Source organism: Pantoea sp. PNA 14-12 (assembly GCF_004364735.1).
Taxonomy (GTDB): Bacteria; Pseudomonadota; Gammaproteobacteria; order Enterobacterales; family Enterobacteriaceae; genus Pantoea; species Pantoea stewartii.
Genome location: NZ_SOAJ01000002.1, coordinates 576,185 through 779,025, shown reverse-complemented (window position 1 = coordinate 779,025; position 202,841 = coordinate 576,185). Strand labels below are relative to the sequence as shown.

Genomic DNA, 202,841 nt, shown 5'->3' with positions numbered 1-202,841 from the left:
CCCACCTGACCCCATGCCGAACTCAGAAGTGAAACGCCGTAGCGCCGATGGTAGTGTGGGGTCTCCCCATGCGAGAGTAGGGAACTGCCAGGCATCAATAAAGTAAAAAAGCCCCGTACGGAAGTACGGGGCTTTTTTACGTCCGCAAATCATGGTTCAGCAGGCAGCCGGGCAGAATCTTATGGCCGTTTAAAGCCTCTTGAGCCCGATATCCTACGCTGCTGTTTGCACTGAACCGGCTGGCAAGACTCCTTCCATCGTCGCCTGGTACCGTTTCTTTGTATAAATTCTCCAGGCCCGCCATCTTGGGTCAGAAAGTAAACCGTACCCTCAGACCGGCAGGGGATGGCTTTTCTTCACTTCCCTGAGCGAAATCGAAGAATTAATGCTCAGGATCCCCGGCAGCTTGCGCAGTTCCTTTTCAATAAACAGGCTGTAATGATCTAAATCCCGCGCAACCACCTGCAAAAGGAAGTCGGCCTCGCCAGTGATATTGTGGCATGACAGGACATAAGGATTCGCATTGATCCGCTCTTCAAAGTCTCGTGTTGCCGCCTCACTGTGTTGGCTGCAGACCAGACGCACGAATGCCATCACGCCAAACCCCATCTTTCGACGATTCACTACCGCCTGATAACCTTCAATGAAGGCTTCGTCCTCAAGCCGCTTCAGGCGCCGCCATGTTGACGCCGGGCTCATATCCAAATCCTGAGACAGCTTAAGACTCGATACTCTGCCGTCCTTTTGCAGATAGCGCAGTAACGCCACATCTTTCTTATCAAGAATGCTCACTGAAATATCCACTCAGCCTTACTATCGTTAATGAAAGATAATTTCATAAACCATGATTCGCCTGCAATACACGAAAAGTAATTTCACGGCCTGTCAGTATACTTTTAGTAAACCATACATGAGGGTTTACTGATGAAAGCGGTCATATACGAATCATTTCTGTCCCCGCCTGTCCTGAAAACGCTGCCGGATCCCACACCGGAACCCCATGGCGTTGTGATTCGGGTTAAAGCAACTGGGGTTTGCCGAAGCGACTGGCATGGCTGGGTCGGCCACGATCCTGATATCCCGTTACCCCACGTGCCGGGGCATGAATTCGCCGGCACGATTGAAGCGGTCGGCAGCGCGGTGACGAAATGGCGCCCGGGCGATAATGTCACCGTGCCCTTTGTCTCGGGATGCGGTTTATGCCATGAGTGCCATTCAGGCAATCAACAGGTCTGCGATCATCAGTTTCAGCCAGGCTTTACCCACTGGGGATCCTTCGCAGAATATGTCGCCATACAGCAGGCGGATCTGAACCTCATTGCTCTACCGGATACGCTGAATTTCACCACTGCGGCCAGTCTGGGATGTCGCTTCATCACCTCTTTCAGGGCCGTTGTTGATCAGGGGAAAACGTCCGCAGGGCAGTGGCTTGCTGTGCACGGCTGTGGTGGCGTAGGCCTTTCCGCCATCATGATTTCCAATGCACTTGGCGCCAATGTCATAGCGGTGGATATCTCGGATGAAAAGCTGCAACTGGCGCGTGAGCTGGGCGCTGTTGCCATCGTAAATGCCACGCAGGTCTCCGACGTAGCGGAAGCGGTCAGAGAGTTCACCCACGGCGGGGCGCACGTTTCAATCGATGCGCTGGGTCATACGGCAACCTGTGTCAACGCTATCAACTCATTACGAAAAAGAGGCAGGCACGTTCAGGTTGGCCTGATGGCAGGTGAACACAGCGCACCGCCCATTCCTATGGCGCGGGTCATTGCTAATGAACTGGAAATTATTGGCAGCCACGGCATGCAGGCCCATCGCTATGATGTGATGATGAACATGATTCATGCAGGAAAACTTTGTCCGGAAAAACTGATCGGCAGAACCATTAACCTGGAGCAATCCATAGAGGCGTTAATGAATATGGATAAGTTTGAATCGCCCGGTGTTACGGTGATCACCGCATTTTAACGGTCTTCCTGTGCGCATGTCAGTGCTTCCAGGATGTCATCGTGAGGCGCTGACGCGGCGTTATCGGTAAAAGCCGCCTGATATATCACGCAATGATTTCAGTAAATTAGCAACACAGGTCACATTTTATAGGCTCGGGGCAACACCTCTTTCCGTTTTATTGCCGTCCATGCTTTACTCAACGCTTTAACGCTGCTTATCAGCAAGGAGCCGAGGCATAGCATGTCAGACATGAACAGCACTCCCCACACGCAGGCGATCGACAGAAAAAAACGTATCTGGGCCATCGTAGGCGCATCCTCAGGTAATCTCGTCGAATGGTTCGACTTTTATGTGTACTCGTTTTTCTCACTCTACTTTGCCCATATTTTCTTCCCCCAGGGCGACACCACAACCCAACTGCTGCAGACCGCAGGCGTCTTTGCGGCGGGCTTCTTAATGCGGCCGATTGGCGGCTGGTTATTTGGCTACATTGGCGACCGCCACGGCCGCAAAAAATCCATGCTGATCTCGGTCTGCATGATGTGTTTCGGATCGCTGGTGATCGCCTGCCTGCCGGGCTACGAAAGTATTGGCATCGCCGCGCCCGCACTGCTTTTGCTGGCGCGTATGTTTCAGGGACTGTCAGTAGGCGGTGAATACGGCACAAGCGCCACCTATATGAGTGAAGTCGCGCTGGAAGGACGAAAAGGGTTTTATGCCTCATTCCAGTATGTCACCTTAATCGGCGGCCAACTGGCTGCGGTACTGACGGTCGTGGTGCTGCAGTTTCTGTTAACCGATCATGAGCTACGAACCTGGGGCTGGCGTATCCCGTTCTTTTTAGGCGCCGCGCTGGCTGTCGTCGCGTTATGGCTGCGCCGCTCGCTGGATGAGACCTCAGATAAACAAACCCGTGAACACCGCGATGCGGGCAGCGTCATCGGCTTATTGCGAAATCATACTAAGCCGTTTCTGATGGTACTGGGTTTTACCGCGGGCGGATCGCTGAGTTTTTATACCTTTACCACCTATATGCAAAAGTACCTGGTCAATACGTCAGGCATGGATGCGAAAACGGCCAGCGGATTAATGACCGGCGCGTTACTGGTTTATATGCTGCTGCAGCCGATTATCGGTGGTTTGTCGGATAAAATCGGCCGCCGCACGTCCATGATGGTCTTTGGGGCTGGGGCTGCAATCTGTACTGTCCCCATTCTGACACTTTTGCAAAACGTTCAGAGTCCGGGCATGGCATTTATTCTGATTATGCTGGCGCTGCTGATCACCAGTTTTTACACCTCGATCAGTGGGATTTTAAAAGCAGAGATGTTTCCACCGCAGGTCAGGACGCTCGGTGTCGGGCTTTCCTATGCGGTGGCGAATGCCATTTTTGGTGGATCGGCAGAGTATGTCGCGTTGCTGATGAAACACCACGACATGGAAACCACGTTCTTCTGGTATGTTTCTGGGATGGGTGCACTGGCCTTCGTGGTATCGCTGTTGCTGCACCGGCAGGGTAAGGGCATGACGCTTTAATCGGTAAGCATGCCGCAGTCAGTCTGCGGCATGCTGAAAAACTAGAGGATACGACTGATCAGGCGGTCAATACGGATACGACGCAGGCGTCGAATCAGTTTACGGACTTTAGCCGGGTAGTCAGCAATACTTTCCAGCTCACGGAAATGCTTAACCACAGTGGTATGTTGGCGGATCAGCATCAGTTCGTGCTGGCGCTGATCGGCCAGCTGCTGATGCGGATCGTGGATCAGTACCGCATTTTCCAGATCCAGCCGCCAGGCGCGCGGATTCAGGTTGTTGCCTGTAATAAGCTGCCATTCATCATCGACCCACATCCCTTTCAGGTGATAGCTGTTCTCACCCTCTTTCCATAAGCGCACGATCAGCTGTCCGTTACTGACGTAATACTGCAGGCGACTCAAAAAGCGACGCAGATTAATTTCGTAGAGATAGGGCAGTGCACCGATGATCTTGAACGGCTCATCGGGTGCAATATAGAAGTCATTCGCCGTCTTATCACCCACAATGATCTCGACATCTTTGCCCTGACGTAACAGGGCAATGATATTGCGCACCAGCAAGGCGGGCAGGTTGAAATAGGGGGTGCAGATAGTGAGTTTTTTCTCTGCGCAGGGCATCAGATGGAAAATGGTCTTGTTCAGCAGGCTGTGTTTGCCTAAGCCTACTAAAGGCGTTACGGCCAGTTCATCGTTGCCAGCGTTGCCTTCAAACTGATAGTTAAAACCGCGCAGGTCCTGACGAAACTGCCGGGTTTCGTTTTTAATTTCCGGGCTGGAAGGCCGCTCTGCATAGTCCAGACGATTCACCGCCTCCGCCTCTTTCAAATGGTGATTAATCCATTCGAACATGGTGTCAGCCAGGGCGGGGTTACGGATGAGCTGATAGCGGTCGTAGCGGTATTTATCATGCTGGTGCAGGTAGACGTCATTAATGCTGGCACCGCTGTAAAGCAGCATGTCATCAATAATGAAACCTTTCAGGTGCAGTACGCCCAGCGCTTCACGCGTATTCACCGGGATGCCGTACACCGGAATCACGCTGTCGGGATGTTGCTGGGCCATCTCACAATACCAGTCGGCGTTAGTGACGCCGCGCGCGGCACCAATGCGCCCGCGCTGGGCGCGGTGCCAGTCAACTAAAATACTGATATCCAGCTGTGGACGCGCGATTTTTGCCGCATAGAGTGCGTTCATGACGGCGCGGCCCGCATCGTCATTTTCCAGATAAAGGGCGACGATACAAATGCGCGATTGCGCTGACGCAATCTTTTCCAAAAGCGTCTCACGGAATTCGCCAGGCGAATAAAGCGTCGACACATCCGCAACAGATTGTGACAGTTTAGGCAGCTGTGCGAGGTGTTGTTGGTGTTTATTGCGCTTAAATTTAGACAACATCACAGTGCACTTCTTCTCGGTTCATTGTATGGCCTTTTGCCACCAAATCAGGGTCATAACGCTAAATAATAACATCAACCCGGGCTGACCGGGCGATTTTTACTTTTCTGTACACGGTAAATTGACATTATCCTGTAACAAAAGCTTAAGGCTGACGATACCATCGTCCATCTGCACATCCACGTTAAAATTGAGTTTTTTCGCCAGCGTGACCATGCCACGGTTGCCCGGCATGGTGATGCCGTTCAGTTGTTGCAGGCCATGGGCGCGGGTGTAACGAATCATTTTTTCGAGTAACCGCCGCCCCATTCCCAGACCTTTCAGATCGGAACGTACCAGCACGGAGAACTCTGCATCAATGTTGTCGGCATCCGAAATGGCGCGGGTGACGCCGATGATCTCCGGCTGTCCCTGGTGCTGACGCACCGCGACGATCGCCATTTCCCGGTCATAGTCGATCTGCGTCATATTGGCCAGATCGTCATGTGTGAATTCGTTAATTTCGCTGAAATAGCGGTAGTAGAGATCTTCTTTGGTTACCTGACTGATGAAGTCACGCAGCAGCGGTTCATCTTCAGGTAAGATCGGGCGGAACAGGCAATGCTGACCATCTTTCAGCTCCACCTCCTCTTCCAGGTGCTGAGGATAAGGACGAATCGCCAGGCGGGTTTCGCTGTCGCCGTCAAAGGGGGCCAACGACAGGGTGACGTCCAGCAGCGTGAAATCACTGCCCGCCGCCAACAGCGGATGAATATCCAGGCGCGCTATTTCCGGGCAATCCACCACCAGGTTAGACACCTGTACCAGTAACTGGCTCAGCGCGGCAACATCAAGAGGGATGAGCGCACTGCGGCTGCGGATCTTACCGCCTTTTATCGCCTGTATGACCAGATAGCGCGCCAGCGTCATATTGAGCGGCGGCAACGCTACGGCAGCCTGTTTCTCAGCCTGCCATTCCACGCCACCTTCACCCAGCATGATGATCGGGCCAAACAGCGGATCCTGTTCCACGACGATGCGCAGCTCCTGTGCTCCGGCACGATTTGCCATGCTCTGCACGACCAGCCCTTCGATTCGGGCGCTGGGTAACGTCTGTTTTACGCGGTCGATAATGGCGTCTGCCGCGCGCCGCACTTCAGCAGCATTGCGCAGATACAGCATCACGCCCTGAACGTCGGATTTATGCGCCACGTCCGGGGAGCGCAGTTTTAGCGCAACCGGGTAACCGATTTGTTCGGCAATGGTGACCGCATCATCGCTGTCTTTCGCAATCCAGGTGGGCAGAGTGGCCAGTCCGTAGGCTTTGAGCACCGGCTGCACCTCATGCGTATCCAGCGATAACACACCCTGATTTAATGCCTGAGATAAGATCTGGTGCGCCTGCGCACTGTCCTGAGTCAGACTGGCCGGCAGCGCGGGGGTTTCCCGCAGTAACTTCTGATTACGCCGGTATTCCACCTGGTGCATAAAGGCGGTAACGGTACCTTCCGGCGTGCGCCAGGTAGGAATGCCCGCCTGCGTAAAAGCCCGGCGCGCCACCTGAGAAGAGTATTCCCCGCACCAGTTCGTCAACAGCGTAAGCTGTTTACCGCGCGGATGTTGTTGCACCAGCTGAATAATTTTCTCTGCGGTTTCGGTGGCGGGGGCAACGGCACTGGGGGCATGAATCAGCATCAACGCATCTAAATCATGGCTGTCGAGCAGCACGCTAATACAGTCAAGATAACGCGCCGGTGTGGCATCGTCTTTTAAATCAAGCGGATTGCCATGTCCGACGCCCTCCGGCAGGACAGCATTGAGCTGCTGCACGGTCTCGTCGCTCAGCACGGCCAGCTTACCGTTGCGGGCATAGAGTTCATCCAGCGCCAGTGCGGCGGGCGCGGCACCATTGCTGACGATCATCAGGCGATGACCACGCGGCGGGCGCATATGGCTTAAGGATTCCACTGCGGTAAACAGCTCGTGGGTATCCTGTACCCGCAGTAACCCGGCGCGCTGAATGGCGGCATCCCAGGCGGCATCCAGACCACTGTGCGTTCCCAGCAACGCCTGTGCCTGACGGCTGCGCCCACTTTTGATGATCAGGATGGGCTTATTACGTGAGGCGCTTCGCGAAGCCGAGACAAAACGGCGTGCATCACTAAGATGTTCAAGATAAAGCAGAATCGCGCTGGTTTTGCCATCGCGGGCAAGAAAATCCAGCAGGTCATCCACGTCGGTATCCAAACTGTCTCCCAGCGCGATAAACCAGGAGAAGCCCAGGTTACGCTGCTGTGCCCAGTCGAGAATGGTATTAGAGACGGCGGATGACTGCGAAATAAACGCAATGCGGCCCTTAGCAATGGGTACGGGCGAAAAGCTGGCATTCAGTCCCTGCCACGGTGCCAGCAGGCCCAGACTGTTAGGGCCGAGCAGGCGGATCTGCCAGCGGCTGGCGCACTGTTTTAATTCGGGAAGCTGGCTGGTGGGCGCAGAAAGAATGATGCAGGCTTTACAGCCTTTCTCGCCAAGCTGCTGCAGCAGTTCCAGATTCCTTTTGTGATGGGTGCAAATCACCGCCAAATCCGGGGCGAAAGGCAGACTGTGAATATCAGGCCAGGCCAGCACGCCGCTGACGGCTTTGTATTTTGGCGTAACCGGCAACACCGGTCCGCTAAAACCACCGGCCAGCAGGTTGCGCATCATGAAATAGCCTGCGCGTCCCGGTTTGATCGAGGCGCCGATAACCGCAATGGATTTCGGCCTTAACAGCGCTTCCAGTCCGCGTTGACTCATCACGTACTCCATTCATCAGGATTTAGGTGATTGTAAACGTATTTGCCCCGTTTTACCGCCGGGCAGATCGCAGGCTGAAGAAGGGCGTACATCAGCGCGCCCGGGACACTATTCGTCACGCATGTACGTGACCGCTAACGTTATCGGTTCTGACCGGGATGGTGCGGTTTACCGGCCAGGTAAGCCTGGCGAAACTGCTCGAAATGCCGGGATAAAGCCTGCGCTGCGTCGCTGTCGCCCGCCTGCTGCAGTAATGCCGCTGCAATTTCTGCCGTACAGTGCTGGCCTTCGCCATGTGCTTCACGCAGCGTGTAGCGGGAAGGGGACGTTACATTGAGCGACAGCACCGGGAAACGATCAAGCCAGGGGCTTTTGCGAAACATCTTCCGCGCCTCATTCCAGGTACCGTCCAGCATAATAAACAGCGGCGGTTTGCCCGACAGCGGCGGCGCGTGGAGAACCTCGCGACCGTCATCCGCATAGGAGGCAGGAAAAACCACCATCGGCTGATAAGCCCCATCGGCCACCGCCGCCAGTAACAGCGGATCGGGCTCCGTGCGTGACCAGCCAAAGGCCTGCGTATTTGGCAACACATCCGCAATCAACCGGCCGGTATTGCTTGGCTTCATCGGCTCGGTATCAAACATCACCAGGCAAAAGCGGCTCCGGGCGGACTGTGTAACGATGCTGTCGCACAGGCACTGTTTTTCCGGCAACAGACAGCCCTGACAGCGAAGCACACGATTTCCGCGGGCTAAAAAAGGACGCGTAGCACGGGCCAGACGTTGGCTGCGTAAACGTAAAACGGCGTTATCAGACATGATTCTTCAGGACAGGAAAAAGCGTAGTGTAATCGAAGCGTCGGACAAAAGGAAAAGGCCAGCAGATGCTGGCCTCGGGGACTTACAGGGATTCGTCGAGCCACTCATTAAAGGGGGCTTTCGGCATCGCGCCGTTCAGCACATCCACCATCTCGCCTTTTTTAAACACCATGATGGTCGGGATACTGCGAATGCGGAAACGGCTGCTCAGGGCGGGCTCGGCTTCGGTATTCACCTTCAGAAAGCGAACCTTACCGCTACGCTCCTGCGCGACGTCTTTATAAACGGGCGCAAAGTTGACACAAGGGCCGCACCAGGGTGCCCAAAAATCCACGACGACAGGCAGGTCATCCTGCAGATAGCTGTCCAGCGTGGCGGCAGTGGCGTTGATCACGTCACCCGAAAACAGGCTTTCGCCACAACGACCACATTTGGCACCATCGGCAAGCCGTTCTTCGGGAACGCGATTGGTTGCCTGACAAGACGGGCATACCGTATTCATAAAAAACCTCTGATAATGATGTAGAGCGCTTTGCTCAATATTGTCCATTATGAAAGGGTGATAAGATCCGCTCAATGTGGATTGCTCTATAGGTTCAATAGTTGATAGCTAAGCGCAGTCACATCAGGTAATCTTCGCGCTCTCAATGCAGGAGGAAGAAATGAACGACGAATTTAAAGGCAAAAGTGGTAAGGTCAAAGTCATGTATGTGCGTGGCGAAGATGAGCAAAGCGCGCGTGCGCCCAATCCTCGTACAGGCAAAGGTGGCCGTCCTGCTGCTCGCCGTGAAGACACTCGTCGTTCATCCGGCCCACGCACTGAGCGCAGTGAAGAAGGCGGACGCAGTACAGGTCGTCGCAGCGACAGCGCGCCACGCCGCAATGACAGTGCACCTCGCCGCAACGATCGCAGCAGCGATAACCGCGACGCTTACGGCAGCAGTGATTCGCCCTGGCGCACCGTTTCCCGTGCACCGGTCGATGAGCCCAAATCGGATAACCCGGGCATCAGCGGTAAAGGTGTCGTGGACGTAGAGCAGATCCGCCGCCAGCGCCTGGAAGAAACCCGGGTTTATGGCGAAAACGCCTGTCAGGCGCTGTTCCAGAGCCGTCCCGAAAGCATCGTGCGTGCCTGGTTTGTGCAGAGCGTTACGCCGCGTTTTCGCGACGCGCTGCGCTGGCTGGCAGCGAACCGTAAAGCCTACCACGTGGTAGATGACGCTGAGATCACCAAAGCCTCCGGCACCGAACACCATGGCGGTGTGTGCTTCCTGATTAAAAAGCGCATGGGCATGGATGTGGCCGCGTGGCTGGAGAAGGCCGAAAGCAAAGACTGCGTGCTGGCCCTTGAAGATGTCAGTAACCCACATAACCTTGGCGCTATCATGCGTAGCTGTGCACATTTCGGTGTGAAAGGGCTGCTGGTGAATGATGCCTCGTTGCTGGAATCCGGCGCGGCAGTTCGTACCGCGGAAGGCGGGGCGGAACACGTTCAGGCCATCAGCGGCACAACCTTTACGCAAGGCCTCGACGCGTTCCGTAAAGCGGGTTACACCATCGTAACCACATCCAGCCATCAGGGTACGCCGCTGTCTGAAGCCGAGCTGCCTGCCAAAATGGTCCTGGTGTTAGGGCAGGAACGTGAAGGCTTGTCCGACAGCACGTTCCAGCAGGGCGATATGAGCCTGTCAATTGGCGGCACCGGTAATGTGGAAAGTCTGAATGTGTCGGTCGCGACCGGTGTGCTGTTAGCCGAATGGTGGCGTCAGAACGCATAATCTGTGCGAGCAAAACGATGGCGCGGCCAATGCGCCATCATGCTCTATGCCGTTCGTTACCGCGCTTTACTCTCCCTCAGGCTTTGATCGCTGATAATGCGCATCCATCTCATCAAGTACCTGTTGATTCTCCAGTCCCCATTGATAAAGCTGTTCCACCGGTTCCGCAAAGGTTCTGCCCAGCGCCGTTAACTGATATTCCACTTTAGGCGGCACCACGTCATAAACATGGCGGGAAATTAATCCGCGTTGCTCCAGCTCTTTTAGCGTCTGAAACAACATCTTTTTCGATATTCCCTGCAGGCTTCGCTGCAGTTCCCCCGTGCGCGCGCGGCCACCAGGCCAGTGAAACAGCGCGTGCAGCACCATTGTGCTCCACTTCACCGAAAACAGATCCATCAGGCGGCGCGGTGGCGAATCCACATAAAAAACCAGTTTTCCGTCAACCCAGGCTGGCATAGTGTCCTTCCTTTCTATGGTCACCAAAGGGTGACTACTATCAATAATGAACCCATTTCAGTAGAGTTTGCCGCCTTCCGTTAAATAACGCCAGATACGATGAGAGGCACAATGAAAATCAATGCACTGATCGCCCACGATGCGACACAACCCCTGACGCCCGGCCAGATAGCGCTGCGTCCGCTTCAGCCCAGTGATGTCAGAATCGAAATTCTTTACTGTGGCGTTTGCCACTCCGATTTGCACATGGCCCGCAATGAGTGGGCGGTGAGCCACTATCCATTAGTACCCGGTCATGAAATTGTGGGCCGGGTTATTGAAACCGGCGGAAAGGCCAGCCGTTTTGCCCCCGGCGATCTTGTCGGTGTGGGCGTGATGGTGGATGCCTGCCGCACCTGTCGTTTTTGTCAGCAGCAGGAAGAGCAGTATTGCGAAGCTGGCTTCACCGCGACCTATAACGGCACAGATAAATATACCGGGGAGCGCACCCGGGGCGGTTATGCGGAACACGTTGTCGTCGATCAGGATTTTGTCGTATCGGTTCCTTCGCACTTGCCGCTGGCAGGCGTGGCCCCGCTATTGTGTGCGGGCGTCACTGTGTGGTCACCGCTCCGTCACTTTGATGTCAAAGCGGGCGACAAGGTTGGCGTCATTGGCCTGGGTGGGCTGGGGCACATGGCGGTAAAACTGGCGAGCGCACTGGGTGCGGACGTCACGCTGTTCACCACCTCTCCCGACAAAGCGGAAGATGCGCGCCGACTTGGTGCCCGTCATGTTGTGGTATCACGTCATGCAGCAGAGATGCAGGCCTGTCAGCAGTCGCTGGATCTGATCGTGGACTGCGTTGCCGCGCCTCACGATCTGGATCCCTATCTGGCCACGCTTAAAACCAATGGCCGTCTGGTGCTGGTGGGCATTCCCGACAGCCCGCACGCCTCACCGGATATCACGCCTATGGTATTCCGCCGTTTAAGCATCAGCGGCTCTTCTATTGGCAGCATCAAAGAAACGCAGGACATGCTGGACTTCTGCGGTGAGAACAATATTACGGCTGACATTGAATTGATTCGCGGAGAGCAGACAGAAGAGGCATTTGCGCGGATGCTGAAAGGGGAGGTGAAATACCGGTTCGTGATTGATATAAAAGCGACGCGTTGGTAAGGACGTTCTGGCGTACCGGGCAGGTACGCCAGAACCGGCGAAGACAGTGCGGCAGCCGCTAGTGCGCGCCGCCGCCTCCGCCGCCTGCGCCGAACGGTGGACGGGCAAACCAGATCAGGACCAGCAAGACGAGGAACACGCCCGCCGAGGCCCAGAAAATCTCATTGGCAGAGATAATCAGCCCCTGATTGGTGACCTGCTGGGCGATGTAGGCCGATGCCTGCTGATGCGACATGCCCATCCCTTCAAGCTGGCTGTACATCTGCTGCGCATTGATGTTGTACGGCGTCACCGATTCGGTGAGGTTGCTGTGGTGCATTGCCTCACGATCCGTCCACATTGTCGTGGTAATGGAAGTGCCAATCGAGCCCGCCAGCGTACGCACAAAGTTAGACAGGCTGGATGCCGCGGCCATGCGCTCCGGTGGCAGACCGGAAAGCGTGATTGTCGTCAATGGCATAAAGAAGCAGGCCACCGCGAAGCCCTGAATAAACTGAGGCCAGGCGGAGGCCGCAAAGTCCATCTCGGGCTCAAAGGTGTAAGCTCGCCAGTAAAAACAAATGGCATACATAATGAAGCTAAACGTTACCAGTTGCCGCATGTCTATCTTATGCGAGAAACGCCCAATAATCGGCGACAGGATAACCGGGATAATCCCCACCGGTGCCGACGCCAGCCCGGCCCAGGTTGCGGTATAGCCGTAGACCTCCTGCAGCAACTGCGGCAACAGGACAATCGAGCCAAAATAGAGCATGTAGGCCAGGCTAATCGACAAACAGCCTATGGTGAAATTACGCGATTTGAACAGCGACAGATCGACTATCGGATGGTCATCCGTCAACTCCCATATCAGCAACATCACGAGCGCCACCACGGCGACAATGGTCAGAACGATGATTTCCGTCGAACTAAACCAGTCCAGCTCTTTACCCCGATCCAGCATGACCTGCAGCGAACCGACTCCGACAATCAGCAGGACCAGCCCGACGGTATCGATCGGTCGAATCTGTGTCTGGGTTTCACGACCACGCAGGGTTTGCAGCGTCAGCATAATGACGACAACCCCGATAGGAACGTTGATAAAGAAGATCCAGCCCCAGTGGTAGTTATCGCTGATCCAGCCGCCGAGGATCGGTCCACATATCGGGGCCACGATCACCGTCATCGCCCAGAGCGACAGGGCGATACTGCGCTTGGCCGGAGGATAGTTGTTCAGCAACAGGCTTTGCGACAGCGGAATCAACGGACCGGCCACGATCCCCTGAATGACGCGGAAGAAAATCAGCATCTCCAGGCTTTCTGACATACCGCAGGCCCAGGAGGCCAGCGCAAACAGGATAGTGGACCAGGTAAAGAGTTTGACTTCACCGATGCGCCTGGCGAGCCAGCCGGTAATCGGAATCGAGATAGCATTGGCCACCCCGAATGAGGTGATGACCCAGGTTCCCTGGGAGTTGGACGCCCCCAGGTTACCGGCAATCGTCGGAATCGCAACGTTCGCAATGGTAGAGTCCAGAACCTGCATGAACGTCGCCAGCGATAACGCAATGGTCATTAAGACCAGCGGCATCCCTTTAAGCGGTGTTTGTGCCATTACAGCCTCCGGCTCATCATCCGGCGTTCGCGTGGACGATATCGGTGATCAGCGTATTAACCGGTGCCAGGTCAATGGCCAGCGCGTTAGTGCTGTAAGCTGCCTGCTGACGTACGCTGGTTGCCAGTACGCTACCGTCTTTATTGTCGGTATCAATTTTGACCAACGTTGACAGGCCAATACGCAGTGGGTGCTTCGCGACTTCGTCCTGGTTCAGCTCAATGCGCACTGGCAGGCGCTGAACGACTTTAATCCAGTTGCCCGTGGCGTTCTGTGCAGGTAACAGGGAAAACGCGCTGCCTGTGCCCATATCCAGCCCCACCACTTTGCCGTGATAGACCACATCGTCGCCGTAGATATCTGCCACAACGGTGGCCGGTTGACCAATACGCACGCCTGCCAGTTGGGTTTCTTTAAAGTTTGCATCCACCCACAAATCCGTCGCCGGGACGACAGCCATCAGCGGGGTACTGGTGCTGATTTGCGATCCGACCTGGACGCTACGACGCGAGACATACCCGTCCATCGGGCTGCGAATGTCGGTACGTTGCAGCGCCAGCCAGGCGTCACGCAGCTGCGCGGCGCTCTGTTTTACGGCAGGCTGGTTTTCCAGTGAGGTGTTCAGGATCATCGCCTGGTTGGCGTTGTATTGCTGAATCGCCACATCCAGCTCTGCTTTCGCGGAGGCCACGGCATCGCGCGCATGTTGAAGTTCTTCACGGCCAATCAGGTTGGACGCACCCAACGGTTCGCGGCGTTTCAGATCGGCCTGCGCCTGATCCAACGCCGTCTGACGGAGTGCAATGGTGGCCTGATACTGTTTCGCATTAATCATCTGCTGGTGCACCTGACGAACGCTGGTAGCCAGCTCCGTCTGCGCTTTTTCAAAGGCCTGCTGTGCGTCAGTTTTATCCAGCGACACCAGCACATCCCCTTTTTTGACATAGTCCGTATCGTCAAACCAGACTTTGTTCACGCTGCCTGATACCTGGGCCATGATCTGCACCTGATTACCCGCAACATAGGCATCATCCGTTTCCTGAAAATGACGCAACACTAAAAACCAGTATACGCCCCACGCAATGCCGAGCAGTACGACCACCAGCGCCAGTAAAATCAGTGCGCCTTTGCGCTTTTTCTTTTTGTTGTTCACAGGCTGATGCGGGCTTTGCGCCTCTGATGCACTCATGTATTTCTCCACGTTTTCCACTATGTCGGCGAGGTCAAGTCCGTTTTCGCCTTCGCCCGAGCCAAAAAAGCCAGCGACTAAGCGCTGGCCGGATGAAAGAGGGTTAAAATAACGATTTCGTCAGGTGATTGTGTCGCAGATCTTGCTATTACCGTGATAACGAGGCAGACAGTTTGTCTTCTTCCATTTTATCCAGTCGGGTAAGCAACTTACGGGTGATGCTTTCGAGCTGCGACTTTTCGTCAGCGGTCAGAGCGGACCACAGATATTGCAGGCTCTGATGCTGCGGCGGCAGAACCTGCTGCAGGAAGGCATTACCTTTGTCGGTCAGATGCAGATGCAGACAGCGGCGATCCTGCGCACTTTCACGGCGCTCAATCCAGCCGCGTTTTTCCAGCTCATCAGCGATGCGCGTGGCGTTGGTACGTGATGAACCCAGCGCGGTGCTCAGTTCAGAAGGCTGAATGCTCTGATCTTCCTGCGCATCCAGGGTCAGCAATGCCATAAACAGGGTTTCATTGATGCCCTGTTCTTTCAGCATTTTATTACGATTATCCAGCAGCTTACCTTGCATATGCATGCAGAGTCGCGTCAGAAGAATCTCCTGGAAGGGGAAATCCGCATGACGATTGGCGCGGATGTTTAACATTTGCTCAATGGGAGTAAACGAACTTTCCATTAGAAAAAACCTCACTAATTTCAACTTTTATAGTAACCACGGCGACAGCATGACTGTTGAGTCACCGGACACAGAAGCGGTGTTCTCGGGCTGTTCCACTGTGGTGATTCAAGATCTGTCCTTGACCCCAGGGTGAAGGTGGTGCGCATCGATATCACAGGCGTTGGTCGTAGAGCGAAACGGTACGACATCAAATGATTTCGAAAGAAAAAATAACCGACGTGAATAACTTTGGGGCCAACCATAGCAAACTCACACTCGGCTGAACAGGCTAAATCACACTATTCTGGCTATTCGGTTGCTCTAAGCGGTGATTCCTCCACCAGACAAGTAAATTCAGTAACGTCAGTGTTGCACCGGCTGCGCAAACCCCATGCCAGCCGCCCAGATGATAGGCATTGGCAGACAGCAGCGAACCCAACGCACCGCCGATAAAGTAGCTGGTCATATAGCCGGCATTCAGGCGGTTACGGGCATCAGGCTGACGCGCGTAAATCACGCTCTGATTGGTGATATGCACGCCCTGTACCGCCAGATCCAGCAGCAAAATGCCGATAATCAGAGCCGCAAGATGCTGCGTGCCCCAGGCGGTCACGCTCCATGACAGCAGCATAATCAGCAAGCCCATGCTGGTGGTCAGTTTCGCTTTACCTTTGTCCGCCAGCGCCCCGGCTTTTCTGGCCGCCAGCGCGCCAGCGGCACCCACCAGCCCCAGTAAGCCGATCTTCCCTTCCGAATAACCGTAGGGCGCGGAAGAGAGCAGAAAGGCCATTGAGGTCCACAGGATGCTGAAATTGGCAAACGTCAGGCAACCGGTAAAGGCCCGGGTGCGCAGAACAGCGTCGGCCGCATACAGCCTGAAAATGGAAACCAGCAGCTGCGGATAATTTAACGAGACCGAGGGGGTAATACGCGGCAGCGCGCGCCACAGCGCCAGCGCCATCAACAGCATTAAGACGCTGGCGACCCAGTAGACGGTTTGCCAGCCGCCCAACTGAGCCAGGCCGCCCGCCACGGTGCGCGCCAGCAAAATACCCAACAGCAAGCCACTCATGACGGTGCCGGTCACTTTGCCCCGTGTTTCCGGGCGGGCCAGGGTGGCCGCCAGCGGTACCAGAATTTGCGCCGCGACAGAAAAGAGCCCGGTAAGTACCGTTCCCAGTAACAACACAGGAAAAGAGGAGGAAAGGGCAATGATCACCATACCAAGCGCCGCCAGCACCATCATGGCAACAATCAGTCCACGCCGTTCCAGCATATCGCCAAGTGGGACCAGCAACAGCAGACCGCAGGCATAGCCGAGTTGCGCGCTGGTCACGATAAACCCGGCGAATGCGACGGATAAGTGAAAGTGAAGGGCGATAGTATGCAGCAGAGGCTGAATATAATAATTACTGGCGACGCACAGTCCCGTGGCAACGGACATCAGTCCCACCAGCGCGGAAGATAAACCAGGGTGAGACGTTGTCATAGGTCGTCAGTAGCAAAGATGAATAATAATGTGGCGTTAATAATAACCTAAAAAATAATTTGATAGCTATGTTTATGTGATAGTCGGGTAACAGTAAAGATCGACAGCCGTTTACGTCGGGTTTGTTGGTCGCGATTTCTCGGGTTGTGGCAGGCACAGACTTATCCCTCTGTCAGATTGGATCCGGGTACGGCGCCCCGTTTTGGCGTCGGAATAAACGGGTTTCTCAACGCCATGCCAAAGGCAGCGCGATGCTGAGAGCGGTCAGTGCGTGAGCAGTGATATCGGTCTGGTTAACCCTGGCAACGGCGGCCAAATCGTTACCGTCATTTATTGTGGCGCGATCGGCACCCGTTCCGCGGACGGAGAGGGAAGGTTCAGCGCGCTGTGAAAATGCCGCGCGCCTGTCCCTTCGCTAAGGGGAAATGTGCCGTTGACAGCACGGCACACAACGTCTTAAAAATTCCAGTCTTCGTCTTCGGTTTCGACCGCTTTCCCCATCACGTAAGACGATCCTGAGCCCGAGAAGAAATCATGGTTCTCATCCGCATTGGGTGACAGTGCCGCCAGAATGGCCGGATTGACCTGCGTGAGCTCCGCCGGGAACAGAGCCTCGTAGCCCAGATTCATCAACGCTTTATTGGCGTTGTAATGCAGGAAGGTCTTCACCTCGTCTGCCCAGCCTGTTTCGCCGTACAGCGCTTCTGTATAGGCCACTTCATTTTCATACAGCGCCAGCAGCAGATCGATGGCGAACTGCTGTAAGGCTTCGCGGCGGCCCTCATCGACCTGCTCAAGCGCTTTCTGGTATTTATAGCCGATATAGTAGCCGTGTACCGCCTCATCGCGGATGATTAAACGAATCAGATCCGCCGTATTGGTCAGCTTGCCGCGGCTGGACCAGTACATCGGCAGCCAGAAGCCCGAATAAAACAGAAACGACTCCAGAAAGACGCTGGCGATTTTTTTCTTTAACGGATCGTCAGCGCGGTAATGGGTCAGGATAATCCCGGCTTTATTTTGCAGGGCCTGGTTCTCTTCGCTCCACTGGTACGCCGCATCCACATCGCTGGTATTACATAAGGTCGAAAAAATCGAGCTGTAGGAGCGGGCATGCACCGCCTCCATAAAGCTGATATTCGACAGCACCGCCTCCTCATGCGGCGTCAGCGCGTCAGGCATTAACCCCGGTGCGCCCAGCACATTCTGAATGGTGTCCAGCAGTGTCAGGCCGGTAAAGACGCGAATGGTGAGCTGCTGTTGTGACTTGTCCAGCGTCTGCCAGGCCGGCAAATCATTGGACAGCGGGATTTTTTCCGGCAACCAGAAGTTGCTGGTCAGACGGTTCCAGACCTCAAGATCTTTCTCATCCTGAATCCGGTTCCAGTTAATCGCGTGAATATGTCGAAGTTGCATAACAGGTTTCTCACAGTGCACAGGAGACGCAGCCCTGCACTTCGGTGCCTTGCAGGGCCATCTGGCGCAGTCGAATGTAATAGAGCGTTTTGATGCCTTTCTTCCAGGCGTAAATCTGCGCTTTATTGATGTCGCGCGTAGTCACGTCGTCCCGGAAGAACAGGGTCAGTGACAGGCCCTGATCCACATGTCGGGTTGCCTCAGCGTAGGTATCAATAATGGCCTCCGGCCCAATCTGGTAGGCATCTTCATAGAACGCCAGATTGTCATTGGTCATGAAGGGGGCGGGATAGTATACGCGACCGGTTTTACCCTCTTTGCGGATCTCAATACGCGACACAATCGGATGAATACTGGAGGTGGCGTGATTGATGTAGGAGATCGACCCCGTGGGCGGGATAGCCTGCAGATTCTGATTGTATAAACCCGAGGTCATCACCGCTTCACGCAGCGCCAGCCAGTCTTCACGTCCGGGCAGCGTAATGCCCGCTTTGGCAAACAGGGCGGCAATGCGGGCGGTGCGCGGCTGCCAGTCAGCGTTCAGATACTTGTCAAAGTAAGCGCCGGTGGCATAGGTCGAGGACTCAAAACCCTCGAAGGTTTGCTGGCGTGCTTTTGCCAGCTGATTCGAGGCGCGCAGCGCATAATAGGTCACACAGTAAAAATAGAGATTAGTGAAATCCAGTGCTTCCGGGGAACCATAGACGATGCCTTCCCGTGCCAGATAGCCGTGCAGGTTCATCTGGCCCAGGCCGATCGCATGGGAACGCCGGTTACCTTCTGCAACGGAAGGCACGGACGCAATATCACTCATCTCTGATACCGCCGTCAGGGCGCGGATTGCCGTATCCACCGTCTGTGCAAGATTGCCCGAGTCCATCGCATGCGCGATATTCAGGGAACCCAGATTACAGGAAATGTCTTTTCCCACGCGGCGGTAGCTCAGGTCTTCATTAAACTCGCTGGCGCTGTTCACCTGCAAAATCTCTGAACAGAGGTTGCTCATATTAATGCGACCGGCAACAGGGTTATCGCGGTTGACGCTGTCCTCATACATGATGTAGGGATAACCCGATTCAAACTGAATTTCCGCCAGCGTCTGGAAGAAATCGCGCGGCTGAATATAGGTTTTGCGAATGCGATCATCCGCCAGCATCTCGTGATATTTCTCACTGACGCTGATATCACCAAACGCCTGACCGTAGATCCGCTCCACATCGTAGGGCGAGAACAGCGCCATCGGCTGATTCTCTTTGGCAAGCTGGAAGGTGATGTCCGGGATCACCACGCCCAGCGACAGGGTTTTAATGCGGATTTTCTCGTCGGCGTTTTCGCGCTTGGTATCCAGAAAACGTAAAATGTCAGGATGGTGAGCACTGAGCCAGACTGCGCCTGCTCCCTGACGTGCGCCCAACTGGTTAGCATAGGAGAACGCATCTTCCAGCATTTTCATGACCGGAATGACGCCGGAAGACTGGTTTTCAATGCGCTTAATCGGCGCACCGGCTTCCCGCAGGTTCGACAACAGGAACGCCACGCCGCCGCCGCGTTTGGACAGCTGCAGGGCGGAATTCACCGCCCGGCCAATCGATTCCATATTGTCTTCAATACGCAACAGGAAGCAGGAAACCAGCTCGCCGCGCTGTTGCTTGCCGCAGTTAAGGAACGTCGGCGTGGCAGGCTGAAAACGGCCACTGAGGATTTCCGCCAGCACTGCGCGTGCCAGGCTTTCGTCGCCCCGTGCCAGCGTCAGTGCCACCATGCAGGCACGCTGCGCAAAGGTTTCCAGATAACGCTTGCCGTCAAATGTCTTCAGCGTGTAGCTGGTGTAGTACTTCCACGCGCCTAAAAAGGTTTTGAACTCAAAACCCCATGCGTCGGCTTCATCGTGCAGGGCACACAGGAAGTCAAAATCGTACTGATTCAGCACGTCCGCTTCATAGTAGCCTTCTGCAACCAGATAGCGCAGGCGCTCGGCTACGCTGGCAAAGTGCAGCGTATTGGGTTGCACGTGCTGAATAAGGAACTGTCGCGCCGCCTGCTGATCCTTTTCAAACTGAATACGGCCATCGGCGTCGTAAAGATTCAGCATGGCGTTCAGCGCATGGTAGTCCAGCGCAACGTTGTTCAGAGTGTCTGTTGTTGCCAAAATTGGGTTACTCCCGCTTTTACATTGGCGATATCGTCCGGCGTTCCCATCAGTTCAAACCGATACAGGTAGGGAACCTGGCATTTCTTAGCAATGATGTCGCCCGCCAGGCAGTAGCCTTCACCGAAGTTACGGTTACCGGCCGCGATCACGCCGCGCAGACCGCGACGATTGGCTTCATCATTAAGAAACTGAATCACCTGTCTGGGCACGGCGCCGCGATGACTGCCACCGCCATAGCTCGGCACCACCAGAATATAAGGCTGGTGAATATGCAGCGGTTGCTTGCTCTCAATCGGTATGCGGTGCGCGGGCAGGCCCAGACGGGTAATAAACCGATGGGTGTTTTCCGACTGGCTGGAAAAATAGACCAGTGGGAACATGTGACTACCCGCCGATGGTCGTGGTTTGGGTTAAACGGGCTATCTTGTCAGGACGAAAGCCACTCCAGTGATCGTCATGGGTCATCACCACGGGCACCTGGCGATAGCCCAGCGCTTTCAGGCTGTCGATTGCGTCCGGCTGGGTATCCAGATTGATCAGTTGGTAATCAATGCTGTGGCGATCCAGTGCATTCTTCGTGGCATTACACTGGACACAGTGGTTTTTAGTGTAAATAATAATGCGCATGATTCGTATTCCTCTTTCATTGCGGTCCTGCTGCGAATAACGACGTGTATATCCCTGAATCAGGCTTCGTTCGTGCAAACATCTTGTGGGCTGACAATGAAATGAATACTAGATGTAGTATTTGTGGCGGTCAATAGCACCATATGTAGGGTTAATCGCGATTATCGCGGCAAGCCAGGCCTGGCGCGCTCTGCCACCCGAAAAATAAATTTGTAAAGCTGGTTGCTCAAAAAACAGGCATAAAAAAGCCCCACTCAGTGAGCGAGGCGGATGATAACGGGGTGGAATAGCGTTAGCGGCGTGAAACCAGTAGTGCGCCTAACACAATGCCGACGGCCGCGCCGATACCGACACCGTACCAGGGTTTGTCATGGACATACGCGTCGACCTGATAGCCGGCATCGCGGGCCACCTGCGTGACACGGTTACCGCCACCGTTCAGTTTTGCCCGGGTTTGCTTAAGCAGGGCTTCAGCCTGACTGCGCGCAGAATTGACTTCGTCTTTGGCCTCGCTGCCGTAAGACTTCAGCAGGGCTTCAAGTGAATCTGCCAACTCATTAACATCCTGATTGATATCAATGTCATCGTTTTTTTGCGTTCGATTAAACATTTTTGGCTCCCTTGTCATTAACACGTAATACTCAGTGTAGACCACGTTTTGCTTAACGAGGCGCGGGACGACCCTTTAGGGAAAATTCCGAATGCCCGTACAGCCACGCTGATGTAAGGTTGCGTGGCTTTTGAAGAGGAGAGGATCAAGCATGTATTTACGACCAGATGAGGTAGCGCGCGTCCTGGAAAAAGTGGGCTTTGAAGTCGATGAAATTACCCCCCGTGCGTACGGCTATCGTCGTGGCGACAACTATGTTTACGTCAATCGCGAAGCGCGCATGGGGCGCACGGCGCTGGTCATCCACCCGACGTTAAAAGAAAAAAGTCAGCCTTTCGCCGAACCGGCCTCAGAAATGAAAACCTGTGATCACTACACACAGTTCCCTCTCTACCTGGCCGGTGATACGCAGGAACACTACGGTATTCCGCACGGTTTCAGTTCGCGAATGGCGCTGGAACGCTACCTGCAAAGCGTGTTTGGCTAACGCATTCCGCCCCGTTATCACGGGGCACCGATCCCGGCCTTTCTGGCACCTTACCGCTTCGCCCGTTGCATTTCGGCGCGACGACGCGTATAAATCTGCTGCATATAGATGTTTAGACGTCCATACGGATGAGGTTTATGAGCGAGCAGAATACGTCTTCGCAGGGTCAGTTCAAGCGAACCATGAAAGTACGCCACCTGGTGATGTTATCGCTGGGCGGCGTGATCGGTACGGGCCTGTTTTTTAACACCGGCTACATCATTTCCACGACAGGGGCCGCCGGTACGCTGCTGGCTTATCTGATTGGCGCGCTGGTGGTCTGGCTGGTCATGGCCTGCCTGGGTGAGTTGTCCGTGGCGATGCCCGAAACCGGCGCATTCCACGTCTATGCGGCCCGCTATCTGAGTCCGGCAACCGGCTATACCGTGGCCTGGCTCTACTGGCTGACCTGGACCGTCGCGCTGGGATCCAGCCTGACGGCGGCAGGGTTCTGTATGCAGTACTGGTTTCCGCATGTGCCGGTCTGGATCTGGTGCCTGGTTTTCTGTATTGCCATCTATCTGCTGAACGTGATTTCTACCCGCTTCTTTGCGGAAGGGGAATTCTGGTTTTCCATCATCAAGGTCATCACCATTGTCGCCTTTATCGTCCTGGGCGGCGCAGCCATGTTCGGGTTTATTCCCATGAAGGACGGTACGCCAGCACCCGGACTGAGCAATCTTACCGCGCACGGCTGGTTGCCTAACGGTGTGTTGCCGATCATCATGACCATGGTGGCGGTGAACTTTGCCTTTTCCGGCACTGAGTTAATCGGTATTGCCGCCGGTGAAACCGAAAACCCGCAAAAAGTCGTGCCGCTGGCTATTCGTACCACCGTTGCTCGTCTCATCCTGTTCTTTGTCGGCACCGTCTTCGTGCTGGCGGCGCTGATCCCGATGGATCAGGCCGGTATCGTCAAAAGCCCGTTTGTGCTGGTGTTTGAGAAAATCGGTATTCCATGGGCGGCGGATATCATCAACTTTGTTATTCTCACGGCCATCCTGTCAGCGGCGAACTCGGGCCTGTATGCTTCGGGCCGGATGCTGTGGTCGCTGGCCAATGAAAACACCTTGCCGCGCGCCTTCGCCCGGGTAAATAAACGTGGCGTACCGCTGCTGGCTATCACCGTCAGCATGATTGGCGGGCTGCTGGCGCTGTTTTCCAGTGTGGTCGCGCCGGACACCGTATTTGTGGCGCTGTCTGCTATCTCTGGCTTTGCCGTCGTGGCGGTGTGGCTCAGCATCTGTGCATCGCACTATGTTTTCCGTCGCCGCCATGTGCAGCAGGGCAAAGCGCCAGCGGACCTGATTTACCGCGCGCCACTCTATCCGTTTACGCCGATTCTGGGCTTTTTACTCTGCCTGCTGGCCTGTGCCGGGCTGGCGTTTGATCCCTCACAGCGCATTGCCCTGTGGTGCGGAATTCCGTTTGTGCTGTTTTGCTATGGCGCTTACCATGTGACCCACAAAAAATCACAGGCTAAGGAGGCCAGAGATGTCGCGTAATCCTGTATCACACGCACTGCAGCAGACTGCTCCGTTGATTCTGGATGGGGCGCTGGCGACTGAGCTGGAAGCCCGGGGCTGCGATCTGACGGATGCGTTGTGGTCCGCGAAAGTGCTGATGGAAAATCCTGAGCTGATTTACCAGGTGCACTATGACTATTTTGCTGCTGGCGCGCGCTGCGCGATTACTGCCAGCTATCAGGCGACGCCACAAGGCTTTGCGGCACGCGGTTTGAACGAACAGCAGTCGCTGGCGCTGATCGCACAAAGCGTCGAACTGGCTCAACGTGCCCGCGCAGATTACCTGGCGACGCAGACAGACGACAGGATATTGCTGGTAGCAGGCTCGGTGGGCCCTTATGGCGCGTTTCTGGCGGACGGGTCGGAATATCGCGGCGACTATACGTTGCCCGAAGCCGAGATGATGGCGTTTCATCGCCCCCGGATAGCTGCCTTGCTGGCAGCGGGCGTGGATGTGCTGGCCTGTGAAACCCTGCCTTCGTTTGCCGAAGCGCAGACGCTGGTCAACCTGCTGCGCGAATTCCCTGACAGCTGTGCCTGGTTCTCCTTTACGCTGCGTGATGCGGAACACCTCAGCGATGGCACGTCGCTGCGTGACGTTGCGGCCTACCTGAATGCGCAGCCGCAGGTTATTGCCGTGGGGATCAACTGCATCGCGCTGGACAGTGTCACACCCGCTCTGCAGCAGCTTCAGCGCCTGACAGAGAAGCCCCTGGTGGTGTATCCCAATTCGGGTGAGCAGTACGATGCCAACAGCAAAAGCTGGCACTCCGCGCCCTCAGGTTGCACGCTGCATGACAAATTTGCCGAATGGCAGCAGGCCGGCGCCCGACTGATTGGCGGCTGCTGCCGCACCTCACCCCGTGACATCGCGGCGATTGCCCGCCATTGTCAACCGCAATAAAGCAGCAGAATCGGGCGATGATAGCCCGATTGAGAAGGATGAAAAGGTGGGAAGGGCGGTTTACACTGTGCTTCCTGACTTTTATCGGATCCTGCCATGAAACAGCATATTCTGGCTCTCGCTGCCGCGATGCTACTGAGCGGTTGCGCCACCATTGTTGGCAACGAAACCCAATCGGTTCTGATCGATTCGCAGCCGCCCGGCGCGCGTTTTACCGTACAGGATGAAACTGGTCGTCCGGTTGCGGAAGGCTATACGCCAAAAACCGTCATCCTGGAAAAATCCACCCATCGCTATTTTGGTAAAAAGCACTATTTGCTGATGCTGGAAAGTCCGGGCTATGTGCCCGTCACGGTGCCGATCGAAGCCCGTGCCAACCTGTGGTACCTGCTGGGGAATATTCCACTGCTGGGCTTCCCCGGCTGGCTGCTGGTCGATCCGTTCTACGGGGGCATGTATAACCTGGAGCCCGAGCATCCAAAGCCTTACATGAACCCGGTCGGCGCACGCGGCTGATTACTGGGCGGTAGGTTTTACCATACCGCCCGGTGCTTTATGGCGTTCCAGATACTGATGCTGGAAAATGCACATACGAATGGTGTTGCGGTATTCGCCATTGATAAAGAATTCGTGTTTAAGCACGCCTTCAATCTCAAAGCCCAGTTTGCTGTAGATGTGGATGGCTTTCTCATTTTCCTGATCGACGATCAGGTAGAGCTTATACAGATTCAGCACGGAAAAACCGTAATCCATCGCCAGCTTCGCCGCCTGGGTGGCCAGACCTTTGCCCTGATGCGCCGGATCAATGATGATCTGAAATTCAGCGCGGCGGTGAACATGGTTAATCTCCACTAACTCCACCAGCCCCGCTTTTTGCCCCTCATGCTCAACCACGAAGCGCCGTTCGGTCTGATCGTGAATGTGCTTATCGTACAGATCGGACAATTCCACGAAGGCTTCATACGGCTCTTCGAACCAGTAGCGCATGACGCTGGCGTTGTTATCCAGCTGATGCACAAAGTGAAGATCTTCTCGTTCCAGTGGGCGAAGTCGGATGCTCATGGTTTTTCCTTGCATCAGGCTGAGTCGGCAATCTGCTCAACGATCCGTCCCTGCGCCATCCGGACGGCACGGTCACACATGTGATCAATCACATCGGGATCGTGGCTGACCAGCACCATCGTCAGACCATCCTGACGCTTAAGATCGTTAAGCAGATTGAGAATCTCAGCCTGGATTGACATATCCAGTGCCGATGTTGGCTCATCCAGCAGCAGTATTTTGGGCTGCAGCAACAGGGCGCGCACGATAGCTACACGCTGGCGCTGACCGCCGGACAACTGATGAGGATAGCGATCGGCCAGCGACGGCTCCAGCCCCACATGGCGAAATCCCTCATGAATACGATCGTCGATGTTGTCCCGTTTCAGCAGTTTGAGCGGCTCGGACAGCGTACGGCGCAGGCGATGGCGGGGATGCAGGGAGGCATAGGGATCCTGAAACACCATCTGCACCTCCTGACGCAGCGCGCCGGTAAAGCTTTTGCCCGGCAGGACTTTGTGCCCTGCCAGTTCCATATTCCCCTGCCAGTGCGGGTTCAGTCCGGCCATCACCCACAGCAGCGATGACTTGCCGCAGCCAGACGGGCCGACCAGACCAAAACACTCGCCCGCGTTAACCTGCAGGTTAACGTCGTGTACGACGGTGCGCAGATCGTAACCCTGTTTGTGTGACACGCTCAGGTGTTGCAGATTAATCATGATGAGCCTCCAGCGCTGCGCGGTCCAGCACCGGTAGTGGTTGTCCGTGCGTGGCTTTACTGGGGCGGCAGGACCACAGCGTGCGAGTGTAGGGATGGGTTGCGCGCGGCAAATCCGCCGCAGGCAGCGTATCCAGCACGCGACCTTTGTACATTACCATCACGCGCTCGCAGTGCTCTGAGACCTGTTGCAGATCATGGCTAATTAGCAGCAGGCCCATGTTGCGGGACTCCACCAGCTCACGAATCAGCGACAGCACCTGATCGCGCATGGCGTGATCCAGTGCGGATGTCGGCTCGTCGGCAATCAAAAAGGCCGGATCGGTAATCAGGGCGATGGCCAGCATCACGCGTTGTCCCATCCCGCCGGACAGCTGATGCGGATAAACCTGCATCAACTGGCGCGGATTAGGCAGGCCGACGGCATCCAGCATGTCGCACACCTTTTCTTTGCGCGCTGCGCGGCTCAGGCGACGGTGCAGAATCAGCGGCTCTTCCACCTGCCAGCCGATCGTCCGTGACGGATTCAGCGCATATTTGGGGTCCTGCATGACCATGGCCACGCGCTCGCCCCGCAGCTTACTCCAGCCGCGCTCGTTCAGGGCCAGGGCATTTTCACCCGCGACCTGAAGCTGGCTGGCCTGCAGATGCAGGGCAGGGGACAGTAAGCCCATTAACGTCCGGGCGGTCAGCGATTTACCCGAACCGGATTCACCAACCAGCGCCACCCGCTCCCGCCCGATGGAGAAACTGATATTGTCGACCAGCGTCGCCGCCTCGCTGCGGATGCTGAGTGACTCCACAAGAATGTTATTTTGCATGTCGGGTATCCAGTCGGTCACGCAGGCCATCGCCTGTCAGGTTAAACGCCAGGCTGGCAAACAGAATGGCCGCGCCGGGAGCCGCCGCCACCCACCACTGGTCAAAGATCACCTTACTGCCTTCCGCAACCATTGAGCCCCACTCGGCGGTAGGCGGTTGCACGCCCATGCCCAGAAAGCCCAGTCCGGCAGCGGCCAGGATAATCCCGCCCAGGCTCAGCGCCGCGCGCACCACGGCGGTGGGCAGGCACAGCGGCAGAATATGGCCGAACATCAGGCGAAAGCCGGTAATGCCTTGCATACGGGCGGCGGCCAGATAGTCACTGCGCCGCAGCGCCAGGGTTTCGGCGCGCGCCTGACGGGCAAACGGCGGCCAACTGGTCAGCGCCAGCGCCAGCGCACCGTTCATCAGGCCCGGTCCCATAATGGAAACCAGCGCCAGGGCAATCACCAGGTTTGGCAGTGAAAGAAAAATATCAGTGATGCGCATTAAGACGCGCTCGGTCCAGCCGCCCGTATAGCCGGCGGTAATGCCCACCAGCAGGCCCACCGGGATAGTGAGGATCAGAATCAGTGATACCAGCAGCAGCGTCGGACGTGCACCATAGATTACCCGTGAGAGCAGGTCGCGGCCAAAGCCATCGGTGCCAAACCAGTGTGCAGCCGAAGGCGGCAGCAGGCGGCTGGAGATGGTTTGCAGATTGGGATCGTAAGGCGCGATGAGCGGTGCCAGCACTGCCATCAGAATGACAATCGTTACCAGCGTTAACCCGATGGTTAACGAGGTGATGCGTCGGCGGCTGCGTCGTGGTCGCACCGTTTCAAGTTCAGTAAGTTGTTGCGTCATCGTGTTCTCGGATCGGTTAACCAGGTGAGGGCGTCCGCCAGCGCATTGATCAGAATAAAACAGCTTCCAATCAACAGAGTGGCCCCCAGAATGGCTGGCACATCGCCAGAGAAGAGCGCATTGGTCATATAGCGCCCTACGCCAGGCCAGGCAAACACGGTTTCTGTCAGCACCGAGCCTTCCAGCAGCGTGGCATAGGACAGCGCAATCACGGTAATGAGCGTACCCAGCACGTTCGGGAAGATATGGCGCAGCAGAATCCGCACCCGGCCCGCGCCTTTTGCCCGCGCCAGCACCACATACTCTTTACTGCTCTCTTCCAGCAGCGCCGCGCGCAGCAAACGGGTAATGCCCGCCATCGCCAGCAGGCCCAAAATCACCACCGGCAACCAGAGATGGGCCACCGCATTCCAGAAAATTTCCCGGTCGCCCGACAGCCAGCTGTCAATCAGCACAAAGCCGGTTTTCGGCTCCAGCGTATAGGCCCAGATATCATCCAGCCGTCCCGGTCCGGCAGACCAGTGCAGCACCGCATAAAACAGCAATAAGCCCAGCAGGCCCAGCCAGAAGACCGGCACGGAGTAACCCAACAGGGAGATAAAGCGTGCCACGTTATCGATCACGCTGCCGGGTTTCCAGGCGGCCAGCAACGCCAGTGTAACGCCAAAGATCACGGCAAAAATCATTGCGCAGGTGGCCAGCTCAATGGTGGCCGGAAACGTCTGCAACAGGTCGCTGCTGACGGGCTGATTCGTCAGACGGGAAACGCCGAGATCGCCGCGCATCAGATGCGCAATGTAGTGCCAGAACTGCATCAGTACCGGTTGATCCAGCCCGAGATCGTGACGAACCTGCGCATAGGTCGCTTCACTGGCATGATCGCCCGCGATTTGCTGTACCGGATCGATCGGCGAGAGATGCGACAGCATAAAGGTAAACGCCAGCAATCCTGACAGGGTGATTACCAGTGACAGTAAGCCTGATGAAAGGCGGCCAGCGCGCCGCCAAAAATGCCGGGCGGACCCGGCAGAAGAGGCAGAGTGTGCCATTACTTAGTAACCTGCGAATAGTAAACCATGTCCGGGTTAATGCCCTGAACGTAGCCTTTAAGGTTATCGCGCAGGGCGATAAGGTTTTTCGCCTGCAGTCCAATAACATAAGGCGAGCTTTTCAGCACTTCACGTTGCATCGCCTGGTAAAGTTCAACGCGTTTTTTCGGATCGCTTTCCGCGGTTGCAGCCAGCACCTGCTTATTCAGCTCTGGAATATGCCAGTCAGAACGGTAAGCAATCGTCTTGCTGCCATCTTCCGGGTTGTAGGCGAACGACGAGGCGTTGGTATTCGGATCAAAGTAGTCTGCGCCCCAGGCGTTGATCGTGCCTTCGTAGTTATGCGCTTTGACGCGGGTAGAAACTTCAGAGCTCAGTCCCGGCAACACTTCCACTTTTACGCCGCCTTTAGCAAAGCTGCCCTGCAGTGCCTGGGCAATATCCAGATACGGGGGCTGATTGCTGGTGGACAGGGTAAAGCTGACATTCGTCAGGCCGGCTTTTTTCAGGATCGCTTTCGCTTTTTCCGGATCGTAACTGTACGGGTTGTCGTTTAAGGCACCCAGAAAACCTTTCGGCAGAAACGTCTGGTGCACATCGAACTGCCCTTTCAGCAGCTGTCCGGCAATGCCTTTATAGTCGAACAGGTAGCGTGCCGCTTCCCAGAAGGCCGGGTTTTTTAACGCCGGGTTGTTTTTGTTGCCGATGTTGAACTGGATGTAATACAGCGAGGCCATCGGAATCGCGTCGGTTTTCACACCGCTTTTGCCCTGCAGCGAGGCAATCTGGTCTGCCCCCAGGTTACGGGCGATGTCAGCGTCGCCTTGCTCAAGCAGCAACCGGCGGGCCGCCGGTTCCGGCACATTTTTGATCAGAATATTTTTAATCTTCGGCGCGCCGGCCGGTGACGTCGGGTTGGCGGTCAGGATGACGGCCTGATGCATCACCACTTTACGAATCTGGTAAGGGCCGCTACCGGCAGAGTTGGTGGCCAGCCAGCCGTTACCGAAATCGCCTTTTTCGGCGTGCGCGCTGACAGTTTTTTCATCGACGATGGAGGAAACCGGTGCGGACAGCAGGCTAAGAACGTAAGCCGGGCTGACGTTCGCCGTCCAGCTAATCTGCACATGGTTGTCATCAACCTTTTTCAGGAAGCCATCCACATTATCTTTGTTCCAGCCGAGCTGGGTCAGAATAAAGGAAGGATCCAGATTCAGTTTCACCACGCGCCCCAGCGAGAAGATCACATCTTCCGGGCGCAGGGGATTGCCGCTGGCGAATTTGGCGTCTTTACGCAATGCAAACGTCAGGCTGCGGTTATCGCTACCCGGCTGCCAGGATGTCGCCAGGGTCGGTTTTAAATCTGTGGGGTTTTGTGGATCCGACTGCACCAGGCGCTGATAAATGTTGGTAAACGCTTGCACGCTGGTCAGTTCAAACCCTTTCGCCGGATCAAAGCTGTCTGCATCGTCTGTTGACTGTACGACGACCAGGGTATCTTTTGGTGTGGCGGCGTTAACGCTGAATGCTGTGGCCAGTGACAAGGCCAGTAATGATGGAATTATTTTTTTCATGGAAAATCCTTGCCTGAGAAAGTAACGCGAGTGTACGAAAGGGCTCATGCAAAGAATAGTCGATTATGGGCTAATGATATGCAAAAAAGTTATAACAAATGCAGCGCGGTTATAAGGCTGGTCAGGCGGGCATGCTGAAGTCACAACGGTTAATAAACGAAACCGGGATTGAACCGTTATTTTTCTTTACCCGAACGGGGCTGGGATTATACTAAGCGAAAATAGTCGCAGGAGTCATACTTTGGACAGTCACCCTAAATACGTTATTACTCCGGCAAGCTAACTGCATTTCGCTGCTTGCCACCTGGCGGGCAGCAATCTTCTCTGTACGATCCGATTGCTCTCCCTGAAATACACGCTGTAGTCACTGCGAGAGCGCATTATGTTTATGTATATTCAGGCCCTTTTTCCTCCGCCTCGACAGGCGTAGCCGCGGGCTGCGCACCCTTTCTCATACAGTCATTTTTTGTGCGTTTATTTCGCCAGGTCCGGTATTGCGCGGTATTTTTATTTTTCTGCGCGGCGGACGTGCGCGCTTATTTATTAAAAACTGACTGAACCTCTTTACCGGAAATAACCGGAAATACAGGCATGCTTTATTTCGCATGCAGGATATCTGTTGCTTTAAATCAGGGAGATGTCGACATGAGCGACATGAAACTCGAACACGCCGCGATGATTCACAACCGCCAGCGTACACTTAAAAAAACCAAAACGCCCTTTGCCATTGAACGCGAAGCACGCAATCGCACCGATGTCACGCTGAGCAACCTCCACAGCAGCTATGAGGGCCTGACGCACACGGAAGCCCGGGCGCGATTGGGTGATTATGGCCGCAATGAGGTGGTGCATGAAAAAGCGCCTTCCGCGTTTGTCCAGCTGATCCTGGCCTTTAACAATCCGTTCATCTATGTGCTGATGGTGCTGGCACTGGTCAGCTGGGTAACCGATTACTGGCTACCGCTGCGGGCCGGTCAGGACACCGATCTGTCTGGCGTGATCATCATACTTACCATGGTAACGCTCAGTGGACTGCTGCGTTTCTGGCAGGAGTTCCGTACCAACCGCGCCGCGCAGGCTTTAAAGTCGCTGGTTCGCACGCAGGTTACCGTACTGCGTCGTGAAGAAGGCAGCACGACTGGCCGCCGTCACGATATCGATATGCGTGAACTGGTGCCCGGCGATGTGATTTTATTGAGTGCGGGCGATCTGGTGCCGGCCGACGTGCGTTTGCTGGCTTCGCGCGATCTGTTTATCAGCCAGGCGATCCTGACCGGTGAATCGCTGCCCGTTGAGAAAAACGATCTCAGCGCAGGTGAAGAGATCGCAGAGCAGCCCGGTCGCAGTGTACTGGAGCTCAGAAACAGCTGTCTGATGGGGACCAATGTCGCCAGCGGCACGGCTCGCGCACTGGTCGTCGCCACCGGCAGTGAAACCTGGTTTGGTTCGCTGGCGGCCTCGCTCTCGGGTCGTCGTCCGCAGACCGCGTTTGACCGTGGCGTAAACAGCGTGTCCAGACTGCTGATCCGCTTCATGCTGGTGATGGTGCCGGTTGTCTTACTGATCAACGGCTTTACTAAAGGCGACTGGATGGACGCCACCTTGTTCGCGTTGGCGGTTGCCGTCGGTCTGACCCCCGAAATGCTGCCGATGATCGTCAGTGCCAATCTGGCCAAAGGCGCGATTGCGATGTCACGGCGCAAAGTCATCGTTAAACGGCTGAACGCGATTCAAAACCTCGGTGCAATGGATGTGCTGTGTACCGATAAAACCGGCACGCTGACGCAGGACAACATTTTTTTGTCGGCGCATCTGAACGGGGAAGGCGTAGAGGATGCGCGCGTATTGCTGCTGGCCTGGCTCAACAGCAGCAGCCAGAGCGGGGCAAAAAATTTGATGGACCGCGCGGTACTTAAATTTGGAGAGCAAACCCTGTCTGCGGCCCAGTGCAGCCAGTTTCAGAAGGTGGATGAGCTGCCTTTTGACTTCGTCCGCCGTCGTGTCTCTGTGGTGGTGGAAGATCTGCAAACGCACCGTCCACTGTTAATCTGCAAAGGGGCGGTCGAGGAAATGCTGGCTGCTGCGACCACACTACGTCAGGGCGAGTCGGTCATTCCGCTGTGCGAACAGAAACGCGTCGAACTGTTGAACCTGACGCAGCATTATAATCAGCAAGGCTTTCGCGTCCTCCTGGTGGCAACCCGTGAGCACGGCATAGCGCTGCCACTCAGCAGCAATGATGAGTGCGAGCTGACCATTGAAGGGATGCTGACCTTTCTGGATCCGCCTAAGGAGAGCGCGGGCAAAGCGATTCAGGCGCTGAAAGACAGTGGCGTGAAGGTCAAAGTGCTGACAGGCGACAATCCGCTGGTGACGTTGCGCGTCTGTCAGGAAGTGGGGCTGGCTTCTGAAGCCATGCTGACCGGCAATGAGATTGATGACATGAGCGACGCGGTGCTGCGCACGGAAGTGGAGCGCTGCATGATTTTCACCCGGCTGACGCCGCAGCAAAAGTCACGCGTGCTTAAACTGCTGCAGCAGAATGGTCATACCGTCGGTTTCCTCGGCGATGGCATCAACGATGCGCCTGCGCTGCGCGAGGCTGATGTGGGGATCTCTGTCGATACGGCGACGGACATTGCCAAAGAGTCATCGGACATTATCTTGCTGGAAAAAGATTTGGCTGTGCTGGGCGAAGGTGTCCTCAAAGGGCGCGAAACCTTCGGCAATATCATCAAGTATCTGAACATGACGGCCAGCTCGAATTTCGGCAACGTGTTCTCCGTACTGATTGCCAGCGCATTTATTCCTTTTCTGCCCATGCTGTCTATCCAGTTGCTGATTCAGAACCTGATGTATGACATCTCTCAACTGGCTCTGCCCTGGGACAAGATGGATCGCGAGTTTTTACGTAAACCGCGTAAGTGGGATGCTGGTAACATCAAGCGCTTTATGCTGTGGATGGGGCCAACATCGTCTATTTTCGATGTCACGACCTTTGCGCTGATGTGGTACGTCTTCGGGGCAAATCATGAAAGCGCCCAGTCGCTTTTCCAGTCTGGCTGGTTTGTGGAAGGGTTATTGTCTCAAACGCTGGTGGTGCATATGTTGCGGACGCAGAAAATTCCCTTTATTCAAAGCTGCGCCCGGCTGCCGGTGCTGCTGACCACGATGGGTATCTGTGCGGCGGGTATCCTGCTGCCGTTCTCTTCGCTGGGTACGCTGGTGGGATTAGTTCCGCTGCCCTGGCACTATTTCCCCTGGCTGGTGCTCACCCTGTTTAGCTACTGTCTGGTGGCGCAGGGAATGAAGATGGCGTACATCAAACGCTTTGGCCGCTGGTATTAAATGCTTCAGCCGTAAAAACATCGCCGGTCAATGCCGCAAGGTGAGGGGGCATTGACCGGTTTTCTCTCTGTGCGCATCTGCACGGCCCGTCTTCGTGAACTTGTGCTACATCATTGCAAAAAACGTGATGTCGATAACGTAGACGAACCTTTCTGCCATTCCCGCTCTTGCCGTGGCGTTCTCTGATACAATTACAGCGAAATTATTTAACCTGACCTGACAATATCCGGGTTGGAGGGATCTGCCGTCATCATGCGTGTTAGCTCAGCGAACGGACACGTATCTGAACGCCGCCCGTTTCCCCGGCCGGTAATGCACACTGCCCGCCACGTCAGAAGATTTTGCTCAGTGGCCATGCATACCACACCCGGCCGGCGCTGATGATGCGCGGACTTTTTTGCCCGATGATTGAGGATCGTTATCCCGCATGCGTTGTTGTTTACTGCCTTGCCTGTGTGTTGCCGGAGCCTGAAATGCAGCAGACAGAATATGTAATTGAAGGTCTGGTTCGGTTTTCACCCGCTCAGGGACGACTGTGCCTGGTCGAGTCCAGTGAAACCAGCGTGCCCTTATCGCCTGCCTGCAATCATTTACTGGAAATGTTTCTGAAAAGCCCCGGCGTGGTGCTGGCCCGGGAACATATTCTTGATAATTTCTGGCAGGAAACGGGCGCAACGCCTTCGTTCAACAGCCTGAATGCCTATGTATCGTCTATTCGACGCGGTTTTGCCTCGCTGGGCATCAGCCAGGACGTTATCACCACCGTTTATAAAGTGGGCTTTGTTTTCAATCCCACGCTGGCGATTCAAACGACGCACCTTGAGCCGGAACTGGCGGCTCCCACTGCGGATCCGGTCTCTCCGACGGCGGCTCTGCCGCGACGCGACCGTCGTTATTACGCTGCAGGTATTGCGGTGCTCCTGCTGGCAGGCATGACTGTGCTGGTGCTGTCTTCCCTCCGGCCTGAAAAATCGATCGCGCCTGTCAGCGTGGCAGACGTCAACGGCTGCGAGGTACTCTATCTGCCGGTGCATCCGGGGGAATCGGCTTTCCCGCCGGAACCCGTGTGGCGCAAAATCATCGCCAGCAGCGGCATGCCCTGTCAGAAGGGCGGCAAATATCTGTTTTACGCGGACAGAAACGTGACGGCCGGCCACTGGGGCAATGTCTACGTCGCTTACTGCCGCCACGTAACGGGCGGCCAGGCCTACTGCTCAAACTATTCTGAACTCGGATGGCGGGCAGAGAATGAATAAGAAGAACGTCGTGTCGCTCAGTCTGGTTTTGCTCTGTGCCATCCTGCTTATTGCGGGGGGCCTGTACTCTGTAAAATCGCAACGCGCCATGTTCGAATTTACCTGCGCAGCGAATTTTCAACAGCGCGATCTCACCCGGAATTATCATCTGGATGCCAGCTTTGTGCTGACGCTGCGTCATTCCGGAGAAGGCATGGTGTCCGTTGATGGAACGGTCTATCAAGCGGGAAATACGTATATCTTAAGACGTAATGTCGAATTTCAGTATTCACCCTATATTCAGTCACTTTATAAGCTCGACCACTATAGTGTGAGTCGCGGTCTGCGCGACAACGTACCGGAAAATATATTAAACAGCCACTTTGCCTATCTCTATATTTCGAAAATTAAAGGAATGGACGATGCGATATTGGTAGGCAGTCGGGTATTACCTCTTATCGTTTGTCATACCCGCTAATGGCGTTGTCCGCAGACGCGGGTAGCGCCGTTTCGCACGTCCTTGCCCTGCGGAATGTGTGCGGGTTTACGCCTCCTTCTGGTGGCTACCCTGCACAGCGAGCGTCTCTTGCTTGGAATTTAATTTTATATAAATTTATAAAAACAGTTTTTCCTTTCTAAAATTAACCATTACAAGGTGTTTGTAGCTATTTGAGCCCCGTAATTGTTAAATCCTCATATCGGCAGCATGCCCGGGTTCGTTACAGCCTGGCGCTGTAACGAAATAACAGACATAGCCGGAAAATTTAATTTTTGAGGTGTTAACACTTTACGGGGAAACGGCCATGAAAGAGCTTGCTTATAAAATTCAATGTGACGCGAAATGGAATCAGCTTCAGGACACTGAGAAAAAACCACAGATGAAAGACGTCATTATGTGTCTTATTAAAAAACAGTCGGAAGGCATATTAACCCGCGACGTCGCCGATGAGTGCGATATGTCTATTTACGCTGCAAGAAACTGGCTGTTAAAACTGGAAAACAGTGGACTGCTAAAAAGAGAGGCCGGAACCAAATCCTGTAAATGGTTTATTCTTTAGTGTTTCCCATGCGTGCTCCCGATGACCTGACGCTCACCGGCAACCGTGCGTGACTGCACAGGCGGGATGTGCCGCAGGGAAAGAAGCCCGTCATAACGCGGCAACGGACGCGCCCCCGCGCGCGTCAGACTGATGGCCGGTAACCGGCCGTCCTGACGGCGCGCCGCGGGGATTCACACATAGAAATGAATATGTTTTTTACCATGTACCGGGGACGTCTCGATCTGTGTTTTGACCCTGAACACGTCCCACAGCAGTGACTCCGTGAGAATCTCATCCGGCGTGCCCTGCGCCACCACGCCCCCGTGCAGCATAATGATAAGACGATCGCAAAACAGCGCGGCATGGTTCAGATCGTGAATTGCCACAATGCTGGTGACCGGTAGCTCGCTGATCAGCTTCATCAGCTGAATCTGGTGGTGAATATCCAGATGGTTGGTGGGCTCATCAAGCAGTATTTCATTCGGTGACTGGGCAAGGGCCCGGGCGATATGCACACGTTGCCGTTCTCCGCCAGACAGGCTCTGCCAGCCCTGATCGCAACGTGAGGCCATATCCACACGTTTCAGTGCGGCATCGACGATGTCGTCGTCCTGATGGGTCCAACTGGAAAACGGCGAGTGATGCGGAATGCGGCCCAGTTTGACGATATCGCGCACACGCATATTGGCACTGGTTAACGCATGTTGTTCAACGAAGGCGACACGGCGGGCAAGCTGTTTGCGGGCAATGGACGACAGGTCCTTGCCATCCAGCAGCACTTTACCCTTTTGTTGCTTACGCAGGCCAGCCAGAAGACGAAGCAGGGAGGATTTGCCTGAGCCATTTGGCCCCAGTAATCCCACCGTTTCGCCCGGCGATACCGCCAGGGAAACGTCATTAACGATGATTTTTTTCCCCACCTGCCAGGTAAGGTGTTCGGCGCTAATGCTCATTATTGATTCCTGGAGCGATAAATAATAACGGCAAAGAATGGCACACCCACCAGCGCGGTAACCACGCCCACCGGCAGGCTTTGGGGGGCAATCAGCATACGAGAGGCAATGTCCGCCAGCACCATCAAAATCGCACCCGCGATAGCACAGGCCACCAGCAGGCGGCTGTGCAGAGGACCGAAAAAGAAGCGCATCACATGCGGCACCACCAGCCCGACAAAGCCAATCGAGCCGGCCATGCTGACAATCGTGGCGGTCATCAGGGCGGTTGCCGTGAACAGCACCAGACGAACCACGCCAACCGGAATACCTAATGAAGCCGCGGCATCGTCGCCAAAGGTGAAGGCATCCAGCGCGCGCGCATAATAAAGACAGACCGCTAAACCGACCAGCACGACCACGACCACCAACTGAAACTCCGGCCAGCGTACGCCGCTAAAGCTGCCCAGCAGCCAGAACATGACGTCGCGCGCCTGCTGCGCATTCGCCGAGGTACTGATGGTGTAAGCGGTTATCGCATTAAAGAGTTGCGATGCCGCAACGCCCGCCAGAATCGTGCGCTCCGTCCCGCCACGTGCGCCATTGGTCAGCAGGGCAACAAACGCAAAGGCCGCAAAGGCACCGGTAAAGGCGCCCAGCGAAAGGGAGATGGCCCCCGCGCCGACGCCCGAGACCACAATCAACACCGCCCCGGTTGATGCGCCAGCCGAAACCCCTAACACGTAGGGTTCGGCCAGTGCATTCTTCAGCAGGCTCTGTAACACCGCCCCGCAGATCGCCAGACCTGCCCCACTGAATGCGGCAACCAGCGCCCGGCTTAAACGGAAATCCCAGATCACGCTTTCATGGATACGGTTAACGGGCACCGCCGTCATTCCCAGTTTATTGGTGACGGTATAAAAGACGGATTTTAGCGGTATTGATAACTCGCCTACGCTGACGCCCAGTGCAATCACCACAACCAGCACGACAAGGGCGAGGATCGCAATGGCGATAAACCCCACTCGTCGTGCCTGAACAACCCCTTCACTCATTAATTCAGGCCCATCTTACGTAACTGCTCTGCAACCTGTTCTGCACCATAAATCGTACGAATCGTCGGGTTCATCGCCTGACCGTCCATCACGACAATATGGCCTTTTTTCACGGCATCGAGCTGGCTCACGGCCGGATCGCTTTTCAGGAACTTAATCTTTTCTTCGGCGCTATCCAGCTTCCAGCGATTACGATCAAGGCTGGTGACCACGATGACATCCGGATTGGCGGCAATGATACTTTCCCAACTGACAGTGGGCCACTCGGTTTCGGTGGTAATGGCATTATGGCCGCCCAGCAGATCGGCGATAAAGCCGGAGGCACCATTTTTACCGCCCACGTAGGCATCCGCGGTGGGGGAGGAGCTGGAGAACCAAAACACGAAAGACAGGTCTTTCTTGCCTTTAGGAAAGGCTTTTCTCAGGGCGCTTTCACGCTTCTTAAAGTCGTTGATCACCTGCTGTCCGCGATCTTCAACGTTAAAGATTTTGGCAAAATCGGCGATTTCTTCGTAAACATAGGCCATATTCCACAGCGTCGAACGGCTGCCATAAATATCGCCGGTATTCTGCTTTGTGGCACACATGCCTGGTGACAGGTAGGTGTTTATGCCAACGGACTCAAAGTCTTCGCGTTTGGCAACTTTACTGCTCGGCCCCATCAGTAGCTGAATCTGGGCAGCCACAAAATCGGGGTTTTTCGCCAGGATGGATTCCAGCGTAGGGATTTCCACCGTCAGTACCGGCACTTTCGCATTCTTTTCAGCAAGCTCAGGTAACACTTTGGTCGGCCAGAATGCGCTCGCCACCATTTTATCCTGCAGGCCCAGCAGCAGCATGATTTCCGCCGTATTTTGCCCAAGCGCTACGACGCGCGCTGGCGCTTTAGTAAAGGTTTCCTTCTGACCACAGTTTTCGATGGTCAGCGGATAGGTGGTGGCCCAGGCGGAACTCGTCGTGAGGAAAATAAAACTTAACAGGCTAAGCATTTTTTTCATTGGTGTTTTCCATCATTAAATGAGACGGCATGCCGTAACGATTCTGGCGCGGCGAATTTTATCAGACAAAAAATGTAAATAGAAATCATTATTATATGAGTTGATATTTAACAAAAACGCATAAAATTTACTTCAGTTATTAGCCGGGAAAGAAATATCAGCGCAGCAATAAAGATAAATCACGCCGAGTCAAAACAGCGTGATAAGCCCTTGCTGAGGCGGCACTGACGCCGCTCTTGCATAAGAACGGGTTAATCGTTTTCCACGTGATAAAAAGATCACGAACCATTGAGCGGCATCGATATCAGAGAATAAACCCAAAAACCGCTTTGCACTTTGACCGAACGCACGATTAAAACGGGCCTGGGTGAGAGAGCAGAGTGAAACAGATAGCCTCCATTTGCGCTCCACAGTTCAGACAAACTCAGGCAACCTGGGGTGCTTATCATCCTGCCACCATTGTGGAGGATGTCATGAATACCCTTACGTTTATTGCTAAATACTGTGAATACGGCCTCAAGGTTGCAAGGTGTTTTATTATTAATGATGCACGTTTTCATACGCAGCGATTGCGTATTTTACTGGGCAGAGAGCCTGACCTGATTCATCCGGTCACCCTGAATGAAAAAATGTGTCATCGGTTGATTTATGACAGGAATCCGCATTATACGCAGTTGGCGGATAAATTAGCGGTGCGCGATTACGTGGCCAGCCGGACCGATGATGTGATGATTGTGCCACTCATTAACACGTATAAAAGCACCAAAGAGATTACGTTAAACCGTTTACCCGCGACTTTCGTTTTGAAATGCAATCACGACAGCGGCAGCACGATAATCTGTAAAGACAAAACGACGTTCAATATCAAAGCCGCTTTACTGAAGCTGGATTTAGCGATGAAAAAGAATATGTATTACACCACTCGGGAATGGCAATATAAAAACATCTCGCCGATGATTCTCTGTGAAGAATATATTGAATTGTTTGCAGGCCGTGAAAGAAGTACAACGCCTGAGATGTTGCGTATCCATTGTTTCAACGGTAATGCCAGCATTATTGAAGCGGATTTTACGGATGAGCAGGGCAGGGAATATGTCAATGTCTACAACAGAAAGTGGGAACTGCAGCCTTTCCAGATTGACTATCCTCATCATCCTGCGCCGATAGCAGAGCCCGCGTTGTTTTATCGCGCACTCTGTGCCGCGCAGGCGCTGGCAAAAGATATCGACTACTGTCGGGTCGATTTAATGCTGAAAGATGACAGCCTGTATTTTAGTGAAATCACCTTAACGCCTCAGCGCGGCAAGCTCAAAATAATGCCTCTGGAATGGGACGCTAAACTCGGCGCGATGTGGCAACAGAAGCCGTATCAACCCACCTTATCCTGCCGATCTGCCCTGGCGCGCAACGGGCCAGCGCAATAAAAACAGCGACCCGCCCTGAGAAGACGTTTTATAGCCGATATCGCCACCGTGAGCCTGCATAATTGCTTTGGCGACCGACAGGCCCAGCCCGCAGCCTGTCGGATTGGCCGCACGACCTGCGATACCACGTTGAAACGGCTCGAACATATGACGCTGGAACTCTTCGGCTACGCCCGGCCCCGCATCTTCCACCTCAATAAAGTAGGCGCTGTCCCGGACACCGCTTCGCACAGCGATCGGGCCTGGCGTGGCGTAATTGCGTGCATTATCAAATAAAATCGTCAGGCACTGAATAATTCTGAGGGGATCACATTGCGTTATCGCCTGCGTTTTCTCCATGACCAGAGTGAATCCACATTCACGGAACGGATGGCAAAACGCAGTACTGACGTTCTCCAGGATATCGCTAAACGGGACAGACTGGATATCCAGCGTAAACGAACCCCCTTCCGCCGCGCCGACAACGCGAAGGTCGTCGATCAGACGAGATAATCCCTCAGTCTGCCGCAAGAGGCTGATAAATAAGTGGGGTTCAGGCTCAAAAACGCCGTCGACCAGCCCCTGCAACCTGCCGCGCAGAATAGTCACCGGTGTGCGAAGTTCGTGGGCAATGGCCGCGTTCCAGGACTTCCTTTCGTTGTCCAGGGTCTGCAGTTTTTCCGCCATGTCGTTAAAGTCCCGGACTAACAGATTGACCTCGCCCAGGCGGCTCTGGCTGCTGGCGGCGCGCGCGCTTAAATCACCCTGAGAAATACGTCGCAGGCTGGCGGCCACGGAACTTAAGGGGTGAAGGATTTTCGCGGTGAGTTTAAACGCAAACAGCAAGGCAATCAGGATGCAGAGAGAGGAACTGATGGCGATCCAGACCCAGTCGAAGACCGTCATATTTTCGCTGTTGCTGGCGGATAAGCCACCAGGGATATGATCAATGACAAAGCTGTAGAACAGATAGGAGCCCACCACCGCAACAAAAATAATGGCTAAGGCCAGAGTCAGCATAAACAAAAGAATTTGCCGACTGAGCGCTTTGTCTTTATTCACTTCTGTTCACCCAGCCGATAGCCCATGCCGCGAATACTTTCCGGTACGCCTGATATGCCACAGTTTTCGAATTTTTTGCGTAATTTACTCATGTGGCTGTCGACCGTTCTGTCCAGCGTATCGCTTTCAGGTAAGCAGGCGTTCAGCAACTCTTCCCGACTAAAAACTCTACGTGGGTATTTTGCCATGTGCGTCAGCAGTTTAAATTCTGTCGTGGTCAGGACAGGCGTCAGTGTCTGACCGTTGCTGTGGATCTCCACATAAAACTCATCGGGATAAAGCGTCATGAAACGGGTTTTAATCAGGTTATGCGGTGCCGCCTGAGGGTTGGCGCGGCGCAACACCGCCTCGATACGGGCCACGACCTCAGAAGGATTAAACGGTTTAACGATATAATCGTCCGCACCCAGCCGAAGCCCCATGAGTTTATCGATATCCTGGTCCAGGGCTGTGACCATGATGACCGGCGTATTGCTCTCTTTGCGCAATGTTGAAAGGACATTCCAGCCATCAACGCGGGGCAACTGGATATCAAGCAGCACTAAATCAGGCTGCAGGCGGGTGATCAATGTGAGGGCTTGCTCACCGTCGGCCGCATGGACGGTTCTCATCCCGGCTCGCTTGATGTAACTCATCAGGATATCGGAGATTTCAACATCATCCTCCGCCACCAGGATTAATTTGTCGTTATTCATGACGCCCTCAACATCAAAGTCAGAAACGGTTGCCGGTCAATGTCACATCCACACCAGAATGCGTCGCCTCGCAATCGGCACAGTATGTCAGTCGCGGCAGACCAGCAAAGCACACTGCGACATAACAGACATCAGGCCCTGAACGCATACAGCACGATGAGACCGCAGGAGGCTCGCAACAGTTCACTCACCACTCTTTTTGCAGCAGGGCAAAAACCAACGTGTCCTCATACACAGGCACACCGTCTTCCTGCGTAAAACAGACATACTCTTTGAAGCAGCCTTCCAGGCGCATCCCCAGACGGCGGCATAGCGCTTGTGAGCCTGCATTATCGCTTGCAACATACGCATAGAGGCGGCGGACGTCCCTGACGTTAAAGAGATAAGTAAACAGACAGGTCGTGGCTTCCAGTGCAAAACCCTGTCCCTGATAGTGTGGATTGACATACCAGCCAACGCTTAACGTATTGTCATCGGGCTCGGCCTCACCAGAAGCAAACAGATGGCCGATCACGGCACCCGTTTCTTTTAAACAGATGGCATATTGCGTGTCATCATCGCGCCTTTTTGCGGCTTCCTCTCTGGCGGCGGCCATGTCTTCCAGTTTTTCATCGTAAAAGCATGCGGGCTGGGGATCAGACAAATAAGCAAACAGCGCTTCGGCGTCGTCCGGCATAAAACGCCGCAGGATTAATCGTTCTGATTCTGCTATTTGCATAACGCACCTTTACGTGAGGAAATAGAAGCGATAATAAGGACAGATGAAGCATTTTTAAAAGGCTGCACTGTGTGAAAACTGGCGCTATATTACTGTTGATGGTTTGATGTTGTCCATCGTATATAAGCCATTCCCCCCGTTTTTATTTAATGATTTTCTTCTCCATATTCCCTCCATAAAAATGACATCATGGCTCATTGTTCGCGCGTTAAGCTGTAACTATGCGCATTATTATGAGACCGTTCGTGATGAGGCCAGGTATTTTAATCAGGTTAAGTTATTGCTGTTTATTTTGGTCATTACTCGCGACAGGAATAAGTCCCGCATCAGGCCTGTCTCAAAAAATTTATCGTGTTCCCCACGCAAAGCCGACGGTTATTGCGCTTTATTATCCAAAAAAAACGCTCACCGTTCACGCGTGGAACCGGCATTTTTGGCAGGCCGTCGCGACAAACGCCACAGCCTGGCGCGGCGGTCGGGTTACCCGGCTGTTATATAAGTCCGTTGTCCATCGGCTGACTGAAAACTGACGGTGGAGCGCGTCGGGTGAAATGCATCCCACAGATGCGCACAAAAGGGCGTCATGCGCTGAATAACACCTGATCAGATGCAGCAGGAACACACCTTACTTATTTTCTCAGGGTAGAACATGCCTCAGTTTTTTATTAACCGCCCCGTTTTTGCCTGGGTAATTGCCATCTTTATTATCGTGTCTGGCCTGCTCGCGATTCCAAAATTACCGGTGGCCCTGTATCCGTCTGTCGCGCCGCCTACCATTACCATTAATGCCTCTTATCCGGGCTCAACGCCGGAAACGATGAACAACAGCGTGATTGCCCTGATTGAGCGTGAGCTTTCTTCGGCGAAGCACGTGCTGTATTACGAATCATCCAGCGATACCAGCGGCATGGCTTCCATTACCGTGACCTTCGCGCCGGGAACCGATCCCGAGCTGGCGCAGGTTGACGTGCAAAACCGTATAAAAGTGGTGGAGCCTCGCCTGCCGCAGGTTGTGAGACAGAATGGCCTGAGCGTTGAAGCCTCAGGCGCAAATTTTTTGATGATTGTCGGGCTGACATCGAAAGACGGTAAGCTGACTGACGCCGATCTGAGCGATTACTTTTCCCGTAACCTCTCCGAAGAACTGCGCCGGGTGGAAGGCGTGGGCCGCGTTCAGCTGTTTGGTGCCGAGAAAGCGATGCGGATTTGGATCGATCCCGTCAGGCTGAGTCAGTATCGTCTGTCCGTCAGCGATATTAACCGGGCGGTCAGCATCGAAAACGCACAGATTGCGCCAGGCCGGACCGGTGATTCACCCGCTATCCCCGGTCAGCAGGTCAGCTATCCGCTGCTGGTCACCGGGCAGCTCGGCTCACCTGAGGCGTTTGGTCATATTACCTTACGCGCCAATCCCGATGGTTCGCGCGTCATTCTGTCGGATGTGGCCCGCGTCGAACTGGGTTCCCAATCCTATGGTTTTGCTACGCGTGAAAACGGTCACGTGTCGACGGCGGCGGCCATTCAGCTGACGCCGGGAGCAAACGCCGTTAAAACCGCAGACAGGATCAGACAGCGCCTGAATGAACTGAGTAACGCCATGCCCGAAGGCATGACCTACAGCATTCCGTTTGATACCACGCCGTTTGTAAAAATCTCCATTGAGAAAGTGGTTCATACCTTTATTGAAGCCATGGTGCTGGTCTTTCTCGTCATGTACCTGTTTTTGCAAAACATTCGTTATACCTTTATCCCGGCTATTGTGGCTCCGATTGCCCTGCTGGGCACATTTACCGTTATGCTGCTGTCTGGCTTCTCGGTCAACGTACTTACGATGTTCGGTATGGTACTGGCCATAGGGATCATTGTTGATGATGCCATCGTCGTGGTGGAAAACGTCGAACGTATCATGGCGGAAGAGGGACTGGGCCCGAAAGAAGCGACCCGGAAAGCGATGAAAGAGATTACCGGCGCGGTCATCGGCATTACGTTAGTGCTGAGTGCCGTGTTTATCCCGATGGCGATGGCAAGCGGGTCGGTCGGCGCGATTTATCGCCAGTTTACGCTGACAATGGCTGTCTCTGTCTTGATCTCGGCATTTCTGGCGCTGAGCCTGACCCCCGCCCTTTGTGCGACATTGCTCAGGCCTGTCAACCAACACGCGCAGCAGAAAACAGGATTTTTTGGCGGATTTAACCGCCAGTTTGCCGCCATTACGGCGCTGTATGGTCGCGGCGTCAGTCGCTTACTGAAACGCGTCGGCAGTGCGCTGGGGGTTTACGCGGCGCTGTGTCTGCTGCTTTTCCTGGCGATGAAAAATCTGCCTTCGTCCTTTTTGCCTGAAGAGGATCAGGGCTACTTTATGACGTCCATTCAGCTACCATCGGAAGCCACGGCAGCGCGCACGTTAAACGTGGTTAAGGCTTTTGAACAGGCGGTGCTTTCACGCCCCGCGACGCAATCGACCATCGCCATTCTCGGTTTCAGCTTTGCCGGATCCGGGCCCAACTCGGCGATGGCGTTTACGACTTTAAAAGGCTGGGACGAACGAAACGGCGCGACCGCCTTTTCTGAAGCGGCGCATGCGCAGGAACAGATGGCGATGAATCCTGAAGCGGAAACCTTCAGTTTGATCCCGCCCGCCATTGATGAGCTGGGAAACTCCTCGGGCTTTACCCTGCGTCTGCAGGATCGCGGTGGTAAAGGCCTTGCTGAACTGAAGAAGGCTGAAGCGCAGTTGCTCGCGCTGGCGGCAAAAAGCCCGGTGGTCCGCAACGTTTATGTCGATGGCCTGCCTGACGGACAGATGATCCGACTGAATATTGATCGCCAGAAAGCCTTCGCGTTGGGCGTCTCTTTTGAGGAGATCAGCCAGACGCTCTCGGGAGCGATCGGTTCGCTGTACGTCAATGACTTCCCGAACCGCGATCGTATGCAGCAGGTCATTATTCAGGCGGATGCGAGATATCGCATGCAACCGGACGACGTCCTGGCGTTATATGTGCGCAACGCGACAGGCGGCATGGTGCAGCTCGCTGAGTTTGTGCAGGCTCAGTGGGAAACTGCCCCCTTGCAACAGGTGCGTTATCAGGGCTACCCGTCAATAAAAATCACCGGTAACCCTGCACCAGGCTATTCAAGTGGCGATGCGCTTAACGAGATGGAACGTCTGGTAAAGCAGTTGCCTGAAGGGTTTGCCCTTGAGTGGAGCGGCGGATCGTTACAGGAGCAGCAATCTGCATCAGAAGCGCCCGCGCTCATGGTGCTGTCGATGCTGGTGGTCTTTCTGGTGCTCGCGGCGCTGTATGAAAGCTGGTCAGTTCCGATATCGGTCATGCTGGTCGTCCCGCTGGGACTGCTGGGAGCGGTACTGATGGTCAGCATGCTGGATATGCAAAACGACGTCTTTTTTAAAGTCGGGATGATCACTCTCATCGGGCTGTCGGCAAAAAATGCCATTTTGATCGTCGAGTTTGCGAAACAGATTCACGAAGGTGGTAAGGGGCTGGTCGACGCCACCTTAGCGGCTTCACGTATGCGTTTGCGGCCTGTTCTGATGACATCGCTGGCGTTTACCTTGGGTGTTGTACCGCTGATGCTGGCCACAGGGGCCAGCGCGACAACGCAAAAGGCGATTGGAACGGGCGTGTTTGGTGGCATGATCAGCGGCACGTTGGCCATCTTCTTTGTTCCGCTGTTCTATTTCTCGGTCATGAAGGTCGTGGAGAAACTGACGCGCAAGCGGTCTTAACAGTGTGCAGGGCCGCGTGGGCAAAGGCCGCCTCCTGGCGTGAAAAGCACAGTGGAGAAGACCAACGCCTTCTGCATTGTCGCCGGGAGGCGGACAGAGCGTAAATAACGGACGTGCCTGTTTCGTTCGTGGATCTGGATTGTGAACGGGCCGCCCCACCAAAGATGCTGTCCGGTCAGTGCCGTGAGCGCCACTTGTGAAACCGCAGAGCGATAAAAGCCGCACCATAAAAAAAGCCAGCGCAGAAAGCGCTGGCTTGATACAAGTACACCGGAATCAGAACTGGTAAGTCAGACCCACGGCCAGGATATTGTCGGTTGAAATACCGGCTGCCTGAGTAAAGTCGGTTTCATCAAGCAGGTTGATCTTGTAATCGATGATGGCTGACATGTTTTTATTGAAGTAATAAGCCGCGCCTACGTCGATGTATTTCACTAAATCCCGATCGCCATAGCTTTCAAGATCTTTCCCTTTTGACTGCAGATACGCGATGCTGGGGCGCAGACCGAAGTCAAACTGGTATTGTGCAACGAGTTCAACGTTCTGGGCTTTATTGGCGTAGCCTGGATTGCCATTACCAATGCGGGTAGCATTGTATGTCTGTGTATATTGGGCTGCCAGGTAAATAGCATTGGCATCGTATTTCAGGGCGCCTGAATACGTTTCAGCATTATCGCCTTCGCCCAATGCCAGGCCGTTCTGGTCCAGCGTACGCTTAGAATGGGAATAGGCGACACCGAAATTCACACCTTCTGGCAGAGCATACGTTACAGCCGCGCCATAGCCATCGCCATTCTGTTTCACTGCATTTCGGTTGTTATTGGTGAGACTGCCGCCTTCAGCGTTGGAGCCCCCATTTCTGCCCTGGTACTGCAAGGCAAAATTAAGGCCGGAGACCAGGCCAAAGAAATCGGTGTTACGATAGGTTGCCAGGCCATTGGCACGCTGCTGCATAAAGTTATCCGAGCCGTAGCTGTCACCGCCGAACTCTGGCAGGACGTCGGTCCAGGAGGTGACATCGTAAACGACGCCGTAGTTGCGGCCATAGTTGACCGAACCATACTCACCGAATTTGAGACCGGCGAAGCCTAAACGTGTCCAGGACTGGTTTTCAGACCTTTCATCACGGTTCGCCTGCATATTGTATTCCCACTGACCAAATCCAGTCAGTTGGTTAGTAATCTGTGTTTCACCTTTTACACCGAGACGGGCATAGGAGTTATCCCCACGTCCGTCGTTATCACTGGTGAAATAGTGCAGCCCCTGCATTTTACCGTAGAGATCAATTTTATTACCGTCTTTGTTATAAACTTCCGCAGCATTTGTTACGCCTGCGGAGAATAAGGTGGTAACGGCCACTGCAACTAAGTTAAGTTTCATTAAAGAAATCCTTTTAATTATGTTTTATCTCGACCAGAGCAATTGAAAAGTATGGTGCGCTTAAATGGCGCGTTATTTTTAAAATAGAATGCAGTGTAAATTCAATAATAAGTTTCCGTAAGATCTTGTTTGTTTTTGTTTATATGATCCCGATCCAGTAATCAGTGGTTATTTGTTATCACTTTATTATGCTGTTTGATTTTATTGTGATATTTATTTTGAATGTTTTTGTATATATTTTTACCTTGGCGGTGTTTGTTGTTACTGCTTCTTATTTTTACTTTTTGTTTGAATTTTTATGGGTGTCGCTGTGATGGTTTATGTCATTTTTTGTATCGATCAGAAGTCGTAACTAGCATGTTAATTACAGAGGCATATCTTAAGTAATAGTTAAAGCTGTATCGAATTATATTATTAGACTTCGAGTGAAAGGCAGCGTGAATAGTGTCAAGAGAGAGGTATTTTGCAGATGAGACTAACGCTGTAATGAAGATTTCTTAAAAAATGCCCATCAAGCCTCCTGACGCTGTTGCAGCATCGGTTAAAACATCGGGCCTGATCGTTTTCTGTATTAGCCTGCCAGCACAAAAAATGGAGCAGGTTGCTAAGCGTATTCATTTTTTTAGGTGACACCTTAGAAAGGTACGCGTGATTAAAGCGCGTTTTTATCATACCTGTACGGATTGCAGTAATAATAAGTCTGCGTCGATGCATCAGGTGTTCATAGATGATGCGGTGTTGATGTTTAATTCGCTGTTAACGTATTCACATCTCGCATTTCAAAATGAACTCACTATCCGAAATGGGTTTTCTTTTTGAAATTCTCATTTTTTTATTTCGTGACGCATTTCACTTTTACCCCTTCACCTTCTTTTACGGCCAAATAAATTAAATCCTTTCTTCTCAGGCGATTGCATTATTTCTTCTGTTTTTTTATCGGGTCTGGCACGGCGTCTGCAAACAATAACGTTGTCGCGTATAACACTGGAGATAATGGCATGGCTTATAAAATTTTACTCCCACAGGAAATTATGGCGGAAGGGAGAGCGTATCTGGAGAGTCGGGGCTATGAATTAATTACGGGCTCTGGCATGGAAGAGGAAGACATTATTCGTGATATTCCCGACTGTGATGGCATCATCGTTCGGCTTTCAAAAATGTCTGAACGTGTATTTAACGCCGCGAAAAAACTCAAAGTCGTCGCACGACACGGTGCGGGCTACGATACTGTCGATCTTGAGGCCGCGAAACGTCACGGTGTTGTGGTGCTGAATGCGCCGGTGGCGAACAGCATGTCCGTGGCCGAACTGGCTATTTTCTACATGCTGCACTGTTCCCGCAATTTCAGGTTGGTTGAAGAGAAAATGCTTGAGGATTACTACTGGGCAAAATTGCGCACGCCCAAAGTGGAACTGGATGGCAAAACGCTGGGATTAATTGGTGTAGGCAATATTGGCTCGCGCGTCGCTGTTAAAGCCTTACGGGGTTTTAATATGAAAGTGATTGCATACGATCCCTATAAGACGCAGGAACAAATGCCAGACGGCGTTGAACGTACAGATGATATTGACCGCATTTTCAGCGAAAGCGACGTTGTCTCTTTGCATTGCCCGACAACGGCAGAGACCCAGAATTTCGTCGGAGAAAAGCAATTTGCCATGATGAAACCGACGTCTTACTTCATTAATACTGCGCGCGGCAAACTCGTCGATGAAAAAGCGCTGTATCACGCCCTCAGTCACCACCTTATTGCCGGCGCAGGTCTGGACGTTTTAAAGAAAGAGCCCTTCGACGCCAGCGATCCGATTTTTTCACTCAGCAATGTCGTTATTGGCCCTCATATCGGTGCCGCAACGAAAGAAGCCACCGACAGAGCCTCACTTCATACCGCCATAGGGATTGATGAGGTGCTGTCGGGTAAAAAACCAACCTGGCCCGTTCCTGGCTTTGGAGAATAATAAAATGACTATTGGAAATCGTATTTATTTAAAACGTCCTGCAGGTAAGCCTGATTTACTCAAGGAATACGCGCAACTTCCCGCTGCGAATATCGCCGATACCATGAATCGTATTGCGGTGTTGGGCAACGGTATCAGGCGGATTTCTTCCCCTCAAAAACCGGTTATGGCGGGTTATGCCATTACGGTGAAAGCGCGCGCGGGCGACAACCTGATGTTGCATGCCGCACTGGATATGGCGACGGAGAATGACGTTATTGTCGTATCTAATGAAGGTGACCGTTCGCGAGCCCTGATGGGCGAAATCATGGTGGCTTACGCGCATCACTGCAAGAAGATCGCTGGCATCGTGCTGGATGGTCCCATCCGCGATATTGATGCTTTGTCACAGTTGGATTTTCCCCTTTTTGCCACAGGGGCAAACCCGGCCGGTCCGTTTAAAGAAGGTCCTGGCGAAGTAAATACACCTGTTGCGGTGGGTGGCGTAGCCGTGTGCCCTGGCGATCTCATTATTGGTGATGCGGATGGCGTAATTGTTGTTCCTTTGCATGATGCAGAACCCTTACTCGAAAAAGCTAAAGCGTATGCAGCATTCGATGCGAGCAAAGTTGAAGCCGCAAAAAACGGCACGGCAAATCGTGAATGGGTCACCAAATCACTGGAAGAAAAGGGCGTTGAATTTATTAACGACGTATTTCGTTAGTCGACCAATATAATATCCATTCGCTCAAACCACGGGAGTCATGCTCTCGTGGTGATAAGCAAAGGTAAAAATATATGTTCTCTTTAAAAATCTTATTGATCGTGTTTTTCCCGGTTTTATTCTGGATCTTGCCTAACCCTGACGAGATTTCCGCCACGACCTGGCATATGGTCGGTATTTATCTGGCGATGTTATGCGGGCTGGTATTTCGGCCTTTTACGGATGCGATTATTATGCTCATTATCCTCGGCATCGCATCTGTTTTTATCGATCCTCATATTCTGTTTGCAGGTTATGGCACGGCCATGGTCTGGTTTATTATCAGCGCCTTTATTATTTGTAAGGCATTCGTTATTACCGGACTGGGTAAGCGTATCGCCTACATTTTACTGAAACGCTACGGCAGAAATACTCTGACGCTGGGTTATCTGATGATGGTTACGGACACCGTGCTGGCTCCGGCCACCGGCTCGAATATGTCGCGCTCTGGCGGTATCGTCTATCCCATTTTCCGCAACATTGCTGAAGCGTTGGGCTCAAAACCTGACGAAGGTAGCCGCCGGATTGGTTCCTACCTGACGATTCTGATGTATGTCGTATCAATGGGAACATCCAGCTTGTTTTTAACCGGTATGGCCACCAACGCTATCACCGTGTCACTGGCTAACGAAATTATGAAGGTCGATCTGGACTGGATGACCTGGTTTAAGGCGGCCATTATTCCGGCCGGATTAGTTCTGCTGCTGTGTCCCTGGATACTTTATAAAGTTTACGCGCCTGAACTGAAAAAAATTGATAACGTCAATGAGATCGCTGAACAGGGACTGCGTGAACTCGGGCCGGTGAAGCGCGAAGAGAAACTGCTGATCGTGTTTTTTATTCTGGGCGTTTTGGGATGGATGACCGGCTCAGTAACGGGTATTCCTTTTATTCCGGTTGGCTTTGCATTCCTTGCCTGCTTGTTGTTATTTAAAGTGCTGAGCTGGGAACATGTGGTCAGTGAAAAAGCGGCCTGGCAAACGTTTGTCTGGTACGGCGCGTTCTATGGATGTGCTGTCGCGCTGTCAAAAGGCGGGTTCTACGTTTTCCTGGTGGGGGTGATTAAAAACTACCTGGATCTTTCTCATCTCAATGAATTTAGCGCAATTGGTGTGCTGATTTTTATCAGTCTTGCCGTACGTTATTTCTTTGTCTCAAACAGTGCGTTTGTCGTCTCTTTTTATCCCGTGTTGTTTACCCTCGGCATGACGACGCAGGCCAATCCAATGTACGTTGCATTGTCGTTGGCGTTTTCAGCAGGCTACGGTGCTCTCCTCACGCATTACGGTAACGGAGCGGGGGTTTTTACCTTCTCCAGTGGCTATGTGCCGCAAAAAACCTTCTGGCTGTTGGGCACAATGATGGTGCTGTTTAACGTCATTGTTTATTTCCTGCTCGGCATTCCTTACTGGAAATTCATCGGTATCTGATCGGAGGATAAACATGAAACTGGATCTTCGTATCAAAAATGGCCTGACGATAGACGGCCACGGCCAGAATTATATTCAGCGGGATGTGGGCATTATGGGGGATGTTATCGTTGATCTTACCCAGGTTGACGGCATTGAAGCTGAAACTGAAATTGATGCCGCAGGCTGTATTGTCCTTCCCGGTTTAATTGACTTTCATACTCATGTTTTTCATGGCGGAACGGCTATCAGCGTGAATCCAGACATCATTTGTTTGCCCAATGGCGTAACCAGCGTGGTTGACGCTGGCAGTAGCGGTTGGGTCAATTATGGATTGTTCCGTAACAGTGTGATCAACACGGCTACGGTAAGGATAAAAAGTTACTTAAATGTAGTAAATGTAGGCCTGTCTACGCTGGGTGGTGGGCCGACGGGATATCTGGAAAACACGAACCCGGCCAATTTTAATCGGGAAAAAATAAAGCAGGTTGTCAGCAAAAATGCAGACAATATTCTGGGCCTGAAGCTGCGCTACAGTCAGGATATTGCGAAAGGCAAACCCTACAGCAGCGATCCTTTTCTGACGACCGTTGCGCTGGCACGTGAGCTGAATACCTCGTTATGCGTGCACGTCACGGATTCCCAACGCCAGGCGGACGAACTCATCCCGCATTTCAACCCGGGTGATATATACGCGCACTGCTTTCACGGAACGGGTCACACCATCCTTAATGAGCAGGGCGAAGTGTACCCGTCGATTCAGGCAGCCCAGCGGAAAGGCGTCATCTTTGACTGTTCAAATGGCGTGGCGCATTTTGATTTTAATATTGCCCGTCATGCGATGGCGCAGGGATTTTATCCCGATATTATCAGCACGGACTTAACGCAGCGTAACAGCCTGCGTACGAATAAGGTCTACAGTCTGCTTCATGTCATGTCAAAATACCTGAATATGGGTATGTCACTGTTTGATATCGTAAAAGCGGTCACCAGCACCCCTGCCAGGCTAATGAAAATGCAGGGCCAGATCGGAACGCTCACACCGGGGGCATTTGCCGACATCGCCGTGGTTAAAATACGTCAGGCAAAAACCATTTTCGAAGACACGAGGGGCAATCAGTTACAAGGCGATCGCTATATTGATAACTGCTTAACCATCAGTCGTGGGCAGATCTGCTATCGCCGTCTGCATGTTTAATCACGCCTTATCCGTTCGCTCAGTCCTGGAATATTAACGCCAGGTGGCTTTTACGTGCCTGCACATGACGTCTGTCAATATAGGGGCAGACGTTATCTTTATACTTGTTCAGCGCGTTATCGATATAATCGGACTGTTAATGAAGTTCAATGAAATTGTCATTTTCTCTGTTTCAAAAACCATTACTCAGCGTATCTCTAATGTGCTGTTTGAAAAACAGCTAGAATTACCCGTCTACGAAATAGGTTATTCAGATGTGCTGGATAAAGCGAATGAAATGATTCGCGCCGGCACCAGAATCATCATCAGTCGTGGCGGTACCGCTGCCTTACTGCGCAGCAGCCTGGCCATCCCGGTGGTCGAAATTGCACATGATTTTCAAGGCGTGAACCGTATTCTGCAGGAAGCAAAAATCAAGTCACAGAAGATTGCTGCGGTCGGCTTTCCCCAGTTTTGCCACGCGCTTAAGCATTATCAACATATGACTCATGATAATTTCAAGATCTGTCAGGTCTATAATCATTACGATATCGATAATGTCGTCAAAAGCCTTGCGGAAAATAATTATCAGGTCGTGATTGGCGGTCTGACCGTTGCTGAAATGGCCAAAAAATATGGTCTGAAGGTTGTAATGGGGGATACCGATAATATCTCTATTGAACAGGCCATCAACGAGGCCTTCAGCCTGTTAAAATATATTAACCAGGAAAATCTGAAGCTGGAGATAAGTCAGTCCGCGATAAATCAGTCACGGGAAGGCATTATGTGTCTCGACCCGATGGGGACTGTCGTCACAATAAACAGCAAAGGAAAAGCGCTTTTTCAGTGCCGCGTCGGGGAGAAAATATACAAAAAAGAAGGATTCAAAGACGTATACAATGCCATTATTGACGAGTCTGACGTCAGCGATATGACCCTTGAACTTGACGGGGAACGCATTTCTGTCGCGATAAAGCATTACTGTAAGCGGCAGGAGAGCTATTCAATCGTGACCGGCTGTCTGCAATCGCAAGCCCCGTGGCGAAACACGGTCAGTAAAAAGCGAAAACAGCGTGCTTTTTATACCCGTTACACCTTTGATGATATTGTTGGTGAGTCAGCCAGTATTAAGTCAGCGATCGAAAAAGCAAAGCGTTGTGCCAGCCATGATGCACCTGTCCATATTTTAGGTGATACCGGTACGGGTAAAGAATTGTTTGCTCAAAGCATTCACCAGCACAGCACCCGAAGCCACAGCCCGTTCATTGCGATTAACTGCGCGGCGATTCCTGAAAGTCTGCTTGAAAGTGAACTGTTTGGTTATGCTGACGGGGCATTTACCCAGGCCCGGAAAGGGGGCAAGCCCGGTATCTTTGAGATGGCGATGAAGGGCACCGTATTTATTGATGAAATCAGCGAGGCCCCACTCAACGTACAGGTCAAATTACTGCGTGTGCTACAGGAAAAACAGTTTGTTCGCGTGGGCGGTGATGGGCTGATTGCGGCGGATTTTCGACTCATAACAGCAAGTAATAAAGATTTGAAGGCGCAGATAACCATGGGCGCTTTTCGTCAGGATCTTTATTACCGTATCAATATCCTCACACTCCGGCTTCCCGCGCTGACTGAGCGTAAAGGTGACGTTGAACCTCTTATCCGGCATTTACTTCACCAGCAGGGAAAAGACAGGGTCTTTTCGCCGGATGCGCTGGCGTATTTAAACCGTTATCACTGGCCGGGGAATATACGAGAACTGCAATCGGTCGTGTGCAGACTGGCGGTATTTCATCAGGGCGGTACGGTCGATAAATCGACCGTGATCTCGTTGCTTGAGGATGAGCAGGTACTCAATAACGTGGTGTATGAATCATCCTCTTTGGCGTGCACAGACGCTGAAACCGATCTTCTGAAAAAACAGGAGCGCCGGCTAATTATTGACGTGATGGCAAAATGCCAGGGTGATAAAACCCAGGCGGCGGCAATGCTGGGGATCAGTGCGACCACCCTGTGGCGTAAGCTAAAAGCGTATGAGATCAGCGGCTGAATGTCGACAACGGTGCCGCTTTGATATAGTCAATAAACGTCCGCAATGCCGAAGACATATACTGGCGATTAGGGTAATAAAACTGCAGGCTGGGCCGTTCCGGTAACCAGTCCTCCAGTACCGAGATCAGACTGCCGTTTGCCAGATGATCTTTCACCTGCTCGTAATAGAGATAGCCGAGCCCCGCCCCCTGCAGTACGGCATCCAACTGTGAATCCATGTCGTCAAGGATGATGTTTCCGCCGGGAAGAAGCGCAAACTGGCCGTCCGGTCCGTTGAATTCCCACTGATAAATCCGGCCACTGCGATGACGAAACATGACGCACGGGTGCACGTCGATTTCGCGTGGATGCGTGGGACGAGGATGACGGGCAAAATAATCGGGACTGGCCGCGACCACCAGTTTGACTTTTGGCCCTACCGGCAGGGCAATCATGTCTTTTTCCAGCGTACTGCTCAGGCGAATGCCCGCATCAAAACCCTCTTTCACAATATCGACCAGCCTGTCTTCTGTCGTGATTTCCACACGAATATCCGGATAGCGCTGGCTAAACCCGGTGACCAGCGGAATCAGCACCAGACGTGAGGCAAGGCGCGAGGCATTGATTTTCAGCACGCCCATCGGCGTCTGGCGATAGCAGTTGGCTTCATCCAGCACCATGTTGATTTCATCGAAAGCGGGGCGTAAACGTTCAAACATGCGGGCGCCGGCTTCGGTGAGTGACACGCTGCGCGTGGTACGGTTAAACAGGCGAATTTTCAGCCGCTGCTCCAGTTGCTTAATCGCGTGGCTGACTGCCGATGGCGACAGTCCGAGTTCATCTCCCGCGGCGCGAAAACTGTTGTGCCGGGCAACGGCAATAAAAGTCGCGAAGTCATAGACGTTCAGTTTCATTGATGAAAATCCCTCATTAACCCGTATCAAATCATACGATTCCCACAGCAATGTCGCGAGCGTAAGGTGCTTTCGTCAGCACAAAAATGAGGTGAACGATGAAACAACATGTCTATATCGTCTGGTCGCATCCGCGCAGGAATTCGTTAACCGCGCAGATGGTCCACAGCCTGCGCCAGCGCGCAGAGGCGCGCGGCGCCCATGTTACTGAACTGGATTTGTATCGCAGCGATTTTGATCCGGTGTTACGTGTCGAGGATGAACCGGAGTGGGGCAACCCGGATAAGCGCTATTCGCCAGAGGTCCACCGCCTGTTTGCTGAACTGGACAATCAGGACATTATCTTCTTTGTCTTCCCGGTGTGGTGGTACAGCTTTCCGGCCATGTTGAAAGGCTATCTTGAGCGCGTATGGAATTATGGCCTGGCCTATGGTGAGCAAAACCGGTTAACGGCAAAAACGGTGCGCTGGCTGGCGCTGGCGGGCGGCTCCCATCGGTCATTTATTAAATATGGCTGGGAGAAAAACATCACCGATCATCTTTTGGGCGTTTCGGCTTATCTGGCGATCCGCGATGTGGACGTCCATTTCCTCTACAACACGTTAGGGGTTGAGGAGGCCATTCAGGATGACGTCAGCCACTATGCACAACTCTTTGAGCAAATGTATGCGGTGGTAGACAGCACGGTTTAACGCAAGGCAGGGCGCAAGCAGGCGCCCTTTAACATGCTCACCGGTACAATGAACGACGCGCGGGGTGCTCTGCTTCGCAGTGCCCGTTTTGCAAGGCGCGAGCATACCCTTTACGGCCGTTTAGCGGGAAATGGAGGCGCGCGTTGACAGCGCTGCAACGTTAATCACGGTGACGGTAGCCACGCCTTTAGCCCGGTCACCGTACCATCGCGCAGGCCTGATCGTATTCCCTTTGCCGCGATCCGCTTCCCGATGACGACATTTTACAAAATCTCCCTGTGGACTATGTTAAGCAACATGTCTTAAGAAAATACATCAGGCAACGGAGAACGTAATGAAAGCAATGACCCTGAAAGCCCCTGGCGGACTGCAGAACATCCACCTGTCAGACCGAGCCGATCCGGGACAGCCGGGAAAAGGCGAAATCCGGGTTGCCATCAAGGCCAGCTCACTGAATTTCCATGACCTGGTCGTCGCGACCGGGCAATTTCCCACCGAAGATGGCCGCATACTGCTGTCCGACGGCGCGGGCGTGGTGGAAGCCGTGGGCGAGGGCGTGACCGATTTTCGCGCAGGTGATCACGTCGTGTCGACATTCTTCCCCGTCTGGCTGTCCGGCAAACCCACCGCGGACGTCGGCGGCTTTGCCCACACGCCGGGCGACGGCATTGATGGCATGGCCAGTGAATACGTTGTGCGGGCGCAGAGCGCCTTTACCCATGCGCCAAAAGGCTGGGCGCACGCTGAGTCAGCCACCATTACGACAGCTGGCCTGACCGCCTGGCGAGCACTGGTGACCGAAGGCAATCTTCAGGCTAATGATACCGTGTTGGTGCAGGGCACCGGCGGTGTATCTATCGCTGCCTTACAAATCGCTAAGGCCATGGGCGCGAAAGTGATTGCCACCTCCTCTTCGGATGAGAAACTGGCGCGCGCCCGACAGCTGGGCGCAGACGAAACCATTAACTATCGCACGACGCCAGAGTGGGGGAAGAAGGTGCTGGAACTGACCGGCGGCGTGGGCGTGGATCAGGTGGTGGAAGTGGGCGGACCTGCCACGCTGGGTGAGTCGCTGAAAGCGATCAAAGTGGGCGGCCACATTACCCAAATCGGCATCATTTCCGGCGATGAAGCCCGGCTGTCCATTTTGTCTGTCCTGGCGAAGCAGGTCACCATCAAAGGGGTGATCGTTGCCAGCCGACAGGATCAGATCGATTACGTGAACGCGCTGGAAGGGATGAATCAGAAGCCCGTCGTTGATCGCCTCTTCCGTTATCAGGACCTCGCCGAGGCCTTTGCCTGGCAGCAGAGCGGTTCGCATTTCGGCAAGATCTGCGTGGAATGGTGAGTCACGCGCAGTAAGGCTGGTGTGTCCGTAGAAACGGTGCCTGATGAGGGCTGAAACCAGAGCCTTCATCAGGCATCGCGGCCTGCACAGAACTAATTATTGTCGTGAATATAATAGGCCGCGTCAGCGGGCATAAAATGGCTGAGCCCGCCTGTCGCAATGCCGACAGCCAGTGCGTGTTGATTATCCAGCAGCATATGGTTGTCTTCGCTGTAGGTAATTTTGTCGATTTGATCATCCGTCAGGTTGGTACAGGTGTGATAAATATTTTTAATAATATTGCGGAATCGGCTGCTAAATTCATTTTTTTCAACCAGCATATTTTCTGAAAAATTTCTGTCCCGAGCATCATGAATCGTGGGCGCATGTAATAAAAAAATCGAATCGTCCATGGTTAGCCGTTTCTTTGCGCCACAATAAATTAAGGTTGCGGAGGATTCGACGGAGGACATATTCACGGTGGTCACCGGAATGGGTGAGTCCTTCACTATCTGATAGCCCATTTTCCCGGCATCAACATCACCGCCGGGGCTGGTGAGATAAAGCTGTATCTCCGTAGCGGCTTTGTAGTTTTGCGCAATCTCGTCAATGGCGGCGGACAGGGCCATAATTTTGTTCTGCGTTATCGCGCCAGTGAAAGCAATTTTTACTGTTTTAACGGTGTTGGGTGGGCGCTTCTCGTCAACGACTTTGTTCATCGCCGCCTGTGAGGTAAAACTGGTCAGGACAAAAACGGCAGCCGCACAGAAAATATATTTCATATTAACTCCATCCTTTTTGCCCTTTAATTATCAGTACGACATTATGTCTGCAATATCTATTATCATTTTGCACGCGTTTGTTACCGCTAAAAATATATTTCAGTATTATGGCTTTTAAATGACTTTTTCAAAATAACCTGCGGCGACGCTAATTTTGTCGAAGAGGGGAACAACGAAGCCGCATCACATATGCAGTCCGGTAAACGGCATACTGCTTTTCAGTATTGTCAGCACCGCAAGGCACCCTGCTGCTTTTATCGCACGGCTCCGCTTTTCCTGGCGTTTGTACCTGCGGGCTTTCTGCGATTCTGCTCAATGCGCCATGTCCCGGGGACGCGGGGGAAGCGGGAAAAGCTCCGGCTGCGTCACATATCCCACGGCAAACTGATCCCTTTTTGTGACAAGTCACACAACCTCATAACATTTGCCAGCACAGGAAAAAGTTTCGCCAGATAATGAGTGTACTTTGTACACCATAGTTTTACAGAGTAAAACATGAAGTTTACCCAGATGTAAAACCATGAACCTTCTGTGAGGAACACCATGTCTGAAAAGAGACCCAATGTGGCCATAACCTCCGATATAGAGCAGCAGACGGTAAAGCGTGTTATATGGCGCATTCTGCCGTTTCTGATTGTCTGTTATCTGATCGCTATCATTGACCGGGGCAATATCGGAATGGCGGCCCTGCAGATGAATGAAGATCTCGGGCTGACCAAAGCGGTGTTCGGCCTGGCGAGCAGCCTGTTTTTTGTGGGGTATTTTCTGTTTGAAGTGCCCAGCAATCTGGCGATGCAAAAGATCGGGGCGAAGATCTGGATATCGCGCATTATGGTGACGTGGGGCATTGTGTCGGTCTGTACGGCCTTTGTCTCCAGTGCCGGGATGCTTTATTTCCTGCGCTTTTTACTGGGCGCGGCGGAGGCCGGCTTTTTCCCTGGCGTGATCCTCTACCTGACCTACTGGATCCCCGGTAAATACCGCGCCCGCGTCATTGCGACCTTTATGGTGGCTATCCCGGCAGCAAACTTTATCGGCTCACCGATCTCCGGGGCCATCCTGTCACTGGATGGCTGGTTTGGCTTACGTGGCTGGCACTGGCTGTTTATTTTAGAAGGCTTCCCGGCCATCCTTTTAGGAATAGCCGCCTTTTTCCTGTTAAGCAACCGCCCGGAAAACGCGACCTGGCTGACGGAAGCACAGCGCAACTGGCTTAGCACAACGTTGGCGGACGAGAATGCGAAACGTAAGGTGATCGGTCATATCTCGCTGTGGCAGTTACTGCGACACAAGCACATCTGGGTGATGGCCTTAATCTATGCCGGTGCCTCGGCGGCAGGTTCCACGCTCAGCGTCTGGTCGCCACAATTACTCAAGTCGTTCGGACTCGACAACTTCACGACCGGTCTGGTGAACGCCATTCCTTACGGCCTGGCGTCCGTGTTGATGATCGTCTGGGGCCGCAGTTCCGACCGTACGGGCGAACGTCGCTGGCACACCGCGCTGACGCTGTTCCTTATTGCGGGTGGGCTACTGTCGGCTTTCCTGACGCAGTCGCTGGCGGGCAGCGTGGTCATTCTGTCGCTGGTGCTGATTGGCGCGTACTCCATGAAAGGGCCGTTCTGGGCACTGGCTTCCGGCTGGCTGTCGTCCAGCACCGCAGCGGCGGGCCTGGCGGCTATCGGTGCCATGGCGAACCTGATTGGCGGCGGGCTGATGGTTAACGTGTACGGGATCATCAACGAGCAGACGGGCAGTCATGCGCTGGCCATGGTTCCGCTGGCCGTGCTCTGCGGGGCGGGCGGTATCGCAGTGCTGATCATGGGCCGCAAAAGCGCGACCAGAATCGAAGCGGATCATAGCCTGTCGACCGTCAGCAAATAAGTCGCATCGCTGAAATCACTGAAGCGCCTCCGGGCGCTTTTTTTTATACCGGAGAAAAGTGAAGGTGAGGCGAACCGCAGGAATGCCGGGAAGGAGCGGTGCCGTGTTCGGTTCTGCCATCCTTATCGGGCAGGCCGAGCGCTCTGATGCGGCAAGGACGCCTGTATACCGTTTCAGCCTGCTCTGCTCCATGTGCTCGCCTGCCATCGTGATGGGATACTTCCCGGAAACCGGTATCGGTTATCGGAAATACCGGGCCGCGATCAGCAGACGAACGCGAACGTTGTTGCGGTGGGAAAGACAACGGCGTGGAAAAACAGTCTGCATGCGCAGGAACGGCGGCAGGAAGGAGGATAATGGAGAAATGAAGCCGTGGGGGGATAAAACCACGCCGCCTCTGATATTGGCGTGGCTTTGTGTCCATTCAGATCGTGCGTCGGGGTTAGTTAACTGAGGCCATAATCCGAGGCGACATCACGCCACCCTGAATGTCGGCGGCGTGGTCGTTTTGTCCGGTCAGGTGTGACGGTAAGGGTCCTTGACGGACGCTACGCAGAAAGCTCCCAGCAGCAGCACCGCCGACACCGCCAGCAGCGCCCACATAAAGCCACCGCTGGTCTGGCGCACATAGCCAATAAGCGAAGGACCCACGAAGCCGCCCAGATTACCAATCGAGACAATCATCGCCAGTCCGCCCGCCGCCGCGCTCCCTGTCAAAAAACCGGAAGGCAGCGCCCAGAATGATGCCTGAAATGCCAGGATGCCGCTCACAGTGAAACACAGCGCAAGCATTTTGAGGACGGGTTCATCAATGAGGGCGCTGCAGCCTAACGCCACGGCGGCGATCACCAGCGCCGCGCTGATCCAGCGAATACGGTGGCGGGAAGCATTCGCGCGCTGTGCCCAAAACAGCATGCTGAAGGCGCCACAGATATAGGGCAACGCGGTCAGAAAACCCGTCGCGGTGTGGCTGACGCCAAGCTGTTTGATAATCTGCGGCATCCACAAACCTACGCCAATTGAGCCGACAATGCCGCAAAAGTTAATAAAAGCCAGAAGGTAGAGCAGGGGATTACGCATTGCATCCCGCAGGCTGGAACCGTGAGCCTGTTCGATCTTTTTCTGTTCATTCGCCAGCCGCCTGCTCAGCAACGCTTTTTCCGCCTCGCTTAGCCAGCCCGCTTTGGCCGGACGGTCATGTAAAAAGAACAGGCACATGACACCAAGTATTACCGCCGGAAAGCCTTCCAGCAGCAACAGCCACTGCCAGTTGCGGATAGTGTCGTGTCCGGTAATTTGCATCAACATGCCGGATAACGGCGCACCGATAATATTCGCCACGGGAATGCCGACCAGAAAGGCGGCTGTGATTTTGGCGCGCCAGCTGCCGGGGAACCAGTAGGTAAAAAACAGGTAAATGCCCGGGGTGAAGCCCGCTTCCGCCACGCCCAGGCAGAAACGGGCAAAGGCAAAGCTGACGGGACCGGTGACGAAGGCGGTGGCCATGGAGATCAGCCCCCACGAAATCATAATACGGGCGATCCAGATGCGGGCACCTACTTTTTGCATGATCAGATTACTGGGCACTTCGAAAAGGAAATACCCGATAAAGAACATGCCCGCGCCAAAGCCAAACTGCTCTGCTGTAATCCCTAAATCCGCGTTCATGCCCAGCGCGGCAAAGCTGACATTCGTGCGATCCAGATAACTGACCACGTAGCAGATAAAAATAAAAGGCAGGATACGGCGAAAGGCTTTGCCTGCCGCGACTTCACTTTGTTCAAAATCCGTTTGAGTCATGCCGTCATGGGACACGGGCACGTCATCCTGCTCCGTCATTGAGCGGGAAGGCGTTGAGTGCAGATTCATGGTTGTCTCCGCTGCGTTGCGTCAACGCAGAGTTATTCTCAGAGAAAAGCAGTGGAAAGAAAGGGCAGCGGGTGGCCTGGCGTTTGCATTGAGCAGGTAAGAATGCTGCCGCTGACAGATTCGGTGATAAATAACTGCCGGCGCTGATCGCCGCCAAAACAGAGGTTGGTGGTGGATCGTCCGACCGGGCTGGTCAGAATCTCAATCGGCTCTGCCAGATCGTTTAACAGCCAGACGCGGCCCAGCCCCGGGTTAGCAATCAGCAGTTCGCCCTGCGCGTTGACGGCGATACCATCAGGACCGCTTGGCCCGTGCGAGGTAAAGAACTGGCCGACTTTGCTGACCGATCCGTCACGCTGAAGCGGTACGCGCCAGATCGCATTGCCGCGTGTCATGGCGACATACAGCACCTTCTCGTCGGGTGACAGCACCAGGCCGTTTGGGCTCGGGCAGTTATCCAGCAGAACGGACAGTTGCCCGTCCTGGCTGAGCCGGTAAACGCGTCCGGACGGATCGTGCAGCCCCGTTTGCCCCTGATCGGTGAAATAAAGATTGCCCCGGCTGTCAGGGGTAAGATCGTTCACGCCGCGAAAACTTTCGCTGTTACGGCGCGAGAGCCACGGCGCGATCGTGTTCTCCTTGAGGCACAGCTTCATCAGGCCGTGACGGTAATCCGTGATCAGAAGCGTATCGGGATCGGTCAGTTTCATGCCGTTGGGTTCGCCGTCGTACTGCACCACGAGCTCCCAGTTGCCCGCCATATCGACACGGAATATGCGGCCATACGGAATATCGGTCAGGTACAGGCAACCCGAGGGATGCCAGACCGGCCCTTCCAGAAAAGAATCGGTCAGCTGGCCGCCGCGATTAGCGGCCGCCCAGGCATTGTGGCTGTCAGGTTGGCGGAAACGATCGGGCAGCCGGGTAAGTACCGTGGTCTGCCTGATCTCCGGTGTAGTCAGGCACATCATACCGTCGCTTCCTTCTGCGCTAAGATCTTCAGCAGATTGGTCACGGAAGCCGTCCCCATTTTCACGTAAGAGTTATCGCTCACGCCGCCGATGTGCGGGGTAATAATGACGTTTTCTACCGTCTGCCAGAGGTTGGGCGCGGTCAGCGGCTCCACAGTAAAGCTGTCCAGCGCCGCCCAACTGAGCCTGCCGCTCCTGAGCGCACGCACCAGAGCATCGTCATCAATCAGTCCACCGCGTGCGGTATTCACCAGCACGGCACCGGGTTTGAACTGTGCCAGCGCCTGGTCATTAATCATCTGGCTGTTTTGCGCGGTCAGCGGACAGTGCAGCGACACAATATCCGCGCGCGCATACAGCGTGGCTAAGTCGTCCACCTGCTCACAGCCCGCGGGCAGCGTTTTCGCCCAGGGATCGTAAGCAATAACCTGCATACCAAACACGCGGCCAATATCGGCCACCCGGCCGCCAATCGCGCCGAGGCCCACAAGCCCGAGCGTCCGGCCTTCCAGTTCAAGGGACTTGTGGCTGGATTTGTCCCAGTGTCCTTCACGCATCCGGCGATTCAGCGGAATCAGGGATTTGGTGCAGGCCAGAATCATTGCCCAGGTATGTTCAGCCACCGCCGCCGCGTTGGCACCCGGCGCAGACTGAACGCTGATGTTTCGTTCGGCCGCCGCGGCTTGATCAATAACGTCAATGCCGCTGCCATGTTTGGAGATCACGCGCAGCGCAGGCGCGGCATCCATGATGCGGGCGTTAATTTTTCCATAGCGCACCACGATTCCGACGGGATTATACTGCTGGCACAGCGCGACCAGATCGTCTTCGGTTGGCCTGGTGCCCGCAAACACCACTTCATAATCGTTCAGCATCGCAAGCGCGGCGGGGGCGATGTCAGCGCCGGTAATAATGACAGTATCCTGTTTGCGCATCAGAGTTCCTCCCCTTCCGCTAACATGCCTGCTGCACGCAGGGCACCGTTCAGCCAGGTCGGTCTTTTGTCTCCGGCTTTGATTGCCGCAATACGGCGGGTTTCCATATCCAGCTTTTTCGCCGCGAGTTCCAGCACCAATTCGACCTCGTCACGTGGAACGACCACCACACCATCGATATCACCGACCACCAGATCGCCCGCGTTGATCGTCGCACCGGCCACAGAAACCGGGTAATTCACACGACCGGGAATCAGCTTGGTCGGGCCACATGGGTTCAGGCCAGCGGCGAAAATCGGATAGGTGTGGTTGCTCAGCGCATCCGCATCCCTGACCGCGCCATCGATGATAATGCCGGCAATGCCGGACGCTTCTGCCTGGGTCGCCATGATTTCGCCTAGCAGCGCACAACTGATATCGCCTTTACCGTCTACCACGATGACATCACCGGGTTTGGCCACCGCCAGCGCAGCATGGATCGCCAGGTTATCACCTGAACGCACTTCCACTGTTACCGCCGGTCCGGCCACTTTCATATGCGCACCCAGTGGCTTAACGCGGCCATGGAGCGTGCCTCGTCTGCCCGCGACATCCGCAAGAATCGCGGCCTGAAATTCAGCGGCACGTCTGACATAATCATGACTGACTCGCGTAACGTCGCGGTTGATCATCGGTTTTTCGTTCGCGGACATGGGTCACCTCACAGGTTTGATGTTTTACAGAGTAAAACTGTGTTGTACATAATGAAATTACTATATCGGTGACACTGACGCTCGCGCCAGTGTTGCGAGCTTGTTTGTGATGTAAATAAGATGTGACTCACAGTTTCAGGTACACTCAGTGCCAGCAAAAATCAGGAGAAGCGAAATGGGAAACGAAGGGGTTAATGCGGTAGAGAAGGCGCTGGCATTGCTGGATTGTTTTAAGCCAGGCGAAGAAAGCCTGTCCCTGACGGCGCTGTCGCAGCTCTCGGGCTACCACAAAACCACCGTTTATCGCCTGATGAATTCGCTGGAACGCATGAGTTATGTAGTCAGACGGGATAACGGGATTTATACCCTGGGACCAAGACTGCTGTATCTGGGCAAGCTCTACGAACAGTCGTTTCATCTGGCCAGCGTGGTCCAGCCCGAGCTACAGGCGCTGGCTTCGGCCACCCATGAAAGCGCCAGCTGGTATGTGATTGATAACGGTCAGCGTCTTTGCGTCTTCCGTGCGGAATCGTCGGATGGCCTGCGCCATACGCGACTGCCGGGCTCGCTTTATCCTCTGGATAACTCGGCGATTAGCCAGGTGCTGCGTTACTGGGGAATGGGCGAACCCCTGTTTGCTGAGACACCGGACTTACCGCTCTATACGTCGGGGGCGCGCGATCCGCACACTGCCGCCTTTGCCATCCCGGTGTTTGGCGAAGGGGATAAATTAACGGCCGCCCTGGCGCTGACCGGTCCGTCATCACGCTTAACCCTGGACCGCAAAGCGGCAGGGCTGGGTGACCTGATGCGGGAAAGTGCCGCCAGATTGTCGGCTCAGTTAGGGGCCAGAAAGCCGTTTTGCGATGGGGTTTACTGGGGTAAATAGCGGGCAGTGCCGCGCGGTTGGGTCAAGAACCGTTCGGCGGCTGAGCAGGGCAGGCATGTGCTGCCGTCCTCCGCCCCGTGGGCAGGCAGAACTCCGACATATATTCTACTGCTGAGCCGGGCGCATCCGCGTTTCTCCGCTTGCCTGCAATCGGCCAGTGATAAAGTGGACCGCGCGGCGACGTCCACGGCTCCGCTTCCGCGCCACGAAAGCGTGAGTCAGGTTAGCGGTAATAGATCGCTATCCGCTGTTCCGCCACCGTTTCAATCGCCACCGGAATCTCAAACAGCCGCGTCAGCACGTCCGGCTGCATGATGTCGGCTGGCGTACCGCGCATAAAAACGGCGCCGTTTTTCATGGCAATGATGTAGTCGGAATAGGCGGAGGCGAAATTGATATCATGAATGACCAGAATGATGGATTTGCGCAGTTCATCCGCCGCCCGTCGTAATTGCTGCATCATGGTCACGCTGTGTTTCATATCCAGATTATTTAGCGGTTCATCTAACAGAACGTACTGCGTATCCTGGCACAGCACCATCGCCACAAAGGCCCGCTGCCGCTGCCCGCCGGACAACTCATCCAGATAACGCTGTGCCAGCGGCAACAAATCCAGAAAATACAGCGCCTGCTCAATATGGTGCCTGTCCGCTTCCGTTATCCGTCCTTTTGACCAGGGATAGCGGCCAAAACTGACCAGATCGTACACCGTCAGCCGATGGGTAAAATGATTCTCCTGCCGTAGCACCGACAGCACTTTTGCCAGCTGTTCAGTGTGCGCCTCGTTCACCACCAGCGAATCGATTCTGATTTCACCGCTGTCCGGCGTCAGCAGTCGGCTCATCACCGACAGCAGAGAGGATTTTCCGGCACCGTTAGGACCAATGATGGCAGTGATGCCCGACGCGGGCAGGGTTTCATTGATATTGTTGAGAACAGAAAGCGTGCCGTAGCGCTTATTCACATTCACCACTTCAATCACGTTGCCACCTTTTTAAGCACCAGATAAAGAAAGAGTCCACCGCCAACACATTCAATGATGACGGACAGCGTGCCTGCCCTGTCCAGCAGTCGCTCCAGAATGAGCTGTCCGCCGGTCAGCGTAATCATGCCGATGAGTACCACGGCAGGCAGCATCTCGCGATGACGCCATGAGCCCATGGCGGGCCAGGCCAGATTCACGATCAACAAGCCCAGAAACGTCATTGGCCCCACCAGCGCGGTTGAGATCGCTACCAGCAGGGAGATGAGCAGCAACAGACCGGTCACGTAGCGCTGAACGGGCACGCCGAGTGCGGTGGCGGTATCGCTGCCCAGCGCCAGCACGTCAAGGCGATGGCGCATGCGCCAGATGATTACCGTCACAACAGCAATGACGCTGCCTGAGAACAGCAGGACGTCGCTGTCGGCGCGGGTAAAGGTGGCAAACATCCGGCTCTGTAAAACGGCAAATTCTCCCGGTGATAGCAGGCGCTGCATCAGTCCGGACAGACTGCGGAACAGCGTGCCGAACACCAGGCCTGCCAGTAAGACGCGCTGGAGTTCCAGCCCGCTGCGGTTAAATAACCAGCGGTAAAGCAGCGTGGCAAACAGCATCAGAAGCGCCGTTTCGCCCAGAAACTGCACCACAGGGTAGGTCTGGCTCAACGGCGACAGGTGAATAAAAAAGACCATCAGCGTCTGAAGTAAAATAAACAGCGACTCCAGCCCCATGATCGACGGCGTAAGAATGCGGTTTTGCGTGATGGTCTGGAAAAGCAGCGTGCTGATGCCCGAGGCAAACGCAACCAGCACCATAGTCAGTAAAATCTGCCCGCGGTGTTTCAGGAGATAGCCGATATTGCCCTGCAGGTTAAGGGTCAGAAACAGCGTGCAGAGCGCAATCGCGATGATGGTCAGCAAACACAGCCGTCCGGCAGGGGAGCGCATCCTGTTCAGCACGCGAGACGGCAGCGAACACTCAACGGCCATGGCGTTTCCCCTTCATAATCAGCAGCAGAAACACCGCCGCGCCCAGTACACCGAGCAACGTACTGACCGGGATCTCGAACGGCTGCACGATAAGCCGCCCCAGGATATCGCAGCTTACTACCAGCATAGCCCCCGTCAGCGCGACCCAGTGCACGGTGCGTCGCAGGTTATCGCCAGCCAGCAGGCTGACAATATTCGGCACGATTAACCCCAGGAACGGCAGGACCCCGACGACCACGATAACCACGCCGCTGATGAGCGCAATCATCGCCATGCCCGTGAGCTGAACACGACGGTAGTTCAGCCCGACGTTTACGGAAAAATCATGCCCTAAACCGGCGACCGTGAAACGGTCGGCAAGCAGGCCAGCGAGCAGGGCGATCATCCCTACTAGCCACAGCAGTTCATAGCGCCCCTGCATGACGCTGGAAAAATCCCCCGATTCCCAACTGCCCAGCGCCTGTAGCAGGTCAAACTGCATCGCCAGAAAGGTGGTGACCGAACTGAATACGGCCCCCAACATGATGCCGGTCAGCGGCACAATAAGGGCGCTTTTCTGACGAACATGGGCGATTAACAGCATAAACAGCAGGGTACCGGCCAGGGCGAACAGGGCGGCAATGCCCATTTTGACTATGACGGGCGCGGCGGGATAAAACAGCATGACCAGCAGTAAGCCCAGACCGGCGGACTGTGTCGTTCCCACGACAGAGGGCTCGACAAAACGGTTTTGCGTCAGCATTTGCATGATTTGCCCTGCAACGCTCATGGCGCTGCCAGCCAGCACCAGCGCGACCGTGCGCGGCACGCGACTCACCCACATCATCTCCTGCATGTCGGCATCGCGCCACACGTCCATCAGTGACAGCTGCGTGACGCCCGTCATCACACTGAGCATCATCAGCGCCCCCAGCAGGATCAGGCTAAAGCTAAAGGCCACGGACTTCATTCTGGGCGGACGCCGGCTGTGCTGAGTGCCTGCCTGATCTGCTCCATCATCAGGCTGTAACTCTGGATCCCGCCAGCGAGGTACAACGAGGCCGAATCCAGCCAGATTATCTGCTGTTTTTTCCATGCCGTGGTGCGGCGCACCAGCGGATTATCCAGTACCTGCCGGGCAGAAACGCCCGCCTTGCTGCCGATGGCGCTGTCGCGATCCAGAACGAACAGCCAGTCCGGATTGGCCTGCATGATGAGTTCGGGCGAAATGGCGTTTCCGTGTTTACTGGCGGTCGGCAGGGCGATGGCCGGTCTGAACTGCAGGACATCAAAAATAAAACCAAAGCGGGAATGCGGTGTGTAAGCACTGAGTTTGCCGCCGTTGACCATCAGCATCATGGCCGTGCCTGCCTGAGCCGCCTGGCGGCGAAGGTCAGCAACCTGCGCATCAAATCTCGCCAGAACGGTGCTCGCCTGCGCCTGTTTACCCATGATTTCACCCAGTTGCGTGGTTCGCTGACGCAGGCTGTTTAAAACATCATTGGGATCGATATCCAGCGATACGGTCGGCGCAATGTCGCTGAGTTTGTTATAGGCCGCCAGGGCTCTGCCGCCGGCCAGAATCAGATCCGGCCTGGCGCGGCTCAGGGCCTCATAGTCAGGCTCAAATAACGTGCCCGCATTGAGGTACTCATCACTGTTGTAGCGCGCCAGATGGGCCGGATAGCTTATCGCGGTCCGGGGCACGCCCAGCGGATGAATTCCTAACGCATCGGCACTGTCCAGCGTTACCGGGTTTAAGATCACCACACGTTGGGGATGCAGAGGAATAGCCGTTGTGCCCTGAAAATGCGACAGCTGGACGGTGGGCGCGTCGCTGGCCGACGCCAACGGCGCGCTCAGTAAGCAGGCGAGCGCCAGTAAACCTGCCAGACGGGAAAAACGCATACCTTCTCCTTGTACGTTGTCATTGTCCGTAAAAGTGTGCCCGGTTGTCGGGCTGACCATCCGCTTTCCGCCCTGGGTACGTGGTATGTTCAGCAGGGCGAGCGGACCCTCAGTGTTATCAGAACGAAGCCGTTACGGAGGCGTACAGCGTTCGTCCGGGAACGTAATAGTTATTGCCGCTGGTGGTACTGGCTGAGGGTTGCGCGGACACCGGATTTTTATCGAAAAGGTTATCGACGCCCATGTTGAATTTCAGATGCCTGGTCGCCCGGTACTGCCCGGACAGGCCATAAATCATATAGGCCTGGCGGATACGTGCAGTTGCGGTATTGCCGCGTGCGGCCTGATCCGCGCGGTTATTCAGCCCCAGCATTTTTCCGTAGTATTTGGCGGTCATCGACAGACTGATCGCCTCGTTGACCTGCCAGTCCAGCGAGGACCAGGTGGCGAGTTTTGGCGTGGTCACCAACATGACGCCCAGCGTGTCTTCCGCTTTGATCATGCGCGTGAAAGTGTTATTCAGGGTCAGGCTTTTCAGCCAGGGGCCTTTCTCTTCCGTAATCAGAGGCACCGTCAGGCTGCCTTCCACGCCCTGCGTGCGTGCGGTATCCAGATTGACGCGCTTCAGCCAGTAGCTACCGGACGTATCGCCCGGGATATAGCCCACCGGCGCGGAAGCAATTTTGTCCTGAAAGCGGCTGTCAAAGAAGGTTAAGCCCACGCCCCATCCCGCATCATCGTACAGGGCGCTCACTTCCCAGTTCTGCGACAATTCAGGCTTCAGCGCGTCATTCCCCAGGGTATAACAGCTCCCGCCCTGGTAATCGGCATAGCCGTTACAGCCGGCACCGCGGGAGGTTTCGATAAAGCCTTTGTTGGCCTGACGAACACTGGGCGCCTTAAAGCCTTCGGAATAGCCGCCTTTCAACGTCAGAGCGTCCGTGGCTTGCCAGACAAGATAGGCGCGTGGCGTGGTCCGGTTGCCGTAATCGGTATTATCCCGGCGCAGGCCCAGCGTCAGGGCCAGATCGTCCCGCAGGTCAATCTGGTTTTCGATGAAGATGCCCGTGCTTTTCGCTTCGCCAGTATGTTTACCAAAGGTATCGGCCGCGTCGGCTGTCACGCCCAGCGAGCGCGGGTTATGCAGCTCTTCTTTTTTCCATTGCGCGCCCACGGTCAGGTTTTGGGGCAAACCGAGTTCGAAGGGCAGGTTGAGATCGCCTTCAATAATGGATTCTTTATTCCACAACGTGCTGTCCTCGCTGCCCGTCACCGCGCCGTTGGCGATAACCGGTACGTCCGACACCCAGTTTTTAAATTTATTCTGATAAGCGCTTAGCTTCGCCGTGCCAAATGCAAAAATGCCGCGGTAATCCAGCGCATAGTTTTCACGCTCAAGCTTACTGGCCCCGCGCAGATTAATTTCACTGCCGTTACTGGCGACGCCGGGAAGACCTTCTTCGGTTCCCTGCTGCGTAGAGATCGTCAGCCGATGCTGGCGGGTAATATCCCAGCCCAGTTCGGCACCGTAATTTTCATTCTTGCGTCCCTCCTGACCGCTTCCCCAGCGCAGTGCGCCGGTGTCGCTTTTATCCGCCTGGCGCTTATTCCACGAACCATTCAGACGCAGGTCAAATCCTTTCCCCAGTGGGCCGCCAACGCTACCTGTCCAGGTCTGGGTACTTCCCCGCTTATCGTCCTGCGGCTGGCGCGTGCCTGCGGTTAAGGTACCGTGCCAGACATCACTGTTTTTCTTCGTGATGATATTCACCACGCCGCCCATCGCATCCGAGCCATAGAGCGCGGACATCGGTCCCCGCACCACTTCGATACGTTCAATGGCATCAACGGGGATCCAGTTGATATCGTCGAAATAGTTTTGCTGCGTGCTTTTGATGCCGTTGCTGGAGCTCATGCGTTTGCCATCAACCAGCAACAGCGTATACGCCGCTGGCATACCGCGCAGTTGAATACCGGAGCCCACATCTGTTCCGATGGCTTTGGATACGCCCGCGACACGTTCCAGCACATCCGCAAGATCCGTGGCCGATTTACCAACGTCCTGTGCCAGTTGCTGTGCGGTAATCACGGAAATTGATGCCGGAGCATCTTTCAGACGCTGTTCGACAGCTGAAGCCGTCACCACCATCACCTCTTCATTGGGATCAGTGATCTCCGGCTCAGCAAACGCAGGTGAAGCTATGCCAAAAACGGGAATGAACAGACTGGTTTTGATACGACGGGCGAGAGGGGTTAACGACGTCATAACGGTTAATCCTTTAACGGTTGTTTGTCCTGAAGATATTTACGGGCTGATAAACAGCATAAGGTGATATATAAATGGGAATCAAATCAATAATCATTATCAGTTGGCGGTGAAATAAATGCGCAGGGTAATTGCGTGGGAATTTTAATGATTCAGGATCGGCGGGAATGATCTGGAAGCGGGAAAGAGTAGTTGCTTTTTATGTAAGACAGGCCTTTGATATATAAAGATTTAAGACGAAGAATTTCTTCTTTTGCTGATTGGATTTCTGAATAATTCCCTGCCTGTAAGTTTCTTTTTAATATTAGCTTTTTTTACGTTTGGGATGATATTTACGAAAGGTAAAAGATGTTCTTGTTAATTTATATAATTGTTAAGAGGTTGCGAAAAATGACTTGGATCAATAATAAGTCTGATTATGTGAAATATTTGATTCTGTTTTGTGAAATAAGCTGGCTTAGCATAATAGCGTTATTTAAATGAATAATGGTTTTCCCGTAATGCATTGAGGTCTACCATGACGCATGGGCCATTAAGTCAGTCAATATCGGATACCTGCAATAAATGACCATGCTTTTCTGGAACCGGTAAGTTTTGAATGCGGGTTTCAAAGGCACAGGAGGGAACAAAAAAGCCCGCAGGCTTGTGCGCTGGCGGAATCTGAATAAATCACCTATCTGCATGAAATTTAATATAAATATCCAATATAAAAATAATTGGTATACCTAAGCGTATACCAATTGCTTTTGTTAAAAGGTTTTTTATGGTGGGGAGGGCGATGGCTTTGCATCTATGGTCAGATACGCTTTTAGACCTGAAGAGCGTTTTACACCACGCGGATCGGAAAAGAATGGAACACGGAGCTTTGGGGTGTCGTTCACTTTAATTGTCCAGACAGACCCGCCAATGAAATTGAACTCAATGGTTTTGTGATTGACAGACAGCGCCTCGAAAGAGCCTGACGAATACTCATTACCAACCTGCAAACTTTCAACAATCCCCTGACTCAGGCTGATGAGAGTAACAGTAAGAAACTCCTCAAAGATCACATCATCAGTTGTGAAAAGAATATACCTGTCATTGTCGACTTTAACTGAGGCTTCGAGTACCTGTCCTTTTATAGTGATACCCGTCGGTTTGTTATCGATCACTACTTCAGAAACGGCCTGCTGAAAATCAGTCGCTTTACTTTTCTCAACAAGCTTTACCGAGAGAGTTTGTTCCATGACTATCCCCAAAAACGTCCCATTTCAAAGGCAGCAAGTGCACCACCAACAAATCCACCAATCAAAACACAAACGGGTGCTCCGGGGCCGCATACCAAACCTGCTAAAGCACCTCCCGCTGCACCACCTGCTATGCCTGCACCGTTAATCGCTATTTGTTTACCGGTTTCAGCAACCTTGTTTTCAGCGGTATAAATTTCATATACAGAGATGGCTAAAGAGAGGACGATAAGCCCTTTTCCTGCTCGTGAAAGCTGCAACATCTTCAGGTTAACGCTGGGGTTAGATTTACCCGCAGATTCCACGATGCTGGCATACACCTGGTTTTTTTGCACTTCAGAAAGGCTGGCAAAGTTTGTTTTAGGCCCAAAAAGTGAGGTCGCTTTCTTTGCGACTAACTCATTAAGCGTCTTACCTGATGACTTCATCCTTTCCGCCATTGCACGCCCAAGTGGCGTACTGCGAGTCCTTATCATTTCCATGATGAGATTTCGCGTTTCCTGAGCTTCTTTCGCAGCCTGTTCCCATGTCAGCAATCCAGCATTAACTCGGGATCGTAAATCGTCAGCCATCTCTTTGATACGCCTAGAATACTCAAGGCGCAAGCGGGGATCTATGGATAATCGAGCGGCAGCAGCAGTAACATCCCCCTGTAAAGCATTAATCGCTGCGTCAAACTGTTCACGATTTTTAGTATCCAGTGCATTCAAAAAAGAGGTGTCCATTTATTGCTCCTTTTTTAGGCATTTAAACTTTATCAAAACAGTTGCGCGGCCAGAAAGCGAGATCCTACAAAAAAAGATTTTATAAATAATCCTTCACACTGTTCACCTTTTTGTTTTATCCAATTATATCATGTGGTTAATAGGTGATGGATGGGTGAAGGGTGACGCATATCCTTCACCAAGGGTGAAAGATGGACATAATAAAACCGGCTTTCGCCGGTTGGGGCTTGTGCCTCGCTTGCGGCGTATGCCGTGGCAATGGACCTTAGTGCCAGTACCCGCCCATAACCGGACAGAGCGGCCGGCCCGTTAACGGATGGTGGCGACATAATTCCTCATTTTTCAATGACAACGCTGCGTGAAATCTGGCGGGATCCATACCCCTGCAAATCTCTCAGACTTCACACAGCGACGTCTGTTCTTGATAAATCCATTTTCGCCTGCCTGGTGGGCGCTGATTACCCAAAAAAACCCACTGAGTAGAGAAGTGTCATTTTCCCACTTATAGATATATACCATATATCGTAACAAGACGCCCCCGAGGGCGGGGCGGATGGGCCTGACAAAAGCACCGTTTCTATCTGGATAAGAGCGATGAGGTGGTGACTGGACACAGTATGTTTTGGTCCGTGCGGTAAATCATTCCCTAACGGTCTTTTTCCGGAGCCCGGTAAAGTAAGTGCATAGGAAAGAGGAGCTTAGTTATAACAGGCTGAAAATCAGCACAGAAAAAACTTTGATTTTATGCAATTTTAAATATTAAAACGTTAGTCCTGCATTAATTAAGAATTGCAGGGCACATGCATGATAATGACCCTTTTTACTCATAGAGCCGCGTCTGATGAGCGGAGATAGGGTTTTGGTCATCGTTCGCTATACATGTGGTCATGTTAAGCACGAATGTGTCAGTAAGTACCGTTTCCACAAGAGTCGTCGGGCATCAGAGAATACAACCTTAACGTGTGTTAGGCACCAGTGAACCGCAAAAGCGCATCAAAGTTTATGCCCAGGCATACCAGAAAGGCTGACCCTCTGCATGAACTGAGCAACTCCTACCAGTGTTTCCATTAAGCTGCAAGATGACGTAACAGATGGAGTATTCACTCAGCGTATGCCTGCTGTTTTAGAAAAAGCGTTTAAAGAACGTGAAAAGGGAAAAAACAATCAGCAAAATGCCGCCGGAAATATTGACGTACTTTTTAAGCGACTGCGGATTTGTGCCTTTTGCTGAGAATACCAAGGCATAGCTGACGAAGGACAGCCACACACACATCACCACCACGTGAAGGGAAGCTAGGATCAGGTAATTTCCTACGCCACCATGCCGGCCGGCAAATCCAGAAACTACTGTAAGATAAAAAATAATGGCTTTTGGATTCAGTAGGTTAGCTAATGCGGCATCAACTACTGAAATCGAAACGGTTCTGTCCTGAGCCCCGGCCGAATGCGTGTGGAGGCCACTACTAATAAGCATCAGGCCAAGCCAGAGCAAATAAGCCGTACCGGCTACTTCAAGAAAACGGTAAACGCCGGGTAATGAAATAAGGACGGCACTGATACCGAGCCCAATAAGCAATGCATGAATGTAAATTCCTAGGGCAGTACCGGTTAGCGTGCGCAGAAGACCACTGCGCCCACCTGCCAGCGCACTGCTCATGATCAGTGTGAAGCTCGCCCCGGGAGAAAGTGCGACCGGCAAGAGCACCGGTATAAAGCCTAAAATATCGATATCCATAGTGTCAGCTTTCACAAAAAACGAAGTTTAAAAGAGATACGTCATCATAATATTTCATTACGATTTTACGACCTAGGTAAAATTAAAACGGAAAAGCAAAATAAGCCAGCATCGGTATAAAAAGGGTGATACATGTCACTTTATGATTGTCTTTGGAGGCATAACTGGCAATTGTCCGAAACCCCCTCACGACTGACACATTAAGGAATGAGTTTTGACGCGAAATTGTAATTTATTAATTGTAATCGATTTCAAAGTAGAAAATCAGCGGTACACAGGATATGAGAATAAAATAATAAAAATTAATTACTAAAGAATAATTTCTCATTACACAATTCACAAGGGAATGTAACCCATAAAAATAACGCAATTGTAATAAACTGTTAATTTTTTCTCTGCCTTGAAATACAAACAAAGACACTATTTTGTTCCGAAAAAAAGCTATTTATGTATATATGTTTTGGGAGGGCGTCTCTTTTATGAAATAATTCATATACTTATTAGGCTTTCTTAACAAAATACTTATGCAAACAAATGGGAAGCATTAGCCAGGAACTTAAGAGAAATCTTAAATTGGAGCTTGAATTGCTCATCGTGACGCTCTCTTCAATATTTTTTTAAATTAAATCAATGGATTAACTATTGATCGATTATTGATCACATTAGTGTTGCTTTATAATTTCATTTAAATTAAGTTTTCATTACACCTAGATTGATAAGTGTTTTTAACATAATTAAGGTGTTTAAGAGGTGCTTAATCGCAAGGAGATACTCTCTCAAGGTCGAAAATAATATTTTTTTTCGGATGTTTTTATAAGCACATTTAAGCGTTTATGTTAAGCGGAGATATAACTTATGGCTGGTGATTCGGCTTTGCCAATCTTTAATTCATTCAGTTTTTCATTGCCTGTAAAAATTCATTTTGAAAGAGGAGGGCTGAAAAAGTTACCTGAGCACCTGTCCTCTGTAGGTAAAAAAAATGCTCTCCTGGTGATGAGCCAATCTACTGCTGAGCGTTCTCCCTTACTTAAGGAACTCCTTGCGGAAAAATCCGGAAAAATAAAATATTCTTCCTGGATTGTTCCCTCTGATTTCAAGGCCACCACGGCGTCACTGCGTGAAATCAAAAAACATCTCTGGAAGAATAACTACGATTCAATCATTTCAGTCGGAGGAGGTAATATAATTGATTTTACTAAAGCCGCCGCCATCAGTGCAGATGAAACCGTCGATTTAGATAATTTGTTCGCTAAAAGCTACGATGCCATTCAGAGTAAAATTTACCATATTGCTGTTCCTACCACTTTCGGTACGGGCTCCGAAGTGACCAAGGGGGCCATCATCCTTGATACGGAATCCCGAATCAAAGATGGCGTGCGTGGCGATTCAGTTTTCCCTGATGTCGCGCTGATCGACCCTGATCTAGGCATCACGATGCCGGATGAAGTGCTGAGAGAGACTCTTTTCGATAGTTTTACACACGTTTTTGAAGCGCTCCACTCAGTAAAATCCAATCCTGTTACCGAGTCACTCGCCGTTGAATCATTACAACGTATCAACGCCAATATTGAGCGCTATGCAGCAGGAAAACTGGATGATCATTTCTTTACTGAAGCAGCATACAGCGCCTTACTAGGTGGCATTTGCGTCTGCCACAACAGCACCTGTCTGCCTCACCGATTTGAACAGGCATTATCCCCTTTCTATTCGTTCTCACATGGGCGGGGCTTAGCCGCGATTTATCCTTCATGGGTAAAATCGCTGATGACTCACGGCAAAATTTCTCCTCTCCTGGCGCAGGTAAGCAACGGCCTGGCCCCATCAGAGTACTTGGCTTCTGTGCTGCGTAAAACAAATCTGGACGGTGCCGCACAACAGCTCGCATTCCTGAAGCTTCCCTGCAGCACCGTCAGGAAGAATGTATCGGGAAATACAGCCAACGACCCGCTCGTTAATGAAGCTGGCGACGACATTATCAATGTGCTCCTTAACGAAATAACCGGGGGATAATCATGTTTTATTCACTGATGTGTCACGGCAAAAAGCACCAGACGTATGAACCTGAGACCCTTACACCTGCCCCTGCGGATTTCACGCGTATAGAAATCTTCAAAGCAGCCATCTGTGGTTCGGATTTCATGGTGTTGAACCAGACGCACCCCTATAAAGAGTATCCGGCAATTTTGGGGCATGAATTTATTGGAAAAATTACTGATGAAGATTGCGCATATGACCTAAAGAAGGGGCAGTGGGTAACAGGACTGTCTTATGGCTCGTGTGGCGAATGCGACTATTGCAAACGTGGGATGGATAATCACTGCCTGAAAAAGGTGACCTACAACACTGCGGGCAGTAGTGGTGCGTTTACACGTACTATGACTGTTCACCACAGATCTCTTGCACCATTACCTTCGGGGAGAACTGCGGATGATTATGAGTTTGTTTTAGCCGAGCCGTTAAGCATTGTAGTTCACGCCCTTGATAACCTTGAAATTTCGCACGAAAACCAACTAACGGTTATTGGAGCCGGTGCGATGGGGCTTCTCAGTGCAATTTTTTGCCGCGAAGTAAAAAGCGTTGAAAAAGTGGAACTCGTTGACAAGGCAGCTGCACGGTGTGCGTTTGCGCACTCACTGGGTTTCAATGCCAGTAACACCATGTCAAACGTGAACCTCTCAAAGACGGATGTTCTGGTGATCGCCGGCGGTGAAACCCTCAATTTGAATGATTACATCGGATTACTCCGTCCCGGAACTCGGGTAGTACTCATTTCTTATTTTGATACTCCGGTGATGCTGGACATGAATTTGATAGTCAGAAAAGAGATAACACTTCAAGGTTCTTTTCTGAGTAACCCGCAAGATCTCCTCAAAGCAATAGCAATTATTGAGCAATCAAAAAAAAGAAATTCACGGCTTAAAGAAATAATAACCGATTTCATTACTTTCGGAGAACTACGTGACTTTATGCTGACCAAAAGCAGCAAGGGTAAAGTGCTGATCGATAAACTTGGAGTATTACCATGAAATTAACTGCTTATGTAATTGGAGCCACAGGATGGACGGGCGCTGAAATTATAAGGCTGCTAACAGTGCATCCTGAAGTTGGTGAAATATATCCAGTTTCGCGGGATGCAGATCTCTCGCTTGACACTGTTCATCCTAATCTGCAGGGGATCAATATGAAAACCTGGTCCATGAACTCTCTTCCTGATACCGCCCCGGACGTCGTGTTTATTTCGCTGCCGTCAGGCAAGGCTCATGAAGTAGCAACATATTTTGTAGAGTGTGGAGCGCGCATAATTGATTTGGGTGCTGATTTTCGCTTCAGTAAACCCGCATCCTTTGAAGAGATTTACGGTAAGCCACACAGAGCATCTGAACTACAGAATAAATTTCAGTATGGGTACCCGGAAGAGTTTCGCGAGAGGATTGCTGCGAGTCATTACGTTGCTAACCCCGGCTGTTACGTCAACGCAGCGCTTTGTGCACTCATCCCGCTTATTAAAAACAATGTTCTTAAAACGGATAATATTTTCATAAGCGCAGTGAACGGAACATCCGGAGCAGGGAGTAACGATAAAAAGGAGTTACTGCATTATAACATGACAAATAATATGCTTGCTTATTCACTGAACGGGCACCGTCATACACAGGAAATTGAACAGATCATTAAAAAAACAACGGGTAAAGATGCGGAAATTTCATTAATGACTTCTCACGGTAATTTTGCACGCGGCATTTTTATGCTTATCGCTGCAAAATTACAGGATGATATTCCATCAGACAGAAACCAGATACTTGAAGTTCTGAAAGATTATTATGCAGATTACCAGTTCGTATCAATTACCGGACAAGAAAAAGGTTCAGTCGGGATAGAGAAAGATTACGGTATCTATCCACAGCTATCCAAAATTATAGGCTCAAATGCCTGCCATATATCGGTAGACATTGTGCCTGAAAAAAGAGAGCTGAGAATTGTCAGTGTCATCGACAACCTTGTTAAGGGAGCTGCTGGTACGGCCATTCAAAACATGAATATCATGATGGGCTTTGACGAAGAAACGGGGCTGAGTCGCTATGGAATATAAAGATAAAGTACTTATTGTTGATCCTGTGCATAAACACCTTCTTTCATTTCTGGAAGAAAACTACGATGTAACAGTAAAACATCCTGTAACCCAAGAGACACTGAATTCATTAATCGATCAGTACGATATGCTGGTTCTGAGAAGTGGGGCAAAAGTAGATTCATTGCTGCTTGAAAAGGCGACCAGCCTGCACACGATAATCAGAGCAGGAACCGGAACGGACAATATTGATCTGGAAAAAGTACACGAAAATAAAATACGCTTTTACAATACACCCAGTACAAATGCCAGAGCAGTAGCGGAACTCAGTTTTGGCATGATGCATTGTCTGTACCGACACATTCTGCGAGCCGGAAATGAAATCCGGGATAATATCTGGGATAAAAAATCCTTTTTAGGCTATGAGCTCTCGCATAAAAAGCTGGGACTGGTTGGTTTCGGTAGTATTGGTAAGGAAATAGCCGATATCTCGGCTGGCTATCATATGAACGTACATTGCACCGTCTCTGATTACTCATCAGAGCGCGCGACAGCGTTGAGCAGCCAGAATATCACCCTGCACAGCGAATTAAGCAGCCTGCTGCAACACTGCGATATTGTAGTGGTCTGCTGCCCCTACAACCAGCATACCAGAAACCTGATTGATGCTAGAGAACTCTCTCTCCTCGGTAAGCATGCTGTGTTGATTAACGTAGCGAGGGGCGGAGTGGTCAATGAAACGGCTTTATACAACGCACTCAATGAAAATACTTTTCTGGGCGCAGCCAGTGATGTTTTTGAACATGAACGAAAACCCTCACCGCTTTTCACCTTAAATAATTTTATTGGCACACCACACATTGGCGCCATGTCCCATGAGTCACAGGGGAAAATTGCCGAGCTGATTATAGATTTTCTTCAGCAACAACCTGAAAGTAAAGCGAAAAATTTATCTCAAGGCCATGTATTGGCACATTGAATTCACTAACCAGTAACGAGAGAGGTAATATATGAGTATTCAGAAACGTCTTGCCCGAGGCGAATACACCCAGTTCATGGAAGCTCATAACGGGCTCAGCGCTAAAATTGTTGAACATGCCGGCTTTGAAGCTATTTGGGCATCAGGCCTTTCGATCAGTGCGGCTATGGGATTATCTGACAGGAACGAGGCTTCATGGTCTCAAGTCATCACTGCTCTGGAACAGATGGCGGATAATACCAACATACCCATTCTTGTGGATGGCGATTCTGGCTTTGGTAATTATCTGAATGTAATGCGTTTTGTAAAAAAACTCAAACAAATTAACATAAATGCTGTGTGCATTGAAGACAAAATGTTTCCTAAGGTTAATTCATTCATTGGTGAGAATCAGACACTCGCACCTGTAAGTGAGTTCTGTAATAAAATCAGAGCGGCGAAAGACACAGGCGGTGGTGATTTTACCGTAGTTGCACGTATTGAAGCGCTGATCTCCGGCCACCCTATGGAGGAAGCCCTGGATCGTGCAGAAGCCTATAAAGATGCGGGTGCAGATGCAATTCTGATCCATTCAAAAAAATCGGATGCCGGAGAAGTATTTACCTTTTCTGAACGGTGGGGCGGTAAACTGCCACTCTTTGCAGTACCGACGAAATACTATAACACTGAATACCAAGAGTTTGTTAAACATGGAATCAGTAACCTCATCTGGGCAAATCATCTCATCCGTAGTTCAGTCCGTAGCATGAAAGAAACGGCTGACAGAATTTACAAAGAAAAATCACTTATTAATGTTGAAAAAAATGTCTCATCCCTTGATGAGCTTTTTTCATTGACCACTGAGCGTTATATGAATGAATTAGAGGCCAAATATAATTCATAAAAAATAATCACTTCCTCTTTACCCTGCGTCAAGTATTAACGTTGTATCTCATTATTAATCAGCATAATGCTGAGAATAATATATATTGGAGAAAACAATGATCAAAATAGCTATCGTGGGCGGCGGCCCAAACGGAATGTATTTTTTAAATGGCCTACACAGTATTTTTAAAGAACTGGATGTACGTGATAATGTATCCGTCACAATGTATGATCGACATGGCTATTTCGGCTCAGGCTGGCCCCATTCTCCGGCTCAGGCTAAAACGAGTATGCTGAACAGGATCGTTGGTCAACTTTCTTTTGCTCCAGATAAAACCAACAACGCCAGCGATTCCTTTCCCAAAAGCACACGAATAACTTTCAGTGAATGGCTGGAAAAAAAATACAAAGCCACGCACAGTGAACGTTATAAGCTGAATGCTGATGATTTTCCTACCCGAGAACTTTATGGCGAGTCTCTGGTTGAGATCTGTGACGCACTGGTTAATGAAGTCAGACAGGCTGGTGTCAGCGTGTCGCTAATTAAAGATACGATTAAACAGATCACTAAAAATGAGGGTAAATATTATCTGACCGGTGATTTTTACCCTCAGCCAGCTGAGTTTGATATTGTGCTTCTCGCGACAGGACATCAGGAATCAATGGATAATTTTTATCTGGCCGGAACGCTCAAAAAATTCACAGAGTATTATAATTTTGCCTATCCGCTTTTTGACGTCCCTGACTGGCAGAAGAAAAGCATTGCCGTCATTGGCATGGGCCTGACTGCGATCGACACACTGCTTTACTACACGGAAAACAAAGGAGGCTCGTTCTTTCGCGATAAAGGACAACTACGCTATCGCGCAAGTGGAAATGAACCCAAGAAACTTTATGCACTCAGCCGGTCTGGCTATTTCACTTACAGCCGTCCCCACAATGCTAAAGAGGTCGATCTCGCAAAATATGAACATCAGGGATATTTTTTTACCCGTTCATTAATCGATCAGATGCGAGGGAACCTTGGCGCCCCGGCGCATCCGGACAGTTCGCCGGAAAATCATTCTCTGCAGCTTGATTTCGACGTGCACGTATTTCCTCTTCTGATGCTGGAGCTCCAGCTTTGCTATTACCGCATTCTTTTTGGTCCCGAGGTGCTGAGTATCATGATTGCTGAGAGCCGCCCTCTGGTTGAGCAGTTCATTGCCGGAAATCGGGCAATAAACTCCCAGAAGGAGAGTGCCCTTAACTGGTTGACGCAAGCTACTGAGAGGCTTGCCCGCGAAGCCATCTTCCTGATCCGCCGTTTTCTAAATGAAGGGACCACCTCATCTTTCCACGGGGTTCCGGTTGAAGCCATCGTGAAACGTTACGTTTATGTCATTAGCGCCAGGGAACCAGGAAAAGAGCCCGATCTGCAGCAATTTTCATTGTCCGCCCTATCAGGGCCAAGCCCCTGGGAACACAGGACAGAGCCTGAGGCTCACCTGTTTAACTGGGATATGGTTGTTAACCCTATCCGGAATATGGACTTTGCACCCGGTACCCCTTGGCGTGAACGGTTACTGGCGTTCATGCACTGGGATCGCCGCCAGTCAGAGCAGGGTAATCTAGACAATCCCTACAAGGGCGCCTGTGATGACGTCTTTCGCGATCTGCGGCAAACTGTAGTGTATGCAGTTGATTTTGGGGGGATTACACCGGCGACCTATAACAACATGCTCAAAGACTTCTATGCGGTACATAACCGTGCGGCTAACGGTAACTGCATAGCGCTGATGGAGAAAATGGAGGCGCTGATCGAAGCTGATGTCGTAGATGTCACCTATGCGCAGTCAAATATTCAGGTTCACGACGAACAGGTCTGGCTGCACAGCCTGAGCCAGGCCGGAGAGTATACCCGTGTAGATGCAATGATCGATGCCAAATTACATAACTTCAGTGTCAGAAAAGCCAAAAACAGCCTGTTCCGCGATCTCATTGACGCCGGTATCGCAAGTTACTGGGTACATAAGGATAGCCATGGGGTTGAGTGCGCAGCCTCGGGATTCAATATCACCCGGCACTTTCAGTTTATCAACCGTGATGGCAAGCGTGAGCGCTTTTTCTGCGTAGGTCAGCCTTCAGAAGGAATCATGTTCTTTCAGAATGGCTCGATACGTCCCAATGTCAATCATCATGTCGCTAATGACCTGCTTGCATGCATGACTGCAGTCAAAAATGAACTCATGGGCCTTCTGCATAGGCAAGAAGAAGATGCCACTGTGACCCACTGATGCGTTATGAACAGCAAAACTCAGGATTTTCCTGACAAACTTATTAAGGCGGTTAATATGTATATGTATCCCTTCACTGGCTATAAGCCTGATGTTCCCAGAGTGACTCATGGCAAAGGCATATGGCTCTTTGATGAAAACGGTAAAGATTATATAGACTCCACATCCGGCCCTATGACCGTCAATCTGGGACACTGTCATCCTGATATTATCGCAGCCATGGAACAGCAGCTTAAGCGACTCCATTTTGCGTATCGCTTTCATTTCCGCAGTCAGGAAGCAGAATTGCTGGCCAGCAGGCTGGTTGAACTGTCTGATGATAACAAAGGCTATGCGTTTTTTATGAACAGTGGTTCTGAGGCTTCGGAGGCAGCTTACCGAATTGCGCTTGATTACTTCCGCAGCCAAGGTAATGACAAAAAGACGCTTGCGTTAGGCCGAAGAATTTCCAATCACGGCAACACTATACAGTCTCTGACCTATGGCGATGATCGCGCCCGTAAGGTAAACCTGCTGAATAAGGTGATCGATCCTGCTATCAGCGATTTGCGTTTGCCCCCTTATTACGACCTGCATAAACCTGAGGGGGTTTCATCGGATGAATGGCTTGATACCTGTCTGAACGAAACATTTGAAATTATTGACGGCGTTGGCGCTGAGCATATTGCTTGCGTCTATGCAGAACCCGTTACCGCATCTTCAGGAGGGGTGCTTATCCCGCATCCTGACTATTTCCGTAAACTCAAAGCAGGCTTGGAAGCGCGGGATATTCTGCTGATTGCTGATGAAATTGTCACCGGACTTGGCCGCACGGGCGAATGGTTCAGCATGAAAACATGGGAAACGGAATCGGATATAACCGTTATCGGCAAAGGGCTTGGAGCAGGTTTTACCCCCATCTCAGGCGTCATGATTTCAAGACAGATAGGGGATGCGCTGGCCTCGCTGTCTCCCCCCCATTTCGTTGGGCATACCTATTCCGGAAACCCTTTATCGGCTGGCGTTGCACTTGCCGTGCTCGATACGCTGGAAAATAAAATCGGAATGGCGTCAGTCAGGTCTAAAGGGACATATTTTGGCCGTTTGCTGCAGGAGATGGTTGGCGGCGAAAAGGTGGTCGCTGAAATCCGGGGGCAGGGACTGCTCTGGGCAGTCGAGACAACGCTCAGCCGTCAGCGAGCAGACGAGTTTGTGAAAGCCGGTCATCAGGAGGGGATCAATCTTTATCCGTGCCGGTCATCCGGTAAGGATGGAGAAGCTCTGACCTTTTTGTTCACGCCGCCACTCATTATTTCTGAAAAAGAGATGGATGAACTGGTGGGGCGCTTCAGTCGTGTCATGAGTCGTCTGGTATGAGGAGAGCTCCGGTGATCCTGTATAGCGCCGGCATCAATATTTCCTCCGGGGTGCGAATGCACCCCAGAATTAATGAAGATGCTGAGTCGATCAAATCGCTCATGACTGCCCAACAGACCATACTGATATATAACCATCAGGGGGATTATTTCAAGAAAACAGCCGAACCCACCCCGTGGATTGCATCTCTTCTGAGCGAACATTTGCAGCAGCGCGTCCATTATTTCCCTGATTGCGTGGGCCGTAAGGCTCAGGACTTTATTGCCCGTCTGCCAGAAGGGGAGGTAGCGCTTATGGGTAATACGCGTCGTTATCCTGAGGAGCAACAGAACGATGCGACGTTTGCAGCGGAGCTGGCAAAGCCGGGAGATCGCCTGGTGATCGGCGGTTTTTCTAAATTGCACAGAAAAAATGCGTCGAACTGCGCTATCAAAGCGTTCATTCCGTGGTGTTTCTCAGAGGGGGTAAGGTCACAGCTTGAGGAGCTTGAGCAGATACATTCCGCTCTTTACAACCAAAGACCCACCATACTGGTGCTGGGTGGCAACAAAAAGGAGAAGCTGCAGTTTCTCTTTCATCATCCCCGGCTTCGTTATGTTAACCGGGTCATTGCTGGAGGCGCAGTTCTGAACAGTCTGCTCAAAGCACGTGGCATCAGAATCGGGCTGTCTGACTACTTCCCCATGCCTGAAAATGCATCGATTGATCTACCCATATACATACCAGAGGTTCTGATTGTTTGTGATGTTCAAGGCAGGATGGTGCGACGCCCCTTACTGCAGGTTCGTGATAGCGACAGGATTGTGGATTTTATCTTTAGCGAGGAGTTTCTGGCAGATGTAACAGGTCCTGATGACTTTTCATTCTTTGCAGCAGGTCCACTCAGTATACCCGGCAGTCAGTATGCCCATGCGGCATACAGGACACTGAAAAGAAAGAGGATACAGGGGCTTTTCATGGGAGGAGACACGCTGACTGAAACGGAGACATTCTCCTATACCTCATCCGGTGGAGGGGCAGTTCTGCACTTCTTTTCATCGGGCTATGAAAACATCAAATTTCAGGAATCGTATGGTAACTAATTCACTGTCAATTCTAAAACCTGTGATTGCCGTTCATAAACGCTGCGGTAAAGAGTTAGCAGGCACATTTTTTATTCGCCTGATCTATTTTATTGCATGGCCCTATATGGTTCTGGTCTTTCAGCAAGATTACGGACTCAATACGCTTGACACCGGCCTTCTGCTTTTCCTTGCAACACTTACGGCCTTCTTTTCTACACAATTAGCAGGGACGGCCATTGACCGCGGTCATCTTCATGTCGTATTCCCCGCGGCCAGCCTGGCAATGATGGCAGGTCTGTCTCTGCTGTTGGTACAGAGTCTTCCGGCAGCCGTCGCCGGCCTGAACCTTCTGGTTCTCTCTACGCGATGTCTGGAAACCGGCTTCAAAGTCAGCCTGAGTAATAGTGCGACACGTGAACTCGCCGAGAGTGCACACAATGCCAGGTATTACTATGTCAACGTGGGGGGGGCACTAGCACCTGCTCTGGTGGCCCTGCTGGGACTACAAGGACGGACTTATCTTCTGTACGGGTCTCTCGTACTGGCGCTGATGACGACGTTATATACTTTTTACTGCCGATCAGTGACAGGCCGAAACGTCAACAGCCCTACGATGTCAGCAAGCCTGAAACGTATTCTGGGCGACCGTTCATTCATGATGTTATGTGTGTTCAGCGTACTTTTTTATATGGTCATGGCCAGTAACGATACTGTTTTACTGATGCTTCTAAGCCAGCAGTTATCTCAGAAAACAGCACTGCACTATTATGCAACTGTGCAGGTAATCAACACGCTCATGGTACTAATTGCATATTTTCCGCTTAATCATGCCTTACGGCATCTTACGATGTCCTTCCGCATGAAAGCCGCTCTGGGCGTGATGATACTGAGCCAGCTGATGGTTTTCTTTAACCTGCTGCACAGCGAATTGAACGTTGCGGTTTTTGCTCTGATATTCACTTTGGGCGAACTGATAGCAATATCAACATCCAATTTTGCAATGGAATTACTTACGCCATCTGAATTCAAAGGAGGGTATTTTTCATTTTATAACATATATATGACCGGTATGGCCTTAGCGCCGCTACTGGGAGGCGCTTTTATTCATGCCGGCATGGGTGAGCACTGGTATCTGGTTACAGTCTCTGCACTGATAATCGCATTGTGGATTTTTAGCAGGATTCAGATCGATAACAAGGCAAATATTTAATAGAGTAAGGTGAGGTATTGTATGCGTTTTTTCAGTCTTCCGCAGGGACAGGACACTGCAATTCTGTTTAAAAATGAGAGCTTCTCACGCGATAGAGTGAGACACCTTACGCACTGTCTTGCTGATAAATTACTTAATCACTGGCCTGTAACACTCCACAGAGTGGGCATGCTCGTTGATCCTTCACCACATCAGCAGATAACAGTTCTGGCACTTCATCATGCTGGTATCACCTGCGTGCCTCTGGCTAAAAGTCTGCCTAAAACACGTATCGAAGAAATTACCCGAACCCTTAACTTAAACCTCATCATTACTGATTTACCAAACGATGATGTGCTAGGGATTAGCATTGAACAGCTTTTCGAAGATGTAAATGATTACGATGAAATGGTAATTCCTGCCAACATTAAGGCAGATGCGGAATGCCTGGTCCTCCACACATCGGGAAGTACGGGTGTACCGAAAGCTATTGCGCTTAGCTGGGATAATATTTCCAGCGTGGTGAATGCCTTTACTGAAACCCCAATGTTTGGCTCTTCATCAATAGCAAACCGCATATGCAGTTTTGACTTTTCGGTAATAGAAACGCTGCCTTATCTCTACCATGGCAGACTTCTGCACATCATTGACCAGTCAACCCGAGATTCTCCCCGTTTGCTGGCAGAAGCAATCCTTAATTCTCCAGCAGAAGTGGTAGCTATGACTCCTTCCTGGTTTTACGAAGTAGGGCGCCAGATGGTTACACTTCAGAATGCCAGACCTCAATATGTGCAAAAGAAGATTATTTTTGGCGGAGAAAAGATCAAGTATGCATCTCTTAAAGCATGGTGGGAGACGTTTGTCGGCAGGCACGGCTGCACGGTTTTTAACATTTACGGACCAACAGAGTGTAGCGTTTTTGTCACATGGCATCAGGTGACCGAAGCTGATACTCGATGCCCCGTGGCCAAAATTGGTGAGGCATTTGGCGATAATTCGCTTTGTATATTGGATGAGAATAACCAGAGAGTAACCATAGACGGGCAGCCAGGCCGACTGATAGTCGAGGGAAGATCCGTGGCGATAGGCTATCTGAACACGGCCTCGGATGATCGATTCACTGTTCAGGGAGCTAAACGATGCTATGACACAGGAGACATCGTCTACAGGGAAGGTCACTCATACTTTATAATTGGGCGGGACGATAATCAGGTAAAAGTAAGGGGCTTTCGCATCGATATCGATGAGATTACTCGGAACATTTCAGCAGTTGATCACATCCGAGATGTCCATGTATCGGTATTAAATAACGAGCGTACCGAACACATTGTGGCTTTCGTGACGTCCACTCAACCCGATATTGCCGAAAAAGTCTATGGGCACCTCACACGCCATTTGCCTGAATATGCTCTGCCTAATCACATCTGTCAGGTCGAACACCTCCCGTTAAACCCGAACGGAAAGACTGATGAGCATGCACTCCGTAAGCATTATGATCTGGCACTTGAAGAGAAAAACCTGCGTCTGCTTGCCAGACGCATCCGGTCTTACGCGTTTCCATCACACTACACACTGGGAGACCTGCACCTCACATCCCTGGAAATTGTTGAACTGATAATAGAGCTCGAAATGGCCTATGGCATCAGTTTGCCTACACCGGACAAAACACAGTTGCTGTATGACTTGGCTAAAGAGTGTGAAGCATTACCCCCAACGGCCGTTGCGCACTTTGCGGGTACCACTGTAATACCGACTTCCAGCCGTACACTACCTTCTCAGGGATACTACTGTGACAATTATTTCCGATACCAGATACGTCGGGATGCGGTGTCCGTGACGTTACAGTTTCCGGAGGGATATTCCGAAGAATTGCTGAGAAAAGGCATAAGGGACCTGCTCCACTGTGTTCCTTCACTGCATCTCAAAATTCGGGAGCAGAATGGTGATTTCTGGCAATATGATGCCCCCATCCATGATGAAGCAGAACACTATGAACTGGAGGATTCGACAACAAGTCTACTGTCGAAGGATTTTGACTTTGAAGCAGGCAATCTGTTCTATTTTCAGCTAAAAAGTGGAAGTGAGGGGCCTCAACTCACGCTGCATTTCGCGCACGTAATTGTGGATGGTTACGCATGTAGATGGCTCATAAATGCACTACTGACCATACTTGACGGACATACACCATCTCCGGTAACGCCTCTTCATGTATATGCCACCCATACATGGAATCAGCAGCCGGATGATAAAACGACAATAAATGAATTCTGGGCGCGGCAGTCTGTGCTTGAAAGGCCGACCAAGCTTTTCGGGATGATTCCGGCCACGGTATCTTCAGGATGTACAGAAGGAAGGATGAAATTACTTCTGTGCGATTATCTGCCTGCATCACGACTCAGCCAGTTGCTGACGAAAGCGAATGTTTCGCTACATGCTTTAGTCGCTTATGCAGTGTGGCGCGCGCATCAGGTACTTTGCAGGCTTGACAGGCTGGAATTTCACTCACCTTTAGGAAACCGCAATCGTGAGAATCATGACGTCATTGCAAATATGATTACGATTGTGCCATTCAGTATCAGTCTGCCAGTAGAAGACAGCCTCCTCTGTCAGTTAATTGCAATGGAAAAAGCCATCGCGGAACACATCCGTTTATGCAGGCTCAGCTGGGCTGAGACCGCTGAGCTTACAGGCCGCAGAAGGATCTCACTGATTGTGGCCGAAAGCCCTAAACTCTTCAGTGACAGAAAGCACGGTGTTCATGAAATTAATGTAGCAGGCCCAGTGATCGCAAAAAATGCTCTTTCATTTTTCTACTGTTCCTATCAGGACGGACTGCATATTGACATCAGATATAACTGCTCAGTTGCAGAAGACTCTGTAATTGCCACTATCAGTAAAACCCTGGACAGGGAACTGAAGGAAATAGCTTACAGCCTGATAGACCACTTTCAGTACCAGTAACAATCCCGTTAAGTCAGGAGATAAACTTTATGTCAGAAAAACCTATGGCCAAGTTTCAGGAATGGTGGACAGAGTATAAACGAGATGTGTCTCCTGCCCATCCCGGCGCGGTATGCGTATCGACTGTTTCAGAAAATGGTGCTCCGCGTGCCCGTTTCGTCGGTCTGAAATCAGCTGATGAAGATGGGTTCGTTTTCTGTACCTGGTTCGATTCACCAAAGGGGCGTGATTTAGCCCATAACCCAAAAATCGCGCTGACCTTCTGGTGGGAAGAAAAAGGCTGGCAGGTGAGGGTTGAGGGTAAAGTTGAACATGTCAATGAAGAGGACGCCAAAAAGGAATGGGCTTCGCGATCGCGTGATGCTCAGCTTGCTACACTTTGTTTTAAACAAAGCCAGCCTCTGAATTCGGAAGATGAACTATATGCCATGTATAGCCGAACGCAAACTGAAGCGAGTGACGGACCTGTAGACAAGCCGGAGCGCTGGGGAGGGTACCGAGTAATACCTGAATCGATAGAGTTTTTAACTTTCCGCGAAAATCGCATGCACCTGCGCGAATATTACTCACGCAGAGACCAGTTCACCAGCTGGAATAAAACACTTCTCCAGCCCTGATGACTTATCCCATTTCCGTAGCTCAATGCCAGACTGTGAATTAATTAAAATGCAGTATGGCATTTCTCTGGTCCTGAACTCCTGTTTTCTCCAAAACCTCATCCATGGATCTGCAAGAATTATTAAAAAAATTTATTACTGACCTGCCCCGCTGGTTTAGTACATCAAGCTTTAGAGGTATATGCTTCTGGCACAAAGCGGACTAACAATTTAGCCGGTATCTGCCATGGCGATTCAGACAGACGTCAGCTCCCGGCTGTATCTCCTGTTGTCGGATAACTCACTTAAATCCCAGTGGGCTTAAGGACAGTAAGCCCGCCACTTTTGTTTGCACTGCTCAACGCTCATTTTTATCAGTCGGCGAGTTTATGGTGAACAGAGAAAGCCTGAGCACATCGTTCGCCACGAGTGACATGTGGACTAAAAAAACCGGCTTTCGCCGGCTCAGGTTGTCATGCCGCGTACACGTCGTCGCATTTCGGCAGCCAGTCAGCGCTGCTTTCGTCAGTCAGGCCGAGGTTGGTCTGCACGCCGGTTTTCGTGCGCCGCTTCAGGTAGCTTTTCCCGTACTCGCGCAGGATGCTCTCCAGCGCCTGGCTGAAGGTCTTCATGCTGAGCGGGTTGCGGTAGCCGCTGGCCTCCATGTACGCCAGATAGGCATGATAGAGGTAGCGACGGGGTTGCAGGGGACGGATGCCGGCGTTACCCATGTGCAGGCCGTTCGGCTCGGCGGTCGCAAACAGGTAGCCGCAGAAGTCCACCATCGGGTCGGCGTCGCGCTTGATGCGCATGGCCTCGCCGGAGTTCTGCTGCTGCTGAAGCAGCGCGCGGGCGTCCTGCGGGCTGCTGAAGCGCTGCATCAGCTGGCGCACGATAACGGCGAGCTCCGCCTGTATCTTCTCCTTCAGCTGCGGGTCGCGCTCGTTTGCCGGGATGATTTCCGCGAAGTGCAGGATGACGCGGCGGCGCGACACGCCCCCGCTGCGGTCGGTGAAGCGCATCGGGTTGTTGTTCACGGCCAGAATCACCGCCGGAATATGGGTTGAGTAGGCATCGCGGTATTTCGGGTCAACGGACACCGCATCGCCGCCGGTAATCGCCTTGATGCCCGCGCCGTCGCCGCTCCACTTCTCCTGGTCGGGCAGGCGGATGAGCGAATAGCCGATGACCGAGGCGCGCTCGCGCGAGGATTCCAGCGTCTCGATGGTGGCCGACACGGCGTTGTCCGTTCCCGCCAGCATGGTGGCGATTTCCGCCATGATGCTCTTGCCGCTGCCGCCGGGGCCGGTGACCTCCAGAAACAGCTGCCAGTCGTAGCGGTTCGCCAGCACCATGAACAGCGCGGCCAGAATTACGTCCCGTTTCTCTGCGCTGCGCCCGGCGGCGCGGTCGAGCCACTGCCAGAAGTGCGGCGCGTGGCGCTCCAGCGTTTCGCCCGGCACGGGGCGGGTGTAGTCCACGTCGCTCACGGTGCGCAGCCAGTTCTCACGCCGGTGCGGGCTGAAGGTGCCGCTTCGGGTGTCGAGCACGCCGTTGCGGAATCCGATGAGCTGTCGCTGCGGCGCGGCCTGCTGGGGCAGCATCAGCTTCAGCGTGTCCACCACGCCCGCCACCTTGCCCGCCGAGAACGGCGCGCGCAGGCGCTGGAACAGCTTCGCCACGTCGCGCCCGAACTGGTTGCCGGAAATCACCTTCCACGCCCCGGCCTCATATCGGCAGAGGATTTCGCCGCTGGCGTCCACCGCCAGATTACGCCCGTAGTGCTCCGCGACGCGCTCCGCCTTCTCGCTGGCGCTCATGGCCGTAAACTCGGCCTCGCTCATGGTGTCGAACGGGCTGGCGGCGGGCGGTGCGGACGCCTCGTGCAGCGCCTGCCGGGTGGCGTCCTCTCCGTGCGCGGTAAAGGCGTCGTTCCAGTCGCCGAACACCGGCGGCAGGGCAACCGTGGCGTTGCAGGCTGCGGCGGCGTGCTTCGCCTTACGCTGGCCGTCGCCGTTCAGGTCGCGGTCGGCGGCAATCACCAGCGGCAGCGTCGGGTGCTTTTCACGGGCGAGGCCGGCCAGGGAAAGGAGGTTAGCGGACGACAGCGCAATCCACACCGCGTCACCCGTCAGCGCGTGCACGGTCAGCCCGGTGGCGTAGCCCTCGGTGAGCCAGATGCGTTTCGGGGTGCCCTTAACGCTCAGGACGTGGCAGGCGCCTTTCACCTTGCCGCCTTTAAGCGTGCGCTTGTCACCGGCTGCGTTAATCAGCTGGACGTTGACCAGCGCGCCGTCCGCGTCGTGCAGCGGCACCATCAGGTCGCCGGGGCGATAGGACGTCAGCGCCACCTTTTGCGGCTTCGTGAGCGTCAGGCAGGAATGTTCGGGCAGCCCCTTTCGGGACAGGTAGGCGTTGCCGGTGACCGTTTTTGCGCTGCTCACCAGCTGCTGCGCCTGCACGGCGGCCGCCGTGCGGGCGTTTTCATCGTCCGGCTCTGCCGGTGCGGCTTCCGTCACCGGCGGCAGGTTGCCGGTCAGGTCGTTCACGCGCGCAGCGGCCCCGGTCAGGCTGACGCCCAGCGCCTTCTGCACCAGGTCCATGCCGTCACCGGCCCCGCACTGGTTGCAGAACCACGTCCCGCGCCCCTCTTTATCGTCAAAGCGGAAGCGGTCTTTGCCGCCGCACACCGGGCACGCCGTGTGCCGGTTCTTCACCACCTTCACGCCCAGCGCGGGCAGGATGCGGGGCCACTGGCCCCGCGCGGCGCTGGCCGCGTCTGATACGGTCATTTTCATTATGCTTTCCCTCAGTGCAGCGGCGGCGCGTCGTGGATGCGCCCGCAGAGTTCGTCCATCACCACCTGGCCTAAAAAGCTCAGGCACGGGGCGGCCTTCAGCGGCCCGGCGGTCAGCAGGTCGTCGAGCAGCGCGCAGGCAATCTCCAGCCCGCGCACGCGTCCGTGCTGGCGCAGGTAGAATCCCTCCAGTTCGGTCTCAATAACGCGCTCCAGGCGGGCCAGCGTCAGGCCTGAATGTCGCTTTTGTTCGCGGCACAGGGTGAGCCAGGCGCAGGCCACCGCGCGGCGGGACAGCGCGGCGCGCAGCTCAGGGGGCAGGGTGCGTGCGTTCATGCGCTCACCTCCCCGTTCATCCAGCCGTCGCGGCAGCGGGTCACCACGTCATCCAGCTGGCCGGTGATGAGAAACAGCAGCGAGGCCAGCTGTTCGCTGTCGGCAGGCTCCGGCGGGGTGCAGCAGTCGCGCAGGGCCGCCGCGTCACAGGCCAGACGTCCGGCGTTGCGCAGGTGCTCCAGACGGGCGAGGTCGTCAAGGGTAATGGTGGCGTGGTTCACGGGCGCACCTCCGCAACCGGCAGGCGGGCGGCAAAGACCAGAACACAGTCGCGGGCCGGCAGCCGGCGGGCGGCACGTCCGGTGGCGGCGGTGGTACGAAGCATCTGCACGCGGGCGTGACGCTCACAGCGGCGCACGGCGGCAAACACAAAGACACATTCTGAATGCGGGGAATTAAGGACGGTAGCCATAAGGGCAGTCTCCAATAAGTAGCGGTTATTGCCACCACCGGAGTTCCTACGCTCACTGGTGGTGACCCGGACGGGGGTAGGAATACCGGCCTTATTGGAAACCGGCCAGCCCGAAGGCTGCCCCGCCCGGGCCACCATTACGAGTACGGCGCAACGGATACAGAACCGTTGCCCGAATAACGGGTGCACTGAGGCTGAGACACAAAAAAAGACGCATGGCGCGTCTGGTGTCGCCAATAAGTAACTCGGGTTCCTACGCCCGGCTGCCGGTTTTGCGACAGCAGAAACACTGTACCAGGGAAGGCCCCCGGCGCGCAAGCCGGGGAAAGCGAAGAAATGCAGCATGACGGACGGTCTCAGCGGTGGGTGAAGGTCATGCCTCACTCCCCTGACCGCGGGCGGCGATGCGTTCGTTCATCCAGGCGTTCACCTCGCTGGCCGCCCATGCGACGTTCTTGCCGCCGAGCGAAATCTGCGCGGGAAAGGCGTCGCGGCTGATGAGGTCGTAAATCGTCGAGCGGGACAGGCCGCAGACGTGAATGACCTCCGGCAGGCGCATAAATCGCTCCTGAACCGGCGGCGCGTAAGGGGCTGACGGAGCCGCCGGGGCGGAGGGGGGTGCGGTTAAAGCAGTGTGCATGGGCTACCTCTCGTTGATTCCATACAGAGCCGGGCGGATACGTCCGGCATCGGGCAGCTCTTTATCCTGAGCATATTTCTGCCGGAATCAACAAGGCGGGATTGTGTCACCACCCTTACAAAATGGTCATTTACTGCTCATGTAAAACGAATATAAACGAATAAAAACGTATAGAGACGAGGTAAAGCCAGGGCTTAGTTTCTGGCTATTGAAAGCGAAAGATTAAAAGGAAATAACGCTGATGAATGTCCGGCGGGCTTTTTAAGACGGTGAACGATGGTGAACAGTGGGTGAAGGATGCTTTTTGAACTGTTCACCCTTTAATTTACTGTATTACTTATCTTTTTCTTTCTGGTGAAGAAAGGTGAAGGATTTATATAAAACTAAAAGCTGAATGTGGGTTTCGTGAGACCTTTCCCTGGCTGGCCAGAAGAAGGGCCTTTTGTCTGAGCCGTCACACAATGTCATCCGGTGGTACCGCCTGTGCCAGCTCCGGCACAATTGACTGACTGAAAACGACCAGACAGGAAACGAAATGGCCCTGAAATGTCCCGAATGCGGTCAGGTGGCTCATACCCGGACCAGCTCCTATGAAGCACCTTCTGTAAAGCGCACCTGGTACCAGTGCCGGAACCTTGACTGCTCCTGCACATTCACCGCGCTGGAGAGCGTCGAGAGAATCATCATGAAGCCCGGCAGGCCTGCTGCCAGAGAGGCAGAGGTGAAGAGCGGCACGGTACGTCAGCCGCAGACGCTGGGCCGCTACGGCTCAGCCTGCTCCCGCAGGGACCGGCACGCACAACCCTGAAAGAAACAATACGGTCAAAAACACATAATGCCCGGCATATGCCGGGCTTTTTTATGTCTGTTGCGTGAGTGCATGTCTATGCTGCATGAAATCGCATGAATTTCCGGCACCTGAAAACGTCAGCAAAGGCCAGCAGCGGTGCGCCCCGGAGCCACTCATGCAGGTGCATGAAAACCACTATGTTAAGTGCGCAGGCGTGGCGGGGCTACGAGCGCGCGCTGAGGGGTAAACATGACACATGTTAATGTCAAATGCTCAGGTGTTGAAAGTTTGGAAATGCTTCGGCAAAGCCCAAATCAATTTGCCAAAGCTGATTCACTGATGCTTAATTCTTAGTTGTAGGGTACTTATTCTTTATATTTGCATTAAAGTAAATACCAATAGAAGGTGCGTTGAGTAATTCATCATAAACATGTGAAGGTATATCAGAATATTCATATACTCCACTGCGAATGAATTCTATTTCTAAAGTTAGGCTGCTTTCGTCGTAACCTATTGAAGCAATATTTGAAGAGCTAACTGGTTCTCTAATCATTTTTTTCTCCATCTTCATTTAAGGGTTTGTTTAAGCGCCACGCCATCACTAATTTCTCAAAACTTCGATTTTTCCTTTCTCTCCCCCATGCCTCAGAAACCTTAGGGTCAACACTGTCAGGATAAAAACCATCAGGAGGAAGCTTAAATTTACAACGTGCTGGCAGTTTTGCTGCCTCACCTATTATAATGGCCTCACCGGTTCGCAATACTGGTAACGTATCAATTAGTGAAGATAAACCATCAGACATAGCTGCCTTAACTTTGGAACGGTCAGTGGAATTTGACAGCCTTAATGAAAAAAGTGTTCCACACTGAGAAAGAATTGTGTCATCAATTTCAGATGGCCTTTGACTTATAATCATTAATCCAACGCCGAATTTCCTTCCTTCTTTGGCAATTCGCTGAACTAAAGACTTTGTTAGACCATCAAACTCACCTGAAAGGTATCTGTGTGCTTCCTCAAGTACAAAGAGTACAGGGTGATTTTTGAATCCATTGGGCAAGTTCCTACCCCAAATTGATGCTTCAAATAACATGTTTAAGATTGAACCTAAAAGCGTATCAAATTGAGTTGATGGCATACCCGATAGATCTAAAATTGAAATGGGTTTTTCATGATCCAACCATTCAGATAATAGGTCATCCAAGTCTTTCTCGACTTTACCGTTTTCATCCGGAGTGTAGTTATCAGGGCTTAGAAAAAAACCATACTGACTATCAAGTAGCCTTGCCTTCATTAAGTTTAATTGTTTGGTTAACGCATGAGGCCCTTTTTTGTATGGTGCTTTTTTCCCAGGTTCAGGAGGGGTGAATTTTGGAGGGATTAGTTCCTCAGCATTTCCAATTTGACCATCTAAATAAGAAAGTGTTTGGAATGTATCTTCTTGATAAGTAGAGGTATCATTAACTAATGAATCATACCAGACTTTTTTTATACTGAAGGGCAAGGGTGTATAAGGTGTGACTTTATTATCATCAATGTAATCATAATTGTTGGCGGGTATGGACTTTTTTTTCTCCTCGACAATCATTTCAATCATGTTGTTCTTGTAAGATTCACTCATACTACCACAAAGAAAATCGATAAGTTTGTCAGTTGGCAATGCCCAGAATGGAATATGTAACTGTTTCTGCTTTACGGATGGTGAAATTGAAAATACGTGTGCGATATCTCTTAGAGCATTCGAATACTCACCATGAATATCAACTAAAATTATTCGTGCTGAACTCTTCACGTTTTCAGTGTTGTCAGGGCAGCAAAGTGATCTTAGAATGCTCGTAACACTCGTTGACTTTCCCGAACCAGTAGAGCCCACAATTGCAGAGTGTCGAGTTACTAGTTTATCAATATCAATGTTTACGTTTATACTTTCAGAACTTGCAAGATGGCCAACTGTTATTAAATTATCACCTTCATTTCCATAAACTACTTTAAGGTTTTCTTCTAAGACTAAATGTATTTCATCGTTTACAGAAGGATACTGACTTATGCCGCGATCAAAATGGTTCCCAGAACTTTCACCTACTAACTCAATAGTGATAAATCTCTGACTTGAATCAATAGTATCATCTTTCTTAATGGAGCTATTACTTTCACTGCTTGATGAAACAATCCCGTATAAATCATTGTAACCTTGAGGTATGCGAATAAAACTGCCAACTTGACCCACTTTATGTGTGCGACCTTGGATTACTAATAATCCAGAATCAACTTCTTTAAGTAACTTAGCTACAACGGATGTGCTGGAGACTGATACTATTATTCCTAAGGCAGTGGAGTTATGCATCATTATCACCATTAGCGTTAATTACTTCAATCGGACCTCTGATTGAAGAAACATCACCTCCAGCCATTGCTAAAAATCTAGCTAAGGATTTGAAGTCACCAAGCAAGAATTCTTTTTGATCATTAAGATATTCTTTCTGAACTGAATCCCAATTTTTAGCAGGCAGTTCGCCAGTTTTCCAGCCTGCACTAATGGAATTTATTACAGCACCATCACGACAATATACACTGAGGTTAGGTGTTTTGAGTGCTAATGTAACAGCATCTCTTTCCTCCTCAATTTTTTTATATTGAAATGCGATTACGGCAGTTGTCGGGTTAGCAGACAAGCATTCGCTTATTTTGGATGATATATGAGCATCCGCATAAGAGAAACCAGTGGTAATTAACAGAGAGTCAGGCTCCGCTAAGAAGCCTTTTAGTCTTTCAAATAGAGAAGAGAATGGAGCCGCTTGGGTCTCAGAATATTTAATGTGAGAAGGGTAGACCATTGTGGAAAAATCACACTCTGGTACACGTATAATCTTACCATTTTCATGTAACTTCCAGCCGATTGAACCATGAAGTTTCCACAGTCTAACCCATCTAGGCGGTAAGTCATTTGTAGAAATACTGGCTGGATCGAAAAAAGCATACCTAGAACCGGTAAATCCATCAAAATAGGGAGTTTGAGAACGTTCTAAAGCATCTTCGCAAAGCAAATCATAATTAGTTGTGAATATCTCAACACCGTGAGATCGATTTATTCCATTAATCCAAGAAACTAATTCGCTATAAGGGTTTTGAGCTTCAGGAAGTGGCTGGCTAACAACTTTTTTTATAGATTCACAGATGCTTTTTTCAAGTTTTTTAAAACTCTCTGAATTTCCTCCATACGCCTCATTGTCGCCAATTATCTCTGCTAATGTTCTTACGTCTGAAAGTATTCTCTCTAAATTTGTTGTGTTGATTCTTTTTGAAAGAGTATCGTAAATCTCTGAGTCTATAATGTCTAGTGACTCTCTTACTATTTGAGTTAATCCTTCTATGTTAGGTATCAGTGGGCGATAGGTATCGTCAGTGCTGACATTTATACTGACAGGTGCTCCAGCTCCGATAAGTATACCTATTTTTTTTCTGCCATTTGAAATCAGCTGCCGGAAATCAAACATATATCTATCAGGATTATGAACAGAAGTAGACATTGAAAGTTCCTTACAAAAATTATCACAATGGACAGACTAAACTTCCCCATGCGTCCATTAATTCAATTCTTTGAGCTAGATACGTCGACCGATTGTAAGCACGGCGTACTTCATTTTTATCTGAATGCGCTAGGGCCGCCTCGATGACATCTGGATTGAAACCAGCTTCATTTAAAGCGGTGCTAGCAATTGAACGAAAGCCATGTGCTACCAACTTACCACCGTACCCTATACGTTTCAACGCAGCATTTGCGGTCTGACTATTCATGGGCCGTTTTGGATCATTTCTGCTTGGGAAAACATGCTCTCGGTTTGCGCTGATAGGTTGCATTACTTCTAATAAAAACAAAGATTGCGGAGAAAGAGGAACAATATGCTCACGTCTTGCTTTCATTCTTTCGGCTGGGATTGTCCAAAGTTTGCTTTGGAAATTTATTTCATCCCAACGTGTGCCTGATGCCTCGGATGGTCTAACAAGCGTAAGGAGCTGCCATTCAATAAGGCAGCGGGTCGGAATGGACAAATTAGACATTACCAGCGAACGCATAAGCTTCGGCAATTCTTCCGGTCGGAGCGTTGGCATATTCTGCTTTTTAGGCTTTTCAAAAGCCATACCGATCCCTGAAGCAGGATTAGCATCAATCAAACCCGTGTTAACAGCATAAATCATAATCTCGTTAATACGCTGTACCAAGCGGCGCACTGTTTCAAGAGCACCACGGGCCTTAATCGGCTCAAGTGCTTCTACAAGCTTACGAGCTTTCATTTCCTGCACCGGAATCTCGCCAATGGCAGGAAAAACATCTTTCTCAAGAGAACGCCAGATATCCTTCGCATAATCCGGGGTAACGCTGGCCTGCTTCAAAGCAAACCAGTTAGCGGCCACGGTTGAGAAAATGCTATCTAATGCAATCTGCTGCTGTTCTATGGCCTGTTCAGCTTGGGTCTGTGGGTCAATACCATTAGCGAGTAAGGAGAGGTAATCAGTACGCAAGCGCCTGGCATCCCCCAGCGACAGGGCAGGGAAGGAACCGAGACCGATCATAGTACGCTGTTTCGTAGCTGGTCGCTGATAGCGAAAACGCCAGAGTTTCTTGCCGGTGGTTTTTACAACCATAAAAAGCCCGTCGCCATCATGTAGGGTTATATCTTTGTCAGTGGCTTTTGAGCGAAGCACTTCAGTGTTGGTTAAAGGGCGCGTTGTCCTTGCCATGCGGGGCCTTCCTGCGAAAATTGGTATACGTTTTTAGGATACATCTTACCGTATACCAATTCGTATACCAATTATCTCTGGATTCAGGCGGATCGTCTCGGAAGACTACAGACACAAAAAAGCCCGCAGGGCTTATGCCGTGCGGGCTTTCAGGACTTCTGCGGATGGCACTGGAACCATCTTTGAAGAATTTTGGTGGAGCTGGCGGGAGTTGAACCCGCGTCCGAAATTACTACACCGTCGGCACTACATGCTTAGTCCAGTCTTTACATTCGCCGGTCAGCTGCGGACGGACACGCCACTGACAGACTAGCCTGATTAAGTTTAACGCTTCAACCCCAGGCAGGGCATCCACGCGATCTCTTTTGGGTTTGACCTCTCTTGATCCCCGTCCTAAGAGCGGAGGCTAGGGAGAGAGGGCTCTCAGCAGGTTATTAAGCTGCTAAAGCGTAGTTTTCGTCGTTTGCGACTATTTTTTTGCGGCTTTTTACGAGGCCAACCGCCCCTCGGCATGCTCCTAAGGCTTCACAATCCCGTCGAATCCAGAATCAGCCCCAGAACTTCAAATACTAGCAAAAAAGCGTATCGAATTCCAGTATTTAACGATTGGCATTCTTCATAATACGCGCTTTGTCCATTTGCCATTCACGATCTTTGATGTCGTTACGCTTGTCGTGTTCTTTCTTACCGCGAGCCACGCCGATTTTTAACTTACACCAGGCGTTTTTCCAGTAGAGCGACAGCGCGACAACGGTATAGCCCTCGCGATTAACGCGGCCATACAGTGAATCCAGCTCACGCTTTTTCAACAGCAGTTTACGACTGCGGGTAGGATCGCAGACTACGTGCGTTGAAGCCACGGCGAGCGGCTGGAAGGTTGAGCCGAACAGATAGGCTTCGCCATCGCGCAGCAAAATGTAGCTGTCGCTGATGTTCGCTTTACCTGCACGGAGTGATTTAACTTCCCATCCCTGTAGCGACAAACCGGCTTCGAACTCTTCTTCAATGAAGTATTCGTGGCGGGCGCGCTTGTTCATGGCAATGGTGGCAGAACCGGGTTTGTGTGCTTTTTTCTTTGTCATAATGCCGCGTATTTTACATCACTTGGTCGGTTATCGCATCCCCAGTCCAGCGGGGCAGCAGGAAACAGGGTATTCTAGCACACCATGACAATGAGGAATTTTTGTTTAATCGCTGAAAATGCTATTATTTAGCGGTTTTGTGACGAACAGGAACCATTATGGCTCAGATTAGTCGTTCGGCGCTGGTCCCCTTTAGCGCCGGACAAATGTACCAACTCGTAAACGATGTCGATGCCTACCCGCAGTTTCTGCCGGGCTGCACCGGTAGCCGCGTGCTGGATGCCTCTGAAAATCAGATGACGGCGTCAGTCGACGTGTCTAAAGCGGGCATCAGTAAAACCTTTACTACCCGTAATACGCTGACCGACAACCAGAGCATTCATATGCAGCTGGTCGACGGCCCGTTCCGCAAGCTGACCGGCGGATGGCGCTTTATCGATCTCGGCGATGATGCCTGTAAGGTCGAACTAAGCCTGGAGTTTGAGTTCACCAATATGCTGGTTGAAATGGCATTCGGTCGCATCTTCAAAGAACTGGCCAACAGCATGGTGCAGGCGTTCACGCAACGCGCCAAAGAGGTTTACAGTGCCTGATATCTCGGTTGAGGTGGTGTACGCCCTGCCTGAAAAACAGTATCAGCAGTACGTAAAGCTGGAAGAGGGCAGTACGGTCGAGCAGGCCATCAAAAAATCAGGTTTGCTTGAGCTGCGGCCTGATATCGACCTTGCCAGCAATAAAGTGGGCATTTACAGCCACCCGGTGAAACTGACGGATATCGTGCAGGAAGGCGATCGGGTAGAGATCTACCGTCCGCTGATTGCCGACCCGAAAGAACTGCGTCGTCAACGCGCAGAACGCGCGGCCAGCAGCAAGAAATAACTGGTCAGATCGAAGAACATGAAAAAGGCGCTGATGAGCGCCTTTTTGCTTTCTGCGGGTTAATCACCGCCGCGATAGCGACGGTCAGAATCAACCGTTAGCCTTCTTGCGAGGACAGGGCAGGTTTATTGTCGATGTTGGTCAGCACACCGCTGCGGTCGAAGGTCAACGTCAGTGTCTGCTGTTTGACCTTCTCATGGCCAGGTTCCTGACGGAATACGTAGTACCAGACATTGCTACCAAACGGATCTTTCATCATCGGCGTACCCAGTGTATAGGCCACCTGCTGCTGAGTCATGCCGGTATGAATCTTGGCAACATCATTGGCAACCAGATAGTTTCCCTGATTGATATCGGGACGATAAACCACGCGCTCTAAAGTGGAGCATCCGGCGGTCATCATCAACATTACCACTGCCGCGGCAGTCAGCGTTTTACAGCGCATCTATACATTCCTTTTCTGGGGCCAAACGCCTTTTACAGGCTGTTCTTCTGCCATCAAATTCTGAACTCTGCCTGCGGCAGGCTTTATTATTCAGGCGACAATAGCTGTCGATGATAATAAACCTTTTCGCTATTGGAAACCTCTACAGAGCATGCATATGACCACGCTGTGTTAAAAAAGTGCATATCAGGCGGCTAAAAGTTCTTTAGCATTAGCCAGCGTGTTGCGGGTGACCTCGCTGCCGCCCAGTAAACGCGCCAGTTCCTGCAAACGTGCGCGCTTGTCCAGCGGCTGCATATGGGTTTCCGTCATTTCGCCGTCAGTCTCTTTGCTGACAAAGAAGTGCTGATGTCCGCAACCGGCGACCTGCGGCAGATGCGTAACGCACATCACCTGTGTTGATTCGCCCAACTGGCGCAACATCTTGCCGACGACGGCGGCGGTAGGGCCGCTGATGCCCACGTCAACTTCGTCAAAGATCATCGCCGGGGTTTCCATCTTGCGGGCCGTAATCACCTGAATGGCCAGCGCAATACGTGACAGCTCACCGCCGGAAGCAACTTTGCCCAACGGCTGTAAAGGCTGCCCGGGGTTGGTCGTCACCTGGAAATCAATGCGGCTTGCGCCATCCGCCGTTAACTGATCGGGATTAAACACCAGGTCGATGGCAAAGCGGCCGTGCGGCATCGAAAGCAAATGCATGCTCTGGGTAATTAACTGCTGAAGCTCATCCGCAAAGCGGCCACGTTGTTCGTGCAGTCGTTCCGCGCACTGTAAGGCCGCCTGATAATGTTCGGTGACCAACGTTTGCAGACTTTCCTGATCGCTTTCCTGCTGGGATAACAACTCTGCTTCATCCAGCAATTGCTGATGGAGAGCGGGTAAGCCTTCTGGCGTGACATGGTGCTTACGCGCCAGCGCGATTTGCCGCGAGATACGCTGTTCCAGTTCATAAAGGCGATTGGGATCCAGATCGAGGCTGTCGCAGTAGTGACGCAGTTCGTCGCTGGCTTCGCTCAACTGAATGGCCGCTTCTTCCAGCAGGTTATAAACCCCGCTGACCTTGTCATCCAGTGCGGTAAGCTCTGACAGCATCTGACGTGCGCTGTACAGCATGCTGTTGAGGTTGGTGTCATCGCTGTCAGCCAGAAGCTGAAGTGCCTGCTGGCTGGTTGAAAGCAGCTGTCCGCTGTTGGCCAGGCGTTTGTACTCTTCGTCGATCTGCTCGAACTCACCTGCCTGCGGGGCAAACTCGTTCAGTTCTTTGAGCTGGTACTGCAGTAATTCGTGACGGGATTCACGTTCCTGCGCCTGCTGCTGATGCTGCGCCAGGGTACGGCAGCTCTGATGCCAGGTCTGATACGCCGCACGCATCTCAACCAGCAGCGCGTCATGCCCGGCATAGGCATCCAGCAGGTGTTTTTGATGGTCGGGCTTGAGCAGCAACTGGTGCGCGTGCTGGCCATGAATCTGAATCAGCAACTGGCCTAAATCGCGAAGCTGTGAAAGCGGAACCGCCGTGCCGTTAATAAAACCGCGTGAGCGGCCATCGGCACTGATCACGCGGCGCAACAGGCACTCATTGCCATCATCCAGTTGGTTGTCGCTGAGCCAGCGCTGAGCGGAAGGCGAGGCTTTGATTTGAAAGCGCGCGCATAAATCTGCGCGGTTGGCACCCTGACGCACCATATCGGCATCCGCGCGACCGCCGAGGCACAATCCGAGCGCATCGATAGCAATAGATTTACCGGCACCGGTTTCACCGGTAATGGCCGTCATGCCACGTTGAAAATCAATGTCGAGCTCACGAACGATAGCGAAATTGCTGATGGTCAGTTGTGCCAGCATAGCGTCACCTGTATGAATAAACACATATGGTTTTTCATACAGTATAAACTGGTTTTTTATCCAGTAAAGAGGGCGCGCTCACTTTCAGAACAATTTTTTTGACCAGCCCAGTTTGGAACTCAGCGTGTTGAAATAGCTGTAGTTTTTGGGATGGATAAGATTGAGATGGTTTTCGCTGCGGCGGACCAGCACATCTTCCCCTTCCTGAATAGGCAGCGCAATCTGGCTGTCGCAGCTGATTTCCAGGTCGTTGCGGCGGGCCGAAAAGCGCAGGCGAATGGTGCTGCTGCTGTTAATCACCAGAGGCCGGGCCGATAAGGTGTGCGGAAACATGGGCACAATCGTTATCGCGTCCAGCGACGGCGTTAAGATCGGGCCCCCTGCGGACAGGGAATAGGCCGTAGATCCGGTCGGTGTAGAAATGATCAGGCCGTCTGAGCGCTGTGAAAAGGCAAATACCTCATCAATGTACACTTCAAACTCGATCATGTGGGCGACTTTGCCCGGATGGAGTACCACTTCATTAATCGCGCTGCCGATGCGGGGTGAACAGTCGGTTTTGCAGACCTGCGCTTCCAGCAGAAAGCGGCTTTCCACAAAATAATTGCCGTTCAGCACGTCATCAAGCTGATGGTGCGCGTTATCCGGATCCAGATCCGTCAGAAATCCCAGATTGCCGCGGTTGATGCCAATCACTTTTATGTCATACCGCGCCAGAACTCTGGCTGCGCCAAGCATATTACCGTCACCGCCGACCACGACGGCTAAATCCGCCTGCTGGCCGATTTCTGCCAGCGTGCCAGTCTGGACATCGTCCAGTGAGAGTTCCTGCGCAATCTGCTGTTCGACAATGACACGGTAGCCCTTGCCGGTCAGCCAGCGGCACAGCATTTCATGCGTGGTGAGCGCGGTGGGATGGCGTGGATGGCCCACAATTCCAATGCAGTTAAAGTGTTTGTTCATCGAGTGGGTCTTCCTCATAAGCCAAATCGGCACGATGATGTGACGTGTTCCCTTGAAACCGCCAAACCAATCCCCATAATAAGCCAACCAGCGAAGTGAATGTGCAAAACGCGGAGAAATTCATGAGTAGTAAAGAACAGAACACCCCAAACGAGCAAGTCTCAGACGAAATTCAACAGGAACAACAGCAACCTCAGGACGCGGAGACAGCAGGTGAGGTGGATCCGCGTGATGAGCGCATCGCTCAGCTCGAAGCTGAGTTAGCGCAGTTGCAGAACGGCGTGCGTGACGCGCAGCTGCGTGCACAGGCAGAGATTGAAAATGTGCGTCGTCGTACCGAGATGGACATTGAAAAAGCGCACAAATTTGCGCTGGAGAAGTTTGCCAACGAGCTGCTTCCGGTGATTGACAGCCTGGAGCGTGCGCTGGAGCTGGCGAACAAAGAAGATGAGAAATCCGCTTCGATGGTGGAAGGCATTGAGCTGACGCTGAAATCGCTGCTGGGCGCAGTGCGTAAATTCGGTGTTGAAGTGGTCGGTGAAACCGGCGTGCCGTTCAACCCTGAAGTCCATCAGGCGATGTCGATGATGGAATCTGACGAGGTCGAGCCTAACCACGTGATGATGGTGATGCAACGCGGTTATACCCTGAATGGGCGTCTACTGCGTCCGGCCATGGTTGCAGTGGCCAAGGCGAAAGCCTGATTGTAGCCTCATCTCACAACGGCCGCGCACTGACGCGGCCGTTGTGTTCAGGCTGCCGGTTCAGGTAAAACCGGTGTCCAGTCAATAGGATCTCTGCCGCTTTCTTTTAACAGGGCGTTAGTTTTTGAGAAATGCTGGCAGCCAAAAAAGCCGCGGTGTGCCGAAAGGGGAGAAGGATGCGGTGCCTGCAACACATGATGGCGCTGGCGATCAATGATGCTGCCTTTCTTCTGCGCATGCGAACCCCACAGTAAAAAGATTACCCCTTCACGCTGCGCGTTAATCGCGTCAATCACCCTGTCGGTAAAGGTTTCCCAGCCCAGCCGGGCATGAGAATGCGCTTTGCCCGCTTCCACCGTTAACACGGTATTCAGCAACAGCACGCCTTGCTCTGCCCAACTGGCCAGATAGCCATGACTGGGTTTCTCAAAGCCCGGAATATCCTGCTGCAGCTCTTTATACATGTTCTGAAGGGAAGGCGGAATGGGCACGCCCGGCAATACAGAAAAAGCCAGACCATGTGCCTGATTCGGCCCGTGGTAAGGATCCTGACCCAAAATCACCACTTTCACATCGCCTAACTCCGTTAAGCGAAAGGCATTAAAGACGTCTTTCTGCGGCGGATAAACGGTCACGCCTGCAGCCCGCTGGTTAGCGACCTGTTTCAGGGTTTCAATGAAATAGGGCTTCTCTTTCTCTTCAGCCAGCACATCGTGCCAGGTCAGCTTTGCAGCCATAATCAACTCCCTTGTGTTCTGAACGCTAAGCTTAGCTGTTCAGTATCCAGACATGAAGCCTAAAATTAGTTTAAAAATTCAATAAAATGTAGTCCCGCTACGTTTTAAAAATCAATCGCTTAGCAATGTGGCCAAAAAGTGCCCGATTGTACTTGATTCAGGTCAAAACTAACGTCATGAGCGAGTGATATACCAGTTGCTCATCATTGATTTATTGACGGTATTGGTCCAGCCAATGCCTTGCAGGAGAAACTGAGATGATCACAGGTATTCAAATTACCCAGTCACACAATCCGGCCTTAGTGAATTCGTTCTGGCTGTTAGATGAAGAAACCGCTCAGGCACATTGTCTGTGTGCCGTAGCAGGCTATCAGGACGATCAGATTGTCGCGATTGGTGAGTTAGGGGACATGGCTTACCGTGAAGTACCGGTCGAGATTAAACCCCAGGTGCGCGTGGAAGGCGGGCAGCACTTAAACGTTAACGTCCTGCGCCGTGAAACGCTGGAAGACGCCGTGAAACATCCTGAGAAGTATCCGCAGCTGACCATTCGTGTTTCCGGGTATGCCGTGCGCTTTAATTCGCTGACGCCTGAACAGCAGCGTGACGTCATTGCCCGTACCTTTACGGAAAGTTTATAAACTGCCTGTGTGCTGAAATAAAACGCAGCGCCAAAAGGACAAATTTCTACACGTTAACAGACAGATAGAACATGACTGTCGTCGGGTGAAATATCCAGCCGGGCGGCTTTATGATGTTTGATGCTGAATGGAGACGAAACCGGGCTTTACCCACCTGAACAATGAAAAATCGCCTCTCAGGAGGCGATTTTTTTAGAAGCGTGCTGTTTTATTCCGCATTCTCACTGCCGGATGAGCTGCCACTTGGCTTGCGGCGTTTACCGACATTTTTAAGATCGCGATGGCGTTTTTTCACCCGTGGTTTCTCTTCTTCTTTGGCTTTTCGCTCTGCACGCTTCGCAAGCGCCTTTTTCGACGGTTTTCCGGTGGTTTTTGGCGAAGGCGCACGCGTGACCGGACGCAGCTCGTCAATCACCCGTGCTTTAATCGGCTCGTCAACGTAGCGGCTGACTTTACCCAGCAGCAGATGGTCATGGGCTTCGACCAGCGAAATGGCGATGCCTTTACGACCGGCACGGCCCGTACGGCCGATGCGGTGCAGATAGGTATCCGCCGTGCGTGGCATATCGAAGTTAATCACGTGGCTCACATCCTCCACGTCAATCCCGCGTGCGGCGATATCGGTGGCGACCAGCACGTTTACCCGACCTTCCACCAGACGTTTAATCGCCTCATTGCGTTTAGCCTGGACCATTTCCCCTTCCAGGTAGCTGGTGCGGATTCCGGCATCATGCAGCCAGCTGACCAGTTCATGCAGGCGTTCACGTTTACGCACAAACACAATGGATCGGGTCACTTCCGGCTGCTTTAACAGGTGAACCAGCAGTTTGGTTTTGTGCTCAAGATCGTCGGCGCGGTGATACCACTGCTGAATTTTCTTACGCTCGCGACGGCTGGGATCGGCTTCCAGTTCAACCGGTTCGTTCAGCAGGCGCTCGGCAAAATCTTTAATATGCTCGCCTTCCAGCGTAGCGGAGAACAGCATCGTCTGTTTACGCCAGCGCGTTTCACCCGCGATGGTTTCGATATCCTGGGCAAAGCCCATGTCCAGCATGCGGTCTGCTTCATCCAGGATCAGCGTTTCCACTGCGCGGCAGTCAAAGTTTTCTTCTTTGATGTACTGCAGCAGACGGCCGGTGGTGGCAACCACAACGTCCTGATTTTCGCTGAACACTTCGGCGTGGTTCATAAAGGCCACGCCGCCGGTGATAGTGGCGATATCCAGATGCGTATGTTTCGCCAGTTCCCGCGCCTGGTCGGCAACCTGCATCGCCAGTTCACGGGTGGGCGTTAAAATTAAAATACGTGGCGGGCCAGACTTCTTGCGTGGAAAATCGAGCAGGTGCTGCAACGCCGGTAATAAATACGCGGCGGTTTTCCCGGTCCCGGTAGGTGCCGAACCCAGAACGTCGCGGCCCTCCAGCGCGGGGGGAATGGCAGCAGCCTGAATTGCTGTCGGGCGCGTATAGCCTTTCTCCTGCAGCGCTTCAAGCAGGCTTTCGTCGAGTTCAAGTTCGGAAAATGTGGTTACGGTCATGTTCTACCTCAGTTTGGGGCGCTGATTATAGACAGATCGGACATAATCTTCATCTGTTTATCGGTATTGACTGCGTCAGATTACGTCAACGGCGTGAATTCCCCAACCTGGCACGTTACACTTGGCGCCAGCTATACGGCAGAAAAACAGGTGAATGGTCGCTGAGTATGATGCAGGACAAGCCGCAGGCGCGGCCGCAGTTAAAAAAGAACGGGTTTACCTTCAAGCAGTTTTTTGTCGCACACGACCGCTGTGCAATGAAGGTCGGTACTGATGGCATTCTTCTGGGCGCGTGGGCACCGGTCGCCGGGGTAAAGCGCATCCTTGATATCGGTACCGGTTCGGGTCTGATTGCGCTGATGCTGGCCCAGCGAACGCATTCTGATGTGGTGATCGATGCGGTGGAGCTCGATGCCGACGCTGCGCAACAGGCCAGCGAGAATGCCTGTGAGTCACCCTGGGCTGCGCGTATTCATGTTCATCAACAGGATATCGCGCAGTGGGCGGAAAACAGCAATACGCGCTATTCACTGATCGTCAGTAATCCGCCTTACTTTGCACCTGGCGTGGCCTGCTCAACGTCGGCACGAGACAGCGCACGCGCGACCGGTACCTTAAACCATCAGACCTTATTACGTTGCGCAGCGTTGCTCATAGAAGAAGAGGGCTTCTTTTGTGTGATATTGCCTGAGACGACAGGGCAGGAGGTGATTGCGCAGGCACAATCGGAGGGCTGGCATCTGCGCTTTCGCTTCGATGTGGCGGAATATGCTCACCGTCCGCCGCATCGTGTATTGCTGGGGTTTTCACCCAGTCCGGGTGAAACCCTGTTTGAACGCCTGGCTATCCGCGATGCCGACCGGCAGTATTCTGACGCCTGGCAAAGCCTGACGCGTGACTTCTATTTGTTTATGTGATCGCCGGGCTGCAGGACGGTCGGTTGCGCTTCCGCCAGCGTATCGGGATAGTCGCGAATAAAATGCAGTCCGCGGCTCTCTTTGCGTTGCAGCGCACAACGCACCATCAGCTCTGCCACCTGTACCAGGTTGCGCAGTTCCAGCAGGTTGTTTGACAGCCGGAAGTGGCGATAGTACTCGTCGATTTCCTGTTGAAGCAGGCTGATGCGGCGCAACGCGCGTTCCAGCCGCTTAGTGGTACGGACAATGCCGACATAATCCCACATAAACAGCCGTAGCTCATGCCAGTTATGCTGAATGACCACGCGCTCATCGGCATCATCCACCTGGCTTTCATCCCATGCCGGTAAACGATCTACGGTCTCCGTTTCAGGTAAGATCCGCATCAGATCCTCCGCGGCAGACCAGCCATATACCAGACACTCCAGGACAGAATTTGAGGCGAGGCGGTTGGCACCGTGCAGCCCGGTATAACTGACTTCACCGATTGCATATAAACAATCGATGTCGGTGCGGCCATGCCGATCGACGACCACGCCACCACAGGTGTAATGCGCGGCGGGCACCACAGGGATTCTGTCCTTTGTCAGATCAAAGCCAAAGGTCAGCAGTTTTTCGTAAATCATCGGGAAGTGGGAACGGATGAAGGCCGGCGGCTGGTGGCTGATATCCAGATACATGCAGTCTACGCCCAGCCGTTTCATTTCATGATCGATGGCGCGGGCGACGATATCGCGCGGGGCCAGCTCCGCGCGTTCGTCGAAGTCAGGCATAAACCGCGAACCATCGGGCCGCACCAGCCAGGCGCCTTCGCCGCGTAGGGCTTCCGTCAACAGAAAGTTTTGCGCCTGCGGATGAAACAGGCAGGTAGGGTGAAACTGGTTAAATTCCAGGTTAGCGACCCGGCATCCTGCTCGCCACGCCATCGCAATGCCGTCACCAGAGGCGACATCAGGATTCGTGGTGTACTGATAAACTTTGGCCGCGCCGCCCGTGGCCAGCACGACGGCGCGCGCCTGGCAGGTTTCGACCCGTTCGCGATTGCGGTTCCAGATCCAGGCCCCCATTACCCGGCGGGGGCCCGGTAAGCCCAGTTTGTCTGACAGGATCAGATCCACCGCGTTAGTGCGTTCCAGGATGCGGATATTCGGATGACGCAACGCCTGGCCGACCAGCGTGGTTTCCACTTCCCGGCCGGTGGCGTCGGCGCTGTGCAGAATACGGCGATGGCTGTGGCCGCCTTCTCGCGTCAGGTGGTAACGCATTTCACCGCCGGCCTGAGGATCGGTATCAAACGCCACGCCATGATCGATCAGCCACTGCACGCAGTGCCGCGCATTGCTGGCGACAAATGAAACAGCCTCACGATCGCACAAGCCCGCCCCGGCAATCAGCGTGTCTTCAACGTGAGAATCCACGCTGTCAGTTTCATCAAACACTGCCGCAATGCCGCCCTGCGCATACAGCGTTGAGCCTTCATTAACCTGCGCTTTACTGAGCACAGTGACCCGGTAATGCGAGGCCAGCCGCAACGCCAGTGACAGTCCCGCCGCACCGCTGCCCACAATAAGCACATCACACTGATAATCTGAGGGGGAGAATGTTGTCATAGCGTTTAATTTACTAAACAAGAATGACCCGAGCATAAGCCTTTGATGGTTTTTTGTGAAGTATTTTGAACACGCAAGCAGGCGTAATAGCGGACTAAATCTAATTTATGAGATATATCAAATGGTTAGTTGTTTAACCGTTTAAAATCCGTTTTTCATACCAAACTTAATCGAATACAAGGATTTAAAGATGAAAAAGCGGCTGTCATAGGTTACTCTGCCTGCGATTTGCGCGTGTTACATTGAACGAAAATCAACAAACTGTGTAATCCTGCAGCAAAGCGGCCGAAAATGAACTTTTCGCCACGTAATGACTCAAAGCGCATGCTTGCTCAATAGCTGTGTGCTGGCAGTTCCTTAACGCATAAGAAAGTATTTGGGGAGACTTTACCTCGGATGAGCGAGCAGTTAGCGGACCAGGTTCTGGTTGAACGGGTTCAGAAGGGGGATCAAAAAGCTTTCAACTTACTGGTGATCCGTTACCAGCATAAAGTCGCGAGCCTGGTCTCACGGTATGTGCCTTCAGGCGATGTGCCTGACGTCGTTCAGGAATCATTTATTAAGGCGTATCGGGCACTGGATTCTTTCCGTGGCGATAGCGCGTTTTACACCTGGCTGTATCGGATTGCCGTGAATACAGCCAAAAACTATCTGGTTGCTCAGGGACGCCGTCCGCCTTCCAGCGATGTTGATGCAATTGATGCGGAAAATTTCGAAAGTGCGGGTGCGTTAAAAGAAATTTCGAACCCTGAGAACTTAATGTTGTCTGACGAACTGAAACAAATCGTCTTTCGTACCATCGAGGCGCTTCCTGAGGACTTGCGAATGGCAATTACCCTCAGGGAACTTGACGGTCTGAGCTATGAAGAGATCGCCGTCATTATGGATTGCCCGGTGGGCACGGTAAGGTCACGTATTTTCCGTGCACGTGAGGCCATTGATAATAAAGTTCAACCGCTTATCCAACGTCAGTGATAACGGCTACTGGAAGGGTATTAGGCATGCAGAAAGAAAAACTTTCCGCTTTAATGGATGGTGAGGCTTTAGATAACGCGCTGATTTCAGCCCTGTCTAAGGATGCAGATCTACAAAAAAGCTGGGAACGCTACCATCTGATTCGCGACACCATGCGCGGCGATGTTGGTGAACACCTGCATTTTGATATTTCTGCTCGCGTTGCCGCTGCCATCGAAAACGAGCCACAGCGTAATGTGACGTCCCTGATTCCTGAAGCACAGCCCGAGCCTTCTCGCTGGGAAAAAATGCCGTTCTGGCACAAAGTTCGCCCCTGGGCGGCCCAGATTACGCAGGTCGGCGTCGCCGCCTGTGTTTCCCTGGCGGTAATTGTGGGTGTTCAGCACTATAACCAACCCACCAACGGCAGCGTGGAAAGCTCTGACTCACCGGTATTCAACACCTTGCCAGTGATGGGCAAAGCGTCACCTGTCAGTCTGGGTGTCCCCTCGGATATGTTTGGTTCAGGCAATGCCTCACAACAGGTGCAGGACCAGCGTCGCCGCGTGAACGCCATGCTGCAGGACTACGAACTTCAGCGTCGTCTGCACGCCGATCAGCTGCAGTTCGAAACCAATGCGCCAAAACAAGCGCAGGCCAATGTACCGGGTAATCAGTCATTAGGAATGCAGCAGCAGTAATGAAGCCGCTATGGTATGCCGTTAGTCTTCTGACGGGCAGCCTGTTGTGGTCCACTGCCGCCCCAGCGCAGGTTTCTGCGTCTGGGGCGTTATTACAGCAGATGGAGCAGGCAAGTCAGACGCTCAACTACGAATTCGCCTACATCAACGTTTCCCGTCTTGGTATGGAATCGCTCCGTTATCGTCACGCAGTAATCGACGATCGCGTCTATGCACAGATTCTGCAGATGGACGGTCCGCGTCGCGAAGTCATTCAGCGCGGCAACGACATCAGCTATTTCGAACCGGGTATTGAGCCTTTCTCGCTTCCCGGCAATCACATCGTCGATGCGTTGCCATCGATTATCTACGCCGACTTTGCCAAACTTGATGCGGCTTATGACTTTATTACCGTCGGCCGTTCCCGCATTGCCGATCAGATGTGTGATGTGGTGCGCGTAGTGTCGCGCGATGGCACGCGCTACAGCTATGTTGTATGGCTGGATGTGGATACCAAGCTACCGCTGCGCGTGGATCTGCTGGATCGTGACGGTGAAACGATGGAACAGTTTCGCGTGATCAGCTTCGCGGTGGATGATGGCGTACGCAACCTGATGCAGGGCCTTGAAAAAGCCAATCTGCCGCCGTCGCTCTCATTAACCAAATCAGACAACGCGACGCTGGACTGGGAGCCCGCCTGGCTTCCCGCAGGGATGACGCTCGTTTCCCAAAGCCGGCGTATGCTTCCCGCGTTAAATAAATCCCTTGAATCCCGGCTGTACAGCGATGGTCTGTTTAGCTTTGCTGTAAACGTTACGCCGGCAGATAAAAACAGCGTCGCACAGACATTGCGCACGGGACGTCGTACGGTGGAAACCGTAATACGCGATAATTACGAAATTACGGTCGTTGGCGAGTTACCGCCTGCGACGGCCAAACGTATCGCGGACAGTGTTAATCCTGGGGCAAAAAAATGATGAGAGAATGGGCCACCGTGGTGGCATGGCAGGATGGTATCGCCACACTGCATACCGAAGCCAAAACCTCCTGCAACAGTTGCCAGGCACGCAAAGGCTGTGGCAGCCATATGCTGAATAAGCTGGGGCCAAAGAATGCGCATGTGATGCAAATCGCCAGCAGCAAGCCCCTGGCTCCGGGCCAACGTGTCGAACTGGGCATCAAAGAGAGCAGCCTGCTCGGTTCGGCACTGCTGGTATACATGACGCCGCTGTTTGGCCTGTTTCTGTTCGCGGGTCTGTTCCAGGCCCTGTTCGGCAGCGACCTGGCCGCCGCCTGCGGCGCGCTGTTAGGCGGAGTTGGCGGCTTTATCGTCGCCAAAGGCATTTCCATGAAATTTGGCGATCGTGAGGCCTTCCAGCCGGTTATCCTCAATATCGCCTTGCCCCCAGATGCGCTTCGTGTTGAAAGCGAAGCCTGACCCCTGCTTAAGCCGCACTTGTTGCGGCTTTTGTCTTAAGCCTGACGCGCAAAAAACTGTTTCGTTTCCACGACGTTCCATTCTTTTATGCGCGGCCTTAACAGTGTAATATGCGTCGTCATTAATGAGGCTGACAGGATTGTGGGTTAAGAGCGATCTTCCTGAATGTGTCTGTGCTCAGGTTTCTAACTGATTCTCTACGTGAAGATATCTCTATAAATGAAGCACATAAGAAATTTCTCCATCATCGCCCACATTGACCACGGTAAATCCACGCTCTCTGACCGCTTGATTCAGATCTGTGGCGGATTAACTGACCGCGAGATGGCCGCGCAGGTTCTGGACTCAATGGACCTTGAGCGTGAACGTGGTATTACCATCAAAGCACAGAGCGTGACGCTCGATTACAAAGCCCAAGACGGTGAAACTTACCAGCTCAATTTTATCGACACGCCGGGACACGTTGACTTCTCATACGAAGTTTCCCGCTCACTGGCCGCCTGTGAGGGTGCGCTGCTGGTGGTGGATGCCGGGCAGGGCGTTGAAGCGCAAACCCTGGCTAACTGCTACACCGCGATTGAGATGGATCTGGAAGTCGTGCCGGTGCTGAATAAAATCGATTTGCCTGCCGCCGATCCTGAACGTGCTGCACAGGAAATCGAAGATATTGTCGGTATTGATGCCACCGATGCCGTGCGTTGCTCGGCGAAAACCGGTGTCGGCGTACCTGAAGTGCTGGAGCGCCTGGTGCGCGATATTCCGCCGCCAGAAGGCGATCCGGAAGGGCCGCTGCAGGCACTGATTATCGACTCCTGGTTCGATAACTACCTGGGTGTTGTCTCGCTGGTTCGTGTGAAAAACGGCACCATGCGTAAAGGCGATAAAATCAAGGTACTGAGTACCGGCCAGGTTTATAACGCCGATCGACTGGGCATTTTCACGCCGAAACAGGTTGACCGCACTGAACTGAACTGTGGCGAAGTCGGCTGGCTGGTCTGCGCCATTAAAGACATTCTGGGCGCGCCGGTGGGCGATACCCTGACAACAGCACGTAACCCGGCGGACAAAGCGCTGCCTGGCTTTAAAAAAGTGAAGCCACAGGTTTACGCCGGTCTGTTCCCGATTAGTTCTGATGACTACGAAGCGTTTCGTGATGCGCTGGGCAAGCTGAGCCTGAACGATGCTTCTCTGTTCTACGAGCCAGAGAGTTCAACCGCGCTGGGCTTTGGCTTCCGTTGCGGCTTCCTGGGTCTGCTGCACATGGAGATCATTCAGGAACGTCTGGAACGTGAGTACGATCTCGATCTGATCACGACCGCACCGACGGTGGTGTACGAAGTGGAAACCACGGGCGGCGAAGTCATTTATGTGGACAGCCCCTCGAAGCTGCCACCGCTCAATAACATTGAAGAGTTGCGTGAACCGATTGCGGAGTGTCACATGCTGCTGCCGCAGGAATACCTGGGCAACGTCATTACGCTGTGCATCGAGAAACGTGGCGTTCAGACAAATATGGTTTACCACGGCAATCAGGTTGCGCTGACCTATGAGATTCCAATGGCTGAAGTGGTGCTCGACTTCTTTGACCGTTTGAAATCAACATCGCGCGGCTATGCTTCACTGGACTACAATTTTAAACGTTTTCAGGCCTCTGACATGGTGCGCGTCGACGTGCTGATTAACTCAGAACGTGTTGATGCGCTGGCGCTGATTACCCACCGTGATAACGCACCTTATCGTGGACGTGAGCTGGTTGAGAAAATGAAAGACCTCATCCCACGTCAACAATTTGATATTGCGATTCAGGCGGCAATCGGCAACCACATTATCGCTCGCTCAACCGTCAAACAGCTGCGTAAGAACGTCCTTGCCAAGTGTTACGGCGGTGACGTCAGTCGTAAGAAAAAGCTGTTGCAGAAGCAGAAAGAGGGTAAGAAGCGAATGAAGCAGGTCGGTAACGTTGAACTGCCGCAGGAAGCATTCCTCGCCATTCTGCATGTCGGAAAAGACAGCAAATAAGGATCTTAAATGGCTAATATGTTCGCGCTAGTCCTGGCGATAGCGACATTGATTACTGGTATTCTCTGGGTGATCGATCGTATCAAGTGGGCACCACAGCGCCGGGCGCTGCAGGCGGCGGCACAGGCGCAGTCAGGCGGCACGCTCGATAAAAAAACGCTGGCAAAAATGGCACCTAAGCCGGGCTGGATTGAAACCGCTGCCTCCGTATTTCCGGTGCTGGCCGTGGTATTCTTTGTGCGCTCATTTGTGTATGAGCCTTTCCAGATCCCGTCAGGATCGATGATGCCCACGCTGCTGATTGGTGACTTTATTCTGGTCGAGAAGTTTGCTTACGGCATTAAAGACCCGATTACGCAAACCACGCTGATTCCTACCGGTCATCCTAAGCGTGGCGATATTGCGGTCTTTAAATACCCAAAAGATCCCAGCCTGGACTACATCAAGCGCGTGATTGGCCTGCCGGGCGATCGTGTAACCTATGATCCCTACAGTAAAACGCTGACCATTAATCCGGCCTGCGATAATGGCAAGCCTTGCAGCAAAGCGTTGCCAGTGACCTACAGTAACATTGAGCCAAGCAAGTTTGTTCAGACGTTTAGCGGGTTTGATGGTAACGAAGCCGGTAACGGGTTCTACCAGGTGCCGCTGAATGAAACCATGCGCGGTGGATTACGTCTGGCCACGCGCAAAGAAACGCTGGGCAATGTGACGCATGACATTCTGTTGGTGACGGAAGCACAAAGCCAGGCGAGCATGTACTATCAGCAGCCCGGCCAGCCGCAGGCGAGCTGGGTTGTGCCGCAGGGGCAGTATTTCATGATGGGTGATAACCGTGACAACAGCGCCGACAGTCGCTACTGGGGCTTTGTTCCCGAGCGCAATCTGGTCGGTAAAGCGGTCGCCATCTGGATGAGCTTTGAAAAACAAGAAGGCCAGTGGCCAACCGGCGTACGACTGAGTCGTATCGGCGGTATCCATTAAGCCAGCCTGAGAGTCAGGCAAAATAGGGTGGCCTCCGTCATGGGGGCCACTGCACACCAAACAGAATGTGTTGGATTCTCAGCCCTGTTTGGTATGCAGAGTGACAGACGCAAAACAGAACTGGAATCGCATGAACCCCATCCTGATTAACAAGCTTCAGCGCAAACTGGGCTACACTTTTACACATTCTGAACTTTTACAGCAGGCGTTGACGCATCGCAGCGCCAGTAGCAAGCATAACGAACGCCTGGAGTTTTTAGGCGATTCGATTCTGAGCTACGTGATTGCAAATGCGCTCTACCACCGTTTTCCGCGTGTGGATGAGGGCGACATGAGCCGCATGCGCGCGACGCTGGTGCGCGGTAATACGCTGGCAGAGATGGCGCGTGAATTCGATTTGGGTGAATGCCTGCGTCTGGGGCCCGGCGAATTAAAAAGCGGCGGCTTCCGTCGTGAATCTATTCTGGCGGACACCGTGGAAGCGCTGATTGGTGGTGTCTTCCTCGACAGTAATATTCAGACGGTCGAAAAGCTGATCCTTGACTGGTATCAGACGCGCCTGGACGAAATCAGTCCGGGTGATAAACAAAAAGATCCGAAAACGCGCCTGCAGGAATACCTGCAGGGCCGTCATCTGCCGCTGCCAAGTTACTTAGTGGTGCAGGTTCGCGGCGAAGCCCACGATCAGGAATTTACCATTCACTGTCAGGTGAGTGGTATGGCAGAACCGGTGGTGGGCGTGGGCTCCAGCCGCCGTAAAGCTGAACAAGCAGCGGCTGAACAGGCGCTGATTAAACTTGGTCTGGAATAACAGTATTATCCCGGCGCCGCAACCGGCGCTGAAAACCTCAGGACTCGAATGAGCGAAAATGTTACATACAGCGGCTTTGTCGCGATAGTTGGCCGGCCTAACGTCGGTAAATCCACCTTACTGAACCAGTTACTGGGGCAGAAGGTTTCAATTACGTCGCGTAAGCCGCAAACCACCCGTCACCGCATTATGGGCATCCATACGGAAGGCGCTTATCAGGCGATTTACGTGGATACGCCCGGCCTGCATATGGAAGAGAAGCGGGCGATCAACCGCCTGATGAACCGTGCGGCCAGCAGTTCTATCGGTGACGTTGAACTGATCATCTTTGTGGTTGAAGGCACGCGCTGGACGCCCGACGACGAGATGGTGTTAAACAAGTTGCGCGATGGCAAAGTGCCGGTTCTGCTGGCGATCAATAAAATCGACAACATCCAGGATAAAAGCGTCCTGTTACCGCACCTGCAGTTCCTCAGCGAGCAGATGAACTTTATTGATATCGTGCCGGTTTCGGCCGAAAGCGGTAAAAATGTCGACACCATCGCCGCCATCGCCCGCAAGCATCTGCCGGAATCTGACCATCACTTCCCGGAAGATTACATTACCGATCGCTCACAGCGCTTTATGGCATCCGAAATTATCCGTGAAAAGCTGATGCGTTTCCTTGGTGCGGAACTGCCTTACTCGGTCACAGTCGAAATCGAACAGTTTGTGTCTAACGCGCGTGGCGGTTATGACATCAACGGTTTGATTCTGGTCGAGCGCGAAGGGCAGAAAAAAATGGTGATTGGCAATAAAGGCGCCAAAATCAAAACCATTGGTATTGAAGCGCGTAAGGACATGGAAGAGATGTTCGATGCCAAAGTGCATCTCGAACTGTGGGTTAAAGTTAAATCCGGCTGGGCAGATGACGAACGTGCGCTGCGTAGTCTGGGTTACACAGACGATCTCTGAATAAATGGAAGGCTGGCAACGCGCCTTTGTGCTGCATAGTCGTCCTTTCAGCGAAACCAGTCTGCTGCTTGACCTGTTTAGTGAAAGTGAAGGCCGTGTTCGTGTCCTGGCAAAAGGAGCACGATCACGGCGTTCTCAGTTAAAAGGCACACTTCAGCCTTTTACCCCGCTGCTGGTGCGCTGGAGCGGTCGTGGTGAGGTGAAAACGCTGCGCAATGCCGAAGCGGTTTCGCTTGCTCTCCCCCTCAGTGGTATCACGCTTTACTGCGGCCTGTACGTCAACGAGCTGTTGTCTCGGGTACTGGAACAGCACATCCCCTTTTCCGACCTGTTTTTTGACTATCTGCAATGTATCCAGACGCTGGCCGCCGCCGAGGGTTCACCCGAACCTGCACTGCGTCGTTTCGAGCTGGCGCTGTTGGGGCACCTTGGCTATGGCGTGGATTTCCTGCACTGCGCAGGCAGTGGTGAACCGGTCAGTGAAGACATGACCTACAGCTACCGGGAAGAGAAGGGCTTCATCGCCAGTCTGGTGCTCAATCAGCGCAGCTTTACAGGTAAACACCTGCAGGCGCTCTCCACGCGTGAATTTCCCGATGCGGATGCCCTGCGCGCGGCGAAGCGCTTTACCCGCATGGCGCTAAAACCCTATCTGGGGGGCAAACCGTTAAAAAGTCAGGAGCTTTTCCGTCAGTTTACACCGAAAAAAAAGCCCGATATTGCCGGCGAGCCCTGATGCGGGTCGTAGCGGAATCGCATCACGGCGCGTTACACTCCATACAATGACCATAATGAACCGAGGATTGTCATGGCTGAGTTACTGTTAGGCGTTAACATCGACCACATTGCTACCGTCCGCAACGCGCGTGGCACCCATTACCCTGATCCGGTCCAGGCGGCTTTTATCGCCGAACAGGCGGGCGCGGATGGGATCACGGTGCACCTGCGGGAAGATCGCCGCCACATTACCGACCGCGACGTGCGTATTCTGCGTGATACCATCGAAACGCGGATGAATCTCGAAATGGCGGTCACCGATGAGATGCTGAATATCGCATGTGACATCAAACCGCACTTCTGCTGCCTGGTGCCGGAAAAGCGTGAGGAAGTGACCACCGAAGGCGGACTGGATGTCGCCGGACAACAGGAAAAACTTAACGCCGCGGTAAAAAAACTCAGTGAGGCGGGCATTTTGGTATCCCTGTTTATCGATCCCGATCACCGGCAAATCGAAGCGGCTGTCACCAGCGGCGCGCCTTATATTGAAATTCATACCGGTGCCTATGCTGAAGCCCCTGAAGGCCCGGCACGCGACGCTGAGCTGGCCCGGATCCGTCAGGCGGCCACCTTTGCGGCCAGCCGCGGATTAAAAGTTAACGCCGGTCACGGTCTGACTTACCACAATGTCCTGCCGATTGCCGCGCTGCCGGAAATGCATGAGCTGAACATCGGTCATGCGATCATTGGTCGGGCGGTGATGAGCGGCCTGCCTGACGCCGTCAAAGCCATGAAACAGCTGCTGCGAGAAGCGCGTCGCTAATGGCTATTCTGGGACTGGGCAGCGATATCGTCGAAATAGAGCGGATTGCCGATGTGATTTCTCGCTCTGGCGATCGACTGGCGCGTCGCGTGCTGAGTGAGGCCGAATGGCAGCAGTATCAGCAGCATCGTCAGCCGGTGCGTTTTCTGGCTAAACGTTTCGCCGTTAAAGAAGCGGCAGCCAAAGCCTTTGGCACCGGCATTCGCGGTGGACTGGCATTCAATCAGTTTGAAGTTTACAACGATGCGCTGGGTAAACCACTCCTGCGTTTTTTCGATCATGCTGCTGAGGTGGCGCAGCGACTGGGTGTACAGCATGTCCATGTCACCCTGGCCGACGAGCGCCACTATGCCTGTGCTACGGTCATTATCGAAAGCTAACCGTGCAGGGCAACAAACTTATCCCACAGCGCATCGCGTGATTCGATGTGCTGGGGATCCGTCACAATGGTGTTATCAATAGGGCAAACCCGCTGGCAGGTCGGCACATCATAATGTCCCACACATTCGGTACAGCGGCTCACCTCTATCTCATAAATCATCTCACCCATCGAAATAGCCTGGTTCGGGCATTCGGGTTCACACATATCGCAGTTAATGCATCGTTCTGTAATCAGTAAAGACATCGCGGTTTCCCAATCGATAAATACTTTTTGTCGTTTTGGCGACATAATCTGTTGCGGTAGTAAATATTCCTGATGAGATATGTCGAACCCTTAGACGACTTTTGTAACTTTCAAATTGCAAGCCTGGCTGGTCATTAACATAAAGTTGGAATGTTAAAGGTCATGCGGAGTCGGCTGACAGTAGCATATTCTTTCAACGTCAAACATGATGCGAATAACTAAAAAAAGTGATACGCACCATCAATGTTCGTTACTTACTGATTATTCGATAATTTAACTCTATATAGTCTTCATGGAGAGTAAGCATAAAAGTATAACTTTTAGCAAATTCAGCGATACACGTGCGGGGACAGCGCCGCGTGTAGAAAAAACCACCACAGCGAGAATTGTAAGGATTATGCAGAAAAAAGGGGTGATAGAAATATTTTGTCATAAAAATGACAGAGATCAGGTGCGTGATTAAGAGTTTTCCGATAATATGCATTCATCAATAATATCGATGGATTGTGTCAGGTGAAAAAAAGAATTTTTTTGATAGCCGGCGTGGCTGTTCTGGCTGCAACAACCGCTTATGGAAGCTTATCCGCGGGTGGATCTCGGCCTGATTTCGTTACAGCAGCAGAAAATAAAACGAATAACTTCCTGCAATACAGCTATGGTAAGGGTAAATGTAAAGCCGCGCCCGGAACGGCATTGAGCTGGGACATGGAATGTAAGTATGACGGTGGCAAGAAAGTGGTTAAATTCGCTCTCTACTCCGCTGAGCATGCAACAAAAAAATCTGTTGATACCTTTTATCTCGTTGCAAAAAATCAGGCTGCAGTCGACTCAGCCAGCACAGGTATGGGGCAATATTTGCCTATTTCTACGCAAGATATAAGCAGTAGTTAGTCGGCCTTAATACACAGCTAATACTCAATTCAGTTTTAGAAGCCAGCGATATCGCTGGCTTCCTTCATTGTACTTTACAACAATCGCAATATCAGATGCGTTTTCCCTTCTTCCTAAATCAGCTTCTTCACCAGCGCCTCGCTGTGGCGAATATGGCTGGACGCGCGCTCAGGATCGTTCTGTACCAGCGCCATAAAGAGCAGGTCCGTTAACGCCAGCTGGGCGGTAGTCGAGGAGATCGCGGCGCTGCGCGTACTCTGTTCTTCTGCAACGGTGTACAGGCAATGCGTGGCGCACTGCTGCAAAGTGTTAGGCGTGAAGCCGGTAAAGGCCAGCACGTCCGCGCCCACCCGCACTGCTTCCTGCGCGGCCAGGTTAATCTCACGACGTTCACCCGTGTAAGAGATCGCCAGCAGCACATCGCCGGATGACATGGCCTGTACGCTGGCCAGCAGCGCGTGCATGTCCTGCTCCGCGACGGCATTGATGCCAATCTTCATCAGCTTCCAGGAAAAATCCTTTGCCACCAGGCCGGATGCGCCGATTCCGACCAGTAAAATACGGCGTGCGCGCTTAAGCAGCTGCAAGACGGCATTCAGCTTCTCTTCGCTGTTGATATCCAGGGTCGCGCGAATGGCCGACAGCTTTTCTGTCAGTAATTTTTCACCCACAGCCTTAAGGGGATCGTCACTGAGGATCTGATTATGCACGGTGATGGCATCTTTATCGGCCAGCGATTCGCTCAGTGCCAGCTTGAGTGCCGGAAAACCTTTATATCCCAGTTTTTGCGCAAACTTAACGACGCTGGACTGACTGACGCCAGCTTCTTCTGCCAGCTTTTGTGAACTTAAATGCCGTGCCCGATCCGGTTGTGACAGTAAAAAATCCGCCAGCCGGCGTTCGTTCAGCGCCAGTGAAGGATAAAGCTGGCGAATGCGCAGCAATGAACTCATGCTCAGTCCTCATGATGTAGCGGTGCGTCCGCAAGGAATAAATGATTCTAAAAGCATTGTAGCCACTGGAATAAAAAATGACAGTCATCGCCTCGCTGCGCGAAGATGACTACAATAGAGGCTGTTGATGCATATTCGTTAAAAAGGAGAGTTGTTTGACCAACGAGAGACAACGTCGCGTGGTGTTTTTCGACCTTGATGGCACATTGCACCAACAGGATATGTTTGGCACTTTCATGCGCTATTTGCTGCGCCGTAAACCCCTGAATCTGCTACTGGTCGTGCTTTTGCTGCCCGTCGTCGGCGCAGGGCTGCTGTTCAAAGGGCGTGCGGCCCGCTGGCCGATGAGCCTGTTACTCTGGTCAATCACCTTTGGCCGATCTGAAACCACCCTGTTACGACTGGAGGCCGAGTTTGCTCAGTGGTTTCGCCAGCGCGTGAAAGCGTTTCCGGTGGTGCAGAAGCGTCTCAGCGAGTACCTCAGCAGCGATGATGCGGATGTGTGGCTGATTACGGGCTCGCCGCAGTCGCTGGTGGAGCAGGTCTATTACGATTCGGCGTTTCTGCCCAGAGTAAAGTTGATTGCCAGCCAGATGCAGCGCGGCCTGGGGGGGCGCGTGCTGAAATTGCGCTGTCTGGGCCACGAAAAAGTGGTGCAGTTAGAAGAGCACATCGGCACACCACTGCAACTCTATAGTGGTTACAGCGACAGCAAGCAGGACAACCCGTTATTGTTCTTTTGTCAGCATCGCTGGCGCGTCACGCCGGCGGGTGAATTGCAGCAGTTAGAATAACCTGTACTGTGCTTCGGTTTTGCCGGCATGCCCGGTATAATGCGCCGCTTTTTGCTGCCGGGAGTGGTTCGTGTGACACAAGAACAAGATGAATACTGGATGCGCCGGGCGCTGACGCTGGCGCAACGCGCATGGGATGAGGGCGAGGTGCCGGTAGGCGCCGTCCTGGTTCACGGCGACCGCGTCATTGGCGAAGGCTGGAACCGGCCTATCGGTCAGCATGATCCCACCGCGCACGCAGAGATTATGGCGCTTCGTCAGGGCGGGAAAGTACTGGAAAATTACCGTCTGCTGGATACCACGCTTTATGTGACGCTGGAGCCGTGCGTCATGTGCGCCGGCGCGATGGTGCATAGCCGGATAGGTCGTCTGGTTTATGGCGCGCACGATGTGAAAACCGGCGCAGCCGGTTCGCTGATTGACGTGCTGGGCCATCCGGGGATGAACCATCAGGTAAGGTTAGATCACGGCGTGCTGGAAGACGCGTGCGCGGCGCTGCTGAGCGACTTTTTCCGCATGCGTCGTCAGCAACAAAAAGCGCTGCGACAGGCGCAGCGCGAAAGCTAATTCATTGCCACTTGTGGCGAAACGGCAGGATAGCCTTTGCCCATCTCCGCTTCCAGCGCGGCCTGCTGGGCAAGGCGCTTTTCCTGCTCCTGCAAATAGCCCACCAGGCTAATCTCATATTTACGAATATTTTCCACGTAGTTATACGCTTCCTGGCCCCGCGCGTAGCCGTAGGTCGTTTGCGCGTAATAACGCTTCTGGCTCAGCATCGGCAGGCGCAGTTTCACATCAGCCCAACTGTCCGGGTTGCCACCCTGTTTTGCCGTGAGCTTACGGGCATCCAGCATATGAGCATAACCCATGTTGTAGGCGGCCAGCGCAAACCAGATACGTTCGTCTTCCGGAATGGACTGCGGGACTTTATCCATCATATTTTGCAGATACTGGCTGCCGCCGCGAATACTTTGCTCAGGATCGGTTCGATCGCCCACTTCCACGCTGTCGGCAGTATTGCGCGTCAGCATCATCATGCCGCGCACGCCGGTCGGTGATGTCGCCTGCGGATTCCAGTGTGATTCCTGATAGGAGATAGCGGCCAGCAAACGCCAGTCGATATTACTGGCGTATTTCTCAAATAACGGTTTGATATCAGGCAGAACCGTATCAATCGCACGCAGGAAGGTGCGCGTATCCACATAATCAAAGGTGCCAACGTGCCCGAGGTATTTCTCTTCCAGCCGCGCCATTGCGCCTTCTTCGCCCATGCCATTAAAGAAATCCAGCATGGCTGCGTTCAGGCTGTCGTCGCTTTCGCGGGGCATATACCACGTCACCGGCTCTTCATCCGTGACGTCAAAGGCGACCGCCAGTTGTGGATGGATGCGCTGAAGCAGTGCGATGGTGACGGAATCGCCAATCGTATAATCCAGCTTGCCCTCGGCGACGGCCTCAAGTAGCGCTTTCGGGCTTTGATCAGTCGAGATAGCCCAGTCAAGGTCGGGATAGTGATCCGCTCTGGCGCTCTTGAGTGTAGACAGATAAGCCGATCCGGAGGCAACGACGAGCCGTCCCTTTAAATCGCCCAGGTTTTTCGGGCGAGTTTTATCCACACGATAAACCAACTGCTGGGAAACGCTGTAATAGCTGGGGCCCGTCTGATAGCGGTTCAGTCGCTCATTATTATAGATAAGGCCTGCGGCCAGCAAATCGGCTTTGCCGTCGTCAAGCGCATCAAACAGGTCGCTGATATTCGCGCGCACCGTGATTTCCAGCCTGACGCCCAGATAACGGGCGAAACGCTTCGCCAGCTCGTAATCCATCCCGGCCGGTGCTTTATTCACGGTGTAGTAAGTCAACGGTGAGTTTACGGTACTGACCCGTAGCACTCCCCGTGATTTAATCTGTGAAATCGTATCCTGCCCGCTCCCATGCCAGGGAATGGACGGCCACAGTGCCAGTGCTAACAGCACGGTGAGCAGACCGATAAACAGATAATTTAATTTCAGGCGTTTCAAATAGTTATCTCTCGATGGCTCCAAGGCCTCTGTCTTTTAAGGCAGTATTGATTTTGTTTTAACTCCCAGAGCGAGGGGCATTTTGCGCAACAAACTGAGGCAGAGCAACTTATAAAGCAATTTTTGCGCAATTATCAGCCAAATCTTGTTGGCCATAAATTTTGCGCAAACGGTTTCGTCGCGGAGTGGCTTTCTCTATAATACGCCCCGTTTTCCCCCTGTTGCGCCCAATGAAGCGTCGCACCCGGCGTTTCAAAGACGAGAGATCTTATGATGGAAATTCTGCGTGGTTCGCCCGCCCTGTCGGCATTTCGTGTAAACAAACTGCTGGCCCGCTTTCAGGACGCTCATCTGCCGGTGAGTGATATTTACGCTGAGTACGTCCATTTTGCCGATGTCAGCGCGCCGTTGAGTGAGGATGAAAAATCCCGTCTGCAGCGCCTGCTCAAGTACGGTCCTTCTCTCGCTGAACATGCGCCACAAGGGCGTTTGCTGCTGGTCACGCCACGTCCAGGCACCATTTCGCCATGGTCTTCAAAAGCGACAGATATTGCGCATAACTGCGATCTGTCACAGGTCCGTCGACTGGAGCGCGGTCTGGCGTTTTATGTTCAGGCACCCCAGTTGACGGAAACCCAGTGGCAAACGCTGTCAGCGCTGCTGCATGACCGCATGATGGAAACGGTGTACAGCGACCTCCATCAGGCCGAACAACTGTTTGCCCACCACGAACCTCAGCCGGTCAAAAGCGTTGATGTGTTGGGTGAAGGCCGTCAGGCATTGGTTCATGCCAATACATCGCTGGGCCTGGCGCTGGCAGACGACGAAATTGACTACCTTCTGGCAGCCTTTACGAAGCTGGGCCGTAACCCTAACGACATCGAACTCTATATGTTTGCTCAGGCGAACTCCGAGCACTGTCGTCACAAGATTTTTAACGCCGACTGGATTATTGACGGCGAAAAACAGCCAAAATCGCTGTTTAAAATGATTAAGAACACCTTTGAGCAAACGCCGGATTATGTCCTGTCGGCTTATAAAGACAATGCGGCGGTGATGGAAGGCTCTGAAGTAGGACGCTTCTTTGCGGATGCCGAAAACGGGGAATATGGCTACCACCAGGAGGCGGCGCATATTCTGATGAAGGTCGAAACGCATAACCATCCTACGGCGATTTCGCCGTGGCCTGGCGCGGCAACCGGCTCCGGCGGCGAAATTCGTGACGAAGGGGCGACCGGACGGGGCGCGAAGCCGAAAGCCGGTCTGGTCGGCTTCTCGGTGTCGAACCTGCGTATTCCGGGCTTTGAGCAGCCGTGGGAAGAGGATTTTGGCAAGCCCGCGCGCATCGTCAGCGCACTGGACATTATGACTGAAGGCCCTCTGGGCGGCGCGGCGTTTAACAACGAGTTTGGCCGTCCTGCATTGAATGGCTATTTCCGTACCTATGAAGAACAGGTCAACAGCCACAACGGCACCGAACTGCGCGGTTACCACAAGCCGATTATGCTGGCGGGTGGCATCGGGAACATCCGTGCCGATCACGTCCAGAAAGGCGAGATTACTGTCGGGGCAAAGCTGATCGTACTGGGCGGCCCGGCAATGAATATCGGTCTGGGCGGCGGGGCGGCCTCATCTATGGCATCGGGCCAGTCTGACGCTGATCTCGACTTTGCCTCCGTACAGCGTGATAACCCGGAAATGGAACGGCGTTGCCAGGAAGTGATTGACCGCTGCTGGCAGTTAGGCGACGACAACCCGATTCTGTTTATCCACGATGTCGGTGCGGGCGGGCTGTCGAACGCCATGCCTGAGCTGGTCAGCGATGGCGGGCGCGGTGGACGTTTCAACCTGCGTGATATCCTCAGCGATGAGCCAGGGATGAGCCCGCTGGAAGTCTGGTGTAATGAATCGCAAGAGCGTTACGTCATGGCGGTGGCACCCGAAAAGCTGGCTGAATTTGCGGCGATTTGCGAGCGTGAGCGCGCGCCTTTTGCGGTTATCGGTGAAGCCACAGAAGAGCAGCATCTGACGCTCAACGACAGCCACTTTGATAACAGCCCAATTGATATGCCGCTGGATGTGCTGTTGGGGAAAACCCCGAAAATGACGCGCGATGTCGTCAAACAGCAGGCGCAGGGCACACCGTTACACCGTGATGGCATCGTCTTAACGGAGGCGGTGAATCGCGTTCTGCACTTACCGACCGTGGCGGAAAAAACCTTTCTGATCACCATCGGCGATCGCAGTGTGACCGGCATGGTGGCACGGGATCAGATGGTAGGACCCTGGCAGATCCCGGTAGCCAACTGTGCGGTCACGACCGCCAGCCTCGACAGCTATCATGGTGAAGCGTTCGCTCTGGGCGAACGCGCGCCGGTGGCGCTGCTCGACTTTGCCGCCTCAGCACGGCTGGCGGTTGGTGAAGCGCTGACAAACCTGGCCGCCACGCCCGTGGGGTCATTGAAGCGAGTGAAACTCTCGGCAAACTGGATGTCAGCCGCGGGTCATCCGGGCGAAGATGCGGGCCTGTATGACGCCGTGAAAGCTGTCGGTGAGGAGCTGTGTCCGGCACTGGGCATTACTATCCCGGTGGGTAAAGACTCCATGTCGATGAAAACCCGCTGGCAGGAAGGCACTGAACAATGCGAAATGACGTCGCCGCTGTCGCTGGTGATTACCGCCTTTGCTCGTGTCGAAGATGTTCGTCGCAACGTGACGCCTCAACTGATGGCGGATCAGGACAACCTGCTTCTGCTGATCGATCTGGGTAACGGTGCCAATACCCTGGGCGCAACCGCGCTGGCGCAGGTGTATCGTCAACTGGGCGACAAGCCTGCCGATGTACGTGATGCACAGCAACTGGCAGGCTTCTTTAATGCGATGCAGGCGCTGGTCAGCCAACAGAAACTATTGGCCTACCATGACCGTTCCGATGGGGGCCTGCTGGTCACGCTGGCAGAAATGGCCTTTACCGGTCACTGCGGTGTAGATGTTGATATCGCGGCGCTGGGCAGTGATGCGCTGGCGGCGCTGTTTACTGAGGAACTGGGCGCAGTCATTCAGATCAAGGCCGCCGATCGTGAAGGTGTCGAGCAGATTCTGGCTCAACATGGACTGGCGCAGTGCAGTCATGTGCTGGGCAGCGCACAGCCGGGCGATCGCTTCGTGATTCGTTCAGGCGACAGTGCTGTGTACAGCGAAAGTCGCACCACGCTGCGTACCTGGTGGGCGGAAACCACCTGGCAGATGCAGCGTCTGCGTGATAACCCTGCCTGTGCTGATCAGGAACATCAGGCAAAACAGGACGACAACGATCCGGGTCTTAACGTCAGCCTGACCTTCAGGCCGGAAGAGGACGTTGCCGCGCCGATGATTGCGACAGGTGCCCGTCCGCGCGTGGCCGTGCTGCGTGAGCAGGGTGTTAACTCTCATGTGGAAATGGCCGCAGCCTTTGACCGCGCAGGCTTTACCGCCGTGGACGTTCATATGAGCGATCTGCTGGCAGGACGCATCGATCTGGAACGTTTCCAGGCGTTAGTGGCCTGTGGTGGCTTCTCTTACGGTGACGTACTGGGAGCCGGTGAGGGCTGGGCGAAATCTATCCTGTTCAACCCGCGTGTGCGCGATCAGTTCGAAGCCTTCTTCCATCGTCCGCAAACGCTGGCGCTGGGTGTTTGCAACGGTTGCCAGATGATGTCCAACCTGCGCGAGCTGATTCCTGGCAGCGAACTGTGGCCGCGCTTCGTGCGTAATCAGTCTGAGCGCTTTGAAGCGCGCTTCAGCCTGGTTGAAGTGGCCGCCAGCCCGTCATTACTGCTGGATGGCATGGCGGGTTCGCGGATGCCTGTTGCGGTATCACACGGAGAAGGTTTTGTAGAAGTGCGCGATGGTACTCACCTGGCGGCGCTGGAATCCAAAGGGCTGGTGGCGCTGCGCTTTGTGGACAATAGCGGTAAGGTGACGGAAACCTATCCGGCCAACCCGAACGGTTCGCCAAATGGCATCACTGCCGTGACCAACGAAAGCGGGCGCGTCACCATTATGATGCCGCATCCTGAGCGTGTTTTCCGTACGGTCAGCAACTCCTGGCATCCGGCGGAGTGGGGGGAAGACAGCCCATGGATGCGCATTTTCCGTAACGCGCGCAAACAACTGGGTTAATTGCCGTAAAAAAATGGGGAGGCCAGGTGCCTCCCTTTTTTTATGGGCACGAGATGTTGGCAAAAGGAGACAGCCGTCACCTTTTGATGTCGCTGATTGGTGACATCTATCTCTATGATTTTATTATACGGCAGAGGTACGATGAAAATGTGTTGGCATTTGGCGACACATTTGCCAGACCGGATGGTCTGAACGGGCCGCTTTCACTGCTCGCTTACCTGCAAGAGCCTGAACAGAAAGGGGCTTTTATTGTTGGCATGATCTTTGCTATAATTATCGCGCTGCTCATTCACTTGTTTATGAATGCCACCGCGCTGCGGTCAGAGCTCATAAAGCCCGAATGACGCACCAAACGGAGCCTGCCGTCCACCACACCGATAATCGTATGCATTGCATCGTTATCAAGCATCGGACGTAACGTTGAGTTAGGCTCCACCCATTCTCACGCGTGGCTAAGGCGGCGCGTCTGCGGCAGGCCAGATGGTCTGCCGTTTTCTTTTCTGCCTCTTCCTTCTCCGGGCCGACTCCGCTAGCATCCGGTAAGCGTATCTTTATGGAAGCCGTCGCGTGAAAAAATGGCGTTTTTTCCCCCAATCTCTGCGTCAGCTGGTGCTGATGGCCTTTTTGCTGGTGCTCCTGCCCTTACTGGTACTGGCCTGGCAGGCATGGGAAAGCCTCTCCGCACTCAGCAATCAGGCGGCGGACACTAACCGCAACACCTTTACCGATGTCCGGCGCAGCGAAGCCATGGCACGAACCGCCATTGAGCTGGAGCGCAGCTATCGTCAGTATTGCGTACTGGGTGATGCCTCGCTGGCGAAGCTGTATCAGACGCAGCGGATTCGTTACAGCCAGATGCTCAGCTCCCATGCTGATAATCTGCCCGATTTACCGGCTTTTAAGACGCTACGGGACACGCTGCCGCTGTTGGAAACCCTGCAGTGCCAGAACGGTAATCCGATGGGCAGTGCTGCGCAGGCGCTTGACCGTTTTTCCGCAACCAACGCACAACTGGTGCACGACACGCGGGAGGTGGTATTCGCCCGCGGCTTACAGCTTCAGCGCGAAATCGCCGATCGCGGTCAGTTCTTTGGCTGGCAGGCGCTGATTCTGTTCATTATCAGCCTGACACTCACGCTGCTGTTTACCCGCATGATCATCGGTCCGGTCAAAAGTGTCGAACGGATGATTAACCGCCTTGGCGAAGGGCGGGAACTGGGCAGCAGCATGGTGTTTCGGGGGCCACGGGAATTGCGTTCGCTGGGACAACGTATTGTCTGGCTGAGCGAGCGGCTGCACTGGCTTGAATCTCAGCGACACGAATTTTTACGCCACCTTTCACACGAACTGAAAACCCCGCTGGCCAGTTTGCGTGAAGGCACGGCGCTTCTGGCGGATGAAGTCGCGGGCGTGCTAAATCCGGAGCAGAAAGAAATCGTCTCCATACTCGATACCAGCAGCCGTCATTTGCAGCACCTGATTGAACAATTGCTCGACTACAACCGCAGGCTCGCTGATGGGCCAATCACGCTTGAGGCGATCAAACTGGACGATATCGTGCATGACGTTGTGAATGCCCACGCCCTTTCGGCGCGTAACAAACAGATGCATGTTGAGATCGATCTGAAGGCCACAGATTGCCTGGCTGAGCCTATGCTATTAATGAGCGTAATTGATAACCTCTACTCTAACGCCGTGAACTATGGCAATGAATCCGGTAACATCTGGCTTCGTAGCCAGCAGCAGGGCGATACAGTCATCATTGAGGTCGCTAACAGCGGTACGCCCATTCCCGAGCATGAGCAGGCAATGATCTTTGAGCCCTTTTTTCAGGGCAGCCATCAGCGCAAAGGGCCGGTTAAAGGCAGTGGGCTGGGGTTAAGTATCGCAAAGGATTGTCTGCGCCGTATGCACGGCAACCTGCAACTGGTCAGCCGCGATGACGCGGATGTTTGTTTTCGCATTGAACTGAATACCACCGCCGGGAAAGTCTGAAGTATGAAATTTTTTGCCGCGATTCTTATAAGCGCACTGAGCACCCTGATGCTCAGCGGCTGTGCCTCCTCACCGGCGACCTCGGCATCCCAGCCCGCACCAAACTCTGTCGCGGTGCCTGAAACGCGCCTGGTGGATTATCTGACAACCCGCTGTAGCGATATCTGGCATATTGAAAACACTGCCGCGCTTGCCAATCCCCTTTACTGGATGCGCAGTATTGACTGCGCCGAACGACTTTCGCCCGCGGAAGCCCGCGCCGAGGCGCACCGCTGGCCAGTAGACAGCTGGTCGCGAGCCTTTAAACAGGGCGTACTCATGGCAAATGGCAACGTAACGCCACTGGAACGGCGCGACTATATCACCGAGCTGGACAGCTACAGTGAGCAGTTCCCGCAAAACCTGCGGGCACTCATCCAGCTCTGGCGCAGTAACCAGGCGGCACAGCTGGATTTAAGTGCGCTACGTTCGCGGTACGTCCATCTGCAGCAGAGCAGCGATGCGCAGACGGATGCGCTGCGTCAGCAGCAGATAAAATTACGGCAGCAGTTAAGCGATACGCAAAGCAAGCTGGAGCGGTTAACCGATATCGAACGCCAGCTTTCGTCGCGCAAAACCTCAGAGATGCCAGAAGGCAGTCATGGAACGGCGTTGCCACAAGAGGAAGAGCAGTAATGATAAAACATGCGGCACATCTGCTGCTGGTGGATGATGATCCCAGCCTGCTGAAACTGTTAGGGATGCGGCTGAGCAGCGAAGGCTATCAGGTGACCACCGCAGCCAGTGGGCCTGACGCGCTTCGGCTGTTGCAGAAAGAGAAAATCGATCTGGTGATAAGCGATTTGCGCATGGATGAGATGGACGGCCTGGCGCTTTTTGGCGAAATCCAGAAACGCCATATGGGCTTGCCGGTCATCATTTTAACCGCACACGGTTCGATTCCAGAGGCCGTCGCGGCAACCCAGCAGGGCGTATTTAGCTTTTTAACCAAACCGGTCGATCGCGATGCGCTTTATAAGGCAATCGATGAAGCACTCGCGCAGCGCGTCCCGGTCAGCGACGACCGCTGGCGGGAAGCCATCGTAACACGCAATCCTCAGATGCTGCGCTTACTTGAACAGGCGCACATGGTTGCCCAGTCGGATGTCAGCGTGCTGATCAACGGGCAAAGCGGGACGGGTAAAGAGGTGCTGGCGCAGGCTATCCATGCGGCCAGTCCGCGCGCCGACAAGCCGTTCATCGCGATCAACTGTGGTGCCTTGCCCGAGCAGTTGCTGGAATCGGAGTTATTTGGTCACGCGAAAGGTGCCTTTACCGGTGCGGTCAGCGCGCGCGACGGCCTGTTTAAAGCGGCCGAAGGCGGGACGCTGTTTCTGGACGAAATCGGCGATATGCCGCCCGCGCTGCAGGTGAAGCTGCTGCGGGTCATACAGGAGCGTAAAGTCCGGCCGCTTGGCAGCAACAACGATATTGATATCAATGTGCGGATTATCTCCGCCACGCACCGGGATTTACCGAAAGCGATGGAGAAAAACGAATTCCGTGAAGATCTCTTTTATCGCCTGAACGTCGTTAACCTGAAAATACCGGCGCTGCATCAACGTACCGAGGATATTCCGCTGCTGGCTAATCATCTGCTACGCCAGGCCGCGGACCGTCACAAACCGCAGGTGCGCAGTTTTTCGGTGGATGCGATGAAGCGCCTGATCTCCGCCAGCTGGCCTGGTAACGTGCGTCAGTTAGTGAATGTGATTGAACAGTGCGTGGCGCTCAGTTCCTCGCCGGTGATCAGCGATGCGCTGGTAGAGCAGGCACTGAGCGGCGAAAACAGCGCATTACCAACCTTTGTCGAGGCGCGTAATCAGTTTGAACTCAATTACCTGCGCAAGCTGTTGCAGATGACCAAAGGAAATGTGACCAACGCGGCGCGTCTGGCTGGACGTAACCGTACTGAATTCTATAAGCTGCTGTCACGTCACGAACTGGACGCCAGTGACTTTAAAGAGTAATTTTCTGCCGCACCAGCCTGCAGCATGGCCAGCGACATTTATACTTAAAAAATCCCTCTGACCACGGAGGGCGCGAGGAAAGGGTCTGACATGAAAAAGATCGATGCAATAATTAAACCATTCAAACTTGATGATGTGCGCGAAGCGCTTGCTGAAGTCGGCATCACCGGGATGACCGTAAGCGAAGTGAAAGGCTTTGGCCGTCAGAAAGGGCACACGGAACTCTACCGTGGGGCAGAGTATATGGTGGACTTTCTGCCGAAGGTAAAAATTGAAATGGTGGTAGGCGATGATATCGTGGACACCTGCGTCGAAACCATCATGCGCACCGCGCAAACCGGCAAAATTGGCGACGGCAAGATCTTTGTTTTCGATGTCGCTCGCGTAGTGCGTATCCGTACCGGTGAAGAAGACGAGGAAGCGATTTAATCGTGTCCTTGTCGAAAGCCCGCCTGTCGCGGGCTTTTTTATTATTACATCACTTTATGCGGACCAAACACCTCATAGTGAATCCTGTCCGCCGTCACGCCGACCGCCAGCAGCTGCTGAACGACGAACTGCATAAAGCCCAGCGGCCCACAAAGATAGAAGTGGGTATTCACCTCCTGCAGACGTGGTGAAACGCTCGCCAGATCCATAAGGCCTTGCGCATCATAACGACCTGCATCACCCTGATTTGGCTCGCGATACCAGATATGTTGGGCAAAATCAGGCAACAGGGCACCGGCCGCGCGCACTTCATCTGCAAAGGCATGCTGCTGGCCGTTTTCAGCGGCATGTAACCAGTTGACCGCTGCCGGGTGCTGCCGGGCAGCCAGCGCATGCAGCATGGCCAGCATAGGCGTTTGCCCTACGCCCGCTGAAATCAACGTGACCGGCGTCGTCGGACTTGCCTGGAGAAAAAAATCTCCGTGTGGAGGCGTCAGCTGAATCTCATCGCCTGCTTTGGCCTGTTGATGCAGCCAGCCTGAGACTCTTCCCCCGGCTTCCTGTTTTACCGCAATTCGGTAGGTCTGCGCATTGCTGACGGTGGTGAGTGAGTACTGACGAATTTGCTGATAACGGAAGCCCGCTGGCTGCAGATGCAGTGCCACATACTGCCCCGGCCTGAAGGACGCAATGGGTTTACCATCAACAGGAGCGAGGGTAACGCTTTTGATCACGTCACTTTGTTGCTCAATCGCGCTGATGAAGAAGGCTCTCGTGCCGCGCCAGCTGCCTTGCTGGTGTGCCGATGCCTGATAAAGGGCTTCTTCACGCTGGATAAAGATATCGGCCAGCACTGTGTAGGCGCGTCTCCAGGCGGCGAGCACCGCTTCGCCAGGATTCAGCATGGCGTCGATAGAGGCGAGTAAATACTCACCCACAATTTTATATTGCTCAGGCTGGATAGTCAGGCTGGCGTGCTTTTGGGCAATTTTTTCGACGGCTGGCCGTAGCGCCGTCAGATTGTCCAGATTGGCCCCGTAGGCGCAAATCGCATTAAACAGCGCTTCACGCTGTGCGCCATTGCGCTGGTTGGCCCTGTTAAAGACATGCTTTAACTCTGGATGATGAGAGAGCATCTGACTGTAAAAATGGGCCGTCAGATCGGGGCCGCATGCGGCAATCGCGGGAAGGGTGGATTTCACAATGTGAATCGTCTTGGCATCAAGCATGGGAATACCTCACTTAAAGTTGCATTTTAAATGCATCTTATGGCCGGGCGTTTTGTTCTGTAAATAGCGTTGTGGTTTACAGGAAGACTGAGCGGCAAATTTTCAGACGGAGAAATGGAAAATTTCCGTTACAGGGTGCGGGGAAAAACAGCGGAAAACCGCTTGCAAAGCGAGCCAAAAACACATCGCCAATGCGAAGCCAAACGTTTGCGTAAAAAGAGGGGATTGGCCCTACCGTCCCCTGGTAAAAGGGTTTACACTGTCTGCCTTCGCCCTTTGGAGGCGTAATTTGCCGATTTAAAGATAGCCAGTCAGGAGATGCGGATGTTAAAGCGTGAAATGAACATTGCCGATTATGATGCCGAGTTGTGGCAGGCGATGGAGCAAGAGAAAGTGCGTCAGGAAGAGCACATTGAACTGATTGCTTCTGAAAACTACACCAGCCCGCGTGTAATGCAGGCGCAAGGTTCACAGCTCACCAACAAATATGCTGAAGGCTATCCTGGCAAACGTTATTACGGCGGCTGCGAGTATGTAGATATTGTTGAGCAGCTGGCTATCGATCGTGCGAAAGCGCTGTTTGGTGCAGATTATGCCAACGTACAGCCGCACTCAGGTTCACAGGCTAACTTTGCTGTGTTTACCGCCCTGCTGCAGCCAGGCGATACCATTCTGGGTATGAACCTCGCGCACGGTGGTCATCTGACGCACGGTTCGCCTGTTAACCTGTCGGGCAAACTCTACAATGTCGTGCCTTACGGTATCGATGAAACCGGTAAAATTGACTACAACGAACTGGCTGAGCTGGCAAAAACGCACCAGCCTAAGATGATCATTGGCGGTTTCTCTGCGTATTCGGGTATTTGCGACTGGGCCAAAATGCGCGAAATCGCAGACAGCGTTGGTGCCTGGTTGTTTGTGGATATGGCGCACGTTGCGGGTCTGATTGCGGCTGACGTTTACCCGAACCCTTTACCGCACGCGCACGTTGTGACTTCTACAACCCACAAAACGCTGGCCGGTCCGCGTGGCGGCATCATTCTGGCGAAAGGTGGCGACGAAGAACTGTACAAAAAGCTTAACTCTGCGGTTTTCCCTGGCGGCCAGGGCGGCCCGCTGATGCACGTCATTGCGGGTAAAGCCGTGGCGTTCAAAGAAGCGATGGAACCCGAGTTCAAAACCTACCAGCAGCAGGTGGCAAAAAACGCGAAAGCGATGGTCGAGGTCTTACTGGAACGCGGTTATAACATCGTGTCAGGCGGCACTTACAACCACCTGTTCCTGATTGATCTGGTGAGCAAAAACCTGACCGGTAAAGAAGCGGATGCGGCACTGGGCCGTGCCAATATCACCGTGAACAAAAACAGCGTGCCGAACGATCCGAAAAGCCCGTTTGTCACCTCCGGTGTACGTATCGGTACCCCAGCGGTCACACGTCGTGGCTTTAAAGAAGCGGACGTGCGTGAACTGGCCGGCTGGATTGCTGACGTGCTGGACGATGTGAACGACGAAGCCACGATTGAACGCACGAAGCAAAAAGTGCTGGATATCTGTGCGCGCCTGCCGGTTTACGCCTGATCCCGTCAGGTGAGTCAACGGTGGAAAAAGGATGGCCCCGGCCATCCTTTTTTATTGCCCGTCTCACGTGGCTCTGACAAAGTATCGACCTCTTAACACGACCGGTCACACTATTGCTGGAGGGAACATGGCAATCGGCTCCGCCAGATGGCTTGGATTAAGCTATTTCACCTACTTTTTTTGTTACGGTATTTACCTGCCTTTCTGGGGCGTCTGGCTAAAAGGCGTGGGACTGAACCCCGAACAAATTGGCCTGCTGCTTGGCTGCGGCATGGTGGCGCGTTTTGTAGGCAGTTTGTTCATCGCCTCGCAGGTTAAACATCCTTCTCAACTGATTACGGCGTTGCGGCTGCTGGCGCTGCTGACCTGTCTTTTTGCCGTGGGATACTGGACTGGACAACAGTGGTTGTGGCTGCTGTTAGTGATGACCGGCTTTAATCTGTTTTTCTCCCCGCTGGTGCCTTTAAGTGATGCGCTGGCGGCGACCTGGACGCAACAAATTGGTCTGGCCTACGGGCCGGTGCGCCTCTGGGGTTCTCTGGCCTTCGTCATCAGTTCGTCGTTGACCGGTATGCTGGTGACGGCTTTTTCATCCCAGGCGATTTTAATGCTACTGTCAGCGGGCGTCATAAGTATGCTGGCGGGTATGTTGCTGACGCCGCAAACACACCCTCAGGGCAGCGAACGCAAGAGCAACGTCAGCGGTGGCTGGCAGGCCTGGCGCGATCTGATACGGGAAAACGCGGTCTGGCGTTTCATGGTGTGCGTCACCCTGCTGCAGGGAGCGCATGCGGCCTATTACGGCTTCAGCGCGATCTGGTGGCAGGAAAGTGGCTATTCCGCCTCGCGCATCGGTTATCTGTGGTCGCTTGGCGTGGTGGCAGAAATTGTGATCTTTGCGCTGAGTCACCGTCTGTTTCACCGCTGGCAGGCGCGCGATTTACTGCTGCTGTCCGGCGTTTGCGCGTTAATTCGCTGGAGCCTGCTGGGGGCCAGCACGGCACTGCCGGTGTTGATTGTGGCGCAAATTCTCCACTGCGGTACGTTTACGGTCTGCCATCTGGCAGCCATGCGTTTCATTGCTTCACGGCAGGGTGCGGAGGTGATTCGGTTGCAGTCGCTCTATTCGGCGCTGGCGATGGGCGGCGGTATCGCCGTGATGACGATGATTTGTGGCGTGCTGTTTACCCATCTTCATGGACAGCTGTTTTGGGTGATGGCGCTGGTGGCGCTGCCTGCGCTGTTTCTGCGCCCGCGTCAGGACTCCAGCAAATAACGAATGCGTTGCTGATGATATTCGGTCAACGGCAATTCTGCATGGATCAGCGGGGGCGAAAACAGCGGCAGGGAGGTGACATAAGGCGAGATAATCAAATCAACTTCGCGCGGCGCGCCGTCGCGCTGAAAGTCATCCACATGCTGATAGGTGATATTAACGGGTAATAAGGTGATTTCCCGGATCTGCTGCTCAACGTCCTGTTCCAGCGCCGGATCGTCACCGGTCAGGAGCAGCACCTGTTTTTCCTGAAGGGCGCTGCTCTGCATCAGCCAGGCACCAAAAATAATGGTTATCAGACTGACTTCTTCCGGTTTAAAACAAATCGCGTATTCCTGCTCAAACGCCACCAGCGCCTGCTGAGTGGTTCGCAGCAGGCGCGGATAAAGCCTGGTTACGTCTTGTGCCACACTGTCATCAATGCCAATAGTAAAGTAAGTGCGATCCAGCGCCTGCGCCAGGTGCGTATACAGTTGCTGCTGGAGTTCGGCACGTTCAGGAAAAGGGGTGCCTGACGAAGCCTCGAAGTCATCAATCAGTTGATGCGTGGCGCGCATGAGCCGCTGTTCACTGGCGTGACGGATGCCGTCCGGATGCGGCGCGTGGATGAGGCTGAACAGTAATGTCCAGAAGTCGGTTTCACTCGCATCCGGTGCGAGATGGCACCGTTTTTTCCAGTGACGAATGACATCAGTGGCCGCGCGGCGCTCCGCCTTCATCGCCAGCCAGGCCTGCTGTTGTGCAGTAAAGAGGGCAGGCTGGCGCTGGCACAGGCCGTATTTCATAAATATTTGTAAAAAGAGTTGATCGCGTGTACTGAAAGGGCGATCAAGGCACAGGCTGCAGTGCTGGATGAGTGCCTGTAGATTGGTTTCATCGTAGAGCGCCTTCTCAATTTTCATTTGCTTAAGGCGCTGGCGAAGCGGTGTCGCAAAATGCTCACAGACAAACGTCTGCGACAGACGCAAACTGCGCCGCAGGTTATGTATAAGACAAATTCGTCTGTCCAGCTCTGTACCATGAATGCGCAAGCTGCCATCCACCATTTGGTGAAGTTCCAGTTGATGATAGCGCTGTATCTCATCACCCACGGCGGCAATATCTTGCCTGGCGGTGGCAGCATCCACGTCGTTAAGCAGGCTTAACCGCGTGAGCGTCAGCACGGGAGTGGGCAGAAACAGCAATAACAACAGGTGGCAGCGACGCTGAGAAACGGTGAAGAGTGGTGCTGAAGATGTAGCAGAACTCATCAATCAATATTCCCGCTGGCTATTTTTAGCTAAGAATAGTCAACTGCCCTGACCGGTGAAGGGTTTACCCGGTTTTTTGTTCAGAGGTTTAAGGCGGGTCACAAAATTTTGTTACTTATGAAACCTTTTTATCAGGAACGTTACTTTATAACATTATGAAACGCATGTTTTTCGCACTGCTAACCCTGATAAGTTCGTCAGCACTGGCACATCCTCACAGCTTTATTGATATGAAAACGGAACTGGTTGCTGACGGCGATCGGTTTACGGGCCTGAAAATGATCTGGACCATGGATGAAATTACCTCCGCCGATCTTCTTTACGACGCGAGCGATGCGAAACCGGGCACCGTGGTCTGGAAAAAACTGGCAGCCGGCGTGATGGCGAATGTGCTGGGACAACATTATTTTTCTGAAATCTGGCATAACAAGCAGCGGGTGAAGTTCTTGAATCTACCAAAAGAATACAATCTGTCACGCAGTGGCAACAAAGCGGTGCTGGAGTTTGTGTTGCCGCTGGCCGAGCCACCCACATTAACCGGTCAGCGCTTTGAGATTCTCACCTTCGATCCCACGTATTTCGTCGACATGTTCTATGACAAGCCTGACGCCTTAACCGTGCCGCCAGCGTTGCAGTCACGCTGCGCCTTCACCTTGCATACGCCAAAGCCGAATGACTCGTTGAAGCAGTATGCCTTATCGCTCGACAAGGCCGATGCGCCACCCGAAGAGATGGATCTGGGCAGGCAGTTCGCGCAAACGGTGATTCTGACATGTCACTGACGACCATAGCGCGGCCCAAAAAACGGCTGTGGCCACTGGCAGTATTCATGGTCGGGCTGGTGACGGCGGTCAGCGCGATCTGGCTGTACTGGCCGCAAATTCTGCTGCAAAGTGTGCTCTGGCAAAAAATTATCAATCGCGAGATGACGCAGCTCCTGCAACAGGTCGCCGAACATCCGCACCGGGCTGGCCTGTCATTACTGGCGTTTAGTCTGGTGTACGGCATCCTGCATGCGTTAGGACCTGGGCACGGTAAGGTTGTTATCACCTCTTTCCTGGCCACTCATCCGGCAAAACTGAAAACCAGCATGAAGCTGACGCTGCTGGCATCGCTGTTACAGGGTTCAGTCGCGATTGTTCTGGTAACCCTGATGCTGGTGGTATTGCACACCTCATCACGCCAGTTGCATCTGAGCAGTTTCTGGCTGGAGAAGGGCAGTTATCTTCTGGTGATTGCCCTGGGAATCTGGACAGGTTATCGGGCGGTCAACTCTCTGTGGCGACTGTTCCGACCGAAACCGGTGATGAACATTCGTGCTCTGCATCCACACCATCATCATGATGATCAGTGCGGCTGCGGTCATGCTCATCTGCCCAGTGCACAGCAGGTAGCCGGTGCCGTTAACGTGAAAACCCAGTTACTGGTGGTTCTGTCGATGGGGCTGCGGCCCTGTTCAGGAGCCATCATGATGCTGCTGTTTGCTAAGGTGATTGGCGTTTACCTCTGGGGCGTCCTCTCGGCGGCGGTGATGGCGATGGGAACGGCCCTGACCATTTCGGCGATTGGTCTGCTGGTGCAGCGATCGCGTTCGCTGGCGCAACGGCTGAGTGCAAACAGCCACATAAGCGATCGCGCACGCAGTCTGTTGCCTCTGTTGGCTTTGCTGGGAAGCGTCATGTTAATCGTTGCGGGCTGTGCGTTATGGCAATCTGCTCAGCCGGGGTTGGCGGGCGGCATCCGGCCTTTCTGATTTCTATAGCAGCGAAAAGCGTTTTTCGCTGCTCATTCTGCAATATATTCCTCACTATTTTTTATTTTTCTGCTGACTGTTTAGTGGTGAAATTTGTTTTCACTGTCTACGCTGTTAATAGTTAAATCACCTCCCAATAATGGGATGAATAAAAACGGAACGATTCCGTGCTTTGCGAGGAAAATATCTCATGGCTGATACCCGTATTAATAATGGCTACACCGATCCGCTGGTAACTGGAACAGCGGGTTTGCCCCTAAAACGTATTTCATGGAGTGCCGTTTTTGCCGGTGTTATTTGCGCACTGATAATTCACATATTATTAACTCTGCTGGGAACAGCTATCGGCGCGACGACTATTGATCCCCTGCAGGAAGGCAATCCGTTTAAACATCTGGGCACCGGTGCGCTGGTGTGGACGGCGATTGAAATGCTTCTCGCCATCGTCGCGGGCGCCTATGTTGCCGGACGTCTGGCACAGCGCGAAGGCGCGCTGCATGGGTTACTGATGTTTGGCATCAGCACGGTGATAACGATTTATTTAGCCATCAGTCTTGCCAGTAGCGTATTAGGCGGTGCGATGAACATTCTGGGCACGGGCTTCCAGGCTGTCGGTCAGGGTATTTCAGCCGCTGCGCCATCTGTTACCCAAATGGCAAAAGACAAGCTGCAGGAAAACAATATTAATTTAAATGACATGCAGCGTGAGCTGGAAACGACGCTGCGTCAAACAGGCAAGCCTGAATTACAACCTGAAAAACTGAAGCAGGATGCGAATAATGAAGCGCAGAATGCAGAGAACCAGGCAAATAACACCGCTAATCATCCGCAAACCGCAGACACGGATTTAGCTAACTGGTTTAAAGGCGTTATTGATCGTCATGCTGATACATTACAGGCAGCCGATCGTGAGGCGTTGAAAAATATTATTAAAGCGCGCACCGGCAAAAGCGATCAGGAAGCAGAGCAGATCGTTAATCAGGCAGAGCAGAGCTATCAGCAGGCTATGCAGAAATATCAGGAGCTGAAACAGCAGGCTGAGCAGAAAGCCCGTGAAGCCGGTGAGCAGGCGGCTAAAGCGACAGCGAAAGCCAGCTGGTACGCCTTCTTTATCCTGATTATTGAAGCAGTCCTGGCAGGCGTGATGGGCATGGTGGGACGTCGTACTCAGCCACGTCAGGTGTTGGCGAACGAACGTCGCTAACCGAAAGGCGTTAAAAAAGGCGGCACAGAATGTGCCGCCTTTTTCTTTAGCGCTTCAGCGCTTCGCTCAGTTCATCGCGCATGGACGACAGCAGCGCTTTAACCACACGAGGATTACCGGCCACAATGTTACCTGAATGCAGGTAACCATGATTGCCGGTGAAGTCAGTAACCAGTCCGCCCGCTTCACGTACCAGCAGTTCACCCGCGGCAAAATCCCACGGTTTCAGACCGATTTCAAAATAGCCATCCACACGACCTGCGGCAACATAGGCCAGGTCCAGTGCGGCAGAGCCGGTACGACGGAAGTCCGCACACTGTGTGAACAGTTTGGTCATGATGTTCATGTAAGCCGGCGCGTGCTGTTTCAGCTTGAACGGGAAACCGGTCGCCAGAATGGTGCCATCCAGATCGCGAGCGATGCTGCCGCGCAGACGGTAGCCGTTAAGCTGCGCGCCCTGGCCACGTACGGCACTGAACAGTTCATTACGCATAGGATCATATACCACCGCCACTTCAGTACGGCCTTTAATGCGTACGGCGATAGAAACAGAGAAGTGGGGCAGGCGTTTGATAAAGTTGGTCGTGCCATCCAGCGGATCGATTACCCATTGAATGTCCTGATCTTCACCTTCAAGTTCACCACTCTCTTCAGTAATAATGGTGTGCTTCGGGTAGGATTTACGAATCACTTCGATAATCAGGCGTTCTGCGTCGCGGTCAACATTGGTTACGAAGTCGTTACTGCCTTTCTGGCTGGCTTCGACGGCGTCCGGGGTTTCATAATTCTTGGCAATTAAATTTCCGGCCTTGCGCGCTGCGCGCACGGCAATGTTGAGCATTGGATGCATCGGTATCTCTCGCTGGATGTTAAAGAACGGGGAAAACGGCGCGGAGTATAGCAGGGTGTTCGGTAAATGTCCTGCTTTATGTTAGAGTACGCGTCATCATTTTCTGACCGATCCCAATTATGCTGCAAAATATTCGTATCGTACTGGTAGAAACTTCTCACACCGGCAACATGGGCTCCGTCGCGCGCGCGATGAAAACTATGGGCTTAACTAATCTCTATTTGGTCAATCCGCTAGTGAAGCCGGATTCACAGGCTATCTCGCTGGCTGCCGGGGCCAGTGACGTGATTGGCGAGGCGAAAATTGTCGACTCACTGGATGACGCGATTGCCGGATGCAGTCTGGTGGTCGGCACCAGTGCACGTTCCCGCTCGCTGCCGTGGCCGATGCTGGATTCACGTGAATGTGGCCTGAAAAGTATTGAAGAGGCCCGGCAGGCCCCCGTCGCCCTGGTATTTGGTCGTGAGCGTGTCGGGCTGACTAACGATGAATTGCAAAAGTGCCATTATCATGTGGCCATCCAGGCGAACCCGGAATACAGCTCGCTTAACCTGGCGATGGCGGTGCAGATCATTGCCTATGAAGTCCGCATGGCCTGGTTGCAGGCGCAGGAAAACGCCAGTCCCAAACCGCAGTACGAGGAATCACCTTATCCGCTGGTCGACGACCTGGAGCGTTTCTACCAGCACATGGAACAGATGATGCTGGAAAGCGGATTTATCCGTGAAGCCAATCCCGGCCAGGTAATGAGCAAGCTGCGTCGTCTGTATACGCGTGCCCGTCCTGAGCGCGACGAACTCAATATTCTGCGCGGGATGCTCGCCTCGTTTGAGAAGCGTAAAGGACCGAAACAAAACGGCCCTGAATAGTTGAGTAAAACGCCAGGTTAAATAGTTGAGTAAATTACTTGGTTAAATAGTTGACCAAATTACTCGGGAATGTCAGACTTGCCGTCATCTTCGCTAATCCTCCGATAACCGGACGCTATTGAGGTCGTATGCTATGAGACTGACATCCAAAGGACGTTACGCTGTTACCGCTATGCTGGACGTTGCCCTGCATTCTCACCAGGGCCCTGTTCCACTGGCTGACATCTCTGAACGCCAGGGTATATCGCTCTCTTATCTGGAGCAGCTGTTCTCGCGGTTACGTAAGCACAATCTGGTATCCAGCGTTCGTGGTCCGGGTGGCGGTTATCTGCTGGGCAAAGAAGCCAGCGCGATTGCGGTGGGTGAAGTGATCACTGCGGTTGATGAATCTGTGGACGCCACCAAATGCCAGGGCAAAGAAGGCTGTCAGGGTGGCGAGCGCTGTCTGACCCATGTGTTGTGGCGTGACCTGAGCGTCCGTATTAGCGAATTCCTGAACAACATTACGCTGGCTGAGCTGGTGAATAATCAGGAAATCCTGGATGTGGCCGACCGCCAGAATGCTAACGACAATCGTCGTTTCCAGCACGCCCGCGCACAGGAAATCAACGTTAACCTCCGCGCCTCCTAATCCTCTGCTTCTCCGGCCCTTACTGCTAACGCGGCAGGGGCTGAATCTGCTATAAATACGTATGATTTTTTATACGGAGCTGTAGCGCAATGAAATTACCGATTTACCTGGATTATGCCGCCACGACGCCGGCCGATCCGCGTGTGGCCAGCAAAATGATGCAATTCCTGACGCTGGATGGCACGTTTGGTAACCCGGCCTCCCGTTCGCACCGTTTCGGCTGGCAGGCAGAAGAGGCGGTGGACGTTGCGCGCAATCAGGTCGCGGAGCTGGTCAATGCTGACCCACGTGAAATCGTCTTCACCTCCGGGGCCACCGAATCCGACAATCTCGCCATTAAAGGCGCAGCCCATTTCCACCAGTCGCGTGGTAAACACATCGTCACCAGCGTAACCGAACATAAAGCGGTCATTGATACCTGCCTGCAACTTGAACGTGAAGGCTTTGAGATCACCTGGCTGACGCCAGCAGCGAATGGCCTGATCGCGCCTGACGACCTGCGCGCCGCGCTACGTGACGACACGGTGCTGGTTTCCATCATGCATGTGAATAACGAAATCGGTGTGATTCAGGATATCGCTGCGCTGGGCGCCCTGTGCCGGGAGCGGGGCATCCTGTTCCACGTCGATGCGACGCAAAGCGTCGGGAAACTGGCTATCGATCTCGCTGAACTGCCTGTTGATCTGATGTCGTTTTCCGGTCATAAAGTTTATGGTCCTAAAGGCATTGGCGCGCTCTATGTCCGTCGTAAGCCGCGTATCCAGATTGATGCGCAGATCCACGGCGGCGGTCACGAGCGCAATATGCGATCGGGCACCTTACCGGTGCACCAGATTGTCGGCATGGGTGAGGCTTACCGCATTGCCAAAGCGGTGCGTGAAGAAGAGATGGCTCGCTTGTCGCTGTTGCGTGACAAACTGTGGCACGGCATCCGTGAGACAGGCGGCGTAACGGTGAATGGTGATTTGCAACACAGCTGCGCCAACATACTTAACGTCAGTTTTGCTGATGTTGAAGGTGAGTCGTTGATCATGGCGCTGAAAGATCTTGCGCTGTCGTCCGGATCGGCCTGTACTTCCGCCAGTCTGGAACCTTCCTATGTTCTGCGCGCACTCGGTCTGAACGAAGAACTGGCCCACAGTTCACTTCGCTTCTCACTGGGGCGGTTCACCACTGAAGAAGAGATCGATTATGCCATTGCGCTGGTGCAGAAGTCCGTGACGCGCCTGCGTGAACTCATGAAGTCATAATCAGGCCTGAAGAGGCTGACCACTGCGCACCGGCAACGCCTGCGGTGTGCGGCGTAACATCTGTATGAAAAGCCGTCGCTAAAACAGGCTGGATGAAACGAATAACAAATACGGAGCCCTACAATGAGTACACAACCGATGAATATCACGCTCAGCAACCAGCCCGCCGATGCGCGCTGGGGTGAAAAAGCACTGTTAAGCAGCAATGAAAACGGTATGACCGTGCACCTGCGTGAAGCCGATGCGTTGATGAGCATCCAGCGTGCCGCGCGTAAGCTGGATGGTCAGGGCATTCGTCATGTTGCCCTGACGGGCGAAGGCTGGCATCTGGAGCAGTGCTGGGCCTTCTGGCAGGGCTATCGCAGCCCGAAAGCCAAAAACAGCGTTGACTGGCCGCAGTTGGGTGAACATGAACAGGCGGAATTTGATCGCCGCCGTAAGATCGTAGGCTGGGTGCGCGATACGATTAACCTGCCTGCAGATGATTTAGGGCCAGAGACGCTGGCACACAGTGCCGTAGATTTACTGAGCGAGTTAGGTGGCGAAGCGGTCAGCTATCGCATTACCAAAGGCGATGATTTACGTGAGCAAGGCTATATGGGCCTGCACACGGTAGGACGGGGCTCAAACCGTCCGCCGGTTTTCCTGGCACTGGATTTTAACCCCACCGGCGACAGCGAAGCGCCGGTTTACGCCTGCCTGGTCGGTAAAGGGATTACCTTCGATACCGGTGGCTACAGCCTCAAAACCAGTGCCACCATGGACTCCATGAAGTCAGATATGGGCGGTGCCGCGACGGTGACCGGTGCACTGGCCATGGCCATCGCGCGCGGACTGAAAAAGCGCGTCAAACTCTACCTGTGCTGCGCGGATAACATGGTCAGCAGCAACGCCTTTAAGCTGGGTGACATCATTCGTTACCGCAATGGCAAGTCGGTAGAAGTAATGAACACCGATGCGGAAGGTCGTCTGGTCCTCGCAGATGGTCTGATCGATGCCAGCGAGCAGAATCCGACGCTGCTGATCGATGCGGCAACGCTGACCGGTGCCGCGAAAACGGCGGTGGGCAACGATTATCACGCCTTGTTTACCTTCGACGATGTGCTGGCGCAGTCGGTGATGGGCAGTGCGGTCAGTGAAAACGAACCGTTCTGGCGTTTGCCGCTGGCAGAGTTCCATCGCAGTCATCTGCCGTCAAACTTTGCCGATCTGAATAACATCGCCAGCCCGGCACATTCTGCCGGTGCCAGCAGCGCGGCGGCGTTCCTGTCCTATTTCGTCAGCCACTATCAGCAGGGCTGGTTACATATCGACTGCTCGGCGACGTACCGTAAGAGCGCGGTCGATCAATGGTCGGCAGGCGCAACCGGCCTGGGCGTGCGCACTATCGCCAACCTGTTACTGAAATAAATGCAATCTCCGCGGTGACCTGGTCACCGCTTTTTGAAGGTAGAAGTGAATGATGAACCGTCTTGAAGAGGTGCTGAAGCTGGCCGCCACGGAGCCTGCCCATCGTCCTGAGTTTTTTCAGCTACTGCTGGAGGCGGATGCATGGGTGCCGGGGGAAAGCACCCAGCAGCAGTTGGATGCCAGCACGCCTGTCGACCTGCAGCACTGGGAAAAAGAAGATGGCAGCAGTGTGATCCCGTTTTTTACCTCCGAACAGGCGATGAGCGAGGCGATCAACGATGAGCAGCCTTATGTGCGGCTGCCGGTACGTACGCTGTTTGAAATGACCCGTGGCGAAACGCTGTTTCTTAATCCAAAGTTGCCCACGGGCAAAGAGTTTTCTGCGGCGGAAATCAGTCATCTGCTAGGGGAAGAGGGCAGTGCCCTGATGCAGCAAACGGTGCTGGAAGGCGGTCAGTCACTGCTGCTGTCAGAAATCGCGGAACCGCCCGCGCAGATGATCGACTCGCTGACGCAGTTGTTCAGCAAATACAAGCAGGTTAAACGCGCTTTCATTGCCAGCATTCGTGAACAGGCGGATGATGTGCCTAATCTGTTGATTGGTATTGAAGCGGACAGCGATATTGAGGCAATTATTCAGGCGGCCGGCAGCGTAGCCACCGATACATTACTGGATGATGCACCCATTGATGTGTGTGAGATTACGGCAGAGGACCGCGGAATCAGTCACTTCTTTACCGCGCACATTACGCCCTTTTATGAACGCCGCTGGGGCAGTTTCCTGCGTGAGTTCAAAGGTGGTCAGCGGATCATCTGACACACTGCGCGGCCTGTTCGGCCGCGCGTTTACCGTTACTTCGCAATCGGCAAATCATCCCGGCTGCCCCATTCGGACCAGGATCCGTCATACAGCGTCACTTCCCTTGCACCCAGAGCCGTCAGCGCCAGAATCAACACCACCGCAGTCACGCCAGAGCCACAGCTGGCTACGATGGGTTTGCTGATATCCACACCGGCTTCCGCAAAGCGTGAACGAAGTTCGGCTTCCGGCTTGAGTGCGCCCTGCTCGACCAGGGTATTCCAGGGCAAATTAAGGCTGTTGGGAATGTGCCCACGGTGCAATCCCGGACGGGGTTCATCGACCTCAGCATTAAAACGGTTCGCCGCGCGCGCATCGACAATTTGCGCGCCGCCTTCATGGCTAATCAGCAAGACATCCGTCACGCGTTTCACCAGGCCTTCATCGAACTGCGCATCAAACTCACCTTCCGGCAGACTGACCTCGCCCTCAGCCAGCGCATAACCCGCCGTTTTCCAGCCCTGCAGACCGCCAGCCAGAATGGAGACCTGTGCCACGCCAAAAGCGCGCAGCATCCACCACGCGCGGGGCGCAGAAAACAGATTGCCTTCATCATAAACAATCAAATGCTTATCACTGTTGATGCCCAGTTCGCGCATCGCCACCGCGAAGCTTTCGGCCCGGGGTAACATGTGGGGATAAGGGCTGGTGTGATCGGAAAGCGTTTCAATATTGAAAAAAGGCGCACCAGGCAAATGCTCCGCCAGATATTCTTTTTGAATATCGCGCGTGGCTTCCATGCCCGGCGGCAGCATACGCGCATCCAGAACCTGGAGCGTGCCGTCATTAAAATGTTCTTGTAACCAGTCGGCGGACACAAACAGTGGCGTCGTCATAACAACCTCTTCTCTGCAATCTGTGATGCCAGTGTCGGGCAATGTGCCCACCATCTCAAGAGAAGCGTTGATTAAATGCGAAGGTTGATGTGAAATCGTGCAGCATTATAAAACAACTCCCCTGGGGCACGGTGAAGGATTTACCATGAAACAACGCATTAACCGGCTGCTGTTCAGCATGCTGATCGGCGGCGCGCTGCTGTCTGCCGCCACGTTACCTGCTTTTTCCGTCAGCGCTGAAACGCCTGCCGCCAGTGCGCAGGTCAGTAAGCCGCTGAGCATTATCGACCTCTCCGAGCTCCAGCTCGATGGTGCCGCCGCACTGGTGTTAACGTTCAATCAGCCGCTTGATGATAAGCAGGACGTGGCCAAAAAAGTCCGGCTGACGGACGATCAGCGCGGCAAGGTGGATGGCGGTTGGGAGCTGTCCGGGAATCGCAAGGCGCTGCGTTTTCGCCATCCTGAACCCTCACGGCACTTTACTGTGACCGTCGATCCGGGCTTGCGCGCCGCCAGTGGTGAAACGCTGACCGCGGCTTACAGCCAAAAAATCACCACGCGCGACATTGAGCCGATGGTGGGCTTCGCCAGTCGCGGTTCTTTGCTGCCATTGCGTATTGCGCAGGGCCTGCCGGTGCTGGCCTTGAATGTCGGTCAGGTGGATGTCGATTTTTTCAGGATTAAAAACGCGGGCCTGGCGCAATTCCTGTCCCAGTGGAATAACGGGAGTAATCTCTCAACCTGGCAATCTCAGGAGCTGCTTAAAACCAGTGAGCTGGTTTACAGCGGCCGCTTTGAGCTTAACCCGGCACGCAATACGCGGGAAAAACTGCAGCTGCCGCTAAAAGACATCAAGCCGCTTCAGCAACCGGGCGTTTATCTGGCCGTGATGAAACAGTCCGGCACGTATCATTACAGTATGCCAGCCACGCTCTTCACCCTGAGCGATATCGGCCTGTCACTGCACCGTTTTCCGGGCCAGTTTGAGCTGTTTGCCCAGAGTCTGGAAAACGGCAATCCGCTCTCAGGCGTCAATGTCAGAGTCCTGAACGATAAAGGGCAGGTCCTGCAAAACGGCACCAGCGACAGCAGCGGGCATGTGCGTCTGAAAGCCGAAGACAAGGGCAAGTTCCTGTTGGCAATACAGGGCGATCAAACCTCCCTCATCGATCTGGCTCGCCCGGCATTAGATTTAGCCGAATTTCCCGTGGCGGGACCGGAGGGCTATGACAAGCAGCTGTTCGTGTTTGGCCCGCGCGATATCTACCGTCCCGGCGAAACGGTGATCGTCAATGCGCTGCTGCGTGATGCTGATGGCAAACCGTTACCGGCCCAACCGGTTAAAGCCGAAGTGGTACAGCCCGACGGTGAAGTGGTGCGCACCTTTGTCTGGCAACCGCAGGACGGGTTGTATCAGCAGCGATTCAGCCTGCCCACGACCGCCATGACCGGTGGCTGGATGCTGCGGCTGAACACCGGTGATAACCTGCCGCGTCAGTGGCATTTCCGCGTCGAAGATTTCCTGCCAGAGCGCATGGCGCTGACGCTGAAAAACGATGAGCAACCTCAGCCTGCCGATGCGGATATCACCTTTAACGTTGAGGGGCGTTATCTCTATGGTGCGCCTGCGGCGGGGAATGCGCTGCAGGGGCAGCTCTATCTACGTCCTGCCCGGGACGCGGTGGCAGCGCTGCCTGGCTATCAGTTTGGGGATATCACTGAGGAGGGCGTCAAACGCAGCCTGGGTGATGTGGATATCAAACTGGATGCGAACGGCAAAGCCCAGCTAACCGTCGAGAATCAGTGGGACCAGCTTCACTCGCCGCTAAACCTGATTTTACAGGCCAGCCTGCTGGAAACGGGTGGACGGCCTGTGACCCGACGTGCCACTCAGGCGATCTGGCCCGCGGAGGCGCTGCCGGGCATTCGTCCTCTGTTCGGCAACAAGTCGATCTACGATTACCGCAGTGACAGTTATCGCGATGAGCCGACCGTGCCGGAAAACAGCCTGGCCGATTTTGACATTGTTTACGCCAACAGTCAGGGCGAAAAGCTGGCGGCAGAAAAGCTGAATGTGCGCTTGATTCGCGAACGTCGTGATTACTACTGGAGCTTCTCTGACAGTGAAGGCTGGCAGTCACGCTACGACGCGAAAGATCTGCAGGAAGATGAGCGATCGATTACGGTGCCCGCTGAGGGCAGTACCAAAGTCAGCTTCCCGGTCGAGTGGGGCAGCTACCGACTGGAAGTGCAGGCGGGTGAAAAAATTGTCAGCAGCGTGCGTTTTCAGGCGGGCTATGACTGGCAGGATAATACCAATGGTACGGGCTCTCTGCGCCCGGATCAGGTCAAACTCCGCTTAGACAAAGCCGCTTATCAGCCCGGAGAAACCGTGCATCTGCAGGTGGAATCGCCCACGGCCGGTAAGGGCTATCTGATGGTTGAGTCCAGCAGCGGCACGCTGTGGTGGCAGCCGCTGACCGTTCCGCAGGGCGGGACGACGGTGGATGTGCCGATTGCCAACAGCTGGCAGCGTCACGATCTCTATTTTAGTGCCATTGTCGTACGGGAAGGGGACAAGACCAGCGGCGCTACGCCAAAACGTGCCGTCGGACTGCTACATCTGCCGATGGCGACCGACGCGCGCCGCCTGACCCTGACGCTGGATGCGCCCGAAAAGGTTCGCCCTGAGCAGAACCTGACGGTCAATGTGCAGGCCAGTCGTGAAGGCGGCCCGCTGCCGGAGAAGGTGCATGTGCTGCTGTCGGCGGTGGACAGCGGGGTTTTGAGCGTGACGGATTACAAAACTCCGGATCCCTGGCAGGCCTTTTTCGGCCGTAAACGTTATAACGTCGACCAGTACGATGTGTTTGGGCAGTTGATTGAAGGCGGCGGACGCCTGGCAGCGCTGCGCTTTGGCGGCGACGGCGAGGACGACACGCTGACGCGCGGCGGCAAGAAACCCGTTACCCACGTCAACATTGTGGCGCAGCAGCTACAGGCTGTTACGCTGGATAAAAACGGCAAGGGCTCGATCACGCTCCCTGTCCCGGCATTTAACGGTGAACTGCGCCTGATGACGCAGGTCTGGAGCGATGACAGCTTTGGCGCGGCAGAGCGCAAGCTGGTTGTGGCGGCGCCGCTGGTCAGTGAACTGGCCACGCCGCGCTTCCTGGCCAGCGGCGACAGCGCATCGCTGGCGCTGGATATCACCAACCTGACTGATTTACCGCAAACGCTGAAGGTGGATCTCGCAGCCCGGGGGCTTATTGCGCTGTCCGGCGCGGCCACGCAAAACGTGACGCTGGCCAAAGGTGAGCGGAAAACGCTACAGGTGCCGGTCACCGCGCAAAATGGTTTTGGTGACGGTGACGTTCAGGTCACGATTTCAGGCCTGAATCTGCCGGGTGAGCAGGTTCGGCCCAGCCAGCAGCAGTGGAAGATTGGCGTCAGGCCCCCTTATCCGGCCCAGACGCTCAGTTTTGACGCGGTGATCAACGGCGAGCAGCCGTGGCAGGTGACGGCGGCAGCCTTTGCCGGCCTGGACGCGGCTACGCTCAGTGGACAACTGACGCTGAGTAATCGCCCACCGTTGAATATTGCGCGCTATATCAGTGCGCTTTATGCCTATCCCTACGGTTGTCTGGAGCAAACGGCGAGCGGGCTGTGGCCATCGTTGTACACCAGCCAGGCGCAACTTACCGCCATGGGTATCAAAACCAGCTCTGATGAGGTTCGCCGGGCAGCGGTGGAAACCGGTATTGCCCGGTTGGCGGGCATGCAGCGCGCGGACGGCAGCTTTGGTTTATGGGGCAAACAGAGCGAAGAAGAATTCTGGTTAACGCCTTACGTAACGGATTTCTTACTGCGCGCCAGTGAGGCGGGCTATGCGTTGCCTGATGAGGTCGTCAGCCGGGCGAACGCGCGCCTGCTGCGTTATCTTCAGGACCCGGCGCAGATTACCGGAGGCGGCAGCCAGCACGTCGAAGCGTTACGTTTCAGCGTGCAGGCTTATGCCGGACTGGTGCTGGCGCGCCAGCAGCGGGCACCGCTGGGTGCCTTACGTGCGCTGTATGAAAAGCGTGACAAGGCCCAGTCGGGCCTGGCGCTGATGCAGTTGGGCATTGCGCTGAAGTTAATGGGTGATGAACAGCGTGCGCAACTGGCGGTGATGCAGGGGGCAACGCTGCCACGCGCTGAGAACCGCTGGTTTGGCGACTACGGCAGTACCGTGCGCGATCAGGGCATGATGATTGCGCTGCTGGCTGAAAATCAACTGCAGCCGGACCTGCAAAACAGCCTGCTGCTGTCACTGTCTAAAGAGGTGACGGGCAAGCGCTGGTTCTCCACTCAGGAGAATAATGCCCTTTACCTGGCGGCCCGGACGCTGCAAACCGCCAACGGGCAACGCTGGCAGGCGCAACTTTCGGGTAGCGATCAGCCTGCGAGCGGAGAGGCGCCGCTAAATAAAGGACTGGATCATCAGCAACTGACTCAGGGCGTTGACGTACGTAATGTCGGCAGCACGCCGCTGTACGCCAGTCTGAACGTGGTCGGCTATCCGCTGAGTCCACCTGCGCCAGTCAGCCATATGATGGCGATTAAACGCGAGTACTTTACGCTGGATGGGCAGGCTGCCGATTTGAATAATCTGCGCAGCGGAGAGCTGCTGGTGGTGCGCCTGACGATCTCAGCCAAACGCAGCATTAGCGATGCGCTGGTGGTGGATTTATTGCCCGCCGGTCTGGAGCTGGAAAATCAGAACCTGGCGGACAGCAGTGCCAGTCTGGGGGACAGCGCCGATGCCTTAAAAGAGAGCATGATGGATATGCAACAGGCCAGCATCAGGCATATTGAGTTCCGTGATGACCGCTTTGTTGCCGCTCTGGCCGTCGATACGTATCGTCCCACCACGCTGATTTATCTGGCGCGGGCAGTCACACCGGGGCGCTATCAATTGCCCCCGCCGCAGGTGGAATCCATGTACGTGCCCGAATGGCGCGCCATTGGCAGCACACCGCAGCAGCTGCATGTACAGTAATCGGGTGCGTGCGTGATCAGGCACATCAGAAAGCGGTGGCTGCTGGCGCTGCCGCTTTGTGTTCTGGGGCTGCTGCTTGCGCTGCTGATACTGGACCGGCTGTCACCACTGCCGCTTAAAGCGGTCCAGCCTGCGCGAGTGGTGGTCGCGGAGGACGGTACGCCGTTGTGGCGATTTGCCGACAGTCAGGGGATCTGGCGCTATCCGGTCACGCCCGAAGAGGTTTCGCCCGCCTATATCCAGGCGTTGCTGACCTATGAAGATCGCTGGTTCTGGTATCACCCCGGTATTAATCCGCTGTCTGTGCTGCGGGCCGCCTGGCAGAATCTTCGCTATCGTAGTGTGATTTCCGGTGGCAGCACCTTAACGATGCAGGTGGCACGGCTTATCGACCCGCAGCCGCGGACGCTGCGCGGCAAGCTGATTCAGACATGGCGTGCTCTACAACTGGAGTGGCACCTGTCAAAACGTGACATCCTGACGCTTTATCTTAATCGCGCGCCCTTTGGCGGCACGCTGGAAGGCATTGGCGCAGCCAGCTGGAGCTGGCTGGGCAAAGCCCCGTCGCAGTTAACCCGCGGGGAAGCCGCCTTGCTGGCCGTGCTGCCGCAGTCACCCAGCCGCCTGCGGCCCGACCGCTGGCCGGAAAGGGCTGAGGCGGCACGTAATAAAGTGCTGGACCGTCTGGCGCAATATCACGTCTGGTCTGCGCGTCAGGTGGCCGAGATCCGCCAGGAACCGGTCTGGCTGCCACCACGGCAAATGCCGCAGATGGCACCCTTGCTGGCCCGGCGGCTGTTGTCGATCAGCACTCACGAAAAAATCGTCTCAACGCTGGACCCGTCGCTGCAGCGTGAGCTGGAAAGTATGACGCTGAACATCAAAAATCAGCTGCCGCCGCGCACCTCGCTGGCCATTCTGGTGGTCGATCACACCACCATGGCCGTACGTGGGTATGTTGGTTCCGTTGACTTTGCTGACGACAACCGCTTCGGGCATGTCGATATGATTGCCAGCGTACGCTCACCGGGATCGATCTTAAAACCCTTTGTTTATGGCATGGCGCTGGATGACGGGCTGATTCATGCCGAGTCGCTGCTGCAGGATGTGCCGCGCCGTTTTGGCGACTACCGTCCGGGTAACTTCGATACCGGTTTTCATGGGCCGGTCAGCGCCAGCGAAGCGCTGGTGCGTTCCCTTAATCTGCCTGCGGTGCAGGTGCTGGAAGCGCTGGGTCCCAAAAATGTCGCGGCCCGCCTGCGCAATGTCGGGTTTAACCTGCGCTTTCCGCCCGGCGCCGAGCCGAATTTGTCATTGATACTGGGGGGCACCGGCGCGCGCATGGACGAGATCGTTGCGGCGTACAGCGCTTTCGTGCGTCAGGGCAACGCCGCGCAACTGCGCTGGATGCCCGATCAACCGTTGCAGCAGCGGCCTCTGTTTTCGCCCGGCGCGGCGTGGATTATCCGCCGTGTCCTGGCGGGTGAAGCGCAGCCTGCGGGCAAAGGGAACCTGCCTGCGGTTGTACCGCTGGCGTGGAAAACCGGCACCAGCTATGGCTATCGCGATGCCTGGGCGGTGGGCATGAATCCCCGCTATCTGATCGGCGTCTGGGTTGGCCGTCCCGATGCAACGCCCGTCGCAGGGCAGTTTGGTTTTGCGTCTGCCGTTCCCGTGATGAATCAGGTAAACAGCGTACTAATGAACCGTTTAGCCGGACAGGAGGTGCCCGTTGATCCTCGTCCCGCATCGGTTACGGTGGCCAGCATCTGCTGGCCGGGCGGACAACCGCTGCCTGTGGGCGATGAAAACTGCCGCCAGCGCCGCCAGAGCTGGGTGTTGAATGACACGTTGCCGCCCACCTTGCTGGCATCGGGCCAGGAAAGCCTCAGCGGTTTACGGTTGCGCTACTGGCTAAATGACCAGGGCCGCCGCGTGGCGGCTGACTGTCCGCACGCTGTCAGCCACGATCGTTTACTGTGGCCCTTACCGCTGGAAGCCTGGCTACCGTTGCAGGAGCGACGGCGTCAGCGGTTACCGGCTATCGACAGTCAGTGCCCGCCACTCACGCAGGGCAGCAGCGCGCCGCTGATTGTCACAGGCGTCATTGACGGGCAACGGGTGCAGCCGTTGCCGGGTAATTCCACCCTGGTCATGCCGGTTGCGGCACAGGGCGGGCAGGGTAATCAGCGCTGGTGGTTTTTGAACGGTGAACCCGTGACGGCGGAAAACCAGAGCGGCACGCTGTCGCTGCGTCTTGATCGCTCTGGTGACTATCAACTGGTGGTGATGGATGAAGCCGGGCAGCTTGCGACCGTTAACTTCACACGGGGATGATGGTTTTTTGCGCTAAATCAGATTTGAAAGCCTTCCGCATCGACACAGATCAAGATTTTTCAAGAAATTATGGGTTCTGTGATAGGCAACGTCACACTCAACCCCTATAATCGGCGCCGTTTCTTAGCCGGGGCGTACGCCCTCGGTTTCTTCAGAACGTCAAGACAGAGGTCATCATGGCAATCGAACGTACTTTTTCTATCATCAAGCCAAACGCCGTCGCGAAAAACGTGATCGGTGCTATCTACAACCGTTTTGAAAGCGCAGGCTTCAAAATCGTTGGCGCAAAAATGCTGCAGCTGAGCAAAGAGCAGGCTGAAGGTTTCTACGCAGAGCACCAGGGCAAGCCGTTCTTCGACGGTCTGGTTGAATTCATGACCTCTGGCCCGGTTGTGGTTTCTGTACTGGAAGGCGAAAATGCCGTTCAGCGTCACCGTGACCTGATGGGTGCAACTAACCCAGCCAACGCACTGGCCGGTACACTGCGTGCTGACTATGCTGACAGCTTCACCGAAAACGCTACTCACGGTTCTGACTCTGCAGAGTCTGCAGCCCGTGAAATCGCGTACTTCTTCGGCGAAAACGAAATCTGCCCACGTACCCGTTAATTACTGACGCGTACACGGCTTTACAAAAATCTGCTGACCCGCGGTCACTCGCACCTGTTATCGGGCAGCAGATGTTGTACAATATTGCGCCTTCATTGAGCCAGCTTAGTGAAGGCGTAATTTTTTCTTTTCCCAACCGCGCCATAACGTGTAACAACGAGGCCAGAGAACACTATGTCCGAACAGATTGTGACGCCCGCGTCCACCTCACCGCTTTCCGTTTCGCCCAAAAGCCAAAAAATTAACCTGCTGGATCTTAACCGTCAGCAGATGCGCGAATTCTTTGTGTCCCTGGGTGAAAAACCGTTCCGTGCCGATCAGGTGATGAAGTGGATTTACCACTACTGCTGCGACGATTTCGAGCAGATGACCGACATCAATAAAAAGCTGCGTAACCGCTTAATGGAACTCACCGAAATTCGCGCGCCGGAAGTGGCCGAAGAGATGCGTTCAACGGACGGCACCATTAAGTGGGCTATTCGCGTGGGCGATCAACTGGTGGAAACGGTATATATCCCGGAAGGCGACCGTGCCACGTTGTGCGTGTCCTCCCAGGTGGGCTGTGCACTGGAATGTAAATTCTGCTCAACGGCGCAACAGGGCTTTAACCGCAATCTGCGCGTCTCCGAAATTATCGGCCAGGTCTGGCGTGCGGCAAAAATTGTCGGTGCAGCCAAACTGACCGGCCAGCGTCCTATCACTAACGTCGTGATGATGGGCATGGGCGAACCTTTGCTCAACCTGAATAACGTCGTCCCGGCAATGGAAATCATGCTGGATGATTTCGGTTTCGGTTTATCAAAACGCCGTGTGACGCTGTCGACCTCGGGCGTGGTTCCGGCTCTCGACAAGCTGGGTGACATGATTGACGTGGCGCTGGCTATCTCGCTGCATGCGCCCAATGATAAACTGCGCGATGACATCGTGCCGATTAACAAGAAGTACAACATCGAAACCTTCCTGGCGGCAGTCAAACGCTATATTGGTAAATCCAACGCCAACCAGGGACGTGTCACGATTGAGTATGTGCTGCTGGACCACGTGAACGACAGCACCGATGATGCGCATGAGCTGGCGGCACTGCTCAAAGAAACACCGTGCAAAATTAACCTGATCCCCTGGAACCCCTTCCCGGGCGCACCTTATGGTCGCAGCTCAAACAGCCGCATTGACCGCTTCGCTAAGGTGCTAATGGACTATGGCTTTACCACCATTGTGCGTAAAACCCGCGGGGACGATATTGATGCCGCCTGTGGTCAGCTGGCGGGTGAAGTCATCGACCGCACCAAACGTACCCTGCGTAAGAAGATGGCCGGTGAAGCCATATCTGTGAAGGCGATCTGAAAGGCGGACGAACAGGGTTTCTGATCGGTTACCGGCGTGGCAGGCTGCTGCCCACCACACGGATGACAGGAAGGAAACCTTATGCGCAAAGGAGCAGGCGCGCGGCTACTGGCCGTTTTTGTTGTAAGCGGTTGTGTCAGTTCACCGTCGCAACCCGGGGCCGCAGAATTGCGTTTACAGCTGGGTATGCATTACCTTGCCGTAAACGATTACAGTGCGGCGCGCCGTAATTTCCTTCGCGCGCAGGCGGCAGCGCCAAAGGATTATCGGGTGCAGCTGGCCTTTGCCAGGCTCGCTCAGCGTCAAGGGCAAACTTCTGCTGCGCATCTTCATTTTTTACAGGCGCAGCAAATTGCCCCATATAATGGTTACATCGCTAACAATTACGGTGCGTTTCTTTGCACTTTAGGGCAGTATGATGAAGCGCATCAACAGTTTATCCGGGCAAAAGATGCGCAGGAAGGAGACGCCCGCATCGATGCGTACGAACTGTCGGGATATTGTTATCTGCGGGCAGGGGACAGACAGTCAGCGCGAGCAGCATTGTCTTATGCGCGTGATGCGGACAGAAGTAAGGGAGAATCGCTGCTGGCTGAAGCTGAAAGAGCGGTCGAACATGACCAATGGGCTAACCTGGCGCTATTGTTAGAGCTTTACCAGCCGCTGCCGGAGACGGCACGCAGCCTGGCGTTACACATACGTTTCGCCGCGCAACAGGGAAATCACGCAGACGTTTCACGTTATGGCGACCAGTTAGCGCGACGTTTTCCGCAATCGATACAGTACCAGCGTTATTTAGCTAATGAATACTGAAGCCACTCAAGAAAATTCTGCAGTTCATTCCACAGGTGCCCGCCTGCGTATCGCCCGTGAGCAAATGGGACTTACGCAGCAAAATGTCGCTGAACGCCTGTGCCTTAAACTTTCTACCGTGCGTGATATTGAAGAAGACAAGTCACCTGCGGATTTAGCCTCTACCTTCCTGCGCGGTTATATTCGTTCCTATGCGCGTCTGGTGCATATTCCTGAAGAGGAACTGCTGCCGATGATGGCAAAACAGACGCCAGTGCGGGCAGCTAAAATCGAACCGATGCAAAGCTTCTCATTGGGTAAACGCCGCAAGAAGCGGGACGGCTGGTTAATGATCTTCACCTGGCTGGTGGTCTTTGTTGTCGTTGGTCTGACGGGGGCCTGGTGGTGGCAAAACCATAAAGCCTCTCAGGATGAACTGGTGTCGATGGCCGACCAAAACGGCAGCAGCGGTGACAACAGCCAGTCGATTCCCTTAGGGCAAAACAGTGGTTCGTCCTCCGCGCCAGCGGATAACAGTACCAGCGTGCCGTTAACCAGTGGAAACAGCGCGGCGAACCCTGCTCCTGCTAACAGCGGCACAGCGGCCAGCACGCCCGCTGAAAACGACAACGCAAATGCAGCCACCTCCTCTTCGGCAGAGAACAGTGCCGTGGTTTCACCCAGTCAGGCACCCGTAGAGAACACTACCGCACCGACATCGTCGAACGCTACGCAGCCCATGCCTGTGGGCGCAGCGGCCGTCAGCGAACCTGCCGCCGACCCGAATGCGGTGGTGATGACTTTCACGGCTGATTGCTGGCTGGAAGTCAGCGATGCGACGGGCAAAAAACTGTTTAGCGGTATTCAGCGCAGTGGCGGTAAACTGAGCCTGTCAGGAACGGCCCCGTATCGTCTGAAAATTGGTGCGCCGGCAGCTGTTCATGTCGAATATCAGAATAAACCCGTTGATTTAAGTCGCTTTATCCGTAATAACCAGGTTGCTCGCCTGACGTTGGGTGCGCAATAACAGCGTAACGCGTGTTCCGGGCAATTGTGGAGAAGAAATATGCATAACCAAGCACCCATTATCCGCCGTAAGTCCAAACGTATTTACGTCGGCCAGGTGCCGATTGGCGATGGTGCGCCCATCGCCGTTCAGTCAATGACGAACACCCGCACCACCGATGTGGCCGCGACGGTCAGTCAGATCAAAGCCCTTGAGCGCGTGGGCGTGGATATCGTTCGCGTGTCGGTGCCCACGATGGATGCCGCCGAAGCGTTTAAACTGATTAAGCAGCAGGTCAATGTCCCGCTGGTCGCCGATATCCATTTTGACTACCGTATCGCGCTGAAAGTGGCGGAGTACGGTGTGGATTGCCTGCGCATCAACCCCGGCAACATTGGTAACAACGAGCGTATCCGCTCTGTTGTCGACTGTGCCCGCGATAAAAATATTCCCATCCGCATCGGGGTTAACGCCGGATCGCTGGAAAAAGATCTGCAGGAAAAATACGGCGAACCTACGCCGCAGGCCCTGCTGGAATCGGCCATGCGTCACGTCGATCATCTGGATCGCCTCAACTTCGATCAGTTTAAAGTCAGCGTAAAAGCCTCGGATGTGTTCCTGGCCGTTGAGTCCTATCGTCTGCTGGCCAAACAAATTGAGCAGCCGCTGCACCTGGGGATCACCGAAGCGGGCGGCGCACGCGCGGGGGCAGTAAAATCCGCTATTGGTCTGGGATTACTGCTTTCAGAAGGCATCGGCGACACACTGCGTATCTCGCTGGCCGCTGACCCGGTAGAAGAAGTCAAAGTGGGCTTTGATATCCTGAAGTCGCTGCGTATCCGTTCACGCGGCATTAACTTCATTGCCTGCCCGACCTGTTCTCGTCAGGAGTTTGACGTGATTGGCACGGTAAACGCGCTGGAGCAGCGACTGGAAGACATTATCACGCCGATGGATGTCTCTATCATTGGCTGTGTGGTGAATGGCCCGGGCGAAGCGACAGTGTCCACGCTGGGCGTGACCGGCAGCAACAAGAAAAGCGGTTTCTACGAAGACGGTGTCCGTCAGCGCGATCGTCTCGACAATGACAATATGATCGATCAACTGGAAGCACGCATTCGCGCCAAAGCGGCGATGCTGGATGAAACCCGTCGTATCGACGTACAGCAACTGGAAAAATAATCCTTTGCGCGTACGGCATGCACGACTTTTTTAGCTGAGCCTGTGCGGTTTCATCCTCATGAGGTATGATGCCGGACAGGTTTTTTTGCATTAAGAGATTTTAACGTGGCGAAGAATATTCAAGCGATTCGCGGGATGAACGATTTTCTGCCTGCGGATACGGCCATCTGGCAACGAGTTGAAGATGTCCTGAAGTCCGTGCTGGCGAGTTATGGTTACAGCGAAATTCGCTTACCTATTGTAGAGCAAACTCCCCTGTTCAAACGTGCAATCGGTGAAGTCACCGATGTGGTTGAAAAAGAGATGTACACCTTTGACGATCGTAATGGCGAAAGCCTGACGCTTCGTCCGGAAGGGACGGCAGGCTGCGTGCGTGCCGGTATCGAACACGGCTTGCTTTACAATCAGGAACAGCGCCTGTGGTACATGGGCCCTATGTTTCGCTACGAGCGTCCGCAAAAAGGGCGCTATCGCCAGTTCCACCAGATTGGTGTGGAAGTCTTTGGCCTGCAGGGGCCGGATATTGATGCCGAGCTGATTATGCTGAACGCCCGCTGGTGGAAAGCGTTAGGTATCGCCGACCATGTGCGCCTTGAACTGAACTCTATCGGTTCACTTGACGCGCGCGCCAGTTACCGCGAGGCGCTGGTTGCCTTTCTGGAACAGCATAAAGAGGCGCTGGACGAGGACTGCAAACGCCGCATGTACAGCAACCCAATGCGCGTGCTTGACAGTAAAAACCCGGATATTCAGACGCTGCTGAACGATGCGCCTCAGCTTGGTGACTTCCTCGATGAAGAATCACGTGCCCACTTCGATGGCCTGCGTGCGCTGTTAGATGATGCCGGTATCGCTTACACGGTGAATCAGCGCCTGGTACGTGGGCTCGATTACTACAACCGCACGGTGATTGAATGGGTCACCGACAGCCTCGGCTCGCAGGGCACCGTGTGCGGCGGCGGACGTTACGATGGCCTGGTCGAACAACTGGGCGGACGTGCGACGCCAGGTGTCGGTTTTGCCATGGGCATGGAGCGTCTGGTGTTGTTAGTGCAGGCGGTGAACCCAGAATTTGAACCCGCGCGTAATGTCGATGTCTATGTTATCGCCTCAGGTCAGGGCGTTCAGTCAGCGGCAATGCAGCTGGCCGAAAAATTGCGTGATCAGCTGCCCGACATGAAGCTGATGACTAACTTCGGCGGCGGGAACTTCAAGAAGCAATTTGCACGCGCAGATAAGTGGGGCGCTCGCGTGGCGCTGGTGCTGGGTGAAGATGAACAGAAAGCCGGCCAGGTCGTGATTAAAGATCTGCGCAATGGCGAACAGCAAACGCTGGCGCAGGCGGATGCTGCGGCTGCACTGCGCACGCTGTTACAGTAAGCGCGTTATGGCACAACCATTGAAAGGAGAGGGATTGCGTGGAAGTGTATAGCAATGAGAACGAACAGGTTGATGCGCTGCGTCGCTTTTTCGCCAACAACGGTAAAGCATTAGCCATTGGTGTGGTTATCGGTATTGCTGCATTAGGTGGCTGGCGTTACTGGTCGAGCCATGAGCAGGACTCTGCTAAAACCGTGTCGGCTGAGTACCAGAAACTCACCAGCGCCATGCAGGTCAGCAAGCCTGAAACGCTGGAAGCCGTTAACACGTTTGCCCGCGAAAACAGCAATACCTATGGTGCCCTGGCGGCGCTGGATCTGGCGAAGCAGTATGTCGACAGCAATCAGCTGGACAAGGCCGAGAGCCTGCTGCAAAACGGATTAAAAGACACCAAAGATGCCAATCTGCAGGCGGTAATTAACCTGCGCCTGGCACGCATTCAACTGCAACAGAATCAGGCTGATGCGGCACTTAAAACCCTTGACGGTGTGAAGGGTGATGGCTGGACAGCCATTGTGGCTGACATCCGCGGCGAAGCGCTGCTGAGCAAAGGCGATAAGCAGGGCGCGCGCGATGCATGGAGCAAAGGCGTCGAATCTGACGCGTCTCCGGCGCTGAAGCAAATGATGCAGATGAAGATGAATAACTTAAGCTAAGCCAGTCAAGAGAGAGCGCATGGAATTACGTAAATACCTGCTGCCGGGGCTGATTTCAGTCACCCTGCTCAGCGGTTGCTCGCTGTTCAGCGGCGAAGAAGATGTAGTGAAAATGGCCCCATTGCCGAAAGTGGAAAACCAGTTCACGCCGAAGACAGTATGGAGTACAGGCGTGGGCGACGGGATTGGCGATTTCTATTCCAACCTGCATCCGACCTGGCAAGACGGCACCGTTTATGCGGCTGACCGCTTTGGTATCGTAAAAGCGCTCGATGCAGCGGATGGCAAAGAAAAATGGAAAGTCGACCTCTCTGAGAAAACCGGCTTCTTCTCTAAAAACCTGTCTGCCATGCTGTCCGGTGGTATTACCGTCAGCGGCGATCGCCTGTATATCGGCAGTGAGCGCGGTCAGGTTTATGCCCTGAACACCAGTGATGGTTCGATTGTATGGCAAGCCAAAGCGGCTGGCGAAGCGCTGTCGCGTCCTGTGGTCAGCGATGGCCTGGTGCTGATTCATACCAGTAACGGTATGTTGCAGGGTCTGGATCAGGCGACCGGGGCGGTGAAGTGGACCGTGAACCTGGACATGCCTGCGCTGTCGCTGCGCGGTGAATCAGCCCCGTCAGTTGCCTTTGGTGGCGCGATTGTGGGTGGCGACAACGGACGCGTCAGCGCCGTGATCATGAATCAGGGCCAGTTGATTTGGCAGCAGCGTATTTCACAGCCGAGCGGGGCGACGGAAATCGACCGCCTGAGCGACGTGGATACCACGCCGATTATTGTAAATGGTGTGGTTTACGCGCTGGCGTACAATGGCAACCTTTCCGCACTGGATCTGCGTTCAGGGCAGATTTTGTGGAAACGTGAAATTGGCGGCGTGAAAGATCTGATTGTCGATGCCGGGCGTATCTACCTGGTGGATCAGGACGATCGTGTGATTGCCCTGAATGCGGATGGCGGTGTCGCTATCTGGCGTCAAAGCGAGCTGCTGCATCGTAATCTGACCTCACCGGTGCTGTATAATGGCTACATCGTCGTCGGTGACGGCGAAGGCTACCTGCACTGGCTGAACACCACGGATGGCCGCTTTGTTGCTCAGCAAAAACTGGACAGCTCGGGCTTCCAGACTGAGCCTGTTGTCGCCAGCGACAAGCTGCTGATTCAGTCGAAAGATGGTGAAGTTTATGCCATTACCCGCTAACGGGTAAGTTGTCAGGCAGGGTTATCCTTCCGGCACAGCGGCTCCTGATTTCATCAGGGGCCGTTTCGTTTTTAGTCAGGCATGGTATCCTTTGCGCCGTAAGCCTGAACTGAACGGCTAAAGCCGTTATAATCACGCCATTCGGGCGAATTAATACATTATTGAGGCATTGTTATGGTACCTGTGGTCGCGCTGGTTGGGCGTCCCAATGTGGGAAAATCTACGCTGTTTAACCGTTTAACTCGCACACGAGATGCGCTGGTAGCGGATTTTCCTGGACTGACTCGCGATCGCAAATATGGTCGCGCCGAAGTGGAAGGGCGCGAATTCATTGTTATCGATACCGGCGGTATTGATGGCACCGAAGACGGTGTTGAAACGCGTATGGCGGAACAGTCGCTGCTGGCGATTGAAGAAGCCGACGTGGTGCTGTTTATGGTGGATGCCCGTGCAGGCATGATGCCCGCCGATCAGCAAATTGCAAAACATCTGCGCGCGCGTCAAAAAGCGACATTCCTGGTCGCGAATAAAACGGACGGGCTCGATCCGGATCAGGCCATTGTGGATTTCTATTCACTGGGTCTGGGGGAGATTTACGCTATCGCCGCGTCCCATGGCCGTGGTGTGACCAGCCTGCTGGAGACGGCGCTGCTGCCGTGGATGGAAAAGGTTGATCCCGTAGAAGTCACCGAAGAAGATGAAAACGAAGCCTACTGGGCCGCGTTAGCCGCAGAAGAGAACGGTGAGGAAGAGGAAGAAGAGGACGATTTCGACCCGACCACACTGCCGATCAAGCTGGCGATTGTCGGACGTCCAAACGTCGGTAAGTCTACGCTGACTAACCGCATTCTGGGTGAAGATCGCGTGGTCGTTTATGACATGCCAGGCACCACGCGCGACAGTATCTACATCCCGATGGAACGTGACGATCGTGAATATGTGCTGATCGATACCGCCGGGGTGCGTAAGCGCGGCAAAATCACCGATACGGTTGAGAAATTCTCGGTCATCAAAACCCTGCAGGCGATTGAAGACGCTAACGTGGTGATGCTGGTGATCGATGCGCGCGCCGGTATTTCCGATCAGGATTTGTCACTGCTCGGCTTTATCCTGAACAGCGGCCGCTCACTGGTGATCGTGGTGAACAAGTGGGATGGTCTGTCGCAGGAAGTGCGTGATGAAGTCAAAGAGACGCTGGACTTCCGTCTGGGCTTCATCGACTTTGCGCGCGTGCACTTTATTTCTGCGCTGCATGGCAGCGGTGTAGGCAACCTGTTTGAATCGGTAACGGAAGCGTACGACTGCTCAACGAAGCGTGTAAACACCTCGCTGCTGACGCGCATCATGAACATGGCGGCAGAAGACCATCAGCCACCGCTGGTGCGTGGTCGCCGCGTTAAGCTGAAGTACGCCCACGCGGGTGGCTATAACCCACCGATTGTGGTGATTCACGGCAACCAGGTGAAAGATTTACCGGACTCCTACAAGCGTTACCTGATGAACTATTTCCGTCGTTCTCTGAACGTAATGGGCACGCCAATCCGCATTCAGTTTAAAGAGGGTGAAAACCCGTATGAAGGCAAGCGTAACCTGTTAACGCCAACGCAACAGCGTAAGCGTAAGCGTCTGATGGCGCACATGAAGAAAAATAAGCGTTAACTAATCGAGGGCCAGATGGCCCTCTTTTTTTGCCCTGGCATTGTGCTTATTTACACAATGGTGAAAAACGCTGCGCCAGAACTGTGGACATTTCGTCCCCGACAGCGGCAAGGTCCACTGCACAGGATGGGATATCCGCTGTCACAGGGCGCCTGTCTGTCCCGATTGTCATCAACCCTTACGTGACTGAGGCGAGGTGACCGATGACGTCTGCCAGCATGCGGGTTTACTTTCCCGATATATATCCTTGCCCCCTTAAAAGCTCAAAACATCACTTTAGTTGTCCGCTGGGCTACTCTCTGGATCGGCGTGGCCTTATCCAGCGTAAAAATTTGTAGCGAAAATGCTATTGCTTAGTAACAAACAGGTTTAAAACTTCACTGCATAACGTACCAGGTGGTACAATTTCGCCGCGTCATGACGGAGTATCGCCTGCTCTGGCTTCCTCCGGAAACATATCATTCATTTCATGGACGCAGGTCTGATTTAATTGGAATTAAAACAACGCTGTCTCATTAACCTGCAACGTTAACCGCGATACGCGCGAAAAGCGGCGGGCGAAAGAGCGGACTTTGTTTATCAGGAGAGTAAGTGTTATGGCTGAAACATCCTCTCGATCCGGTAAAGGATTGAGAATATGGTCTGTGCTGCTCGGGCTGGTGCTACTGGCAACCGGCCTGTTCTTTGCTGTTGGCGGGGGACAACTCGCAACGCTTGGCGGCAGTTGGTATTTCCTGGTTGCGGGCATCGTTATCGTGCTGTCAGCCATTCAGTTTTTCCGGGCAAAATCCTCAGCGGTTGTGCTTTTCCTGCTGGTATTTGTAGGGACTTTAGTCTGGGCGGTGATGGACGCTGGCCTGGTCTTCTGGCCACTGGTTTCTCGCCTGATGGTGCCCGCCGGTTTAATGATTCTGGCCTTCCTTACCTGGCCCGCCTTACGCAAGCGCGAGAATAAACCTTCGCTGGCAAAACTCTCTTATGCGCTGTCTGCCGTCATCGCCGTGGGTATGGTGGCTACATTAGTCCAGATGTTCCAGCCGCATCCAACCGTGGCGGCAACGGGTCCTGAACTGCCGCTGATTCCGGTAGAGAAATCGAAGCAACAGCAAAACTGGGATAACTACGGTAATACCGCTGGCGGCAGCCGTTTTGTCGCGCTCGATCAGATTACCCGTGACAACGTGAAGGATCTGCAGGTTGCCTGGACTTACCGTACGGGCGACATTCCCGAAAGCCCAACCGGTAACGGTGCGGAAGATCAGGAAACGCCGTTGCAGGTCGGTAATACACTTTACCTGTGCACGCCGCACAATAATGTCATCGCCGTCGAAGCTGACAGTGGAAAGCAGATCTGGAAGCGTGAAATCAACGCACAGGCTGAAGTCTGGCCGCGCTGCCGTGGTCTGGCCTATTTCGACGCGACGAAACCGCTGAACCAGCCAACGCAGCCCGGCTCAACGCCAGTACCGGCCGTAACGCTGGCGGCAGGAGACAGCTGTCAGCGCCGTATTCTGATGAATACTATCGATGCGCGCCTGATTGCGATCAACGCCGACAACGGTGAATTCTGTGAAGACTTCGGTAACCATGGCATCGTCGATCTGAAAGCGGGCTTAGGTGATGCGCCGGATCCGCTTTATCAGCTGACTTCAGCCCCAACGCTTGCCGGAACCACGGTGGTCGTGGGCGGCCGCGTGGCGGATAACGTGAAAACCGACATGCCTGGCGGCGTGTTGCGTGGTTTTGATGTGATCACCGGTAAAATGCGCTGGGCGTTTGACCCGGGCAATGTCGATCCTAATGCCATCCTGATGCCTGGCAAGGACTATACGCGCAGTACGCCGAACTCCTGGGCGCCGATGTCGTACGATGCGGCCATGAACACCGTGTTCATTCCTATGGGCAGCTCCTCCGTTGACCTGTGGGGAGCCAATCGTACCGCGCTGGACCATAAATATGGAGCCTCGGTACTCGCGCTGGACGCGACAACCGGTAAAGAGAAGTGGGTTTATCAGACCGTTCATAACGATCTGTGGGACTTTGACCTGCCGATGCAGCCCAGCCTGATCGACTTCCCGATGAAGGATGGCAGCACCAAACCTGCGGTCGTCATCGGCGGTAAAACCGGCATGATTTTTGTGCTGGATCGTCTGACCGGTAAGCCGCTCACCAAGGTTGAAGAGCTGCCGATGCCGCAGGGTGACATCCCGAACGAGCAATATACAAAAACCCAGCCGCATTCGACCGGTATGCCGATGATTGGTAATCAGACGCTGAAAGAGTCGGATATGTGGGGCGCAACCCCGTTCGATCAGCTGGCCTGCCGTATCGCGTTTAAGTCAATGCGCTACAACGGCCTGTTTACCGTACCTGGCACTGATAAGTCGCTGAGTTTCCCGGGTTCACTGGGCGGGATGAACTGGGGCAGTATGTCCACCGATCCGAATAACAACCTGTTGTTTGTTAACGACATGCGTTTAGGATTGTGGGTACAGATGATCCCGGTTGATACCAGCAAAATTTCACGCGGCAGCAACGGGGGGGAAGCCATCAATACCGGTATGGGCGCGGTTCCGTTGAAAGGCACGCCTTATGCCGTGAACAAAAACCGTTTTATGTCACCGTTGGGTATTCCTTGTCAGGCGCCACCGTTTGGTACCCTGTCTGCGATTGACATGAAAACCCAGAAAATCGTCTGGCAGGTGCCGGTAGGTACGGTAGAAGATACCGGTCCGTTCGGCATCAAAATGCGCGCGAAAATGCCTATTGGCATGCCGACGCTGGGCGGTACGCTGGCGACGCAGGGTGGACTGGTGTTTATTGCCGGTACTCAGGACTACTACCTGCGCGCGTTCGATAGCGCCACCGGTAAAGAAGTCTGGAAAGCCCGTTTACCTGTCGGCAGTCAGGGTGGACCGATGAGTTATGTCTCACCGAAAACCGGTAAACAGTACATCGTGATTTCCGCCGGCGGCGCACGCCAGTCGCCGGATCGTGGTGACTATGTGATTGCTTATGCGCTGCCAGACAGCAAATAAGCGACGATAAAACAAAAGGGCCATCGTGGCCCTTTTTTTTGCGTAACGGAAAACCCGTTTTCCCGACAGGATAAGCTGCGGGTTCATAAGACGTGCCGCAGGGCAAACCCGAAGCCGCCTTCTGAGAAGGCGGCTTTGTTACTTACCGTCGCGCAACAGCGACTTGAGTTCTGGCGGCGCCTGTTGCTCGGGAACCAGTATGACGACCGTGCCGGACTGCTGGCGCGTGGCATATTGAATCTGGATGCGGAAGTAACGTTGATCCCCGCGTCCCACCTCTGCTGCTTTTTCCTCGGGTTCGCCCAAAGGCATCGCCCGTTCCAGTACCTGACAGACGTGCGCTTTTTCGGGAGGCGGAAGTTCGCCCAACGGAAATCGACGCTCATTCCGTAAGCCAGGAATAAAAGCAAAGCCGCCTTCTTGCGTTACCACAATCGTTGCGTCATCGGTGAGCTCGGGGAGTTGACTCATAACACGCCTACCTCTTTCCACGCTTGTTCAATTGCGCTCGCCACCGTGGTGTCGAAGCGCTTTTTACCATGCTGCACGGTGAGCTGTGCAAAGGCTTTGAAGTCAGCATCCTGATGTAAATCTTTATCGCACAGCGTGTCGTACCACGCCTGACCCGCTCGCTCCCAGGCATATCCGCCCAGGGCTTTTGCGGCCAGATAAAAGGCACGATTAGGGATCCCGGAGTTCAGGTGCACACCGCCGTTATCCTCACGTGTTTTAATATAGTCCTTCATGTGGCCTGGCTGAGGATCTTTCCCCAGCATCGGGTCATCGTAAGCGGTGCCGGGATGTGACATTGACCGCAGACCTTTACCATTGATGCCTTTTGCCAGCAGCCCTTCACCGATGATCCAGTCGGCCTTATCGGCTGTCTGTTTCAGACTAAACTGTTTCACCAGCGAACCAAACACATCAGACATGGACTCGTTCAACGCACCGGCCTGTTCAAAATAGATCAAACCGGCTTCGGTTTCTGTGACGCCGTGCGACAACTCATGCGCCACCACATCAATCGCAATCGTGAAGCGGTTAAAGATTTCGCCATCACCGTCGCCAAACACCATTTGCTGACCGTTCCAGAACGCGTTTTGGTACTTCTCACCGTAGTGAACCGTCCCAGCTAGTTTCAGACCGTGATTATCCAGAGAATTTCGTTTATAGATTTGCCAGAAAAAGTCGTGTGTGACACCAAGATAGTTCCAGGCTTCGTCGGCAGCAACGTCACCATTTGAAGACTGGCCTTCTTTACGCACCAGCGTGCCAGGTAATGTTTCCTGGTTTTTGGCATCATAGATTTCACGCTCAATCTTCCCGGCCTGCGTGGTTTTTGGCGCTGCCGTCTTTTTCCAGTGTTCAGCCATCAGGTGCTGAACATGGGTCAGTGTACGACGTGCCTGCTCCTGCTGGTGGCCGGTGCCGTGATCGATAATCTTGCGAAGAATATAGGGAGGAATAACGCTGAAAGCCATTTGAGACTCCTTGGCATGAGGGATGTACCAGGAAGTTTAGTTAAGAAATGCTTTTCTTTCGTCTCGGTTTTTCAGGAATAAGTTGCGTGACCTGGCTTTCAACCCAGCCATCATCAAGGCGGGTGCGTAACCGATCGCCCTTATTCAACTGACCAGTTTTTTTCACGACCTGTCCATGGGTATCCGTCGTAACGCTGAAACCCCGCGCCAGCGTGGCGAGCGGGCTGACGCCTTCCAGTTGCGCGGCAAGCTGACCAAAACGTTGTTTATCGCGGTTAAGCATTTTTTCCATGGCCTGCTGCAGACGATAGTGCCAGTTCTGCAGACTTTTTTGTGCCTGATACAGGCGTTCTTGTGGCTGCTGTTGGGCCAGCCGCTGTGCCAGGCGATCCTGCTGACGGCTGGCGTGGCGAAGCCGTGTTTCCATCGCATCGCCCAGGCGCTGTTGTAGCCGGAACAGCAGGGTCTGCTGGCGCGCGAGGCGCAACTGCGGATGTTGCTGCTGCAGGCGATGGTCTAAACGGCTGAACAGACGCTGCTGACGCGCCAGATAGTAATCCATTGCCATTTCCAGCCGCTGCTGTTGTGACTGAAGTTGACGCAACAGCTCAAGCTGATTACGGCTGACAATTTCGGCCGCAGCCGATGGCGTTGGGGCGCGCAGGTCAGCGACAAAATCAGCAATCGTGACGTCAGTTTCATGCCCGACAGCACTGACCACGGGAATGTGGCTGGCAAAGATAGCGCGCGCCACGCGCTCGTCATTAAAGCTCCACAGATCTTCCAGCGAACCGCCGCCGCGTCCCACGATTAACACGTCGCACTCTGCCCGCAGGTTAGCGATTTCAATCGCACGTACGATCGCGGCAGGCGCATCTACGCCCTGTACGGCGGTGGGATAAATCACGACCGGTAGTGAAGGATCGCGACGGTGAAGCACGCGCAGTACATCGTGCAGCGCCGCGCCGGTAGCAGACGTTATGACGCCGACCTGCTTTGCCGGTTGCGGCAAGGGCTTCTTATGTTCTGGTGCGAACAGGCCTTCCTGCGCCAGCTTTGCTTTCAACTGTTCGAACTGCTGCTGGAGCAGGCCTTCACCGGCGGGATGCATGCTTTCAATAATCAGCTGATAATCGCCGCGCGGTTCATACAGCGTAATATTGGCGCGAACTAAGATCTGCTGACCATGTTGCGGGCGAAAGGTCACACGACGGTTGCTGTTGCGAAACATCGCGCAGCGCACCTGTGCACCATCATCTTTCAGCGTGAAGTACCAGTGGCCAGAAGCCGGCTGGGTAAAATTAGAGATTTCGGCACTCAGCCACACCAAGCCCATCTCATTTTCCAGCAGCTGACGCACTGTGGTATTGAGACGACTTACGGTAAAAATATTGGCGTTCGGTGGCAGCGACATGTGACGAAGATCAAATTCCAAATCAGTAGGTTAATTAGTCGATACTACAGGCCCTGTTGCGCGGATCAAGACTTTTTCTAAAAAACTAGTGGAGGCAATCGATTACGCCCTGTATAATGCCGCGGCAATATTTTATCTATTCTCACGCACCCGAGGTGGAGTATTGCCATGTTAAGAATCGCTAAAGAAGCACTCACTTTCGACGACGTCCTGCTCGTTCCTGCTCACTCCACCGTCCTGCCTAATACGGCCGACCTCAGCACGCAACTGACCAAAAATATTCGCCTGAACATTCCCATGCTTTCTGCTGCGATGGATACCGTGACCGAAGCGGGCCTGGCGATTGCGCTGGCACAGGAAGGCGGTCTGGGCTTCATTCATAAAAACATGTCAATTGAACGCCAGGCAGACGAAGTCCGTAAAGTCAAAAAACATGAAAGCGGCGTGGTTACCGAACCACAGACCGTACTGCCCACCACCACACTGGCCGAAGTTAAAGCGCTGACCGAGCGCAACGGTTTTGCCGGTTACCCTGTGGTGAACGCGAAAAACGAACTGGTGGGCATCATCACCGGTCGCGATGTGCGCTTTGTGACCGATCTGAACCAGCCTGTCACTGCCGTGATGACGCCGAAAGAGCGTCTGGTGACGGTGAAAGAAGGCGAAGCCCGCGACGTCGTTCTGCAAAGAATGCACGAAAAACGCGTCGAGAAAGCCCTGGTCGTGGACGACAGCTTCCATTTGCTGGGCATGATCACCGTAAAAGATTTCCAGAAAGCCGAACGTAAGCCTAATGCCTGTAAAGATGCGCAGGGCCGTCTGCGTGTGGGTGCTGCTGTCGGTGCCGGTGCGGGCAACGAAGAGCGCGTGGATGCACTGGTGGCTGCCGGTGTTGACGTCTTACTGATCGACTCTTCTCATGGCCACTCTGAAGGTGTACTGCAGCGCATCCGGGAAACCCGCGCGAAATACCCTGATCTCGAAATCGTCGGCGGCAACGTGGCGACTGGCGCGGGTGCGCTGGCGCTGGTTGAAGCGGGCGTAAGCGCCGTTAAAGTGGGCATCGGTCCGGGATCCATCTGTACGACCCGTATCGTTACCGGTGTCGGTGTTCCGCAGATCACCGCTGTTTCTGACGCTGTTGCGGCGCTGGAAGGCACGGGCATCCCTGTTATCGCTGACGGCGGTATCCGTTTCTCAGGTGATATCGCCAAAGCCATCGCGGCAGGTGCTTCCTGTGTCATGGTAGGTTCTATGCTGGCAGGTACAGAAGAATCGCCGGGTGAAATCGAACTTTACCAGGGCCGTGCCTTTAAATCCTATCGTGGGATGGGGTCACTGGGTGCGATGTCTAAAGGTTCATCAGACCGTTATTTCCAGACCGACAACGCCGCTGACAAGCTGGTGCCGGAAGGCATCGAAGGCCGTGTAGCCTATAAAGGCCGCCTGAAAGAGATCGTGCATCAGCAAATGGGCGGTCTGCGTTCATGTATGGGTCTGACCGGTTGCCCGACCATTGACGATCTGCGCACTAAAGCAGAATTCGTCCGTATCAGCGGTGCGGGCATCAATGAGAGCCACGTGCACGATGTGACCATCACCAAAGAGTCGCCGAACTACCGCATGGGTTCATAACCCCGCAAGATTTCCCGCCCGGCGACAGCCGGGCGCTTTACTTTATCAAGTCACCGTTTTGGAAAACCCTCAATGACGACGGAAAATATCCATAAGCACCGCATTCTGATTCTCGATTTTGGTTCTCAATACACGCAACTGGTGGCGCGTCGCGTCCGTGAGCTTGGCGTGTACTGTGAACTCTGGGCCTGGGACGTTACCGAAGCGCAGATTCGCGAGTTCAATCCCAGCGGTATCATCCTGTCGGGTGGCCCGGAAAGCACCACCGAACACGACAGTCCGCGCGCACCTGACTACGTTTTCACGGCTGGCGTGCCCGTGCTGGGCGTCTGTTATGGCATGCAAACCATGGCTATGCAGCTGGGTGGTAAGGTCGAAGGCTCTAACGAGCGTGAATTTGGCTATGCGCAGGTAGAGGTGAACACCGCCAGCGCACTGATTCGCGATATCGAGGATGCTATCAGCGCATCAGGCAAACCGTTGCTGGATGTCTGGATGAGTCACGGTGACAAGGTGACCGCGATTCCGGCTGACTTCGTCACCGTTGCCAGCACGGAAACCTGTCCGTTTGCGATTATGGCGAACGAAGAGAAGCGCTTCTATGGCGTGCAGTTCCACCCGGAAGTCACCCATACGCGCCAGGGCCTGCGCATGCTGGAGCGTTTCGTTATCGATATCTGCCAGTGTGAAGCGCTCTGGACACCGGCCAAAATCATTGAGGATGCCGTTGAGCGCCTGCGTGCACAGGTGGGCGACGACAAAGTCATTCTGGGCTTGTCCGGTGGTGTCGATTCCTCTGTGACCGCGATGTTGCTGCACCGTGCGATTGGTAAAAATCTGACCTGCGTTTTCGTGGATAACGGTCTGTTGCGTCTGAACGAAGCGCAGCAGGTGCTGGATATGTTTGGCGATCACTTTGGTCTGAACATTGTTCACGTCGATGGTGAAGCGCGCTTCCTGGATGCGCTGGCCGGAGAAAGTGACCCTGAAGCGAAGCGTAAAATCATTGGCCGCGTTTTCGTCGAAGTCTTTGACGAGCAGGCGCTGCGCCTGGAAGACGTGAAGTGGCTGGCACAGGGCACCATCTATCCGGATGTGATTGAATCCGCTGCCTCTGCCACCGGTAAAGCCCACGTCATCAAATCGCACCACAACGTCGGCGGCCTGCCAAAAGAGATGAAGATGGGCCTGGTCGAGCCATTACGTGAGCTGTTTAAAGACGAAGTGCGTAAGATCGGTCTGGAACTGGGCCTGCCGTACGATATGCTCTATCGCCATCCGTTCCCGGGCCCGGGTCTGGGCGTACGCGTACTGGGTGAGGTGAAGAAAGAGTACTGTGACCTGCTGCGCCGTGCGGATGCCATCTTTATTGAAGAGCTGCATAAAGCCGATCTCTACAATAAAGTCAGCCAGGCCTTTACGGTGTTCCTGCCCGTCCGTTCCGTGGGCGTAATGGGCGATGGCCGTAAATACGACTGGGTCGTTTCACTGCGTGCGGTCGAAACCATCGACTTCATGACTGCCCACTGGGCGCACCTGCCGTATGATTTCCTGGGCCGCGTGTCCAATCGTATCATTAACGAAGTGAACGGCATTTCCCGCGTGGTCTATGACATTTCCGGTAAGCCACCGGCGACGATTGAGTGGGAGTAATCCCGCTTCCGGCATAGCCTGACAGTCGGTTATATCAAGCACGAAGCCCGCATGATTGCGGGCTTTTTTATTCTCCGTCCTTCGGCTGTCTTGCGAGACCCTGTCGAAACCCATAAGGCACAGCCTCTGCTGATGCGGAAAAGGGTAACGCGGGGCACCAGGTCGACATATAAGGCAAAAAAATCAGCCGGCGTTATCCGGCTGATTTTATTAACAGTATTTCTGCCGGAGAGAAGGAGACGCACCTCCCCGGTCGGGCAATGCTTACTTAAGATGTTCCTTCAGCTCCACGGACGCCTGGCTTATCGCTGTGCGTACCGTTGGCTCTTTACTCAGGGCATTCAGCAAACCAAAGTCGTGGATCATGCCGTTGTAGCGGGTAACGGTTACCGGCACGCCGGCCGCGTCCAGTTTACGGCCAAACGCTTCCCCTTCGTCGCGCAGGACATCCAGTTCGGCGGTCTGAATCAGCGTCGGCGGTAAACCCGCCAGTTCTTCTTTGGTTGCGCGCAGCGGCGAGGCCAGAATGCTGTTCCGATCTTTTTCTGAGGTGGTGTAGTTGTCCCAGAACCACTTCATCATGTTACGGGTCAGGAAGTAGCCATTGGCAAACTGCTTATAAGAAGCATCGTCAAAGTTTGCATCGGTGACAGGCCACAGCATTACATCGTAGCGAATAGCCGGGGTTTTATTCTGCTTAGCCTGCAGCGCAACGGCGGCAACCATATTTCCGCCTACGCTGTTCCCCACCAGAGCCAGGCGCTTACCGTCCACCCCAATTTCAGCGCCGTGTTCGGCTACCCATTTTGTTGCCTCGTAAGCCTGGGTAATGGCGACCGGATAGTGCGCTTCCGGCGAAGGCGTGTAGTTTACAAACACGGCCGCAGCACCGGATTCATTCACGAGATCGCGTACCAGACGTTCATGTGTCGGAAAATCACCCAGCACCCAGCCACCGCCGTGGAAAAACATAAACACAGGCAGTACGCCAGCGGCATGGGCTGGTTTGACTATTGTCAGCGTCAGCGGTTTACCCAGTGCCGTAATGGTCTTTTCAGAAATCTGTGCAGGCGGCAGCGTGGCACCTTTCTGCGCCCCTGTAAGTACCGCACGGGCTTCTTTAGGGGATAAGGTTTCAATCGGTTTTCCGCCGCTACTGTTAAGCGCGTGAAGAAATGCCGCCACGCCAACGGTGGGCTCCGGTGCGTTTTCGACCGGACTGGCCCATGCTGATGTCATCTGGCTGGCTAACAGTAAAGCACCTGCGGTGAGTTTCACTTTCATTGGGGTTTCCTTGTGTTTGCTATTAAGTAGTGTGCTATTTAGTTTGGCTACAATGCCAGTGAATTATCATCTTGTAAACAACTAAATAGTGAGCGATCTAAATTTTTACTGTCTCACGGTGGGATGAACGCGCCAAAACAGCGCCAAATAGCGGGGGCGGAATAAAAAATAACTCTGTTTATTAGTGGCTTAAAACGGTGGGTGATAATTTAACACCTGCTTTTTTTGCGCGCTACACTCATGTTGAAGCCGCTACGTTCGCGAACAGGCTATCCATTATTGGTACGTCTTGATCGAGCCGAGTTAAATCAGGGCAGTGCAACAGCCGCGCTTGCGCTGCTGATATGGAAAATGTTCGGTGTCGAGGGGGAGGCTGACGCGCTCGGTAAACTGCTTTTGCCAGAAGCACAACCGCGCTACCGGGACTGGTTGCAGCGCATTGCGGATCAGGCTAGCGGTCAGTCCCCTTAGCGCACTGGCGTAACCGGGGAGGAAAACCGTGCAAAAACCTTTGCGTCACCTTGCCATGCGTTTCAGCGCAGAAATGCTGATTTATGCGTTAATGGGATGCTCGCCGCTGATCATCGCGCTTACGGCAGGGCAGGTTGCCAGTGTGGCCGGTTGTCCGCTGAATGAGAGCCGCGCGTATCCCTGCTTTATTCTGGGATACGATACCGGCCAGCTCCTTTACAGGATGGGCGTTTCAGGCTGGTTCAGTCTGTATAGCCTGCCGCTGGGGGCGATGCTCATGATGCTACGCACCGCAGCCTTCTTTAGGCAACTGTATTCACATTACCGTGCCAGGGGCAGCTAACGTGTCATGCCGCCGCAGGCGAAGTGAAGTCAAAGCCGGTGCTTTATTGCACTATAACAGCCTGTCTCTGATCCCCGGGAACCCTCATGCTGACCCTGAAAATTTTTTGTCTCTGCTTTCTTACCGTCATTGTGCTGTCGCTCGCGGCCAGTCTGGCGCAGGCGACGCGCGGCGCTGATGCCCTGAATCAGGGCGGCTGGGCGACTGCCCGGCGGGATTCGGCAGGGCTCGCTCCCGATCCGCATGTTAACGCCAGTCAGGCCATCATTCAGGTTTATGCCGCGCCGACCTATGGCTGGAAGGGTGCCGTTGCGGTGCATCCGTGGATTATTTTTAAACGCGCAGGTGAAACCCGCTATACGCGTTATGAAGTCATCAGTTGGGGCAGTGGCGATAAGGTAAGGCGCAATGCCTCTTTGCCAGATGGTTACTGGTACGGTGCAAAACCGCGTTTGCTGGTGGAGCACCGTGGCCCTGAAGCGCAGAACCTGATTCCGCAGATTGAAGCCGCCATCAAAACCTATCCCTGGCCCACGACCTATCATGCCTGGCCCGGACCGAACAGTAATACTTTTATGGCGCACATTGGGCGCAATGTGCCCGCGCTGAAACTGAATCTGCCTGCTAACGCTCTGGGGAAAGACTATCGGCCATTATGGCGTCCGGTTGGCTTACCGCCTTCAGGTCGCGGGGTTCAACTGTCCCTGCTTGGCGTGGCGGGCGTAACGATCGGCGTGCAAGAGGGCGTTGAGTTTAATCTGTTAGGGCTGAGTGCTGGCGTCGGATTTGCGCCGTTTCAGCTGCGCCTGCCTTTTATCGGCGGTGTAGGGCATAACAACCTGCAACATGATCATCCCTGATTGCCGGCCAGGGTGAGGCGTCGGGCGCATTGACGTCCTGCCCTCGTCTACCCTGACGCGCTAACGGCCCACAGGTTAGCGCGTCCCGGCAGAAACGGTCAGCAGACGCCGAAATCACCATCTTCGTGATAAAGATTCACGCTGTCTGCTTTAATTTCAATTTCCTTTTTGCTGGCATCATCTACGCGCGCGCACCAAAGCGTGTCGCCTTCTGCACGCAGCACGACCATTTTAGGACCGCCCGTTTTCGACTGAACCAGGTCATCAGGGTTAAACATATTTCCTCCGTTGTTTTCTGATGGTTATGTCTGGCATCGCAGCCTCGCATTTTTTGCGCGGCCTTTTCCATTTTAGACACAACCCGTTTTACCTGCCGTCCGACTGCTCGCATCCTGTCCACACATCACAAAAATACCGCAAGGTTGTCAGTTGACAACCGTAAAAATATAAGGAATGCTACGCGCCATGGTGGACAGAAAGCGGCACCCGAATAAAGAGATTGAGGCAGCATTACGTTACGCAGAATCTTACGGATGGCGGGTTATTGCCTCCGGTCATCATGCATGGGGAAAGCTGTATTGCCCCTCAAATCTTGAGACATGCCGGTGTGGGGAATTTTGTCTGACCTGTATCTGGCACACACCAAAAAGCGCGACGAACCATGCAAAAGCATTGCGGCGCGTCGTAGATAACTGTAGTGAGATAAAAAAACGCAAGCGAGGGCATTAACATGACGGAATACTGTTTCACCTTGCGGTTTGCACTGCCTGAAACGCCAGCATCCATTGATACACTACTGGAAAAACTGGCCGAGGCAGGATGCGATGATGCGCTGGTGGGCGCGGGAACCGCTGGCAAGCTGGCGCTGGAGTTTACCCGCCAGGCGATGTCGGCCAGCGATGCGATCGACAGTGCGATCCGGGATGTACAGGTTGCCATTCCTGGCGCGGTCATGATCGAAGCGGCACCGGACTTTGTCGGCTTAACCGATGTGGCTGACCTTATTGGCGTGTCGCGTCAAAATATGCGCAAACTGATGCTGACGCACAGCAAACAGTTTCCGCTGCCGGTGCATGATGGCAAAACTGCTATCTGGCATTTAGCCGACGTGCTGGAGTGGCTGGGGCAGCGCAATCACTACCAGCTACCCGCGGTCACCTGCGAACTGGCGCAGGTAACCCGTCGGCTTAACGTGTTGGGTTCCGTGCAGCGCTACGGTTACCAAAAAACTAAGCCCTAGTGCGGCAACAGGAAAAGCGTCGCCAGGCCCAGGAAAATAAAAAAGCCACCGGTATCGGTAATGGCCGTAATCAGAACGCTGGAGCCCACGGCGGGATCGCGTTTCATTTTGGTCATTACCAGCGGCACCATCACGCCCATGATGGCTGCCAGCAAAAGATTCAACACCATCGCCAGCATCATCACGCCGCCTAGTGCCATATTGCTGTACATGAGCCAGGTGATGGCACCCATAATCCCGCCCCAGAACAGGCCGTTAATCAGGGCGACGCCAATTTCTCGCTTAAACAGAAACGAGAAGTTGCCCGGTTCAACCTGATGCAGCGCCAGGGCGCGGACAATCATGGTAATGGTCTGGTTACCGGTATTGCCGCCGATGCCGGCGATAATCGGCATTAAAGTCGCAAGTGCGACAATCTGTGAGATAGTGCCCTCAAACAGCCCAATCACGCGGGAAGCGATAAAGGCTGTGCAGAGGTTGATGGCCAGCCAGGCCCAGCGATTTCGCACCGACTTACGGACCGGAGCAAAGACATCCTCTTCCTGGCTGATCCCGCCCATTTTGCGGATGTTGCTTTCGTTTTCTTTGTTTACCAGGTCGACCACATCTTCAATCGTGATACGGCCAATGAGCTTGCCCTGGGCGTCCGTCACCGCTGCGGAAATCAGGTTATAGCGTTCAAAGGCACTGGCGGCGTCTTCGGCTTTATCGTCCAGTTGAAAGGTGGTGGGATGGGGATTCATCACCTCGCTCACCAGGGTTTTGGGTTTATTCAGCAGGATATCCGTCAACAGCAGTTCGCCGAGCAGCTGATTCTGTTCATTGGTAATGAAGATTTTGTCCGTGCCATCGGGCATGCTTTTGCCTTTGCGTAAAAACCGTTGCACGGTCGCCAGCGTGACGTCCTCGCGTACAGTGAGGATATTGAAGTCCATCACCCGACCCACGCGATCGCGGTCAAACTTCATCACGCTCAGAATACGCGCCCGTAGTTTGGGCTCCAGGGAGGTCAGTAAGCGCCCGGTGAGGCCGCGCGGCAGATAGCGCACCAGCCAGGCCTGGTCGTCAATATCCAGCGGCGCGATAGCCTGGAGAATATCGCGGTCGCTCATCTCGTCGGTCAGGCTGTCCCAGACGGTTTCTGACGCTTCAACCAGCACATGGCCGCGTTTTTCCGGCGGCACCAGGCTCCAGAGCGCCAGGCGGGCTTCTTCAGGCAACGCTTCAAGGATGTCGGCCAGGTCAGCCGCATGGAGCTGGTCGATGTCTTGTTGCAGAATTTCCCGATGTATCACATTTTCACGTTGCTGCTCAGGCGAGAGATGACCGGCTTTATTCCGTAGTGTCTCGCTGAGACCCTGCTCATTGAGCAGCAGCGTCAGAATACGATGACGAATTTCATTTAAACGTTGAGTGTGTGAGGCAGACACATTGCATCCCTTTAGTCTGAAAGCACCTGCACGAAGTGTAGCGTTTTGACTGAAAAAGGGAGGCAAAAAATCGTCCCGCAGGCGGGAATGCGCGCGGATGTGTCAGCGAAAAGCCTGTAAGGGATTAACGACTGCTGGAAAGCGTCGGGATAGCAGGCGCGGATTCAGTTTGCTTTTGCTGATGATGCTCGAAGGCCGCAGGCAGGATAAAAACGAGACGGCTAAACAGAATGATAAAACTGATGAGTAAAACAACCCGCGTCATGCTGACGCTTTTTTTACGTCTTCGGGGAGAAAGGGCGCTGTTCACGCAAAGAAATTCCTGTAATAACCCAGACCGGGCGACAGCAATATTTAGTCACAGTCGCCCGGGTAAATCAACCGCTGTTTAAAAAAAACACAACGGGTCAATAGCTGGCTTTCTGGGCCAGCAGGGTCGCAAAACGGCAGTTAATCCGGTTGCCGTTTTCATCTTTGCGATGTAGCTGTCCCCAGTTTTCGTTGTATTTCACAATGTGCCAGTTGCGGTAGTAATGGCTTAACTCACCGGATTTAAACGCGAAAGGGAAGTCAGACGGACAGGGCGCATCCTCGGTATTCATCGCGGCCACAATCAGGTTAAAGCCATTTTTCACGGTACAGGCTTGCATATCCGCGATGAGCTGGGGAATGGTGGCCGGTTGCAAAAACATCATGACCACCGTCGAGATGACCACCTGCCAGGCCCCGTTAAAACGCACCTGATTTAAATCCTGCAGCGCCGTATGAATGCCGGTCAGCCCTTCAGCGGCGATGATCTGATTGAGCCGTTCCAGACTGGCGGGATTGTGATCCCAGGCCGTCACGTCAAAACCATGTTGGTTAAGGAACAGCGTATTACGTCCGCTTCCGCACCCCAGATCAAGCGCTTTTCCTGGTGTCAGTTTAGGCAGCGCCTCGGCCACCTCCGAGTGCACAGGGGTTAAGCCATAGGTTTCTGAAAAATAGTTATCGGTTCGCAATGTCATGATTATCCGTTCGGTAATGCGGGCAGCAAGTGCCCGCACAATCAGGCTTCTGCCAGAATCAGCTTCCAGCCGGTGACCTCATTCCAGTAGTTTTGCTCACGCTCCAGATCGAGCTGGACCAGGTTATTTTGACTGAAATAGCCCGCCGGGAAGGTAAGCGTCCAGTGGCCCTCATCACAGGTCAGCGTTAACGCGTCAGGACGTGTAGTCGCCTGGCGCTGGTTGTTCAGTAAGGTGCCAAGGCGCAGCAGGAATATCAGCGGCAGAAACTGTTTTTTCTTAAACAGCGTGACGCGAGGCAGTTCATCCACTTTGACGGCTTTACGGTGGAATCTGACCAGTGCTGCCAGCAGCATCTGCTGATCCTGGTTGAACCCCGGCAGGTTGGTGTTCTGCAAAATATAGGCTGAGTGGCGTTGCATGCCGCTGTGGTTGATCGTCAAGCCGACTTCGTGCAGCATCGCCGCCCATTTCAATAGCGCCGCCAGCTGAGGATTCGCGAGTTTGGGATTCTGGTCGCGCCATTGCAGATAGAGCTGCTCGGTGGTTTCCAGCACTCGACGCGCCTGGTCGCTGTCGATGGCATAGTGATTCGCCAGGCTCTGAGCGGTGCGGCTGCGAATATCCCGATGGCGGAAACGGCCTTCCATCTCATAAAGTACGCCTTCACGCAGCGCGCCATCGCTCAGGGTCAGTTCACGAATCGCCAGCGCATCAAACACGCCGCAAAGAATCGCCAGCCCCGGAACAAATACGCTTTTGCGCTCTTCAGACAGGCCTGGCAGACTCAGCGCAGCGAACGATTTATGCTTGATCACTTCATCATAAAGCTTTGTCAGTCGCTCTGGCGTAATCAGCTTCTCTTTCTCGCCCATCGCCAGCAGCACTTCGCAGGCCGCTTTGATGGTGCCGGAAGCACCAAGGGCATATTGCCAGCCGTGCAGACGATATTGCCACGCCAGGGTTTCCAGCTTCTGCGTGGCGGCCAGTCGGGCGCGACGGAAGTTTTCAACGCTGATTTCGCCGCCAGGGAAGTAAAGCTGGGCAAAGCTGACGCAGCCCATGCGGCGGCTTTCGACCAGCTGAGGCTCAAAATCTTCACCGATGACGAGCTCTGTCGAGCCGCCACCGATATCAATCACCAGCTTGCGTCCTTTTTCCGGTTGCGTATGTTCGACGCCCATAAAGATCAGGCGCGCTTCTTCGTGACCGGAAATCACCTCTATTGGATAAGGAATGACCTCTGCCGCGCGCTGTAAAAACGTCTCAGCGTTAACCGCCTGACGCAGCGTATGTGTGCCGACAATCGTCACGTTGCTGGCATTAAAGCCCTGCAGGCGTTCGGCAAACAGTGCCAGGCAGTTCAGACCGCGCTCCATGGCGTCTTCGCTCAGGTAATTTTTGGCATCCAGGCCATCAGCAAGATGCACGCGCTGCTTCAGTCGCCCCAATACCTGCAAAGCCCCATCCACCACACGGGCAATGACCATGTGGAAACTGTTTGAACCGAGATCGATGGCCGCAAACTCTTGAGGTTTCGGCGTACTTTTTTGGGATATTGGCATAGGCGTTATTCAGGTTGTTCCAGCTTCTTAATGTATTCGTAAATCGCCATTTGCGACCGCACCTTACGACGATTGCCGCGCTGAACGTATTGGTTGCTCAGCTCTTTATCCACCACGCGCGCTTTAACCGTGTCGCTGAGCTGAATGGCAATGATGTCCAGAATGCGCTGCTTTATTTGTGGATCCAGGATAGCCACGGCCACTTCGATACGGTAATCAATGTTACGCGTCATCCAGTCAGCCGAGGAGAGAAACACTTTCTTGTCTCCACCGTTTTCAAAGATATAAACGCGGTCATGTTCCAGGAAGCGATCAACGATACTGATCACACGAATATTTTCACTGATCCCAGGCAAGTCCGGAATCAATGAGCACATCCCACGAACCAGTAAATTAACATTTACGCCAACGCTGGAGGCCGTATAAAGCCTGTCTACCAGCCCTTTGTCCACCAGGTTGTTAATTTTAAGAGTTATGCCACTGGGGCGCTTTTGTTGGGCATTCGCAATCTCGTTATCGATCAAATCATACAGCATCCGACGTGAGTTTTGCGGAGAAACCATCAGGTGATCAAACGTCACCGGGCGGTACGGGTTTTCGATAAAGTTAAAGACCCGGCGCACTTCATTGGTGATCCGCGCATCGGCGGTCAGCAGCGAGTAGTCCGTGTACAGACGCGCGGTTTTCTCATTAAAGTTACCGGTGCCGATGTGGGCATAGCGCACGATTTCTTCGCCTTCACGACGGGAAATCAGGAACAGTTTGGCGTGAATTTTCAGGCCAGGCGCCGAGAAAATAACGTGAACACCGGCTTCTGTCAGGCGCTTAGCCCAGTAAATGTTGGCTTCTTCATCGAAACGCGCCTGAAGTTCGACGACCACCGTCACTTTCTTACCGTTATAGGCGGCGTGAATCATCGCATCCATGATGCGGGAATGCTTGGCGACGCGGTAAATATTAATTTTAATCGCCAGCACGCTGGGGTCGAATGATGCCTGGCGTAGCAGTTCCAGCACATGCTCGAACGTGTGATACGGATAATAAAGCAGGACGTCGCGATTACGAATGGCGTCAAAACCGTTGCGGAAGCCGTCAAAACCAATGTGGCGAATCTGCGGCATCGGACGGTTAATCAGGTTGTTTTTTCCGACGTTAGGAAACCCGATAAAGTCTTTGAAGTTGTGATAGCGTCCGCCTGCCAGCACGGAGTCGTAGTTGGAAATCGACAGCTTGTCGCACAGCAGCGCCACCATAGAATCCGGCATATCGCGCTGATAGACAAAACGCACAGGTTCTGCCGTCAGACGCTGTTTCAGGCTGGAGGACATCAGTTCCAGCAGGCTGGACTCCATTTCGGTGACCAGATCGTACTCCGCATCGCGCGTCATTTTCATTGAATAGGCGTTCAGCGTGTCGTAATCGTAGAAACCTTTGAAAATATCATCCAGGCAGTAGCGCAGGATATTATCTAACAGGATCATCGGCTTGCGGCGGCGCGGCGGCTCCGCAGGCAGGTTAATAAAACGCGGGACCTTGTCTGACGGGATTTCCAGCAACGCGTACTGAATATCGCTGCCGCGAATGATCTCGACCGCCAGATAGGTGTAATCGTCTTTCAGAAACTCCGTCAGGTCGGTTTCATGGGTAATCAGGATCGGCGTGATGTGCTGACGCAGTTCATGCTTAAAGTAGTGACGCAGCCAGCTTTGCTGATTAGGTGAAAGCTGACGTTCGTTAATCAGAAAGATTTGATTGCGCGCCATTTCCAGCAACAGGTCGTTGTAGAGCGCATCGAATTCCTGATCCGATTTCAGGACGCGCTGCTGAATCTTCTTCAACAGGTGGCGCGGTGTGCTGGCGGAGCCTTGCTCTTCGCCAATCAGGATGCGTCGTTTCAGGTCGGCAAACCGGACCTTGTAAAATTCGTCGAGGTTATTTGAGTAAATACCTAAGAAACGCATACGTTCAATCAGCGGATTACTTTTGTCTGCCGCTTCCTGCAAAACACGTTCGTTAAAGCACAACCAGCTCATTTCTTTTTCAATATAAAGCTTTACCTGACCCATTCTCACTCCGTATGACGGTTGCAGGACTGACGACGCTACAGTATCCATCAGCATTATGGCGAGAGTATGGCAGGCTTGTCCAACAGCAAAAGTTGTCTTATCAAGCCGCTACGGGCAACATAGCGACTCATTTTCGCCGCATAATCAGGGCCGCATGAGCGTAAACCATATTCCCGTCCAGTTTAGCGATCGCCGACGTCGTGCTATTGACCGTTACACGCGGCGCCTCGTCACGTGCTGCGGGGTCGCTATTCTGTTACTGATGATGCTGCTGTTCTTTTGGTTGCTCTGGGTGGTCCTGCCGTTGTTTAGCGCACCGGGTGTGCACAGTCTCAGTCATCAGCGGCTCTGGGATGCATCGCCCGCACTGGCCATTGGTAATAAAGGCAGCGTTGGCTGGCGTATCAGTCGTGATGGCAAGGCACGATTTATACCGCTGAATGGCCAACCGCCTGAGCCCGCGCTGATGCTGACGCCCGCGCCGCAACAGGTGGTAACGAGCGCCGATGGCAATACGGTGCTGCTCAACGCACAGGGCAGTTTAACCCTGTTGCAGCCGGTGATAAGCAAAGGCGAAGGCGAATGGCATTTTCCGTTGGGCGATAGCGGCTTTCGTCTGCCCCAGGGCGACGTAAAAGAAATGGCTATCGCCACACTTCGTCCCGATCAATGGCGGATTGCAGCGCTCACTGACGCGGGCGTCAGTCTGTTAACGCTGGAAACTAACCGCCAGGCTGCGCTCATCCAACTGCCGGGTCTGCAGCCTGCGCATCTGGTGCTCTCGCCTAAAGGCGACCTGCTGTACACCACCGAAGGCCGCCTGCTGCGGGTCTGGCAAATCGATGACGGGCGGGCCTGGCTGCGGGAAACGCAGATGCTGCCGGAAGCGCCCCAACATATGCAGTTACTGGCCGGAGGCCAAACGCTGTTAATTCAGGACAGTCACGGTATTACGCAGTGGTTTTCCATTGCTGGCGATAACGGCCTGCGCCTGCACGCCATCCGCACGTTCGCACACAGCGCCGGACAGGGTCTGATCGTCAGTGAGGCGCAGCGCCGGGTTTTCGCTACCTTTGATCAAACCGGCCTGCTTAAGGTCTTTGCCAGCAAACAGGATGGGCCCATTCTGCAACACCAGTTAGCACCCGGCATCCTGCAGGCGCAGTTTTCGCCGCAGGGTGACAGCCTGTTGCTGGAGCGATCGTCAGGTTGGGAAACCCTTAAACTGACCAATCCCTGGCCGGATGTGACCTGGCGTAACTTCTGGCAAAAAATCTGGTATGAAAACTATCCCAAAGCCGACTGGGTCTGGCAGTCCACCAATGCCGGAGACAGCTATCAGGCGAAGTTCAGTTTAATTCCGATGGTGGTGGGCACGCTGAAAGCGGCCAGTATGGCGCTGCTTTTTGCCACGCCGCTTGCCCTGGCTGCTGCGATGTACACCGCCTGGTTTATGGCACCGGGTTTACGTCGTTGGGTGAAGCCTGCGATAGAGATGATGGGGGCGCTGCCCAGTGTGGTGATTGGGCTGATTGCCGGATTATGGTTAGCGCCCCATGTCGGTCAGGCATTAACAGGAATTCTGTTGCTGCCGGTCACGCTGGCGGGCAGTCTGCTTGGCTGCGGTATTCTGGCCCGCCGCTTACCGGCCCGCTGGCGGCAGCCGGGCCATGAGGTTATCCTGCTGCTGCCCGTGCTGCTTATTGTCGCGGCGTTAACGCTCTGGCTACCCACACTTATCGTGCCGGATGCCGGTGACTGGCTGCCGCATTACGCGCAGCGTAATCTGCTGATAGCGGCGCTGGCGATGGGATTTGCGCTGGTGCCGATGATTTTTACGCTGGCGGAAGATGCGCTGTTCAGCGTTCCGGCGTCGCTGGGGCAGGGCTCACTGGCGCTGGGCGCCACGCCGTGGCAAACCCTGACGCGGGTCGTGCTGCCGGGAGCGTCGGCCGGCATTTTTGCCGCGCTGATGATTGGTTTCGGACGGGCCGTAGGCGAAACCATGATTCTCTTAATGGCCACCGGGAACACGCCGCAAACTGAAGGCGGCCTGTTCAGTGGCCTGCGCACGCTGTCAGCCAATATCGCGATTGAAATGCCTGAGGCGGCCGTTGGCAGCGCACATTACCGGATTCTGTTTTTAAGTGCGCTGGTGCTGCTGGTCTTCACGTTGATGATCAATACGGTTGCCGAGCTTATCCGCCAGCGTCTGCGCCTGCGTTTTAGCCAGTATAAGGAGCAGGCATGAAGGCGATACGACAAAACGATCGCTGGCGTTGGCTTACGGCGGGTGCCGTGACGGTCTGTTTGCTGGCCTTTACCCTGTTGATCGCGCTGCTGGGATGGCAGGGGCTGCGCGCGTTCTGGCCCCATCCCGTCGATCTCTATCAGTTCACACTGCCTGATGGCAGCAAAACCCGTGTACTGGGCGAAACGCTTGAGCGGCAATCGCATTATCCGGCACCTGCCGCCGCGTCAGACGGCATACCGGGCGACGTACATCGCTATCTGATTAAGACCGGCAACCGGGACTGGGCCGCGCCTGACTTTCGGGCGGTGCTGAGTCAGCAGGCACCGATTGTCAGCCAGCCGGACGACGTGATGGTGCTGCAGCGGCGCAGTCAGGGGAATGCCTATGGCTGGTTTGTCGGCCTGCTGGAAGAGAATGATGTTCTTACGGCAAAAGACATTATGGCGCTTCTGCAACAGCGCCTTGAACAGGTAAAGCTTATCGAGCAGCAGGCCAGCGAGATGCGTCGGGTCGATATTGCCCGGTTGAATGAACAACTGGACCAGTTGGACGATCAGGCTGAGCATCAGCGCGCGGCAAAGCAGTTCGATTTGCAGGCGCAGTCAGAATACGAGGCCAACCAGGCGGCGCTGCAACGCCGCCTTCTTCAGCTCAATGACAGGCTGAACAGTCTGCAAGCGGAAAGCCAGCGTGATGCGCTGATTCTGCGCGATGTGAACGGCACTGATCACCGCATCCCTCTGTCGCAGATTGTGGAAGCCTGGCAACCCAATGCGATGAGCCTGACGCAAAAAATGGGGCATTTCTGCCAGCAGGTGTGGCGCTTTATTAGCGATTCGCCTGCCGAAGGGGAAAGCGAGTTTGGCGTGTTTCCGGCGATATTTGGCACGGTGCTCATGGTGCTGCTGATGTCTGTAGTTGTGATGCCGCTGGGCGTTATCGCGGCGCTGTGGCTACATGAATATGCGGAACGCAACGCGTTGACCCGTCTGGTACGCATCGCCGTGGTCAACCTGGCGGGCGTGCCCTCGATTGTTTATGGCGTATTTGGGCTGGGCTTTTTTGTCTGGCTGGTGGGCGGCACGGTGGACCAACTGTTTTACAGCAGCACCTTGCCCGCCCCGACATTTGGTACGCCCGGTTTGCTGTGGGCGTCGCTGACACTGGCCCTGCTGACCTTGCCGGTGGTGATTGTCGCGACGGAAGAAGGGCTTTCCCGTATTCCCGACAGTCTTCGGCAGGGCTCGCTGGCGCTGGGGGCGACCCAGGCAGAAACGCTCTGGAACGTGGTATTGCCTATGGCCGTTCCGGCCATGTTAACCGGACTGATTCTGGCCGTGGCACGTGCCGCAGGCGAGACCGCGCCTCTGATGCTGGTGGGCGTGGTTAAAATGGTGCCGGAACTGCCGGTAGATGCGGTGTTCCCCTACCTGCACCTCGACAGAAAATTTATGCATCTGGGCTTTCAGATCTATGATCTCGCCTTTCAGAGCCCTAATACCGAAGCTGACCGGCCGCTGGTTTTCGCCACGGCGCTGCTTCTGGTGCTCATTATTCTGTTGCTGAACCTGTTAGCTATGGGCCTGCGTCACCGCCTGCGTGAACGCTATCGCCTGATGACTCAATAACTGACGATGACTATGATGCCCGAAACTGATATTGCGCTAACCGTTGATCATCTGTCGCTCTGGTACGGTGAGCGCCAGGTGCTTCAGGATGTCTCGCTGCAACTGCCTAAAAATCGCATCACCGCGTTGATTGGCCCGTCCGGCTGCGGCAAATCAACGCTGCTGCGCTGCTTTAATCGTATGAACGACGTGATTGATCGCTGCCGCATCGAAGGGGACATTCTGCTGGATCAGCAGTCGATTATGCGACCTGCTCAGGATGTCTCTGCGCTGCGTCGCCGGGTCGGGATGGTGTTTCAGCGGCCCAATCCGTTCCCCAAATCGGTATACGAAAATGTGGTGTACGGACTGCGGCTGCAAGGGGTGCGCGATAAGCGCGTACTGAATGAAGCCTGCGAACGGGCACTCCGGGCGGCGGCGCTGTGGGGTGAGGTGAAAGATCAGCTGGCACAGAATGCGCTGACGCTTTCCACGGGGCAGCAACAAAGGCTGGTTATCGCCCGCGCTATTGCGATTGAGCCGGACGTCCTGTTACTTGATGAGCCAACATCCGCGCTGGACCCGATTTCTACCCTGGTGATCGAAGAACTGATGAGTACGCTCAGGCAGCATTTCACGCTGGTGCTGGTCACCCACAACATGCAGCAGGCTTCACGCGTGTCGGATTACACAGCCTTTATGCATCAGGGATCGCTGGTGGAGTTTGACACCACAGACAGGATTTTCACCACACCACAGGTGCGCCGGACGGAAGATTACATCACCGGGCGTTACGGTTGAAAGGGCAGGGAGCCTGGCTCCCTGAGCATTAATCGTGGGCGTAGCCCTGAGCGGGTAAGGGATGACCATCCAGCCAGGCTTTTCCCTCACGCATGGTCAGTCGGCCTTCGGTAAACCAGTTAATTACCAGTGGGTAGATGGCATGTTCCTGATGCTGCACGCGTTCGGTAATCTCGGCCTCGCTGTCTTCAGCAAACACCGGCACCCTGGCCTGCAAAATGACCGGGCCACCATCCAGTTCATCGGTCACGAAGTGCACGGACGTACCGTGCTCCTTATCGCCGTTTTCAAGCGCCTGGCGGTGCGTATGCAGACCGGGATATTTCGGCAGCAGCGACGGATGAATGTTCAGCAGACGGTCAGAGTAATGCGCCACGAAGCCCGGACTCAGAATGCGCATATAACCCGCCAGCACCACCAGATCCGGTCCATACGCATCGATCTCACGCATCAGCTGCCGATCAAAACTGTCGCGATCGTTAAAGTCACGTGCATCAAGCGCTTTTGCCGGGATCCCGGCCTCCTGCGCGCGAACTAAACCATAGGCGGAGGTTTTGTTACTGAACACGGCAGCGACGCTGCCGTGAATACGCCCGTTTGCACAGGCGTCGAGGATGGACTGAAGGTTACTTCCGTTACCCGAAATCAGTACAACCAGCTTTTTCATGAATGAATAACCACACGCTCTTCCGAGTCTGAGGCGTTAATCACACCAATTTTCCAGGCGTTTTCCCCGGCAGCACGCATCAGGTCAACGGCCTTATCCGCGTCAGCCGGGCTCAGCGCGATGATCATGCCCACGCCGCAGTTGAAGGTGCGATACATCTCATGACGACTGACATTGCCCGCCTGCTGCATCCAGCCGAACACGGCAGGCCACTGCCAGCTTTTCTCGTCAATCACCGCCTGAGTATTGTCGGGCAGGACACGCGGAATGTTTTCCCAGAAACCGCCACCGGTGAGGTGAGCAATCGCGTGCACATCCACCTGCTCAATCAGGCTGAGGATGTTTTTGACGTATATGCGCGTCGGCGCCAGTAAGTGATCGGCCAGCGGTTTGCCTTCCAGTTGCTCAACCAACGGATCGGTGCCGCTGACTTCCAGAATCTTACGCACCAGGGAATAGCCATTTGAGTGCGGGCCGCTTGAGCCCAGGGCGATCAGCACATCACCGTCCTGAACCTTGCTACCGTCAATGATTTCTGACTTTTCAACCACACCGACGCAAAAGCCCGCGACATCGTAATCTTCGCCATGATACATGCCCGGCATTTCAGCGGTTTCGCCGCCCACCAGCGCACAGCCTGACTGCAGACAACCTTCGGCGATACCGGTGATGACCGCCGATGCGGTGTCCACATCCAGCTTGCCGGTCGCGTAGTAATCCAGGAAGAAGAGAGGCTCCGCGCCCTGTACCACCAGGTCGTTAACACACATAGCAACCAGATCGATACCAATGGCATCGTGACGTTTGAGATCCATCGCCAGACGCAGCTTGGTGCCCACGCCATCGGTGCCGGAGACCAGCACAGGCTCACGGTATTTTTGCGGCAGCGCACAAAGCGCACCGAAGCCGCCTAGTCCACCCATGACTTCCGGGCGACGCGTCTTTTTCACTACGCCTTTAATACGGTCAACCAGAGCGTTACCAGCATCAATATCAACACCGGCGTCTTTGTAGCTGAGAGAGGTCTTATCGGTCACTGCGAGGTCCCCACGCGAGTTGCGGTTGGTGGTTTAATATAAAGCGCGGCAATTCTATCAGCGCAGGCAAACGTTTGCGAGTCTCAGATTGCGTCCCCGACAATTTTCATCAATCCTTATTTTATGCGGTGGATTGCGCAAGCACATGTGGCGCGATGTTAAAAAGGCGGTATAATCCCGCGATTTTTTTTTAGCTCAACTCACTCCGGGAGAACAACAATGAAGATCGTGGAAGTTAAACACCCGCTGGTCAAACATAAACTGGGACTGATGCGTGAGCATGATATCAGTACGAAGCGTTTCCGTGAGCTGGCCTCTGAAGTGGGCAGTCTGCTGACCTATGAAGCCACGGCCGATCTGGAAACCGAAAAGGTCACCATTGAGGGCTGGAATGGCCCGGTTCAGGTTGATCAAATTAAAGGCAAAAAAATCACCGTTGTGCCCATCCTGCGTGCCGGCCTGGGCATGATGGAAGGCGTACTGGAGCACGTGCCCAGCGCGCGCATCAGCGTGGTAGGCGTGTACCGTGACGAAGAAACGCTGGAGCCTGTACCTTATTTCCAGAAGCTGGTGTCCAACATTGAAGAGCGCCTGGCGCTGGTGGTCGATCCGATGCTGGCGACGGGCGGCTCCATGATCGCCACTATCGATCTCCTGAAAAAAGCCGGCTGCAGCAGCATTAAAGTGCTGGTGCTGGTCGCTGCGCCAGAAGGCATTGCCGCACTGGAGAAAGCGCACCCGGACGTGGAGCTGTACACCGCCTCCGTGGACCAGGGCCTGAACGACAAGGGTTACATCATTCCGGGCCTGGGTGACGCGGGCGATAAGATTTTCGGCACCAAATAGTGACCTGTTCAGGCGGCTTCATGCAGCACCTTGCTGTCAGCCTGCAGGCGCAGGCCGAGCCGCTTTTTTTCGCAACAGCCAATAACCTTCATCAGCCGACCAGAGAGTCGGCTTTTTTTTGACCAAAAACAGACTATCAACTCAAGGGGACTTTTAATGACTCGTCGCGCTATCGGCGTTAGCGAACGGCCGCCATTACTGCAAACGATTCCGCTCAGCCTGCAACATCTGTTCGCCATGTTCGGCGCAACGGTGCTGGTACCCATCCTCTTTCATATCAACCCGGCTACGGTACTGCTGTTTAACGGTGTCGGGACGCTGCTATATCTGTTTATCTGTAAAGGCAAGATCCCCGCTTATCTGGGATCCAGTTTTGCCTTTATTTCACCTGTTTTACTCCTGCTGCCGCTGGGTTACGAAGTGGCGCTGGGGGGATTTATTCTCTGCGGCGTGCTGTTCTGTCTGGTCGCGTTGATCGTCAAAAAAGCCGGTACCGGCTGGCTGGATGTGATGTTTCCGCCTGCTGCAATGGGCGCTATTGTGGCGGTCATTGGTCTGGAGCTGGCGGGCGTCGCAGCAAACATGGCAGGCCTGCTCCCTGCTGAAGGTCATGCGCCTGACGGGACAACCGTGCTGATTTCGCTGCTCACCCTGGCCGTCACCGTTTTTGGCTCGGTGTTATTTCGTGGCTTTATGGCCATTATCCCGATTTTGATCGGCGTGCTGGTGGGCTACGCGCTTTCCGCTTTTATGGGCATTGTGGACTGGCGCGGCGTGGAAAGTGCGCCGTGGTTTGCATTACCGACGTTTTATACGCCGCGTTTTGAATGGGTGGCGATGTTAACGATCCTGCCCGCCGCGCTGGTGGTGATCGCCGAACACGTGGGCCACCTTGTGGTCACGGCCAATATTGTTAAGCGTGATCTGGTCCGTGATCCCGGCCTGCATCGTTCCATGTTCGCCAACGGTTTATCGACCGTCATTTCGGGTTTCTTTGGATCCACGCCAAACACCACCTATGGTGAAAATATCGGCGTAATGGCCATTACCCGCGTTTACAGCACCTGGGTGATTGGCGGCGCGGCCATTTTCGCGATTTTGCTCTCCTGCGTGGGCAAACTGGCAGCGGCTATACAGGCGATCCCGGTGCCGGTCATGGGCGGCGTCTCCTTGCTGCTGTACGGCGTTATCGGTGCCTCCGGTATTCGTGTCCTGATCGAATCCAAAGTGGACTACAACAAAGCGCAAAACCTGATTCTGACCTCCGTGATCCTGATCATTGGCGTCAGCGGCGCGAAAGTGCACATCGGTGCCGCCGAGCTGAAAGGGATGGCGCTGGCGACGCTGGTTGGCGTTGCGCTGGCGTTGATTTTCCGCGTCATTTCCCTGCTGCGCCCGGAAGAAGTGGTGCTTGATGCAGAAGAGACACGCGACACATCGTCATGATGAAGGCCTGAAGACGCGGGCAGGGACGCCCGATTCATCTCTTCGCAAAAACTATGATAGACTGCCCCCGATTTTTGCCTGTTCGCTTGCTGAGGTGCTTCTGAACACGCCGCCACAATTGTCATTGCCACTCTATCTACCTGACAACGAAACCTTTGCCAGCTTCTGGCCGGGGGAAAACCCCTCGCTGATCGCTGCGATCAAGGGGGCGCTAAGCCAACAACATGGCAGCTATCTCTACTTCTGGTCGCGCGAAGGAGGAGGGCGCAGCCATCTGCTGCACGCTGCCTGCGCTGAAATGTCCGCGCGTGGTGAAGCCGTGGGCTATGTACCGCTGGATAAGCGCACCTGGTTTGTTCCAGAGGTGCTGGACGGCATGGAACAACTGCCGCTGGTTTGCATCGACAATATCGAATGCATCGCGGGAGAAGAAGCCTGGGAAATGGCGATTTTTAATCTCTATAACCGCATCCTGGAAACCGGCAATACCCGGCTCTTTATTACTGGCGATCGTCCCCCGCGTCAGCTGAACCTGCATTTACCCGATCTGGCATCACGGCTCGACTGGGGGCAAATCTACCGTCTGCAGCCGCTCTCCGATGAAGATAAGTTACAGGCTTTACAGCTTCGCGCCGGACTGCGTGGGTTCGAACTGCCTGAAGACGTCGGCCGGTTTTTACTGAAGCGGCTGGATCGGGAGATGCGCACGCTGTTTGATACGCTGGATCGTCTGGATAGCGCCTCTATCAGTGCGCAACGCAAACTCACGATCCCGTTTGTTAAAGAAACGCTTGGGCTTTAAAGAATCGCCAGTACCGCCTCGGGCGGACGGCCTAAGCGGGCCCGATCGCCATTGATCACAATGGGCCGCTCAATCAGAATGGGATTTTCCACCATCGCGTCCAGCAAAGCGCTTTCGCTTAACGCTGCCTGATCCAGCGCCAGGGCGGTATAGGTCGGTTCGTTGCGGCGCATCAACTGACGCGCGCTCTCCATGCCCAGTTTCTGCAGCAGAATCTGCAACGTCGCTTTGTCGGGCGGCGTCTCCAGATAGCGCACAATCACCGGCTGGATGCCTCGCTGCTCCAGCAGTGCCAGGGTTTCCCGACTCTTACTGCAACGGGGATTATGATAAAGCGTCACCATACTGCTTATCCTTTCTGATATTGCTTAAAGCGTTGCTGCAACTGGCGCAACTGATCGATGCGCGCATCATAACGCGCCTGTTTCAGGCTCCCCAGCGGCACCTGGGCACTGGCCTGGCTCAGGGCACTGATGGCCTGAGCGATCTGACCATTTAAGGCCAGACTTTCGGCACGGGCAAACAGCTCTTCGTCGGTATGGCCCTGCTGTGCTGAAGCCTGAGCCAGCAAATCCCATCCGTTGGTGTCATCTTTGTGTGTCCATGTATAGCGGTTCAGAATGCGGCTGGCATTGGCGGGTTGCTTCGCTTCAACATAAGCGTTCGCCAGGTTGAGCTGAACGACCGGGCTGGTTTTAGCCGCCTGCGTCGCGGTCAACAGTGCAATGGCCTGCTGTGGCTGATTCAGGCCGATATCAATATCCGTCATCAGGTCAAGCAGCCAGACGTTCTCAGGCTGCTTAGCCAAAAGTGGCGTCACAATCCTTTTGGCTTCGCCATAGTTTTTGGCCTGCAAAAACTGCACCGCCTTGCCGTACCGGGAAGCCAGCTGCTCGCGTGCATTACCGTTGGCATACTGGTTCAGTAACTCATCGGTCAGTTGATTACGGCCGGTCGGATACATGCCCAACGTGCGCACTTTTGCCAGATAAAAGTCCTGAGAAGACTGGACTACCACCGCGCGCATCTGGTTTGCCCGGTTGCGCGCATCGGCGAGACGGCTGTCTGGTAAGGGGTGAGTCAGCAGAATTTCAGGCGGTTTGGAAGAAAACCGGCTCTGATCGGCCAGTTTTTGCAGAAAGTCCGGCATGGCCTGCGGGTTAAAGCCCGCGCGCTGCAAAACCTGAATACCAATGCGGTCGGCTTCCTGTTCGTTATTCTGCGTAAAACTGATGATGCCCTGCTGGGTACCCGCCAGTGTACCGGTTAAGGCGGCCATGCCCGCCTGTGGGCTGGCCATCGCCAGCAGGATCGATCCCAAAGCCCCTACCCAGGTCAGCGGGGCATTGCGCTTTTGATCTTCCATCGCCCGCGCCAGATGGCGCTGCGTCACGTGGGAGATCTCGTGCGCCATCACCGAGGCCAGCTGGCTTTCAGTATCGGTGAAGCGGAATAGCGCGGCGTGCAACACCACATTGCCACCAAAAAACGCAAAGGCGTTAAGTTCATCATTTTGAATCAGGAAAAAGTGGAAAGGCGTTTTAACCGCGTCCGCGTGAGAAACCAGCCGTTGACCGAGCTGATTGATGTACTGATTTAGCAGGGGATCGTTAATCAGCGGGGCGCTGGCACGTAGTTGCCGCACATAGAAATCCCCCATCTGCAACTCCTGATTAATCGACAGCGTTGAGCCTGCGGTCGTGCCCATATCCGGCAGGGAGTCGCTGATATCCGCCTGCGAGGTCAGCGGACAGGATAACGTGAGTGCAGGGAGTAGCGCAGCAATCAGCGTTTTTTTTAACCGGTTCAACATGCCTGAATCCTGTAATGAATCCCTGAATGGGACAGGTAAGCCGCTAATATGTTCTGTTTTACCCACGAATAGCGAGGCGTTCTGCGTATCTTAACCACAGGGCATGAAGAATGAAATGACGTTATCGCGCCCACTGCGCGGCAGGATTGTGATAATGCTTCAAACCTGACGAAAAAATTTGACGGTACAATGATCTGCAAAGCGCCTGAATAACAGCCTGTCCGGATGAAAATGGCCGACAACGTTGGCATAAACGCAAGGGCCGAATACAAAGATACACGCGGACTGACATGCGGGCCGGGTAGCCACAAGGCGGACGCGCTGAAAAGCAACAAAAAAACTGAACATACTGGCCATTTTCCCAGGTATTCTCTGAAAAAAAGGCCCTGTACCGTAACGATTATCAGAAAGGTAAATTAAAAATATTGATGGTGAAAATGCCTTTATTGCCGACAGGCTATTTATGGCTGGCAAGGAAGCGCCAGGAAATCGCGTTATCCAATCAGGAACCGTGACACGCTTTATGAACCATCTTAAATAAGAAAGAAAAAACACGGTCGATAAAAAATACTTTTTATCACGCTCCGTTTTTATTTTATGGCCGTCCCGACAAAATGCTATTAAGAATTTCAGCTGCTCTCCGCGTTGTACCACTGTGATATAGATAAGCCGCCGTCATCTTCAGGAGCCGCCGACGTTGCGGTAGCACGGTATACATCAGATTTAAACAGCAGGAGAGTGAGTGATGCGACCAGCAGCCTTTATTGTGGTAGCGGCGGTAGCGGGATTTATTGGCGGGAATGTTATGCAGTTGCCAGTATTAGTCGACAAGGTCAGCGGTAAATTTGCCAGTAAAACAGAACCCAGTGATTACTGGAGCACTCCGGCCATTCAGGGCTATGGAAAAATACATTATGTGGATACACCCGCGTATAAACCCGGCACGGTAGCGGATCTCAGTAATAAAATTGTTTTTCAAATTAATCGCAGTGAAGGCGATATTCGTCGGCCTAATCTGGGGCTGGAGCGCGTGGCACGCGTCACGAATCTCTATTACGCCGCAGGTGTACCGTTAGATAAACTGAATTTCGTCGTGTCAATTAACAGTGATGCCGTTCCCGCCGCACTGAATAATGAACAGTTTCATAAAGCATACGGGGTGGATAATCCTAACCTTCAGTTAATTAGCGCACTGGAAAAGGCGGGCGTGAAAGTGTCCATTTGCGATCAGTCAGTGGCGTTTCACCATTTCGAGCGTGACTGGATTGATACGCGCGTCACCCACACGATCTCCAGCGGCACCACCGTTGCCACGCTGCAAAACCAGGGTTATGCCTTTTTGATGCTGTAAGTCTCGCGATGGCGGTGCGCGCCGCTGTCACCTTAACGTCATCTTTCCGCGATGTGCATGTCATAAAACGCCTTTAGTGTAAGCGCCAATGAGATCGATCTCATTGGCGACTGACGAGGGTGAAATGAGTGACTTAATTCGTGTGGCAGAACGGGCTGGGGTTTCGCGCGCCACAGCCGCACGTGCCTTTTCCGATCCCCATCTGCTTAAACCCGGCACGCTGAAAAAGGTGCTGGATGCCTCGGAAGCACTGGGTTTTCGCCCCAACCATATTGCGCGCCAGCTCCGCACGCAGAGTTCGACCACTCTGGGCGTACTGCTGCCATCACTCAGTAACCCGGTGTTTGCGTTACAGCTTCAGGCGATGGAGCACCAGGCCCGGCTGGCGGGTTATGGCCTGCTGGTCGCGACAACGGATTATCAGCCAGAACGTGAGGCGGCGATCGTTGAACACATGCTGCGTCAGCGCGTAGCAGGGATGGTCCTGACCGTGTCAGATGCTGACAGCAGCGCCGTATTACCCACCCTGGCTGAAGCCCGCATGCCTTTCGTTCTGGCGCATAACATGCCGCAGAACACCGCCTGGCGCAGCGTCTGTGTGGATAACCGCCGGGCAATGGCAGAAGCCACTGCGCACCTGATCGCGCTGGGCCATCGGCATATTGTCATGGCGGCAGGGCCGATGTTGCAGTCTGACCGTGCACGTCAGCGCTACCTCGGCTATTGCGATGCGATGCAGCAGGCAGGCTTTACGCCCAGCGCGCTGGTTGATATGCCCAGCCACATTCACGCCCTGTTCGATCCCTTTTTACCGTTGATGACGGGCAGCGATCCGCTGACCGCCGTAATTTGCAGTAACGACCTCCTGGCCATCAGCCTGATGGGGGCGGCCGCGCGTGCAGGCATTAACGTACCGCAACAGCTGTCAGTTATGGGCTTCGATGGTATTGCCATCGGTGAACAGCTTTCGCCTTCACTGGCCAGCGTGGTGCAGCCCAGCGAGCGGTTGGGTGCCTGCGCCATCGATATGCTTCTCGATTCGTCTGCTGAGGCTTCGCGCTTACTGGACCACCACCTGCGTTCAGGCGAGAGCATCGCGGCAATTTTTCATTCTTCAACATCAGGAAAACATCATGTCTACACACAATAAAATTGCGCTGTTTGCCAGCGCGGCGTTGCTTACCGCCTGTGCATTATCCAGCCCGCTGGCGAAGGCCGAGGAGAATGCGATTTGCTACAACTGCCCACCGGAATGGGCGGACTGGGCGACACAGCTCCAGGCGATCAAAAAAGACACCGGTATTGTCGTGCCGCAGGATAATAAAAACTCCGGCCAGGCCCTGGCGCAGCTCGTCGCCGAAAAAAATAACCCCGTCGCCGATGTGGTGTATTACGGTGTCAGTTTTGGGATTCAGGCGGCACAGGCGGGCGTGGTGACCGACTACAAACCCGCCAACTGGGATCAGGTTCCGGCAGGGATGAAAGACCCACAGGGTAAGTGGGTCGCGCTGCACTCTGGCACCATGGGGTTTATGGTTAACGTCGATGCCCTGGGCGGCGCGCCGGTGCCGACGTCCTGGGACGACCTGCTGAAGCCAGAATACAAAGGCATGGTGGGTTATCTGGATCCCGCCAGTGCGTTTGTCGGTTATGTCGCCGCCGTGGCGGTGAACCAGGCGAAAGGGGGCACGATGCAGGATTTTACCCCCGCGCTGACGTGGTTCAAAAAGCTGCAGGCCAACAAGCCGATTGTGCCTAAACAAACCGCCTATGCCCGCCTTATCTCTGGCGAAATCCCGATTTTGCTGGATTACGACTTCAATGCCTATCGCGCGAAGTATAAAGATCACGCCAACGTCGTCTTTGTCATTCCTCAGGAAGGCACGGTGACGGTGCCTTACGTCATCAGTCTGGTAAAAAACGCCCCGCATGCTGCCAATGGCAAGAAAGTGATGGACTACGTGCTGTCGGATAAAGGGCAGGCGATTTGGGCTAACGCCTATCTGCGCCCGGTGCGGCCTTCTGCGATGTCCGCAGAGGCTAAAAAGCGCTTCCTGCCCGACAGCGATTACGCGCGCGCCCATACTGTTGACTACCAGCAGATGGCTGATGCACAGAAAGCCTTCTCTGCCCGTTATTTGAGTGAGATTCGGTAATGGCCTTGTCGAATGCCCGCAGCGGTTTACCGGTGGCCTCGCGCCACCGGTCTCGCCGACGTGAGCAGGGGGCCAACTGGCCATGGATGCTGCTGCCGGCCTTACTGTTTTTTGCCGCCTTCTGGCTGTTGCCTTTTGCCCGTTTATTACAGATGGGCATGACGTCGGATCGCAGCACCCGGCACAGTGGTTACTGGACAGTGATTACCCAGCCCCAGTATCTGCAAAGCCTGTTTAACACCGTCCTGTTGTCGCTGGCGGTCACACTGGTCACGCTCGCGATTGCCAGCGTGGTGGGCTGTTTTCTGGCTCGCCAGCGCTTCGCCGGGCGCGGCACCTTACTGGCGTTGCTCACGTTCCCCCTGGCGTTCCCCGGC

Annotated in this window: 177 protein-coding genes, 1 rRNA gene and 1 other RNA gene (1 of these 179 cut by a window edge); 99 read left to right on the top strand and 80 right to left on the bottom strand. The window is 53.7% G+C overall.

All coding sequences use genetic code 11. The annotated features are described in order from the left end of the window. Positions 1-93, top strand: a 5S ribosomal RNA gene (rrf, locus tag C7434_RS11160); the annotation flags it as partial. A gap of 237 nt (positions 94-330) precedes the next feature. Here the strand turns inward: rrf and C7434_RS11155 are convergent. Next, the gene (locus C7434_RS11155) at positions 331-792 is read right to left on the bottom strand and encodes an Lrp/AsnC family transcriptional regulator (RefSeq protein ID WP_233255815.1); all 462 of its coding nucleotides are present in this window, start codon (positions 790-792) and stop codon (positions 331-333) included. 132 nt (positions 793-924) lie between these two features. On the opposite strand from C7434_RS11155, the gene C7434_RS11150 reads away from it, so the two are divergent. Both C7434_RS11150 and C7434_RS11145 read left to right on the top strand, forming a co-directional pair. Next, complete coding sequence (locus C7434_RS11150; RefSeq protein WP_033739456.1) at positions 925-1,965, top strand: zinc-dependent alcohol dehydrogenase family protein; 1,041 nt, start codon at positions 925-927, stop codon at positions 1,963-1,965. 222 nt (positions 1,966-2,187) lie between these two features. Further along, positions 2,188-3,483, top strand: a complete 1,296-nt coding sequence (locus tag C7434_RS11145; RefSeq protein ID WP_133745465.1) for an MFS family transporter — start codon at positions 2,188-2,190, stop codon at positions 3,481-3,483. 41 nt (positions 3,484-3,524) lie between these two features. Here the strand turns inward: C7434_RS11145 and pssA are convergent, their stop codons facing one another. From pssA to trxC, 4 genes are all read right to left on the bottom strand, one after another. After that, the gene (gene pssA / locus C7434_RS11140; protein ID WP_039340129.1) at positions 3,525-4,880 is read right to left on the bottom strand and encodes a CDP-diacylglycerol--serine O-phosphatidyltransferase; all 1,356 of its coding nucleotides are present in this window, start codon (positions 4,878-4,880) and stop codon (positions 3,525-3,527) included. A gap of 99 nt (positions 4,881-4,979) precedes the next feature. Beyond that, positions 4,980-7,655 carry a bifunctional acetate--CoA ligase family protein/GNAT family N-acetyltransferase gene (locus tag C7434_RS11135; RefSeq protein WP_033739454.1) on the bottom strand — a complete coding sequence of 892 codons (2,676 nt, stop codon included), beginning with the start codon at positions 7,653-7,655 and terminating at the stop codon, positions 4,980-4,982. A gap of 140 nt (positions 7,656-7,795) precedes the next feature. Beyond that, positions 7,796-8,476, bottom strand: coding sequence for a tRNA-uridine aminocarboxypropyltransferase (locus tag C7434_RS11130; RefSeq protein ID WP_033739452.1), 681 nt, complete (start codon positions 8,474-8,476; stop codon positions 7,796-7,798). Positions 8,477-8,558: 82 nt separating this feature from the next. After that, entirely contained in the window at positions 8,559-8,978 is a 420-nt protein-coding gene (gene trxC / locus C7434_RS11125; RefSeq protein WP_033739451.1) for a thioredoxin TrxC, read from the bottom strand. A gap of 160 nt (positions 8,979-9,138) precedes the next feature. Here trxC and C7434_RS11120 point away from each other — a divergent pair, with 160 nt between their 5' ends. Next, positions 9,139-10,254, top strand: coding sequence for a tRNA/rRNA methyltransferase (locus C7434_RS11120; RefSeq protein ID WP_006120689.1), 1,116 nt, complete (start codon positions 9,139-9,141; stop codon positions 10,252-10,254). A gap of 66 nt (positions 10,255-10,320) precedes the next feature. Here C7434_RS11120 and C7434_RS11115 read toward each other — a convergent pair whose 3' ends face one another. Next, entirely contained in the window at positions 10,321-10,713 is a 393-nt protein-coding gene (locus C7434_RS11115) for a helix-turn-helix domain-containing protein (protein WP_006120688.1), read from the bottom strand. A 111-nt stretch (positions 10,714-10,824) separates the two neighbouring features. Between C7434_RS11115 and C7434_RS11110 the strand changes: the two genes are divergently transcribed. Then, positions 10,825-11,874 (top strand): NAD(P)-dependent alcohol dehydrogenase, encoded by a 1,050-nt coding sequence (locus C7434_RS11110; RefSeq protein ID WP_033739450.1) that lies wholly within the window; start codon positions 10,825-10,827, stop codon positions 11,872-11,874. A gap of 58 nt (positions 11,875-11,932) precedes the next feature. Here the strand turns inward: C7434_RS11110 and emrB are convergent, their stop codons facing one another. The 9 genes from emrB to C7434_RS11065 form a co-directional block, all read right to left on the bottom strand. Continuing rightward, complete coding sequence (emrB, locus tag C7434_RS11105) at positions 11,933-13,468, bottom strand: multidrug efflux MFS transporter permease subunit EmrB (RefSeq protein WP_033739449.1); 1,536 nt, start codon at positions 13,466-13,468, stop codon at positions 11,933-11,935. A 16-nt stretch (positions 13,469-13,484) separates the two neighbouring features. Continuing rightward, positions 13,485-14,657 (bottom strand): multidrug efflux MFS transporter periplasmic adaptor subunit EmrA, encoded by a 1,173-nt coding sequence (gene emrA, locus C7434_RS11100; RefSeq protein WP_033739448.1) that lies wholly within the window; start codon positions 14,655-14,657, stop codon positions 13,485-13,487. Positions 14,658-14,805: 148 nt separating this feature from the next. Then, positions 14,806-15,336 carry a transcriptional repressor MprA gene (gene mprA, locus C7434_RS11095; protein WP_033739447.1) on the bottom strand — a complete coding sequence of 177 codons (531 nt, stop codon included), beginning with the start codon at positions 15,334-15,336 and terminating at the stop codon, positions 14,806-14,808. A 271-nt stretch (positions 15,337-15,607) separates the two neighbouring features. After that, a complete protein-coding gene (locus C7434_RS11090) occupies positions 15,608-16,807 on the bottom strand; it encodes an MFS transporter (RefSeq protein ID WP_033739445.1) in 1,200 nt (399 codons plus the stop codon). A 456-nt stretch (positions 16,808-17,263) separates the two neighbouring features. Continuing rightward, positions 17,264-18,223 (bottom strand): class 1b ribonucleoside-diphosphate reductase subunit beta, encoded by a 960-nt coding sequence (gene nrdF, locus C7434_RS11085; RefSeq protein ID WP_006120682.1) that lies wholly within the window; start codon positions 18,221-18,223, stop codon positions 17,264-17,266. 10 nt (positions 18,224-18,233) lie between these two features. Then, positions 18,234-20,372, bottom strand: a complete 2,139-nt coding sequence (gene nrdE / locus C7434_RS11080) for a class 1b ribonucleoside-diphosphate reductase subunit alpha (RefSeq protein WP_072021703.1) — start codon at positions 20,370-20,372, stop codon at positions 18,234-18,236. Next, entirely contained in the window at positions 20,351-20,755 is a 405-nt protein-coding gene (nrdI, locus tag C7434_RS11075; protein ID WP_006120681.1) for a class Ib ribonucleoside-diphosphate reductase assembly flavoprotein NrdI, read from the bottom strand. The genes nrdE and nrdI overlap by 22 nt, the downstream gene beginning before the upstream one ends. 4 nt (positions 20,756-20,759) lie before the next feature. Further along, positions 20,760-21,002: a redoxin NrdH gene (locus tag C7434_RS11070; protein WP_033739443.1), complete on the bottom strand. Its 243-nt coding sequence runs from the start codon at positions 21,000-21,002 to the stop codon at positions 20,760-20,762. 292 nt (positions 21,003-21,294) lie between these two features. After that, positions 21,295-21,612, bottom strand: a complete 318-nt coding sequence (locus tag C7434_RS11065; RefSeq protein WP_033739441.1) for a DUF883 family protein — start codon at positions 21,610-21,612, stop codon at positions 21,295-21,297. Between the two features lie 151 nt (positions 21,613-21,763). On the opposite strand from C7434_RS11065, the gene C7434_RS11060 reads away from it, so the two are divergent. The 4 genes from C7434_RS11060 (at position 21,764) to C7434_RS11045 (ending at position 25,084) form a co-directional block, all read left to right on the top strand. After that, positions 21,764-22,099 (top strand): DUF2002 family protein, encoded by a 336-nt coding sequence (locus C7434_RS11060; RefSeq protein WP_006120678.1) that lies wholly within the window; start codon positions 21,764-21,766, stop codon positions 22,097-22,099. Between the two features lie 137 nt (positions 22,100-22,236). Next, a complete protein-coding gene (gene mmuP / locus C7434_RS11055) occupies positions 22,237-23,643 on the top strand; it encodes an S-methylmethionine permease (RefSeq protein ID WP_006120677.1) in 1,407 nt (468 codons plus the stop codon). Continuing rightward, entirely contained in the window at positions 23,633-24,568 is a 936-nt protein-coding gene (mmuM, locus tag C7434_RS11050; protein ID WP_033739440.1) for a homocysteine S-methyltransferase, read from the top strand. Before mmuP ends, mmuM begins: the two co-directional genes overlap by 11 nt. 96 nt (positions 24,569-24,664) lie before the next feature. Further along, positions 24,665-25,084 carry a hypothetical protein gene (locus C7434_RS11045; RefSeq protein WP_006120675.1) on the top strand — a complete coding sequence of 140 codons (420 nt, stop codon included), beginning with the start codon at positions 24,665-24,667 and terminating at the stop codon, positions 25,082-25,084. Here C7434_RS11045 and speG read toward each other — a convergent pair whose 3' ends face one another. Genes speG through C7434_RS11015 form a run of 6 tightly spaced genes read right to left on the bottom strand, consistent with a single transcriptional unit; the run spans position 25,085 to position 30,618 of the window. Further along, entirely contained in the window at positions 25,085-25,630 is a 546-nt protein-coding gene (speG, locus tag C7434_RS11040) for a spermidine N1-acetyltransferase (RefSeq protein ID WP_006120674.1), read from the bottom strand. 14 nt (positions 25,631-25,644) lie between these two features. Continuing rightward, positions 25,645-26,328 (bottom strand): ABC transporter ATP-binding protein, encoded by a 684-nt coding sequence (locus C7434_RS11035; protein WP_033739438.1) that lies wholly within the window; start codon positions 26,326-26,328, stop codon positions 25,645-25,647. Then, positions 26,321-27,148, bottom strand: coding sequence for an ABC transporter ATP-binding protein (locus C7434_RS11030; protein WP_033739435.1), 828 nt, complete (start codon positions 27,146-27,148; stop codon positions 26,321-26,323). Before C7434_RS11030 ends, C7434_RS11035 begins: the two co-directional genes overlap by 8 nt. Continuing rightward, positions 27,138-27,995 carry an ABC transporter permease gene (locus C7434_RS11025; protein ID WP_033739433.1) on the bottom strand — a complete coding sequence of 286 codons (858 nt, stop codon included), beginning with the start codon at positions 27,993-27,995 and terminating at the stop codon, positions 27,138-27,140. The genes C7434_RS11030 and C7434_RS11025 overlap by 11 nt, the downstream gene beginning before the upstream one ends. After that, a complete protein-coding gene (locus C7434_RS11020) occupies positions 27,992-29,044 on the bottom strand; it encodes an ABC transporter permease (RefSeq protein ID WP_133745464.1) in 1,053 nt (350 codons plus the stop codon). Before C7434_RS11020 ends, C7434_RS11025 begins: the two co-directional genes overlap by 4 nt. After that, the gene (locus tag C7434_RS11015) at positions 29,044-30,618 is read right to left on the bottom strand and encodes an ABC transporter substrate-binding protein (protein ID WP_033739429.1); all 1,575 of its coding nucleotides are present in this window, start codon (positions 30,616-30,618) and stop codon (positions 29,044-29,046) included. Before C7434_RS11015 ends, C7434_RS11020 begins: the two co-directional genes overlap by 1 nt. 645 nt (positions 30,619-31,263) lie before the next feature. On the opposite strand from C7434_RS11015, the gene mgtA reads away from it, so the two are divergent. The 4 genes from mgtA to C7434_RS10995 all read left to right on the top strand — a co-directional run bounded on the left by mgtA (position 31,264) and on the right by C7434_RS10995 (position 36,259). After that, positions 31,264-33,966 carry a magnesium-translocating P-type ATPase gene (gene mgtA, locus C7434_RS11010; RefSeq protein WP_133745463.1) on the top strand — a complete coding sequence of 901 codons (2,703 nt, stop codon included), beginning with the start codon at positions 31,264-31,266 and terminating at the stop codon, positions 33,964-33,966. Between the two features lie 473 nt (positions 33,967-34,439). Then, positions 34,440-35,222, top strand: coding sequence for a winged helix-turn-helix domain-containing protein (locus tag C7434_RS11005; RefSeq protein ID WP_039340102.1), 783 nt, complete (start codon positions 34,440-34,442; stop codon positions 35,220-35,222). Beyond that, complete coding sequence (locus C7434_RS11000; RefSeq protein ID WP_033739427.1) at positions 35,215-35,679, top strand: hypothetical protein; 465 nt, start codon at positions 35,215-35,217, stop codon at positions 35,677-35,679. The genes C7434_RS11005 and C7434_RS11000 overlap by 8 nt, the downstream gene beginning before the upstream one ends. Before the next feature lie 325 nt (positions 35,680-36,004). Then, complete coding sequence (locus tag C7434_RS10995) at positions 36,005-36,259, top strand: FaeA/PapI family transcriptional regulator (protein WP_006120482.1); 255 nt, start codon at positions 36,005-36,007, stop codon at positions 36,257-36,259. Positions 36,260-36,432: 173 nt separating this feature from the next. Here C7434_RS10995 and C7434_RS10990 read toward each other — a convergent pair whose 3' ends face one another. From C7434_RS10990 to C7434_RS10980, 3 genes are read right to left on the bottom strand one after another with little or no spacing between them, the layout of a single operon-like run. Next, positions 36,433-37,194, bottom strand: a complete 762-nt coding sequence (locus tag C7434_RS10990) for an ABC transporter ATP-binding protein (protein ID WP_006120484.1) — start codon at positions 37,192-37,194, stop codon at positions 36,433-36,435. Then, on the bottom strand, positions 37,194-38,228 hold the full coding sequence (locus C7434_RS10985; RefSeq protein ID WP_033739425.1) for an iron chelate uptake ABC transporter family permease subunit: 1,035 nt from the start codon (positions 38,226-38,228) through the stop codon (positions 37,194-37,196). Before C7434_RS10985 ends, C7434_RS10990 begins: the two co-directional genes overlap by 1 nt. Continuing rightward, positions 38,228-39,226, bottom strand: coding sequence for an ABC transporter substrate-binding protein (locus C7434_RS10980; RefSeq protein WP_006120487.1), 999 nt, complete (start codon positions 39,224-39,226; stop codon positions 38,228-38,230). The genes C7434_RS10985 and C7434_RS10980 overlap by 1 nt, the downstream gene beginning before the upstream one ends. A gap of 473 nt (positions 39,227-39,699) precedes the next feature. Between C7434_RS10980 and C7434_RS10975 the strand changes: the two genes are divergently transcribed. Continuing rightward, positions 39,700-40,650: an ATP-grasp fold amidoligase family protein gene (locus tag C7434_RS10975; RefSeq protein WP_033739424.1), complete on the top strand. Its 951-nt coding sequence runs from the start codon at positions 39,700-39,702 to the stop codon at positions 40,648-40,650. Here C7434_RS10975 and C7434_RS10970 read toward each other — a convergent pair. From C7434_RS10970 to C7434_RS10960, 3 genes are all read right to left on the bottom strand, one after another. Further along, entirely contained in the window at positions 40,606-41,691 is a 1,086-nt protein-coding gene (locus C7434_RS10970; protein WP_033739422.1) for an ATP-binding protein, read from the bottom strand. The genes C7434_RS10975 and C7434_RS10970 overlap by 45 nt on opposite strands. Next, positions 41,688-42,386, bottom strand: a complete 699-nt coding sequence (locus tag C7434_RS10965; RefSeq protein ID WP_033739419.1) for a response regulator — start codon at positions 42,384-42,386, stop codon at positions 41,688-41,690. The genes C7434_RS10970 and C7434_RS10965 overlap by 4 nt, the downstream gene beginning before the upstream one ends. 187 nt (positions 42,387-42,573) lie before the next feature. Beyond that, positions 42,574-43,104: a GNAT family protein gene (locus tag C7434_RS10960; RefSeq protein ID WP_033739417.1), complete on the bottom strand. Its 531-nt coding sequence runs from the start codon at positions 43,102-43,104 to the stop codon at positions 42,574-42,576. Positions 43,105-43,753: 649 nt separating this feature from the next. Between C7434_RS10960 and C7434_RS10955 the strand changes: the two genes are divergently transcribed. Further along, positions 43,754-46,852 (top strand): multidrug efflux RND transporter permease subunit, encoded by a 3,099-nt coding sequence (locus C7434_RS10955; protein ID WP_033739415.1) that lies wholly within the window; start codon positions 43,754-43,756, stop codon positions 46,850-46,852. 276 nt (positions 46,853-47,128) lie between these two features. On the opposite strand, the gene ompC is transcribed toward C7434_RS10955, so the two are convergent. Continuing rightward, complete coding sequence (gene ompC / locus C7434_RS10950) at positions 47,129-48,232, bottom strand: porin OmpC (protein WP_133745462.1); 1,104 nt, start codon at positions 48,230-48,232, stop codon at positions 47,129-47,131. A gap of 998 nt (positions 48,233-49,230) precedes the next feature. On the opposite strand from ompC, the gene C7434_RS10945 reads away from it, so the two are divergent. The 5 genes from C7434_RS10945 (at position 49,231) to C7434_RS10925 (ending at position 55,562) form a co-directional block, all read left to right on the top strand. After that, positions 49,231-50,190 carry a hydroxyacid dehydrogenase gene (locus C7434_RS10945; RefSeq protein ID WP_033739411.1) on the top strand — a complete coding sequence of 320 codons (960 nt, stop codon included), beginning with the start codon at positions 49,231-49,233 and terminating at the stop codon, positions 50,188-50,190. Between the two features lie 4 nt (positions 50,191-50,194). Beyond that, positions 50,195-50,893, top strand: a complete 699-nt coding sequence (locus C7434_RS10940) for an RraA family protein (RefSeq protein ID WP_033739409.1) — start codon at positions 50,195-50,197, stop codon at positions 50,891-50,893. Between the two features lie 74 nt (positions 50,894-50,967). Then, positions 50,968-52,362: a DASS family sodium-coupled anion symporter gene (locus C7434_RS10935; protein ID WP_033739407.1), complete on the top strand. Its 1,395-nt coding sequence runs from the start codon at positions 50,968-50,970 to the stop codon at positions 52,360-52,362. A 13-nt stretch (positions 52,363-52,375) separates the two neighbouring features. Continuing rightward, positions 52,376-53,539, top strand: a complete 1,164-nt coding sequence (locus C7434_RS10930; RefSeq protein ID WP_033739405.1) for a metallo-dependent hydrolase — start codon at positions 52,376-52,378, stop codon at positions 53,537-53,539. 139 nt (positions 53,540-53,678) lie between these two features. Next, positions 53,679-55,562: a sigma 54-interacting transcriptional regulator gene (locus C7434_RS10925; protein WP_133745461.1), complete on the top strand. Its 1,884-nt coding sequence runs from the start codon at positions 53,679-53,681 to the stop codon at positions 55,560-55,562. Here C7434_RS10925 and C7434_RS10920 read toward each other — a convergent pair. Further along, a complete protein-coding gene (locus C7434_RS10920; protein WP_033739403.1) occupies positions 55,552-56,457 on the bottom strand; it encodes a LysR family transcriptional regulator in 906 nt (301 codons plus the stop codon). The two genes, C7434_RS10925 and C7434_RS10920, sit on opposite strands and share 11 nt — an antisense overlap. A 98-nt stretch (positions 56,458-56,555) precedes the next feature. On the opposite strand from C7434_RS10920, the gene C7434_RS10915 reads away from it, so the two are divergent. Both C7434_RS10915 and C7434_RS10910 read left to right on the top strand, forming a co-directional pair. Then, positions 56,556-57,149, top strand: a complete 594-nt coding sequence (locus C7434_RS10915; protein ID WP_033739402.1) for an NAD(P)H oxidoreductase — start codon at positions 56,556-56,558, stop codon at positions 57,147-57,149. Positions 57,150-57,483: 334 nt separating this feature from the next. Beyond that, entirely contained in the window at positions 57,484-58,497 is a 1,014-nt protein-coding gene (locus C7434_RS10910) for an NAD(P)-dependent alcohol dehydrogenase (RefSeq protein WP_033739399.1), read from the top strand. A gap of 92 nt (positions 58,498-58,589) precedes the next feature. Here C7434_RS10910 and C7434_RS10905 read toward each other — a convergent pair whose 3' ends face one another. After that, entirely contained in the window at positions 58,590-59,258 is a 669-nt protein-coding gene (locus C7434_RS10905; RefSeq protein ID WP_033739398.1) for an ATP-dependent Clp protease proteolytic subunit, read from the bottom strand. Between the two features lie 543 nt (positions 59,259-59,801). Here C7434_RS10905 and C7434_RS10900 point away from each other — a divergent pair. Next, complete coding sequence (locus tag C7434_RS10900; RefSeq protein WP_033739396.1) at positions 59,802-61,142, top strand: MFS transporter; 1,341 nt, start codon at positions 59,802-59,804, stop codon at positions 61,140-61,142. A gap of 516 nt (positions 61,143-61,658) precedes the next feature. Here C7434_RS10900 and C7434_RS10895 read toward each other — a convergent pair. Genes C7434_RS10895 through C7434_RS10880 form a run of 4 tightly spaced genes read right to left on the bottom strand, consistent with a single transcriptional unit; the run spans position 61,659 to position 65,609 of the window. Further along, positions 61,659-63,011, bottom strand: coding sequence for an MFS transporter (locus tag C7434_RS10895; protein ID WP_033739395.1), 1,353 nt, complete (start codon positions 63,009-63,011; stop codon positions 61,659-61,661). 38 nt (positions 63,012-63,049) lie between these two features. Beyond that, positions 63,050-63,982 (bottom strand): SMP-30/gluconolactonase/LRE family protein, encoded by a 933-nt coding sequence (locus C7434_RS10890; RefSeq protein WP_033739393.1) that lies wholly within the window; start codon positions 63,980-63,982, stop codon positions 63,050-63,052. After that, positions 63,979-64,917, bottom strand: coding sequence for a hydroxyacid dehydrogenase (locus tag C7434_RS10885; protein ID WP_033739391.1), 939 nt, complete (start codon positions 64,915-64,917; stop codon positions 63,979-63,981). The genes C7434_RS10890 and C7434_RS10885 overlap by 4 nt, the downstream gene beginning before the upstream one ends. Beyond that, positions 64,917-65,609: a diguanylate cyclase gene (locus tag C7434_RS10880; protein ID WP_033739389.1), complete on the bottom strand. Its 693-nt coding sequence runs from the start codon at positions 65,607-65,609 to the stop codon at positions 64,917-64,919. Before C7434_RS10880 ends, C7434_RS10885 begins: the two co-directional genes overlap by 1 nt. A 175-nt stretch (positions 65,610-65,784) precedes the next feature. Here C7434_RS10880 and C7434_RS10875 point away from each other — a divergent pair, with 175 nt between their 5' ends. After that, positions 65,785-66,498 (top strand): IclR family transcriptional regulator, encoded by a 714-nt coding sequence (locus tag C7434_RS10875; RefSeq protein ID WP_033739386.1) that lies wholly within the window; start codon positions 65,785-65,787, stop codon positions 66,496-66,498. Positions 66,499-66,721: 223 nt separating this feature from the next. On the opposite strand, the gene C7434_RS10870 is transcribed toward C7434_RS10875, so the two are convergent. The 8 genes from C7434_RS10870 to C7434_RS10835 form a co-directional block, all read right to left on the bottom strand. Continuing rightward, on the bottom strand, positions 66,722-67,480 hold the full coding sequence (locus C7434_RS10870; protein ID WP_033739385.1) for an ATP-binding cassette domain-containing protein: 759 nt from the start codon (positions 67,478-67,480) through the stop codon (positions 66,722-66,724). After that, a complete protein-coding gene (locus C7434_RS10865; protein WP_050504840.1) occupies positions 67,477-68,469 on the bottom strand; it encodes an iron chelate uptake ABC transporter family permease subunit in 993 nt (330 codons plus the stop codon). Before C7434_RS10865 ends, C7434_RS10870 begins: the two co-directional genes overlap by 4 nt. Continuing rightward, positions 68,459-69,418: an iron chelate uptake ABC transporter family permease subunit gene (locus C7434_RS10860; protein ID WP_133745460.1), complete on the bottom strand. Its 960-nt coding sequence runs from the start codon at positions 69,416-69,418 to the stop codon at positions 68,459-68,461. The genes C7434_RS10865 and C7434_RS10860 overlap by 11 nt, the downstream gene beginning before the upstream one ends. Next, positions 69,415-70,356 carry a siderophore ABC transporter substrate-binding protein gene (locus C7434_RS10855; RefSeq protein ID WP_058702319.1) on the bottom strand — a complete coding sequence of 314 codons (942 nt, stop codon included), beginning with the start codon at positions 70,354-70,356 and terminating at the stop codon, positions 69,415-69,417. The genes C7434_RS10860 and C7434_RS10855 overlap by 4 nt, the downstream gene beginning before the upstream one ends. 118 nt (positions 70,357-70,474) lie before the next feature. Next, entirely contained in the window at positions 70,475-72,622 is a 2,148-nt protein-coding gene (locus tag C7434_RS10850) for a TonB-dependent receptor (RefSeq protein ID WP_133745459.1), read from the bottom strand. A 761-nt stretch (positions 72,623-73,383) separates the two neighbouring features. Next, entirely contained in the window at positions 73,384-73,848 is a 465-nt protein-coding gene (locus C7434_RS10845; RefSeq protein WP_133745458.1) for a hypothetical protein, read from the bottom strand. 2 nt (positions 73,849-73,850) lie between these two features. Then, complete coding sequence (locus tag C7434_RS10840) at positions 73,851-74,573, bottom strand: hypothetical protein (protein ID WP_133745457.1); 723 nt, start codon at positions 74,571-74,573, stop codon at positions 73,851-73,853. 1,123 nt (positions 74,574-75,696) lie between these two features. Next, positions 75,697-76,308, bottom strand: a complete 612-nt coding sequence (locus tag C7434_RS10835; protein WP_133745456.1) for a LysE family translocator — start codon at positions 76,306-76,308, stop codon at positions 75,697-75,699. A gap of 855 nt (positions 76,309-77,163) precedes the next feature. On the opposite strand from C7434_RS10835, the gene C7434_RS10830 reads away from it, so the two are divergent. From C7434_RS10830 to C7434_RS10780, 11 genes are all read left to right on the top strand, one after another. Beyond that, positions 77,164-78,318, top strand: coding sequence for an iron-containing alcohol dehydrogenase (locus C7434_RS10830; protein ID WP_133745455.1), 1,155 nt, complete (start codon positions 77,164-77,166; stop codon positions 78,316-78,318). 2 nt (positions 78,319-78,320) lie between these two features. Next, complete coding sequence (locus C7434_RS10825) at positions 78,321-79,334, top strand: alcohol dehydrogenase catalytic domain-containing protein (protein ID WP_133745454.1); 1,014 nt, start codon at positions 78,321-78,323, stop codon at positions 79,332-79,334. Next, positions 79,331-80,398, top strand: a complete 1,068-nt coding sequence (gene argC / locus C7434_RS10820) for an N-acetyl-gamma-glutamyl-phosphate reductase (protein ID WP_133745453.1) — start codon at positions 79,331-79,333, stop codon at positions 80,396-80,398. Before C7434_RS10825 ends, argC begins: the two co-directional genes overlap by 4 nt. Then, a complete protein-coding gene (locus C7434_RS10815) occupies positions 80,388-81,356 on the top strand; it encodes an NAD(P)-dependent oxidoreductase (protein ID WP_133745452.1) in 969 nt (322 codons plus the stop codon). The genes argC and C7434_RS10815 overlap by 11 nt, the downstream gene beginning before the upstream one ends. Positions 81,357-81,387: 31 nt before the next feature. After that, positions 81,388-82,239: a phosphoenolpyruvate mutase gene (gene aepX, locus C7434_RS10810; protein WP_133745451.1), complete on the top strand. Its 852-nt coding sequence runs from the start codon at positions 81,388-81,390 to the stop codon at positions 82,237-82,239. Positions 82,240-82,336: 97 nt separating this feature from the next. Next, entirely contained in the window at positions 82,337-84,496 is a 2,160-nt protein-coding gene (locus C7434_RS10805) for an FAD/NAD(P)-binding protein (protein WP_133745450.1), read from the top strand. A 6-nt stretch (positions 84,497-84,502) separates the two neighbouring features. Then, a complete protein-coding gene (locus C7434_RS10800; RefSeq protein WP_133745449.1) occupies positions 84,503-85,852 on the top strand; it encodes an aminotransferase class III-fold pyridoxal phosphate-dependent enzyme in 1,350 nt (449 codons plus the stop codon). Between the two features lie 11 nt (positions 85,853-85,863). After that, the gene (gene pgk / locus C7434_RS10795; RefSeq protein WP_164482483.1) at positions 85,864-86,934 is read left to right on the top strand and encodes a phosphoglycerate kinase; all 1,071 of its coding nucleotides are present in this window, start codon (positions 85,864-85,866) and stop codon (positions 86,932-86,934) included. After that, entirely contained in the window at positions 86,924-88,126 is a 1,203-nt protein-coding gene (locus C7434_RS10790) for an MFS transporter (protein ID WP_133745447.1), read from the top strand. Before pgk ends, C7434_RS10790 begins: the two co-directional genes overlap by 11 nt. A gap of 21 nt (positions 88,127-88,147) precedes the next feature. Then, positions 88,148-91,066: an AMP-binding protein gene (locus C7434_RS10785; RefSeq protein WP_133745446.1), complete on the top strand. Its 2,919-nt coding sequence runs from the start codon at positions 88,148-88,150 to the stop codon at positions 91,064-91,066. A 29-nt stretch (positions 91,067-91,095) separates the two neighbouring features. Further along, complete coding sequence (locus C7434_RS10780) at positions 91,096-91,683, top strand: pyridoxal 5'-phosphate synthase (protein ID WP_133745445.1); 588 nt, start codon at positions 91,096-91,098, stop codon at positions 91,681-91,683. 452 nt (positions 91,684-92,135) lie between these two features. Here the strand turns inward: C7434_RS10780 and C7434_RS10775 are convergent, their stop codons facing one another. From C7434_RS10775 to C7434_RS10755, 5 genes are read right to left on the bottom strand one after another with little or no spacing between them, the layout of a single operon-like run. Next, on the bottom strand, positions 92,136-94,460 hold the full coding sequence (locus C7434_RS10775; RefSeq protein WP_133745444.1) for a phage/plasmid primase, P4 family: 2,325 nt from the start codon (positions 94,458-94,460) through the stop codon (positions 92,136-92,138). A gap of 11 nt (positions 94,461-94,471) precedes the next feature. Further along, complete coding sequence (locus C7434_RS10770) at positions 94,472-94,795, bottom strand: DUF5375 domain-containing protein (RefSeq protein WP_133745443.1); 324 nt, start codon at positions 94,793-94,795, stop codon at positions 94,472-94,474. Continuing rightward, positions 94,792-95,016, bottom strand: a complete 225-nt coding sequence (locus C7434_RS10765; RefSeq protein ID WP_028723020.1) for a hypothetical protein — start codon at positions 95,014-95,016, stop codon at positions 94,792-94,794. The genes C7434_RS10770 and C7434_RS10765 overlap by 4 nt, the downstream gene beginning before the upstream one ends. Next, positions 95,013-95,552 (bottom strand): host cell division inhibitor Icd-like protein, encoded by a 540-nt coding sequence (locus C7434_RS10760; protein WP_133745475.1) that lies wholly within the window; start codon positions 95,550-95,552, stop codon positions 95,013-95,015. The genes C7434_RS10765 and C7434_RS10760 overlap by 4 nt, the downstream gene beginning before the upstream one ends. 28 nt (positions 95,553-95,580) lie before the next feature. After that, the gene (locus tag C7434_RS10755) at positions 95,581-95,847 is read right to left on the bottom strand and encodes an AlpA family transcriptional regulator (protein WP_133745442.1); all 267 of its coding nucleotides are present in this window, start codon (positions 95,845-95,847) and stop codon (positions 95,581-95,583) included. A gap of 535 nt (positions 95,848-96,382) precedes the next feature. Here C7434_RS10755 and C7434_RS10750 point away from each other — a divergent pair. Next, positions 96,383-96,655 carry an ogr/Delta-like zinc finger family protein gene (locus C7434_RS10750; RefSeq protein WP_133745441.1) on the top strand — a complete coding sequence of 91 codons (273 nt, stop codon included), beginning with the start codon at positions 96,383-96,385 and terminating at the stop codon, positions 96,653-96,655. A 325-nt stretch (positions 96,656-96,980) separates the two neighbouring features. Here C7434_RS10750 and C7434_RS10745 read toward each other — a convergent pair whose 3' ends face one another. The 6 genes from C7434_RS10745 to smpB all read right to left on the bottom strand — a co-directional run bounded on the left by C7434_RS10745 (position 96,981) and on the right by smpB (position 102,457). Next, complete coding sequence (locus C7434_RS10745; protein WP_133745440.1) at positions 96,981-97,190, bottom strand: KTSC domain-containing protein; 210 nt, start codon at positions 97,188-97,190, stop codon at positions 96,981-96,983. Next, a complete protein-coding gene (locus C7434_RS10740; RefSeq protein WP_133745439.1) occupies positions 97,183-98,982 on the bottom strand; it encodes an ATP-binding protein in 1,800 nt (599 codons plus the stop codon). Before C7434_RS10740 ends, C7434_RS10745 begins: the two co-directional genes overlap by 8 nt. Continuing rightward, the gene (locus tag C7434_RS10735; RefSeq protein WP_111534401.1) at positions 98,972-100,162 is read right to left on the bottom strand and encodes an SIR2 family protein; all 1,191 of its coding nucleotides are present in this window, start codon (positions 100,160-100,162) and stop codon (positions 98,972-98,974) included. Before C7434_RS10735 ends, C7434_RS10740 begins: the two co-directional genes overlap by 11 nt. Before the next feature lie 22 nt (positions 100,163-100,184). Beyond that, positions 100,185-101,375, bottom strand: coding sequence for an integrase domain-containing protein (locus tag C7434_RS10730; protein WP_133745438.1), 1,191 nt, complete (start codon positions 101,373-101,375; stop codon positions 100,185-100,187). Between the two features lie 193 nt (positions 101,376-101,568). After that, positions 101,569-101,931, bottom strand: a transfer-messenger RNA (tmRNA) gene (gene ssrA, locus C7434_RS10725). Positions 101,932-101,974: 43 nt separating this feature from the next. Beyond that, positions 101,975-102,457 carry an SsrA-binding protein SmpB gene (gene smpB / locus C7434_RS10720; protein ID WP_033740943.1) on the bottom strand — a complete coding sequence of 161 codons (483 nt, stop codon included), beginning with the start codon at positions 102,455-102,457 and terminating at the stop codon, positions 101,975-101,977. Positions 102,458-102,615: 158 nt separating this feature from the next. Here smpB and C7434_RS10715 point away from each other — a divergent pair, with 158 nt between their 5' ends. After that, on the top strand, positions 102,616-103,050 hold the full coding sequence (locus C7434_RS10715; RefSeq protein WP_006120491.1) for a type II toxin-antitoxin system RatA family toxin: 435 nt from the start codon (positions 102,616-102,618) through the stop codon (positions 103,048-103,050). Next, positions 103,043-103,336, top strand: a complete 294-nt coding sequence (locus C7434_RS10710; RefSeq protein WP_006120493.1) for an RnfH family protein — start codon at positions 103,043-103,045, stop codon at positions 103,334-103,336. Before C7434_RS10715 ends, C7434_RS10710 begins: the two co-directional genes overlap by 8 nt. Before the next feature lie 97 nt (positions 103,337-103,433). On the opposite strand, the gene bamE is transcribed toward C7434_RS10710, so the two are convergent. From bamE to nadK, 3 genes are all read right to left on the bottom strand, one after another. After that, positions 103,434-103,781, bottom strand: a complete 348-nt coding sequence (gene bamE, locus C7434_RS10705) for an outer membrane protein assembly factor BamE (RefSeq protein ID WP_033740942.1) — start codon at positions 103,779-103,781, stop codon at positions 103,434-103,436. Between the two features lie 186 nt (positions 103,782-103,967). Further along, on the bottom strand, positions 103,968-105,629 hold the full coding sequence (gene recN / locus C7434_RS10700) for a DNA repair protein RecN (protein WP_033740939.1): 1,662 nt from the start codon (positions 105,627-105,629) through the stop codon (positions 103,968-103,970). Between the two features lie 84 nt (positions 105,630-105,713). Then, positions 105,714-106,592, bottom strand: a complete 879-nt coding sequence (gene nadK / locus C7434_RS10695; RefSeq protein ID WP_006120497.1) for an NAD(+) kinase — start codon at positions 106,590-106,592, stop codon at positions 105,714-105,716. 122 nt (positions 106,593-106,714) lie between these two features. Here nadK and grpE point away from each other — a divergent pair, with 122 nt between their 5' ends. Beyond that, positions 106,715-107,296 (top strand): nucleotide exchange factor GrpE, encoded by a 582-nt coding sequence (gene grpE / locus C7434_RS10690; RefSeq protein ID WP_006120499.1) that lies wholly within the window; start codon positions 106,715-106,717, stop codon positions 107,294-107,296. Positions 107,297-107,343: 47 nt separating this feature from the next. On the opposite strand, the gene ung is transcribed toward grpE, so the two are convergent. After that, positions 107,344-108,033 carry a uracil-DNA glycosylase gene (gene ung, locus C7434_RS10685; protein WP_110268112.1) on the bottom strand — a complete coding sequence of 230 codons (690 nt, stop codon included), beginning with the start codon at positions 108,031-108,033 and terminating at the stop codon, positions 107,344-107,346. A gap of 257 nt (positions 108,034-108,290) precedes the next feature. On the opposite strand from ung, the gene grcA reads away from it, so the two are divergent. After that, entirely contained in the window at positions 108,291-108,674 is a 384-nt protein-coding gene (grcA, locus tag C7434_RS10680; protein WP_033740937.1) for an autonomous glycyl radical cofactor GrcA, read from the top strand. 208 nt (positions 108,675-108,882) lie between these two features. On the opposite strand, the gene srmB is transcribed toward grcA, so the two are convergent. Continuing rightward, positions 108,883-110,211: an ATP-dependent RNA helicase SrmB gene (srmB, locus tag C7434_RS10675; RefSeq protein ID WP_033740936.1), complete on the bottom strand. Its 1,329-nt coding sequence runs from the start codon at positions 110,209-110,211 to the stop codon at positions 108,883-108,885. A 167-nt stretch (positions 110,212-110,378) separates the two neighbouring features. Here srmB and C7434_RS10670 point away from each other — a divergent pair, with 167 nt between their 5' ends. After that, the gene (locus C7434_RS10670; protein WP_033740934.1) at positions 110,379-111,128 is read left to right on the top strand and encodes a tRNA1(Val) (adenine(37)-N6)-methyltransferase; all 750 of its coding nucleotides are present in this window, start codon (positions 110,379-110,381) and stop codon (positions 111,126-111,128) included. On the opposite strand, the gene nadB is transcribed toward C7434_RS10670, so the two are convergent. Further along, on the bottom strand, positions 111,113-112,774 hold the full coding sequence (nadB, locus tag C7434_RS10665; RefSeq protein ID WP_033740932.1) for an L-aspartate oxidase: 1,662 nt from the start codon (positions 112,772-112,774) through the stop codon (positions 111,113-111,115). The two genes, C7434_RS10670 and nadB, sit on opposite strands and share 16 nt — an antisense overlap. Positions 112,775-113,134: 360 nt before the next feature. Between nadB and rpoE the strand changes: the two genes are divergently transcribed. The 11 genes from rpoE to acpS all read left to right on the top strand — a co-directional run bounded on the left by rpoE (position 113,135) and on the right by acpS (position 122,498). Continuing rightward, entirely contained in the window at positions 113,135-113,713 is a 579-nt protein-coding gene (gene rpoE / locus C7434_RS10660) for an RNA polymerase sigma factor RpoE (protein WP_006120509.1), read from the top strand. 26 nt (positions 113,714-113,739) lie between these two features. Further along, positions 113,740-114,393: an anti-sigma-E factor RseA gene (rseA, locus tag C7434_RS10655; RefSeq protein WP_033740931.1), complete on the top strand. Its 654-nt coding sequence runs from the start codon at positions 113,740-113,742 to the stop codon at positions 114,391-114,393. Then, positions 114,393-115,349: a sigma-E factor regulatory protein RseB gene (rseB, locus tag C7434_RS10650; RefSeq protein ID WP_006120511.1), complete on the top strand. Its 957-nt coding sequence runs from the start codon at positions 114,393-114,395 to the stop codon at positions 115,347-115,349. Before rseA ends, rseB begins: the two co-directional genes overlap by 1 nt. After that, on the top strand, positions 115,346-115,810 hold the full coding sequence (gene rseC, locus C7434_RS10645; RefSeq protein ID WP_039340029.1) for a SoxR-reducing system protein RseC: 465 nt from the start codon (positions 115,346-115,348) through the stop codon (positions 115,808-115,810). Before rseB ends, rseC begins: the two co-directional genes overlap by 4 nt. A gap of 219 nt (positions 115,811-116,029) precedes the next feature. After that, positions 116,030-117,829 (top strand): translation elongation factor 4, encoded by a 1,800-nt coding sequence (gene lepA, locus C7434_RS10640; protein ID WP_039340027.1) that lies wholly within the window; start codon positions 116,030-116,032, stop codon positions 117,827-117,829. 9 nt (positions 117,830-117,838) lie between these two features. Further along, positions 117,839-118,813: a signal peptidase I gene (lepB, locus tag C7434_RS10635; protein WP_006120515.1), complete on the top strand. Its 975-nt coding sequence runs from the start codon at positions 117,839-117,841 to the stop codon at positions 118,811-118,813. A gap of 130 nt (positions 118,814-118,943) precedes the next feature. Beyond that, complete coding sequence (gene rnc / locus C7434_RS10630; RefSeq protein ID WP_006120517.1) at positions 118,944-119,624, top strand: ribonuclease III; 681 nt, start codon at positions 118,944-118,946, stop codon at positions 119,622-119,624. Between the two features lie 48 nt (positions 119,625-119,672). Next, a complete protein-coding gene (gene era / locus C7434_RS10625) occupies positions 119,673-120,578 on the top strand; it encodes a GTPase Era (protein ID WP_033740928.1) in 906 nt (301 codons plus the stop codon). 4 nt (positions 120,579-120,582) lie between these two features. After that, positions 120,583-121,314, top strand: coding sequence for a DNA repair protein RecO (recO, locus tag C7434_RS10620; RefSeq protein ID WP_039340024.1), 732 nt, complete (start codon positions 120,583-120,585; stop codon positions 121,312-121,314). 72 nt (positions 121,315-121,386) lie between these two features. Next, positions 121,387-122,118 (top strand): pyridoxine 5'-phosphate synthase, encoded by a 732-nt coding sequence (gene pdxJ / locus C7434_RS10615; protein ID WP_033740925.1) that lies wholly within the window; start codon positions 121,387-121,389, stop codon positions 122,116-122,118. Further along, positions 122,118-122,498, top strand: a complete 381-nt coding sequence (gene acpS, locus C7434_RS10610) for a holo-ACP synthase (RefSeq protein ID WP_006120525.1) — start codon at positions 122,118-122,120, stop codon at positions 122,496-122,498. The genes pdxJ and acpS overlap by 1 nt, the downstream gene beginning before the upstream one ends. Here acpS and C7434_RS10605 read toward each other — a convergent pair. Next, entirely contained in the window at positions 122,495-122,743 is a 249-nt protein-coding gene (locus tag C7434_RS10605) for a YfhL family 4Fe-4S dicluster ferredoxin (RefSeq protein WP_033741000.1), read from the bottom strand. The genes acpS and C7434_RS10605 overlap by 4 nt on opposite strands. A 513-nt stretch (positions 122,744-123,256) precedes the next feature. Here C7434_RS10605 and C7434_RS10600 point away from each other — a divergent pair. Next, positions 123,257-123,634: a hypothetical protein gene (locus C7434_RS10600; RefSeq protein WP_033740924.1), complete on the top strand. Its 378-nt coding sequence runs from the start codon at positions 123,257-123,259 to the stop codon at positions 123,632-123,634. Between the two features lie 113 nt (positions 123,635-123,747). Here the strand turns inward: C7434_RS10600 and C7434_RS10595 are convergent, their stop codons facing one another. Beyond that, positions 123,748-124,587 carry a MurR/RpiR family transcriptional regulator gene (locus C7434_RS10595; protein WP_006120655.1) on the bottom strand — a complete coding sequence of 280 codons (840 nt, stop codon included), beginning with the start codon at positions 124,585-124,587 and terminating at the stop codon, positions 123,748-123,750. A 155-nt stretch (positions 124,588-124,742) separates the two neighbouring features. On the opposite strand from C7434_RS10595, the gene yfhb reads away from it, so the two are divergent. Continuing rightward, positions 124,743-125,381 (top strand): phosphatidylglycerophosphatase C, encoded by a 639-nt coding sequence (gene yfhb, locus C7434_RS10590; RefSeq protein WP_033740923.1) that lies wholly within the window; start codon positions 124,743-124,745, stop codon positions 125,379-125,381. A gap of 72 nt (positions 125,382-125,453) precedes the next feature. After that, complete coding sequence (gene tadA, locus C7434_RS10585; RefSeq protein WP_006120653.1) at positions 125,454-125,948, top strand: tRNA adenosine(34) deaminase TadA; 495 nt, start codon at positions 125,454-125,456, stop codon at positions 125,946-125,948. On the opposite strand, the gene mltF is transcribed toward tadA, so the two are convergent. After that, positions 125,945-127,402, bottom strand: coding sequence for a membrane-bound lytic murein transglycosylase MltF (gene mltF, locus C7434_RS10580; protein WP_033740922.1), 1,458 nt, complete (start codon positions 127,400-127,402; stop codon positions 125,945-125,947). The genes tadA and mltF overlap by 4 nt on opposite strands. Positions 127,403-127,672: 270 nt before the next feature. Between mltF and purL the strand changes: the two genes are divergently transcribed. From purL to glnB, 6 genes are all read left to right on the top strand, one after another. Continuing rightward, entirely contained in the window at positions 127,673-131,563 is a 3,891-nt protein-coding gene (gene purL, locus C7434_RS10575) for a phosphoribosylformylglycinamidine synthase (RefSeq protein ID WP_033740919.1), read from the top strand. 53 nt (positions 131,564-131,616) lie between these two features. Continuing rightward, entirely contained in the window at positions 131,617-131,907 is a 291-nt protein-coding gene (locus C7434_RS10570; protein WP_133745437.1) for a hypothetical protein, read from the top strand. Positions 131,908-132,130: 223 nt separating this feature from the next. Further along, a complete protein-coding gene (locus C7434_RS10565; RefSeq protein WP_006120650.1) occupies positions 132,131-133,558 on the top strand; it encodes a HAMP domain-containing sensor histidine kinase in 1,428 nt (475 codons plus the stop codon). Between the two features lie 3 nt (positions 133,559-133,561). Continuing rightward, positions 133,562-134,233 carry a two-component system QseEF-associated lipoprotein QseG gene (gene qseG, locus C7434_RS10560; RefSeq protein ID WP_033740913.1) on the top strand — a complete coding sequence of 224 codons (672 nt, stop codon included), beginning with the start codon at positions 133,562-133,564 and terminating at the stop codon, positions 134,231-134,233. Continuing rightward, the gene (glrR, locus tag C7434_RS10555) at positions 134,233-135,567 is read left to right on the top strand and encodes a two-component system response regulator GlrR (RefSeq protein WP_006120648.1); all 1,335 of its coding nucleotides are present in this window, start codon (positions 134,233-134,235) and stop codon (positions 135,565-135,567) included. The genes qseG and glrR overlap by 1 nt, the downstream gene beginning before the upstream one ends. A gap of 90 nt (positions 135,568-135,657) precedes the next feature. Then, the gene (gene glnB / locus C7434_RS10550) at positions 135,658-135,996 is read left to right on the top strand and encodes a nitrogen regulatory protein P-II (protein ID WP_003848647.1); all 339 of its coding nucleotides are present in this window, start codon (positions 135,658-135,660) and stop codon (positions 135,994-135,996) included. A gap of 44 nt (positions 135,997-136,040) precedes the next feature. On the opposite strand, the gene hmpA is transcribed toward glnB, so the two are convergent. Further along, positions 136,041-137,225: an NO-inducible flavohemoprotein gene (hmpA, locus tag C7434_RS10545; protein WP_033740910.1), complete on the bottom strand. Its 1,185-nt coding sequence runs from the start codon at positions 137,223-137,225 to the stop codon at positions 136,041-136,043. Positions 137,226-137,549: 324 nt separating this feature from the next. Between hmpA and glyA the strand changes: the two genes are divergently transcribed. Together glyA and C7434_RS10535 are read left to right on the top strand one after the other, a co-directional pair. Then, positions 137,550-138,803 (top strand): serine hydroxymethyltransferase, encoded by a 1,254-nt coding sequence (gene glyA, locus C7434_RS10540; RefSeq protein WP_033740908.1) that lies wholly within the window; start codon positions 137,550-137,552, stop codon positions 138,801-138,803. 127 nt (positions 138,804-138,930) lie between these two features. Next, entirely contained in the window at positions 138,931-140,079 is a 1,149-nt protein-coding gene (locus C7434_RS10535; protein ID WP_006120644.1) for a 3-phenylpropionate MFS transporter, read from the top strand. On the opposite strand, the gene csiE is transcribed toward C7434_RS10535, so the two are convergent. Further along, entirely contained in the window at positions 140,061-141,329 is a 1,269-nt protein-coding gene (gene csiE, locus C7434_RS10530; RefSeq protein WP_133745436.1) for a stationary phase inducible protein CsiE, read from the bottom strand. The genes C7434_RS10535 and csiE overlap by 19 nt on opposite strands. A gap of 155 nt (positions 141,330-141,484) precedes the next feature. Between csiE and C7434_RS10525 the strand changes: the two genes are divergently transcribed. The 3 genes from C7434_RS10525 to C7434_RS10515 all read left to right on the top strand — a co-directional run bounded on the left by C7434_RS10525 (position 141,485) and on the right by C7434_RS10515 (position 144,286). Next, on the top strand, positions 141,485-142,111 hold the full coding sequence (locus C7434_RS10525) for a DUF1007 family protein (RefSeq protein WP_006120642.1): 627 nt from the start codon (positions 141,485-141,487) through the stop codon (positions 142,109-142,111). Beyond that, on the top strand, positions 142,102-143,082 hold the full coding sequence (locus tag C7434_RS10520; protein ID WP_133745435.1) for a nickel/cobalt transporter: 981 nt from the start codon (positions 142,102-142,104) through the stop codon (positions 143,080-143,082). Before C7434_RS10525 ends, C7434_RS10520 begins: the two co-directional genes overlap by 10 nt. A 190-nt stretch (positions 143,083-143,272) precedes the next feature. Continuing rightward, complete coding sequence (locus tag C7434_RS10515; RefSeq protein WP_033740904.1) at positions 143,273-144,286, top strand: hypothetical protein; 1,014 nt, start codon at positions 143,273-143,275, stop codon at positions 144,284-144,286. Positions 144,287-144,332: 46 nt separating this feature from the next. Here the strand turns inward: C7434_RS10515 and suhB are convergent, their stop codons facing one another. After that, positions 144,333-145,136, bottom strand: coding sequence for an inositol-1-monophosphatase (suhB, locus tag C7434_RS10510; protein WP_006120639.1), 804 nt, complete (start codon positions 145,134-145,136; stop codon positions 144,333-144,335). A gap of 119 nt (positions 145,137-145,255) precedes the next feature. On the opposite strand from suhB, the gene trmJ reads away from it, so the two are divergent. From trmJ to sseB, 5 genes are all read left to right on the top strand, one after another. Further along, on the top strand, positions 145,256-146,005 hold the full coding sequence (gene trmJ / locus C7434_RS10505; protein ID WP_033740902.1) for a tRNA (cytosine(32)/uridine(32)-2'-O)-methyltransferase TrmJ: 750 nt from the start codon (positions 145,256-145,258) through the stop codon (positions 146,003-146,005). Between the two features lie 133 nt (positions 146,006-146,138). Continuing rightward, positions 146,139-146,636 (top strand): Fe-S cluster assembly transcriptional regulator IscR, encoded by a 498-nt coding sequence (iscR, locus tag C7434_RS10500; RefSeq protein ID WP_006120637.1) that lies wholly within the window; start codon positions 146,139-146,141, stop codon positions 146,634-146,636. Positions 146,637-146,725: 89 nt separating this feature from the next. Then, on the top strand, positions 146,726-147,886 hold the full coding sequence (locus C7434_RS10495) for an IscS subfamily cysteine desulfurase (RefSeq protein WP_033740900.1): 1,161 nt from the start codon (positions 146,726-146,728) through the stop codon (positions 147,884-147,886). 123 nt (positions 147,887-148,009) lie between these two features. Continuing rightward, entirely contained in the window at positions 148,010-149,296 is a 1,287-nt protein-coding gene (gene pepB / locus C7434_RS10490; RefSeq protein ID WP_033740899.1) for an aminopeptidase PepB, read from the top strand. Between the two features lie 52 nt (positions 149,297-149,348). Further along, positions 149,349-150,113, top strand: a complete 765-nt coding sequence (gene sseB, locus C7434_RS10485) for an enhanced serine sensitivity protein SseB (RefSeq protein ID WP_172677643.1) — start codon at positions 149,349-149,351, stop codon at positions 150,111-150,113. A 35-nt stretch (positions 150,114-150,148) separates the two neighbouring features. Here the strand turns inward: sseB and sseA are convergent, their stop codons facing one another. Beyond that, entirely contained in the window at positions 150,149-150,991 is an 843-nt protein-coding gene (sseA, locus tag C7434_RS10480) for a 3-mercaptopyruvate sulfurtransferase (RefSeq protein WP_033740896.1), read from the bottom strand. A 145-nt stretch (positions 150,992-151,136) separates the two neighbouring features. On the opposite strand from sseA, the gene C7434_RS10475 reads away from it, so the two are divergent. The 12 genes from C7434_RS10475 (at position 151,137) to C7434_RS10420 (ending at position 171,235) form a co-directional block, all read left to right on the top strand. Then, positions 151,137-156,032: an alpha-2-macroglobulin gene (locus tag C7434_RS10475; RefSeq protein WP_033740895.1), complete on the top strand. Its 4,896-nt coding sequence runs from the start codon at positions 151,137-151,139 to the stop codon at positions 156,030-156,032. Between the two features lie 12 nt (positions 156,033-156,044). Further along, positions 156,045-158,369, top strand: a complete 2,325-nt coding sequence (gene pbpC / locus C7434_RS10470; RefSeq protein ID WP_133745434.1) for a peptidoglycan glycosyltransferase PbpC — start codon at positions 156,045-156,047, stop codon at positions 158,367-158,369. A gap of 176 nt (positions 158,370-158,545) precedes the next feature. Continuing rightward, a complete protein-coding gene (gene ndk, locus C7434_RS10465; protein ID WP_003848684.1) occupies positions 158,546-158,977 on the top strand; it encodes a nucleoside-diphosphate kinase in 432 nt (143 codons plus the stop codon). A 174-nt stretch (positions 158,978-159,151) separates the two neighbouring features. Then, a complete protein-coding gene (locus C7434_RS10460; RefSeq protein ID WP_033740892.1) occupies positions 159,152-160,321 on the top strand; it encodes a bifunctional tRNA (adenosine(37)-C2)-methyltransferase TrmG/ribosomal RNA large subunit methyltransferase RlmN in 1,170 nt (389 codons plus the stop codon). Between the two features lie 81 nt (positions 160,322-160,402). Then, the gene (gene pilW, locus C7434_RS10455; RefSeq protein WP_033740890.1) at positions 160,403-161,134 is read left to right on the top strand and encodes a type IV pilus biogenesis/stability protein PilW; all 732 of its coding nucleotides are present in this window, start codon (positions 160,403-160,405) and stop codon (positions 161,132-161,134) included. Further along, positions 161,124-162,140: a cytoskeleton protein RodZ gene (gene rodZ, locus C7434_RS10450; protein WP_033740888.1), complete on the top strand. Its 1,017-nt coding sequence runs from the start codon at positions 161,124-161,126 to the stop codon at positions 162,138-162,140. The genes pilW and rodZ overlap by 11 nt, the downstream gene beginning before the upstream one ends. Before the next feature lie 39 nt (positions 162,141-162,179). Further along, positions 162,180-163,301: a flavodoxin-dependent (E)-4-hydroxy-3-methylbut-2-enyl-diphosphate synthase gene (ispG, locus tag C7434_RS10445; RefSeq protein WP_033740886.1), complete on the top strand. Its 1,122-nt coding sequence runs from the start codon at positions 162,180-162,182 to the stop codon at positions 163,299-163,301. A 105-nt stretch (positions 163,302-163,406) separates the two neighbouring features. Then, complete coding sequence (gene hisS, locus C7434_RS10440) at positions 163,407-164,681, top strand: histidine--tRNA ligase (RefSeq protein WP_006120624.1); 1,275 nt, start codon at positions 163,407-163,409, stop codon at positions 164,679-164,681. Between the two features lie 38 nt (positions 164,682-164,719). After that, positions 164,720-165,337, top strand: a complete 618-nt coding sequence (locus C7434_RS10435) for a YfgM family protein (protein ID WP_006120623.1) — start codon at positions 164,720-164,722, stop codon at positions 165,335-165,337. Positions 165,338-165,356: 19 nt separating this feature from the next. Then, on the top strand, positions 165,357-166,538 hold the full coding sequence (bamB, locus tag C7434_RS10430; RefSeq protein ID WP_006120622.1) for an outer membrane protein assembly factor BamB: 1,182 nt from the start codon (positions 165,357-165,359) through the stop codon (positions 166,536-166,538). 174 nt (positions 166,539-166,712) lie between these two features. Continuing rightward, positions 166,713-168,197: a ribosome biogenesis GTPase Der gene (gene der, locus C7434_RS10425; RefSeq protein ID WP_006120621.1), complete on the top strand. Its 1,485-nt coding sequence runs from the start codon at positions 166,713-166,715 to the stop codon at positions 168,195-168,197. Positions 168,198-168,793: 596 nt separating this feature from the next. Continuing rightward, the gene (locus C7434_RS10420; RefSeq protein ID WP_033740882.1) at positions 168,794-171,235 is read left to right on the top strand and encodes a glucose/quinate/shikimate family membrane-bound PQQ-dependent dehydrogenase; all 2,442 of its coding nucleotides are present in this window, start codon (positions 168,794-168,796) and stop codon (positions 171,233-171,235) included. 138 nt (positions 171,236-171,373) lie between these two features. Here the strand turns inward: C7434_RS10420 and C7434_RS10415 are convergent, their stop codons facing one another. The 3 genes from C7434_RS10415 to xseA are packed head-to-tail and all read right to left on the bottom strand — an operon-like array spanning position 171,374 to position 174,130. After that, the gene (locus C7434_RS10415) at positions 171,374-171,706 is read right to left on the bottom strand and encodes a protealysin inhibitor emfourin (protein WP_033740881.1); all 333 of its coding nucleotides are present in this window, start codon (positions 171,704-171,706) and stop codon (positions 171,374-171,376) included. Beyond that, positions 171,703-172,716: a M4 family metallopeptidase gene (locus C7434_RS10410; RefSeq protein ID WP_033740879.1), complete on the bottom strand. Its 1,014-nt coding sequence runs from the start codon at positions 172,714-172,716 to the stop codon at positions 171,703-171,705. The genes C7434_RS10415 and C7434_RS10410 overlap by 4 nt, the downstream gene beginning before the upstream one ends. A gap of 40 nt (positions 172,717-172,756) precedes the next feature. After that, a complete protein-coding gene (gene xseA / locus C7434_RS10405) occupies positions 172,757-174,130 on the bottom strand; it encodes an exodeoxyribonuclease VII large subunit (RefSeq protein WP_033740995.1) in 1,374 nt (457 codons plus the stop codon). A 168-nt stretch (positions 174,131-174,298) separates the two neighbouring features. Between xseA and guaB the strand changes: the two genes are divergently transcribed. Further along, on the top strand, positions 174,299-175,765 hold the full coding sequence (gene guaB / locus C7434_RS10400; protein WP_033740877.1) for an IMP dehydrogenase: 1,467 nt from the start codon (positions 174,299-174,301) through the stop codon (positions 175,763-175,765). Positions 175,766-175,837: 72 nt separating this feature from the next. Beyond that, positions 175,838-177,418, top strand: coding sequence for a glutamine-hydrolyzing GMP synthase (gene guaA / locus C7434_RS10395; RefSeq protein WP_006120616.1), 1,581 nt, complete (start codon positions 175,838-175,840; stop codon positions 177,416-177,418). A 264-nt stretch (positions 177,419-177,682) separates the two neighbouring features. Here the strand turns inward: guaA and C7434_RS10390 are convergent, their stop codons facing one another. Further along, positions 177,683-178,702 (bottom strand): alpha/beta hydrolase, encoded by a 1,020-nt coding sequence (locus C7434_RS10390; protein WP_033740876.1) that lies wholly within the window; start codon positions 178,700-178,702, stop codon positions 177,683-177,685. 499 nt (positions 178,703-179,201) lie between these two features. Here C7434_RS10390 and C7434_RS10385 point away from each other — a divergent pair, with 499 nt between their 5' ends. Then, positions 179,202-179,516 (top strand): hypothetical protein, encoded by a 315-nt coding sequence (locus C7434_RS10385; protein ID WP_133745433.1) that lies wholly within the window; start codon positions 179,202-179,204, stop codon positions 179,514-179,516. Between the two features lie 86 nt (positions 179,517-179,602). Continuing rightward, complete coding sequence (locus C7434_RS10380; RefSeq protein ID WP_054633337.1) at positions 179,603-180,376, top strand: DUF3750 domain-containing protein; 774 nt, start codon at positions 179,603-179,605, stop codon at positions 180,374-180,376. 98 nt (positions 180,377-180,474) lie between these two features. On the opposite strand, the gene C7434_RS10375 is transcribed toward C7434_RS10380, so the two are convergent. Continuing rightward, positions 180,475-180,654 (bottom strand): hypothetical protein, encoded by a 180-nt coding sequence (locus C7434_RS10375; RefSeq protein ID WP_033740871.1) that lies wholly within the window; start codon positions 180,652-180,654, stop codon positions 180,475-180,477. Positions 180,655-180,844: 190 nt separating this feature from the next. Between C7434_RS10375 and C7434_RS22195 the strand changes: the two genes are divergently transcribed. Both C7434_RS22195 and C7434_RS10365 read left to right on the top strand, forming a co-directional pair. After that, the gene (locus C7434_RS22195) at positions 180,845-181,105 is read left to right on the top strand and encodes a hypothetical protein (protein WP_072193737.1); all 261 of its coding nucleotides are present in this window, start codon (positions 180,845-180,847) and stop codon (positions 181,103-181,105) included. Position 181,106: 1 nt separating this feature from the next. Continuing rightward, positions 181,107-181,616 (top strand): hypothetical protein, encoded by a 510-nt coding sequence (locus C7434_RS10365; protein ID WP_033740868.1) that lies wholly within the window; start codon positions 181,107-181,109, stop codon positions 181,614-181,616. On the opposite strand, the gene mgtE is transcribed toward C7434_RS10365, so the two are convergent. The 5 genes from mgtE to ppk1 form a co-directional block, all read right to left on the bottom strand. Next, positions 181,613-183,046: a magnesium transporter gene (mgtE, locus tag C7434_RS10360; RefSeq protein WP_033740865.1), complete on the bottom strand. Its 1,434-nt coding sequence runs from the start codon at positions 183,044-183,046 to the stop codon at positions 181,613-181,615. The genes C7434_RS10365 and mgtE overlap by 4 nt on opposite strands. A 124-nt stretch (positions 183,047-183,170) precedes the next feature. Then, on the bottom strand, positions 183,171-183,356 hold the full coding sequence (locus C7434_RS22190; protein WP_006120471.1) for a YfgG family protein: 186 nt from the start codon (positions 183,354-183,356) through the stop codon (positions 183,171-183,173). A 97-nt stretch (positions 183,357-183,453) separates the two neighbouring features. Further along, positions 183,454-184,092: a tellurite resistance methyltransferase TehB gene (tehB, locus tag C7434_RS10350; RefSeq protein ID WP_071988775.1), complete on the bottom strand. Its 639-nt coding sequence runs from the start codon at positions 184,090-184,092 to the stop codon at positions 183,454-183,456. A gap of 2 nt (positions 184,093-184,094) precedes the next feature. Then, positions 184,095-185,618 carry an exopolyphosphatase gene (gene ppx / locus C7434_RS10345; RefSeq protein ID WP_033740864.1) on the bottom strand — a complete coding sequence of 508 codons (1,524 nt, stop codon included), beginning with the start codon at positions 185,616-185,618 and terminating at the stop codon, positions 184,095-184,097. A gap of 5 nt (positions 185,619-185,623) precedes the next feature. Next, entirely contained in the window at positions 185,624-187,684 is a 2,061-nt protein-coding gene (gene ppk1 / locus C7434_RS10340; RefSeq protein ID WP_006120467.1) for a polyphosphate kinase 1, read from the bottom strand. A gap of 154 nt (positions 187,685-187,838) precedes the next feature. On the opposite strand from ppk1, the gene C7434_RS10335 reads away from it, so the two are divergent. From C7434_RS10335 to pstB, 3 genes are read left to right on the top strand one after another with little or no spacing between them, the layout of a single operon-like run. Continuing rightward, a complete protein-coding gene (locus C7434_RS10335) occupies positions 187,839-189,935 on the top strand; it encodes an ABC transporter permease subunit (RefSeq protein ID WP_133745431.1) in 2,097 nt (698 codons plus the stop codon). Further along, positions 189,932-191,566: a phosphate ABC transporter permease PstA gene (gene pstA, locus C7434_RS10330; protein WP_033740862.1), complete on the top strand. Its 1,635-nt coding sequence runs from the start codon at positions 189,932-189,934 to the stop codon at positions 191,564-191,566. The genes C7434_RS10335 and pstA overlap by 4 nt, the downstream gene beginning before the upstream one ends. A 12-nt stretch (positions 191,567-191,578) precedes the next feature. After that, positions 191,579-192,346, top strand: a complete 768-nt coding sequence (pstB, locus tag C7434_RS10325; RefSeq protein WP_033740860.1) for a phosphate ABC transporter ATP-binding protein PstB — start codon at positions 191,579-191,581, stop codon at positions 192,344-192,346. A gap of 28 nt (positions 192,347-192,374) precedes the next feature. On the opposite strand, the gene purN is transcribed toward pstB, so the two are convergent. Continuing rightward, positions 192,375-193,013 (bottom strand): phosphoribosylglycinamide formyltransferase, encoded by a 639-nt coding sequence (purN, locus tag C7434_RS10320; protein ID WP_033740858.1) that lies wholly within the window; start codon positions 193,011-193,013, stop codon positions 192,375-192,377. Next, positions 193,010-194,050, bottom strand: a complete 1,041-nt coding sequence (gene purM, locus C7434_RS10315; protein ID WP_033740857.1) for a phosphoribosylformylglycinamidine cyclo-ligase — start codon at positions 194,048-194,050, stop codon at positions 193,010-193,012. Before purM ends, purN begins: the two co-directional genes overlap by 4 nt. 219 nt (positions 194,051-194,269) lie before the next feature. Here purM and upp point away from each other — a divergent pair, with 219 nt between their 5' ends. From upp to hda, 3 genes are all read left to right on the top strand, one after another. After that, on the top strand, positions 194,270-194,896 hold the full coding sequence (upp, locus tag C7434_RS10310; RefSeq protein ID WP_013026702.1) for a uracil phosphoribosyltransferase: 627 nt from the start codon (positions 194,270-194,272) through the stop codon (positions 194,894-194,896). 156 nt (positions 194,897-195,052) lie between these two features. After that, the gene (gene uraA / locus C7434_RS10305; RefSeq protein ID WP_033740855.1) at positions 195,053-196,342 is read left to right on the top strand and encodes a uracil permease; all 1,290 of its coding nucleotides are present in this window, start codon (positions 195,053-195,055) and stop codon (positions 196,340-196,342) included. A 94-nt stretch (positions 196,343-196,436) separates the two neighbouring features. Then, complete coding sequence (gene hda, locus C7434_RS10300) at positions 196,437-197,144, top strand: DnaA inactivator Hda (RefSeq protein ID WP_133745474.1); 708 nt, start codon at positions 196,437-196,439, stop codon at positions 197,142-197,144. On the opposite strand, the gene arsC is transcribed toward hda, so the two are convergent. Both arsC and C7434_RS10290 read right to left on the bottom strand, forming a co-directional pair. Beyond that, positions 197,141-197,488 carry an arsenate reductase (glutaredoxin) gene (arsC, locus tag C7434_RS10295; RefSeq protein WP_006120455.1) on the bottom strand — a complete coding sequence of 116 codons (348 nt, stop codon included), beginning with the start codon at positions 197,486-197,488 and terminating at the stop codon, positions 197,141-197,143. The genes hda and arsC overlap by 4 nt on opposite strands. Before the next feature lie 5 nt (positions 197,489-197,493). Continuing rightward, a complete protein-coding gene (locus C7434_RS10290; RefSeq protein ID WP_033740854.1) occupies positions 197,494-198,957 on the bottom strand; it encodes a M48 family metallopeptidase in 1,464 nt (487 codons plus the stop codon). A gap of 745 nt (positions 198,958-199,702) precedes the next feature. Between C7434_RS10290 and C7434_RS10285 the strand changes: the two genes are divergently transcribed. The 4 genes from C7434_RS10285 to C7434_RS10270 form a co-directional block, all read left to right on the top strand. Further along, a complete protein-coding gene (locus C7434_RS10285) occupies positions 199,703-200,308 on the top strand; it encodes a DsrE family protein (RefSeq protein ID WP_006120453.1) in 606 nt (201 codons plus the stop codon). Between the two features lie 124 nt (positions 200,309-200,432). Continuing rightward, the gene (locus C7434_RS10280; protein ID WP_006120452.1) at positions 200,433-201,458 is read left to right on the top strand and encodes a substrate-binding domain-containing protein; all 1,026 of its coding nucleotides are present in this window, start codon (positions 200,433-200,435) and stop codon (positions 201,456-201,458) included. Then, positions 201,442-202,464 (top strand): ABC transporter substrate-binding protein, encoded by a 1,023-nt coding sequence (locus C7434_RS10275; protein ID WP_133745430.1) that lies wholly within the window; start codon positions 201,442-201,444, stop codon positions 202,462-202,464. Before C7434_RS10280 ends, C7434_RS10275 begins: the two co-directional genes overlap by 17 nt. Continuing rightward, on the top strand, positions 202,464-202,841 hold the 5' portion of the coding sequence (locus C7434_RS10270; RefSeq protein ID WP_133745429.1) for an ABC transporter permease. The gene runs 504 nt beyond the window's last position; the window shows 378 of its 882 coding nt (coding positions 1-378); the start codon lies at positions 202,464-202,466; its stop codon lies beyond the right edge, outside the window. Before C7434_RS10275 ends, C7434_RS10270 begins: the two co-directional genes overlap by 1 nt.

Coding starts and splice junctions, on each gene's coding strand:
- C7434_RS10960 (WP_033739417.1), bottom strand. CDS start 43,104: ATGCAAATAGCAGAATCAGAACGATTAATCCTGCGGCGTTTTATGCCG.
- speG (WP_006120674.1), bottom strand. CDS start 25,630: ATGAGCATCCGACTTCGCCCACTGGAACGAGAAGATCTTCACTTTGTG.
- grpE (WP_006120499.1), top strand. CDS start 106,715: ATGAGTAGTAAAGAACAGAACACCCCAAACGAGCAAGTCTCAGACGAA.
- C7434_RS10380 (WP_054633337.1), top strand. CDS start 179,603: ATGCTGACCCTGAAAATTTTTTGTCTCTGCTTTCTTACCGTCATTGTG.
- C7434_RS10965 (WP_033739419.1), bottom strand. CDS start 42,386: ATGAATAACGACAAATTAATCCTGGTGGCGGAGGATGATGTTGAAATC.
- C7434_RS11035 (WP_033739438.1), bottom strand. CDS start 26,328: ATGATTAATCTGCAACACCTGAGCGTGTCACACAAACAGGGTTACGAT.
- C7434_RS10375 (WP_033740871.1), bottom strand. CDS start 180,654: ATGTTTAACCCTGATGACCTGGTTCAGTCGAAAACGGGCGGTCCTAAA.
- C7434_RS11005 (WP_039340102.1), top strand. CDS start 34,440: ATGCAGCAGACAGAATATGTAATTGAAGGTCTGGTTCGGTTTTCACCC.
- C7434_RS11115 (WP_006120688.1), bottom strand. CDS start 10,713: ATGCCAGCCTGGGTTGACGGAAAACTGGTTTTTTATGTGGATTCGCCA.
- C7434_RS10535 (WP_006120644.1), top strand. CDS start 138,931: ATGGCAATCGGCTCCGCCAGATGGCTTGGATTAAGCTATTTCACCTAC.
- C7434_RS10980 (WP_006120487.1), bottom strand. CDS start 39,226: ATGAAAAAAATGCTTAGCCTGTTAAGTTTTATTTTCCTCACGACGAGT.
- nrdF (WP_006120682.1), bottom strand. CDS start 18,223: ATGCAACTTCGACATATTCACGCGATTAACTGGAACCGGATTCAGGAT.
- C7434_RS10855 (WP_058702319.1), bottom strand. CDS start 70,356: ATGCGTTTTTCCCGTCTGGCAGGTTTACTGGCGCTCGCCTGCTTACTG.
- C7434_RS10860 (WP_133745460.1), bottom strand. CDS start 69,418: ATGAAGTCCGTGGCCTTTAGCTTTAGCCTGATCCTGCTGGGGGCGCTG.
- pstA (WP_033740862.1), top strand. CDS start 189,932: ATGAAGGCGATACGACAAAACGATCGCTGGCGTTGGCTTACGGCGGGT.
- recN (WP_033740939.1), bottom strand. CDS start 105,629: ATGCTGGCACAACTGACCATCAGCAATTTCGCTATCGTTCGTGAGCTC.
- mmuM (WP_033739440.1), top strand. CDS start 23,633: ATGTCGCGTAATCCTGTATCACACGCACTGCAGCAGACTGCTCCGTTG.
- C7434_RS10570 (WP_133745437.1), top strand. CDS start 131,617: ATGTTGGCAAAAGGAGACAGCCGTCACCTTTTGATGTCGCTGATTGGT.
- C7434_RS10335 (WP_133745431.1), top strand. CDS start 187,839: ATGAGCGTAAACCATATTCCCGTCCAGTTTAGCGATCGCCGACGTCGT.
- C7434_RS11135 (WP_033739454.1), bottom strand. CDS start 7,655: ATGAGTCAACGCGGACTGGAAGCGCTGTTAAGGCCGAAATCCATTGCG.
- ung (WP_110268112.1), bottom strand. CDS start 108,033: ATGGCTGCAAAGCTGACCTGGCACGATGTGCTGGCTGAAGAGAAAGAG.
- C7434_RS10975 (WP_033739424.1), top strand. CDS start 39,700: ATGAATACCCTTACGTTTATTGCTAAATACTGTGAATACGGCCTCAAG.
- ppk1 (WP_006120467.1), bottom strand. CDS start 187,684: ATGGGTCAGGTAAAGCTTTATATTGAAAAAGAAATGAGCTGGTTGTGC.
- lepB (WP_006120515.1), top strand. CDS start 117,839: ATGGCTAATATGTTCGCGCTAGTCCTGGCGATAGCGACATTGATTACT.
- pepB (WP_033740899.1), top strand. CDS start 148,010: ATGAGTACACAACCGATGAATATCACGCTCAGCAACCAGCCCGCCGAT.
- C7434_RS10410 (WP_033740879.1), bottom strand. CDS start 172,716: ATGGCTTTCAGCGTTATTCCTCCCTATATTCTTCGCAAGATTATCGAT.
- C7434_RS11145 (WP_133745465.1), top strand. CDS start 2,188: ATGTCAGACATGAACAGCACTCCCCACACGCAGGCGATCGACAGAAAA.
- C7434_RS10460 (WP_033740892.1), top strand. CDS start 159,152: ATGTCCGAACAGATTGTGACGCCCGCGTCCACCTCACCGCTTTCCGTT.
- C7434_RS10605 (WP_033741000.1), bottom strand. CDS start 122,743: ATGTCTTTACTGATTACAGAACGATGCATTAACTGCGATATGTGTGAA.
- csiE (WP_133745436.1), bottom strand. CDS start 141,329: ATGAGTTCTGCTACATCTTCAGCACCACTCTTCACCGTTTCTCAGCGT.
- argC (WP_133745453.1), top strand. CDS start 79,331: ATGAAATTAACTGCTTATGTAATTGGAGCCACAGGATGGACGGGCGCT.
- C7434_RS10415 (WP_033740881.1), bottom strand. CDS start 171,706: ATGAGTCAACTCCCCGAGCTCACCGATGACGCAACGATTGTGGTAACG.
- sseB (WP_172677643.1), top strand. CDS start 149,349: ATGAACCGTCTTGAAGAGGTGCTGAAGCTGGCCGCCACGGAGCCTGCC.
- guaB (WP_033740877.1), top strand. CDS start 174,299: ATGTTAAGAATCGCTAAAGAAGCACTCACTTTCGACGACGTCCTGCTC.
- C7434_RS11020 (WP_133745464.1), bottom strand. CDS start 29,044: ATGGCACACTCTGCCTCTTCTGCCGGGTCCGCCCGGCATTTTTGGCGG.
- C7434_RS10420 (WP_033740882.1), top strand. CDS start 168,794: ATGGCTGAAACATCCTCTCGATCCGGTAAAGGATTGAGAATATGGTCT.
- C7434_RS10780 (WP_133745445.1), top strand. CDS start 91,096: ATGTCAGAAAAACCTATGGCCAAGTTTCAGGAATGGTGGACAGAGTAT.
- C7434_RS10735 (WP_111534401.1), bottom strand. CDS start 100,162: ATGTCTACTTCTGTTCATAATCCTGATAGATATATGTTTGATTTCCGG.
- C7434_RS11025 (WP_033739433.1), bottom strand. CDS start 27,995: ATGACGCAACAACTTACTGAACTTGAAACGGTGCGACCACGACGCAGC.
- ndk (WP_003848684.1), top strand. CDS start 158,546: ATGGCAATCGAACGTACTTTTTCTATCATCAAGCCAAACGCCGTCGCG.
- trxC (WP_033739451.1), bottom strand. CDS start 8,978: ATGAATACGGTATGCCCGTCTTGTCAGGCAACCAATCGCGTTCCCGAA.
- C7434_RS10670 (WP_033740934.1), top strand. CDS start 110,379: ATGATGCAGGACAAGCCGCAGGCGCGGCCGCAGTTAAAAAAGAACGGG.
- C7434_RS10805 (WP_133745450.1), top strand. CDS start 82,337: ATGATCAAAATAGCTATCGTGGGCGGCGGCCCAAACGGAATGTATTTT.
- C7434_RS10280 (WP_006120452.1), top strand. CDS start 200,433: ATGAGTGACTTAATTCGTGTGGCAGAACGGGCTGGGGTTTCGCGCGCC.
- C7434_RS10845 (WP_133745458.1), bottom strand. CDS start 73,848: ATGGAACAAACTCTCTCGGTAAAGCTTGTTGAGAAAAGTAAAGCGACT.
- glyA (WP_033740908.1), top strand. CDS start 137,550: ATGTTAAAGCGTGAAATGAACATTGCCGATTATGATGCCGAGTTGTGG.
- C7434_RS10830 (WP_133745455.1), top strand. CDS start 77,164: ATGGCTGGTGATTCGGCTTTGCCAATCTTTAATTCATTCAGTTTTTCA.
- sseA (WP_033740896.1), bottom strand. CDS start 150,991: ATGACGACGCCACTGTTTGTGTCCGCCGACTGGTTACAAGAACATTTT.
- C7434_RS10740 (WP_133745439.1), bottom strand. CDS start 98,982: ATGATGCATAACTCCACTGCCTTAGGAATAATAGTATCAGTCTCCAGC.
- upp (WP_013026702.1), top strand. CDS start 194,270: ATGAAGATCGTGGAAGTTAAACACCCGCTGGTCAAACATAAACTGGGA.
- C7434_RS10940 (WP_033739409.1), top strand. CDS start 50,195: ATGACTATTGGAAATCGTATTTATTTAAAACGTCCTGCAGGTAAGCCT.
- C7434_RS10745 (WP_133745440.1), bottom strand. CDS start 97,190: ATGATTAGAGAACCAGTTAGCTCTTCAAATATTGCTTCAATAGGTTAC.
- C7434_RS10915 (WP_033739402.1), top strand. CDS start 56,556: ATGAAACAACATGTCTATATCGTCTGGTCGCATCCGCGCAGGAATTCG.
- C7434_RS10495 (WP_033740900.1), top strand. CDS start 146,726: ATGAAATTACCGATTTACCTGGATTATGCCGCCACGACGCCGGCCGAT.
- bamB (WP_006120622.1), top strand. CDS start 165,357: ATGGAATTACGTAAATACCTGCTGCCGGGGCTGATTTCAGTCACCCTG.
- nadB (WP_033740932.1), bottom strand. CDS start 112,774: ATGCTCGGGTCATTCTTGTTTAGTAAATTAAACGCTATGACAACATTC.
- srmB (WP_033740936.1), bottom strand. CDS start 110,211: ATGACCGTAACCACATTTTCCGAACTTGAACTCGACGAAAGCCTGCTT.
- purL (WP_033740919.1), top strand. CDS start 127,673: ATGATGGAAATTCTGCGTGGTTCGCCCGCCCTGTCGGCATTTCGTGTA.
- C7434_RS10785 (WP_133745446.1), top strand. CDS start 88,148: ATGCGTTTTTTCAGTCTTCCGCAGGGACAGGACACTGCAATTCTGTTT.
- pssA (WP_039340129.1), bottom strand. CDS start 4,880: ATGTTGTCTAAATTTAAGCGCAATAAACACCAACAACACCTCGCACAG.
- C7434_RS11110 (WP_033739450.1), top strand. CDS start 10,825: ATGAAAATCAATGCACTGATCGCCCACGATGCGACACAACCCCTGACG.
- C7434_RS10880 (WP_033739389.1), bottom strand. CDS start 65,609: ATGTCCGCGAACGAAAAACCGATGATCAACCGCGACGTTACGCGAGTC.
- C7434_RS10755 (WP_133745442.1), bottom strand. CDS start 95,847: ATGCACACTGCTTTAACCGCACCCCCCTCCGCCCCGGCGGCTCCGTCA.
- glnB (WP_003848647.1), top strand. CDS start 135,658: ATGAAAAAGATCGATGCAATAATTAAACCATTCAAACTTGATGATGTG.
- C7434_RS10770 (WP_133745443.1), bottom strand. CDS start 94,795: ATGAACGCACGCACCCTGCCCCCTGAGCTGCGCGCCGCGCTGTCCCGC.
- C7434_RS10875 (WP_033739386.1), top strand. CDS start 65,785: ATGGGAAACGAAGGGGTTAATGCGGTAGAGAAGGCGCTGGCATTGCTG.
- recO (WP_039340024.1), top strand. CDS start 120,583: ATGGAAGGCTGGCAACGCGCCTTTGTGCTGCATAGTCGTCCTTTCAGC.
- hmpA (WP_033740910.1), bottom strand. CDS start 137,225: ATGCTTGATGCCAAGACGATTCACATTGTGAAATCCACCCTTCCCGCG.
- C7434_RS10800 (WP_133745449.1), top strand. CDS start 84,503: ATGAACAGCAAAACTCAGGATTTTCCTGACAAACTTATTAAGGCGGTT.
- C7434_RS10815 (WP_133745452.1), top strand. CDS start 80,388: ATGGAATATAAAGATAAAGTACTTATTGTTGATCCTGTGCATAAACAC.
- C7434_RS10900 (WP_033739396.1), top strand. CDS start 59,802: ATGTCTGAAAAGAGACCCAATGTGGCCATAACCTCCGATATAGAGCAG.
- pstB (WP_033740860.1), top strand. CDS start 191,579: ATGATGCCCGAAACTGATATTGCGCTAACCGTTGATCATCTGTCGCTC.
- C7434_RS10930 (WP_033739405.1), top strand. CDS start 52,376: ATGAAACTGGATCTTCGTATCAAAAATGGCCTGACGATAGACGGCCAC.
- suhB (WP_006120639.1), bottom strand. CDS start 145,136: ATGCATCCAATGCTCAACATTGCCGTGCGCGCAGCGCGCAAGGCCGGA.
- C7434_RS10835 (WP_133745456.1), bottom strand. CDS start 76,308: ATGGATATCGATATTTTAGGCTTTATACCGGTGCTCTTGCCGGTCGCA.
- rpoE (WP_006120509.1), top strand. CDS start 113,135: ATGAGCGAGCAGTTAGCGGACCAGGTTCTGGTTGAACGGGTTCAGAAG.
- C7434_RS10905 (WP_033739398.1), bottom strand. CDS start 59,258: ATGAAATATATTTTCTGTGCGGCTGCCGTTTTTGTCCTGACCAGTTTT.
- ispG (WP_033740886.1), top strand. CDS start 162,180: ATGCATAACCAAGCACCCATTATCCGCCGTAAGTCCAAACGTATTTAC.
- bamE (WP_033740942.1), bottom strand. CDS start 103,781: ATGCGCTGTAAAACGCTGACTGCCGCGGCAGTGGTAATGTTGATGATG.
- rodZ (WP_033740888.1), top strand. CDS start 161,124: ATGAATACTGAAGCCACTCAAGAAAATTCTGCAGTTCATTCCACAGGT.
- C7434_RS11120 (WP_006120689.1), top strand. CDS start 9,139: ATGAACGACGAATTTAAAGGCAAAAGTGGTAAGGTCAAAGTCATGTAT.
- rseB (WP_006120511.1), top strand. CDS start 114,393: ATGAAGCCGCTATGGTATGCCGTTAGTCTTCTGACGGGCAGCCTGTTG.
- C7434_RS10760 (WP_133745475.1), bottom strand. CDS start 95,552: ATGCTGCATTTCTTCGCTTTCCCCGGCTTGCGCGCCGGGGGCCTTCCC.
- uraA (WP_033740855.1), top strand. CDS start 195,053: ATGACTCGTCGCGCTATCGGCGTTAGCGAACGGCCGCCATTACTGCAA.
- C7434_RS10925 (WP_133745461.1), top strand. CDS start 53,679: ATGAAGTTCAATGAAATTGTCATTTTCTCTGTTTCAAAAACCATTACT.
- C7434_RS10750 (WP_133745441.1), top strand. CDS start 96,383: ATGGCCCTGAAATGTCCCGAATGCGGTCAGGTGGCTCATACCCGGACC.
- era (WP_033740928.1), top strand. CDS start 119,673: ATGAGCGAAAATGTTACATACAGCGGCTTTGTCGCGATAGTTGGCCGG.
- der (WP_006120621.1), top strand. CDS start 166,713: ATGGTACCTGTGGTCGCGCTGGTTGGGCGTCCCAATGTGGGAAAATCT.
- C7434_RS11000 (WP_033739427.1), top strand. CDS start 35,215: ATGAATAAGAAGAACGTCGTGTCGCTCAGTCTGGTTTTGCTCTGTGCC.
- acpS (WP_006120525.1), top strand. CDS start 122,118: ATGGCTATTCTGGGACTGGGCAGCGATATCGTCGAAATAGAGCGGATT.
- C7434_RS11150 (WP_033739456.1), top strand. CDS start 925: ATGAAAGCGGTCATATACGAATCATTTCTGTCCCCGCCTGTCCTGAAA.
- C7434_RS10365 (WP_033740868.1), top strand. CDS start 181,107: ATGACGGAATACTGTTTCACCTTGCGGTTTGCACTGCCTGAAACGCCA.
- C7434_RS10275 (WP_133745430.1), top strand. CDS start 201,442: ATGTCTACACACAATAAAATTGCGCTGTTTGCCAGCGCGGCGTTGCTT.
- C7434_RS10790 (WP_133745447.1), top strand. CDS start 86,924: ATGGTAACTAATTCACTGTCAATTCTAAAACCTGTGATTGCCGTTCAT.
- xseA (WP_033740995.1), bottom strand. CDS start 174,130: ATGTCGCTGCCACCGAACGCCAATATTTTTACCGTAAGTCGTCTCAAT.
- C7434_RS10730 (WP_133745438.1), bottom strand. CDS start 101,375: ATGGCAAGGACAACGCGCCCTTTAACCAACACTGAAGTGCTTCGCTCA.
- C7434_RS10995 (WP_006120482.1), top strand. CDS start 36,005: ATGAAAGAGCTTGCTTATAAAATTCAATGTGACGCGAAATGGAATCAG.
- glrR (WP_006120648.1), top strand. CDS start 134,233: ATGATAAAACATGCGGCACATCTGCTGCTGGTGGATGATGATCCCAGC.
- C7434_RS10955 (WP_033739415.1), top strand. CDS start 43,754: ATGCCTCAGTTTTTTATTAACCGCCCCGTTTTTGCCTGGGTAATTGCC.
- arsC (WP_006120455.1), bottom strand. CDS start 197,488: ATGGTGACGCTTTATCATAATCCCCGTTGCAGTAAGAGTCGGGAAACC.
- C7434_RS10825 (WP_133745454.1), top strand. CDS start 78,321: ATGTTTTATTCACTGATGTGTCACGGCAAAAAGCACCAGACGTATGAA.
- C7434_RS10520 (WP_133745435.1), top strand. CDS start 142,102: ATGTCACTGACGACCATAGCGCGGCCCAAAAAACGGCTGTGGCCACTG.
- C7434_RS11065 (WP_033739441.1), bottom strand. CDS start 21,612: ATGTTTAATCGAACGCAAAAAAACGATGACATTGATATCAATCAGGAT.
- C7434_RS11045 (WP_006120675.1), top strand. CDS start 24,665: ATGAAACAGCATATTCTGGCTCTCGCTGCCGCGATGCTACTGAGCGGT.
- C7434_RS11130 (WP_033739452.1), bottom strand. CDS start 8,476: ATGTCTGATAACGCCGTTTTACGTTTACGCAGCCAACGTCTGGCCCGT.
- C7434_RS10285 (WP_006120453.1), top strand. CDS start 199,703: ATGCGACCAGCAGCCTTTATTGTGGTAGCGGCGGTAGCGGGATTTATT.
- pilW (WP_033740890.1), top strand. CDS start 160,403: ATGCGCAAAGGAGCAGGCGCGCGGCTACTGGCCGTTTTTGTTGTAAGC.
- emrA (WP_033739448.1), bottom strand. CDS start 14,657: ATGAGTGCATCAGAGGCGCAAAGCCCGCATCAGCCTGTGAACAACAAA.
- aepX (WP_133745451.1), top strand. CDS start 81,388: ATGAGTATTCAGAAACGTCTTGCCCGAGGCGAATACACCCAGTTCATG.
- qseG (WP_033740913.1), top strand. CDS start 133,562: ATGAAATTTTTTGCCGCGATTCTTATAAGCGCACTGAGCACCCTGATG.
- C7434_RS11060 (WP_006120678.1), top strand. CDS start 21,764: ATGTATTTACGACCAGATGAGGTAGCGCGCGTCCTGGAAAAAGTGGGC.
- nadK (WP_006120497.1), bottom strand. CDS start 106,592: ATGAACAAACACTTTAACTGCATTGGAATTGTGGGCCATCCACGCCAT.
- C7434_RS10885 (WP_033739391.1), bottom strand. CDS start 64,917: ATGCGCAAACAGGATACTGTCATTATTACCGGCGCTGACATCGCCCCC.
- C7434_RS10990 (WP_006120484.1), bottom strand. CDS start 37,194: ATGAGCATTAGCGCCGAACACCTTACCTGGCAGGTGGGGAAAAAAATC.
- C7434_RS10945 (WP_033739411.1), top strand. CDS start 49,231: ATGGCTTATAAAATTTTACTCCCACAGGAAATTATGGCGGAAGGGAGA.
- mprA (WP_033739447.1), bottom strand. CDS start 15,336: ATGGAAAGTTCGTTTACTCCCATTGAGCAAATGTTAAACATCCGCGCC.
- guaA (WP_006120616.1), top strand. CDS start 175,838: ATGACGACGGAAAATATCCATAAGCACCGCATTCTGATTCTCGATTTT.
- C7434_RS10840 (WP_133745457.1), bottom strand. CDS start 74,573: ATGGACACCTCTTTTTTGAATGCACTGGATACTAAAAATCGTGAACAG.
- C7434_RS10935 (WP_033739407.1), top strand. CDS start 50,968: ATGTTCTCTTTAAAAATCTTATTGATCGTGTTTTTCCCGGTTTTATTC.
- rseA (WP_033740931.1), top strand. CDS start 113,740: ATGCAGAAAGAAAAACTTTCCGCTTTAATGGATGGTGAGGCTTTAGAT.
- C7434_RS10895 (WP_033739395.1), bottom strand. CDS start 63,011: ATGAATCTGCACTCAACGCCTTCCCGCTCAATGACGGAGCAGGATGAC.
- C7434_RS10910 (WP_033739399.1), top strand. CDS start 57,484: ATGAAAGCAATGACCCTGAAAGCCCCTGGCGGACTGCAGAACATCCAC.
- smpB (WP_033740943.1), bottom strand. CDS start 102,457: ATGACAAAGAAAAAAGCACACAAACCCGGTTCTGCCACCATTGCCATG.
- rnc (WP_006120517.1), top strand. CDS start 118,944: ATGAACCCCATCCTGATTAACAAGCTTCAGCGCAAACTGGGCTACACT.
- lepA (WP_039340027.1), top strand. CDS start 116,030: ATGAAGCACATAAGAAATTTCTCCATCATCGCCCACATTGACCACGGT.
- C7434_RS11070 (WP_033739443.1), bottom strand. CDS start 21,002: ATGCGCATTATTATTTACACTAAAAACCACTGTGTCCAGTGTAATGCC.
- C7434_RS11030 (WP_033739435.1), bottom strand. CDS start 27,148: ATGCAAAATAACATTCTTGTGGAGTCACTCAGCATCCGCAGCGAGGCG.
- C7434_RS10475 (WP_033740895.1), top strand. CDS start 151,137: ATGAAACAACGCATTAACCGGCTGCTGTTCAGCATGCTGATCGGCGGC.
- grcA (WP_033740937.1), top strand. CDS start 108,291: ATGATCACAGGTATTCAAATTACCCAGTCACACAATCCGGCCTTAGTG.
- C7434_RS10920 (WP_033739403.1), bottom strand. CDS start 56,457: ATGAAACTGAACGTCTATGACTTCGCGACTTTTATTGCCGTTGCCCGG.
- ompC (WP_133745462.1), bottom strand. CDS start 48,232: ATGAAACTTAACTTAGTTGCAGTGGCCGTTACCACCTTATTCTCCGCA.
- mmuP (WP_006120677.1), top strand. CDS start 22,237: ATGAGCGAGCAGAATACGTCTTCGCAGGGTCAGTTCAAGCGAACCATG.
- C7434_RS10515 (WP_033740904.1), top strand. CDS start 143,273: ATGGCTGATACCCGTATTAATAATGGCTACACCGATCCGCTGGTAACT.
- C7434_RS10775 (WP_133745444.1), bottom strand. CDS start 94,460: ATGAAAATGACCGTATCAGACGCGGCCAGCGCCGCGCGGGGCCAGTGG.
- C7434_RS10290 (WP_033740854.1), bottom strand. CDS start 198,957: ATGTTGAACCGGTTAAAAAAAACGCTGATTGCTGCGCTACTCCCTGCA.
- C7434_RS10390 (WP_033740876.1), bottom strand. CDS start 178,702: ATGAAAGTGAAACTCACCGCAGGTGCTTTACTGTTAGCCAGCCAGATG.
- C7434_RS10985 (WP_033739425.1), bottom strand. CDS start 38,228: ATGAGTGAAGGGGTTGTTCAGGCACGACGAGTGGGGTTTATCGCCATT.
- C7434_RS10890 (WP_033739393.1), bottom strand. CDS start 63,982: ATGATGTGCCTGACTACACCGGAGATCAGGCAGACCACGGTACTTACC.
- rseC (WP_039340029.1), top strand. CDS start 115,346: ATGATGAGAGAATGGGCCACCGTGGTGGCATGGCAGGATGGTATCGCC.
- pdxJ (WP_033740925.1), top strand. CDS start 121,387: ATGGCTGAGTTACTGTTAGGCGTTAACATCGACCACATTGCTACCGTC.
- iscR (WP_006120637.1), top strand. CDS start 146,139: ATGAGACTGACATCCAAAGGACGTTACGCTGTTACCGCTATGCTGGAC.
- emrB (WP_033739449.1), bottom strand. CDS start 13,468: ATGGCACAAACACCGCTTAAAGGGATGCCGCTGGTCTTAATGACCATT.
- mgtA (WP_133745463.1), top strand. CDS start 31,264: ATGAGCGACATGAAACTCGAACACGCCGCGATGATTCACAACCGCCAG.
- C7434_RS10850 (WP_133745459.1), bottom strand. CDS start 72,622: ATGACGTCGTTAACCCCTCTCGCCCGTCGTATCAAAACCAGTCTGTTC.
- C7434_RS11090 (WP_033739445.1), bottom strand. CDS start 16,807: ATGACAACGTCTCACCCTGGTTTATCTTCCGCGCTGGTGGGACTGATG.
- C7434_RS10865 (WP_050504840.1), bottom strand. CDS start 68,469: ATGGCCGTTGAGTGTTCGCTGCCGTCTCGCGTGCTGAACAGGATGCGC.
- trmJ (WP_033740902.1), top strand. CDS start 145,256: ATGCTGCAAAATATTCGTATCGTACTGGTAGAAACTTCTCACACCGGC.
- nrdI (WP_006120681.1), bottom strand. CDS start 20,755: ATGTTCCCACTGGTCTATTTTTCCAGCCAGTCGGAAAACACCCATCGG.
- C7434_RS10715 (WP_006120491.1), top strand. CDS start 102,616: ATGGCTCAGATTAGTCGTTCGGCGCTGGTCCCCTTTAGCGCCGGACAA.
- C7434_RS11015 (WP_033739429.1), bottom strand. CDS start 30,618: ATGAAAAAAATAATTCCATCATTACTGGCCTTGTCACTGGCCACAGCA.
- C7434_RS10525 (WP_006120642.1), top strand. CDS start 141,485: ATGAAACGCATGTTTTTCGCACTGCTAACCCTGATAAGTTCGTCAGCA.
- ppx (WP_033740864.1), bottom strand. CDS start 185,618: ATGCCAATATCCCAAAAAAGTACGCCGAAACCTCAAGAGTTTGCGGCC.
- C7434_RS10595 (WP_006120655.1), bottom strand. CDS start 124,587: ATGAGTTCATTGCTGCGCATTCGCCAGCTTTATCCTTCACTGGCGCTG.
- purN (WP_033740858.1), bottom strand. CDS start 193,013: ATGAAAAAGCTGGTTGTACTGATTTCGGGTAACGGAAGTAACCTTCAG.